This is a genomic window from Rhodococcus sp. IEGM 1408 (genome assembly GCF_033142235.1).
GTDB lineage: Bacteria > Actinomycetota > Actinomycetes > Mycobacteriales > Mycobacteriaceae > Dietzia.
In genome coordinates, this window is the sequence record NZ_JAWLRW010000004.1 from 1 (window position 1) to 179,003 (window position 179,003).

A 179,003-nucleotide genomic window follows, 5' to 3' on the forward strand; every position below is an offset into this window, starting at 1 on the left:
CGGGATCGATCTTCTTCGGCATGCAGCCATCCTCCTCGACTCGAAAAGGATGCGGCGGGAAACCTGGGGCGGTTCAAGCTACTGGCGAGGGACTAATCCCTTGCACCAAGTGAGACACCACGAAGTCGCCTGACAAGTTCAACAAGGACCGGAGCGGCAAGTCCGGCTACCAGAGAAATTGCCGAATCAAGGGGTCCAAGTCAGGGATGCACTTCGTGAGTCATCTAGCGGACAGGTCCCCCAAAGTACGGATCTGATTGACCGCGTGGAGGTGGGCCGCGTTTTACGGCCCACCTCCACAGGGTCGGTGCCGTTACCACACGCCATCCAGTTGCAGCAAAAAATCGTTGCGACTTTATACCAATAACACCCGGGGCGTTTGGGCCAGTAATAGACTCCTACCTCTAGCCGCTAATTCCTGAATGGCGAGGACCCAGAGCAGATTGGGAGCCAGTGTGAGCCAGACAGTCACCATTATCGCCCGTGTTCACGAGACGTTCGAATCCGCCGGATCCGAGGCTCAGATTGGCGGACTGACCGAAGTCGATGTACTCCGACTCGGAAAGTCCAGAATGGACCAAGCCCGGAGGCTGATAAGCGCCACGGTCTCCGTCGAGGCAGCGATGCAAGCGGCGAGGCTTCTCGGTGAGTGCTACCGCATGACGAGCGCCCTGGGTATGGACGAACAAGTAAACGAGACTAAGAGTCTTCTCGCCCATGCTATAGGCAGGATGATTGCCCCTAACAGGGACGAATGCAGGCGGCATGCGAGTCGTCTGTTCGAAGAACTAGCCAAAGACGCGCGCAACCGGCGAGACCGAAAGACCGAAGCAATTGAGTACACCAACGCAGCGCTTTGCTTAATGGAGTTGCACAACTTCGACCAGGCGGAAATTGCAAAAGCGGACAAGCTTTGCCGCAAGACCATTTCTATGCGGGAAAAAAACTCCGTGGACTGGGCATACTCTCAGATGAACCTCGCACTTGCTCAGCGCATGGCGCTTCCACTAAAGCGTGAGCCGGATAGGCGAGCAAATTATGGGCATATCCTCAAGGGGCTTGACCGTGGTTTTGCAGTCTTCAGGAAGAACCCAGGTGAACCTGTCAACTTCAGGTCCGCCTATCACATCAACGTCATTGATACCCTTGAGTCCTGGCTAGATTACGAAGCCATTAACGCTATGCGTCGCATGGATGCGGAGGCTTTTGCTCGGCAATCGGGCCCGACGAACCCTAGCGGTCTAGAGGCGGGCGAGTACTGCAACGTTCTCCGAGTAAATCCACCACTTCTGGGCTTTGATCAGACGCCGAGTTGGGTTCCGACCGAAGTGGACGCACTTCGAGAGGGTGCGGCTGCGGTCGAAAGACTAGAGGATAGGCTGGCCCGTGCCGAGAAGTTCGTGGAAGCTAGCCCCCGATCTAACAGCAAACTCAAACTAAAGATCTTCGCTTTGAGGGGCAAGTTGTCCCTACTGCATGGCGACCCTTTGCCGCCATGGGATGCCCTAGATTCGCTATGGCACCGAGGCGATTACGAGCTGTATTTCATATACGCCGCTCGGTTTATCGGGGGAAATTCGGAGGCGAAGGCAGACGAGCAAGATAGATACCGCGAACTGCTGAAGCGAGTCTCTGAGTGCATCGTAACCTTCCGGAGTTCCTGGACTCCTGGGCAGCTTTCTGGGCTCCTCGAGCGGAACCCGATGACGTTCCGCCTGACAGCCTGTGAAATGGCCCACTTGGGCGAATGGGAAATCGCGTTTCATATCCTCGAGAACTCGCGCGGCTTGAATTCGTCCCGCTCGTGGTCCGAGGATCCCATGGCCCACAGCGGCCAAGTGGATGACGTTTCGTGGGTGCATGTGACACACAGTCCAACCGCGTCATATGTCGTTATTCGCAACGGAGATTCGTATGGCGGAATGGAGTTTAGGGATCTATCGGGGAAGACGATTTTGCCATACTTCCACAAGCTTGGAGGTATGGATCTGACGGATCCAGGGCGCGGAAAGCGTCCTCAGATCGTCCGACTAGTTGATGAAGTCGCGTCACTGTTTCGGCCGCTGGGGGATTTTATAAGCGAGCAGAGCAGGAGCAGAGTGGTTCTGATGCCTGGCGGCTTCTACCAGGCGTTCCCGATTTGGGCATGTGGGAAGCTGGGCGACGACCTTACCGAACAGCGCAAGCAGGTGACTTCTGCTCCATCCCGCACAATCGCGATGCGGAATTCTGAGGTGAATCGCGCCGGCAATCCTCGGAGGACAGTATTTGTCGCAAGTGCGAGCGACGTGCCGGGGCTAGATCCCCTGGCGTGGTCGAAGCACGAGGCGCAGCTTATACAGGACGCGCTCGGCTCGAAGCTCCACGTTGCGGGGGGCGACGCTACCCAGAGCGTCGTTTCGGACCACTTGCGAACGAGCGGAATATTCCATTTCACAGGCCACTCGTCTGCCGGAATGGACCCGAAAGACTCCGCACTTGTCACGTATAACGGTCCGGTTTCCGTGGCAAACATCCTTGACCTTAATTGTTCGTGCGGCTTGGCATTCTTTGGCTCCTGCGAGTCGGGCCTTGCGAAAAATTTCGTTCAACAAGACGAGATGCTGAGTATTCAGACTGCGACGTACTACGCCGGTGCCGAGACTGCAATAGGTACTACCTGGCCGGTATGGGACCCGCCCGCGTTCTACTTCGCGAGTCGCTTTTATGGCCATCTATCAACGGCCTCGGACCCCACTTCATCCGAAGTATTTATCGCGGCCTACGCCGCAGCCATGGGCGATACCAGGCGCGCGACCAACAGGGATCTGCGACAGTTAGGACATGAGTTCGGACTTGACCAAGTCCCTCCAGACAACTCGGTTCCGGCCTTCTCGTTTGTCGACTGGGCAGCTTTTGGCCTCGTGGGCGTCGATAGTTCGAGCTTCGGAACGGGTGCTCGATAGGCGGCGCCCGTCGCTTGCTGTCACCGCGTAGTTACCGGGCCTCGTGGGAATATCGCAAGCCGATGGATATGGCCCGCGTCATTGAAATGGTCGTACTGCGCTACGCCGACCGGACCCGTGAGGTCATCCACGCAATGAAGGCCCGCCGAACCTATCGCGACTTGATCGACTAGATGCTGGCGGTTTAGTAGTGCCCGGCTGCCACCAGGCCTGTGGCCAGAGATCCGGCCGCGGCGGGTCGGTGTCGTCGTCGTCATCATCGAACCCGAGCCCCGTCCCTACTCGCGGCTTCTCGCCCACGCCGGCTACCTGCCCTCCCCTTAGGCGCCCTGGCACCGGCTCACCCTGGCGGTGACGTACCCGGCCCCTAGAGTAAGCCCGACCCCGCCAAGACCATCCAGGAGAACGTTGTGGAATTTCCCGCCCTCGTCACCGCCCGCCACGGCGGAGACGACTGATGGCGGCCCGGTCCTCGCGCAAGGCCACTACCAAGCGCAGGACGACCTCTACGCGGGCGACGTCGGCGACAAAGACGACGTCTACCAAGAAGCGCCCCAGCGCGGCGCCGGCGGTCCCGTCGATCCCTCCCGGCCAGCAGGTGTGGCTGCTGGAGCTCCCGTGGGGTGGACTGGACGGCGGGCAACCGGCTGGGGTCACCTACTACAAGTCCCTCACCGCGCACGCCTACGTCGGCACGTCCCTGCCGAGCCCACTGCAGCCCTATGCCAGCAAGCCCTACTCCTATCTGCGGTGGCTCGAGGACGAGCTAAACGGCAGCACGGGCCCGGGCGCGACTGCCGCGCCTATGACGCTGCGCCCGGAGCAACGCGCGGACGTGGAGGCGATCGCCTCGGCCGCCCGGCGCGAGATCCGGCAGGTCCACCTGGCCAACGATGTGGGCACCGGCAAGACGCTGGTGGCGGTGGCTGCGGCAAAGTCCATCGCGGAGATGCGCGGGGCACGCACGATCCTGGTGACGGTTGACAGGCCGGCCCGGATCACCATCCCGTCGTGGCGTCGCACCATCGCCGGTCTGGGCGACGACGACCTGCGCTGGATCGTCATGTCCTCCGACAGCCTGGGCAAACTCATGGCGCGAAACGGGCGCCCGCGGCTGAAGGTCGACGTCGCGGTGATCGACGAGGCTCACCAATTCCGGTTCAACAGCAAGCGCACCAGCTACATGCGGCGACTGACCCGCATGGACGCGCCGCACGACAAGGCCCCGTTCGTGCTGACGATCACCGCCACCCCGGGCCATCACCCGGGCGAATGGGGCTACCTGTCGTCGCTGTATGCGCAGGTACACGGCGATCCACCTGCCCGGTGGGCGGATTTCGGGCGGGCCCTGGCCGAGAGGGGCGTGCCGCTGGAGACCTCCTACGGCAAGTGGACGTGGACCGCAGAGGCCAAGGAGTCGCTGCAGACGCAGCAGTCCGCCATCGGCGACGTGCGCGACATCCTGCTGCGGCACGATCCGCCGCTGATGCTCAACCGGTCGGCGCCGTGGGGACCGCCGCCCTTCGACGTGGACCTGGTGGAGCTGACCCCGGACCAATGGCGGGCCTACGAATTGCAGTGGGGCGACTTCCAGCGAGAGATGCAGCTGGCGAGGACGGGCAAGAACGTCGCCCGAGGCCTTGCCGCGCTGGTGAGGCTGCGCCAGAAGGCGTCGATGATCCGGGTCGAGCACACGGTGGCGGCGGCCAAGGCCGAACTCGAGCGGGGTTACCAGGTGCTGATCGCTACCGAGATGGTGTCCACGGCCGCGCACCCGGTGGCCGAGATGCTCGAGGCGGACGGGATCCCGGTGGCGCGGATCTACGGCTCGAATCCGCAGGCCGAGTCCGAGCGGATGCGGTTCCAGCGGGGCCAGGCGCCGGTGGTGGTCTTCAATACGCCCACCGCGATCAACCTGCAGGCGCGCGAGCAGTTCGCCGACGGCTCGTTTGCCACCGCCACCCCGCGGAGGGGCTTCTTCCACCAGGCTCGCTACTCGGGACTCCTGGCCGAACAGACGATGGGCCGCGCGCACCGGAACAACCAGGTCTGCTCCTGGTCGCTCCTGGCGGCGGCCGGCACGATCGAGGAGCAGGCCGGGACGGTGATGCTGTCCCGCCTGATCGCCTCCGCCACCAGCACCGATGCGGACGCATCGACCTTTGCCGAGGTGGCCCGGGTGTTCGGGATCGACTGGATCCCCGCGGTTCGACTGGCCGACGAACTCAGCTAGGACACCTCTCCACGATTCGGGGATGAACTGCATCGGCCCCGCTGCGTGGTCGCAGCGCCGTTGGCAGTTGCTCCACGTCGCTGATCGGCGCGGGTCGAGGCCGCGCCGGGAGCCTGGTCGGGCGGATGCCCGATTCCCCTTTAACTGACGGGCCCTGCTTCGGGTAACTGTTCTGACTTCGGCAAGGTGGCGGCGGTCCACTGACTACCGTCGAACCACCGGACGAGCGTGGGGTCGGCCTGATCCAAGTACCACCCGGCAGGCTGCTGGCCGGCCGTCTGCGACTGCGCGTGGCCGACCGGCCGGGCGGATTGTCCGCGGGTAAGCCGCCCCCATACGTTCTCTTCCGGATCCCGTCCACGGATGAAAAGCACGGCGGTGCCGAGGAGGCCCATGCCGATCAGCCCATTGACCCATGCCGGACCGGAGTTCCTGCTCCTCGCGAAGATGCACTCGAGTTCGTTCTCTGGAGCACTACTCGCTGTCCTGCTCTGATATCCCAAGATTTCCGCATGAAACGACGTATCCGCACTCTGCTTGGGAGCCGGTTGTGCGAGCGACCCGCAATAGAGGGTGTTCTCACTATCACTCTCGGCTTCAACTGACGAGAGCGCATAGAAGGCCGAGATCACAAGCAGCAACGCGCCGAGCAGGAGACCGATCAGATTCAGGGTCGAAGCCTTGTACAACGGGCCCTGGATGTGTCTCCCGGGCCGATTCCAATCTTCGCTCAGTAAGTCCACTACGAACAGCCTTTCTTCAGGCGGTGCAAAGAGATATATCGAGGTGCGTTCTTACCATTCCACCAAGTACGCGTGTGCTTCGCAGTGGGCCGCGCGTTTACGCGCATGTTACGCTGAATGAGATAGCGCACGTCTGGCGGGAGGGCGAGCGAGGCTAATGGGGACCGCTGACGAATGGATCACAGCAGCGGAGCTCATAACTAATTCACACGTTTATAGTGTTTTCGTTATCCTCCTGCGGCGCTTCCTTGAGTCGAAACAGGTTGTAGGCGCCGTATCCGAGTCCTGCGGACCCAGCTAGGATGGCTATCACGGATAGCGTCTCGGCAAACCCGAATTTGGTGGCTTCGATACACCGTTCTGTGTGATCGATTCGTGATTGGCCGAGGCTCCGGTTTAGTTCTTGCGCGTATGGGTTGCCAGTAACGTCGAAATCTACGAATTCCTCAATTCGAATGCGCTCGAACTCCTTCGGATTGAAAAAGGTCCCACATTCGAGCGTCGCATCATCGCTGTACTGCTCACGTGGTAAGTCTGCAGTTTTTGGCAGGAAGAGGCCCACCAATAGTCCGACGATCCCGACAAGTAGGACTACTGCGCTGATCATCATGATCATCGGAGTTCTTTTCATAAGGCATTGGCCCTCTCGCCAAAATTGGCAGTGGTGGTGGATTATTGAACGGTATGTCGTTCGCAGCGCGGATCCGTCTGGAGTCACACTGGAGGTCTGGCTCGTCGCCGGCAGGTGTGACGAAGCTGAGAGCCTCTCAGATGGTAGCAGCGCTAAGTGGGAAACTTTCACTATGATCCGCTGCCGGTTAACTGTCCGACGGGGTGTCGAGCTCTGGCGGCGCGAGATCGCGCAACCGGCGAACCGATGGAACTGACTCGGCTGGGATTGCGGCGGCGTTGTCGTCGTTGTAATTTGTCCTGTCTTGAGACTCTGGGGCCGGCTCAGCGGCTCGCTCGGTCCCACTGCCGCACTGCCTATCAAGCTCAACCTCGGCCTGGACCTGACCACGTTCTCCTGTGCGCCGCTGCGTTCTCGGCCATCCCAGGAACGGAAACCGAAGTCTCCGCGGACCCCCCAAGCGGCCAGTCGTCACACTCCCCCGAACCACGCCCGACTGAGCTCGGCGTACCGGCCGTCCGTCCGCAGCAGCTCGTCGTGCGTGCCGGATTCAACGATCCGGCCGCGGTCCATCACCAGGATCCGGTCGGCGGCCGCGGCCTGACTCAGCCGGTGGGCCACCACCAGACCGGCCCGGCCCTTGAGCACGGCAGCGGCCGCCGCGTCGAGCCGCCGGGCCCCGGCGGACCCGGCCTCGGCGGTGGCCTCGTCGAGGATCACCACGTCGGGGTCGGCCAGCTCCACGCGGGCCAGGGCGATCATCTGGCTCTGCATGGGGTCGAGTGGGTGCCCGCCCTCGCCGATCACGGTGTCGATGCCCTCGGGCAGGTCGTCGACCCAGTCCGCCCCCACCGTCCGCAAGGCCGCGCGCACCTCGTCCAGGCTGGCCTCGGGGCGGGGCGCCCGGACGTTCTCGGCCACGGTGGTGGCAAAGGAGTGGACCTCCTGGGAGACCATGGTGATGCTCTGCCGCAGGGCGAGCGGGTCGACGTCGGTCAGCGGCACGCCGCCCTTGCGGGCGCTCCCGCGGGTGGGGACCAGCGAGCCAGCGGCGACCAGCGCCAGGGTGCTCTTGCCGGCGCCGGTGGACCCGACCACGGCCACCACCTCGCCGGGGGCGAGGGTCAGGTCGACGTCGATCAAAGCGGGGGCGCCCTCGCCGTACGCGTGCGAGACGCCGACCAGCTCGAGGGGGCCGGGCTGCGGAGTCGCGGTGCGGTCGGGCACCGGCATGGTAATCACGCCGACCATCCGGACCAGGGAGGCGCCGGCGGACTGCACCTGGTCGACCATGCCCACTAAAGCGCCGATCGGGTTGAACAGTCGGTGGAACAGCAGCGCGGCGGTGGTCACGGCGCCGGCGGTGATCGTGCCCGCGTCGACGAGGAGGAACCCGACGACCAGCAGCAGCCCGAGGACCGTGACCTCGGCGCGGTTGTTCCGGCTGAAGGCGCGGGTGACGAAGTAGAAGACGTGGATCGACAGGTCCCGCGCCCGGGCGGAGGCGGCGGTGATCCGGTCCATCTCGGAGGCCTGGGCATCGTAGGCGTGCAGGGTCCGGGATCCGGTGATGCCGCCGAGGAGTCGGCTGGCGCGGGTGCCGAACGCGGCCCGCTCAGCGGCGTAGACGGGACCAGATCGGGGCAGGTACCAGCGCAGCGTGGTCCAGTACATCGGTAGAGCGACCAGGCCCACCAATCCCAGTCGCCAGTCGACCGTGGCCAGGCCGACCCCGGAGACGATCACCGTGAACAGCGACTGCACCACCAGCGGGACCACCGCGGTGGCGGCTTGGCTGATCTCGCGGGCGTCCTCGGCGACGCGGGAGACCAGGTCGCCGGTCTCGGTGGTCTCCATCTGCGCGGCGCCCAGCCGCAGGGAGCGGTCCAGCACCAGCTCGCGGAGACGCGCGACGGTCGGTTCGGTCAGCCGGGCGAGCCAGGCCGCGCCCGCCCAGGTGCAGCCGGCGCCCACGATCCCGGCCACCGCGATCGCCCCCGCGCCCACCCACACCGAGGTGTAGTCCTGGCTCCCGGGCAGGACGTCGACCAACCAGCCGATCACCCACGGCGCCACCAGTCCCGCGACCGAGGCGACGAAGCCGGTCAGGCAGACCAGGGCCAGGTAGCCGCGGCGCTCGCGGAGCAGCGGCATCAGCACGGCGAGGGACTCGCGGCCGGTGGCCATGGGAAGCGCGCCGGGGTTGTCCGGCGCCGCGGCCGCGGTCTCGGTCGTGGTGGTGTCGGCCATGTTCGTGTCGGTGCTGCTCATCGGTCGACCGCCGTCCGGTAGGTGGCTGACAACTCGCGCAGCTCGAGGTGGGAGCCGGATTGAATCTGGCCGCTCCGGGGCAGGTGGACCACGCGGTCGGCGGTCGCGAGGAACGGGGGCGAGGAGGTGACGATCAGCGTCGTCTGCCCCGGCCGGCTGGCGCGCAGCCGGCGCACGGCCTGGGCGATCTCCCACTCGGTGACGGCGTCCACGGAGCTGGTGGGCTCGTGGAGCACCAGCACGTCCGGGTCGGCGTGCAGGGCGCGGGCGAGCGCGATCCGCTGGCGCTGGCCGCCGGAGAGGTTGCGTCCCCCCTCCCGCACCACGTGGTCCAGCCCGTCGGGCAGGTGCTCGACGATCTCCGCGACGGCCGACGCCCGCAGGACCTCGTCGGAAATCAGGTCGTCGTCGTCGTGGCTCGCACCGTCGCCGTCGTAACGGGCGCCGTCGCTCCTACCGTCCCGATCGGCACCACTCTGATCGGCACCATCGTGGCGCATGGCGATGTTGGAGCGGATGGTGCCCACGAACAGGTCCACCCGGTGGGGGACGACGACGAGGTGGTCGGCGATGGCCGGGAGCAGGGTGCTCCGTTTGTGCCCACCGACCAGCACGGCGTCGGCTTCGTCGCTGTGGCCTGCCATCGCCAGGGTGAGCGCGTCGGCGGCGGCGGGCTGGTCGGCCACCAGCGCGACCACCTCCCCCGCCGACACCTCGAGGTCCAGTTCCCGGCCGTCGGGGAGTTGCAGCGCGCGAATCTGCAGGTGCGAGCCGGCGGGGACCTCGGTGCCGGAGTCGTCGACGGGCGCCGAGGCCTGCAGGTCCACCAGGCGCTGCGCGGCGCCGTGGGAGCGGGCAAAGATGCTGACCATCGCGGTGATGAGGCGCACGGGTTCCTCAAAGAAGACGGCCACGCCGACCACCGAGATCAGGGTGCCGATCTCCATCTCCCCGGCCAGGACCCGGTAGCCGGCGGCCAGCAGGACCAGCGCCAGCACCGCGGCCATGCCGAGCGACCCGATGCCCTGGACCCGCCCCGAGCGCTCGGCGGTGACGATGCCGGCGTCGGCGGCCAGGCGGGAGGCGTCGCGGTACTGCTCGGCGGCCCAGCGTTCCCCGCCGCCGGCCTTGAGCACGCGCAGGCCGGTCATGATGTCGGTCGCTCGGCTGCTGGCCATCCCGATGGCGGCCTGCTGGGCGGTGCTGTGCCGGGAGATGGCGCGGCTGGGCAGGGCAACCAGGACCAGGCTCAGCGGGACGCCGATCAGGACGATGAGCCCGACCAGCAGGTCGGTCCACAGCAGGTAGACCGAGATCCCGACGATGCCGATGAGCGCGGACCCGCCCAGGGCGACCTGCCGGAAGACCAGGGCCGCGACGTCGGCGTCCGCCGAGCAGACGGACAGCACGTCCCCCGAGCTCGCGGAGTCCATGGCGCGGCGCCGGGTGAGCGGGACCCGGGTGGCCTCGACCCGCAGGTCGTGCGCCTCCTCCTGCAGGGCCCGGTTGCTGAGTCGGGCGCCGAAGCGGTAGCCGAGGCTGAGCACGGTGAACAGCACGATCAGGCCGAGGACGGACCACAGCAGCGCCCACGCGTCGAGAGGGATGATCGCCACGTCGACGATCACGCCGATCGCGATGGGGACCAGCGCCTCGCAGAGCTGCCACAGCGTCATCAGCACCAGACCGGGGACCACCAGGCGGCGTCGTCGGCCGAGCGCCCGGAGCAGGAGCCCGTTGGCCGTGGCTGGGGCGTCCGCGGCGTGCCGGCGCGTCGGTGTTGGTGATGACAGCGTCGGTGCTGACATGTGGGTGGGGCTCCCGCCGTGAGTGTTGCCTGCCTGTGGGCCCCGCCGACTCTATGCCAGCAGCCGATTTGCCCATCGCGGTCACCTCGCGGCGGTGTTAGATTCAACCTGGTCTGCAGGCACCGTCGGGATGCCTCGAGCCGGGGGGCGAAGCGATGAGACCACTGCGCTACTCGATCAACGTGACCCTCGACGGGTGCGTCCACCACGAGGCCGGGGTCATGCCCGACGAGGAGTCGATGCGGTTCTGGACCGCGGAGATGGAGCGCGCCGACGCCCTGCTGTTCGGCCGGGTCACCTACGAACTCATGGAGTCGGCGTGGCGCCGGCCGGAGTCGGGCCGGTGGCCGGACTGGATGGAGCAGTGGGAGATCCCGTTCGCCGAGGCCATCGACCGGACGGACAAGCACGTCGTGTCGAGCACCCTGGACCGGGCCGACTGGAACGCCGAGTTGGTGCGCGGCGACCTGGAGCGGGCGGTCCGCGAGCTCAAGGAACAACCGGGCGAGGGGCTGTGGGTGGGCGGCGTGACGCTGCCTCTCGCGCTGGCGGACCTGGGGCTGATCGACGAGTACGAGTTCGTGGTGCAGCCCGTCCTCGCCGGACACGGGCCCACCCTCATGGCGGGCCTGCGCGAGCGCATCGGACTCGAGCTCGTGGACCGGCACGACTTCCGCTCCGGGTCCGTCGCCCTGCGCTACCGGCCGGCGTCTCGCGGCTAGGTGCGGCTAGGGCTAGGTACGGCTAGGGCTAGGTACGGCTAGGGCGCCGTCGTCCCCACCGAGTACGCCGCCGCCGCATCGCGCACGTCCATGACGTATTCCCGCGAGGCGTTGTAGGCCAACACCGCCCGCTGCCAGTTCTCTGCCTGCGACAGGTCTCCCCCGCTCGCGCACAGCAGCCGGGCGGAGGCCACGGCGGCGTCGTCGATCTGATTGGGATCAGCCCCGCCGTCGCCGTTGGCGTCGCGCCCGTACTTGCGCCACGACTCGGGGATGAACTGCATCGGCCCCACGGCCCGGTCGTGCTCGGTGTCGCCGTCCCACTGGCCGCCGTCGGTGTCGGGGAGGTCGGCGAAGCCCGGCGATCCGTCGAGCTTGATCCCGATGATCGGCGGCAGCGCGTAGCCGTCGTCGCTCAGCGAGGCACCCCGGTACCGACCGTGCCGCGTCTCCACGTGCCCGATCCCGGCCAGGGTCGTCCAGGCGAGGTTGCACTCGGGCTGGGTCTGCCGCATGGTCTCGGCGGCGTTGCCGTACGCCGCGAGCGCGGCCACGGGGATGTTCATCTGCTCGTTGATGCCCGACGCCCACGGCCGCAGCTGGTCGGAGGTCCGTCCGGGGGCGACGATGTCAACGGCCGGGACCGGCGCTCCGGCAGCGGGCGGGATGCCGGGCGGGATCGGGGTCGGTGCCTCGCGGGTGGGGCCGTACGAGCAGGCGGAGGCGACCACGGCCGCGGCGAGGGACAGCACGACGGCGGTGCCGCGGCGAGGGTGAATGGTCATCGAGTGCCATATTGCCCGAACCGTGGCGATCGGCGCCTCGGGGGTTGCCCTGAACTCGGCCGCGCTGGCTCACCCGGGCGGGCTCAACCGCGGCGGGCTCAACCGCGGTGGGCTCAACCGCGGCGGGCATACCCCCCGGCCAGCGCGCTGAACTCGTTCAATATGGCCTCGCGGCTGATCCGCGGTTGGTCGAGCACCCAGCGCACGGCCACGTTCTCCACGGCCATGACGATCACCCACGCCCGCGCGGCGGGGTCCGCGGCGGTGACCCCCGCGGCGGAGAGGTAGACGGCCAGGAGTTCGCGCACCCGCAACTCCAGCGCGCGCTGCGCAGCCCGGTGACGCACGGCGGGCAGCTCCTCCCAGACGATCCGCAGCAGTCCGGCGTCCGCTTCCAACGCGGTCAACAGCGCGTCGGCAATCGCCCGGACCGTCCCCGGGTCCTGCACGTCGACCGGGCCGGCGCCGGCGAGCGAGGCCGCCACCCGGTCGGAGATCTCCGCCGACCAGCGGTCCATGACCACCGTGACCAGCGCTGATTTGTCCGGGAAGTACTGGTACAGCGAGCCCGGGCTGACGCCCGCCTCGTCGGCCACGCGGTTGGTGGTGAACGCCTCGTAACCGTCGCGCACGAGCACGATGCGAGCGGCCTCCACGATCCGCTCGACCATCGCCCGGGATCGCGCCTGCTGGGGAACCTTTCTCATGAACGCGAATTGTATGCGAGTAAATACTCGCGTCATAGTTACCCCCATGACCACGGCCCCTGTGAACCCAGCGCCTGAGCGTGACGCCATCACCACCCCGTATCCCACCCGATACCGCGAGGCCGAGGACCGCTCCCGTCGCATCGGCCGCGCCCTCAAGCACATCGCCCGCGTGGACCAGGTGGACGAGGAACTCATGGACCGCCTCGGCCGCGCCTACTTCGAGCGCGACGAGCCCGGCGCCGAGCTGGCCCGGGCCATGCGGTTGCGCTCCGGCGAACCCGGGGCCGTGAGCCGCCGCCAGCTCGACGAGGCCCTCACCAGCGGGTCGGCGGGTCTGCCCGACGACGCCCCGCAGGTGCTGCGCGACTACCTCGCCCGGCTCGAGGACACCCCGGACTGGGTGGACTGGGACCAGATCGCCCGCGGCCAGAAGGTGTACCTGCGCCTGGGCCAGAACGCAGCGGACATCCTGCTGCAGCTCTCGCTGATCGGCGGCTACCGCTTCGGCGGCCCCACCGACCTGCTGGTGTCCACCGGCGGACTGACCGGCGACACCACCCTGCGGCGGCTGGCCGAGACCAGCCACTGGACCATGTCGCTCTCGATCCCCGACGGGCTCCGGCCGGGCGGCGAGTCGTGGCGGCTCACCGCGCACGTGCGGGCCATGCACGCCGTGGTGAACAACGCCATGGAGCCGCGCTGGGACACCGAGCGCTGGGGGCTGCCGATCAACCAGAGCGACCTGGCCGCCACCCTCGGGCTCTTCGACGCCGTGGTGCTCCTGGGCGTGCGCACCCTCGGGGTGCCGGTGAGCAAGCAGGACTCGGCCGACGTCATGCACGTGTGGCGCTACGTGGGATGGCTGCTGGGGGTCGACGACGACTTCCTGGTCGAGCGCGAACGTGACCGGCATCGGATCAATTATCACGTGCTCCTGGCCCAGGCCGGCCTCAGCGAGGCGGGCCCGCAACTGACCCAGGCGCTGGTCGAGGCGCAGCGCCAGCGCATCCGTGGCGGCCTGTTCCCCGGGGTGCGCGCGCGGGTGGGCCACGAGCGGCTGCTGAGCATGCTCACCGTGCTCCTGGGCCGCGAATCCATGCGCGAGTTCGGCCTGCCCGTCCGGCCGCCGTGGGCGCACGCCTACCTGGTGGCCCTCAACGGGCTGCGTTACCGGACCCCGTGGGGCCGGGCCCGGCTCGAGTCGTGGGGAGAGAAGGTCCGCGCGCGCGAGCGCAAGGAGACCTTCGGCGACGCCGAGCCCGACATCGGCCGACCCGCCGCCGCGTGAGGCGCCGCCACCTCACATCGCCGCATTAGGTGTTTTCGGCTAATTTGTCGCTATTAGGCATTTTCACCTCATGTCGGCGGGATGTGGCACGATCGCCTCATGTACGTGGTGACGATCGACCAGCGGCACAGCCGCCGCGCCGAGGACCGGGTGCCGCGTCTCCTCGAGGCGCTGGCGGGCGTTCCCTGTGTGTCCGCGTTCGACCGCACGGCCGGGGATGAGGTCCAGGGCCTCCTCGACGACCCCGCCGCCGTGCGGTCCGCGCTGCTCATCGCCCTCCGCGAGGGCGAGTGGCACTGCGGCGTGGGGGCCGGAGAGGTCGACGACGACTCCTATTCCACCGGCACCCGGGCCGGCCGCGGGCCCGCCTATCTGGCCGCGCGCCGAGCGGTGGAGGCGGCCAAGGGGCTGCCGGGCTCGGTCGCGGTGCGCGTGCCCGCCGACGCCGGCGGCAGGGCCGAACGCGGAGCCGCCGGTGGTCGGGCCGGGTCCGGGGCCGGTGGCGGTATTGCCGAGGATTCTGCACCCGCGTGGGCCGCGGACTGCGAGGCGGTGTGGGCGCTCGTCGCCCCGCTGGTCCTGCACCGCACCGAGGCCCAGTGGCGGGTCGTCGACGTGGTCGACACCTCTGACACGCAGACCGCCGCCGCAGCTGAGTTGAGCATCGCCCCCGCCTCGGTCACCGGGGCCCTCAAGCTGTCGCGCATCCGCGAGGAACGGGCCGCCTACCCCGCACTGGACAGGCTCCTGTCCGGGGCCCACGCCGCGGCGACGGGGGCGACGCCGTGAGCACCTGGCCGGAGTGGATCCCCATCGCGATAGTGGTGGCGCTGAGCCTGATCGCCTCCGCCGGGCTGGGCTCCCCCATCGCCTCGCTCGTGCTGCGCTCGGCGCGCGTACCGGCGCCCCCGACGGTCGAGGTCACCGGCGACGCGCGCACTCCCGTGGTCCAGCGGCGCGAGCACCCGGAGCCGCAGGTCCGCGAGGTCCTGCGCGGCGGGATGTGGATCGGCATCCTTGAACGCGTGGGGCTCACGGCGGCGATCCTCGCCGGCCGCTTCGAACTCGCCGCGGTCGTGGTGGCCATCAAGGCCCTGGGCCGCTACCCCGAGCTCCGCGAGAACCCGGCGGTGAGCGAGCGGTTCATCATCGGCACGCTCGCCTCGCTGCTCGTCGCGGCGGCGTGCGGGGCCGCAGGCCTGACCGTCCTACACGCGATCAACTGACCACGAGGAGACACGCATGCTGACGATCCGCACCGCGACCGTCGCCGATGCACCGGCCATCGGCAGGGTTCTCGGCGACGCCTTCCGCGACGACCCGACCTGGGCGCAGTTCCTCCCCGACCCGGCCACCAGACCGGAGAAGCTGGCGAGGTACTACCGGCGCCGCGTGCGTCGTCATCCCGAGCGCGTCGACGTGGCGATGGACGACGGCCGCCTGGTCGGTGCGCTGCTGTGGGCGCCGCCCGAGCGCGCGGGCGGGCTGACCGCGGCCCGCCGAACGGCCCGGCGGGCGACGTCGCGGTTCCTGAGCAGACTCCCCGGCGGCCGAGGTGCCAGGCATACCCTCGCCGTCGAGTCCTACCGGCCCACCGGGCCGCACTGGTACCTCCGCGATATCGGCGCCGGACCTTCCGCTCGCGGCAAAGGCGTCGGATCAGCCCTGCTCGAGCACCGTCTGGGACTCATCGACCACTCCGGGGCCGAGCCGGCGTTCCTCGAATCCACCACCTCCGGAAGCCGGCGCCTCTACGAGCGATTCGGCTTCGAAGCGGTGGGGTCGATCGCCACCGAGCCCGACCACTCCTCCACGGCCATGATCCGCCACTCCGGCGCCAGGGCGGGATAGAACCGGCTCCAGACAGGGACACCCGAGTCGCTCAGTACTCTCACCCGTATGACGGCAGACTTCGTGACCCCCGCCACAGACGGCCCCGCCACACGCCCTCCCGCCGCGGACACCCCTACCGCCACCCTCGGCCGGGCGCGGCAGAACGTCATCTACCGCGCTGGCGTCTCCGGCCTCACCCCCGCGGTGCCGACCGGCGCCGAGAAGCTCGAAGCCGCCGCCCGCCGCGCCCTACTGCGCCGGCCCGGCGGGAGGAAGGCCTGGGCCTACATCTACGGCGGAGCCGGGTCGGGGGCGACGATGGCCGCCAACCGCGAGGCCTTTGACCGGCGCCGACTCGTCCCGCGCATGCTCCGCGACACCTCGCAGCGCGACCTGTCCACCACAGTGCTCGGTCAGAAGCTCCCCGCTCCCGTTCTGGTCGCACCGATCGGCGCGGCCGGGCTGGTCCGCCGTGACGCCGACCTGGCGGTCGGCCGGGCCGCCGCACAGCGGGGGTTGCCGTACATCTTCTCCTCGCAGGGCTCCTCGCCGATGGAGGAGACGGCCCGCGCGATGAAGGACGCCCCACGTTGGTTCCAGCTGTACTGGAGCAGCGACGAGCAACTGGTCGACAGCTTCATCTCCCGGGCGGAGGCCGCCGGCGCCGGAGCTCTGGTCGTCACCCTGGACACCACCACGCTCGGCTGGCGGCCGTGGGACCTGGACCTCGGATCACTGCCGTTCACGCGCGGGGTCGGGATCGCGCAATACACCTCGGACCCCCGCTTCACCGAGATGGTGGCCGAGCGGGTGGCGCGCGAGGCCCGAGCGGGCGCCGGGGCCGAGGCCGGGGCCGAGGCCGGGGCCGGAGCGGGTGCCGGGGCCGATGCAGTCAAGGTCACCCCCAAGGCGGCCCTCACGCTGCTGGAGATGGCGCGCAACCACCCGGGCTCACTGCGGCAGAACCTCCGCGCCCCCGAGACCCGCGCCGCCGTGCAGACGTTCCTCGACACGTTCTCCAACCCGGCACTGAGCTGGGACCACATCGCCACCCTGCGGGACCGGACCCGATTGCCGATCGTCCTCAAGGGCGTCCTGCATCCCGACGACGCCCGGCGGGCCCTGGACATGGGAGTCGACGCCGTCATGGTTTCCAACCACGGAGGCCGTCAGGTGGACGGGTCGATCGGCACCCTCGACGCGCTCGTGGCGATCCGCGACGCCGTCGGCCCGGAGCCGACGCTGCTGCTGGACTCCGGCATCCGCACAGGGACCGATGTGGTCAAGGCCATGGCGTGCGGCGCCGATGCGGTGACGATCGGCCGTCCGCACCTCTACGGTCTGGCGATCGCCGGGCAGCAGGGCGTGGGCGAGGTGCTGGACAACCTGCTCGCCGAGATCGACCTCACGCTGTCGCTGTGCGGCGCGAGCTCGTGGAACGAGGTGGGCGCCTCGCTCCTGGCGTGAGGCGCCCACGACCCCGTTCCTCGGTCAGCGGGTGGGTTCGGCATCCTCCGGCAGGAGGTGCTTGAGAATGTCGGCGATCGTGATGACGCCGACGAACCGACCCTGGTCCATCACCGCGGCCAGCTGCTCGCTCTGCTCCCGGGCGGCACCCAGTGCTTCGTACACCGGTGTCCGGATGTCGAGCACCATCACCGGTCGGGTCAGCGGAAGCACCGGGCTGTGGTCCGGCTCCATCAGGGTGTCGCGGACGTGCACCACCGACGGCACCGGCGCTTCGGAGTCCAGGACCAGTATCCGCATGTGGCCGGTCCGTGCGGCGGCCTCGTGGACCTGTGCCACGGTGGCGTCGGCCGGGACCGCCGTCGGCTTCCTGGAGGTGTCGACCAGCGCCCCGACGTCCAGGTCCTCCAGCCCGAGCGCCCCGGCCAAAGGGGAGCTGAAGGACTGGTCGAGGGCGCCGGCCTCGGCGGAGTGTTCCACGAGTTGGCGGATGGTGTCCGCGTCCTGCCCGCCCACGGCAGCGCGTTCGACGGGGGTGACGCCGCTGGCCGAGACCAGACGGTTGGCCACCGCGTTAACCCAGCTCAACAACGGTCGGAACACCCAGATGAATCCCCTGGCGGGAATCCCGATGAGCTTCGCGGCGAACTCCGGGTGGGCGATGGCCCACGACTTGGGGGCCATCTCCCCCACCACCAGATGCAGGAAGGTCACGAACAGCAGGGAGAGACCGAACGCCACACCGCCGGCGAGCTGGTCCGGCGCACCCCACGAGGCAAAGGTCGGCCCGAGCCAGGAGTCCACAGCGGGCTTGGTCACCGCGCCCAAGGCGAACGTGCACGCCGTGATGCCCAACTGGGCCCCGGCGAGCATCATGGTCAGCTCGTGGATCCCGCGCAGTGCCGCACGCGCGGAGGCGCTGGTCTCCGCGTCCTTCTCCAGCCGGTGCTTACGAGCACCGAGGAGCGCGAACTCGATCACCACGAAGAATGCGCTCAGGACGATGAGCGCGGCCGTGATGGCCGTGACGGCCAGGGGGTTGTCCATCACAGCGCACCACCCTTCTCCGAGGACCCGCCGGGTTCGCCCGTATCGAGAGGATCACTCTCCGCTGTCGCTAGCGTCAACCTCAACTCGCTGGGAACCAGCCGTGCCACCTCGAGTACCTCGATCTCCACCGCGACCTGCTCCGGGTGCTCGGTGATCACTTCCCGGGGGTCCATCGGCAGAACCACGGTCACCGTCTGCCCCACCTCGGGCAGCTCTCCGTGGGTCGCGATCACCAGACCCGCCATCGTCTCGTAGTCGCCGTGCGGGAGCTGGCGCCCGAGGGCCCGCTCCGCCTCGTCGACGTGCACGTCTCCGTCCATCCGCCAGCTGCCGTCCTCCTCGACGGCGATCACCGACTCGAACCGGGCGTCGTGCTCGTCGGTGAGTTCGCCGACCAGCTCCTCCGCGAGATCCTCGATCGTCACCACTCCCGCGAAGCCCCCGTACTCGTCGACCACCGCGGCGAGCTGGGTTCCGGACCGGGTCAGGGTCGACAGGGCGTCCGGCAGCGACATCAACGAGGGCACCACCACAGGGGGCCGCATCAGTTCTGACACCGCCGAGGCGTCATCAGCACCCGCGCGCAGCAGGTCCGCCAACTGGACGATCCCCACCGGCTCCTGGTCGGCGTCGACCACCGGATACCGCGTGTGCCCGGTGGCCATCATCGCCCGGATCTCGCCGACGGTGACCTCGGGTGCGACCACGCTGGTCTGAGGCCTGGGGATCATCGCGTGCTCCACCGTGCGATCCGGGAAGTCCAGGATCCGGTCGATGAGGACCGCCAGGTTCTCGGGCAGATCACCACTGCTGCGGGCGTCGGCGACGATCCGATCAAGGTCCTCCGCCGTGGCAGTGGAATCGAGATCGTGGACGGGCGTGACGCCGACGAGACGCAGCAGCAGGTTGGCGGCCTGGTCGAACACCACGATGAGCCAGCCGAACACGGTCAGGTAGATGGTGGTGGAGCGGGCCAGACGGCGTGCCAGGGGTTCGGGGCTGGCGATCGCCAGGTTCTTGGGATACAACTCCCCGAAGATCATCTGTACGACGGTCGCGGCGACCAGTGCGATCACGGTACCCACCGATATGCTCACCGCGGCCGGGACGCCGACTCCGCCCAACAGCGTCCCCAGTGACTCGCCGACCAGTGGTTCGGCCACGTAACCCACGAGCAGTCCGGTGACCGTGATGCCCAGTTGGGCACCCGAGAGCATGAACGACGTCCGCTGCGTGACCTTGAGCGCACGCTGCGCCGCCACATCCCCCGCCTCGGCCCTGGCCTTGAGCCGGTTCCGGTCGACGGACATGTAGGCGAACTCCTGCGCGACGAAGTAGCCGTTCACCGCGATGATGGCCAGGATCGCCAGTATTCCCAGAAGCAGCGTCAGGATCGTCGTGACCATCGGTTCACCCGCCCTCGGTGCAGATCGGCCCACCGGCGATCCCGGTGGTGGGAACCGGGCAAAAAGCAGCTCGGGCCCGGGTCGTCACACGACCCGGGCCTTCTCGAGGGGGTACCCATCAGGGAACTTCGCACACTCCGGTCTGGAATAGGAGAACTCGTCCCCTCCGAGTATGGCTGATCTCGACCGGCAGAGTCGGCGGCTAGATGATCGGCACGCCATCACGCTTGGCCTCGGCGGCCTCCTTGACGAAGCCGCGGACCAGCACGAAGAGCACGCCGGCCACGATCACGGGCCAGATGAGCACATAGATCGTGAGAAGAATCGGTGTCATGTGCGGTTCCCTTCCTAGACGCGGACGACGTCGTCGTCGTCGTTGTTGTTGTCGGTCCTCGCCGCGGCTACGGCGACGGCGTCTGCTTGCGCTTCGGCCATCTCCTCGGCGACCTCGTCGGTGTCGTAGTCGGCGGTGCGGAGCGCGATCTTGTCGAAGTCGAAGTTCATCGAGCTGCGGAACGACAGACCCACGCAGACGAGCGTGCTCACCGCGTACGCGACCAGCGAGGCCGTGAGGGTGTCGTAGTCACGCAGGAAGCCGAAGATGAACGGCGAGCTGACAAGCGCGGCGACCGTGCCGAGCACCAGAGCCACCCGGAGCCCGAAGAAGCCGAAGACCATCAGGCCCAGCACCACACCGACACCCACCACCGCCAGCAGTTCGATCCCATATGCCAGCACGCCGGTGTCCGGGATCCACCCGAAGCGGGTGGGCAGGAACACTGCCAACGCCGCGAGGACGGAGATGGTGAAGGCCTTGTTGTTGACCTTCTTCCAGTAGAAGCTCGCGATCACCGGGAACACCAGGGCGCCCCACAGTGCGCCCACGAACACCAGCAGGTCGAGGATGTTGAACCTGATGTTGGCGAAGAACAGCGCCGCGACCGTCGCCAGGATCATGGTGATCCGGCCGACGGTGAGCATCATGCGCGGGTTGGGCAGCTTGCCGCGGCTGCGCATGCTCTGGCCGTACCCGTCGCTCATCGCGATGGAGGACATCGCCGCGAGATCGGAGTCGGCGGTGGAGGACAGCGAACCGATGATCATGATGAGGAACACGGCGACCAGCCCGGCGGGCAGGTACTCGGCGGCCACCTGCGGCAGCAGGTTGTTGGGGTCGCCACCAGCCGGTGAGATACCGGCGTAGAGGGCGAGCACTCCGACCATCCCGATGCCGATGATCGTCGCGCCGTAACCGATGGTCGCGGTGATGAAGGTCGGCTTGATCAGGTCCTCGCGCACGGCGAAGAGCCGCTGCGCGATGGTCTGGTTACCGATGGCATAGGCCAGGACGGCGGCGATGTACGGCGCACCCTGGTTGAGGAAGGCGTCCGAGGAGAAGAAGGACCCCTGCTCCGGGGTGAGGTTGCCGGCGCCGGTGGTGAACAGTTCGACGCCACCGAGGAAGAAGAACATCGACGGCACGATGATGATCACAGCGCTGAGCATGGCCACGACCTGCGCGAAGTCGGTGAGGACCGACGCGCGGAAGCCCGACCACAGCGTGTAGAGCAACACGCCCGCGGCGATCACGATGACGCCCTGGATGAAGCTGAACGGGCTGAGCATGGAGATCAGTGCGCCGCCGGCGATGAAGTTCGACGTCAACGAGATGACGGAACCCAGGATGTTGGATCCGGCCAGCATGACCTGGGAGGACCGACCGTGGCGGGCGAACATGACCTCGGCCAGGGTGTGCGCCTGCGGCGCGACCTTGCGGATGCGCTTGCCGAAGGGGTAGATGAACAGGATCATCAGGGCGCCCCAGAGCCCGTAGTGGATCGGCCCCGAGATTCCGTAGAGGTAGCCGGAGTTCACCGAGGCGTACATCGATGACGCCCAGATCCAGGTCGCGGTCATCGATGCCGCGGAGATCCCGAATCCGATCTGGTGACCGGCGGTCATGAAACTGTCCGCGTTCTCGTCCTTGCGAGCGATCCGCATGGACATGTACATGGTGCCGCCATAGAACACCAACAGGAGTAATACGACAGCCGTTGCGCTCAGTGCAGTGTTACTTCCGAGCAATTCCATCTGTCCCTTTCACTCTTATTTTGTTGTGCCAACTTTCTGAGCATAGGGAGTGAGACGGCTTATCGAAGAATCGGTGCGGAGCGACATTTGTCGGATCGGCTAAACGTCAGGGGCCTCAATCCGAGTTTCAGGCCAGAATCCAGGGCCGCCTCTAGAGGTAAACCCCAAACGGCCCGAAAGTAGCCGAGGCCGCTCCTAGCAGCGGATACTCCGCAAGAACGTGCGGGCAGCCGCAAGGAAGTGCGCCCGCGGACGCGGAGAGCCGAGAGCTATCAGGCGGGCCGGGCAGGCCAGGCGGCACGCCAGTGCGCAGGGGTGGCGTCGGTTGCGGGGACCGGGAGCCGGGACTCGGCCTCGCGCAGCTCCTGGGCGAAGCGCCGGACCGTCTGTCGGTACGCCACCTCTGCCGAGCCGGAGTCGTCGCCGGAACCGTCGCCACCGCGGGCGTCGTGGTCCCCGACCTCGTCGCCGAAACCGACGCTGCCGCTACAGTCGCCGCCGCGGGCGGCACGCTCGCGGAACAGCCCCGCAGGATCCACGCGGACCACCCGCATCTCCTCCGGCACCAGCTCATCGGGGATCCCGGCCGAGCGGGCCCGCTCCAGGACCTTCTGCCCCAACGCCAACGCGGGCAGGTCCCAGGGGATGCCCTCCACCACCCCGCGGGGCGGGCGGCCCACGCGCTCGGCGGCCTTGGCCTCCTGCCACAGGCGGTCCTGCTCAGCTGCATTGAGGCCCACGGCACCGAGACCGGTCGCGCCCGTGTCCTCAGTAAACCAGTACGGCGCGCGCCGGCGCAGCTTGTCCAACAGCGCCCCCGCCACGTCGTGGATGTCGAACGCGCCCTGCGATCGCTCGGCACCGATCGCCGAGTGGAACAGCACCTGGAGCAGCAGGTCACCGAGCTCGGAGACCAGCTCGTCGCGGTCACCGTCCGCCACGGCGTCGACCAGCTCCCACGACTCCTCCAGCAGGTACGGCAGGAGCGAGGCGTGGGTCTGAGCGGACTCCCACTCGCCATCCCGCCGGATGCGGGTCATCACCTCGACGGCCTCGGCCAGCCGGTCACCGGCCGACCGTTCCCTGGCCCCCGTCGAGAAGACTGTTTCGCTCGTATCCGCCGAGTGGATTCGTGCGGAACGCTCTTCTCGACGGGGACCGGGCGCGGGGCCGGGCGCGGGGCCGGGCGCGCGGCCGGGCGCGGGGTCAGGCGCGGGGTCAGGCGCGGGGTCAGGCGCGCCGCCCGGGTCAGCGCTCATCGCGCGGTGCTCACCGGGCCGCCGCCGTCTCCGGCTGGATCACCGGCGAGGACCCCTCGGGATCCCCTGCCATCGCGGTGACGAAGTCGGCGGCGTACTGCAACATCTCGTCGTCGCGCGCCTTCTCCCCGCCCGCACCGGCGCGCGCGCCGGCGGCCTTGGGCAGCGGCAACAACACGGTCTTCTGCGTGGCCCGGTACTGCGCGGCCGGGTACATGCGCTTGAGCCGGATCTGCTGGGAGTCCAGCAGGTCCAGCGGGCCCACGCGCAGGCGGCTGCCGGCCAGCACGATCTCGCGGACCTTGTACTTCTGGCACACCAGCCGCAGTCGCGACACCGACACCACGCGGCGGGCCGCGGTGGGCATCGGGCCGTAGCGGTCGACCAGCTCCTCCACCACGGCGTCGATGTCCTCCGGCGCCCGCGCCTGCGAGAGCTTGCGGTAGGCCTCCAGCCGCAGCCGGTCGCCGTCGACGTACTCCACGGGCAGGTAGGCGTCGACGGGCAGCTCTATGCGGATCTCGCCCACTTCTTCCTCGACCTCGACGGTCTTGCCGTCGGCGATCGACCGGTACGCCTCCACGGCCTCGCCCACCAGACGGATGTAGAGGTCAAAGCCGACGCCGGCGATGTGCCCCGACTGCTCGGCGCCCAGCACGTTGCCCGCCCCGCGCAGCTCGAGGTCCTTCATCGCCACCGCCATGCCGGCGCCCAGGTCGTTGTTCTGGGCGATGGTCGCGAGCCGGTCGTAGGCGGTCTCGGTGAGCGGCTTCTCCGGGTCGTAGAGGAAGTAGGCGTAGCCGCGCTCGCGGGAGCGGCCCACGCGCCCGCGGAGCTGGTGCATCTGCGACAGACCCAGCTGGTCGGAGCGATCCACGATCAGGGTGTTGGCGTTGGAGATGTCCAGGCCGGTCTCGACGATCGTCGTACACACCAGCACGTCGTAGTCCCGGTTCCAGAAGCCGCCCACGGTCTGCTCGAGCTGCTCCTCCCCCATCTGTCCGTGCGCCACCACCACGCGCGCCTCGGGCACCAGGTCGCGGATCTTGGCGGCGGCCGAGTCGATGGTCCGCACCCGGTTGTGCACGTAGAACACCTGGCCCTCGCGCAGCAGCTCGCGGCGGATGGCCGCGGCGACGTGCTTGTCCGAGTGCGCGCCCACGTACGTCAGCACGGGCAGCCGCTCCTCGGGCGGGGTGAGGATCTGGCTCATCTCGCGGATCCCGGCCAGCGACATCTCCAGCGTTCGCGGGATGGGCGTGGCGGACATGGTCAGCACGTCCACGTGCGTGCGCAGGGAGGTGATGTGCTCCTTGTGCTCCACGCCGAAGCGCTGCTCCTCGTCCACGATCACCAGACCCAGCTGCTTCCACCGCACGGCCGTCGCGAGCAACCGGTGGGTGCCGATCACCACGTCCACCGTGCCGTCCGCCAGCCCGGCGAGCACCTTCTTGGCCTCGGCGTCGGAGGTGAACCGGCTGAGCCCCTTGATGGTCACCGGGAAGCCGGTCATGCGCTCGGAGAAGGTGGACAGGTGCTGCTGCGCGAGCAGCGTGGTGGGCACCAGCACCGCCACCTGGGTGCCGTCCTGCACGGCCTTGAACGCCGCCCGCAGCGCCACCTCGGTCTTGCCGTAGCCCACGTCGCCCACCACCACGCGGTCCATGGGGGCGGTCTTCTCCATGTCCCGCTTGACCTCGTCGATCGCGGTGAGCTGGTCCACGGTCTCGGTGAACGGGAACGCGTCCTCCATCTCGCGCTGCCACGGGGTGTCGGGGCCGAAGGCGCGGCCCGGCGCGGACTGGCGCTTGGCGTAGAGCTGCACCAGCTCGGTGGCGATCTCGCGGACGGCCTTGCGGGCCTTGCGCTTGGTGTTCTGCCAGTCGGCGCCGCCCATCTTGCTCAGCGTCGGCGCCTCGCCGCCCACGTAGCGGCTGAGCTGGCCGAGTGACTCCATCGGCACGTACAGCCGGTCGCCGGCCGCACCGCGCTTGCCGGGCGCGTACTCGATCACCACGTACTCGCGCCGGGACGAGCCGTCGCCGCCGCGCACCTGCCGCTCGACCATCTCCACGAAGCGGCCGATGCCGTGCTGGTCGTGCACCACCGGGTCGCCGGCCTTGAGCGCCAGCGGGTCCACCTGGTTGCGGCGCTTGGAGTGCCGCGCCTTGGGGCGCGTGGTGGCGCCGAGCCGGTTGCCGGTGAGGTCGGTCTCGGAGACGACGACGAGGTGGTCGGATGCCCCATCGGCGGCAGTGTCCGCGGCGGCGCCAGCGCCGGCGGAGAGCGTGAACCCGCCGTGCAGGACCCCCTCGTACACCGACACCAGGCCGGCTGCCGGCTCGGACCCCGCCGGCGCGGCCGTGGCCGGGACCTCCGCCCCCGACAGGCGTTCCAGTACGCGCGCGACGGTGCCGTGGCCCGGGACCACCACCGCCGCCCGGCCGCCGCTCGAGACCAGCGCGCGCAGCCGCACGAACATGGCCTCCATCTCCGAGTCCTTGCCGCGCGGGGCGGGCGGGTCGCCGGCGAGGGCGTCCACCACGACGCCGTCCTCGGGGTCGGTGAGGAATCCCGGCGGGACCAGCTGCCACCACGACCGCCCGGCGGCGGTGGCCTCCGCGCGGACGGCGGAGAAGGTGCGGTAGCCGGAGCCCGACAGGTCCAGCGTCTCGCTGTCCACCGGGGCGTCGCCGCCCATCGTGGCCGCAGTCCACGAGGCCTCGAGGAACTCCCGACCGGCCTGGGCCAGGTCGGCGGCGCGGCGGCGGACCTTGTCCGGGTCGCACACCACCACGCGGGTGCCCTCGGGCATGAGCATCGGCAGAGTGGCCATCTCCTCCGGCACGAGCACCGAGGTCAGGGCCTCCATGCCGTCGCGGGGGATGCCCTCGGCCAGCGAGTCCAACAGCTCGGCCAGCGTCGGGTTGCCCCGGTGCACGGCGGCCAGCTCTCCGGCGCGGGCGCGGACCTCGTCCGTGAGCAGCAGCTCGCGGCACGGGTAGACCACCGTGGCCTCGACCTCACCCTCAGGCAGCGAGCGCTGGTCGGCCACCGCGAACTCGCGGATCTCGGCGATGGTGTCGCCGTCGAACTCGATGCGCAGCGGGTGGTCGGACGTGGTCGGGAAGATGTCGACGATGCCGCCGCGCACCGCCACGTCCCCGCGCCGGGCCACCATGTCCTCGCGGTTGTAGGCGAACTCGGTCAGCGTCGCCAGCAGGACCGCCGGGTCCAGCTCGGCGCCCCGGCTCAAGCGGATCGGCTCCCGGCGGGCGGCCCCGGGAGAGATGGGCTGCACCACCGACCGCGCCGCCGCGACGATGATCCGCGGGGCCTGTCCGGCCATCACCGAGCTGAGGACCTCCAGCCGGCGACCGATCGTGTCGGCCGCGGGCGAGAGCTGCTCGTGCGGCAACGTCTCCCAGCTGGGGAACTGCGCCACCTCGTCGTCGAACAGTCCTGCCAGCTCGTCGGCCAGTTCCTCACACTCGCGCTCGGTGGCCGTGACCACCAGCAGCGGCGCGCGCCCGGCCAACGCCGACACCAGGAAGGGCCGCAGCGACTCGGACGACCGGACCACCGCGGCCTCCCGGTCGAGGCTCTCGCGCAGGTCGGCCAGGGCCGGGTTGGCGACGACCGCACCCGCCAGCCCGACGAGGGAGGCGGTCGTGGGGCTGGTGGCAGTGGTGGTCACGCGGGTTCGTCCTCCGGGTCGGGACAGGTCGAGCAGGGGGTGCGACGCCTCGGGTCGCTGGCGATCCACCAGTCTAGTGGCGCGGACGCGGCGGTAGCCTGTGCGCATGCGCCAGACCACAGACGCCGAGGACGCTCGGCCCGCCTCCTCGTCGGGCTCCGCCCCCGCAGTCGACCCCGCGATTGACCCCGCGTACTCCCCCGCCGACATCGGCTCGAGGGTCTTCACCGACCGCTGGATGGGCGTGCTGCTCCTGGTGGGCTCGGCGCTCGGGTTGCTCGCGTCGTTCCAGCTCAGCCTGGACAAGATCCACCTGTTGGAGAACCCGGACTTCATGCCGGCCTGCAACTTCTCCATCCTCATGAGCTGCAAGAGCGTCATCAACTCCGAGCAGGGCGCGGCCTTCGGGTTCCCCAACCCGTTCATCGGCCTGGTGGGCTACGCCGTCCTCATCGCGGTCGGCGTCGCCGCCGCCTCGGGCGTGCGCTTCCCGCGCTGGTACTGGGTGGGCGCGCTGCTGGGGCTGACATTCGCCGCCGGGATGGTCCACTGGTTGGCGTACCAGTCCATCTTCTCCATCCAGGTGCTCTGCCCGTGGTGCATGGTCGTGTGGGCCGTCACCATCCCCATGTTCTGGTACACGCTGCTCCACGTGCTGGCCAAGCTCACGCACGCCGGCTGGGTGCGTGCGCTGCAGCGGTGGCACCTCGTGCCGGTGGTGGTGTGGTTCCTGGCGGTGGCGGGCGTGATCCTCTGGGCGTTCTGGGACTTCTACTGGGCGGACTTCTTCGGCAACCTCTGACCGACGAGCCCGACGGTCGTCCTCCACCACCAGACCTCCCTCGCTACCCTGCCCCCCCCCCCCCGAGTTTTGTCGTAGCCACTGCGTCGAATCCGCGATCTCGTCGCGCTGAGTACGACAATTTTCCGCGGCGCTGCTGGTTGCCGCAGTCACCGCGCTGGGAGCAGCGGACTGTCGCGGAGCCGAGAGCCGAGAGCCGCGCGCCGCGAGCGGCGACGTGGTCAGCCGCCCGCGGCCTCCGCCTGCTCGACCAGGTGGACCACCGCCTCCGCGTGCAGCCTGAACAGCGCCCTGACGTCAGCGTCCCCGGTCAACGACGCCAGGAAAATCCCGTCGCCGCCGGCCAATGCGTACGTCGCCAACAGTTGGGCCGCCTCCACCGTCAGGCGCGGCCGCACCTGACGCAGCTCCTCCGCGATCCGCTCGATCGCCTCGGCCCGCAGCCGGAGGTAGATCCCACGGGCTGCCGGTTCCACAGGCCGCTGTTCGAGCGCGAGCATGAGCACCAGTCGCAGGAAGTCCGGTGACTCGCGGAAGGTCTGCGCCACGCCCAGGCAGAAGCCGGACACCCGCTCGGCCAGCGACTCCCCTGCCCCATGGGTCACCCGGCCCAGCCACAGCTCGATGCTCTCCTCGACGACCGCCGCGAGCAGCGCGTCCTTGTCGGCGAAGTGCCAGTAGATCGAGCTGGCCGGCAGCCCGCTGGCTTTGCTGACCTGCGCGATCGACGTCCCTTCGTACCCTCGCTCCCCGGCGACGGCGGCTGCGGCCTCGATGATCTTCCGCCTGGACTCGCGGCCCTTCGCGCGGGTCCGGCGCGGGGTGGCCTTCTCGGCGGGGGGCTTCGTACCGTCTGACCTGCTCGGTTCTGCCACGAGACCGCCTCCCTGCTGTGTCCAGCGCCTCATTGCGTGAGTCCGCCATCGAGGATTACCGTAATGATCACTACAGTACAGCGCGGCAGCGAGTGCCGCCGGAGGAGGCCGGAAGAGAAGGTGGAAGCAATGATCGAAACCCTCACCCGTAATTGGTGGATGCAACTGGTCCGCGGCGGCCTGGCGATCGCGTTGGGTGCCACAGCGCTCGCCGCATCCAGCACCAGCATGGTGTTCGCCGTGTTCCTGGTGGCCGCGTTCGCGATCGGCGACGGCGCCATGAACGTCGTCACCGGACTTGAACTGCCGGCCGACCACCGCGGCCGGAGCGGCCTGCTCGCCACCGGCGCGGGGTTCATCATCCTAGGCCTGGTGGTGCTGTTCTGGCCGGGCCTCTCCGCGACGGCCCTGACCCTGCTGTTCGCCGCCTGGTTGGTGGCCAACGGGGCGCTGGTGGCCTACGGCGCGCGCACGCTGCGTGCGCAGATCTCCGATTCGTGGGTCATGGTGACGGTGGGCGCGGTACTCGTCGCGCTCGGGTTCGGGCTGGCACTGTTCGGCTCGGCCGCGACGGAGGGCTTCGTGACCTTCGCCGGCTGGTTCGGCCTCGCCGTGGGCGCGGTCATGGCCGCCGTCGCATTCCGCCTGCGCGCCGACGTCGACCGGCTGCCCGCACCGGTAGTCATGGCCTGAGCGACGCGGCCGAGAAAAACCGCTGAGGGCCCGGACGTGAACTCACGTCCGGGCCCTCAGTCCTCCTTTGTCCGGGCTCTACGGCTGAGCCGGGCCCGGCCGCAGATCCCGGCCGGCGGGGTCGCCCTCCGGGCTGCTCGGCGCGTTGTACTCCGCCAGCACCCCGGTCTCGAGCGTCGGAGCGGGTTCCAGGTGCGAGAGCCCGTTGAAGCACAGGTTGACGATGTGGGCCGCCACCTCCTCCTTGCAGGGGGCGCGCACGTCGAGCCACCACTGGGCGGTACCGGAGACCATGCCCACCAGTGCCTGCGCGTATACGGCTGTCGTGACGGGGTCAAATCCCCGGGCCACGAACTCCTCCTCGAGGATGTAGGTCACGCTGGCCGTGGCATCGTTGAGCAGCGTCGAGTACGAGCTGCCACCGACCGTCGACGACTCGCGGACCAGGATCCGGAAGCCGTCCGTGCGCTCCTCCACGTAGCGCAGCAGCGCCATCACCGCGCGCTCGATCCGCCGACGCGACCCCTCACCTCTGAGCGACTCGGTGATCTCGGCGCCCAGGTAGGCCAGCTCCCGATCACACACCACGGCGTAGAGGCCCTCCTTGCCGCCGAAGTGTTCATAGACCACAGGCTTGGAAACGTTCGCGGCAGCCGCGATCTCCTCCACCGTCGCGGCGTCGTAGCCGTACTCGGCGAAGATCTGGCGGCCCACCTCGACCAGTTGCTGCCGCCGCTTGGCGGCCGTCATCCTGGTCCTCGGCGCCGGTACTGCCTCGCCCGTCATAATCCGCCCTCCCTGTTGTGTTACGAGGATAGACGGCGCGAGCACAGCGAGCAGACGGCCGCTGACCAGGTGACTGCCGCTCTCCAGCGGGGCCCAGTGGTGCGGGCAGGTCTGCACTGCCCCGCCCCGCGGGCGTATGCCAGACTATTAGCGACCCGGACAGGGTCGGTCCCCCGTGGTGTAATCGGCAACACTCCTGATTTTGGTTCAGGTATTTCAGGTTCGAGTCCTGGCGGGGGAGCTCGAGTCAGTTGCCACGCAGATCGCCGGGCGTGAACTCCCGGTCCGGACGCGGTCCGACGGGCTGGTTGGCTCCGGTCATGTGAACCGCTCCTCCTCCATACGGGCGTAGATCTCCAGCAACTCGAGTCCGTGGGTCCCGGCGTCGCCCTCGGCCTCCAGACCCGTGCGCATCCCCTCCAACAGCTCCCGCCCGTGCGGGAACGGCGGCAGGAGCGGGACGTCCGGGTCGGTGACCGCCTCGATCACCGTCGGCCGGTCCGCCGTGAACGCCGCGACCAGCGCCGCGTCGAGCTGCTCGGAGTCCTCCACCCGCACGCCGCGCAGGCCCAGCAGTTCGGCGTAGCCGGCCATGTCGAACTGCGGCACCTCCTGCGACCGCGCGAACCGCGGCTGCTGTTCGGACTCCCGCTGCTCCCAGCTGACCTCCGCAAGGTCGCCGTTGGCCAGCACCACCACGACCATCGTGGGGTCCTCCCACGTCCGCCACGCCTCGGACACGGTGATCAGCTCGTTGATCCCCAGCATCTGCATGGCCCCGTCGCCGGCCAACACCACCACCGGCTTCGCGGGCGCGCTGGACTTGGCGGCGATCGCGTACGGGATCCCACAGCCCATGGACGCCAGCGTGGACGACAGGTGCGCGGGAACGGTCGTCGGCAGATCCATCTGCCGCACGTAGTGGTACACCGAACTACCCACGTCCACGGCGAGCCGGGCGTCGTGCGGCATCTGCAGGCAGAGCCGCCGGGCGACCAGCTCCGGGTTGAGGCCCCGCGCCGGCACGTTGGCGCGCTCGGCGGAGATCTCGCGCCACTGGCCCACCCACCTCTCCACGTCGGCTCGCCAGGCGGTCCGGTCCCGCCGGGCCACCCGCTCGGTCAGCGCGCTCAGCGCGAGCGTGGCGTCGCCGACCAGGCCCACCTCCACCGGGTAGCGGTTGGCGAGCTTGGCCGGGTCGAGGTCGATCTGCACGGCCCGCGCCTGCCCGGGCACCGGGTAGAACTCCGTCCAGGGGTCGTTGGACCCGACTATCAGGAGGGTGTCGCAGTTCTGCAGGATGCGCGCGCTCGCCGTGGTCCCCAGGTGCCCCATCGTGCCGCCCACCAGCGGCCGCGACTCATCGACGTACGGCTTGCCCAGCAGGCTCATCGTCACCCCGGCGTCCAGGCGCTCGGCCAGCTCCATCAGCTCCTGCTGCGCACCGGCCATGCCCCGTCCGGCCAGGATCGCGATGCGCTCCCCCTCGTCCAGCAGCCGGGCCGCGCGGGCCACGTCGTCGTCGCGAGGTGTCACCACCCCGTGGGTCCACTCGGGCGCGGTGACCACCACGCCGTGTTCCTGGCCCTCCTCACCGCCCAACTCCGGCGCGGGCGCGTTCTGCACGTCGTGAGGAAGGACGACGACGACGGGGGTCCGGTGCGTCAGGGCCGCGCGGAACGCCCGGTCGATCACCATGGGCATCTGCTCGGCGGCCACCACCGTCTGCATGAAGGCGCCGGCGACGTCAGCGAACACGCTGCTCAGGTCGATCTCCTGCTGGTAGTCCGAGCCGAGCACGCTGGTGTGCTGCTGGGCCACCAGCGCCACCACGGGCACGCTGTCGAGCTTGGCGTCGTACAGCCCGTTGAGCAGGTGCGCCGCGCCCGGGCCCTGCGTGGAGTTCACCACCCCCACGCCGCCCGAGTACTTGGCGTCGGCCACCGCCATGAACGCCGCCGACTCCTCGTGGCGCGCCCGCATGAACCGCGGGCCCACCTCGGAGCGGCGCAGCGCGCCGAGCAGCGGGTTGTTGCCGTCCCCGGCGTAGCCGTAGATCCGTTCGACGTCCCAGGCCACCAGCCGTTCGACGACGAGGTCGGCCACCGTCTTGTCCTGTGCCATCTGCTCCGCCTTCCGATGCCCGCACCTGCGAGTGGGCCCCACCGTAGGGGTCGCACCCGTCGGCCTCCACCGGTCGGTCGCGGGCCTCACCGGTTGTCCGCTCGCGGACCGGCACCTAGCGTGCGCGCCATGGACACCTCACTCAAGGCCATCGCACTGGTGTGTTCGCTCAAGGCCTCCCCGGCCGAGTCGAGCAGCGAGCTCATCGCCCGGCAGATCCTCGACCAGATGAACCCGCACGGGATCTCCGGCGAGACCCTGCGGGTGGCCGACTACGACGTGCGGCCGGGGGTCGACGACGACATGGGCGACGGCGACCAGTGGCCTGCCATCCTCGAGAAGATCCGGGCCGCCGACATCCTGGTGCTGTCCACGCCCACGTGGCTGGGCAACCCGTCCAGCATCGCCCAGCGGGTGCTCGAGCGCCTGGACGCGCAGCTGTCGGCGACCGACGACGAGGGCCGGCCGGCGATGTTCGGCAAGGTCGCCGTGGTAGCGGTGGTGGGCAACGAGGACGGCGCCCACAAGATCGTGGCCGACATGTTCCAGGGCCTGAACGACATCGGGTTCACCATCCCCGCGCAGGGCTGCACCTACTGGAACAACGAGGCCATGAACCCGGTGGACTACAAGGACCTCGACGAGACGCCGTCGGCGGTGGCCTCGACCATAACCACGCTCTCGTCCAACGCCGCGCACCTCGCGCGGTTCCTCAAGGCCGAGCAGTACCCGGCGGTCTGACTCACTACCTCACCTCGCATGAGGACGTGAACTCCCCGAATGTCGCACCCGGGTGCTGTGATGCACTCGTCGCGGTGGGTCTATCACGCCGCGGACACCGAACCCAGGAGAAGCGGAGAGACGATGACCGGTGCGCATGCCCCAGGCGGTCCGGAGCGACTGCACCTCTCAGTGATCACCCCTGGGTACAGCGCGCTACCGCTTCTGGCGGGAGACGATCGCGCGGAGCTCGACGATCTTGACTGGCACCTCCCTGACGGTTGCATCCCCGGTGAGACGATCCTCCACGTGGCCGGAGGTGACCGCCCCGCCATTGTCGGATGGGACGTGTTGATCGAGGTGCCGCAGAACGAGGATGGGCTCGACTTCGATTCCGTGGATCTATTCCCCTCGGGGATTTCCGTGCTGGCGGTCGAACGGCGACTCGGATACCCACTCCCCGATCTTCCGGGCACGATCGAGCCACCCCGTGCCGAGGAGGTGTTGGAAGCCGTCGAGGCGGAGGCAGGGTCACCGACCCCGTGGAGAGAACTTGAGCCCAGAGCCTGCCGCACGCAGCGGGATCCGGAAGGCCGGCTCCGCGAAAGCGGGTGCCCGATCTGCGACGCAGAAGAAATCCCTCTGGAGACCCATATCCTTGACGGCCATATCCCCGAGGAGTTCGCCCAGTCCGTCGAGGTGTGCAACGCCTGCCACGACCTTCTCCACGCGCCGCTGCCGGCCGCACTGGACGACCTCGTCGGACGGAATCGCCCGCCGTGCCCGTCCTGCTCCGCCATGCGCACCCACCGGGTCATCTGGGGTATGCCGGCCCTGCCGATGCTGCCGGGGTACGAAGCCGCGGGGTGCGTCCTTCCGGTGGTGTCCGAGGAGTTCGCCTGCCCCGACTGCAGGCTGCGGTGGACCGAGGAGGACTCCTACTTTCCACAGGTGCCCGATGCGAGCCCGGACGAACGTGTCAGGGCCCGGCTCGCGGAATCCGAGCGGGTCGGAGGCGGCGCCCACCCCGCCCTGCTGACAGCCGGGCGACTGGTAATGGGCCGCCTCTTGTCGTCACCGAAGGATGCGCCGACCCCAGCGTGGGATGGACCGGCGTCCACCTGTGACCTCATCGGGGACGACGGACGGATCTACACCATCGATCTCGAGTCCGTCCGAGCCCTTGATTACGGGACGGACCACCCCGGCTCCTCCGACCGGGAGAGCACACCTGCAGGAAGCCGGAAGACCGCGATGATCGTCGACAGCGCAGGGTCGGAACTCTACGAGGCACTCGACGCCGACCTGGGGCAGGTCACACTGGCGAGTCCGTTCTTGTCCTACGCGGTCGCGAAGGAGCTGGCGGCGCGGGCCACCGACTCGGGGCACTATTGGTACCTGCTCACCCGCCTCGACGCACTCGCAGCAGCAGGCGGCTACCTCTCGGTCGACGGGCTGCGCCTTCTGCTCGAGGCCGGTGTCGAGATTCGCGACTGTCCCCGGCTACACGCCAAGGCGTACGTGGTCGGACGTCGGTTCGCGATGGTCGGGTCTGCCAATCTAACTAATTCCGGGCTCGGCGACGCCGGGAGTCCGAACCTCGAACTATCGGTCAGGTTGCCCGGGTCCGAGGTCCGAAAGGTGCAGAAGACCCTGGACGAGTGGTGGTACGAGGGAACTGCCGTCGGGACTGACGAGCTGACCGACCTGCAACAGCGTGCAGACGCCCTTCCCCGTCCCCCTCGGGTTATTCGCGAGACCGAGGGGGGCACCAACGAGCAGCTCGCGTCCATCGTCGAACAGCTCATCGGCGACGCGCGAGCCACCGATGTGGGCCTCTGGGTCAAGGCCGTGGACGGAACCCCGGATCCCGACGACTGGAACCCTGACGGCTGGTTCTCGTCCCATTCCGGGAACCGCCCGGGATTCAAGCCCGGCGATCTCGTCCTGCTCTACTCCAAGGAGAAGGGCGGCTGCGTGGGCGCCCTCGAGATTCTCGACGACCCCAGGCACGACCCGGAGTTCGTCACGGACCAGATCGGAGCCGAGTCCGGGCAACGGTGGCCATGGGTCAACACAGCACGACCGCGATTGATGCCCCTCGGAGATGCGGTGGTCACCGGGTACGAGATGGGCGTCAATAGACAGGGGCTACAGGGAGGCCGGATCCGAATCGGCCTGTCGGAGTTCGCGGGGGTGGTGCGCGCGCTGGCAGCCGGCTGCGAAAGGCTGTCCCCGAGCGGTCAGGTCTCATTCCTCGGTTAAGAGTTCGTGCCCTTGCTCCCCCGCTCGACAGACTCGCCGAGGACCCTGCTGCGGACGGTGTAGCGCAGGAACGCCGGGAAGGCGATCGCGGCGATCACCACGCCGATCACCACCAGCACCCCGCCGCCGGCCGCGGCGACCGCCGTGCCCACCGACGCCGCGGCCACACCGTGCGCCACGTCGCCGATGCGCGGGCCGCCGGCGACCACCACGATGAACACGCCCTGGAGTCGGCCGCGCATCTCGTCGGTGGCCGAGTCCAGCAGGATCGCCTGGCGGAACGCCGCGGAGATCATGTCCACGGCGCCGCCGAACGCCAGCGCGATCACGGCCAGCCACAGCCACCAGGCGGAGCCGTCGGGCGAGGCCGCGCCCACGAACAGCCCGAACGCCACCATCGCCACGCCCCAAAGCGCCACGCACACCAGCACGGCCAGGCCCTGCCTGCGCACCCGCGGAATCCAGCCCGAGAACACCCCGCCCAGCACAGCGCCCACGCTCATGGCGGCGAACAGCAGACCCAGGGCGGTGCCGCCGGACGCCGGGTCGCCGAAGGTCTCGGTGGCGATTTGCGGGAAGAGCGCCCGCGGCATGCCGAAGACCATGGCGATGATGTCCACCAGGAACGAGGCCAGCAGGATGCGGCGGGTGGCCAGGTAGACGAACCCGTCGAACACCGACCGCAGCCCCGCGGACCTGCGCTCCCCGGAGACGGGCTGCGGCGGCAGCCGGAACACCGCGTACAGGGTGGCCAGCAGCGCGATCGAGTCGACCAGATACAGCGTCTCCAACCCCACCACGGGGATGAGGATGCCGGCGGTCAGCGGTCCGACGATCGCGCCGAACTGCATCACGGTCATCATCAATGCGCTGGCCGAGGCCAGCTGGTCGGACGGGATGAGTCGGGGGATGATCGCCGACCGGGTGGGTTGGTTGACGGCGAAGAACGCCTGTTGCACGACCAGGAGGATCATCACCAGCCACACGTTGCGGTTGCCGGCCGCGGCCTGCGCCCAGAACAACACCGCGGTGACGATGAGCCCGGTGGTGGTGACCATCAGCAGCTTGCGGCGGTCGAGCGCGTCGGCCAGGGCGCCGCCCCACAGTCCGAACACGATCAACGGCACGAGCGCGAAGACCCCTGTCAGCCCCACGTACGCGGAACTCCGGGTGATCTCGAACACCTGCTGCGGGACCGCGACGATCGACAGCTGGGCGCCGATCACGGTGACGATGTTGGCGATCCACAGCCTGCGGAAGTCCGGCTGCGCCAGTGGCCGGGTATCCGCGAGCTGCCGCCTCAGGAGTGACACCCGGGGCAGGCTACTCCGCAGCCCGCAGCCCGCAGCCCGCGGCCCGCAGCCCGCAGCCAGCAGTCCTCAGCCCGCACACGCCCCCGCGGCCGCGGCCCGGCCCTGCCCGTCGGACCGACCGCCTATCCTTCGAAGAGCCACGCGATCGACGCACGATTGCGCACTCGCTGCACCACCCCATCACCGACCAGGCCGGCGCCCACCGCGCCCGAGGAGACCTGATGACCACAACTCAGACCGACCACGAGCAGGCCGCTCGCACGCAGACCGCTGTCATCGTCCTGGCCGCCGGCTCCGGCACCCGGATGAAGAGCGCCACCCCCAAGATGCTGCACCGCGTGTGCGGGCGGACGATGCTCGGTCACGCACTGCACGCCGCGGCCGGGATCCAGCCGGACTCGATCGTGGTGGTGGTGGGTCATCAGCGCGAGCAGGTCAGGTCAGCTGTCGAGGACCTCGCCGTCGACCTGGGTGTCCCGGTGACCACCGCCGTCCAGGAAGAGCAGAACGGCACGGGCGGCGCGGTGGCCTCGGGCATGGCAGCGCTCCCCGCCGATTTCTCGGGCACGATCCTGGTCACCACCTCGGACATCCCGCTGCTGGACGCCCACACCCTCCGCGAGGTGGTCACGCGCCACGACATACGGCCGCGCGCGGCCGTCACCGTCCTGACGTCCACGGCACCCGACCCCACGGGGTACGGCCGGATCGTGCGGAACGACGACGGCGAGGTGCTCAGCATCGTCGAGCACAAGGACGCCTCGCACGACGAGCTGGCGATCGACGAGGTCAACTCCGGCATCTACGGCTTCGATGCGCAGGTCCTGCGGGACAAGCTGGGGAAGTTGAGCACGGACAACTCGCAGGGTGAGCTGTACCTGACCGGCATCATCCAACTGGCCCGGCAGGACAACGGGCTCATCCGTGGGCACCGGATCGAGGATCCTGACCTGGTCGCCGGGGTCAACGACCGTGTACAGCTGGCCGCGCTCGCCGGCGAGATGAACCGCCGCCTGTGCGAGACGGCCATGCGGGAGGGTGCCACCATCGTCGACCCGGGCAGCACCTGGGTCGACGTGGACGTGAAGATCGGCCGCGACGTCACGATCCTCCCGGGCACGCATCTGACCGGCTCGACGGTGATCGGCGACACGGCGACCATCGGACCGGACACGACCCTGCAGGACACCACCGTGGGCGAGGGCGCGACCGTGGTGCGAACCCACGCGGTGGGCGCCTCCATCGGGGCCCGGGCCCAGGTCGGGCCGTTCGCGTACCTGCGGCCCCAGGCGGACCTGGGCGAAGGCAGCAAGATCGGCACGTTCGTGGAGGTCAAGAAGTCGCGCGTAGGGGCCCACTCCAAGGTGCCGCACCTGACCTATGTCGGCGACGCGCAGATCGGCGATCACACCAACATCGGGGCGTCCAGTGTGTTCGTCAATTACGACGGGGTGAACAAGAACCGTACAGTGATCGGCGATCACTGCCGCACCGGTTCGGACACAATGTTCATCGCGCCGGTAACCGTCGGAGACGGGGCCTATTCGGGCGCGGGTACCGTGATCAAGGACGACGTCCCGCCCGGTGCCCTCGCGGTCTCCGGCGGACGACAGAGGAACATCGACGACTGGGTGATCCAGAACCGACCGGATACCGGCTCGGCCGAGGCCGCCCTTCGTGCCCGGAACGACTCCTAGAAGGACGGACTCACGCAGTGAGCGAGTGGATCGACAACCAGAAGAATCTGATGTTTTTCGCGGGGCGCGCGCACCCCGAACTCTCCGATCAGGTCGCCGCCGAGCTGGGGATCGAGGTCACTCCCCAGACCGCCCGGGACTTCGCCAACGGCGAGATCTTTGTCCGCTTCGAGAAATCGGTCCGCGGCTGCGACGCGTTCGTGCTGCAGAGCGCCCCGGCGCCGGTGAACAAGTGGATCATGGAGCAGCTCATCATGATCGACGCGCTCAAGCGGGGCAGCGCCAAGCGCATCACCGCGGTCCTGCCGTTCTACCCCTACGCCCGCCAGGACAAGAAGCACCGGGGACGTGAGCCGATCTCGGCCCGCCTCATCGCCGACATGCTCAAGACCGCGGGTGCGGACCGGATCATCACGGTGGACCTGCACACCGACCAGATCCAGGGCTTCTTCGACGGTCCGGTCGACCACATGCACGCGCAGGGCCAGCTGTCGGACTACGTGCGCGAGCACTACGGCACCGACAACATCTGCGTGGTCTCCCCCGACGCCGGCCGCGTCAAGGTGGGCGAGAAGTGGGCCGACGCCCTCGACGGCGCCCCCCTGGCCTTCGTCCACAAGACCCGCGACCCCAACGTCCCCAACCAGGTGAAGTCCAACCGCGTAGTGGGCGACGTCGAGGGCCGCACCTGCGTCCTGATGGACGACATGATCGACACCGGCGGCACCATCGCCGGCGCGGTCAAGGTGCTCAAGGACGCCGGGGCCGGTGACGTGATCATCGCCACCACCCACGGCATCTTCTCCGACCCGGCCGCCGAGCGCCTCGCCAACTGCGGCGCCAAAGAGGTCATCACCACCGACACGCTGCCGATCCCGCCGGAGAAGCGGTTCGACAACCTCACGGTGCTGTCCATCGCCCCGCTGCTGGCGCGGACCATCCGCGAGGTCTTCGAGAACGGCTCGGTGACGAGCCTGTTCAACGGCTCGGCCTAACATGTCCGCCGACGTCGCCGGGGATTCGGGAGCCGCTGGGCACCTGGGGGACGCGGGGGACGCCACGATCTTCCACAACCCCCGCTGTTCCAAGTCCCGGCAGGCGCTGGAGCTCCTGCGTGAGCGCGGTGTCGAGCCGACGATCATCAAGTACCTCGACACCCCTCCCACCGTGGAAGAGCTGCGCACGCTCATCTCGGACGCCGGGCTGACGGTCCGGCAGGCCGTGCGAGTCAAGGAGGCCGAGTTCACCGAACTCGGCCTCCTCGAGGCCTCCGACGACGAACTGCTCGAGGCGATGGTGGCCCACCCCAAGCTCATCGAGCGGCCCTTCGTCGTCACACCCAAGGGCACCCGCCTGGCTCGCCCCACCGCGGCCGTCGAGGACATCCTCTAGCGATTTGTCGCCGCCCGTGACCCGCCGCTAGGCTGGTGCGGTCATCTCGGCGAGGGAGGGCCCGTGTGCGGGCTACTCCGTTATCGACGCGATCTTGATCGGTGTGGTCCCTGGCGGGCCGCCCGGGCGATCGTCTCGGTCGCCGGGGAGGTCATCACCCGCAGAGCGCAACATGCTCCCCACCGAGAGAAGGTCCACCATGGCCAGAGAAGTCAACAACCTCACCACCCAGATCCGCTCCGAGTTCGGCAAGGGCTCCGCCCGCCGCGCCCGTCGCGAGGGCCTGGTCCCCGCTGTGCTCTACGGCCACCACACCGAGCCGCGCCACCTTCTCCTGAACTCCCTCGAGTTCTCCGCGGTGCTCCGTGCGCACGGCACCAACTCCCTCCTCACGCTCGACATCGAGGGCGAGGAGCAGCTGGCCCTGCCCAAGCAGATCGACGTGCACCCGCTGACCCGCATCATCGAGCACACCGACCTGCTCGTGGTGCGCAAGGGCGAGAAGGTCGTCGTCGAGATCTCCCTCACCCTGACCGGTGACTCCGCGCCGGGCACCCTGGTCACCCAGGACGCCAGCTACATCGAGGTCGAGGCCGACGCCACCAACCTGCCCGAGGACTTCGAGGTCTCGGTCGAGGACGCCGCCGCCGGCGTCCGGATCACCGCCGCCGACATCGAGCTCCCCGCCGGCACCACCCTGGTCTCCGACCCGGAGATGCTCATCGTCAACATCATCGAGGCGCCGTCCGAGTCGGACCTCGAGGCCGGCGAGGACGAGGGCGTCGCGGGTGCGATCGCGGAGACCCAGGCCGCCGACAAGGCCGAGTCCGCCGAGTAGTCCTCCCTGCTGCTGCTCGATCGGCAGCGGGAACACTGCGGGCCCGGTACGACCACTCGGTCGTGCCGGGCCCGCGGCCATTTCCCTGCAGCGTCAGCCGAGGATCAGCCCGACGGCCAGGACGACCATCATCGCGGCGATCCCCGCGTCCAGCACCCGCCACGCCCCGGGCTTGGCAAACACCCCCCGCAGCGCCTTGCCGCCGAAGCCGATCGCCGAGAACCACACGGTGCCGGCGAGGAAGGCTCCCGCCGCGAACGCCCATCGCAGATCCCCTGCCTGCTGGTTGGCGAGCGTGCCCAGGAAGACCACGCTGTCCAGATAGGCGTGTGGGTTGAGCCAGGTGAACGCCGCGCACGCGGCCACCGCGCCCAGCGTCGAGGGCATCCGCGCGCTCCCGTCCACCTGCAGGCCGCCGCCCGGGCGAACCGCGCGGACCGCGGCGAAGGTCCCGTAGGCCAGGAGGAACACCACGCCGAGCCACTTCATCGCGGTGAGCACCTCGGGCGCCGTTTCCACGAGCGCGCCCACGCCCGCGACGCCGAGCAGGATCAACGCCGCTTCGGAGAGGACGCAGAACGCGACGATGGGCACCATCGCCACGTCCCCGCGGATCGAGCGTTGCAGTACGTAGGCGTTCTGGGCGCCGACGGCGACGATGAGCCCGAGGCCCATGCCGGCGCCCATGAGAAGCGTAGAAGTGGTGGTCACGGATCCACGCTAGGTTCCGCCCGTCGAGTAGTGCCACTACAGTTCGTGGACTACCATCAGTTCTACTTATGCTCCCACTGCACCTGGACCAGCTCCGGACCCTCGCCGCCGTCGTGGACCTCGGCTCGTTCGACGCCGCCGCCACCCACCTGCACCTCACCCAGTCGGCGGTGTCCCAGCGCATCAGGGCGCTGGAGGACTCCGCCGGCCGGATCCTGGTCCGCCGCGACCGACCGGTGACGGCCACCGAGTCCGGCGAGACGGTGCTGCGGACCGCCCGCCAGATGCTCCACCTGGAGGAGTCACTGTCCCGGGAATTCGACGGCGCGGGCGCCCCGGCCGAGCACGTGGTCCTGTCCGTGGCCTGCAACTCCGACTCGCTGGCCACCTGGTTCCTCGACGCCATGACCGAGGTCCACTCCTCCGGCCGGGTCGTCTTTGACCTCCGTCGCGAGGACGAGTCGCTGTCCTCCGATCTGCTGCGGCGCGGCGAGGTGATGGCGGCGGTCACCAGTGAGTCCCGGCCCGTCCAGGGCTGCCGGTCGCAGCCGCTGGGGTCGATGCGGTACCTGGCCTGTGCCAGCCCCGGCTTCGTGGCCCGGCACCTGCGGGACGGCTCGCCCACCGCCGCGCTGGGGCGAGCGCCCATCGTCGACTTCGACCGCAGCGACGACCACCAGAGCCAGCACTACCGGCGGGTCGCACGCCGCGAACCCACCGGCCCCCGGCACTTCATCCCCAGCTCTCACGACCACGTCCGTGCGATCGCCGCCGGCCTGGGCTGGGGGCTGATCCCAGAGCAGTTGGCCACTCCGTGGCTGGTGTCGGGCGAGCTCGCCGAGGTCTCCCCCGACCGGCCGCTCGACGTCCCGCTGTACTGGCAGCACTGGAAGCTCCAGTCCCCCGACCTCGACGCCCTCACCGCCGCCGTGCTCGACACCGCCCGGGCGGAGCTGCGCGTGTGATGCCGACTCAGTCGGAGGCCGCGTTCGCCGGAGGCAGCGTTCGGCAGGGGCAGCGTTCGGCAGAGGCAGCGTTCGCGGGGGGGGCGCGCTCAGGCCCGAGCGACCAATGGGGCCGGCGCCCGGGTCGGTCTGGGATCATGGGCACGTGAGTACCGCTGAGACCTCCGGCCCCAAGCTCGTCGTGGGCCTCGCCAACCCAGGGCCCGACTACGAGGGCACCCGCCACAACATCGGCTGGGACGTGATCCGCGAGCTCGCCTCCCGCGCCCTGCCCATGCCGGCGAGCTTCTCGGTGCACAAGCGGAGCAACTGCGAGATCGCCCAGACCCGGCTCGCCGACCAGGCTGTGGTCCTCGCGCGACCGCGCGGGTACATGAACCTCTCGGGCGGCCCGGTCGCGGCCGTCGCCAAGTACTTCTCGGTCGCGCCCACCGACGTGATCGTGGTGCACGACGAGATCGACATCGACTTCGGATTGGTCCGACTCAAGCGAGGTGGCGGCGAGGGCGGCCACAACGGCCTGCGGTCGGTGAGCAGCTCGCTGGGTACCCGCGACTACCTCCGTGTCCGCGCCGGGGTGGGCCGCCCTCCGGGACGGATGGCGGTCGCGGACTACGTGCTCAAACGCTTCTCCAAGCTCGAGCAGCCCGACGTTCCGTTCCTGATCCAGGACGCCGCCGACGCCGTGGAACTGCTCCTCAAGCACGGGTTGGAAACGGCGCAGAACCAGGTCCACCCCGCGTGAACCGGCCCCGGCGGTTCGAGCACGAGGCAGTCCTGGGCGTCGGGGCCGACCTCTTCGACCGCGCGGGCCGCGCACTGATCAACTGGGACATGCACCGCCGGGCCGGCCTCGTCGTCGTCGCCGATGGCCCCGCCGCGCCTCGCCGCATCGTCACGCTCCGGCCGCGCACCGGACCAGGGGCGTGGTTCCGGATCGCGGCACCGTGCGAGGTCACGACGGTGATCGACGGCCCCTGTGCCCGCGGCTTCACCTACCGCGCGCTGCCCGGCCATCCCGAGCGCGGCTGGGAGACGTTCGTGGTCGAGCACGACCGCGACACCGACAGCGTTCGCCTGCGGATCGAGGGCGAGTCCGCGCACGCCACGTTGATCGCCAGGCTCGGCGCGCCGATCGCCCGCGCCGAGCAGAACCGGCTCACCCGCCGCTACCTGGCGGCCCTGCGTGAGAATCACTGACCGGACAGAGCCTGGAGAGCGCGGTCGGCTCGTTTGACGACCGGGGCGATCACATTCCGTACAGAGAACGCAGCCGGTCGAGGAGCGCCACGAGAGCGCCGTTCTCCAGCGCCGCCGCGACGTCGCCGCCGCTGACCTCGGCGTCAGCCCACGGCGGCAGCGGGCGCGGCGGCGCCGACCACGACCGGAACTGTGACGACCGTGCCCGTGTCGGTGGTGATCGTCAGCGCGGTCTCCCCTGCCGGGGTTTGCGCCGGGATCGTGACCGAGATGTCCACGCGCCCGTCGAGCGGCGTCGCGTGGGCGGCCGGCCCGAAGGTCACGTCATCGATCCCGGGCACCGCGGCAAAGGTCCCGAGCGGTGCCCCGCCGAGGGCCACCGTCACCGCCACCGTGGTGGGGGCGCCGAGCGAGGTCAGGTCGAGATCCGTGAGGGTGAAGGAGTACCCCTGACCCGCCTGGACCGTGCCCGGCAGGTTCTTGGCGGCCACGGCCCTGCGGCCGAAGTCCGGGGCGATGCCGTCGGCGCGGTGCTCGGCCAGATATTCCAGCCACGCCTCCGAGTCCACGAGTCCGGTGTCCCGCACGTCGGTGCCCTCGGTGAACGCGGTGAAGTTGTCGCCACCCTCGGCGAGGAAGCTGGCCACCGCCACCCGGTAGCTCGCTGCCGGGTCCAGCGGGGCGCCGTCGATGGTGACGGAGGTGATGTGGTCGCCGGCCGGGCGGGTGGGATCGTACGTCCAGGTGAGGTTGTCCGAGGTCCCCAGCGCGCGGAACAACCGGCCCGAGTCCGCGGGCTGCCACTGCTGCTCGAGGACTCGTCGGACCTGCTCGCCCGTCAGCGACAGGGTGACCAGCGTGTTGGCGAACGGCAGGACCTCGTTGGCCTCGGCCCGGGTGACGTTGCCGTCCCGGCCGGCCGGGTTGTTGCGGAGTTCCGCGCGCAGGCCTCCCGGGTTCATGAAGCCGAGGTCGGCGCCGCCGCGGTCGATCACGGCGTCCTTGAAGAACTGGCCCACGAGGTTGCCGAGCGCGGATTCCGACTGCCGGTCGTCGCGGACGCCGGCGGAGTAGGCGGTGGTGATGTCGCCCGTGACCGTGCCGATGGGCTGGCTGCCCACGATCTCGGCCTCGGCGAGCGTGGCGTCGACGATCCGCTTGACCTCGGCCACCACCGGGTTCGACAGGTCGGCGCCGGTGGCCGACGTGGGCACCGGCACGTTCTCCTGGGTGAAGCCGACGACCTCGCGCGTCTCCGGATCCACGTCGAGCGTCACCCGTCCGATATGGCTTCCGTAGAACCCGGCCTGCAGCACGGGGCGGGCCGCCACGACCGGGTCGTCAGTGCCGGAACCGGAGCTGGCGGAGCCGGAACTCGCGGAGCCGGAGCTGCCGAGTGAACCGAGCGACCCGACTCCCCAGGCGCCGGAGCCCGCAGGACCTGACTGGACCCCCGCCCTCCGCTCACCCTCCCACGCCGACAGTTGGTGGGTGTGGCCGGTGAAGATCGCATCCACGCTGCCGGCGGTGCGGGTGACGATGTCGTCGAACACCGCGGACCGGGCCCGCGCGACCTCGATCGAGCCCGCGGCCGGGGCGCCCTCGTGGTACTCGGCCACGAGGATGTCGGCTTCGCCGTTGGACTCGTCGTCGTCGGTCAGCTGGGCGGCGACCCGGTTGACCGCGTCCACCGGATCGCTGAACTCCGCGCCCACCAGGGCGCCCGGGCTGACGAGCGTCGGCGTGTCCTGGGTGACCGCCCCGATCACGCCGACGGTCATCCCGCCGACCTCGTGGAGCGAGTACCCCTTCATGGCCGCGCCGTCCACGGTGACGTTGGCGGCCAGGTAGTCCCAGTCCGCGGCCGGTTCGATGCGGTCCCGGAGGTCTCCGGCGCCGCGGTCGAACTCGTGGTTGCCCACGGCCGAGGCGGCGAGCCCCAGTGCGTTCAGGATGTCGATGGTCGGCCGGTCGTCTTTGAACGACGAGGCGAACAGCGTCGCGCCCACGTTGTCACCGGCCGACAGCAGCAGGCTCGACTCCGCCCCGGCCTCGGCGCGCAGTGACTCGATGGTGTCCGCGAAGGCCACCGTGGACGGCGAGGAGGCCGCGATGCGGCCGTGGTAGTCGGTGATGTTCAGCAGGGTGACCTTGTCGGGCGCCGTGTGGGCAGTGGTCTGCCCAGCGACGACGGGTGCCGAGACCAGCGCCACGGTTGTGAGGGTGCAGGTGGCGAGCGCCCCGGTCGCGAGGACGCAGGCCATGACCGCGGAGAGGGGCCGGGAGTGGGGCGTGAACACGTGGATCGTCCGTTCGTCGAGAGACCTGGCCCACGCTGACAGCAGACCGGCAGGGGGAACCGCCGTGCCCACGCGACGGGAGAGGACCCGTCAGGCCATGACGCTTGAGTTAATCACCTCCCCGCCCCGGGCACCGAGCATCCGCGCCCGGTGTGACCTCGACTTATCCGAGCGCCCACCAACGTCGCGGGTCGCACCGCCGGATTGGGTGGTCCAACCTGCGCGGACGTACCCTGGGAGGACGACGGCGAGGTGCCGCCGGAGCTTTCAGGAGGACGCGTGACGGAGACCGCCGAGGACACCGGGACGACCGGACGGCCCGCTGGTCCCGACGGGTCCGGGGCCACGCCGGACGTGCGCTCCGAGGTCGCCCGCCGCCGCACCTTCGCCGTGATCGCCCACCCGGACGCCGGCAAGTCCACGCTCACCGAGGCGCTCGCGCTGCACGCCCGCGTGATCACCGAGGCCGGCGCCGTCCACGGCAAGTCGGGCCGCCGCTCCACGGTGTCCGACTGGATGGAGATGGAGAAGGCCCGCGGCATCTCCGTCAGCTCCACCGCGCTGCAGTTCACGTACAAGCCGGCCGGGCTGAGCGAGGACGACGAGCCGTACGTCATCAACCTCGTCGACACCCCCGGTCACGCCGACTTCTCCGAGGACACCTACCGCGTCCTCACCGCCGTCGACGCCGCGGTGATGCTCATCGACGCCGCCAAGGGCCTCGAGCCGCAGACCCTCAAGCTGTTCCAGGTGTGCAAGCACAACGGGCTGCCCATCATCACGGTGATCAACAAGTGGGACCGGCCCGGGCAGGCGCCGCTGGAGCTGCTGGACGAGATCGCCGATCAGATCGGCCTGGTCCCCACCCCGCTGTTCATGCCGGTCGGCATCGCCGGCGACTACCGGGGCCTGCTGCGACGCGGATCCGACGGCGCCCCCGAGGAGTACATCCACTTCACCCGCACCGCCGGCGGCTCGACAATCGCGCCCGAGGAGCACTACGACCCGGCCACCGCCGCCGAGCGTGAGGGCCAGGAGTGGGAGACCGCCGTCGAGGAGTCCGAGCTGCTCTCGGCGATGGGTCAGGACCACGACCAGGAGATGTACCTGGCCGGCGAGACCAGCCCGGTGATCTTCGCCTCGGCGATGCTCAACTTCGGCGTCCACCAGATCCTCGACGCGCTGGTCGAGCTGGCCCCGCCGCCGCGCGCGTGGGAGACCGTCTCCGGCGCCCCGCGGGAGACCTCGGATCCGTTCTCCGCCGTGGTTTTCAAGGTGCAGGCCGGCATGGACTCCGCGCACCGCGACCGCCTGGCGTTCATGCGAGTGGTCTCCGGCGAGTTCGAGCGCGGAATGGTCGTGCAGCACGCACAGACCCGCAGGCCGTTCACCACCAAGTACGCGCTCACGGTGTTCGGCCGCGACCGCACCACCGTCGATACCGCGTACCCGGGCGACGTGGTGGGCCTGGTCAACGCCACCGCCCTGGCCCCCGGCGACACCCTCTACACCGGTAAAAAGGTGCAGTTCCCGCCGATCCCCCAGTTCGCCCCGGAGCACTTCGCCGTCCTGCGCACCAAATCGCTGGGCACCTACAAGCAGTTCCGCAAGGCCGTGGACCAGCTGGCCGCCGAGGGTGTGGTGCAGATCCTGCGCAACGACGCCCGCGGCGATGCCAACCCCGTCATGGCCGCGGTCGGACCCATGCAGTTCGAGGTGGTCACGGCCCGGATGAAGACCGAGTTCAACGTCGAGGTGATCGTCGACAGCCTGCCGTACTCGATCGCCCGCCGCACCGACGCCGCCTCCGCGGACGAGTTGGGCCGCCAGCGCGGGGTCGAGGTATTCCAGCGCACCGACGGCGAGCTGCTCGCGCTGTTCGGCGACAAGTGGCGCCTGCAGTACATCAGCAAGGAGATGGAGCACCTCACCATCGAGCCGCTGGTCGCCGACACCAACTGACGGCTGACGGCTGCTGGCGAGGCAACTGACGGCTGACGGCTGCTGGCGAGGCAACTACCGCGTTTCTTGTCGTAACCAGCGCGGGGATATCCCGAAATAACCGAGATGGTTACGACAAGACCGCGACCCGGCCGGCGGTCGGGGGCTCGCCACCACGGACAGTTGGCGTGGGCACGCGGACCGCGGGCATGCTGGGTGCCATGTCATCTGATTCCCCGGTCTCCCTGCGCGTCTTCGTCGAACCCCAGCAGGGGGCGACCTACGCCGACCAGCTCGCCGTGGCCCGGGCGGCGGAGGACCTCGGGTACGAGGCCTTCTTCCGCTCCGACCACTACCTCAAGATGGGCGACGTCAGCGGGCTGCCCGGGCCCACGGACGCCTGGCTCACCCTGGCCGGCCTGGCTCGGGAGACCTCCTCCATCCGGCTCGGCACCCTGCTCACCTCCGTCACGTTCCGGCATCTCGGCCCGCTGGCCATCTCGCTCGCCCAGGTCGACCAGATGTCCGGCGGTCGCCTCGACATCGGCCTGGGCGCGGGCTGGTACGACGACGAGCACACCGCCTACGGCATCCCCTTCCCCCCGCTCGGCGAGCGCTTCGACCTTCTCGAGGACACCCTCGGCGCGCTGGAGACGCTGTGGTCCACGCCCGAGGGTGAGACCGTCACCGTGCGTGGCAGACGAGTCGATCTGGTCGACTCCCCCGGTCTGCCCAAGCCGCTGCAGCAGCGGCCGCCGGTGATCGTCGGCGGGCACGGCAAACGCCGCACCCCCGCGCTGGCCGCCAGGTTCGCCGACGAGTTCAACGTGCCGTTCGCCGGCGTCGACGCCGTCGCCACGCAGTACCGCCGCGTCGACGAGGCGTGCGCGGAGCGCGGCCGGGCCCCGGAGGAGATCATCCGCTCGGCCGCGCTCGTGCTCTGCTGCGGCCGCGACGAGGCCCAGATCGCCCGCCGCGCGGAGGCCATCGGCCGCGACGTCGCTGAACTCCGGGCCAACGGTGCGGCCGGCACCCCGTCCGAGGTCGTCGACACGATCGGCCGCTACGCCGCCGTCGGCACCCGCCGGGTCTACCTGCAGGTCCTCGACATGTCCGACCTCGACCACCTCGAGCTCGTCGCCTCGGAGGTCGCGCGGCAGCTCTGAGGCGGGGCGGCGATTCTGAGGTGAAACCGCCTCACCAGCGGTAACCGCTGGTTTATGGTCGGCGCATGACTGCGCGCGGTGGGATGACGACGAGGTATGCACTCCCGGGTCGATGGGCTCGGGCCGCGTTGGCACTCCTCGTCGTCGTCGCCCTGTCCGTTCCCCTGACCGCCGCGCCATCCCGGGCGGCCACCTCGGTCGGCGACGGTGCCATCAGCACTGCGCCGATCAGCGGCATGGTGGACGCCCATGCGCACATCGCGGCGTCGCAGGCGTTCGGCGGGGCGCTGCGCTGCGGAGAACCCTTCGCCCCGGGCGGCATGGCGGAGGCGCTGGCGGACTGCCCCACGCACTCCGGTGCCGGGCACTTCTCGCTGCTGGAGTCGATCCTCGGCGGAACGGATCTGCCCGGTGGCGCTCAGGGCTTCCCGACCTTCGCGCAGTGGCCCTCGCACGACTCGCAACTCCACGAGCAGGCGTACTACACCGGTATCGAGCGGGCGTGGCGTGGCGGTCTGCGGGTGCTGAACAATCACCTGGTGGCCAACCGGGTGCTGTGTGAGGCGCTTACCGGGCTCGGGGTGTCGGCGCGCTCGTCGTGCGATGAGATGCAACAACTGCGCCGCCAGGTGGACTACCTGAACCGGATGGAGGCGCACATCGACGCCGAGTACGGCGGTCCCGGTCAGGGCTGGTTCCGGATCGCCCGCTCCCCGGAGGACGTGCGGGCGATCGCCGCGCAGGGCAAGCTCGCGGTGACGCTGGGCGTGGAGGCGTCGGAGCCGTTCGGCTGCCGGTTGGTCGACGACACGCCCCTGTGCTCGGCCGGGGACATCGATCGCGGCCTCGACGAGTTCGCCTCCTGGGGCGTGTCCACGGTGTTCCCCGTGCACAAGTTCGACAACGCCCTCGGCGGCGCCCGCATGGACGAGGACCTGGCGGGCCTGGCCGTGAACATCGGCAACAAGATCGGGAGCCAGCGCTTCTGGGAGACCGAACCGTGCGCGGGCCCCGACGCCGACCACGCGCAGCCGCTGGCCGCCACCGTCGTCGCGGACGGTCTGGCGGCGGCCTCCTCCGGCGCCCCGGCGGGTGCGGCGCTGCCGGTCTACCCCGAGGCGCCGCTGTGCAACGTCCGCGGACTCACCCCGCTGGGCGAGCACGCGGTCCGGGGCCTCATGGCCCGCGGCATGGTGATCAACATCGACCACATGGGCGTCAAGACCGCCCACCGCACGCTCGACATGGCCGCCGAGGCCGGGTACACCGGCCTGGTGGTGGACCACGCCTGGGCCACGCAGGGCAACACCCGCCGGGTGCACGAGCAGGGCGGATTCGTGGCGGCGTTCGCCTGGCCCGCCGACGCCACGGAGAACTTCGAGACCGGCTTCCTCGAGCAGTGGCGCGCCAACACGTCCGGTCTGTCACGACCCGTCGACGGCTACGGCTTCGGCTCCGACGTCAACGGGCTCGCCCCGCTCGCGGAGCCGCGGCCCAGCGCCGCCGCTGATCCGCTGGTCTACCCGTTCACCGCCCCGAGCGGGGAGGTGATGGACCGCTGGAAGTTCGGCGAGCGCGTCTACGACCTCAACACCGACGGCGTGGCGCAGTACGGGCTCTACGCGGACTGGGCGGCCGACGTGATCCACCGGGCTGGCCCCGACCGCGCCGAGCTCGAACGCCAGCTCATGGGCGGCGCCGAGGCGTGGGCGGCCAACTGGGAACGCGCCCGGTCCTCCGCCAGGTGAGCGCGCGGTCCTCCGCCGGGCAGGAGGCGGCACGGGCTAATGTCAGGCGATGACCACGGATCCGGCCCCGACCCCACGCCGCCACCGCCCCCGGATCGTGGGCGCGGCGGCGACCGGCGTCATCGTGGCGGTCCTCGGCACAGCCTGCGGCACCCCGATCCCCAAGGCCGCGCCCGGCGAGAGCCCCTCCGCCTACTCGGGGCTCGAGGTGGACGAGGACCGGATCGAGTACGCGATCGGCAAGGTCACGGACATCGTCGAGGAGGAGCTGGAGGAGTCGGGCATCCCGGGTGCGGCCGTGGCGGTGGTGCACGGCGGGGAGGTGGTCGTAGCGGAGGGCTTCGGCGTCCGCGACACCGGGACCGGCGCGAACGTGGACGAGCGCACCGTCTTCCCGCTGGCGTCGATCTCCAAGTCGGTCAGCGCCACGGTGGTGGCCGCGGAGAGTGCTAACGGCGAGGTCGGCTGGTCGACACCCGTCCGCGATCAGCTCCCGTGGTTCGAGCTCTCCGATCCCCGGATCTCCCCGCTCGTCACCGTCGGCGACCTCTTCGCCCACCGGTCCGGCCTCCCCGAGCACGCCGGCGACGACCTCGAGGACCTCGGGTACGCCCGTCCCGCGATCCTCCACGGCCTGCGCCGCCTGCCCCTGACCCCGTTCCGAACCTCCTACGCGTACACCAACTTCGGGCTGACCGCCGGCGCCGAGGCCGTTGCCGCAGCCGCGGGGACGCCGTGGGACGAGCTCGGCCGCGAACGCCTCTTCGAGCCGCTGGGCATGTCGGGCACCTCGTTCTCGCACGAGGAGCTCCTCGAGCGGGACAACCGGGCGGTCGGCCACGTCCGCGCCACCGACTCCGATCCCGGAGGCTCCGTCGGCAACTGGATCCCGGCCGTCCCCGGTCGCGACCCCGACGCCCAGGCCCCGGCGGGTGGCCTGAGCTCGTCGGTCACCGACATGGCGCGGTGGATGGCCATGGTGCTCCGCGACGGCAAGGCGGCCGACGGCTCGCAGGTGGTGCCGTCCGAGGCGCTGCGCGAGGCCCTCACCCCACAGATCGTCTCCGCCCCGCCTCAGTCCCCGGCGGACCGCCCCGGTGCCTATGGCTACGGATTCAACGTCTCGACCAGTTCCTCGGGCCGTGTCCAGTGGAGCCATTCGGGCGCGTTCGCCCTGGGTGCGGGCACCGCGATGCTCATGATGCCCTCGCTCGACCTGGGGATCATCACCCTGACCAATGCCGCGCCGGTCGGGGTGGCCGAGACGATCAACGCCCGCGTCGCCGACCTCGCCCAGTACGGGGACCGGACGCTGGACTGGGGCGAGCTCTACGGCCAGGCGTTCGCACAGCTGCTCGACCCGGTAGGAGACCTGACCGGCGCGCCACAACCCACTGACCCGGAGCCGCCGCGGCCCCTGGACCAGCTCGTCGGGACCTACCGCAACGACTACTTCGGCACCCTCGAGGTGCGCCGGGCCGGCGACGCGCTGTCCCTCGCCTGGGGTCGGGGGCTCGCTCCCTGGCCGCTCGAGCACTGGGATGGTGACACCTTCGCGGCGGGCCCGGAGAGCGAGAACTGGACCCCGGGCTCGCGCGGCAGCGTGACCTTCAACGGCGACCGGGTCACGCTCGACCTGCTCGAGGGCAACGGCCTCGGGACCTTCACCCGCGTCGCCGAGCCTTCAGAACCCGCCGGGCCTTCATAGCCCGCCGAGCCTTCAGAATCCGCCGGGTCCGCCGAGCCCGGTCGCTAGGCTCCGGCCCGACCAGCTAGGCTCCGGCCCGACCAGCTAGGCTCCGGCCCCGGTCAGCTTCTCCGCGCGGCGCCGGTCGCGTTTGGCATCGGAGTCGGCGGTGGTCAGGAAGGTCGAGAACCAACTCATCCGCGGGTCGGCGTCCACCAGGAAGGTCTTGACCGCGAGCGTGAGCGGCACTGCCAGGATCGCGCCCAGCGGGCCGGCCACCGCGGACCAGAACACCAGTGACAGGAACGTGACGGTGGGCGTCAGCCCCACGGCGTCGCCGGTGAACTTGGGCTGGATGAAGCTCTGCATGACCAGGTTGATCACGCTGTAGATCACCACCACCCAGAGGGCGTCGACCGGGCCGCCGGTCAGCAGCGCGAACAGCGCGGGCGGCACGAGCCCCAGGACGAAGCCGATGTTGGGGATGTAGTTGGTGACAAAGGCCAGCACACCCCACACCAGGGCCAACGGCACCCCGAGGATCATCAGCGCGGCCACGTCGATGACCGCCACGATGAGGCCGAACACGGTGGAGACGATCCAGTACGACTTCACGCCGTCGGTGAACGAGCTGAGCGCGTCCGCCAGGCGGGGCCGCTGGCGGGCGATCACGGCCCGGCGACGGGTGATGCCGGGGACGTCAAAGACGAGGAAGGTCAGCGCGATCACCAGGACGGTGAGTTGCCCGCCCGCCGAGGACAGCTGCCCGGCCACGTTCTGGACGGTCCCGACGATCGTGGTCGGGTCCACGCCCTGCAGGCTCGAGGTGACCTGCTCCTCGCTCACCCCGAAGGTGCCGAGGAACGCGATGGTCTGCTCGTACAGCTCGACGAACTTGTCCTGGTACTGCGGGATCTCCTCGGCGGCGATCCACAGCGCCCACACCAGCATCCCGACCAGGGCGGCCAGCACGAGGTAGAGCACCACCAGGACGATCATCATCCCGCCCCACCTCGGCAGTCCCGCGCGCTCGAGCAGCTTCTGGAGCGGCTGCGCGGCGATCACCAGGTTGAGGGCGAGGAAAGCGGGCATGACCATGCTCGCGTGCTCGGAGATCCCCCAGAGCACCACGAACGCGGCGGCCAGCGCCACCACCGTGACCGCGGAGATCCCCCAGCCCTTGGGCTCCTCGTGTGGGGCGGGCATGTCTGGCTGGCGTGCGCCATCGCCGATGGTGGTCATGACTCCTCCTCGACCCGCGCCCCGTGCGCTGGACGCCGATCAGACTAGACCCTGTTAGCTCGCGGCCAGTGCCGATCGGATGGCGCCGGTGTCCACGGCGTCGAGGTCGGAGGGGTCCCAGGTGGGGTTGCGGTCCTTGTCGATCACCACGGCGCGCACACCCTCGACAAAGTCGGGCCGGGCGGTGATCCACCCGCCGAGCGCCAATTCGTTCGCCAGGCACTCGCGCAGGCCCTCGGCCCGGGCCCCGGCGCGCAGCAACTCGATGGTCGCGACGACCGACGTCGGGCAGTGGGAGCGGAACATCTCGAGCGTCGCGGTGGCCCACTCGTCCTGCTCGCCGGACTCCAGCGCGGCGATCATCTCCTGAGCGGTCTCGCGGGAGAAGACGCTCTCGATCCGCTCGATGTGGCGCTCGACGGCGGACTCCCCCGCTGCCGAGCGGTCGAGGGTGAACCGCTCGAGGGCGGCTTCCAGGCCGTCTTCGCCGATGGCGGTGACAAAGGGGTCGCGGTCCTCGTCGTCGACAAGGTGGGTGGCGAGACCGGTGTAGAGGGCGTCGGCGGAGTTCATCCGGACCCCGGTGGTGCCCAGGTAGATCCCCACCGCCAGGCCGCGGGCGCCGCCGCCGCACAGTCGCGGCAGGAAGTGGCTGGCGCCGACGTCGGGGATGAACCCGATCGCCGTCTCCGGCATGGCCATCATGACCTTCTTGGTCACCACGCGGTGCGAGCCGTTGATGGAGATGCCCAGCCCGCCGCCCATCGCGACACCGTGGATCACGGCGACCGTCGGCACGCGGTGGAAGTGGTACGCGAGGTCCATCGCGTACTCCTCGGAGAAGAATTCACGGTTGGTGGCGTGGTCCCCGGCGGCGGCGGCGTCGCGCAGCGCGCGGATGTCGCCGCCCGCGCAGAAAGCCTTCTCGGAGGTGCTGGTGGTGACCACCGCTTCGACGCCCGTGTCCTGCGCGGCCGCGTCGAGGGCGGCGTGCAGGGACCGGCACATGTCCAGGTCGAGGGAGTTCAGCGCCTTGGGGCGGTCGAGGACGATGTGCTGCATCCGGCCTTCGCGGCGGGTGGTGATGAATTCGCTCATGACCCCCAGTGTGGCAGGCCCGCCGCGGAGAGTCGTCGGGATACTAGGAATTCCTACCTAGTTCGCCCCCGGGGACCGCCCGCCCGCCGTCACCCGCCGAGCAGCTTGGCTGCCACGTCCGGGACGTACCGGAACTCGTCGCGCGGCGGCCGCTCATAGCTGGTCCCCTCGGGTCGCTCCGGGATCTCGAACGTCGGCGGCTCGAGCTTCTCCCACGGGATGGTGGAGAGCAGGTGCGAGATCACGTTGATCCGCGAGCGCTTCTTGTCCTCCGACTCGACCGTGTACCAGGGCGCCTCGGGGATGTCGGTGTGCACGAACATCTCGTCCTTGGCCCGGCTGTAGGCCTCCCACCGGTTGATGGACTCCAGGTCGATCGGCGAGAGCTTCCAGCGACGCATGGGGTCGCGGTGGCGGTCCCGGAAGCGACGCTCCTGCTCCTCGTCGGAGACGGAGAACCAGTACTTGCGCAGCATGATCCCGTCCTCCACCAGCAGTCGCTCGAAGATCGGCGCCTGATGGAGGAAGCGGCGGTACTCGTCAGTGGTGCAGAATCCCATCACCCGTTCCACGCCGGCCCGGTTGTACCAGGAGCGGTCGAGGATCACGATCTCCCCGGCCGCGGGCAGGTGCTCGATGTAGCGCTGGAAGTACCACTGGGTCCTCTGGACCTCGGTCGGCGCGGGCAGCGCGACCACGCGGGCGTGCCGCGGATTGAGGTACTGGGTGATGCGCTTGATCGCCGAGCCCTTGCCTGCGGCGTCGCGGCCCTCGAACACCACCACCAGCCGGTTGCCCGTCTCCTTGACCCAGGCCTGCATCTCCACGAGCTCCGCCTGCAGACGCTCGAGCTCTTTCTCGTACGCCTTTGCGGGAAGCTTCTCCAGGCCGCTGGGGAGCACCTTCTTCCCCGACCCGGTCTCCGCGGCGGTCTTCTTGTGGTCCTTTTTGCTGCCCATAGCAGGCGATCCTACGTCCAGGAGGTACCCGTCGGCCCCTGGAACGTTCACCCGAGGGCCGGAGATCGTTCTTGACAGTCTGGTGGATACTGTCTAGCTTTCACGCGGGTGACGCCTGTCGCCTCTGCTGTCAATCGGAGGCCGCATGCCCCACCTCTCCCGCCGGAGCTTCCTCGGCTCCGTCGCCGCCGCCGGAATCGCGGCCCTCAGCACGGGCGCCGCCGCGTCCGCCCAGGACACCGACTCCGCCGGCCCCGCCGTCGCACGGCCGGGCGGTCGGATCCCGCACGAGGTGGAAGAGCATCGCGTCCTGGTGGTGGGCAGCGGCTTCGGCGGCGGCGTCGCCTCGCTCAGGCTCGCGCAGGCCGGCGTCCCCGTCGTCGTCCTCGAACGTGGCCGCCGCTGGCCCACCGGACCGAACGCCGACACCTTCCCCAGCGCCACCGCCCCGGACGCACGCGCGCTGTGGTTCCGCTCCACACCCGAGGTGTTCGGGCGGCCCGTGGACCTCCCCCGCTACACCGGGCTCCTCGAGGCCTCCGTCGGCGAGAACATGACCTCGGTGTGCGCGACCGGCGTCGGCGGCGGATCACTGATCTACCAGGGCATGGCGCTCCAACCCACCGAGGAGCTGTTCCACAACTGGTTCCCGGGTGCGATCGACTGGCGGGAGATGGACCGGGAGTTCTACCCGCGCGTGTCCCGGATGCTCCGGCTGGCCGAGGCCCCCGACGAGCTGGTCGAGTCCGCCCCGTACGCCGCCTCGCGGGTGTTCGCCCAGCGGGTCCGCGCCGCCGGACTGCCGCTGCGCAAGATCCCCATGCCGATCGACTGGGACTACGCGTTGGCCGAGCTCCGCGGCGAGATGCGGCCGTCGTACACCAACGGCGACAGCTCGCTCGGCGTCAACAACGGCGGCAAGCACTCCGTCGACGTCACCTACCTGGCCGAGGCCGAGGCCACCGGGCTCGTCGACGTGCGCCCCCTGCACGACGTCCGCGCGATGCGCCGGACGCCGGACGGCCGCTGGGAGCTCGACGTGGAGGTCCTCGACACCTCCGGCGCCGTGCTCAAGACGCTCACCCTGCGTGCACCCACCCTGATCCTCGCGGCCGGCTCGGTGGGCACCGCCACCCTGCTCACCCGCGCGGCCGCCACCGGCGCCGTCACCGACCTGCCCGAGTCGATCGGCGCCGGCTGGGGCACCAACGCCGACCGCATCTACATGTGGACCGACCCCACCGCCGGGTTCGGCCCGGTCCAGGGCGGCCCGGTGGTCTACGGCAGCCTCAACTGGTCCGACCCCGCCTCCGCGCACACCATCATCCAGGCGTCCCTGCCGTCGTTCGGTCCGCCAGTCCACACCACCGTGCTCGTGGGCTACGGGGTCAGCGCCGATCGCGGCCGGGTGGTCTACGACGCGGCAGGCGACCGGGGCCTGATCCGGTGGCCCGCAGGCGGCGACGCCGCGATCCTGCACGGCCACATCGACCCGACCGCCCGCGCGATCGTCGGACCGACCGGCCACCTCACCGACACCAACCGCCTGGTCAACTCCACGTGGCACCCACTGGGCGGCGCCGTGATGGACCAGGTCTGCGACATCGACGGCCGCGTCCTGGGCCAACGCGGGCTGTACGTGGTCGACGGCGCCCTCATCCCGGGCACCACCGCCGCCTGCAACCCGTCCTTGACCATCGCCGCGATCGCCGAGCGCGCCCTGGACCGGATCGTCCGCCATGACGTGGGCACCCTCATCTGACGACGCGGCCGACGGAACCGCGTCGGGTGGAGCAGGGTCCGGCAGCGGTCCGACCAGGTCGCCGGGATACTGGTCAGTGTGAGGTCCCGAGACGCCGTCCTGGAAGCCACCCGGAACATCATCGGGGAGGCCGGCTTCCACGGCGTCAACATCGCCGCCGTGGCCAAGCGCGCCGGGGTGAGCCGCCAGACCGTGTACTCCATCTTCGGCACCCGCGAGGAGCTGGTCTCCCAGGCGGTCTCGGACCGTCTGACCACGCTGGTCAGCGCGTTCACGGACCTGCTCGCGTCGGTCGGGTCGCCGCTGGAGCTGCTCGTGGAGACCATGGTCGAGGCCCGGCGCCGAATCCTGGACGATCCCCTGCTGCGGGTGCTCGCGCTCTCCGGCACGGGCAACCCGATCTTCGACCCCGGCGCCGCCGAGCGCGCGCACGGCTACTGCGTGGCCCTGCTCTCCCCGGCCATCGACCGGTTCCCCGAGCTCTCCGGCCGCATCGACTTCCTCGCCGACATCAGCATGCACGTGGGCTGGTCGGTGCTGTGCCTGGACGATCCGGCCTCGCGATCCGACGCCGAACTGCGCGCGTTCCTCACCGCCTGGCTGGCACCGATGCTCCGGTCGCTCGAGACGTGAGCCGACCCGTGCTGGTCCTGTGGGACCTCGACCTCACGCTGCTCGATCCGGCCGGCTTCGGCACGCGGATGATCACCCCCGCGCTCGCCGGGTTCCTGGGCCGCGACCCCGTCATGGGCGCGTCGTTCGCCGGGCGGACCGACCGCGCGATCCTCACCGATCTGCTCGAGCGGAACGGGATGGAGCGGCCCGACGACGAGGTGGTCACCCGCCTGATGGACGCCGTGGCCGAGCGGTGCGAGGCCTTCGGCCGGGACCTCCTCGACGCCGGCGGCGGAGCGCTGCCCGGCGCCCACGACGCGGTTGCCGCGCTCGCCTCGGACGAGCGGCTGCACCAGGGGATCGTCACCGGCAACATGCGCCGGACTGCCCTGCTCAAGCTGGGGTTGTGCGGATTCGACGGCCTGCCCGATCCCGCGCTGGGGGCGTTCGGGGATCACCACGTCGACCGCGCGCACCTGGTCCGCGACGCCGTCGTCACCGCCCGTGCCCGCGGCCTCGACGTGTCCGCCTCACACGCGGTCGTCGTGGGCGACCATGTCCATGACGTCCGCGGGGCGCTCGACGCGGGCGCCCGCTGCGTCGCCGTGGCCACCGGCCGGGTCTCCGCCGGCCGACTCCACGCGGCCGGTGCCCACGCCGTCCTGCCCGACCTCACCGACTCCGACGCCCTCCTGGCGGCCATCCGAACCGCAGCCCACTGATCCCTGCTCTCTGATCCCTGCCGGCCAGATTCGCGCCGGCCTCATCCATGGCGGCCTGATCCCTGCCGGCCTGATCCGCGAAGTTTGTCGTAACTGCTGCGGGATTCGGCGTGATTCTTCGCAGTAGCTACGACACAACGCTCGGGGGGCCGCGGGGCGCGCAGGTTCGGGGCGGGGGGCCGCTTCACGTCGGCCGTGAATGGCGCGTCAATGCCGCCCTGATCTGCCGAATCACCATCAGTGGGCTGCGCAGCATCTGTGCGGTAATCCGGATCGGCAGCCAGCCCAGCTCTGCCAGCTGGGCATTCACCCAGGCATCGAACTCCCAGTCGGACTTCCGCCGGTGGAGCTCACTGTCGTAGAAGATCGCGACTCTCTGCTTCTCATATCCCAGATCGGCAGTGGCGATCTTCACTCCGAACTCGTTCCGGATCACCAGCTGCGGGGTGGCCGCCGGCAGCCCCGCCCGCACGAGCAGCAGCCGAATTCGGGTCTCGGGTGGAGAGTCCGACCGCCGGTCGCACGATCCGAGCAGTGCACGAACTCGGCCCACCCCGTGCACCCCCACCATCTGCTCAGCCACCGCGCCGACCACTGCCACGTCCGTTCGGCCCCGGTTGCAGACTGCGTCGATCTTGGCGATGGCCGCGTCGTCGTCGTCTTCCCATCGCGCCACGTCCACCGCAGTACGCGGTACGGAGGTGACCCGTAATCCACCGACCGTGACCACGTGATCTGGTGGCAGCTCCCGTGCCAATCTCCGGATGCGTACGCCGCGGGCTGACCGCGGTGTCCCGACCGAGTAGATGTCGATCTCCCGGCCCACGGAATCCGGTGCGAACCAGCGTTCGCGATGGAGCAGGGCTGCGCCGAGCCCGCCGACTATCGATCCCGTCGGCGCCCACAGGAGTGCGGCGCGCACCAGAATTCGAGGCTCCACCGGCGAGGCCGCGTCAACGTAGACGTCTGGGAACAGCCGACGGTGAATTGTCCGGAGTTGGTAGGGAGTCACTCGACCAGCTGCTAGGGCCTCGCTGCCGAGAAAGGGCATTGGCGGTTCCGATGACTGCACGCGCCAATCGTGATCCAGATCGGACCGTACCGACACGGCGGAGAGCGCTCCTGTGGATAGTGCGGACGACCATCCACAAGTCGCTCGGGGGCGCACACCGCTCCGGTGTCGTTTCGCACGCTGCAGCCCGAGCGACCCACCCACTACCCTGCTCAGCGTCTTGTCGTAACCACGGCGAAAACCAACCTGGTTTTTCGCAGTAGCTACGACAAGCCTGCAACTGGGAGCGCGGGGCGGAGGGGGCGCGAGCGCACGCGGCGCGGGGCGGAGGGGGCGCCGGGGCTCAGCCGTCGACCTGCTCGCCGAGCTCCATCCAACGGTCCTCGAGCTGGCCCTTCTCCCCCGCGACGTCCTTGAGGTCGCTGTCGAGCGACGCCAGCTTCTCGGAGTCCATGGCCTCCCCGGCGGCGGCGGCCATGAGGGCCTGGAGCTCGACCTCGCGCTTGTCCAGCTTGCCCATCTGGCGCTCGATCTTGGACATCTCCTTGCGCAGCACCCGCTCCTCGCCGGAACTCAGCGCCGAGCCGCCCGACCCGCCCGCGCGGCCGCCCGAGCCGGAGCCGGAGCCGCCACCAGCAGAGCCAGCGGAGGTCGGTCCGGCCGGCAGATCGCGCAAGATCTTGCCCGAGTCGCCCGCGGCGCCGGCGGTCTTGCGGCGCTCGAGGTACTCGTCGATCCCCCGCGGCAGGTTGGTGAGCCCGCCGTCGCCGAACAGCGCCCACACCGAGTCACAGATGCGCTCGACCAGGTAGCGGTCGTGCGAGATCACGACCATCGTGCCGGGCCACCCGTCGAGCAGGTCCTCGAGCTGGCGCAGGGTGTCGATGTCGAGGTCGTTGGTGGGCTCGTCGAGCAGCAGCACGTTGGGCTCGGCCATCAGCACGCGCGTCAGCTGCAGCCGCCGACGCTCACCGCCGGACAGGTCCCCGACGGGCGTGCGCTGGCGGGCCGGGGAGAAGCCCAGTCGCTCGGCCAGCTGGGCGGCGGACAGCTCGAAATCGCCGAACGTCACGCGCATCGCGACGTCCTCGATCGCCTCGAGCACCCGCTGATCCAGCGGAAGGTCGTCCAGCTCCTGGCGCAGCCAGCCGATCTTGACGGTCTTGCCCTCCTTGCGCCGCCCGGCCGCGAGCGGCGCCGCACCGGCCAGCGCGCGAAGCAGCGTGGTCTTTCCGGAGCCGTTCACTCCGACCAGGCCCAGCCGCTCGCCGGGGGCCAGACGCCAGGTCAGGTCGTCCACCAGGACGCGGCCGTCCGGGGCTTCCAGGCGGGCGTCCTCGAGCTCGATCACGACCTTGCCCAGCCGCCGCGCCGCAAAGCTCGACAGACGTAGCGAGTCGCGGGGCGGCGGCACGTCCTTGATCAGCGCCTCGGCCGCCTCGATGCGGTACTTGGGCTTGGCCGTCCGGGCCGGGGCGCCGCGACGCAGCCAGGCCAGCTCCTTCTTCACGAGTTGCTGCCGCCGCGACTCGGTGATCGAGCTCTGCCTGTCCCGCTCCGCCCGGGCGAACACCCAGTCGTTGTACCCGCCCTCGAACTGCTCGACGCGGCCGTCGACCACTTCCCAGGTGTAGGTGGCGACGGTGTCGAGGAACCACCGGTCGTGTGTGACGACGACGAGGGCGCTCGATCGCGAGCGGAGGTGATCCGCCAGCCACTGGACCCCCTCGACGTCGAGGTGGTTGGTCGGCTCGTCCAGCACCAGCAGGTCCAGGTCCTGCACCAGGGCCGCGGCCAGCGAGACCCGCCGGCGCTCGCCGCCGGACAGGTCGGCGACCGGGGTGTCCAGGCCCAGGTCGTGGATGCCGATGCCGTCGAGCACGGCACGGATCCGCGAATCGCCCGCCCATTCGTGGGTGTCCATCCCGAGCCCGCCGATCACGGCCGCGCCGACGGTGTCGGCGGCCAGCACGGTGCGCTGGGTGACCACGGCCACCCGCAGACCGCTCACAATCGACACCCGGCCGGTGTCGGGCTCGGCGACCCCGGTGAGGATCTCGAGCAGCGTGGTCTTTCCGCCGCCGTTGAGGCCGACCACTCCGATGCGGTCGCCGGCGTTGACGCCCAGGGAGACGTCGTCGAGTACCTGCCGGATCCCGAAGGACACCGAGCACTGCTCGAGATTGATGAGATTACTGGGGGCCATTACTGCTCCGTGGTCTGTTGCGGGTGATCAAGAATGTGGGCGCCGCCGACCGGGCCGTGGGTGATGCGGACCTCGCGCGCGACGCCCGCCTGGCTCACCTCGGCGGCCACGGCGATCGCGTGCTCGCGGTCCGAGCAGAAGAACAGGCACGTGGGCCCGGAGCCGGAGACCAGGCCGTGCAGCGCCCCCGCCTCCTGCCCGGCGCGCAGGGTTCTGCGGAGGGCGGGCATGAGCGAGAGCGCGGCGGGCTGGAGGTCGTTGGCCAGCAGCCCGGCCACGCGGGCCGGGTCGTCGCCGGCCAGCGCCTCGACCAGCGGCTCCACGCCGCCGGCGCGGGTAACGCCGCCGGCGCGGGTAACGCCGCCGGCGCGGGTAACGCCGCCGGCGCGGGTAACGCCGCCGGCGCGGGCCGGATCGCGACCGCCGCCCTCGCGCTGCCGGTCATCGCGCAGCCGGTCGAGTTCGGCGAACACCACAGGGGTGGACAGCCCGCCGTCGGCCAGGGCCACCACCACGTGCTGCTCGGCGCCGGCGCGCAGCAGCGTCGCCAGCTTCTCGCCGCGGCCCGTGCCGAGGGCCGTGCCGCCGCGGAGACAGAAGGGGACGTCGCTGCCCAGCGTGGCGGCCCGCTCCTCGAGCGCCGCGCGGCCCAGTCCCAGGCCGAGCAGCCGATCGGTGGCCACCAGCGCGGCCGCGGCGTCCGCGCTGCCGCCGGCCATCCCGCCGGCCACGGGGACGCCCTTGACGATCCGGATGGCCAACCGAGCGTCCGACCCCGCCTCCTCGCGGAGCAGATCGACCGCCCGGGCAGCCAGGTTGGACCGATCGGTGGGCACCTGGGCTGCGCCGGGGCCGGAGACGACCACCTCGTCGTCGTGGCCGGGGTCGTCGGGGTCGTCGTCGACGAGCGACACGGTGACCTGCTCCCACAGGTCCACGGCCCGGTACACGGTGAGCAGGTCGTGGAATCCGTCGGCGCGCAGGTCGCCGACCCCCAGGTGGAGGTTGATCTTGGCGGGGGCGACGGCCGTCACGGCGCGCGCGCCGGTGAGGGTGGAGACGTCACGGGGCACGGCGTCCAGCTTACGGCTCGCGGCGCACCTGCCCGATCCCGAGCCGCCGCGCCGCCTCGGCGATGCGGACGAAGTCGGCGGTGGTGAGCTGCTCCCCGCGCGCCTTCGGGTCCACGTCGGCCTCGACCAGCGCCAGTTCGGCGTCCGCGGGCGACCCCGCCCAGCCGGACAGTGCCGCACGAAGGGTCTTGCGCCGCTGGGCGAAGGCGGCGTCGGCCACCGCGAACACCCGGCGGCGGTGTGCCTCGCCCAGGTCCCACGGCGGGGTCTCGTACGCGTCGATCCGCACCAGCCCCGACTCGACGTTGGGCACGGGCCAGAAGACGTTGCGCCCCACGGTGCCGGTGCGGCGGACGGTGCCGAAGAAGCCGGCCTTGACGCTCGGCACCCCGTAGACGCGGGAACCCGGGGGTGCGGCCAGCCGGTCGGCCACCTCGAGCTGCACCATCACCAGCGCCGTCCGCAGCGTCGGCACCTCCGCGAGGAGATGCAGCAGCACGGGGACGGAGATGTTGTAGGGCAGGTTGGCCACCAGCGCGGTGGGCGCGGGCACGCCCGGGTCGGTGCTGCCGAGATCCGCGCCGTGGGAATCGGTGCTGCGCAGGTCCACCCCCCGGACGGCGAGGGCGTCGGCCGTCACCACGGTCAGGTTCCCGGCCAGCTCCGGCGCCCGCTCGGCGACGGTGCGGGGCAGGCGCCCGGCCAGCGCCGGGTCGATCTCGATCGCCACCACGTGACCGGCGGCGTCGAGCAGCGGCAGGGTCAGCGACCCGAGTCCGGGCCCCACCTCGATCACGGTGTCGCTGCGCCCCACCCCGGAGCCGATGACGATCCGGCGGACCGTGTTGGCGTCGTGGACGAAGTTCTGCCCGAGCGACTTGGTGGGCTTGATGTCCAGTTCTGCGGCGAGCGCGCGCACCTCCTGCGGGCCGAGTAGGTCGGCCTTTCCGCGGAAGGTCGCGTCCGGGGCGGTCAGCGCAGGCCCAGCTTGGAGGTGCAGGCGGGCCAGGCGCCCCAGCCCTGCGAGGCCTGGACCTTCTCGGCAATAGCGATCTGCTGCTCCCGCGTGGCCAGGTGGGCACTGGGCGCGTACTGCGTGCCGCCGTGGCCGGCCCACGTACCGGCGGCGAACTGCAGGCCGCCGGAGTAGCCGTTGCCGTTGTTGATGCTCCAGTTGCCGGTGGACTCGCACTGGGCGATCGAGTCCCAGACGCTGCCGCGGGAGGATTCGGGCACCGACGGCGCGGGCTTGGTGCCCACCTTCACGACCGCCGGGCGGGCCTCGGTGCGGACGATCTCCGCGCTGCGCTCGCGCTCGGTCTCCACTCCGTTGACGCGGGTCACGGAGTAGCTGACCTCGCGCTCGCCGGGGGTTCCGGGCTCGACCACCGTGCGCTCGCCCTCGGGCGCCTCGGGATCCTCGGTGACACTCTCGGGGGCCTGGTACTGCTCGACCGCGGTCTCCATGGCGATCGCCACGCGGGTGATGGTGACCTGGGTACCGGGGGTGGCGGGCGCGTCGGCGGCGGGCTCGACGGTGTCCAGCGGGCCCAGGGCGATGCCCGCGCGTTCGAGGTACTCCCCGACCGTGTCGCCGGGCGAGGCGAGCGGGGTGGCCGGGCCGCCGCCATCGGACAGCAGCAGCGCGCGCGGGGTGACCACCGAGACGCGGGTGCCGTCGAGCGGGACCTCGGCGTCGATGCGGGGGGTGACGTAGCTGCGCGGCGGCACGTCGCCACGCTCGGCGATCAGCTCGGCCACGGTGGTGGCGGTGGTCCAGACCTGCTCGGGCCGCCCGTCCAGCTCGACGGTCACGGGCCGCGCGCGCTGCAGCTTCACGGTGTCGCCGTCGTCCAGACGGTCACCGGGCGCGATCACCACGTCACGCTCGTCCACGCTGTAGCCGGCCTCCTCGAGGGCGGTGCGCACGTCGGAGGTGAAGGTGACCAGCTCGATCGGCGCGCCGTCGACCTCGAGGGTGAACTCGGTGCGCTGATCCAGCGCGCTCACGCCGCCCACGACCAGGGTGGTGAGCATGCCGGCCACGGACAGCCGCAACATGGTCGAGCGGGACCGGTGGATGCGGTGGATCGGGGCGAACACGCCCATCGCGCCCGTGGGTGTGTCGGTCCGTGCGTCGTCAACCACTGGTCAGTTCTCTCCTCGCATCGCCCGCGGGCGCCCATCCGGCCGTCCGCGTTACATCACGATAGCGTAACGAGTAGGCGCTGCCGGGGCAAAGTGACGCCCATGACGTGCGACGACGACGAGGAGCTCAGATCACGAATCGTTACAAATGCCCCACATTGCCCATGAGCCACTCGCGTCACACGGTTCGCATCAGACGGTTCGCATCACACGGTTCGCATCAGACAGTGAGGCCGAAGACCGCGCGGGCGGTCTCGCCGACCTCCGCCACGAACTCCTCCGGCGACTGCCCGCGCACCTCGGCCACGGCCCGGGCCGTGTACCCGATCAGCCCGGGCTCGTTGCGGGCGCCGCGGAACGGCTCGGGGGCCATGTAGGGGGCGTCGGTCTCCACGAGCAGCTGACCGGCCGGGGCCAGGCGGGCGGCCTCGCGCAGGTGCTCGTTGGCCTTGAAGGTCACGTTCCCGGTGAAGGACAGCACGTAGCCGCGGTCCAGCGCGTCCCGTGCGACGGCCAGCGGCGAGGAGAAGCAGTGCAGCATGACGTGCGGGATGCCCGACCCCGGCCCTGCCACCTCCCCGAGCACGCGCATCAGGTCGTCGTCGGCCTCACGGTTGTGGATCATCAAGCACTTGCCAAGCTCGCCGGCGAGGGCGGCGTGCCAGCGCAGCGACTCCTCCTGCTCGGCCGGGTCGGCGCAGCCGTCCATCTCGCCCACCCAGTAGTGGTCGAGGCCGGTCTCCCCCACCGCGACCACCCGCGGGTGTGCGGCGAGCTCGCGCAGTCGCGCCTTGACCGCCGCGCCCCCGACCGGGTCGGTGAGCTCCCGCGATCGCGTGGGGTGGATCGCGACGGCGGCGTACACCCGGCTGTCGGCCTCGGCGGCGGCCACCACGGCCTCGGACTCGGCCAGGTCGTCGCCCACGGTCACCATCGCGGCCACCCCGGCCAGCGCGGCCCGGTCGGCGGCAGCCCGCACCTCAACCGCCGTGTGGTGGCCGCAGGAGTACAGGTGCGTGTGGGCGTCGACCAGCCCGGGCAGCAACTCGGGCAGGACCGGGGTCGGACGGGGCTTGCGCTTGGCCATCGGGGTGCTCAGTCCTTGCTCTCAGTCCTCGCTTCAGCCCTGCGGCTGCTGGACCGGCGCCCACTCCGGGCCGGTCTCCGCGAGCTCGGGGTCGAGCTTGGCGAACAGCGGGCTCGGCTTGGCCAGCGGGGTCCCCGGGGCGATCGCCGTGCGGGCCCAGACGGCCTGCTCGGAGGCGTAGTCGCCCATGATCACCGGGTAGCTGCGCCCGGCCTCGGGTATGCCCGTGCCGGCCACCTCGACGGGCATGTCATCGGTCACCTCGTGGATCTGCGGCGCCGCGGCCCACACCCCCCGACCACCGATCGCATCGTGGATCTGCTGCGCGGCCGATGGCATGTACGGGGTGAGCAGGGTGTTGGCGTCGGAGACCACCTGCAGAGCGGTGTGCAGCACGGTGCCCAGGCGCTCTCGCTGATCCGGGTCCTTGGCCAGCTTCCACGGCTCGGTGGCGGCGATGTAGCGGTTGGCGGCGCCGACGATCCGCATGGACTCGGTGATGCCGGCCTTGAAGCGGGAGCGCTCGAGGTGGGCACCGACGGTGGTGAACGCCGTCTCGGCCTCGCGCAGCAGCTCGGCGTCGATCTCGGCCAGGGTGCCGGGGCGCGGGATCTCGCCGAAGTTCTTGTGCGCCATCGAGACCGTGCGGTTGACCAGGTTGCCCCAGCCGCCCACGAGCTCGGAGTTGGTGCGGCGCACGTACTCGTCCCAGGTGAAGTCGGTGTCCTGGTTCTCCGGACCGGCCACGGAGATGAAGTACCGCAGCGCGTCCGGGCCGAACTCCTTGAGGAAGTCGCGCACGTAGATCACCACGCCGCGCGAGGAGGAGAACTTGGAACCCGACATGGTCAGGAACTCCGAGGACACCACTTCGGTGGGCAGGTTGAGCGCCCCCAACGCCCCCGGTTGTCCGCCGTGGGCGCCCCGGCCGTCGTAGCCGATGAGTTCGGCCGGCCAGATCTGCGAGTGGAAGGTGATGTTGTCCTTGCCCATGAAGTAGTGGGAGACCGCCTCGGGGTCCGTCCACCACCGGCGCCACGCCTCGGGCTCGCCGGAGCGCCACGCCCACTCGATCGAGGCGGAGAGGTAGCCCACCACGGCGTCGAACCACACGTAGAGCTTCTTGTCGCCGCGGTCCTGCCAACCCTCCACCGGGATCGGGATGCCCCAGTCGATGTCGCGGCTCATCGCCCGGGGGCGCAGGTCCTCCAGCAGGTTGAGCGAGAACTTGAGCACGTTGGGCCGCCAGTCCTCGCGCCCCTTGAGCCAGTCCCCCAGCGAATCGGCGAGCGCGGGCAGGTCCAGGAACCAGTGCTCGGTCTCGATGAACTTCGGGGTCTCACCGTTGATCTTGGAGACCGGGTTCTTCAGGTCCGCCGGGTCGAGCTGGTTGCCGCAGTTGTCGCACTGGTCCCCGCGGGCACCGTCGTAGTCGCAGATCGGGCACGTGCCCTCGATGTACCGGTCCGGCAGGGTGCGGCCCGTGGACGGGCTCACCGCGCCGATGGTCGTCTTGGCCACCATGTACCCGTTGCTGTGCAGGCCGCGGAACAGCTCCTGCACCACGGCGTAGTGGTTGCGGGTGGTGGTGCGGGTGAACAGGTCGTAGCTGAGCCCCAGGCCGGCGAGGTCGTCCACGATCACCCGGTTGTACCGGTCCGCGAGCGACTGGACCGACACCCCCTCCTTCTCGGCCTGCACGAGCAGCGGCGTGCCGTGCTCGTCGGTACCCGAGACCATCAGCACATCGTTGCCGGCCATCCGCTGATACCGCGAGAACACGTCCGACGGCACCCCGAACCCCGACACGTGCCCGATGTGCCGGGGGCCGTTCGCGTACGGCCATGCGACCGCGGTCAGGACTGTCTTCGCCATGGGTACAGACTAGGTGGTGGCCGCTCCGTCCTCGGACGGGGTGGTGGCCGCTCCGTCCCGGGACGAGGTCCCGCCGCTCCGCACGTCGGCGTCCACCCTCGTGCGGCGGTCGCGCTCCGACTTCGGCAGCAGGTAGACCTTCTCGGTGATGAACGGGTCCCGCGAGAGCGCCTTGACGATCGACACGCACAGGGCGATGAGGATCAACACGAACGGCGAGGCCGCGATGATCGTGAGGTTCTGCAAGCTGGTCAACGCGCTGTCCGGCTCACCCTCCCGCAGGCCCGGGAGCAGCATCAGCACCGCGACCGACGCGGTGAGGGCTCCCCACAGCACCACCAACCACCGCTTGGGCTCCTCGACCCCGTACTGGGACATGCCCGCCATGATGATCGACGCGGAATCCGCGCCGGTGATGAAGAAGATCCCGACGAGCACCATGGCCACCACGGCGAGTACGCCGGTGAACGGCAGTTCGCGGAAGAGGGTGAAGAGCTGCTCGGTCGAGTCGCCCTCGCCGTAGATGCTGCGCCCCTTGAGCTCCAGGTCCAGAGCCGCGCCGCCGAAGATGGAGAACCACACGATGCTCAGCGCACTGGGCACCACAAGGACACCCACCACGAACTCGCGGATCGTGCGACCGCGGGAGATGCGGGCCAGGAACATCCCGACGAACGGCGACCACGAGATCCACCACGCCCAGTAGAAGACCGTCCACGAGGACAACCAGTCCCCGGCGGTCCCGTCGGCGGAGGCACCGGTACGGGAGGCCATGTCGAAGAAGTTGCCGAAGTAGGACCCGATCGAGGTCGGGATGAGGTCCAGGATGAACACCGCCGAGCCGGAGGCGATCAGCACGAACAGCGCGAGCGCCACGGCGAGGACCATGTTGATGTTGGACAGCCACTGGATGCCGCGGTCGATCCCGCTGATGGCGGAGGCGACAAAGCACAGACCGAGCACCACGATGATCCCGACCACCACGGCGATGCTCTCCCCCGTCACCGCGCCCGTCTGCTCGAGCCCGGATCTGATCTGGAGGGCGCCGAGACCCAGCGAGGCGGCGGTGCCGAAGACCGTGGCGAAGATGGCCAGGACGTCGAGCACCTTGCTCGGCCAGCCCTTCGCCCGCTTCTCACCGATCAGCGGGGTGAACGCACTGGAGATCAGGTGCCTGCCGCCGTACCGGTAGGTCGTCAGTGCCAGCGCGAGCCCGACGACCGCGTAGACGGCCCAGGCGTGCGCGGTCCAGTGGAAGGTCGTGGTGGCGAGCGCCGAGGTGACCCCCGGCCGGGCGTTGGGCGGGGTCTCGCGGAAGTGCGCGAGCGGCTCGCTCACGCCGTAGAACATGAGGCCGATGCCCATGCCGGCGGCGAACATCATCGAGATCCAACTCGATGTGCGGTACCGCGGAGTCTCGTCGTCGCCACCCAGCCGAACGGTCCCGTACTTGCTGAAGGCCAGCCACAGGATGAAGGCGACGAAGGTGGTGGCTGCGAAGATGAACATCCAGTCCACACTCTTCGCGGTCCACCCGAACGCGGCCACGGAGGCCGTCTGGAAGGAATCGGTGAACACCAGCCCCCAGACGAGCACCGCTACGACGAGCGCCAGCGCCGGGATGAACACCCCCATGCTGATGGCCCCCGAGGGGGTGTCGTCGTGGGGATGTGGTGTCGCTGAAGTCCGTTCGGTGTTGAGAGTCACTTAACAGCAGTAGCACGTTGTTCCCGCGACTACGAGTTAATTCATCGGTAGTTCCCGCACCCGGATCCACCTCACGGGCCCCGATCTGCCACCGTTGGGGGGTGCACACCTGGGGGGACCTGTCGGCGGACCCGCTCCTCGTCCTGGCCGCCTGCGCACGCCGAGCCCAGCGAGACGGGCTCGCGCCGCCCGCCGCGCTGCTCGGGGACTGGCTGGGCGCGGCCGCGGTGATAGCCCCGTCCGTCGCCCTCTCACCGGTCCCACCGGACCAGGCCTTCGCCGACAACCCAACTACGGACGGCGGGCGGACCGCCGGGTGGACCATCGGCTTCCGCGGCTTCCCGGACGTACCAGGCGGCGCCCGCAACCGGCTCCTGCCCGAGGCGGTGACGGGAAAGGCCGACGGCCTGCTGATCCTGGGCCACGACGGCCGCTGGACCTCCCAGGGCACGGTCCCCGCCCCGCGCGACCTCGACATCGGGCCGGACGACCACGAGAACCGCGACGATGTCGGCGACAACCACAACACCGCCGATGACGACGACGAGGCCCCCAGCCTCGACTGGTCCGCACCGGATCGCGCCGCCCACCGGGCCGCGGTACTCAACTGTCTCGAGGCGATCCGCGCCGGCGAGATCTACCAGGCCTGCCTGTCCACGCGGCTGGACGGCGTCCTGCACGGGGACCCGCTCGCCCTGTTCACCGCGCTCTGGCGCCGGACGCGCGCCCGCCGCGCCGCGTACCTGGCCGGGCCGTGGGGCGCGGTCGTGTCCCTGTCCCCCGAGGTCTACCTGACCCGGCACGGGCGGGACGTCCGGTCGTCCCCGATCAAGGGCACCCTCCCGCGGGACGCCGACCCGGCGCTGCTGCGCGCCTCGGTGAAGGACGTCGCGGAGAACATCATGATCGTCGACCTGGTCCGCCACGACCTCGGTCGCACCGCCGACATCGGGTCCGTGGCGGTGCCCGAACTCCTCGCCGTCCACGAGGCGCCGGGGGTGTGGCACCTGGTGTCCACGGTGACGGCCCGGACAGGCGTGTCCGGGGAAGAGCTGGTGGCGACCACGTTCCCGCCCGCCTCCGTCACCGGTACGCCCAAGCTCCGGGCGCGCGAACTCATCACCGGCTGGGAGACCCGCGCCCGGGGCCTGCACTGCGGGGCGATCGGCATCGCGGGTCCGGGCGAGCTCGACCTCTCGGTGGCGATCCGCACCCTGGAGATCGCCCCGGGCGGGCGATGCGAGTTCGGGGTGGGTGGGGGCATCACCAGCGATTCCGACCCCGACGACGAGTGGGACGAGTGCGTCCACAAGGCCGCCTTCACCTGGGGCGGCGGGCCGGCCCCCTGGCTCTGAGCGCGGCGGGCCGGCCCCCTGGCTCTGAGTTCGGCGGTCCGGCGCCCTGGCTCTGAGTGCGTCCCGCGTCAGCTGGAGGGGTCCGCCGGGTCGTCGTCGTCGTCGTCGTGTTCCTCACCGGGTTCATCGACCTGGTCGTCCGCTTCTCGTGCGTCCACCACCGCCTGGTACAGGTCCCGCTTGGTCACGGGCGACGCCTCCGCGACCGCCGCGCACGCGTCCTTGAGCCGCTCCCCCGCCTCGACCCGCTCCTCGACGATCTCGACCAGGTCCTCGAGCGTCGCGGTGGAACCGACGGCGTCCACGCCCGCGATCACCACCACGATCTCCCCCCGCACCCCGTCCGCGGTCCGCTCGGCCAGTTCACCGAGCGTGCCCCGCAGGACCTCCTCGTAGGTCTTGGTGAGCTCGCGGCACACCGCCGCGCGCCGGTCGGCGCCCAGTACCTCGGCGGCCTCGGCCAGCGTGTCGGCGAGCCGGTGCGGCGACTCGAAGAAGACGCACGTGCGCTCCTCAGCGGCCAGCCGGGCCAGCCAGGTCCGGCGGCGGCCGGCGCGGCGCGGCGGGAACCCGTCAAAACAGAACCGGTCCACGGGCAGCCCGCTGAGCACCAACGCCGTGGTCACCGCCGATGGGCCGGGAAGGCAGGTCACCGGCAGGCCCGCCTCGATGCAGGCGACCACCAGCGAATACCCGGGGTCCGATACCGCGGGCATCCCGGCGTCGGTCACCACCGCCACCACATCACCGGCCCGGACGCAGTCCAGCAACTGCGGGACGCGTCCGGCCTCGTTGTGCTCGTAGAAGCTCAGGACCCGGCCGGGGATCGTGACCCCCAGCGCGGCGGTCAGGGTCCGCAACCGCCGGGTGTCCTCCGCGGCCACCACATCAGCGGTGGCCAGGAGGTCGCGGAGGCGGCCGGAGGAGTCGCCCGGATTTCCGATGGGGGTGGCCGCCAACACGACCCGTCCGGACGTCATACGCCCCACCTTATCCCCGGTCGCCGAGGAAGCCCCACTATGCTCGCCCTGTGACATCGACCGTCGGCGTGCGATCCCCGGGCCGCCCGCTACCGGATCCCGATACCGGGCCCGTCGACTCCGTACGGGACTGGATCGTCACCGGCGTGATCCTCGTCCTGGCCCTGGTATCCCGTTTCTGGGGCCTGACCTCGGCGACGGACAAGGGCACCCCGATCTTCGACGAGAAGCACTACGCGCCCCAGTCGTTCAACATCGCCCAACTCGGGATCGAGGAGAACCCGGCCTACGGCCTGGTGGTCCACCCCCCGGTGGCCAAGCAGATCGAGTCCCTGGGCGGACTGCTCTTCGGGTACACGCCCCTGGGTTGGCGGTTCACCGCCGCGCTCGGCGGCGTCCTCGTGGTGCTCATGGTCATGCGGATCACCCGGCGGCTGACCCGGTCCACCCAGCTCGGCTTCATCGCCGGGCTGCTGCTGTGCCTGGACGGTGTCTCCTTTGTCACGTCCCGCATCGGGATGCTGGACATCTACCAGGTCCTGTTTGTCACCGCCGCCGCCGGCGCACTGCTGGTGGACCGGGACCGGATGCGCGGACGCATGCACAGGGCGGCGCTCGCCGGCCGTGTCCACCTCTCGGACTTCGGTCCGCGACTGGGCTTCCGCTGGTGGCGGTTCGCCGCCGGCGTCATGCTGGGCATGGCCCTGGGCGTCAAGTGGTCCGGCCTGTACTTCATCGCCTTCTTCGGCCTCATGACCGTGGCCTGGGACTGGGCGCTGCGCCGCCGCTACGGCGTCCGCCGTCCGTTGGCGGGTGCCCTGCTGCGGGACGCGGTCCCCGCCTTCCTCACGCTGGTCGTCTGGCCCGTCCTGCTCCACATGTTCACGTGGCTGCCGTGGTTCGCGAACGAGAACTCGGTGTACCGGCACGTGGTGGGCTCGAAGGTCCAGGACAACTGGCTGCCCGATTCCCTGCAATCGTGGCTCTACTACCAGTCGTCTGTCCTCGATTTCCACTCCTCCCTGACCACCTCGGCGGGCAACCGGCACCCGTGGGAGTCCAAGCCGTGGGCCTGGCCGATGAGCCTGCGGCCCATGCTCTATTACGTCGAGCAGGGCCAGGACGTGGCCGGTTGCGGGGAGGACTCGTGCGTCCGCGCCATCATGCTCCTGGGCACGCCCGCCATCTGGTGGCTCGCGGTCCCCGTGCTGGCCTGGGCGTTTTTCCGCGCGGTGATCTGCCGCGACGGCCGCTACGCGTTCCCGCTCGTCGGATACATGGCCGGGTACCTGCCGTGGTTCTTCCAGTTCGACCGACAGATGTACTTCTTCTACGCCTCGGTCATGGTGCCGTTCTTCGTCATGATGGTCGCGCTGGTGCTGGGTGAGATCGCCGGCAGATCCACCGATTCCCCGCAGCGCCGGACGATCGGCCTGGGGATCGTCTGCCTCTACCTGGCGCTGGTCGTGGCGAACTTCGTCTACATGCTGCCGATCATCTCGGGGATCCCCATCACGCAGGCGCAGTGGAACCAGCAGCTCTGGCTGCCCTCCTGGCGCTGAGCCGTCTTACCCGCTGAGCGCGCGTCTCACCCGCCCAACGCCCTGTCCACACTGAACCGCCCGGCCCCGACCGCCGCGACGAGCAGCGCACCCACCCCCAGCGCCACCACGAGTTCCCAGCCGTTCTGGGTGATGAAGGGTCCGTGCGTGGCGTGGACGAAGTAAAAGGCTCCCGCCATGTCCACGCCCAGCAGGATCCCAGCCAGCGGCGTGAGGATGCCCGCGATGAGTGCGATCCCGGCGACCAACTCGACCCCGGCCACGATCGCGGCCGTGACGTCTGGCTGGGGGATCCCGTAAGTCGCGAACTGCTCCCCCACCCGGTTCAATCCCAGGATGAAGAACTTCTGCCACCCGTGGGCCACGAAGACGGCCCCGAGCCCGACGCGGGCCAGGAGGATCGCGGCGTCGGACAGGGTGTCTCGCCCCTTCACGGGAGGACGCCTTCGCCGGCCTTGGAGATGCGACGGCCGAGGGCCTTCATCGCGACGTTGTACAGCGGTGGGGCGAATTTCTGGGCGGCGAACGCCAGCCGGATGTCCGGCGAGGTGTAGACGATGTACCGGCCCTTGCGCACGCCCTCCAGGGTCTTCGCCGCCGCGACCTCGGGGGTGACGGCGTGCCGGCGGAACTGGTCCACGGTCTTGGCGACCTCGGGGTCGGAGCGGTCCACGCCGGCGATCTCGACCGTCTCCACCAGCGGGGTGTCCACGCCACCGGGGCACACCAGGTGCACGCCGATGTTGTACGGGGCCAGGTCGAAGCGCAGTACCTCGGCGATCCCGCGGATGCCGAACTTGGCCGCGCTGTAGGCGGCGTGCCAGGGCAGCCCGAGGAGGCCGGCGGCGGACGAGACCATGACGACCGCGGCGGGCCGCCTGGCCGCCATCATCGCCGGGATGAACGCCTCGACCATGTGGATGGTGCCCATGAGGTTGACCTCTACCATGGACCGCCATACGCGGTGCTCGAGCAGGTCGGGCCTGCCCCACGCGGAGTTGCCGGCGACGTGGAAGATCGCATCCGGTGCGCCGTGCGCGGCCACCACGCTCTCACCGAACGCCATGACCGCCTCGTGCTCGGTGACGTCGAGAACCTCGGTGAGCAGCACAGCGGCCCCGGAGTCCCGGCACACCTGCGCGGCCGACTCCAGACCGGCGGCGTCCCGGTCCGTCAGCACCAGCCGCGCGCCCTCGCCCGCCAGTTGCACAGCCACCGACCGGCCGATCCCACTGGCCGCGCCGGTGACCACGCAGGTCTTCCCCCGGAAGTCGGTGATCCGACGCCTCGACATGTAATTCCCTTCCGCCCGGGTCGACGTGAGCGGGCCGCTTGACGTCCTACCGTAGCGGGCAGCGGGTGCGCCCCGGATCAGCCGCGCGCGGGCACCGCCGGGACGTGCTCGCGCAGCACGCAGCGGCTGCCCTGGTAGATGGTCGCCATGCACCGGTTGCAGTGCACGCACAGCGACCGGCGCCGCTCGTCGGCCTGCATCTTGAGCGGCAGATCGGGCTCGCGCAGCAGACCGCGGGCCATGGCCACGAACTCGAAGCCGGAGTCCATCGCCTTGTCGATCGAGGGCCGGTCGACGATCCCGCCGAGCAGCATCATGGGCAGGCTGACGGCGTCGCGGATCTGCCGGGCGTCGTCGAGCATGTACGCATCGGTGTAGGGGTAGGACTTGAACATCCTCGGCCCCACGACCTTCATCCCCATCTGGATCACCGGCGGTTGCGTGGCGGCGAACTCGGCGAGCGGCGCCTCCCCCTTGAACAGGTAGATGGGGTTGAGCAGCGAGCTACCGACGGTCATGACCAGCGCGTCGGCGGAGCCGTCCTGCTCTAGCCACTTGGCCACCTGGACGGCCTCCTCGATCCAGAAACCGCCGGGCACGCCGTCGTCCATGTTGAGCTTGATCGTCACGGCGATGCGGTCGCCCATCGCGTCGCGGATGGCGCGGCCGATGCGGCGGGCGAGGCGCGCGCGGTTCTCGAGGGACCCACCGTAGGAGTCCTTGCGCCTGTTGAGCTTGGGACTGAGGAACTCACTGACCAGGTAGTTGTGCCCGAAGTGCACCTCGATGGCGTCGAACCCGGCCTCGGCCGCGCCACGGGCGGCCTTGACGTGATCCTCGACGACCCGGTCGATATCCGCCTCGGTGCAGGCCTTGGTGACGGACAGCCCGGCGGGAGCGGCGATCCGCGACGGCCCGAGGGGCCGCAGCCCGGTCGAGGTGGCGTTGGCCACCGCTCCCGCGTGGCCGATCTGGGCCGACACCGCCGCCCCCTCCGCGTGGACCGCGTCGGTGAGCTTGCGCAGCATGCCGCCGTCGTCCATGCCCCAGTGGTAGCAGTGCTTGTCGGTGCGCCCCTCGGGGGAGGTCGCGAGGTAGGCCACGGTGGACATCCCCACGCCGCCGCGCGCGTACTCGGTGTGGAAGTCGATGAGCTCCTGGGTGATCCGTCCCTTGGGCGTGCGGCCCTCGAACGTGGCGGCCTTGACGATGCGGTTCCGCAGCGTCACGTTCCCGATCTTTCCGGGGCTGAACACATCGGGGCTGGGCGTACCGGGCGCAAGGGTCATACGCAAAACTATAACGTGTTCCACACCGCTCGTCACGCACTTTGGCCAGCGCTTATGCACTCAGTGCACGTCGCCAACCGTCCGCGCACACCGCCACCCTGCCGACCACCCCGCCGGCCACCCCGCCGACCTGCGGGGCATAGGCGCGCCTAACCCCTCAGCCCTAACCCCTCAGCCCGCCCCCGCGCCGAGTTCGACCAGCAGCACCCCGCCGGCGATCAGCACGATCCCGGCGCCCATGAGGAGTGTGAGCGGCTCGCGGAAGAGCACCCGGCTCAGGACGGCCGCCAGCGCGACCCCGGCCGCCGTCCAGACGCCGTAGGCCACGCCCAGCGGCATCCCTGCCGCCAGCGTGAGGGAGAGGAAGACGAAGGACACCAGGTACCCGGGGACCACGACGCCGTACCACCGCGCGTTGTCGACGGCCATACGGAGGGAGAGGGTCGCCGCGAGTTCACAGCCGATGGCGACGACGAGGTAGGCCCAGGCCATCAGGAGGCACCTGCAGCAGTCGCGCGAGCGCGTTGGGATCCCAGTTCGACGCACAGCACCCCGGCGATGATCACCGCGATGCCGGCAGCCATCAGCGGGGTCAGGGGCTCCCCGAAGATCGCGGAGGACAGACCGGCGGTGAGCGCGACGCCGGCGGCTCCCCAGATGCCGTACGCCACCCCGAGCGGCACGCCCGCCCGCAGGGTCCGGTCGAGGAAGACAAACGCCCCCAGGTACCCCACGGCCACGACGGCGTAGAGCGCCGGCGCCTCCAACGCGCCCTTCAGGGAGAGCGAACCCATCACCTCGAGGGCGATAGCCGCGGCGAGGAACAGCCACCTGCCGCCCACATCGGTTCCCTTCGGTCGGATTCCCCCGGCAAATGGCAGATGTCCCGGACCAGTGAATCGTCGGTCCGGGACATCTTCTGGTGGAGCTAAGGGGAATCGAACCCCTGACCTTCTCGATGCGAACGAGACGCGCTACCAACTGCGCTATAGCCCCCCGGCGCCCTCGCGGGCGACGGCGCCACCCTCTCGAGCAGCGTGGGATACCTTACCAGCACGCTCCGGCGGCAGACCAAACCGGGCGCCCCGGGCACCTCACGGACCCGCGGTGTGCGTGTGCATCCGCACCCCGTCGTCGTTGAAGATGCTGATCACCTGCGCGGGCCGGGCTCCGGCGGCCGAGAGACTGTGCGGCACCCGGGTGTCGAACTCGGCCGCCTCACCGCGGGTCAGGATCAGCTCCTGCTGCCCCAGGACCAGACGCAGTTTCCCGGAGAGCACGTAGAGCCATTCGTAGCCGTCGTGGACGCGGGGCTCCGGCGCCGCACTCGCCGGCGGGTAGGTGATCTTGTAGGTGCCGATCGACGACCCCTCCGGCGCGAGGGGTGCGATCACCATGCCCTCCCGGTGGATCACCGGCCGCCGGACCCTGGGGTCGACGGTCGCCGGCGCCACCAGGTCGTCGAGGCTGATCCCCAGCTGGCGGGTCAGCGGGATCAGCAGCTCGAGACTGGCCTGGCGCTTCCCCGACTCGAGCCGCGAGAGGGTGCTCGCCGACATGGCCGCCCGCTCGGCCAGCTCGTCCAGCGTCCACCCCTTGCCGTGGCGGTATGCCCGCAAGCGCATACCGACCTGCTTCAGCTCCGCCGTCATCGCCCGCCTCCTTGCCAATAGTGCAAACCGACTTGCAGTTTAAGCATACGGGGCGTGGACTGCTCCCATGGACACGAAACAGGAGACACAAGAACACTGGGACGTCATCGTGGTCGGCGGCGGAGCCGCAGGACTGTCGGCGGCGCTGATGCTGGGCAGGGCGCGCCGCCGCGTGCTCGTGGTGGACGCGGGCGAGCCGCGCAACCGCTTCGCCGCGCACATGCACGGCGTGCTCGGCCACGAGGGCGTGGATCCGATCGAGCTGCTCCGGCGGGGCCGCGAGGAGGTGCGGCAGTACGGCGTGACCGTGCGGACGGGGTCGGTGACGCGGGTCGACGACGGCAGGGTCGACGACGACGAGGCCGGCGGCCTGACGGTCGAGTTCACCGACTCCGCGCGCGCGACCGCACGCGCCCTGGTCGTCGCCTCCGGGCAGACGGACGAACTCCCGCAGATCCCCGGGTTGCGCGAGTTCTGGGGCACGAGCGTGCTCCACTGCCCCTACTGCCACGGCTGGGAGGTGCGCGGCAGCCGGATCGCGGTGCTCGGCACGTCGGCGATGTCCGCGCACCAGGCGCAGCTGGTGCGACAGTGGACCGACGACCTGGTGTTCCTCACCGCCGGCATCGGGGGATCCGGTGCCGAGTCCCCCGCCGGGCTCGACGCGGGTACCCACGCCGGGCTCGATGCCGCCCCCGATTCCGGTCTCGATGCCGAGGTCGTCTCCCGGCTCCGCGCGCGCGACGTCGCGATCGAGCAGACCCCCGTCGCCCGCATCCTGTCCGAGAGCGGCCGTCTGAGCGGCGTCCGCCTCGCGGACGGGCGGGAGATCGCACTCGACGCGATCTTCGCCGCACCCACGGCGCGACCCCACGATCAGTTCCTCGACGGCCTGGACCTCGAGCGGACCACCACCCCGATGGGTACGGCGCTCGCCGTCGACCAGTTCGGCGCGACGACCCATCCGCGCATCTGGGCAGCCGGCAACGTCACCAACCCGGGAGCCACCGTGCCCGTGTCCATGGCCGCAGGCTCGATGGCCGGCGGGATGGTCAACATGGCGCTGGTCAACGAGGACTTCGACCGCGCCCTCGCCGCCCAGTCCGCCGGCTCCCGGACGGCCGACCCGGCACCCGCCCAGGACCCACCCGCAGCACCCGCCGAGTACTGGGAAGGCGAATACGCCGCGGACGGGCCCCGCTGGTCGGGCACCGTCAACGCCACCACGGCCGCGGTGGTCTCCACCCTCCCGGTCGGCGCCGCCCTCGAGCTGGGCTGCGGTGAGGGCGGCGACGCGGTGTGGCTGGCCGAACAGGGCTGGCGGGTGACCGCCGTCGACCTGTCCCCCACCGCGGTCTCCCGGGGCGCCCACGCGGCGTCCGTTCGCGGCGTGGCCGACCGGATCGACTGGATCGCCCATGACCTGACCACGTGGACGACCGGTGAGCGGTTCGACCTCGTCACGGCCAGCTTCTTCCACTCCGCCGTCGACCTGCCCCGCACGGAGATCCTGCGACGTGCCGCGGAGTCCGTCCGGCCCGGCGGTCACCTGCTGCTGGTCTCCCACGTCTTCGAGTCGGAGGCCGACATCCCGCCGTGGGCCTCACAACCCCGCGGCGAAGACCACTCAGGGCACGGTCAGCACGGTCAGGACGGTGAGCACTCGGGACACGGCAGGCCCTCGGCACACGGCAGGCACAAGGCCCACCCAAAGCTGCCCACCCCGACCGAGGAGATCGGAGAGCTCGCACTGGATCCGGGGGTGTGGGAGCTCGAGCTCGCCGAGGTCCGCCCCCGTGAGGCGGTCGGCCCCGACGGGATCCAGACCGCCACGCTCAAGGATGGCGTCATCCTGTACCGACGACGGTCCTGATCACCCGAGGGGGCTGACCGCGGGGCGAGCGGTCAGCCCACGGCCCGGCGGAGCGGCTCGCGGTGAGCGGTGCGACGATCCTGGTTGGCAGCGCGCTGGTCGTGGCGGCCGGGGCGCTGGTCGTTGCGCTGGTTGTTGCGCCCCGGGTCGGTGCTCCGGTCGTGCTCGAAGGTGTCGAGCATGTCAAAGGCGGGATCCTCGTCGTCGACCTCCAACACCACCGCACCGGGCCGCCGCAGGCGGGGCGGCACCACGGAGAGCTCGTCGTCCTCCCGTGATTCCACACCCAGCCGGGCACGACGCATCCGCTCCACGCGACGGCGGCGCAGGCTGTCCTCGAGCCGCACCTGGCGGCGCAGGTAGGTGAGATAGGAGGCGAGCAGGAGTACGGCGCCGCCGGCGAACCACCAGACGGCCGGGACCGTCAGCAGCGCGGCGATCACCGCGACGACCGACAGTCCGACCAGGATGAGAGCAGTCCGCTGACGGGCGTGGGCCCGCTGCTCGGCGGCCTCGCGGTCGGCCATCGGGTCGTACGCCCCGCGCCCGCGCCGACGCTCGGCAAAGTCCAGGTCGGCGTCCGTGAGTTCGACCTCGGGCTCCGCCGGACGGCGGCGGCCGCGGTGCACGTGCACGGCCTCCGCGTCGATGCCCGCCGCGTCCTCGGCGTGCTCGTCCCGCGCGGAGAACCGATCCGCTGTGCGCTCGACCAACTCGCCGTCGACCACCTCCGGCCGGCGGTTCTCCTCCGCCTGTCCGGCTTCCACCGCTCCGGCTTCCCCTGCTCCGGCGTCCACCTGTCCGACGCCGGCCGCCACCACGACCGCGGGGATCTCGGTGGTGATCTCCTCCGGGGTGACACCGTCTGCGGGCAGGTCCCTGCCGGAGGCCGAGCCGTTCCCGGTGGTGCTTGCGAAGGCGGCGTCCCGGCGCTCCTCCATGGCCCGACGGACGGCCTCGCCGCGCTTGCCGGCGGACTCGCGGCGCAGCGTCTGCTCGAGCAGGTGCTCCCAGGTGTCCGTGTCGAGCAGTTCGGCGTCGGTGGCTCCGGCACCGGAGGGCAGACCGAAGAGCGAGTCGTCGGATTCGACCCTGACCGGGTCCACGGCCGCGCGCCCGCGGCTGGGCACCAGGCGACCGGACCCACCGGAGTACAGGGTGCGGGTCTGGGCGAGGGCGTCGCCCGTTCGCCGGATGGGATTGCGCGAACGGATAAGCATCGGCGCGAGGACGAACAGCCAGACCACCACCAGCAGGATGATCAGCAGTGAGCTGGACATCGATCAGGCCTCCTCGAGCGTCTACCCCGACACGGGACGTCGAGGTGAGGTCCCAACCGTAACGGCGGCCGGTCCCCACCTCGTGGCGGCGCGCCGCTGCTCACGATGCTCACCGTCATCCTCAGACGCGCTGCGCGAAACCCGCGTCCACGAGACCCGCGACGGCCCCCCGGCCGTGCTCCTCGCGGGTGCGTGCGACCAGCAGGTGGTCGCGCCACGCGCCGTCCACGTGGAGATAGCGGCGCAGGAGCCCCTCCTCCCGGAAACCGCACCGCTCGAGTACCACCCGGCTGGCCGTGTTCTCCGGCCGCACGGTCGCGTCGACGCGGTGCAGCGCCCCGGGACCCATCGCGTGGTCGAGCCCCAACGCGAGCGCGGCCGTGGCCACCCCGCCGCCCACATAGCGGCGGCCCACCCAGTAGCCGATCCACCCCGAGTGCAGCGCGCCGCGGACGATCCCGCCCACGGTGAGCTGCCCGCAGTAGCGGCCGTCCAGCTCGATGGCCGCCGGGAGCGAGGCGCCGACCCGGGCGTAGCGCTTGAGCTGCGCATGGATCCCCGGCCAGGCGTGCACGGCGTTGTTGTCCCGCCACTCGCCGTCGACGGTCGGTTCCCACGGTTCCAGGTAGTCCCGCTCGGCGAGCCTCAGGGCGGACCAGTCCCGGCCGTCCCGTCGCCGGACCGGGCGCAACGTCACCACACCGGCGCGGACGCGGAGGGGTCCCACCTCCAGCGGCCACCCCGGGCGGGCCACGGCGTCGGCCGTGAGTGCGTTCCACATCCGGGTCAGCCCGTTGACAGACTCAACCGCGCTGGGCGAGGAACATCACGTCCACCTCGCCCCCCGCCCGGACGGCGGTGACGTCGGGGTCCACCACGACAAGGCAGTTCGCCTCCGCGAGAGACGCGAGCAGGTGGGTGGAGGATCCCTGCGCCCCGCCCAGGGCCCGCACGAGGTACTCGCCGGTATCGGTGTCGCGCATGAGCTGTCCGCGCAGGTAACCGCGCCGGCCCTCCACGGAGGAGATGGGGGCGACGGTGCGGGCGCGGACGGTCCGCCGCATGGGTTGGCGCTTGCCCAGCGCGATGCGGATCAGGGGGCGGACCATGATCTCGAAGACCACCAGGGCACTGACCGGATTGGAGGGCAGCAGGAAGGTGGGCACCTCGTCGCGGCCCAGCCGCCCGAAGCCCTGGACCGAACCGGGGTGCATGGCCACCCGGTTGACCTCGATCTGGCCGAGCTCCTCCATCACCTGGCGGATCCGCGTGGTGGCCTCGCCGCCGGCCGCGCCGGAGACCACCACGAGCTCGCTGCGCACCAGCTGCCCTTCGAGCACCTCGCGCAGCCGCGACGGTTCGGTGCTGGCGATGCCCACCCGGTGGACGTCGGCGCCGGCATCGCGGCCGGCCGCGGTGAGTGCGTAGGAGTTGACGTCGTAGACCTGGCCGGTGCCGGGCTGACCGTCCACATCCAGCAACTCGTCGCCCACCGAGATCACGGACATGCGCGGCTTGGGGTGCACGAGGACCTTGGCCCGACCCACCGAGGCGAGCAGGCCCACCTGCGCCGGGCCGATGATGCTGCCCGCGCGGACTGCCACGTCGCCGGGCTGCACGTCGTCGCCCACGCGGCGGACGTACTCGCCGCTGCGGACGGGACGGGTGGGGGTGATGCGCTGGCCCTCGGTGGTGGCCCAGCCGACCGGCAGGACCGCGTCGGCGAGAGTCGGCAGTGGCGCGCCCGTGTCCACGCGGACGCTCTGACCGGGTTGGAGACGAGTGGGCTGGCGGGAGCCCGCGGTGATCTTGCCGACCACGGGGAGGGTCACCGGCGCGGCGGGTGGGTCCGCGGCCTCGCCCAGGGAGGTGCCCACCCGGACGTCGACGCTGCGCACGGCATAGCCGTCGATGGCGGCCTGGTCGAACGAGGGCAACGGGCGCTCGGCCACGACCTCCTCGGCGCACAGCAGGCCCTGGGCCTCCGAGATCGACACGCGCACCGGGCGCGGGGCGACCGCGGACGCGGTCACCAGTGCGAGCTGTTCCTCGACGGAGCGCACCAGGTGTCCCCTTCCCGTACGGATCGCTGCCCGGGCGGTCCCGTCCGGGCGAAGCGGACGGACCGGCCACCGGGTCCCTGTGGAGAGGGTAGCGGCCGGACGCCCTTATCCCGGCGCGGCGCCGCCGTGAGTCCCGGGTGTCACCGCGAGAACCCTCTGCTCCGGGCCCGGTCTCAGGAACCGATCCGGCCCTGGAGCCACTCGCGCAACTCGTCCGCGTAGGCCGGGTTGCCGAGCGCGAAGTCCACGCACGCCTTGATGTACCCGCCGGGGTTACCCAGGTCGTGGCGCGTGCCGTCGTGGACCACCACGTGGACCGGGTGCCCCTCGTTGATGAGCAGGTCGATCGCGTCGGTGAGCTGCAGCTCGCCGCCGGCGCCCGGTTCGATCCGCCGGAGGGCGTCAAAAATGGCGCGGTCGAGCACGTACCTGCCCGCCGCGGCGAGGTTGGACGGCGCGTCCTCGGCCTCGGGCTTCTCGACCATGCCGAGCACCTTCTTGACGGCGGGGTCCTCGGTGTCCTCAACCTCGAAGACGCCGTACGAGGACACGTCCTCCGGCTTCACCTCGAACGCGCACAGCACGCTGCCGCCCCGGGCCGCGCGGACCGCGGACATCTGATCCAGGATCCCGAACGGCAGGACCAGGTCGTCCGGCAGGAGCACGGCCACGGCCTGCTCATCCGGCCCCAGCACCGACTCGACCTGCGCCACGGCGTGCCCCAGACCCAGCGGCTCGTCCTGGCGCACGTCCACCACCTCGATCAGGCCGGGTGCGCGGCGGACCTTGTGCAGCAGGACGTCCTTGCCGCGGTCCTCCAGCGTGTCCTCCAGGGTCTGGTCGTCGGCGAAGTGCGCCATCACGCCGACCTTGCGCTCGGAGGTGACTATCGCGAGCCGCCCCGCACCCGCCAACGTCGCCTCCTCGGCGATGAGCTCGATGCCCGGGGTGTCCACGACGGGGAGCAACTCCTTGGGCACCGTCTTGGTGGCGGGCAGGAACCGGGTCCCGAGGCCGGCGGCCGGGACGATCGCGGTCCGGAACTGCGCTTCTGGCGAGGCGGTGGACGTCATGCGCCCACCTTAGACGGCGGGCTGTCCGATCAGGCGCGGGACCGCGGACGGCACACTGGTGTGATGCAACTCGACAAGCCCTCGGTGCGCCGCGCGGTACGGACGCGTCGCGCCGCGGTCCCGGGATCGGAGCGTGCCGAGCGGGATCGGGCGCTCCGCGAGAGACTCGCCTCCCTGGTGACGGGGGGGATGGTGGTCTGCGCGTTCGTTCCCGACGACGACGAGGCCGGCGGATCAGAACTGCCCGAAGCGCTCGCACTGGCGGGGGCGCAGGTGCTCCTGCCGGTCTCCCCCGCCGTGGGGCCGCTCGGCTGGGCGGCGTACGCCGGGCCGGCGGATCTGCGACCGGGCCGGTTCGGCATCCGCGTCCCGTCTGCGGCCCCGGCGGGTCCGGAGCGGATCGCCGACGCCGACCTCGTCCTGGTCCCCTCCGTGGCCGTGGACCGCTCCGGCAACCGGCTCGGTCGCGGGGGCGGGTATTACGACCGGTCGCTGGCGCTGGCCCGGCCGGGAACCAGACTCCTGGCGGTCCTGGACCCCGAGGACGTGCTCGATCACGTCCCAGCCGAGCCCCACGACCAGCCCGTACACGGGGTGATCACCCCATACGAGTTTCTCGACTTCGGCACCTGGCACTCGTCAGAGTAGAGTGCCAGTCGATATCCGATTTCTTCCGGAGGCCAGATGCCCACGTACTCGTACCGGTGCCGCGACTGCGACGTCGCCTTTGACATCCAGCAGTCCTTCCAGGAGGACACGCTCACGGTCTGCCCGAAGTGCGAGGGTCGGCTGCGCAAGATCTTCAACACGGTCGGCGTCGTGTTCAAGGGCTCGGGTTTCTACCGCACGGACAGCCGCGACGCCGGATCGAAGTCGACCGTCGCGAGCAGCTCGACCAAGACCGACTCCAGCCCGTCCAGCTCCGGGTCGGGCTCATCCGGCTCCGGCTCGGGCTCCTCCAGCTCGGGTTCGTCCAGTTCGGGCTCCGCCGGCTCCGGCTCGGCCTCGAGTTCGTCGTCCACCTCGTCGTCGTAACGGAACACGGCACCCTCTCCCTCCCGTCACAGGGCTCCGCTCCTCAGAGGGGCGCGGTCCCTCCACAGGCTCGGTCACTCCACAGGCGCTCGCCGCGCCCCCGCCCGCGGCCCGGCCCCAGGCCCGGCTCGGCGCTACGGTCACCCCGACACCGCGCGTGCAGGTCGTGTTCCGATCGGCGGTGCGTCGACCGACGGGGGACCCTCATGCGCTTGCACATCGCGTCAGCAACGGCGCCCCGGCGGTGGCGTCGCCGGCGCATCGCCCGGATCGGCCTCGCCGCCCTGCTGGTCGTGGCTGCGCCGTTCGTCGGCCGCACAGACCCCGACGTCGTGTCGTCCGGCCGGGCCCCGGTCGACGCTGACCTCGCCGCCGACTCGGAGCCCGCCGCGGGCGACCTGCGCCGCAGTCCCGACCACCACCGGTTCCGGGTGGTTCCCATCCCCCTCGCGGACCCCGCGGTCGCAGAACTCCTCAAGCCCGGCGACCTGGTGGACCTCGTCGGCACCGCCGACCCGACGTCCCCCGCCGGACCGCCGATCGTCGCCCGCGCAGCACGGGTCCGGGACACCCCGGCGGGGAGAGGCGGGAACCGCACGATCCTGGTCGAGGTCCCCGAGAGCGATGCCGCCCGGTTGGCCGCGACAGCGGCGGGAACTCCCCTGGCCGTCCTCGTGTACGGATGACCAGAGCCGCGTTCCAGCCAGTATGCAATCGTCAGAAGGACTGGTAACGTCGTCTCGGTTCTGACCCAAACCGGCTGGTAGCCCCTGTGGCGGACCGCGCCACAGTACGAGAGGTGCACACGATGCTCAAGGGCTTCAAGGAATTCATCATGCAGGGCAACGTGATCGACCTCGCGGTCGCCGTCGTGATCGGCGCGGCCTTCAAGTCGATCGTCGACGCCTTCACCAGTGCCATCATCAACCCGCTCATCGCGCTCCTCGGCGGCGACAGTGAGATCGGTTTCGCCGTCCAGCTGTTGAAGGGCAATCCCGCGACCACGATGGACTTCGGTCTGCTCCTGACCGCGATCATCAACTTCCTGCTCATCGCCGCCATCATCTACTTCGTCCTGGTGGGGCCGATGAACAAGATGAAGGAGGCCGCCGCCAAGCGCAAGGGCATCGAGGCGCCCGCCTCGGACAACGACCTGCTCGTCGAGATCCGCGACCTCCTGGCCGGGCGTCCGCTCACTCACCCGTCCGACCCGAACAGCCCGTCCAGCAACGCCTGACACACCGGGACGGATCGAGACCCCGCACCCTCCGGGAGGGTGCGGGGTTTCTTGTTGCTCGCGGTCGGGTCAGCCGTGGTGCGGGGGACGCTGTTCGTGCCACCAGTCGTCGTCGATCCGGCCATCGCGATCGCGGGCCTCATCCGAGGTGGTCTCCGGCACGGTCTCGCCGAACACCTCGTCGATCCTCGCGCTGTCCGTCGGGCGATCACCCGGACGGCCGACCGGGCCGCTGGCCCGGGCTCCGGTCGGTCCGCCGGTCACAGCTCTTCGAATGCCGAGAGCTGGGCCACCACATACGACACCAGCGGGCACAGCGTCGCCATCCCGTCACGGATGGCCGCACGGCTCGGGGCGAGGTTGGCGACCACGGTGCTGCCGGACACCCCGACGGATCCGCGGGAGACGATCGAGTCGACCGCCCCCGCGGTGAGACCGGACGACCTGATGGCCTCGGCGATGCCGGGCAGCCGCTGGTCGAGGATCTCGTCGGTCACCTCAGGGGTGATGTCCCGGGGGCCCACCCCGGTGCCGCCGATCGTCACGACGAAGTCGAAGCCACCGACGACCGCCGTCTCGAGGGCCTTGCGGACCTCGGCGGCATCGGAGGAGACGCCCACGACGCCGCCCACAAGGAAACCCTCTTCCTCGAGCAGCTCGGTGACTAACGGACCGATCGAGTCCTCGCGCGGATCCGGTCGGTCGGTGACCACCACGACCATCGCCCGGCCGGCGATGGGGGTGTCCACGGGCTCGCTGGCCGCAGGATCGAAGTCCACGTCGGTCTGGACCCGGCGCCCACCGGGTAGCGACCTCGGATCGAATCTGGTGCTCATCGCGCCTCTCCCAGTACCACGTCGACAGTGGTGGGCTCTCCGCCCACACGAGCAGCATAGGTCACGGAGATCGTGTCCCCCGGAGCCCTCGACCGGATCGCGGCCACCAGTGCGTCGCCACCCTCGATCACCCGCTCCCCGACCTTCGTGATGATCGCGCCCTCCCTGAGGCCCGCCTGATCGGCGGGGCCCCCAACCTCGGTGCTGCGCACCAGGGCTCCGTCGCTCTCGGGCGAGTCGCTCACCGAGACCCCGAGAACTGCACGGGTGGCGAAACCCTGCTTGATCAACTGGTCAGCGATTCTCCGGGCCTGGTCGACCGGGATCGCGAAACCCAGACCGATCGAACCCGTGCTCCCTGAACCCAGCGAGGCGATGGCCGAGTTGATCCCGACCAGCTCGCCGTTCATGTTGACCAGCGCACCGCCGGAGTTGCCGGGGTTGACCGCCGCGTCCGTCTGGATGGCATCGATGACCGTGTTCTGGTCCGACTCCTCACCGCCCGCACGCACCGGCCGCTCGAGCGCCGACACGATGCCGGTCGTCACGGTGCCGGAGAGCCCCAACGGGGAGCCCACAGCAGCCACAGCCTGGCCCTCGTCGAGGGTCGCCGAGGTTCCGAGGGCGATCGGGGTGAGGGACCGGGTGGTATCCGCCTTGATCACGGCGATATCCGTGGCCGGGTCCGTTCCGACGATGGTCGCGGGAGCCGTGGAGCCGTCATCGAAGCGGACCTGGATCTGCCCGCCGTTGACTGCCAGGGCCACGACGTGGTTGTTGGTGATGATCAGACCATCCGGGGTGAGTACGACCCCGGAGCCCTCACCCCGCCCGGCCTGGGCGCGGATGTCGATCGAGACGACACTCGGCAGCACCTTGTCGGCAACCGCCTCGACGGTGCCATCCGGCGCATTCCCCACGGGTTGTGAGGCGCTGATCGGCGAGGACAGGCGCGAGCCGGCATCCCCGCCGGCAACGGTGGCGCCGATCCACCCGCCCAGTCCACCCGAGATGAGCATCGCCGCCACGAGCCCGGCAGCGAGCAGGCCGCGCCCAGACTTCCGCGGTGCGGACGCGCTCGGAACCCCGTCGTCGTGGCCGGGCTGCACCGGGAACGCCGATGTCGGCTGACCCGGCCCACCGAAGCCCTGATCCGGCTGACCCGGCCCGTACTGGCCGGCTCCGAACTGACCGGGCTGTGGAGATCCGGGCTGTGGCGATCCGGGCTGCGAGAGCCCAGGCTGCGGCGATCCGGGCTGCGGGGGGCCATACGGGTTCTGCGCTGTGGGCCGGTGCCCGTACCCGCTCGGCCCGGCGCCTGCTCCGGACGACCATCCGTCACCTGGCCGGGCCGCGCCCGCGCCCCGATCGTTCTCGTTTTCCATATCGCCCATGTTCCCTTCCCTCGCTGTGTGCCCGCTGAATCTCGCTGTGTACCCGCTGAAACGGGCGGGCCGGGCGGGCTCAGTTCGCGGGGATCCCGCTACCCGGGATGGTCACCCTCACCTCGGTGCCGCCGCCCTCGGCGTCGTGGATCTCCACCGTCCCCCCGTGCCGGGTTACCACCTGGCGGACGATCGCCAAGCCCAGTCCCGAGCCCGGCATGGACCGGGCCTCCCGGGAGCGGTGGAACCGCTCGAAGACCAGCTGCCGGTCCGCCTCGGGAATACCCGGCCCCTGATCAGCGACCGTCAGCTCCACGACCTGATCCGAGGCCTGACGCATGCGGACGGTGACCGTGCCGCCGGTGGGACTCCACTTGGCGGCGTTGTCGCAGATGTTGAGCACCGCCCGCTCGATGCCGGCGGAGTCGCCGAACGAGTACCAGGGGATCAACTGGACGTCGAACTGCACATCGTGGCGGCGGCGGCGGACCCGCTCGAGGGCACGATCCACCGCCTCGGAGACCGCTACCGGCTCCAACTCGACCTCCCCGGAGTCCTCTCGAGCCAGTTCGACGAGGTCCCCGACCAACTGGCTGAGTTCCGAGATCTGCCCGATCACGTCCAGCTCGAGCGCGGCCCTGTCCGAATCCGGGATGGACGGCGCCCCGGGCCTGCTGGCCGCGATGAGCAACTCGATATTGGTCCGCATGCTGGTCAGGGGCGTCTTGAGCTCATGTCCGGCGTCTGCGACGAGCCGCGATTGTCTCTCCCTGCTCTCTCCCAGCGCGACGAGCATCTGGTTGAAACTGGCGGTGAGCCGGGCGATCTCGTCGTCACCCGCCACGGGGATCGGACGCAGGTCGTCCGTCCGCGCGATGCGCTCGACCGCCCGCGTCAGCCTGGCGACCGGCGCCAGACCGGTGCGCCCGACCGCCGTCCCGGCGACCGCGGCCAACGCGATCCCGGCCGCACCCACCAGGGTCAGGACGATCGCCAGACGATTGAGTGCGGCCCTCGTGGGGCTCAGGTCCTGGGCGAGGATGAGCGTCGACCCGTCACGGACCCCGACCGCGTAGATCTGCTTGCCACCGGCCGTGCGCAGACTCGACTCCGCCTCACCGCGCACCACCGAGATCTCGGGGCCGCCGATCTGGAAGGGTTCGCCGGTGGCCGTCCGGACACCCGACGGCGCGACGATCTGCGCGTCCAGGTTCGGGTTGAACGCCCGCAGGGTGATGAGCGTGCTGCGGGACTGGAGCGCGAACTCCGAGGCGAGCTGACTGTTGACCAACTGGTCCGCCTGCTGCTGGAGCCGGTTGTTGACGTCGCTGTACATCGAACCGGAGACGACGAAGTACGCTGCGACGGCCATCAGGGCCACCGCGACGCCCACCGAGCTCGCCGCCAGCAGGGTGACCCGCTGGTGCAGGGAGATCGGTGCCGAGCCCCGCGCCACCGAGCGGACAGGCACTACGGCGTCTCGCGCAGCACGTACCCCACCCCACGCACGGTGTGGATCAGCCTCGTCTCACCCTCCCCTTCCGTCTTACGGCGCAGATAGCCGATGTAGACCTCCAGCGCGTTGCCGGAGGTCGGGAAGTCGTAGCCCCACACCTCTTCCAGGATGTGACTGCGGGTGAGGACCCGCCGGGGATGGTGCATCAGCAACTCGAGGAGCGAGAACTCGGTGCGGGTCAACTGGATCCGGCGATCGGCCCGGGTCACCTCACGGGTCGCCAGATCCATCCGCAGGTCCTCGAACTCCAACACCTCGTCGACGTCCTCCGCCTCCGGACCGCTACGACGAAGCAGCGCCCGGAGTCGAGCGAGCAACTCCTCCAGCGCGAAGGGCTTGGGCAGGTAGTCGTCGGCCCCCGCGTCGAGCCCCGCCACCCGCTCGGACACCGCGTCCCGGGCGGTCAGCATGAGTACGGGGAGGTCGTCCCCTCGGCTGCGGAGGATCCGGCACACCTCCAGCCCGTCCCGGCGGGGCATCATCACATCGAGGATCACCGCGTCCGGGCGGGACGCGTCGAGCCGCTCCACGGCCTCTATGCCGTCGCCGGCGAGGTCCACGGTGTAGCCGTTGAACATCAGGGAGCGGCGCAGCGATTCACGTACGGCTTGGTCGTCGTCCACAACGAGAATCTTCATGACGAGCAGTCTCGCGTATCCGCCTGAACCAGGGCTGAGGAACGCCGGACCGGATGTGGACCGACGCCGACGAGCCCGGCGGGTCCTCGAGGGGACCCGCCGGGCTCGTGACCGGGCGTGTGCAGGCGGCGCTCCAGGCGCCGCCGACTCAGGAGTCGCTTATCAGCGGTCGAGGTCGATCAGGCCGAGCTTCGCGGCCTTGACCAGACGACGCGGGAGAACGACGGCGCGGCCGTCGATCTTGGTCTCCTGCAGGGAGACGTTGTCGGCCTTCCACTGCGAGCGGCGGGAATGGGTGTTGGCGCGCGAGAGGCGACGCTTCGGAACTGCCATGACTATTACGTCCTCAGGGTCTCGGGTGTGGAGCGAGTAGGCCGCCGGCTGTGCACCGGCCACGGACTCAGCTGGTGGTGCGGCGGGTGCGGTTGCCGTAGCGACGCTGGAACTTCTCGACACGGCCGGCCGTGTCCATGACGCGCTGCGCGCCGGTCCAGAACGGGTGCGACTCGCTGGTCACGTCAACCACGATGAGCGGGTAGGAGTTGCCGTCCTCCCACTCGACCGAGCGGCTGCTCGTCGCGGTGGAACGGGTGAGGAACTTGGTTCCCGTTCCGGAGTCCTGGAAGACCACCGGGTGGTAGTCGGGGTGAATGTCGTTCTTCATACTTGATCCCTCTAGCTCGGTAGAAGTCATAGGTCTGGCGCACACCCCTGTGAGGAGGGCGCAGTTGCCAGTGGCCGAACCGGGGATTCCGGTGTCAGCACACGCATCGGTAGATCGTACCCGTAGGATGGCCGGGCACCCAATTCGTAGCGATGACGTGCTGAGGACTACCGGGCTGACGTGCGGATTACCGTTTCGGGCCGCCGAGCCGTAAACTCGACCATCGCTGTTGTCTGCACGTTTGCTATCGCCTCTCACGGTGTTCGCGACGTGGTGATCCGCTCCCGTTCGGCCCCGGCCGGAGGAGACGCCTTTCCACCACGCGCCACCGCACGAAGAGGCGGAAGGAGAACCACGCCATGTCGGCGCATTGCCAGGTAACGGGACGGAAGCCGGGTTTCGGCAAGTCCGTCTCGCACTCACACCGCAGGACCAACCGTCGCTGGAACCCGAACATCCAGCGCCGTAGCTACTTTGTGCCCTCCGAGGGTCGTCGCGTCACGCTGACGGTCTCGACCAAGGGCATCAAGACCATCGACCGCGACGGCATCGAGGCCGTTGTGGCTCGCATCCGCGCCAGTGGGGAGAAGATCTGATGGCACGTAACGACGTTCGACCCATCATCAAGCTCAAGTCCACGGCCGGAACCGGGTTCACCTATGTGACCCGCAAGAACCGTCGCAACAACCCGGACCGCATCGTCCTCAAGAAGTTCGACCCGGTCGTCCGTAAGCACGTCGAATTCCGAGAGGAGCGCTGACTCGTGGCCAAGAAGTCCAAGATCGCGCGTAACGAGCAGCGCAAGGCCAAGGTGGCCCGGTTCGCCGAGCGTCGCGCCGAGCTGAAGAAGACCATCAAGAACCCCGAGTCGACGGACGAGGCCCGCATGGAGGCCCAGACCGCTCTCAACAAGATGCCGCGTGACGCCTCGCCCGTGCGGGTGCGCAACCGCGACGTCGCAGACGGCCGCCCCCGCGGCTATCTCCGCAAGTTCGGCCTCTCCCGCGTCCGGATGCGCGAGATGGCTCACCGTGGCGAGCTGCCCGGTGTCACGAAGTCGAGTTGGTGAGTAGGTAATCATGGCTAAAGCGCGTAGCACTCCGTCCAAGAAGGTCCGTGCCCAGGAGGGTCGTCGGCCCAAGAAGAACCCGTTGAAGGTCGCGGGCATCGAGAAGGTCGACTACAAGGACGTCAACACCCTTCGTACCTTCATCTCCGATCGCGGCAAGATCCGTTCACGCCGCGTCACCGGCCTCACGCCGCAGCAGCAGCGTCAGGTCGCCGTTGCGGTCAAGAACGCCCGCGAGATGGCTCTGCTGCCGTTCACCAGCCGCTGAGCTACTGCTCGGCGCGGTCGAACCGCACCACCCGTCCCGACTGCGGTAGCTAGCCGCCGACCGGACAACAGCAACCCGACCGGGGTCGCGTCTCCTTGGATGAGGAGACCCGACCCCGTTCGGCGTTACCGCTCCCCTCCCGTTCGGCGCTACCGCACCCCTCCCCTGAACTCGAGGAGTCCCCCAGTGGCCGGCGTCTTCAACGGCTTCGCCGTGATCGTCGCGCTCGTCGCGCTGGGCTGGGTGCTCGCCCGCAGCTACGTTCTCGGCGCGGACGCCCGCCTGGTGCTCAACCGGCTCGTCTTCTTTGTCGCCACCCCGGCGCTGCTGTTCGACTCGCTCGCCCGCACCACCCTGGATCAGGTCTTCACCGGCGTCTTTGTGGTCTCCGCGGGCTCGGCCATGCTCATCGCCGCCGCCTACGTGCTCATCGCGAGGGTGTGGCTGAAGCGGCCGGCTGCCGACCTCGTCGTCGGCGCCCTCTCCGCCGGGTACGTCAACTCCGCCAACCTCGGCATCCCCATCGCCCTCTATGTCCTGGGCGACCTGGGCTTCGTCATGCCCCTGCTGCTGTTCCAGGTGGTCGTCCTCCAGCCCATCGCGATCGCGGTGCTCGAACGCGCCGCGCGCGCCGGAGGTGGCGCCGACACCGTGGACGGTGGGAGCTCGCACGAGTCGGGCGGCGGGGCGCTCGGCTCGATCATCCAGGCCGTCCGCAACCCCATCGTCCTGGCCGCGCTCGCCGGGGTGGTGGTGGCGGCGCTGCCCTGGACCCCGCCAGACAAGCTCCTCGAGCCCGTCCACCTGGTGGGGCAGATCTCGGTCCCCGGTGCGCTCCTGGTGTTCGGCATGTCCCTCTACGGCGTCAAGGTGCTCGAGGCCGGGGCGTCACCGCGCCGCGAGATCGCCCTCGCGAGCATCCTCAAACTCATCGCCCACCCCCTGCTCGCCTACGGGATCGGCGGCGGGCTCATGGGCATGCAGGGCCACGAGCTGCTCACCGTGGTGGTGGCCGCCGCCCTGCCCACCGCGCAGAACGTCCTGGTGGTGGCCACCCGCTACGGCCACGGGGTGCTGCTCGCCCGCGATTCGGCGGTGCTCACCACGCTCGGCGCTCTCCCCGTCCTCCTGTTGATCTCCGCGCTGCTGGCCTGACCCGGTCCGGTCCGTCCGGTCCATCCAGCCATCCAGTCCATCCGGTCCGGTCCGGGAGCGCGTCAGGCCGCGCCCGCCGCGACGACCGCGCCGAACACCACCGCGTTGTTGACCCCGTGCAGCACGATGCCCGGCACGATCGACCGGTACCACTGCGCCATGATGCCCAGCGAGATGCCCACCACCAGCAGATACGGTAGCGCCGGCGGGAGCAGGTGCACCGCGGCGAAGACCGCTCCCGCGACCGCGATCCCGGGCACCGCGGTCAGCCGCGCGCGCAGAGCGGGCAGGACGATCCCCCGGAAGATCACCTCCTCGGCCACCGGCACGATGACCGCCACCGCGAGCAGTCCGAGGACCGCGATCAGCGGCCCGCCCAGGGCCAGCTCGGCGATCGCCTCGTCGCCGGCGTCGGCTTCCGGCCCCACCCCCAGCGGGAGCAGCACCACCATCGAGGCCACGGCCCCCGCGAGCATCACCGCCGGGATCTGCCACAGCAGGTGCAGCGGCGACCTCGCCGGGCGGCGAAGCCCCACGTCGGCCCAGCCCAGCCCGCGCCGGCGGAGCAGGTGGACCCGCACGGCGACCAGCGCGGCCACCGCGGTACCGGCCAGGACCACCAGGGCGAGCAGCGCGGTGTCGGGGCGCCCGGTGCCGGCCGCCCGCGCCCCGAGAAGACCCAGGACCACGACGACGACGAGGCCGGTCATATAGACGACGACCCACGCCAACGCGGACAGCGCCGCCCGGCCCCGGACCGGTGTGGTCCAGAGGCCGGGGGCGCCGGTGCCCGGTTGCGTCATGCCCGATGGTGACATGCCCGATGGTGACATGCCCGGTGGTGTCGTACTCGGTGGCGTGATTACCGCAGTCTCTCGGCCACCCGATAGGGCGCGGCGGTCGCGGCGGCGACCTGCTCGAGGCTCACACCGTCGACCAGCTCGATCAGGGTGAGCCCATCGTCGTCGATGTCGAACACCGCCAGCTCGGTGATGATCCGGTTCACGCAACCGAGGCCGGTGAGGGGTAGGGAGATCCGGGAGACGATCTTGGAGGACCCGTCCTTGGCCACCTGGTCCATCACCACGACGATGCGGCGGGCGCCCACGACGAGATCCATCGCGCCGCCCATGCCCTTGACCATGGCACCGGGGACCATCCAGTTGGCGATGTCGCCGGCCGGGTTGACCTCCATCGCGCCGAGGATGGCCACGTCGATCTTGCCCGAGCGGATCATCCCGAAGCTGGTCGCCGAGTCGAAGATCGACGAACCAGGCAGGGTGGTGACGGTCTCCTTGCCGGCGTTGATCAGGTCCGGGTCGACGTCGTCCGGGTGCGGGTACGGGCCGATCCCCAGCAGCCCGTTCTCGGACTGCAGGGTGACGTTGATGCCCTCCGGAACGTAGTTGGGAACCAGGGTCGGCAGGCCGATCCCGAGGTTGACGTACTGGCCGTCCTCCAGCTCGAGGGCGGCGCGGGCGGCCATCGCCCTGCGGTCGCGGCCCAGGCGGACGGGCTTGTCCTGAGGCGTGGTGGTGCTCATCAGCGCTGTCCTTCCGAGGGCGGGTTGGTGGTCATCTTCTCGATCCACTTGGTCTGCTCGACCTGCTCTGCTGTGAGCTGGACCAGGCGGTGCACGTAGATACCGGGCAGGTGGATGTCGTCGGGCGCGAGCTCACCGACCTCGACGATCTCCTCCGCCTCGACGATGCACACCCGGCCGGCCATGGCGGCCAGCGGCGAGAAGTTGCGGGCGGTGAGGTTGAACCGCAGGTTGCCGCTGGTATCGGCGACCGCGGCGCGGACCAGCGAGTAGTCGGCCTCGATGGCCTGCTCCAGGACGTAGGTGTGCCCCCGGATCTCCCGGGTCTCCTTGGGCGGCGACGCGAGCGCGACGCCGCCGTCCGAGTCGTACTTCCACGGCATGCCGCCGTCGGCCACGAACGTACCGACGCCGGTGCGCGTGTAGAACGCCCCGATACCGGACCCGCCCGCGCGCATCCGTTCAGCCAGCGTGCCCTGCGGGGTCAGCTCCACCTCGAGCTCGCCGGACAGGTACTGCCGCGCGAACTCCTTGTTCTCACCGACGTACGACGAGACGATGCGCCGCAGCTTGCCGGCCTCGAGCAGCATCCCGAGGCCCTTGCCGTCGACGCCGGCGTTGTTGGAGAAGACCTCGAAGTCGCCGACCTCGCGCGCGGCGAGCGCCTCGATGACGATCTGCGGGATCCCGCACAGGCCGAACCCGCCGGCGGCGATCGACGCACCGTCTCCGATATCCGCGACGGCCTCCGCCGCGGTCATGATCTTGGTTGACATACACGCACTCCTTGAAGCTATGGGGCGATCGATGTGACGAGGAGACCGCCGTGGAACCGACGGTCAGGCGATGCCGAGGATCTCGATGGCTGTCTTGCGCATGTCGACCTTGCGGACCTTGCCGGTGACGGTCATGGGGAACTCGTCCACGATGTGGACGTACTTCGGGATCTTGTGGCGGGCGAGCTTGCCGGTGGAGAACTCCCGGACGTCGTCGGCCGTGAGGTCGGCCCGGCCCGGCTTGAGCCGGATCCACGCCATGAGCTCCTCGCCGTACTTGGGGTCCGGGACCCCGATCACCTGGGCGTCGAGGATGTCGGGGTGGGTGTAGAGGAACTCCTCGACCTCGCGCGGGTAGATGTTCTCGCCGCCGCGGATCACCATGTCCTTGATGCGGCCGGTGATCGTCACGTAGCCGTCCGCGTCCATCTCGCCGATGTCGCCGGTACGCATCCAACCCTGGTCATCGATCGCCTCGGCGGTCTTGTCCGGCTGGTCCCAGTAGCCCAGCATGACGCTGTAACCCTTGGTGCAGAACTCGCCCGCCTCACCGCGCGGGAGGGTCTGGCCCGTGGAGGGGTCGACGATCTTGATCTCCAGGTGCCGGCCCACCCGACCGACGGTGGACACCCGGCGGTCGAGCGAGTCGTCGCTGCGGGTCTGGGTGGACACCGGGGAGGTCTCGGTCATGCCGTAGCAGATCGACACCTCCTCCATGTTCATCTGATCGATCACCTGACGCATGGTCGATTCGGGGCACGGCGAGCCCGCCATGATCCCGGTCCGCAGGCTCGACAGGTCATAGGTGGAGAAATCGTCCAGCGCGAGCTCGGCGATGAACATCGTCGGGACGCCGTACAGGCTGGTGCACTTCTCCTGAGCCACCGCCCGCAGCGAGGCCGCGGGGTCGAACGCCGGCGCGGGGATGACCATGCACGACCCGTGCGTGGTGCACGCCAGGTTGCCCATCACCATGCCGAAGCAGTGGTAGAAGGGCACGGGGATGCAGACCCTGTCCGCCTCGGTGTAGTTGACCGTCTCGCCCACGAAGAACCCGTTGTTGAGGATGTTGGAGTGCGAGAGGGTGGCGCCCTTGGGAAATCCGGTGGTGCCCGAGGTGTACTGGATGTTGATCGCGTCGTCGGCGCTGAGCCCGGCGCGGATACCGGCCAACTCCTCGGCGTGGGTGGGCCCCGACATCATCGACTCCCACTCCTCGTCGCCGAAGAGCACCACCACTTCCAGGTCCGGACAGCTCGGCTGGACCTGCGCGAGCATCCCGGTGTAGTCGGAGTCCTTGAACTGCGGCGCCGCGACCACGGCCTTGATCCCCGCCTGCTTGAGCACGTACTCCAGCTCGTGCACCCGGTAGGACGGGTTGATGTTCACCAGCACCGCGCCGATCTCGGCGGTCGCGTACTGGATCATCACCCACTCCCAGCGGTTGGGCGACCAGATGCCCACGCGGTCGCCGGTGCGGATCCCCAGACGGTGCAACCCGGAGGCCAGACGACGCACATCGGCGAGGAACTCGGTGTACGTCCAACGCCGGCCGGCGTGCACGTCGACGAGGGCGTCGCGGTCGCCGAAACGCTCGGCGGTGGCCGCGAGGTTGTCCGCGATCGTCTGCGTGAGCAGCGGGATGTCGGTCTCCCCGCGCGTATGGGACAGCGACGGGTCTAGGTCGGTGGAATCGAGATCGGTGGTGGTCATCTCGGTGCTCCTTGAGGATGGGGCGGACGCCCCGCGAAGTGGGGTTGCAGCATCAGGCGGTGCTGATCAAGCGGTGGTGATCACGCGGTGGTCATCAAGTGGTGGCGGCCGCAGCGCGACGCAGCGTCGACTCGGCCTGGCGGAAGACGGGGCCGTCGACCATGCGGCCGTCCAGCTTGAAGACGCCCTTGTTGTGCTCCGCGGCGGCGAGGACCTTCCGGGCCCAGGTCACCTCGTCGTCGTCCGGCGCGTAGGCCTGGCGCACCACCGTCACCTGGGACGGATGGATACACGCGGTGGCCACGAACCCCAGGGCGACGGCGTCGAGCGCCTCGGCGCGCTGACCCGCCTCGTCGGTGATGTCGAGGTGGACCGAGTCCACCGCCCAGCGGCCGAACGCCGCCGCGGCGAGTGCGACCTGCGCCCGGGCGTGCCGGGGCACGTCGCGGTACTCCCCCGCGACCCGGGGCCCGCCGGCCTCGACGTCCGCGAACCTGCTGGTCGAGCCCCCCATGGCGGCGAGGAGGTCCTCGGCGCCCCACATCATCCCGGCCAGGCCGGGTGCGGCGGCGATCTCCTCGGCACGGATGACCCCGAGCGGCGTCTCCACCAGGGCCAGCACCGCGGCGCCGGTGGCGGCGTGGACGTCGGCGACCTGCGCGGCCGACTCCGTCTTGGCGAGCATGACGCACCGGTAGTCCGTGTCCGCGAGGGCCGCGAGGTCGGCGGCGTGGTCGTCGGTGCCGATCGGGTTGACGCGCACGATCGTGCGCTCCGGGTCCAGCGCGGAGGCCCGCAGCGCCTCCCGGGCGGCCGGGCGGGCGTCGGGCGCGACCGCGTCCTCGAGGTCCACGATCACCACGTCCGCGCGCTCGGCGGCCTTGCCGTACCGCTCCGGCCGGTCCGCCGGGCAGAACAGCAGCGCCGGACCGGGCGGGATCCACGCCGGGGTCATGCCGACCCCTCCGCTGCGGCGTCAGCCACCGCGGCGTCAGCCACCGCGCCGGCGGCCGGACGCTTGCGGACCAACGTCTTGCGGACGGCCTTGGCCACGATGTCCCCGTGCTGGTTGCGGCCGATGTGCTCGAGGGTCACGATGCCCTCGCCCGGCCGCGACCTGGACTCGCGCTTGTCCGTGCACACGGTCTCGGCGTACAGCGTGTCCCCGTGCAGCATCGGCTTGGGGAAGCTGACCTCGGAGAAGCCCAGGTTGGCCACGATCGTGCCCTGGGTGAGCTGGGCGACCGACAGTCCCACGATCGTGGACAGCGTGTGCATGGAGTTCATGAGCCGCTCTCCGCCGAAGCCGGGCTGTTCGGCCGACCACGCCGCGTCCAGGTGCAACGCCTGCGTGTTCATGGTCAGGGTGGTGAACAGGACGTTGTCCGTCTCGGTCATCGTGCGACCCGGGCGGTGGAGGTAGGCGGTGCCGACCTCGTACTCCTCGAACCACAGACCGCGCTGGAGGATCTCCTTGCGCTGCGGCGCGCTGGCGTCCGACATGACTACAGCCCCAGTCCGCGCGCGATCAGCATGAGCTGCACCTCGGTGGTGCCCTCGCCGATCTCGAGGATCTTGGAGTCGCGGTAGTGCCGGGCGACCGGGTACTCGTTCATGAAGCCGTACCCGCCGTGGATCTGGGTGGCGTCGCGGGCGTTGTCCATGGCCGCCTCGGAGGCGACCATCTTGGCGATGGCGGCCTCCTTCTTGAACGGCTTGCCGGCCAGCATGAGCCGAGCGGCGTCGTAGTAGGCGCACCGCGCGGTGTGGGCGCGGGCCTCCATGCGGGCGATCTTGAACGCGATGGCCTGGAAGGACCCGATCTTCTGGCCCATGGACTCGCGCTCCCGCGCGTACTTGACCGACTCGTCCACGCAGCCCTGCGCGGCGCCGGTGGCCACCGCGGCGATCGCGATACGCCCCTCGTCGAGGATCGACAGGAAGTTGGCGTACCCACGGCCCTCCTCGCCGAGCAGGTTCTCCGCGGGGACGTGCACGTCGGCGAAGGTCAACGGGTGGGTGTCGGAGGAGTTCCAGCCCACCTTGTCGTAGGCCGGCTCGACCGTGAAGCCGGGGGTGCCCGACGGCACGATGATCGTCGAGATGGCCTTCTTCACCGATCCGTCCGCGGCCCGCCGCTCGCCGGTCACGGCCGTGACGTTGACCAGCGAGGTGATGTCGGTGCCCGAGTTGGTGATGAACTGCTTGTTGCCGTTGACCACCCACTCGTCGCCGTCACGCTTGGCGGTGGTCTTGGTGGCGCCGGCGTCCGAGCCCGCGCCGGGCTCGGTGAGGCCGAAGCCCGCGAGCCTGGTGCCCGCCGCCAGATCCGGCAGCCAGGTGGTCTTCTGCTCCTCGGTGCCGAAGTGGTAGATCGGCATCGCACCGAGGCCGACGCCGGCCTCGAGGGTCATGGCGGTCGACTGGTCGACCCGGCCCAGCTCCTCGAGCGCCACGGCGAGGGCGAAGTAGTCGCCACCCATGCCGCCGTACTCCTCGGGGAAGGGCAGACCGAACAGGCCCATCTCGCCCATCTTGGCCACGACCTCGTAGGGGAACGTGTGGTTGCGGTCGTGCTCGGCCGAGGCCGGGGCGACCACCTTGTCGGCGAAGTCGGCGACCGTGGACTTGAGGTCCGCGTAGTGCTCTTCCAACTCAGGCATCAGCTTCTCCTTGGGGTTCCTCGGTGGAGGGATCGGTGGAGGGGTGGGGTTCGACGGTCGCGAGCAGATGATCGGCGGGCACCTGCTCGCCGACCCGGGCGTGGAGCCGGACCACTCCGTCGATGGCCGCGGGGAGCGCGTGCTCCATCTTCATGGCCTCGACGGCCAGGATGTTCTGTCCGGCGGTCACCTCGTCGCCGTCGGCGACGAAGCAGGCGATGACCGAGCCGGGCATGGGGCTGAGGATCTGCCCGTCCGACGTCCCGGCGGCGTGGATCCGCGAGTCGATGAGCGGGAGCAGCCGCAGGTCCCAGGTGCCGCCGTCGCCGGCCACCCAGAAGGTGTCGGGCGCCGCGGTGCTGCCGGCAGCGTTTGCACTGGGCTTGCTGCCCCGGGAGCGGACGACGGTCCAGCGCTGCTGGGTGCCGTCGACGGTCAGTCGCAGCGACCCGCCGTCCCGCGCGACCCTGGCCCGGTGCCGGGAGGTGACCTCGGGCTCGGCCGTGGAGCCGATCGTGGCGTCGGTGATGGTCACCTCGGCGTCGTCAGGGGTTCCCCTGAGTCCGACGGTGACGGGCTCCGAACCCGCTCCGGAATCCACCCGGGTCCACACCTCGGCGCGACCCCCGACCCGCCAGCCGTTGGGCACGTCCCACGGACCGCGGCGACTGGCCGGCACGCGGGCCCAGCGCTCCTCGGTGCGGTGCATGGCCACGGCGACCAGCGCACCCTCGGGGGCGGGGGTGGCGGTGTAGCTGTCGACGGACCGGTCGAGCAGGCCCGTGTCCAGGTCTCCGGAGACGACCTCCGGCTGGGCGAGCAGGAAGCGGCAGAAGTCGACGTTGGTCCGCAGCCCCAGGACGTGGGTCCCGGCCAGCGCCGCGTCGAGCCGGGCCAGCGCCTCGGCGCGGTCGGCGCCGTGCGCGATGACCTTGCCGAGCATCGGGTCGTAGTCACTGCCGACGACGGTGCCCACGCGGAGTCCGGAATCCACGCGGATACCGCTGCCCGAGGGCTCCTCGAGACCCAGGACGGTGCCGCCGGTCGGGAGGAAGCCCTTGGCCGGATCCTCGGCGTAGACGCGGGCCTCGATCGCGTGGCCGGTGAGGACGATGTCGTCTTGGCGCAGCGACAGCTCCTCGCCCGCGGCGATCCGGACCTGCCAGTCCACCAGGTCGACGCCGGTGACCATCTCGGTGACCGGGTGCTCCACCTGCAGGCGGGTGTTCATCTCCATGAAGAAGAACTCGTCGGGTGCGTGGGCGGAGACGATGAACTCCACCGTGCCGGCGCCCACGTAGCCGACCGAGCGGGCGGCGTCGCACGCCGCCTTTCCGATCCGCTGGCGGGTGGTCTCGTCGAGCAGCGGGCTGGGCGCCTCCTCGATGACCTTCTGGTGGCGGCGCTGCAGGGAGCACTCGCGCTCGCCCAGGTGGATGACGTTGCCGTGGGTGTCGGCGAGGACCTGGACCTCGATGTGGCGCGGGGTGTCGACGAAGCGCTCGAGGAAGAGCGTGTCGTCGCCGAAGGCGTTCGCCGACTCGCGACGCGAGGACTCGAGCGCGGCGCGCAGGTCCTCGGCCCTCTCGACGCGTCGCATGCCCTTGCCGCCGCCGCCTGCGGACGGCTTGACCAGGACCGGGTACCCGACCTCGTCGGCGCCGGCGACCAGGTCGTCGTCGGTGAGCCCGGGCCGCGAGATGCCCGGGACGGTGGGCACGTCCCTGGCCGACACCGCGGCCTTGGCGGTGATCTTGTCGCCCATCGCCTCGATGGCGGAGGCCGGCGGCCCCACGAAGATCAGGCCCGCCTCCTCGAGCGCCCGGGCGAACCGCGAGTTCTCGGACAGGAAGCCGTAGCCCGGGTGCACGGCCTGCGCGCCGGTCTCCCGGCACGCCGCGATCACCTTGTCGATGTCGAGATAGGACTGCGAGGCCTGGGCCGGACCCAGGTGGACGGCGGCGTCGGCCATCCGGACGTGCAGCGCGTCGGCGTCGGCGTCGGAGTAGACGGCGACCGAGCGGATGCCCGCGGCTCGCAGCGAGCGGATCACGCGGCACGCGATCTCGCCGCGGTTGGCCACCAGCACGGTGTGGAGTTTCTGTGACATGGGTCTGCTCACATCCTGAAGACGCCGTTGTTGACCGGCTCTAGGGGGGCGTTGGCGGCGGCCGCGAGGGCCAGGCCGAGGACGGTGCGGGTGTCGGCGGGATCGATGATCCCGTCATCCCAGAGGCGGGCCGTGGAGTAGTACGCGGTGGACTGCTCCTCGAACTGCTCGCGGATCGGGGCGGTGAACTCGGTCTGCTGCTCGTCAGTCCACTCCCCTCCCGACCTGGTCACCTGCGCGGCGCGGACCGAGGCGAGGGTGTCCGCCGCCTGCGGACCACCCATCACGGCGATCTTGGCATTGGGCCACATCCACAGGAAGCGGGGCGAGTAGGCGCGGCCACACATCGAGTAGTTGCCGGCGCCGAAGGAACCGCCGATGACCATGGTGAACTTGGGCACGCGGGCGCAGGCCACGGCGGCGACCATCTTGGCGCCGTTCTTGGCGATGCCGCCCGCCTCGTACTGGCGTCCCACCATGAAGCCGGTGATGTTCTGGAGGAAGATCAACGGGATCTTGCGGCGGTCGCACAGCTCGATGAAGTGCGCGCCCTTGAGGGCGGACTCGGAGAAGATGACGCCGTTGTTGCCGATGATCCCCACCGGGTGTCCGTGGATCCGCGCGAACGCGGTGACCATCGAGGTGCCGTAGTCCTTCTTGAACTCGGTGTACTCGCCGCCGTCGACGATCGTGCCGATGACGTCGCGGACGTCGTACGGCTTCCGGGAGTCGACGGGCACCAGGTCGTAGAGGTCGGTCTGCGGGTGGACGGGCTCGCGGGACTCGAGCACCTCCCAGTCCGGCTCGGGGGACGGCGGGCAGGTCGCGATGATCTCGCGGACCTTCATCAGCGCGTCGTAGTCGTCGTCGGCCAGGTGGTCCACCACACCGGAGGTCTTGGCGTGCAGGTCGCCGCCACCGAGCTCCTCGGCGGTGACCTCCTCACCGGTGGCCGCCTTCACCAGCGGCGGGCCGGCGAGGAAGATCGTCCCCTGGTTGCGGACGATGACGGCCTCGTCGCTCATGGCCGGGACGTAGGCGCCACCGGCGGTGCAGGACCCCATGACGGCGGCGATCTGCGGGATGCCCCGGGCCGACATGGTGGCCTGGTTGTAGAAGATGCGGCCGAAGTGGTCGCGGTCCGGGAACACCTCGTCCTGCTGGAGCAGCATCGCTCCGCCCGAGTCCACCAGGTAGATGCACGGCAGGTTGTTGGCCAGCGCGACCTCCTGGCCGCGCAGGTGCTTCTTGACCGTCATCGGGTAGTAGGTGCCGCCCGAGACCGTGGCGTCGTTGGCGATCACGAGGCATTCGCGCCCGGAGACGCGGCCGATCCCGGCGACGACACCTGCGCCCGGGGCCTTGCCGCCGTACATCTCCTCCGCGGCGAGCGGGGAGAGCTCGAGGAACGGACTGCCCGGGTCGAGCAGCACGTCCACGCGTTGGCGGGCGAGGAGCTTGCCCCGTTCGAGGTGTCGGGCACGGGCCTTCTCCCCGCCGCCCAGCGCGGCCCGCTCGAGGCGGTCACGGAGGTCGACGAGCAGTTCCTCGTGCGCCTGGCGGTTGGTGGTCGCGGAAGTCATCAGCGCCGCCCCCTTTCAGTTAGGTGGGATTAACTGAAAAGGACGATAGTGCCCTGGCTCACAGAAGTCCAGCTTTCAGGCGCCGGAGCCCACCCGCGGACCTAGATTTATGCAGCCGTTTGGATGCATAATGGGCAGGTGGATGTCGATCCGATCTTCAAGGCCCTGGCCGACCCGACTCGTCGGCGACTCCTGGACCGGCTCCGCGAGCAGGACGGACAGCCCCTGGGCCAACTGTGCGACCAATTGGTCATGACCAGGCAGTCGGCGACCAAACACCTCGACATACTCGCCCACGCGCATCTCGTGACCGTGGTCCGCCGAGGTCGCGAGCGACTGCATTTCCTCAATCCCGCACCGATCCACGACATCGAGCGCCGGTGGATCTCGGAGTTCGACGCCCCGAGACTGCGCGCCCTCGCCACCATCCGATCCAAGGCAGAAGGAGCCGGCATGATCCCCGACTACGTCTACGTGACCTACATCGAATCGACCCCGGAACGGGTGTGGGAGGCGCTCACAGACGCCGACCTGACCGCCGCCTACTGGGGCCATGCCAACGTCTCGGATTGGCAACCGGGTTCGACCTGGGAGCATCGCCGGACTGACGGCAGCGACATCACCGACATCACCGGAACCGTCCTCGAAGCCGTCCCCCCGACCCGACTGGTCGTCACCTTCGGGGACCCGGCCGGACAGGACGCTCAGGTCGAACCGTCCGTCGTCACGTTCGTGGTGGAGCAATTTCACGAGATCGTCAGGCTCACGGTGACCCACGAGAAGTTCCCGGACGACGAGACGCGGTCGGGGATCTCCCTCGGTTGGCCAGCGATCCTGTCCAACCTCAAAACCCTCCTCGAAACCGGCTCCGTCCTCTCCCGGGCGCCCTGGGACGTCCCGACCGCGTGAGCCTCGGCCCGGGCCGCGGGAGTGCGGGCCCGGGCCGCTGGATCCGGGGCCGATCTCGATTGAACGTGCTGGTCAGATGCTTAGCCTAGCCTGAGCTAGCACAGCCTTCCCTTGCTTGCAAGTCGGGGGTACGGGGTGTTGACTTGGGCCCCATACCGGCCTCCCCACACCGGTTCGACACATCGACACGAGGAGCAACCGCCATGGCCACTCTCACCGGAATCAGCACCTGCACCGTCACCAAGTGCTCGTTCAACGCCGAGGCCAACTGCACCGCCCCCGCCATCACGGTGGCCGGCGCGCCGGATCATGCCGAGTGCGGCACGTTCATCTCACTCGACGTCCGCGGCGGGTCGCCCACCGCCAGTGCACACGTGGGCGCGTGTCAGCGCGTCGAGTGCACACACAACAAGGACCTGCTGTGCTCGGCGGAGTCGGTCGAGATCGGTGCGGGAGCCGATACCGCTGACTGCCTCACCTACTCCCCGGCGTAGTACGCCGCAGAGTCAGAGGGCGCGGACACGAAGGGCGCGGAGTCAGCTGGCGCGGGCCACGTACTGACCCATCTCGCGGACCACGTCCCGGACGCACTCCGCGCGGGTCAGAAATGGCAGGTGGACTACGTCGGCGTCGGCCCCCAGGGCGGTGAGCAGGTGGAGTCCGTCGGCGTCGACGCCCAACACGAACGGCGGCTGCGCGGGGTCGCCCGTCCCCGCCAGGATCGCCAGGTCTCCCCCGAAGCGCGCCCGGATCTCGTCCGCGAGACCGGGCGCCGCGCTCATCAGCGGGTCCGCGGGCACTGAGTCCAGGTCGCGGGCGAGGACTGTCCCCTCGTGGCCCAGCCTGCGCACCTGGAGCTCGCCGAGTTCGATCTCGATCTCCACTACCCACCCCTCGCCCTGACGCGCGGCACGGGCCACACCGAAGCCGTACAGGCTGGCGACGTGTACCTTGGCCTCGACGATCGGGGCCAGCTCGTCGATCATCACCACCACCTCGACGGAGGAACCGGGCTCGACGATCAGGCCCGACCACGGCGCCGGAGTGCCGACGACCACGATGGACCCGCCACCGATCCAGCGGTGCTGCGCGGAGACCATGACATCTGAGCGGTCCTTGGTGCCGCGCACCGCGACCGTGGCGACCCCGGATCCGTCGAGCAGTCGACGCGCGCCCGTGCTGACCGGGTCCGACACGATCTGGTGCACTGCCATGGTTTCTCCTCCGGGAACACCTACACACTAGGCCTTAGGTAATCCTCGCCTGACTTAGGTCCCCCTAAGATGCAGGAGAACACCGGATGTTGTCAAGAGGGGAGCCCTACAGTGGGGGCGTGACCGACACCACAACAGACTCCCCACCTCGCACGGCTGCCGCCGTAACGCCCGCCGCCGGGCCACGCCGCGTGCACGCGTTCCGGGACGACGCGCTCGGCCACGACGACGCCACCGCTCTCGCGGCCCGCATCCGCAGCCGGGAGGTCTCGCCCACCGAGCTCGTCGAGGCGGCGATCGAGCGTTGCGCGGCGGTGGACCCGGTACTCGGGGCGCTGGTACACACGGATTTCGACCGCGCACGACACCGCGCGTCGTGGATCGAGACCTCCCAGTTCTCCGCCCCGCTCTCCGGGGTGCCGTCGGCGTTCAAGGACGCGGTCCGGGTGGAGGGCTCACCCATGCGACTGGGCTCGTCAGCGGTTCCCGCGAACCCGGCCCTGAGCGACGGCCCCTACGCCCCGCTCTTCCGGGCCACCGGGCTCAACCCAGTGGGAACCACCGCGATGCCCCCGTTCGGCTGGACCGCTGCAACCGAGCGGCAGGGCGGCCTCGTCACCCGCAATCCGTGGGATACCGACCGCACCAGCGGTGGGTCGTCGGGGGGGTCGGCGGCGCTGGTGGCCGCCGGTGCGCTTCCGATCGCGCACGCCAACGATGGTGGGGGGTCGATCCGCATCCCCGCGGCGGTCACCGGGCTCGTGGGGTTCAAGCCGAGCCGTGGCCGACATCCCGACGAGACGTTCACGGCCCACATGCCGATCCCGATCATCTCCCAGTCCGTGGTCACCCGGTCCGTGCGCGACACCGTGGCCTTCCTCACCGCCTTCGAAGCAGGTCACCGGCCCGTCGGGGTCCCGCCGCTGGGCCCGGTCGCCCCGGCCCCTGCGCGTCGGCTGCGGATCGGACTCGTCGAGCAGAGCCCGGCGGGCGGCCCGACCGACTCCGCGACCTTGTCGGTGTTGCGCGAGGCCGCCGAGCGGTTGGCTGCACTGGGGCACGAGATCGTGCCCAGCCCCGCGCCGGTCCCACCCTCGTTCCGCGAGGACTTCGTGGCCTACTGGGGCCTGCTCGCACTGAGCACCTCCGGTACCGGTCGGTCCCTGTTCGACCCCGACTTCGACACCGATCGACTAGACCCGTTCACCCTCGGCCTCGCCGCGATGTCCCGGCGGGGTCTGCCCAGACTCCCGCTCCACCTTTACCGCCTGTTCCGGACCCGGCGAAGGTTCGACTCGACGTTCGGCGACGTCGACGTCTACCTCAACCCGGTGGTCGGCCACGAGACGCCCGAGATCGGGTATCTGGACGCGGACCTGCCGTACGAGACCCACCTCGAGCGGGTCTCCAACTGGGTCACGTTCACGCCGCTCCAGAACATCGCCGGCTCCCCCGCCGTCTCGCTACCGACCGGCCACGCGCCGGACGGCATGCCGATCGGTGTTCACCTGTCCGCCCGGATCGGCCACGACAGCCTGCTGCTCGAACTCGCCTCCGAGTACGAGGCCGCGTTCCCGTTCGCCCGGATCTGGGAGTAGCCGTCACTCGTCCAACAGTTGCGAGACCCGTGGGCCGACCCGTCGCCGCAGGATCACCTCGGTGCGGGTACGCAGGACGCCGGGGGTGGAGATGATCGCGCTGAAGACCTCCTCGAGGTGAGCGTGATCGCGGGCGACCACCCGGCACACGATGTCGAACTCCCCGGCGATGCTCATCACCTCCAGCACCTCGCGCACCTCCGCCAGTCCCGCACACGTCTCCTCGAGCTCGGCCTGCGCCAGTTGGATGTGGACCAGTGCCGACAACGGGAAACCCAGTGCTGCCGGTTCGAGCGTCGGCGCCCACGACGCGATCACCCCGCGGGCCTCCAGCTTGTCCAACCGGGCCTGGGCGGTCCCCCGCGCCACGCCGAGGCGCCGGGAGAACTCGCGCACCCCGACCCGCGGGTCGGCCATGACGATCTCGAGTAGGCGCCGGTCGATCTGATCGAGCAAGTGCAGCGAATCCATGTGCCCACCATAAACGACGACGAGGTGGACAACATGCGCACTCAGATCGAGTAAATGCCCGTCCGATTGTGCAGTCTGCCCGACTTCCGGATGACCACGTGACGCACGTCACTGTCCGTCCTAGCCTGGAGGCAGCGGTCGCGATACCCCGGGGCCCAAGTTCGCAGAAGCAGTGTTTCAGAAACAGAGCTCTCAGAAGCAGGTGAGACCCATGACCTCCCTCCTCGGCTCCCCGAGCGGAACGCGGGACGACCTCCCGCGCCCCGGGCAGCGCGACACCGGGCACACGAGCACCGATCTCACGCAGACCGTGCAGACGGACACCGGATCGTTCACCCTCTCCGACCGCTACACGCGCGAGAGCGGAACCGTCTTCCTCACCGGGATCCAGGCTCTGGTCCGCACCGTCCGCGACCGCGCCCGGCTGGACCGCAGGAACAACCTGCTCACCGCGAGCCTCGTCAGCGGTTATGAGGGCTCTCCGCTGGCCGGATACGACCTGGAACTGGCCAGGAGAGCTGAGTTCCTCGCGCCCTTCGACATCGTCCACCGCCCGGCCCTCAACGAGGAGGCCGGGGCCACGGCGGTCATGGGCTCCCAGCTCGCGCGCCGCACGGGCACCCTGCGCGCTACCGCGCACACCGGCGGCTCACCGCTCCAGGGGGTCGTGGGCTACTGGTACGGCAAGGCCCCCGGTCTGGACCGTGCGACCGATGCGATCCGCCACGCCAACCTCATCGGGACCGACCCGCACGGCGGAGCGGTGGCGTTCGTGGGCGACGATCCCGGTGCCAAGTCCTCGACCGTGCCCTGCGCATCGGAGCTGGCCCTGGCCGACCTCTACCTGCCGACGCTCTACCCTGCCGATCCGCAGGACGTGCTGGACTTCGGCGTCCACGCGGCGATCCTGTCCCGGGTCTCCGGACTGTGGTCGGCCATGAAGATCTCCGCGCACGTCGCGGACGCCTCCTCGACCGCGCTCGTCGACCCGGACCGGATCGTCCCGGTCTACGGGGACCTCGGGACCAGCCCGCACGTACCGTCGGGTCAGCTACTCGGGTCGAGCCTGATGGCGCTCGAGCAGAACCAGCTCACCATCCGACTCCCGCGGGCCCTGGAGTACGCCAGGCTGAACAGGCTCAACCGGATCGTGCAGTCGACCGCTGACGACCGGATCGGCATCGTCTCCGCCGGCAAGACCTACCTCGACGTCCGCGAATCCCTGCGCCGGCTGGGCCTGGACGACGCCGAGCTCGCCCGCCGCGGGATCCGGGTCCTCAAGCTGGGCATGATCTATCCCCTCGAGCGCACCGTCCTCGACGAGTTCATGACGGGCCTCACCGAGGTGATCGTGGTCGAGGAGAAGCGCGACTTCATCGAGACCATGATCCGGGACATCATGTTCGGGCGGCCGGGCGTCGCCCGCGTCGTGGGCAAGACCCACGATGACGGATCCACACTGTTCAGTCGGTTCGGCGAGCTGGACGTGGATTCGGTCACCCGTGGCCTCGCGCAGCGGCTCGGCCGAGTTCACGGAATCGAGTCGGCCCGCACCTGGCTCGACGGCCCCGGCCGCGGGCGTTCGCGCATCACGCTGCCACTGGCCACCACCCGCACCCCGTACTTCTGCTCGGGATGCCCGCACAACAGCTCCACCAAGGTCGCCGACGGCACGCTCGTCGGCGGCGGCATCGGTTGCCACGCGATGGTCCTGCTGATGGACGAGAGTCAGGTCGGCACCGTCACGGGTGTCACCCAGATGGGTGGCGAGGGCATCCAGTGGACCGGCATGTCGCCGTTCCTCACCGAACGCCACATGGTGCAGAACATCGGGGACGGCACCTTCATGCACTCGGGGTCACTCGCGCTGCGTGCGGCGGTCGCGTCCGGCGACAACATCACCTACAAGCTCCTCTACAACGGGACGGTCGCGATGACCGGCGGCCAGGACCCTGTCGGCGAGATGAGCCTCCCGGAGATCCTGCGACTGCTCCGGGCGGAGAGGGTCGCCAAGATCGTCGTCACGACCGACAACGTCAAGGCCACCCGCGCGCAGGGACTCCCCCGCGGCGTCGAGGTCCGCGACCGCGCGGACACCCTCGCGGTCCAGCAGGAACTCGCCGCCGTCCCCGGGGTCACGGTGCTGGTGCACGACCAGTTCTGCGCCGCGGAGAAGCGCCGCCACCGCAAGCGCGGGACCTACCCCACCCCGGCCGAGCGGGTGGTGATCAACGAACGCATCTGCGAGGGCTGCGGCGATTGCGGTAAGAAGTCCAACTGCCTCTCGGTCCACCCGGTGCAGACCGAGTTCGGGCGCAAGACCCAGATCGATCAGTCCACGTGCAACTTCGACTTCTCGTGCCTGCAGGGCGACTGCCCCGCCTTCGTCACGGTGGTCCCCGGGACCAGGACCGAGCGGGTGGCCACCGCTCCGGCGCTCGAGGCGGCAGCGCTCCCCGAGCCCGCCCGCGCCGAGGTCGACGCCGATCTGGGGTTCTCCCTCCGCCTGACCGGTATCGGTGGCACGGGCATCGTCACCGTGTCGGCAGTGCTGGCCACCGCCGCGGTGCTCGACGGCAACTCGGCGCGCACCCTCGACATGACGGGCCTGGCGCAGAAGGGTGGCGCCGTGGTCTCGGACGTCCGGGTGAGCCGGCACCCACTCGAACAGCCCCCCAAGATCGGGGCCGGCGACTGCGATCTCTACCTCTGCTGCGACGGCCTCGTCGGCGCGGACGACACCCACCTCAAGGTCGCCCACCCGGACCGCACCACCGCGGTCGTCTCCACCACCCAGGTCCCCACGGGCACGATGGTCATCGACACCGCGGTGGCGTACCCGTCCGACTCCGACATCCAGGCAGTCATCGGTCGCGCCACGAGCCGCGGCGTCTACCTGGACCCGGGCGCGCTCACCGAGGGCCTGTTCGGTTCCAGCCAGACATCCAACATGCTCATGGTGGGTGCGGCCTACCAGAGCGGCGCGCTGCCGATCTCGGCCGAGTCCCTCGAGCGGGCGATCGAGCTCAACGGCGTGGCCGTCGAGAAGAACCTCCAGGCGTTCCGCCGGGGCCGCCAGGCCGTCGCCGAGCCCGAGGCCGTGTCCGCGCTGCTCGCCGCGCTCCACCAGCCGGCGTCCACCTCGACTGCCGACCGTCACACCCCGTCACCCGCGTGCGAGCGGCTGCTCGCCGACCTCGGGCCGGATGCATCCCCGGAGCTCCGGGCCGCGGTTGCTCTACGCGTCGACGAACTGATCGGCTACCAGGACGAGGCCTACGCCGCCGACTACGTGCGCCGGGTCGAGGCCCTGCGCACCGCCGAGGCGCTGGCCGACAGCGGCGCAGCCACCGGCACCGGCGTCGGCACCGGCGCGCCCGCCGAGCAGCTGACCCTGGCCGTGGCCAGGAACCTCCACAAGCTCATGGCCTACAAAGACGAGTACGAGGTGGCCCGCCTGGCCGTGGACCCCGAGTTCGCTGCGCAGCTCACCCAGGAGTGGGGCGAGGGGGCAGCGGCCAAGCTCAAGCTGCACCCGCCGACGCTGCGGGCGATGGGGATGAAGAAGAAGATCTCCATCGGCCCCAGGGCGATGCCGGCGATGAGGGCGCTGGCCAGGATGAAGCGCCTGCGCGGCACCCCGCTCGACGTGTTCGGCTACGCCGGCGTCCGCCGGACCGAACGCGAACTGCTCGCCGGGTACCGCGACCTGGTGGACCACGTCACCGCAGAGCTCCGGCGCGTGGGCCCGGTCGGCAAGGACGCGACCTGGCGTGGGACCGCCGTCGCGCTGGCCGAGTTACCGGACATGGTCCGGGGGTACGAGCACGTCAAGCTCGCAGGCGTGGAGCGCTACCGCGAGGAGTTCAGCACCCTGCGCGCCCAGCTGGACGACTGAACCCAGCTGGACGCCTGAGCCCAGCCGAACGCCTGGCCCCACACTCCGCCCCCCGCCCCTCCCCGCGGGCGGTGCACCGTCAGTCGCGCGGGAGGACTGCTACGACGAGTACCGTCGCCACACCCGTGAGGACCAGCACCATGCCGGCGGTCCCGGCCCACCCGGCCAGAGCGAGGAAGGTGCCCCCGAGGAAACCGAACACCGAGGATCCGGCGTAGTACCCGAGGTTGTACAGCGACGTCGACTGGGAGCGACCGGCGACCGCCGACGTTCCCGCCCACCCGGCGGCCACGGCGTGGGCGGCAAAGAAGCCGGCCGTGAGCACCACCATTCCGAGGATGATCACCCAGATGTTCGCCACGAGGGTGAGGGCGACTCCGCCCATCATCACCAGGTTCCCGCCGATCAGCACCGGTCTCCGTCCGAGGCGTGAGGCGAGGACGCCCGCCCTCGGCGAGGACAGCGTTCCCGCGAGATAGGCCAGGAAAATGAAGCTGGTGAGCCACAACGGCAGCAGGAACGGTGGTTCAGCCAGGCGGAATCCGAGGAAGTTGTACATGGCCACGAAGCCGCCCATCGTGAGGAATGCCTGGAGATAGATCACCCAGAGCGTCGGCGAACGCAGATTCCCGAACAGCTGCCCCGCCGCCTCGGCCACGCCACTGCGTCTCGGGGTGAAGTTGCGCGCCGGAGGGGCGGTGGCGGAGAACGTGAGTACGCAGAGGACCGCGATCGCCGTGACGACCAGCATCCCGGCCCGCCAGCTGATCTGCTCGCCGACGGGCGCCGCGATGATCCTCCCGGTGAGCCCGCCGATGCTGGTACCGGAGATGTAGGTGCCCGCCGCCACCGCGGCGCCCCGGGGACCGACCTCCTCGCTGAGGTAGGCCACGGCGAGCGCCGGCACACCGCCGAGCATCATGCCCTCGAGGAACCGCATCGCGAGCATCATGGGGAAGCTCGGCACGACCACCGCGAGCACGGAGAACACGCAGGCGAGGCTGATGGCGACCAGCATCGCGGGCCGGCGGCCGGTGGCGTCGCCGATGTAGGACCACGGGATCACCCCCAGGGCCAACCCGAGCGTGGCGGCCGAGATCATCAGCGCCGCCCCGTCGGCGGAGACGCCCTGGTCGGCCGCGATCAGCGGGAGCAGGCCCTGTGGGGAATAGAGCTGCGCGAAGGTGGCGATGCCGAGGAAGAACAGCGCGATGTGCAACCGCCGGGACGCCGGCGTCCCGGACGCGATACCGGGGCCGGCGCTGCTGTCCACGGGCGGGCCCGTCAAGCGCGCAGCGCGGCGGCCGCCATCACGGTGAGCACGCGCCGCAGCTCCGCCTCTGCCATCGACGGCAGGCGCGGGCTGGCGTTGAGCAGCCCGAACACCGCGTGCACGTGAGCGCGCGCATCGACGGCGGCCAGTTCAGGCCGCAACCGCACCAGCGCGTCGACCCACATCTCGGCGTATTCGCGCTGCAGACTGCGCACCTCGTGCCGGGGCCCGGCCGGCAGCGACCCGAGGTCGCGGAACTGCACGCTGATCAGGTCCGGCTCGGTGGCCACAAAGTCGACGTGGACCGCCAGCAGCGCGTCCAGGACCTCCTCCGCCCGACCGCCCCGCCCGACCGCCGCGCGCCCGCCGTCGCGGAGTCGGCGGGAGATGTCCAGCAGCATCTCGGCCAGCACGTCCTCCTTGGAGGTGAAGTACCGGTACATGCCCGGCCCGGAGATGCCCACCTCGGCGCCGATGTCGTCCAGGCGCACCGCGTGGAACCCGCGCCGGGCCATGAGGCGGGCGGCGGCCACGAGGATCTGGTCGCGGCGCCGGGCCTTGGCCTGGGCGCGCGGGGTCAGCGCACCCACCCCGTCGCTCACCTGCGCCATCGCCGACCCCGGTCTGCTCAGTGGAAGAAGTGCCGGGCGCCGGTGAAGTACATCGTGATCCCCGCCTTCTCCGCCGCCTCGATCACCTCGGCGTCGCGCACGGATCCGCCGGGCTGGACCACTGCGCGCACACCGGCCTCGGCGAGCACCTCGAGCCCGTCGGCGAAGGGGAAGAACGCGTCGGACGCGGCCACGGATCCCGCGACCCGCTCCCCTGCCCGCTGCACCGCGAGCCGAGCGGAGTCCACGCGGTTGACCTGCCCCATGCCCACGCCGACCGTCGCACCCGACTGCACCAGGAGGATGGCGTTGGACTTGACCGCCCGGCAGGCGCGCCAGGCAAAGAGGAGGTCGCGCAGGGTCTGCTCGTCGGCGTCGTCACCGCAGACCCTGGTCCAGCCCTCGGTCACGTCGCCGTCGGCGTCCAACGCGTCACGCTGTTGCACGAGCACGCCACCGGAGATCTGCTTGTGCTCGAACCCTTCGGCCGCCGGTGCCCGCGCCTCGAGGATGCGGATGTTCTTCTTGCGCTGCAGGATCTCCACGGCGCCGTCGGCGTAGGACGGCGCGATGATCACCTCGGTGAAGATCTCGGCCACCTGCTCGGCCATCTCCACGCTCACCTCGCGGTTGGCGGCGATCACGCCCCCGAAGGCGCTGACGGGATCGCACTCGTGGGCGGCGCGGTGCGCGGCGGTGATATCGGGATCGATCGCGATGCCGCACGGGTTGGCGTGCTTGATGATCGCCACGCACGGCTCGGCGTGGTCGAAGGCGGAGCGCCAGGCGGCGTCACCGTCGACGTAGTTGTTGTAGCTCATCTCCTTGCCGTGCAGCTGCCGGGCCTGGGCGAGGCCGGGCGCGGCGGCGGGGTCGGTGTAGAGGGCGGCGCTCTGGTGCGGGTTCTCGCCGTAGCGCAGGGTGGCGGCCAGGTCGAGGCTCTGCCCCTGCCACACCGGGTAGGCCTCGGCGCCGTCCGGCGCGGAGACCGAGGTCTGCTCGGTCATCCAGGTGGCCACCGCCAGGTCGTAGGCACCGGTGTGCCGGAACGCGGCGGCGGCGAGCCGGCGGCGCTCGGAGAGCGGGAAGCCGCCCGCGGCCACGGCCTCGAGGGCCTCGCCGTACCCGGCCGGGTCCACCAGCACGGCGACCGACGGGTGGTTCTTGGCGGCCGCGCGGACCATGGACGGTCCGCCGATGTCGATCTGCTCGACGCAGGCGTCGAAGTCCGCGCCCGAGGCGACGGTGTCGGTGAAGGGATAGAGATTGACGACGACGAGCTCGAACGGCTCCACGCCCAGGTCCGCGATCTGCTCGAGGTGCTCGGGCTTGCGCGTGTCGGCCAGGATGCCGGCGTGCACCCGCGGGTGCAGCGTCTTGACCCGGCCCTCGAGGCACTCCGGGAACCCGGTCAGCGCGTCGACGGGCGTCACGGCGACCCCGGCGTCGGCGATGCGCTGCGCCGTCGAGCCGGTCGAGACGATCTCGACCCCGGCCTCGGCGAGTCCCCGGGCGAGGTCCTCGAGTCCGGTCTTGTCGAAGACGCTGATGAGGGCACGGCGTACGGGCCTGCGGGACTGGTCGGTCACGAGCGGACCACCTTTCGACCTTCGATGTGGAGGCGGCCACGAGCGGCGGCCGCGAGGATGTCGACGAGCATCTCGCGCTCGACGACCTTGATGCGTTCGTGGAGGGTCGACTCGGTGTCGTCGACCAGGACGTCTACGGCGCGTTGCGCGATCACCGGTCCGGTGTCGACGCCGGAGTCGACGAGGTGAACGGTGCAGCCCGTCACCGTGACGCCGTAGGCGAGCGCGTCGCGCACAGCGTGGGCACCGGGAAAGGAAGGCAGGAGCGCCGGGTGAGTATTGATGACGCGCCCCGCGAACTCGCCGAGGAAGGCTCCACCGAGGATGCGCATGAAGCCGGCCGAGACCACCCAGCTCGGGTCGAACGCCCGCACCGTGTCCGTGAGCGCGCGGTCCCAGGACGGCCTGTCGGGGTGATCGGCGGGACGGACCACCGCAGTGGCCAGCCCGGCACGCGCAGCGCGGGCCACGGCCTCGCAGTCACGGTCGGAGACCAGTGCGATGATGCGGTACGGGCAGTCCGGAACGGCAGCCGAGTCGAGCACACTCTGCGCCAGGGTGCCGGCGCCCGAGGCGAGGAGCACGACCGGACGAGCTACTCCGGACTCGGCACTGTCCACGTCCCTAAGCTCCTGACCGTCGAGTCACCTACCCGGTAGACCCCGGGCCACGGCTGGCAGTCTAGTCGGCGTCCGGGCGGGTCCCGGACGCGCTACCCCGGGGCCGGCGCTAGGGCTTGTGACCGGGGGCGGCCCCGGAGTCGTCCTCAGGCTCAGAATCAGGCGCGTACTCCGTCATCACAGCGTCGTCGTACTCGCCGGCGGTGCTGTCGGCAGCGGTCTCGGCGTCGGCAGCCTCGCGGTCGGCGGAGCTGTCGTCACCTGTGCTGTCGTCAGCTGTGCGGGCGTCATCTATGTCATCGGCGGCGGTACCGTCGTCCACTACCTCGTCGTCGTCGAGTCGGTCAATCCCGGCCTCGTCATCGCCTACCGCGTCGTCGCCGTCGAGTCGGTCGATCCCGGCCGCATCATCGCCGGCCGCGTCATCGCCGGCCGCGTCGTGATCGAGCGGTTCGATCCAGGCCTCCTCCGCGGGGGACTCCGCCACGGCCGCGTAGTCCTCGGAGCCCGGTGCCGGTTCGACCGACGCTTCGACTGCCGGATCCCCCGCCGGTTCCCCAGGCATCTCCGGCCCCACGGTCCCGGCGCGCCGACGGCGACGGTCGAGCTCGCTCTCCGCCCGCTCACGCCGCCGGGTGAGGCCGGCCAGGGACAGCGCGATGGTCGCCGAACCGATCACGCCGAAGAGCAGTAGAGCGGTCCCCGCGGCGATGAGCGAACCCGTTCCGATGGTGCCGAGCGCGCCCAACTCGCCGCCGGCCACGACCGGGCTCACAGCCATCACGAGCGCGACGATCGCGGCAGCCAGCCACGCTGCCTTGACCGCATCGGCGGTGCTGCGGAACCAGTGCGCAACCGAACGGGCGAGCCCGGCCGCCATGAGCACGGTCACCAGGAGCAACCCCTGCACCACCCAGTGCGGATCCGTCGTGGGCAGCGCGGCGGCGAGCGGGACCTCCGGCATCGGCCCGCGCGAGACCGCGAACACGCTGTAGGAGGCGGCACCGAGGTGCGCCTCACCCCCCACCACGACCGTGGTCGCGGCCACCACCACGTTGGGCAGGTAGGCGGCGGAGATCGCGGTGAGCGCAGCGGTCCCGACCAACCCCTTGCCGATTTCGAGCACGCTCCCCACGGGCTCCCACGCCAGCACCAGGCCGACCAACACCAGGACCGTCGCCAGGGCGCAGGTGGCCGCCACGAAGGCGGCACCCAGGTGGATTCCGCCCCGCACCCAGAGCGGCAGGATCTCGCGGAGATCGCGACGGAAGTACAGCCACACGCCCAGCCCGGACCCGAACGCTCCGACGGCGACCGTCCACAGCAACGCGGACGTCAGGGACACCTCGCGTACCGCGAAATCTGAGGCCGCCGACCCTACGAGCAGGGAGGCGAGCGTGGTGAGGAGGAGCCCCGCCACCGTCACTCCGGCGACCGTCGCGCCGGCCTCGCGCGGGCCCGGTTGTTCGATGTCGGACAGGACGGCACGCGTCTGCCGCGCCAGCACCGCCACGTAGAGCAGCGGGGGCAACAGCGGGAGGAAGCCCAGGGTGACCGAGTCCACGGTGAGCGGCACCCGGTTGACCACCAGCCACTCCACGGCGACCACCGCGAAGAGCGACTCGAAACCGCGCGCGGTGAACACCAGCAGACCGAGGGTGACCGCGATCAGGACGAGGACGGTGACGATGACCGGGAGCGCCGCGGCCGCGGCCGTCCACAGCAACGACCGGGCGCCCGCGGGCGCCCGTCTCGCGGCGGGCCTGATGACACGGGGAGGACTCACCCTGACACCGTAGATACCTGTGCTCACGAAGGACCCCCGGCACGCCGCGACCCCCGCCATCCGGGGATGACGGGGGTCGGGTGAACGCACCTGCGATCGGGTGATCACATGGCGTCGAGGATCTCCTTGGCGAGCGCGGCGGTCGCGGACGGCGTCTTGCCGACCTTGACGCCAGCGGCCTCCAGGGCCTCCTGCTTGGCCTGCGCGGTGCCCGCGGAGCCGGAGACGATGGCGCCGGCGTGGCCCATGGTCTTGCCCTCGGGAGCCGTGAAGCCGGCCACGTAGCCGACGACCGGCTTGGTGACGTGGGCCTTGATGTAGTCGGCAGCGCGCTCCTCGGCGTCGCCGCCGATCTCACCGATCATCACGATGACCTTGGTCTCCGGGTCGTTCTCGAAGGCCTCGATGCAATCGATGTGCGTGGTGCCGACGATCGGGTCGCCGCCGATGCCGATGGCGGTCGAGAAGCCGTAGTCGGCGAGCTCGTACATCATCTGGTAGGTCAGCGTGCCCGACTTGGACACCAGTCCGATCGGACCCTTGCCGGCGATGTTGGCCGGCGTGATGCCCACCAGGGACTCGCCCGGCGTGATGATGCCCGGGCAGTTGGGGCCGATGATGCGGGTCTTGTTGCCCTTGGCGACGTTGTAGTTCCACGCGTTGGCGGTGTCCAGGACGGGGGCGCCCTCGGTGATGACCACGGCGAGCGGGATCTCCGCGTCCACGGCCTCGATGATGGCGTCCTTGGTGAAGGGCGGCGGGACGAAGAGGATCGTCGTGTCGGCGCCGGTGGCCTCCATGGCCTCCTTCACCGAACCGAACACGGGGAGCTCGACGTCGTTGCCGTCGGCATCCTTGTGCTGCACCGTCGTGCCGGCCTTGCGCGCGTTCACGCCGCCGACGACCTGGGTACCGGCCGCGAGCATGCGGGCGGTGTGCTTGGTGCCCTCGCCGCCGGTGATGCCCTGGACGATGACCTTGTTGTCCTTGTTGAGGAAGATCGACATGTGTGTAAGGTCCTCTGCTTCTTACTTGGCGGCCAGCTCGGCGGCCTTGTCGGCGCCGGAGTCCATGTTGTCGGCCAGGGTCACGAGCGGGTGGTTCGCCTCCGCGAGGATGCGACGACCCTCCTCGACATTGTTGCCGTCGAGGCGGACCACGAGCGGCTTGTTGGCCTCGTCGCCCAGCATCTCCAGGGCCTTGACGATGCCGTTGGCGACCGCGTCACACGCGGTGATGCCACCGAAGACGTTCACGAAGACGCTCTTGACCTGCTCATCGCCGAGGATGACGTCCAGGCCGGCGGCCATGACCTCGGCCGAGGCGCCGCCGCCGATGTCGAGGAAGTTGGCGGGCTTGACGCCACCGTGGTTCTCGCCGGCGTAGGCGACGACGTCGAGCGTGGACATGACCAGTCCGGCACCGTTGCCGATGATTCCGACCTGGCCGTCGAGCTTGACGTAGTTGAGGTTGTTCTCCGCCGCCTTCTGCTCGAGCGGATCAGTGGTTCCCGCGTCGGCGAAGTCCGCGAAGGTCTCCTTGTGACGGAACTCAGCGTTCTCGTCCAGGGTGACCTTGCCGTCGAGTGCGAGGATCCGGTCGTCCGGCGTGCGAACGAGCGGGTTGACCTCGACCAGCGAGGCGTCCTCGTTGATGAAGACCTCGTAGAGCTTGGCGATGGTCACGGCGGCCGCGTCCAGCACCTCCTCGGGGAGGTGGCCGGCGGCAGCGATCTCTCGTGCCTTGGCAACGTCGACGCCGACCGTGGGATCGATGTTGATCCGCGCGAGGCGGTCCGGGGACTCCTCGGCGACCTGCTCGATCTCCACGCCGCCCTCTACCGAGCACATGGCCAGGTAGTTGCGGTTGGAGCGATCGAGCACGAAGGAGATGTAGTACTCCTCGGCGATGTCGCTGGCCTCGGCCACAAGGAGCTTCTTGACGATGTGGCCCTTGATGTCCAGGCCCAGGATGTCCTCGGCCCGTGCACGCGCTTCGGTGGCGTCCTCCGCCAGCTTCACACCGCCGGCCTTGCCTCGGCCTCCGACCTTGACCTGCGCCTTGACGACGACAGGCTTGCCGATCTCGGCCGCAACCTTCTCGGCTTCTTCCGCAGTATCCGCGACGCGCCCCGGGGTGGTGGGGACGTCATGCTTCGCGAAAAGAGCCTTTGCCTGGTATTCAAAGAGATCCATCAGCTCACCATCTTGACGTGGGTAGATTCGCCCGGCCCTGTTGAAAGCCGAGTCAACCCTCATCCTAAGCGCCGAGTGTGTCGCCCGTCGCACCCTGGGGGTATCCCTGTGCAGTGGATCACACGTGGCGCACAGGGTACGGGCCTTGGCGGCGACACTCGGGCCCCGCCCATCCCACTCGGCTTATTGAACCACTGGAGTCACACGGGTGTGACCCACCCCTCCCCATCGCTCCGGCCGGCACCTTGCGGCACCGTTGCCAATCCGTTACTTTGGAGCACGCCTTAGTCACGAAATGATCACAGCAGGACCTCAGAGGGGAATCATCACCGGTGAACAACGAGTCGCAGCACGTACCACTAGCGACTCCTGTCGTCATCTCCCCTGCTGGCGGGCCTCGCGTCGGTCGTCATCGACTTCCCGCTCCTCCCCACGCCCTGCGCGGTAGAGCAGCCGTCCTGGCCGTCGCCGCGGGTGCGGCGGTCTCCGCCGCCTCCGCAGGTTCCGTCCTGGACGTCGCAGGCACCCACTCGACCGAGGCCGGCGACATCGCACTGCTCGCCAACGGGGAGACCGTGCCCGCGACCCCGGCACCCTCGACCTCCGCGACCGCCTCCGCCACTCCGTCGCTCCCTGAGCCCGTCGTCATCACGGCCATGGCCGCGGAGACGGAGAACGCGCAGTCCACGATGCTGTACGCGGGCACCGAGATCAACACCCAGCGCGAGATCGCCGAGGAGCAGGCGCGGCGGCCCAAGGTCGCCATGCCGGCGTTCGGTTCCTACACCTCCCCTTACGCGATGCGCTGGGGCGTGATGCACGCCGGCGTCGACATCGCCAATTCCGCCGGCACCGAGATCTACGCCGCCACGGACGGCACCGTGATCGACTCCGGACCTGCTCAGGGCTACGGGAACTGGATCCGGATCATGTCCGACGACGGCACCATGACGGTCTACGGCCACATGCAGTCTCTCGACGTCAGCAAGGGCGAGCGCGTCTACGCCGGTCAGAAGATCGCGGGCATGGGCTCGCTCGGCTTCTCCACCGGTTCACACCTGCACTTCGAGGTCCTGGTCAACGGCGGCAAGGACCACGTCGACCCGGCGCTCTGGCTTGCCCAGCAGGGTCTCGGATCCCCCGGTACGGGCAGCGCGGGCAGCACGGGCATGGCCGGCAGCACGGAGCTCTCGAACACCGGCTCCCTCGGGAGCTGACACCCGCGTGCAGCTGGGCCGTCGGCCCGCCCGCATGACATCACGTCACCGCACGGACCCGCTCCTCGGGCGCGACCCCAGGACGCCGGCCGCTCGTCCCCGGCGACCGCACGGATCGCGGTCTCGCTCCCCCGTACCGTCTTGACGTGGGTCCTCGCTCCGGGCCACCCCCGCTAACCGGACTCCCCGTCGGAGGATGGCGGCGGCCCGGGCGCGAGCTGTGGTCGGACATGTGGCCGGATAGTTCGTCCGGGACTGGGGCGATCAGCCGGTCGACCCGATCCAGACGACCGACCAGTTCGGTCCCGCCGGGCGCCAGAACGTGACTGATCCCCCTAGAGCTTCTGCATGGGGACGCCGCCGATGAGCATCAGCCGGACCTTCCCGGACGCGCCGAAGTCGATCGTCGCCGTGGCCCGCGGACCGCTGCCATCACAGGACAGCACCTTGCCCAGCCCGTACTTGTCGTGGGTGACGCGGTCGCCAGGTACCAGTTCGAGGGTGGGCGCGGAGGTCCTAGCTCTCGGGATACCGGACGACCGCCCGCCACCGGAGCCGACGCCGCCGGAACCGGAGCCACCCCCGGAACCGAAGCCGCGCCCGCCGCCTCCTCCACTTCCGCCGCCACTGCCGAAGCGGCGCCGCTGGGAGTAGTCGTCGTCGCCGAAGCCGCCTCCGCCGGCGGGCTCCTCGCGCTGCCACTCGATCGCCTCCGAGGGGATCTCCTCGAGGAAGCGCGACCCGGGATTGGTCATGGGCTGACCCCACGAGGAGCGCATCATGGCGCGGGTCAGGTAGAGCCGCTTCCGAGCACGGGTGATGCCCACGTAGGCCAGCCGCCGCTCCTCGGACAGTTCCGCCGGGTCCCCCAGCGCGCGCATGTGTGGGAACAGGCCGTCCTCCATGCCGATGAGGAAGACCACCGGGAATTCCAGTCCCTTGGCGGTGTGCAGGGTCATGAGCGTGACCTGCCCCTGGTCATGAGCGGGGATCTGGTCGGCGTCCGCCACGAGCGACACCCGCTCGAGGAACGCCGCGAGCGAACCGGGCTCGGCCAGGCCCTCGTCGAGCTCGGCGTCCGCCTGGTCCGCAACCGCACCCGCGGCGTCCCCTGCCGACTCCTCTCCGAAGCCCTGTTCACGCGCGGATCGTTGCAGCGCGGCCTCGGAGGAGAACTCCCGCCCCACCCCCACGAGTTCGTTGAGGTTGTCCAGCCGTGCGGCGTCCTGCGGATCGTTGGACGCCTCCAGCTCCGCCCGGTAGCCGGTCCGCTCGAGCACCGCCTCGACGAGCGCTCCGACATCCGGAGCAGACCCCTCGCCACCGGCGTGGTCACTTCCGTCGAGTCTTCCGCGCAGGTCGTCGAGCAGCGAGACGAAGCCCGCGATCGCCTTGACCGACCGGGTGGGCAGCAGGGCGACCTTCCCGTCGGCCGCGTCCCGCAGCGCCGCACCGAAACCGATGGCCCGCTGTTCGGCGTGGACCACCACGCACGCCTCGGCGCGGTCCCCGATTCCTCGCCGCGGGGTGTTGAGGATGCGGCGAAGCGCCACGGTGTCGTCCGGGTTGGCGAGCACCTTGAGGTAGGCGACCACGTCGCGCACCTCCTTGCGCTCGTAGAACCGGGTTCCGCCGACGACCTTGTAGGGCAACCCCAGACGGACGAACACGTCCTCGATCACCCGGGAGGAGTTGTTGGTCCGGTAGAACACGGCGACGTCGGAGTAGGAGGCGTCCCCGGAGTCCACCAGCCGGTCGATCTCGCCGGCGATGAACCGCGCCTCGTCGTGCTCGTTGTCCGCCACGTAGCCCACCAGCAGTTCGCCGGCGCCCTCGTCGGTCCACAGGTTCTTCTCGCGCCGGCCCGGGTTGCGGGAGATCACCGCGTTGGCGGCGGAGAGGATCGTCTGCGTGGAGCGATAGTTCTGTTCCAGCAGGATCGACCGGGCGTCCGGGTAGTCGTGCTCGAAGTCCTCGATGTTGCGGATCGTGGCGCCACGGAACGCGTAGATGGACTGGTCCGCGTCACCCACGACGCACAGCTCCGCCGGAGTCACCCCGGCGGCGGCATCCGCCTCGGACCCGGCCGCGCCGCCGACAAGTGTCCGGACCAGGACATACTGCGCGTGGTTGGTGTCCTGGTACTCGTCCACCATCACGTGCCGGAATCGGCGACGGTAGTAGGCCGCCATCTCCGGGTACGCCCGGAGCAGCCCCACGGTCTCCCCGATCAGGTCGTCGAAGTCGAAGGCGTTGGCCGCCTGCAGTCGCGCCTGGTACTCGGTGAAGACCGTCGCCACGGTCTGTCCGGTCCGGTCCGAATCGGCGAGCGCGCGGTCCATGGCCTCGGACGGCTCGCGCAGTTCGTTCTTGTGGTTGGAGATGGCCGTGGCCAGCATCCGCGGGGTGAACTTCTTGATCTCGAGGTGCTGTTCCTTGGCGATCATCCCGAGCAGGCGGCGGGAGTCGTCCGAGTCGTAGATCGTGAAGTTGGAGTTGCGCGTGCCCAACAGTGCTGACTGCGCTCGCAGGATCCGCACGCAGATGGAGTGGAACGTGGCCACCCACATCCGCTCCGCGTGCGGCCCGACCAGGGCCGACACCCGCTCCCGCATCTCCGCTGCGGCCTTGTTGGTGAACGTGATGGCGAGGATCTGCCCGGGATGGGCCCCACCCTCGGCCAGCAGGTAGGCGATCCGCCTGGTCAGCACACTGGTCTTACCCGAGCCCGCGCCGGCCACGATCAGCAGCGGGCCGCCGCGGTGCGTCACCGCGGCGGCCTGTTGCGGGTTGAGCCCGTCGAGGAGGAGCGAGGTGCGGCTGACGGGGGCGGGAGCTGTCTGCGTGGCGGGGGCTGTGTAGGTCATCGTGGAGTCCAATCTACCGGCCCGGTCCGACACCGCGGTCTCAGCGCTGGCGGGCCCCCATGAACTCCTCCACCTGGGACGCGGTCGCCGTCAGACCCGGGTCGTTGTCCAGGTAGTGGCGGGTCTCGCGGACGATGAGGCCGGAGAGGACCAGGAGGCCGATGAGGTTCGGGATCGCCATCAGCCCGTTCATCACGTCGGCGAAGTTCCACACCACCTCGAGCTCGGTGACCGCTCCCACGAACACCACGCAGGTGAAGACCATGCGGTACGGGATCACACCGCGCGCTCCCACCAGCCGCTCCATGCATCGCTCGCCGTAGTAGGACCACCCGAGGATGGTGGAGAAGGCGAAGAACGCGATGGACACCGCCACGAGCTTGTCGCCGTAGGGGATCGCGTCCGCGAACGCGTCGGCGGTCATCGTCCCGGCCGAGTCGCTCCCCTCCTGCCACACGCCGGAGGTGACGATCACCAGACCGGTGAACGTCACAACGATGATGGTGTCGATGAACGTCTGGGTCATGGACACCAGGCCCTGCCGCGTGGGGTGGGTGGTCTTGGCCGCGGCCGCGGCGATCGCCGCCGAGCCCATGCCCGACTCGTTGGAGAAGATGCCGCGCGCCACGCCCATCTGGATGGCGTACAGGATCGCCGCGCCGGCGAAGCCGCCGACCGCGGACGTCCCGGTGAAGGCGTGCGAGAAGATCTCCCCGAACGCCGCCGGGATCGACTCGGCGTTGACCACCAGTACGACCAGGCCGCCGAGGATGTACAGGACGATCATCAGGGGTACGAACCCGGCGGTGACCCTGCCGATGGACTTGATGCCGCCGAGCAGGACCGCGCCGGTGAGGACGAACATCACGATGCCGGTGGCCACGTGGGAGACCCCGAACGAGTTCTCCAGCTGGGTCGCCACGGCGTTGCCCTGGGTCATGTTGCCGATGCCGAAGCTGGCCAGCACGGCGAACACCGCGAAGACGATCGACAGGGCCAGGCCCACTCTGCCGCCGGTGCGGCCAAAGAGCTCGGCGAACCCGCGGTGCAGGTAGTACTGCGGGCCGCCGGACTGCTCTCCGCGGGCGTCGGTGACGCGGTACCGCACGCCGAGGAACGCCTCGGAGTACTTGGACGCCATGCCGACGAGCGCGGTGATCCACATCCAGAACAGCGCCCCCGGCCCGCCCAGCGCGATGGCGGTGGCGACGCCGACGATGTTGCCCACCCCGACGGTCGCGGCGAGCGCGGTGGTGAGCGCCTGGTACTGCGAGATGTCGCCGGTCCCGCCGTCGTCACTGCGCTCCAACAGACCGAGCCGCAGTGCCGGTCCTAGCTTGCGGAACTGCAGCAACCGGAGGCGGATCGTCAGGAACAGGCCGGTACCCAGGAGCAGCGGGATGAGGACGAAAGGTCCCCAGATCACCGAACCGATGTCCGCGAGAAGCGTGTTGAAGTTTTCCACGGGCGGAAACTCTAGACGGTGTCGCGGCGGCGTCGGGGCGGGGTGGGACAATCGTCACATGACCACCGACCCCGCCGGCCCAGATCCCGCCGGCACAGTCCCCGCCGGTTCAGATCCCGCCGGCACAGACGACCCGTTGTCCGAGGCCCAGATCCAGGAGTTACGGCTGGAGATCGACCGGTTGGATGCCGAGATCCTGGACGCGATCGTCCGCCGCAGCGAGATCTCCAAGCGCATCGGCCGCACCCGCATGCAGTCCGGCGGCACCAAGCTCGTCCACACCCGGGAGCTCAAGGTCTACGAACGCTTCTCCTCCCTGGGCCAGGAGGGCCAGACGCTCGCGGGGATGCTCCTGCGCCTCGGCCGCGGCCGGTTGGGTTAGAGACTGGTCGGCCAAGCCCCGGGTCAGTCTGGCCCTGCTCGTCCCGGTCCGATTCAGCCCGGTCCCATCCGGCCCGATGTGGAGGCGAATCCCAGCCACGTGTGGTGGTTGCCGGCCCAACACCAGCCCACCTTGGGCGCCCCCTTGTTCTGGCGGCCGTCGCGGCCCGTCCCGCCACTGATCCACAGTGCGGGGGTCCGGGAGTCCAACCCTCCCTTGACCTTCCGCTTGCGCGACCCGATGCACATGAAGCACTTCCCGGGTTCGAGCATCTCCGGCGCCTGGAGCAGCCAGCTCACCCCCTCGGAGATGGTCAACGGCGTGCGCGCCCGTCGGCCCAGTTCGGCGTGGGCGTCGGTGGGCGCCCGGTCCAGCAGGTCGTCGTCGCGTGTCACGTCGCCCACCAGGTAGAGCGGGGCGTCCGGGACGTGGACGTCGTCGGTGGGGGAGAAGTCGGCCAGGTCGGACATGTCGACGACGACGAAGCCCGCCTTGCCCTCACGACTCAGCAGGGTCGCGAGTCGGGCGGTGGACACGAGCGACGGGTGGACCGCCAGCACGACACGGCCGGTGCCCGGATCGGCCGGTAGCGCCGGACCCGGGTGTGCTGGGTCAGGAAGCGCCGCGGCGTACTCGTGCAACCGCCCGGCGGAGATTCCGGCGAGTCCGGGCACGCCGAGCTCGACGAGTCGTTCAGCCTGCGCGGCGACGGAGCGTCCGGGGTGAATGGGTTCCGGATGAGTTGCGGGGGTCACGTGTCTGGAACACGCGGCGGCGGTGACTTGTTCCCGACTAGCCTCGCAGGTGGACCGGGGACGACACTGAGCACAGACTCTGGGCAGGAGCGGTGATGACGGACATCAGCACGACACAGCAATGGGCGGCAGTCGAGGGCCTGGTTCCCGCGATCGGCGAGGTGACGCTCCGGGAGCTGTTCGACGCCGATCCCGAGCGCGGCCGTCGACTGTCCGTGACGGCCGGCGACCTGCACGTGGACCTGTCCAAGCACCTGGTCACCGAGGAGGTCCTGACCGCGCTCATCAAGCTGGCTCGTGCCGCGCACCTGCCGGCGCAGCGGGCGGCGATGCTCCGCGGTGACCGCATCAACACGACCGAGGGTCGATCGGTCCTCCACACCGCGCTCCGTCTCCCGGCGGATGCCGAGCTCGTCGTCGACGGCCGTGACGTAGTGGCCGACGTCCACGCGGTCCTGGCGCGCATGACCGATTTCTCCGACCGCGTCCGCTCCGGCGCGTGGACCGGGCACACGGGCGAGCGGATCGACACCGTGCTCAACATCGGCATCGGCGGCTCCGACCTCGGGCCCGCGATGGTCGACAGGGCCCTGCACCAGTTCCAGACGGCCGGCATCCGGGCCCGGTACGTCTCCAACGTCGACCCCGCCGACCTCTCGACCGTGCTCGCGGAGATCAACCCCGCCACGACCCTGGTCGTGGTCGCCTCCAAGACGTTCACCACGCAGGAGACCATGGCCAACGCGCACGCGGCGCGCCGGCACTTCGTCGAGGCCCTGGGCTCCGAGGACGCGGTCGGCTCGCACTTCGTAGCGGTGTCGACGGCCGCGGAGGAGGTCGCCGACTTCGGGATCGCGGCGGACAACATGTTCGAGTTCTGGGACTGGGTCGGGGGTCGCTACTCGGTGTCGTCCGCGATCGGTCTGTCCGTCATGCTCACGGTGGGCCCGCCCGCGTTCGTCGAGCTGCTCGAGGGCTTCCACACGATGGACGAGCACTTCGCCACCGAGGCGCCCGAGCACAACGCGCCGGTCCTCATGGCGCTGCTCGGCATCTGGTACACCTGCTTCCTCGGGGCGCAGTCCAAGGCCGTGATCCCCTACGCCCAGGATCTCCAGCGATTCCCCGCCTACCTGCAGCAGCTGACCATGGAGTCGCTCGGCAAGTCCGTGCGTCTCGACGGCTCCGACGTCTCCTACCCCACCGGCGAGGTCTACTGGGGCGAACCCGGCACCAACGGTCAGCACGCCTTCTTCCAACTCCTGCACCAGGGAACCCAGCTCGTTCCGGTGGATTTCATCGGCGTCGCTCGGCCGACCACGGACCTCCCCACCGCCGACGGCGCCGGGTCCATGCACGACCTGCTCATGGCCAACCTGTTCGCGCAGTCAAGGGTCCTGGCCTTCGGCAAGACCGAAGAGGAGGTCCTGGCCGACGGTGTGGAGCCGGCCCTCGCCCCGCACAAGGTCATGCCCGGAAACCGGCCGTCCACCACGATCCTCGCGCCGTCGCTCTCTCCCGGAGTTGTCGGCCAGCTGATCGCCCTCTACGAGCACATGGTGTTCGTCCAGGCGAGCGTCCTGGGGATCAACGCCTTCGATCAGTGGGGCGTCGAGCTCGGCAAATCCCAGGCCGGCGAACTGCTGTCCGCCCTCATCGCAGAGAAGCACCCCGGCGACGGTTTCGACTCCTCAACAGACTCCCTCGTGGAGATCTACCGCGAGGCCCGCGGACGGCGCTGACCTCGGGCAGCGGCGGCGCTGTGGTCGCGCGGTCACGAGCCGTCTGGTCCGCCGGTTCCGACCGCTGAACGTCTCCCTTCGCGCATCTAGCGCCATGTCGTATCCGCGTGTCACGCTGTGACCATGGCCACTGTCTACTGCACCGCCACCAGCCTGGATGGATTTATTGCCGACGACGACGAGAGCCTTTCCTGGCTGTTCACCACACCCGGCGCAACCGATAACGCCCCGGGAGATACGGCTCCCGAAGGCGCCGGACCGGAGCTTCACTTCGACCGGTTCTTCGAGAACGTCGGGGCGATCGTCTGTGGAGTCAACACCTTCGAGTGGGTACGTCGCGATCTGACCAAGGACGGCCGGCCTTTTGTCTGGCCCTACGAGCTGCCAACCTGGATCGTCACCCACCGGAGCCTCGAGCCCGTCGACGGGGTCGAGTACTTCGCTGGGGATGTCGCCGACCTGCACCCCAGGCTCGTGGAGGCAGCCGACGGCAAGGACGTGTGGATCGTGGGCGGCGGGGACCTCGCCGGCCAGTTCGCCGACCCGGGCCTGTTGGACCGGGTGTGGGTCCACCAGTGCGCGGTCGTCCTCGGCGCCGGCAGGCCCCTGCTCCCCCGGCGACTTCGGCTCCACCGCGAGAAATTGGAAGTCAACGGCCAGTTCACCGCGATGGTGTTCAGGGTCGTCGGAACCGAACCCCGCGACTCTTCTCAGCCCGCCCCACCTGAGGATTAACCCTTGCGCGTTCGAATATGTGTGCGTATCATAGAACACAGGTTCGATGCAGTTTGGATGCGGTGCAACACCGGGGGGTGGGGGCATGAGCGATACGGCAGGCGGTTGCGGGGCGGGCAATGCGAGCGGCAGCGGCCCTGATGACGGCTCTGTCCTGCGCGTCCTGGCCGAGGCTGCTCGTGCCACCTGGGCGGCGGAGAACCGGGCCGCGGCGGCTCGGTTCACCGCCTGCTATCAGCTGTTTCGTGAGTGCGTCCGCCGAGATGAGGCCGGCGTCGGGGACGGCCTCGTCCCCGGGTACGCGGTGGTCGACCCGTTCGCGGAGTGCGCCGGCCAGGTGGTCGCGGCGATGCCCATCTCCTGCCTGCGGGCCGAGTCCATGATCAGCTTCGCGGTCGACCTGACCGAGCGCTACCCGGCCATCCTCGCCGCCCTGGCCGCCGGCCGGATGGAGCAACGCGCCGCGGAGCTGCTCGCCCGCCAGATGTCCACCGTCGACCCCGCTGTGCTCGAGCAGGTCCAGCGGGAGGTGGTCGAGGACTACCTCGCCGCCCTGGAGGGCGGGGAACGTCTCGGCGACCGCACCGTCCGCGAAGCCGCCGATGCGATCATCCGCCGCTACGACGCCAACGGCATCCGCGAACGCAAAGCCGACGCCGCCCGCGACCGCGGGGTGCACTTCCGCAAAGGCGCCGACGGGATGGCCAACCTCTGGGCCACCCTGGCCGCCGATGAAGCCGCCGTCCTGGCCGAACGCATCGACCAACGCGCCAACGAATTCACCCACCCCGACCCCGAACCCCGCACCACCAGCTCCGCGACCGGAACTGCCGCGGGCACTGCCACCGCCGGCACTGCCGGGAGCACCCCGGCCGACTCCGGTTCCGAGTCTGCGTCCGAGTCAAGCGCCGAGTCTGACTCCGAAGCAGCCGACATGTCGTACTACCCGCTGCCCCAACGCCGCGCCGATGCCCTGATGTCGCTGGTCTGCGGGGACCGCGGCTACGCCCGCGCCACCGGCCTGGACCCGGACGAACCGCCGGCGCCGCTGCGACCCAAGGTCACCGTCTTCGCCCCCGGGAATGGCTCCGACCCGCAGGTCGAGTTCCCCCGCACCGGCGAATCCGCCATCAACGCCCTGCTGGCCATGCTCGCCACCAGCAGCGGCGCCAGCCTCGAGCGGATCGACCCCGCCCCGGGCGCCGCCGACGATGCCCGCCGGGCCCTCAACTACCGGCCCAGCACCGCCCTGGCCCGCCGCATCCGCCTACGCGACGGGACCTGCCGGCACCCCGGGTGCACCGTTTCGGCCGACGACTGTGATCTCGACCACGCCCGCCCCTTCGATCACGACGACCCCAGCAGCGGCGGGCACACCGAGGAATGCAACCTGATGTGCCTGTGCCGCCGTCATCACCGGTTCAAAACCTTCTCCGGCTGGCTGTACGACCTCTCCCCCGACGGCACCCTCGTCGTCATCACCCCCGACGGCGCGACCATGGTCACCAGACCCTCCGGGCCCCTGGCGGCATTCCGGCGCGAACACACCCGCGCCGAGCAACAGGCCTGGGCTAAGCAACAAGCCCGCACCCCCAACCCCACCGGCACCGATGGCGGCGACCTGCCGGCCGAACCCACCTACTGGCACCGCCGCGCCGCCCGCCTCCGCGCCGAACGCGCCAAAGCCGAACAACGCCGCGCCGAGGGCCAGAACACCCGCAACCCCGGCACCGGCACCGGCAACGGCAAGGGCGCTGGCCCCGGCACTGGCCCCGGCACTGGCCCCGGCCGCACCACACCCGCCACCCGCAGCCGCTGGTGGGACCGCAACAAACCCATCGTCAGCCAAGTCGAACACCAAATCCAACAACTCATCGACGAACTCCTCGACCCACCACCCTTCTAGTCCGAGGCCGAACGTCACGGGAAGCGACGCTGGCTCGAACCGCGACCCGATCGTGATCAGACGAACCTGCGGCTGACCTTCTCCGGGAGCAGCGTGAGCAGCGGGCCGATCGCCATCCACGGTTTGGCCGGGACCAACGCGCGGGTCGGCTCTGCGTCGATGGTCTTGACCAGGGCATCGACGCCTTCGTCGAACTCGGTCATCAGCGAGGTCTTGACCGCTCTGTTGAGGTCGGTGCGGATGTATCCGGGCAGGATGTCGGTCACCACGATCCGGCTGCCGGCGCTGTCGAGCTCGGCGTACAGGCCCTGCGCGAGCGAGGATACGAACGCCTTGGTGGCGCCGTAGGTGTTCTGCGCCTTGGGCATGCCGCGCAGTGAACTCACCGAGGAGATGAAGACCAGGTGTCCCTCTCCGCGGGCGAGCAGTAGCTGCATGGCGGCCTCGGCCTGATTGAGCGTGCCGACCACATTGACCATCGCCGTCTCCCGGTTGGCGTGGGCCTTACCCGTACCGATCGAGGCACCTTTACCCAGTCCGGCGTTGAGGACAAATCGATCGATCCCACCGAGCTCCGCGTCGAGCTCACCGAACACCTTCTCCACGGCGTCGCCATCTGTCACGTCGAGCTCACGGACGGCCACCCGGATCGACGGATGGGCCGCCAGCAGCTCGGTGCGCAGCGCCTCGAGCCGGTCCAGACGCCGGGCACATAGCGCGAGGTTCCTGCCCTGGGCAGCCCAGCGATGGGCCATGCCCTCTCCGAGGCCCGAGCTGGCGCCGGTGATCAGGATCGTGTTGCGGTCGGTCACTGGTTCTCCTCCGATGGTGGTGGGCCAAGTGTGGCACGCCTCGGCTGGCATGACGGGCAGCGATAGGCGATGCGGTCGAGCGAATCAGAAGGCTCGTCCGGATCAGCGTTGCCCCCCAGGCGAAACGTCTCCACCAGCGTCCCGCACCGTCGGCACGGCTTGCCGTCCCGCCCGTACACCCACAGCGAGCGTCCGCGCCGGGTGTCGCCGGTGGTTACTCTGACCGCCCGGTCGGCGTTGGCCACGAGCAGCCGCCGGGCGAGGACGACCATCGCCCGCAGATCCGGCACCGCCTCGACACGCTCGCGCGGATCCAGCCCGCGCAGAAAGCACAGTTCAGCGCGGTAGACCGTGCCGATCCCTGCGAGATTTCGCTGGTCGAGCACCGCTTCGCCGATGGTCCGATCCGGCCGCTGCGAGATTCGTCGCACCACCTCCGCGACGCTGAGATCCGGATCCCAGTCCGCCCCGAGAAGGTCGGGACCCAGGTGGTCGACTGCCCGCTCGGCCTCGGCCGGGTCCAACGCCCGCAGCAGGCCCAGCTCGGTCCCCACCACTTCGGTGTCGCCCGCGCCCAGGATCAGCCGGACGGTGTGGGCCGGAAACCGCCACCGGTCGCCCTTCTGGTGGATATGAATGCGGCCCTCCATCTTGAGGTGGATGTGGAGGGTGACGGGGTCGCGACCCTGGGCGTCAGGTCCGACGACGACGAAGAGGTGCTTTCCCCTGGACCGGGCGGACTCCACGGTCCTGCCGCGCAGATCAACAGCAGCGAACCGGGGAACTCGGAGCTCTGCCCGATCCAGGGTCCTGCCAGCCAGCGCCTCGTGGACCCGCTTGGCCGCCCAGTGGATGGAATCGCCTTCCGGCACCGCGGACCCCCTCTGTCAGTGTTCGACCTCTTTCAGTGTTCGACCCATAGTGCCCTCTGCGGCGGCGAAGCCAGCTGACGCCGGTCGCCCCGCGCGCGATCGCTCACCACCCCAGTTCGCGGCAACCGGCCGCACCGGAGGACTCGATCTGGACGGTCACGTGCTCGATGCCGTGCCCCTCGAGGAGGAGACGCCGAGCCTCGTCGAGCACCGTGGAGTTGGTCGCACCGTCGCCGACCACCAGGTGGACCGTGCCGACATCCATCCCGGAGGTCAGCGTCCACAAGTGCAGGTCGTGAACCTCCTCGACACCGTGGACGCCGGCGAGTTGGGCCTCCACCACGGCGGGATCGATCCCGGCCGGCGCATGTTGGGCGAGCACCGCCAGGACCTGTCGGCCGAGCATGGCCGACCGGACCACGATGAACACCGCGATCGCCACTGCCACAACGAGATCCCACGCCGTGGAACCTGTAGCCCGGATCAGCAACGCGGCGGCGATCACCCCTACCGAACCCGCGGCGTCCGCGACCACTTCGAGGTACGCGCCGCGCACCGCGAGGCTCTCGGAGGAACCGCTGCGCAGTAGGAGCAACGAGATGACGTTGACGACCAGGCCGAGCACCCCGACCAGCAACATGGTTCCCGTTGCGACGGGCGTGCCCGATCCCAGTCGGCTGATCGCCTCGACCAGGACGTATGCGCCCATGCCGAACATGATGAGCACCGCCAGGCCGGAGGCGAAGATCTCCACGCGGTAGTGGCCGAACGTGCGGCGCCCGGTGGAGTCCGGTCGGGTGGCGATGACCGTCGCCGCCAGCGCCGCGCCGAGCGCGACCACGTCCGCGGCCATGTGGCCGGCATCGGAGAGCAGGGCGAGGGAACCGGAGAGCAGACCGGCGACCAGTTCGACGACGAAGAACGCCGCGGTCAGCACGAAGGCCATGGCCAGCCTCGACCGATAGCGCGCACCCGCGTGACCAGTCGACCGGGGATGGCCCCCGTGCGCGTGACCGGCACCCATGCGAGCCCCCTATCTGGATACATGCATCAATGCGCATATCTTAACGCGATGTGCCTGAGGGTCTCAATGCCTGGGTATGCCTGGGTATGCCTGGGTATGCCTGTCAATGCCTGTGAACGCCCGCGCCCGTGCGCCGCTTCCAGGACTGCGCGCCCCCTCGAGGCCTGCGCGGTCACCGCCTGATGCGCAACCCCTTGGGCGTGACCCCGAAACCGGCGGACTCGAAGGCGGCCGCGACGGGCGAGGTGTGGACGGGCTCGCCGCCGATCGTGGTGATGGTGAGCGGGCCGACGGACCCCGAGTTCACGGCCGCCGCGAGCGCGGACGCGGCGAGCGGCACTGCCTCGGGCCGCTTGTCGAGGACGAGCACGGTCCGTCCACCTCGCTCGACGAAGAGCGCGCACAACCCGTCCACCAGAACCACGAGCGCCCCCGCCTTGCGGCCGGGACGGTGCCCGGAACCGCCTTCTTCACCGGACGGCCAGGGCAGTGCCGCGCCGTACGGGTTCGCCGGGTCGGTGGCGGCGAGGACGCGCACGGCGGGCTCATCGGTGCCGGACGGCCAGCGGGCGTCGTCGGCGGTGTCGTCGTACGCCCGCAGCCGGTCGATGGTGTTGCCGGTCGCGAACTGGGCGGCTCCGAGGCCGTCGACAAAGTAGCCGCGGCGGCAGCGACCGGAATCCTCCATCTGCGCCAGGACCTTGTAGACGGCGGCGAACCCGCCCGGGATCTCCTCGGCCTCGACCGCGCCCCGGGTCACCACGCCGTGGCGCAGCAGCAGGGTCTCGGCCCAGGCGTGGGCGCGCAGGGTCGCATCGGTCACCGGATCCGGTACCAACGACCAGCGGCCCGCCACTACCGGCGGCGTCCGCGTGCCGGCCGACATCGCACCATTGAGCTGCGCCATGGAGGTCCGGCCGAGGCGGGCCCGACGGGGCCGGGCCGCCGACCGCGGCGAGCGGTGCGCGGTACCCGACCCCGACGAACCCCCTCCGGCCAGGACCGCGCGCAGCGGGGCGAGCGTGTCGTTGGTGACCACGCCGTCCCACGCCAGATCCCAGAGCGCGTCGCGCACGGCGGCGTCGGTGATCGCCGGTTCCCCGGTGGGGAATCCTCCCGCCACTCCCACATCCGCCACTCCCGCTGCGGCCCCCTTCACCCGGGCCACCACGTCGCGGAAGAACAGGGCACCGCCGCGCAGCGAGTCGACGACGGCGAGGTGGACCGGCCCTTCCGGCTGCGGTCGATCGAGGGGCAGGGTGGCGCCGGCCGTGTCGGCCGGGTGCAGGGACACCCAGCCGTCGCGGGATCCCGCCCGACCGCGCCCGCTCCAGACCACCTCTCCCCCGGCGAGGAGTTCGTCGAGCATCGCCGGGGAGTAGTCACGCACCCGGGGTACCAGGACCAGCGGCTCGAGCGCGGAGGCGGGCAGGGCGAGGCCGTCGAGCTGCTCGATCACCGCGAGGACACCGTCGACACCGGACTCAGAACCAGAGCCAGAGCCGGCGCCGGACCCCGAGCCGGCGGCGGACCCGGACCCCAGGCTCTGCCACCCGGGCAGGAACCGGGCCAGCGCCGAGTGCGAGACCGGCTCGATCTGGCTGCGCAACGCAGCGAGCGAGCGGCGGCGGATATGGCGCAGCACCTCGGAGTCGCACCATTCCGACCCCGATGCCCCGGGCCGGAACTCACCGGCGAGCAGGGTGCCGGCCGAGGTGAGCCGATCGAGCACCCCGCGCGCGACAGCCACGCCCAGTCCGAATCGGCCCGCGACGGCGTCCACGCTGAACGGGCCGTGGGTGCGGGCGTAGCGGCGGATCAGTTCGCCGAGCGGATCGTCGACGTCGCCGAGGAAGGCGGAGGGGACCCCGGGCGGCGGGGGCACCCCCAGCCCGTCCCGAAGTCTGGGCACGTCCTCGACCCCGGCCCACCAGGTGTGGCCGGCGTGCTCGACGGTGACGACCCGGAACGCCTCAGCCAGCGTCGCCAGCCACCCCGGCACGGCCTCCGGTTGCGTTGACCGCTCGGCGATCTCCCGTGCCGTGAGCGGGCCGAGGATGCGCAGCAGGTCCGCCACGGCCTCGGCGTCGCGGGCCGCGCGCTCCGGCTCCAGGTGCTGCAGCCGACGCTCGATCGAGTCCAACACCTCGACATCGAGAAGTTCCCGGAGTTCGACGCGGCCCAGGAGCTGGCCGAGCAACGACGGGTCGATGGCCAGCGCCGCCGCCCGCTTCTCTGCCAGGGGCGAGTCCCCCTCGTAGAGGAACGCGCCGACATAGTTGAAGAACAGCGACTGCGCGAACGGCGACGCGCTCGGGGTGTCCACCTCGACGATCCGCACGGTCCGCGACTCGATCTCGCCCAGCAGCCGCTCGAGCGCCGGCACGTCGTAGACGTCCTGCAGGCACTCGCGGACGGCCTCGAGGATCATGGGGAAATCCGGGTACCGGCGCGCGACGTCGAGCAGCTGCGCCGACTTCTGTCGCTGCTGCCACAGCGGGGCCCGCCGACCCGGGTCGAGCCGCGGGAAGAGCAGGGCCCGCGCCGAGCACTCCCGGAACCTGGAGGCGAACAGAGCCGACCCGCCGACGTGCGTGGTGACCAGGTCCACGGCCTCTTCGGCGCTCAGCGCGAATGTCTCCGCTCCCGGGCGGGCGCCCACCTCGCCGTCGTCGATCGTGTCCGGTACCCGCAGGATGATGCCGTCGTCGGACACCACCGGTACCGCGTCGAACCCGTGCGCGGCGGCGAGCCTCGCCCGCACCGCCTCGGCCCAGGGCCAGTGGACGCGTGCGCCGAACGGCGAGTGGAGGACGACGCGCCAGTCCCCCACCTCGTCGCGGAACCTCTCCACTACAAGTGTTGTATCGCTGGGGATGTGGCCGGTGGCCTCGCGTTGCTCGGTCAGATACCGCCGCAGGTTGGCGGAGGCGTTGGCATCGAGCCCGGCGGCGTCGAGGCGGCGGCCCACCTCGTCGTCGGACCCGCGACCCACCTCGCGGAGGAACCCGCCCAGGGCGCGCCCCAGCTCGGCGGGGCGACCCTGGTCGTCGCCGAGCCAGAACGGGAGCCGGCCCGTCCCGCCGGGCGCGGGGGTGACCAGGACCCTGTCGTGGGTGATCTCCTCGACGCGCCAACTCGACGCCCCGAGCGCGAACACGTCGCCGATCCGGGACTCGTAGACCATCTCCTCGTCCAGCTCACCGACGCGGGTGGCCTTCTCCCCCACCATGAACACGCCGAACAGGCCGCGGTCCGGGATGGTCCCGCCCGAGGTGACGGCGAGGCGTTGCGCGCCCGGTCGGCCGGTCAGGGTCCCGGCGTCGCGGTCCCACACCAACCGCGGCCGGAGTTCGGCGAAGTCCGCCGACGGGTACTTGCCCGCCAGCATGTCCAGGGTCGCCTCGAACGCCGACCGCGGCAGCCCGACGTACGGGGCGGTGCGGCGGACGGCGGAGAACCATTCCTCCACGTCGATCGGCTCGAGTGCGCACGCGGCCACCGTCTGCTGTGCCAGGACGTCCAGGGGGTTGGAGATGACCGACAGCGCCTCGATCGCGCCCTCGAGCATCCGCTCGACGGTCACCGCGCTGTGCACGAGGTCGGCGCGGTGCTTGGGGAACACCACCGCCCGGGAGACCTCGCCGACCTGGTGCCCGGCGCGGCCGACCCGCTGGAGCCCCGACGCCACGGACGGCGGCGACTCCACCTGGACCACCAGCTCGACCGAACCCATGTCGATGCCCAGCTCCAGCGACGACGTGGCCACCACCGCGCGGAGTCGACCGGACTTCAGCGCGTCCTCGATGAGCGCCCGCCGCTCCTTGGACACCGACCCGTGGTGGGCCATCGCGAGCTCGGTCGGGGCGCCGCGGGAGACCTCGGAGGGCACCATGATCTGCGCGGGTGGCCTGGCGGGTGTGGGCGGGAGCGACCCCGGTTCGGTGTCCTCCGCATAGATCTCGTTGAGCCGGGCGGTCAACCGCTCGGCCAGGCGCCGGGAGTTGACGAAGACGATGGTCGAACGGTGCGCGGTGACCAGGTCCACCACCTGGCGTTCGACGTGCGGCCAGATCGACCCCTCGCCCGGGGACCCGGGCGGCACGGTGACCCCTTCCGGGGCCGCGTTGCGCGCCGACGACAGGTCTGCCATGTCCTCCACCGGCACCCGGACGGTGAGCTCGAAGCGCTTGTCCGACCGGGGTGCCACCACGGTGACCGGCCGCTCCCCCGCCAGGAAGCGGGCCACCTCGGAGTGCGGCCGGACGGTCGCGGACAGTCCCACCCGCTGCGCCGGCGTCTCCAGCAACTGGTCCAGCCGCTCCAGACTGAGCGCGAGGTGGGCGCCGCGCTTGCTGCCGGCCACCGCGTGGATCTCGTCGATGATCACGGTGTCGACCGTGGCCAGGGTCTCTCGCGCGGCGGAGGTGAGCAGCAGGAACAGCGATTCCGGGGTGGTGACCAGCACATGCGGAGGTCTGGAGCGCTGCCGGCGCCGCTCGTCCGTCGGGGTGTCCCCGGTACGGATCCCCACGGTCACGTCCGCCGTCTCCACGCCCAGAGCCGCCGCCTCCCGGGCGATACCCGCCAGCGGGGCGCGCAGGTTGCGCTCGACGTCCACGGCCAGGGCCTTGAGCGGGGAGATGTAGAGGACGCGCGTGCCCGGCGCGGGCTCAGCCTCCCCGTCCGCCTGCCCGCCGCTCCCCAGCATGAGCCGATCGAGCGCGGCGAGGAACGCGGACAGGGTCTTGCCGGAGCCGGTGGGGGCCACGACAAGGGTGTGCGCGCCGGTGGCGAGCGACCCCCACGCCTCCGCCTGCGCCGGGGTGGGTCCGTCGAACGCGCCGCGAAACCACGAGGCGGTGGCCGGGTGGAACCACCGGAGAGCGTCGGGCATGAACTCATGATGACGCACGACTACGACACCCACCCGACGGGCGGCCGCCTCCGTAGAGTGTGAGCATGCAGAATGCCAGGATGCAGCGAGCCACCACCCGCCATCTCGGCGACCACGACCTCGCCTACTACCTCGCCACCGGGATCGGGGACATCGTCAAGGGCACGCGTGCCGGTGGGCTGCTCAACGGTCGCTCGCTCGCCCGCGTCGCCAACGAGGTCGCCCAGAACTGGACCGACGAGGTGCTGGCCGTGCACCGCCCCGACGACGGCACCCTCTCCGAGGGCGTGTCCGACGACCTCAGCCGGCTGGGCAGATCCCGCGTGTGGATCATCGACGTCATCGACGGCACCAAGGAGTTCTCCACGGCGCGCTCGGACTGGTCGGTCCACGTCGCGCTCGTCGTCGACGGCCACCCCACCGTCGCCTCCGTCGGCCTCCCCGATTCGGGCCGCGTGTTCCGCTCCGACCACGTCGACCACGTCGACGGACCCTTCTCCGGGACCATGGTGATCAGCCGAAATAACCCGCCGGCCGAGGCCCAGCAGGTGGCCGACGCCCTGGGCCTGGAGGTCCGGCCCATGGGTTCTGCCGGTGCCAAGATGCTCTCGGTGCTGCTCGGCGACGCCGACGTCTACCTCCACGCCGGGGGCCAGAACGAGTGGGACCAGGCCGCCCCGGTGGGCGTCGCCCTGGCGGCGGGGTTGCACGCCTCCCGGCTCGACGGCTCGCCGATCAGGTTCAACAAGGCCGACACCTACTCCCCTGACATCCTGGTCTGCCGGCCCGAGCTCACCGAGAAAGTCCTGGCCGTCACGGCTGTCCCGACCACGCGGCCGTAGACCGTAGACTGCCTCCCATGACCGTCGCCACCCCGTACGAGGACCTGCTCCGACTCGTCCTGGAGCAGGGCACCCCCAAGGCGGACCGCACCGGCACGGGCACGCGGAGCCTGTTCGGCCACCAGCTGCGCTACGACCTCGCGCAGGGATTCCCGCTGATCACCACCAAGCGCGTCCACTTCAAATCCGTGGCCTACGAGCTCCTCTGGTTCCTGCGCGGCGATTCCAACGTCGGCTGGCTGCGCGAGAACGGCGTGAGCATCTGGGACGAGTGGGCGGATGCCAACGGCGAGCTGGGCCCCGTCTACGGCGTGCAGTGGCGCTCGTGGCCCACCCCCGACGGCGGGCACATCGACCAGATCGCCGCGGCGGTGGAGCTGCTGAAGACCAACCCGGACTCGCGCCGGAACATCGTCTCGGCGTGGAACGTCAGCGAGCTCAGAGACATGGCCCTGCCCCCCTGCCACCTGCTGTTCCAGTTCTACGTGGCCGACGGCAAGCTCAGCTGCCAGCTCTACCAGCGCAGCGCCGATCTGTTCCTCGGGGTGCCGTTCAACATCGCCTCGTACGCGCTCCTCACCCACATGGTGGCCCAGCAGGTGGGACTCGAGGTGGGCGAGTTCGTCTGGACGGGAGGCGACTGCCACATCTACGACAACCACGTCGAGCAGGTTCAGAAGCAGCTCTCACGCGAGCCCTACCCCTACCCTGAACTGCGGCTCCGCCGAGCGGACTCGATCTTCGAGTACGACTTCGAGGACTTCGAGATCGTCGGTTACGAGCACCACCCGGGCATCAAGGCCCCGGTCGCGGTGTGACCGACAGTCGGACGAGGGCGGACAGAGTGGCCGTGCGGATGGTGTGGGCGCAGGCCCGCGGCCGGGTGATCGGCGACGGCCGCGGCATGCCCTGGCACATCCCCGAGGACATGGCGTACTTCAAGCAGGCCACCGCCGGGCGCCCTGTGGTCATGGGTCGCGCCACGTGGGATTCGCTCCCCGAGCGCTTCCGTCCGCTACCGGGCCGTCGCAACATCGTGTGCACCCGCGATCCCGCGTGGTCGGCCGAGGGCGCCGAGCGGGCGGGATCGGTCGAGGAGGCACTGGGGGCCGCCGGCCCCGACGTCGCGGTGATCGGGGGCGGGCAGATCTACGCCACCGCGCTCGTGTCCGCTCGGGAGTGCCTGGTCACCGAGATCGACGCCGACGCCCCCGGAGCCGTGCTGGCGCCGGAACTGGACGGGGCGTGGGAGCGGGTCGAGGTGGGTGAGTGGATCACCGATCCACGGAGCAGCGTCCAGGGCCACGACGACGACGACGAGGTGCGGCACCGGCACACCGTGTGGCGGCGCCGGCAGACCTTACAGGGCTGACCAGGCTGACTGCGCTGACCTGGACGACCGGCCGACTCCGCCTGCCGACTGACCCGGCGCTAGAACCACTTCCAGGTCTTGGGGATCTTCTCCCCCGCGGCCAGGATCTTGATCTTCGCGGTGGACATGAAGCCGTTGATCTCGATATCCAGGTGCGGGCCGCCGCGGATGTCGTAGCGGCCCTCGTCGACCTTGAGCTCGGACCACGTCCGGTTCCCCGTCACCGTGACCGAGACGCCCGGTGGGAGCAGGATCTTGGCGTTGGCACACCAGAGGTCCAACTGCACGTGCGTGCGCGGACGGTCGACCACGGCCTCGCGCGCATCCAGATAGATGTCGCCCATCCATGAGGTGAGCCGGTAGTCGTCGGGCAGGGACCAGCGGCCCTCGCGCTTGAGGGTGTCGAAGACCGAGGTCTTCTTCTGGCTCTCGTCGACCGTGATGGCCCCGGTCGGCCGGATGGCGGGCACCTGCGCGCCGTGGGGGCCGGGGATGTGGGGGCCGGGGATGTGGGGGCCGACCCCGTGCGGGTCGGGACTGTGCGCGCCGGAGTTCTGCACAGCGGGATGCTGGCCAGCGGGGTTCTGGCCAGCGGGTAATCCGCTCAGGGCCACCTCGAGTTCGGCCGGGCACGTGGCCGCCCAGATCTTGGCGGCGCGGTCCGAGAACTCCGCGAGTGACAGCTCGCCTCGGCCGACCATGGCCTCCAGTCGCTGCTGCGCGAGCGCCCGCGGGTCGTCGTAATGATCCTGGGTCATGCCCCGAGGGTAGCCACTCCCCTGCCCGACGGCGGCCGGGGAGTCACCCAGAAGGTGAACTGCTTCATCATTGATCACGCAGCCGCCGCCGGACTCGCGGACCCCGACGCTGTACGGCGTCATCAGCGCGATGTCCTCGTTCACCTCGAATGCTCGACCCGCGGACTCCGGGTGCACGCGCCCAGGATGATCACCTGTTCTCCGAACCCGCGGTCCACGAACACCTGGCGGGCACCCGGGCCGAGTTCAGGCGAGCGAGAGGAACAGCTTCTCCAGCTCATCCACCGTGACGCCGTTCTCGTCCGGTTCGCCGTCACGGGCGATGCACTCCTGGAGATTGGTGCTGATTATCTTGAACCCGGCGCGGTCCAGCGCTTTGGACACCGCGGCAAGCTGGGTGACGATGTCCTTGCAGGAGCGTTCCTGCTCGACCATGTCGATCACGGCGTTGAGCTGGCCGCGAGCGCGCCGTAGTCGATTGAGGACCTGTTGACGCGGATCGGCGTCGGCCATCGCGCACCTCCTTGGATGACGTGTGGGCTCTGGTTCTCTGCCTCTTCATGCAGAAGGTGGACCTACACGAGACCCCGTGGGTCCACCGGCCTGCGCCAGTGTACCCACGGGGGTATATCTCGAGCCAGGCTGTGTCGCGAGCCGGCCTGTTCCCTGAGTCAGTCGTCGTGGACGATGATCCCGCGGACCATCCCCTCGCCGCCCTTCTCCATGATCTCGTAGCCCTCGTTGACCTGGTCGAGGGTGAAGCGGTGGGTGACGAGCTCGTCCAGCTTGATCTGCTTCTCGTCCCACAGACGCAGGAGGTTGGGGATGTCATGGAAGGCGTTGGCGGAGCCGAACAGCGAACCCTTGATGACCTTCTCGTACTGCGTCACGAACAGCCCGGTCAGGTTGATCGACTGATTGTCGAGTCCGCCCATCGAGGTGAGGACCACGACGCCGCGCTTGCCCACCATGTCCACCGCGTCGGCGGTGACCTTGGCATCGGCGACACCGATGGTGATGATGGCCTTCTCCGCCATGTTGCCCCAGGTCATCCCCGGCAGTTCGGCCTTGGCCTGGTCGACGTCCGTGTAGACGTGGGTGGCGCCGAACTCCTGGGCCTTCGCCAGCTTGGACTCGTCGGTGTCGATCGCCAGGATGAACCGGGCACCGGCGTGCTTGGCACCCTGAACCGCGTTGATGCCGATGCCGCCGATACCGAAGACCACGACGGTGTCGCCCGCCCTGACATCAGCCGAGTAGACGGCCGAACCCCAGCCGGTGGTGACGCCACAGCCGACAAGAGCGGCGACCTCGAAGGGGATCCAGTCCTGGATCTTGACCACCGAGTTCATGTTGGCCACGGTGTACTGCGAGAACGTGCCGAGGGTGCACATGGCACCGGCGGTCTCACCGTTGGCCAGGGCGAACGGGTAGCGCCCGTCCGCCATCTCACCGATCGTGCCGTTCAGGCCGCCGTCGCAGAGGTTGGACATGCCCCGCGCGCACGCCGAGCACTTACCGCAGGCGGGGATGAAGGAGCCCACGACGTGATCCCCCGGCTGGACGTGCGTGACGCCCTCGCCGATGGCCTCGACGACGCCCGCACCCTCGTGGCCACCGACGATCGGGAGACGCCCCGGCAGATCACCACTGGTGATGTGGAGGTCGGAGTGGCACAGCCCCGCGACCTTCCACTTGACCAGCACCTCACCGTAGTTCGGTCCGTCGAGTTCTGCCTCGACGATCTCGAACGGCTTCCCCAACTCGCGTGCGATAGCGGCCTTGGTCTTCATGCGACTCCCTCCGGACGCGACGGGCGGAGAGCCCGTCGCTGAAACGTGTTCTCGTCACGTTATCCGGTTTGTTGCACGGGGTGTCGCAATTCCAGGAACCTGTTCTAGTTGCAGGCCCGGACGGCGCGGAGTCCGTACCGCAGCAGTCCGAGAGCGATCAGCTCTGCGCGTCGCCCTGCGGGGCCTGCGCGTCCTCGACGGCCTTGCGGACCTCGTCCATGTCCAGCCCCTTGATCTGGTCGACCAGGTCGTCGAGCGCCTTTTCCGGAATCGCGCCCGAGTGCCGGAACACGGCGATGCCGTCCCGGAACGCCATGAGCGTCGGGATGGACTGGATCTGGAGCATGGCACCGAGCTGCTGCTCGGCGTCGGTGTCGACCTTCGCGAAGGTGATCTCGGGGTTCTTGCCGGAGACCTTGTCGAAGACCGGGCCGAACGCCTTGCAGGGGCCGCACCACTCGGCCCAGAAGTCCACCAGGACGATGTTGTTCTCGGTGACGGTGTTCTCGAAGTCGGCGGTCGTGATGTCGACAGTGGTCATTCGAATGCCCTCCTTGCAGGACGGGGCGACTCTCGTCCCGTCATCTCCGTCGCCAGCCTACGGATCCCGCGTGCTGGCGACGACCTTCGGCCCATGCGATACCCAGCAGGGTATGCAGAGCCGTTCAGACAGGAACAACGCCGACTGAGCAGGACTATTCCCCCCGCACTGTTCCTGAGGCCCCCGAGCGGGGCGGAGAGCCCATCACCTCCGAGAGGAACCACTCGATCTGGTCGAGGAACACCGCGTTGTCGTCGCCCGCCACCATGTGCCCCGCGTCCGCGACCTCGGAGGTGTACGCGTGCGGGAGGTGCGCGAGCAGGTGAGCCACCGAATCGTCACTGACGATGTCGGAGCGCGAGCCACGGATGAGCATGGTCGGCTGGGTCACCCGGGGCACGATCCCCTCGAAGAAGTCGTTCCCGAGCTCGGCGTTGTCCCCCGTGGCGCCGGCGACGAAGCGGGGGTCCCAGTGCCAGTACCACCGACCGTCGTCCTTCTTCCGGAGGTTCTTGCGCAACCCGTCGGGGTTCGCCGGGCGCCGCCGACCCGGCTGATAGGCGGCGATCGCGTCCGCCGCCTCCTCGAGGTCCGCGAAGCCCTCGAGTCCCGACCGCATGAAGTCTCCGATCCGCTCGACGCCCTTCGCCTCGATCTTCGGCGTGACGTCCACCAGCACCAGGGCCCGGGCGACGGGCTTGTCCGTCCCCAGTGCCAACATCCCCGTCAGCCCCCCGAGCGAGGCGCCCACGAGCACCGGCAACCGCTCGGGGAATCGCGCGGCCACGATCAGTTCGAGATCGTCGACCATCCGGTGGATGTCGTAGTCCCCGTCGTGCGCCCAGTCGCTGTCCCCGTGGCCACGTGCGTCCATGGTCGTGACCCGGTAGCCCTCGCCGGCGAGGCGCCGGGCGGCGCGGTTCCAGGAATTCCGGGTCTGCGCTCCCCCGTGCAGCATGAGGATCTCATCGACGGGGCCCGCCCCGCCGAGCGGCTCCCACACGTCGCCCACGAGCGTGCCGGCCGCGCCGGCGAGCGTGAACCGCTCGGGGTCGACGGTGTGGGTGTCGACGTCGCTTGTCGTCATGGTGAGCCTTCCGCCCGCACTCCCACCGTTGCAGTGGAACGTGTTCTTGTCTGGTTCTACCACGCCCCCTCGGAGATCATGCGCGCGGCGAGGTCCTCGGCCACCGCGAGAACCGACATATAGGGGCCGCACCGCGGCAACGACGGGAACACCGAGGCGTCGGCGACCCGCAGACCCTCGCACCCCAGAACCCGGCCGGACTCGTCGACGACCTCGCCGATCCGCGCCGAGCCCGAGAGATGGTGGGAGGTGGATACTCCAGGTCCTGGCCGCGGACCACCGGCCGGTCCGGCGATCCCCAGCCTGTCGGCGACCAACCCAGCGGCCGCGTGGAGCGCCGCGGCGTCCCCGGGATCGTCGGCCAGGACCACCCGGAGACCGCCGTCCCGCACGATCTCGCCGCGGCCCACCGGGTTCATCAGGGCCACGCCGATCCGATGTGGCTGCGGGGACAGTCCGGGGATCACCCGGTGCAGGGGGAGCGAATACGGCCGCACCTCGAACTCGCCGATCCCGGAGGCCGTGGGCAACTCGAGCCGCACCACGTGCGAGAGCAGAGGCGGGAGTGCGTCGACGCCGCCGGCAGCGTTGCGCCCGGCGCCGGGCTCGGCGCCGGTCTCGGGGGGCCGTCCACCGGGCGTCCCGCCAGCGGGCAGTTCCAGCAGGACCTCCGGGTGCTCCTGCGTCCCCCGGCCGACCGGGTAACCCGCATCCGGTGCGATCCCCGAGCCCAGCAGCACCGCGGCCGAGCCGATCGACCCCGCGCACAGGATCACCAGCCGGGCGGTGATCTCCTCGTCGTCGTCGAGCACCACCCCGTCGCACCGTCCCCCCGCGTGCCCCCCGGCCCACTTGAGTTCTCGGACCATCGCGCCCGTCACCACCCGCGCGCCCGCGCCCGCGGGGTCCCAGGCATCGAACGCGGTGACGCGCCGCCCGCCACGTCGCGCCTGGGCGACGGCGGAGACCCGGCCGGGGAACGCGGCGGCCACGCGGGCGGCGACATGGCCCGCGGGAACAAGCCGTGGCCGCAGTCGTTCTGTCGCGCGCGCGAGCCCCACCGCGTACCGACCGGGCCAGTCCGGGCCCCACGCGGCGAGGTCGGACGGCCGGGCCGGGGCGCAGTACCCGCCGTTGACCGCGCCCGACCCGCCGAGGGTGCGGCCGCGGGGCAGCTCCAGCTCGATGCCGCCGAGCGTGGCGCGGTGTCGGGAGATCACCCGCGACACGGGCCCCACGTCGAGCAGCCCGGCGCGCGAGCTCGCCCGCTCGGTGCCCGCCTCGAGCAGGATGACGTCCGCGCCGGCTTCGGCCAGGCGGCGGGCCATCACGCAGCCGGCCGGTCCCGCGCCCACCACCACCACGTCCGCGGCCCGGGGCAGACGTGAGCGCGGCTGCGGCAGCGGCGGCGGCGGCGGCGGCGGCGGCGGCGGCGGCGAGCTCATCGCTTGAGTTCCGGTCGCAGCGCACGCGTGGACCGGGCGGCCCACGCCGAGCGCCACACCCCGACGCCGTAGGCCATGTCGTCCAGGCGGTGCAGGACCACGTGCCCCAGTGGTTCGTCGACCGGCAACCGGCCCGGTTCACGGGCGGACCACCAGTGCCACAGTCCCTCGAGCACAACCGCGGTCGCCACCCGTCGGCGCAGGCCGCGTGCCAGCGGGGCCGACGAGCGCGCGGTGGCGATCAGCGCGACCGCGGTGAGCGGCCAGTAGGGGCGCAGCAACGCTTCGGGCAGCTGCCGGATCGAGGCCGCCGCGCCCCGCCCGACCAGCACGGCCGCCGCCCGCCCGTCGCTCGTGAGCGCGCGGGTCCTGTACCACGCGCGAGCCGCCGCGCCGGCCGCGACGAGCGTCCCGAGGGGTGTGGCGCTCCAGACCCCCACGGCCACCGCCAGCGACCAGGGAGATGCCACCGCGGGCGCGACGGCGGCGCCGTGCCGGTCCGCGAGCGGGGCCGCGCCGGTGCCGTAGAACGCGCGCCGGGTCAGCAGCGGCGCGACGGTGGTGCGGTGCCGGTGGGCGACGAGGGACGCGGGCTCGTAGCGGATCACCCCGCCCGCCCGGTCGCTGCGCCAGCACAGGTCCACGTCCTCGGCCACTCGCATGCGCTCGTCGAACGGCCCCTTCCCGGCGCCGCCCGGCATCGGGGGCAGGCGGTCGGGCCGGACCGCGAGCGCCGCACTGGGGACGTAACTCACGCGGGTCCGCGCCCGCACCCGCGCGGGTTCGGGTCCCATGTCCAGGGCCGAGCGGGCCGTCTCGTAGCCGCGGACCCAGAACCGGCCCGGGTCGGCGGCCACGATCCGGGGCGCGACCGCCGCGACCCGGGGGTCGTCGAGGTGCGCCAGCAGCGGACCCAGCCAACCGGGCCGCGGGATCACGTCCGCGTCCAGGTACACCACCACCTCGGCCCCCCCGGCGAGCGCGGCGGCGGTGCCGGTGTTGCGCGCGGCGGACGGGCCGCGCGAGCGTTCGTGCCGGACGACGTCCCGCCCGACAAGGGGAACCGTCGAACCATCATCGACGACGACGACCCGCAGCCCGCGCGCGATGTCGGCCCCGAGGGCCTGCAGGAGCGCGGCGACCCCGTCGGCATCGTCGTGGACGGGGATCACCACGGCGACGGTGTCCAGCGCGCGTGCGGTGGCGGCGGGACCGCGGACGTCCGGGTGGGCCATCCCCCGGTCGGTGAGCGCTCGTGCGAGCGCGGCACCTGCCGGGGTGTCGGTGGCGATCACCTCGTCGTCGAGCAGCGCCGCCACCACCGGCGCCGGGGTGACCAGGGTGACCGGGTCACCACCGAGGACGCGCACGACGCCCCCGCGGCGCAGCACCCGGGTGCGCCGGTCCAGGACGACGCTCGGGATGACGCTCGGAACGACACGAGGGACGCGGCGCGGGACGCTCACCGCAGCATCCCGTCGGCCTCGCCGGGCTGCCAGCGCGTGAGGCGGGCGCGGGCGTCGGCGAGGAGTTCCTCCCACAGTCGGCAGCCGTCGGCCGAGGTGGCCGTGGTGGGGTCGCCGAGGACGCCCGACGGGCTCACGGCGGCCACGCCGCCGGCGCGCAGGGCGGGCAGGATCTCCGGCAGCGGGCGGAGGCAGCCGGGAGCGGCGCGGTCCACGCGGACCAGGTCGGGGTGCAGATGGAGCATCAGCGAGGTCTCGGCGTGGCCGGCGTGGGTGTCCGCGGCATGTTCGGAGGTCCGGCACGGCAACCACGCGGCGTCCCGGCCCTCGCGGCGCAGCTGCGGCACCGCTCGGCGCAGCGCGTCGAGGTTGCCACCATGGCCGTTGACCACCACGAACCGGGTGGCCCAGGTGGAGACCGACCGGCCGAGCTCCAGCACGACCTGCGCCAGTGCCTCCGTCCCCATGGACACAGTGCCGGGGAACGACTGGTGCTCCCCGCTCGCGCCATAGGCGAGGGCGGGGAGCACGCGGGCGTCCCTGTGGCCCAGGCAGTCCGCGGCCGCGAGGGCGTGCGCGGCTGCCGTGGCCAGCAGGGTGTCAGTCTGCAGCGGGAGGTGCGCGCCGTGTTGCTCGGTGGCGCCGAGCGGCAGCACCGCCAGGACGGGCTCGATCGTCAGACCTTGATCGCGCCCATGTCGACGGTGAAGGTCGACGCGGTGATGGTGCGGGAGGCGTCCGAGGCCAGGAACAGGACCGAGTCCGAGATGTCGTCGGTGGTGGCCATGCCCATGCCCAGGATCGGCGTGAAGTGCGGCAGGAACTGCGGCATGTTGGCGAACACGTCGTGGGCCGCCGGGTCCTCGGCGCCCATCGGGGTCAGCACGCCGTAGGGGTGGATGGTGTTGACCCGGATCCCGTGCTCACCGAGTTCCTTGGCGGTGGTCTGCGCCAGGCCCACCACGCCGTACTTGGACGCCGAGTAGGGCGACTGCACCGGCATGGCCTTGAGCCCGGCCACGGAACTGACCAGGACGATCGACCCGCCGTTGTCGGCGGCGAGCATGTGCGGGATCGTCGCCTTGAGGGTCTTCCAGTAGCCCGTCAGGTTGATGTCGATCGTGTCCTGCCACTGCTGCTCGTCGATCTCCCAGACCTTGCCCCAGTTACAGATGCCGGCATTGGCGATCACCACGTCCAGGCGCCCGCCGAACTGCGCCACCCCGCGGGTGACGAGGTCCTGCTGGAACGCCAGGTCGCGGACGTCGCCGATCTCCGCGAGGATCTCCCCGCCCTCGGCCTCGACCTTCTCGACCGTCTGGGCCAGGTCGTCCTCGGTGGCCGCCTTGTATCCCACGTACTCCGACGGCGAGGCGCACAGGTCCATGCCGATGACCTTGGCGCCCTCGCGGGCGAAGCGGATGGCGTGCTTGCGGCCCTGGCCGCGGGCGATGCCGGTGATGTAGACGACCTTGCCGTCGAAATCTCCCATGGAGTTCGGTTCCTCATTCTCTACAGATGCATAGCCGGGGTGCCCGGGCGGGCCCCCGGAGGGTCACTCTCCGAGTCGGCGCATGAACCCGTCGGGGATCACGTAGTCGTCCCGGTTGAGCTCGGAGATGGACGATTTGCTCAGCCCGATCAGGCTGGAGTCCAGGCCCGAGCGCAGGATGTCCAGGACGTTCTCCACGCCGGCCTGGCCGTTGGCACCCAGGCCCCAGAGGTAGGCCCGGCCGATCATCACCGCGCGCGCCCCGAGGGCGAGCGCCTTGGCGACGTCCGAGCCGCGACGGACGCCGCCGTCCATGAGCACCTCGACCTGCCCGTCGACGGCGTCGACGATCGGTCCGAGGCAGCGGATCGACGCGGGCGTGCCGTCGAGGTTGTTGCCACCGTGGTTGGAGACCGAGATCGCGGCCACGCCCGCGTCGACCGCCCGCCGGGCGTCGTCGATCCGGGTGATGCCCTTGAGCATGACGGGGCCGTCGAAGTTCTCCACGACCCAGGCGATGTCCTCCCAGGTGGCCGGCGGGGTACCCATCCATTCGCCGTAGGCGCCGAAGAAGGTCGGGCCCATCTCGCCCTGGCCCACGAGGTTCGGCGTGGTCAGGTCGGGGAACCGCTTGGTCTTGACCACGTCCTCGGCCCACTGCAGGGCCCAGCGCGGGCGGACCGCGATCTCGGGCGCCAAGGTGATCATCGCCTTGACGTCGAGCTTCTCGGGGATGGACGGGCTGCCCCAGTCGCGGCCCATCGAGAACGACCAGTCGGTGGTGAGGATGACGCCCTTGGCGCCGGCTGCCTTGGCCCGCTCGAGGCGCTCGAGGACCTTCTCCTTGCCGCCCAGCCAGTACACCTGGAAGAAGGTCTGCGGGTTGGCGGCGATGACCTCCTCGATGGGCTTGGAGGCGAACGAGGACAGTCCCATCGCGGTGCCGCGCGCGGCGGCGGCGCGGGCCACGTCGACCTCCCCGTCCGGGGTGACGGCCTGCACCCCGGTCGGTGAGATCATCACCGGCATGCTGATGGGCTGGCCCATGACGGTGGTGGCCATGTCGCGCTCGGCCTTGGCCCCGATCACGTGCGGCTTGGGGCCGAGCTCGGCGAACGCCGCCGTGTTGTCGTCGATCGTCACGCCCTGCTCGCTACCGGCCACCAGTGCCATGTAGACGCTCTTGGGCAGCCGCTTCTTCGCGCGGCGCTGGGCCTCGGCGACCGACTCGAACCACGGGTTCTGACGCCAGGGGTTGGCCTCGGCGATTTTCGACAGGTTGGACACGTGAGGTGTCTCCTTTTCAGGGGGTTCGGGGGCGGTCGGTCAGACCGGGGATTCGTCGCACAGGCTCTTGGGCCGGCGCGGCGGGGTGGTGATCAGGGTCAGCGCCACGGGGCCGGTCGGCTGCTTGCGCGCGGCCAGTCCGTTCACGCGGGAGTGATCCTGCGACGCCGGGGGGATGCTCCGCTCAGCCTCGAGCAGTCCCTCGCCGAACCCCTGGACGCACTCGGGATCGGGTCCGTCCATCGGCAGACCGGTGAAGAACTTGGCCGCCATGCAGCCGCCCCGGCAGCTGTCGTAGAAGTTGCAGGAGGCACAGGCCCCGGCGGACTGGGGCTCGCGCAGCTCGCGGAAGAGCTCGGAGGTCTGCCAGACCGACTCGAAGCTCCCGTCGGCCACCACGTTGCCGGCGAGGAAGTTGTCGTGGATCGCGAACGGGCAGGCGTAGACGTCCCCGATCGGGTCGATCAGGCACACCACGCGACCCGCACCACAGAGGTTGAGGCCGGGCAGCGAGCCCTGCCCGTCGCCGAAGGCCGACAGGTGGAAGAAGCTGTCACCCGTGAGGACGTTCTCGCCGTTCGCGACCAGCCAGTCGTAGAGGCCCCTCTGCTGCTCCGGCAGCGGGTGCAGCTCGTCCCACACGTCGGCGCCGCGGCCCGAGGGGCGCAGGCGGGTGATCCGCAGGGTCGCGTCGAACCGGTCCGCCAGTGCCTTGAACTCGTCCAGCTGGGTGACGTTCTGGCGGGTGACGACCACTGAGATCTTGGCGTCGGTGAACCCGGCGTTCTGGAGGTTCTCCAGGGCGCGCACCGCCATGTCGAACGAGCCCGGGCCGCGGACCGCGTCGTTGACCTCGGCCGTGGCGCCGTCCAGCGAGATCTGGACGTCGACGTAGTCGCTGGCGGCCAGGCGCTGCGCCACCTTCTCGTCGATCCGCACGCCGTTGGTGGAGAACTTGACCCCCACCTGGTGGCTCGTGGCGTAGTCGACGAGCTCCCAGAAGTCCGGGCGGACGGTGGGCTCCCCGCCGCCGATGTTGACGTAGAAGACCTGCATCTTCTGCAGCTCGTCGATGATCGCCTTGCACTGTTCGGTGCTCAGCTCCCGGGGATCGCGCTTGCCCGACGAGCTCAGGCAGTGCACGCAGGCCAGGTTGCAGGCGTAGGTGAGCTCCCAGGTCAGGCAGATGGGGGCGTCGAGCCCGCGCTCGAACTGGTCGACGAGCCGGCCGACGGGAGCGGGCGCGGTCGTGGTGGGCACCGGGCGGTTCAGCGTGCTGGTCATGAGGTCTCCTCGATCATGCGCGAGGCGGCGAGCTGGCCGAGCGCGTGCAGGTACAGGCGAGCGGTACCGGGGTCATCTATCGGGACCCCGGCAGCCGCGCACGCGGCGCGGGCCGAGGGGTGGTCGGCGAGAATGCGGACCACCTCGACGATGGTCGGCGACTTGAGAAAGCTGAGTTTGCGGGTGTGGAAGTGGTAGAGCAGGGCTCCGAACGGCTCGGGGCGCAGCGCCACTCCGGGGTGCAGGCGCCAGCCGGCGTCGAGGTCGAAGACCGCCGGGGCGGCTTCCTGTCCGGCGCCGGCCGGCGCTGCTGCGGGTGTCATCTCAGTAGACCCCGCACATGCCGTCGATGGAGACCTCCTCGATGAGGGCCTCCTCCAGTACGACCTCGGTGTTCTGCGTGTTCTCCATAGCGTGTCCTCTCGTAGCGCACAGGGACGCCTCACCTCCACAGGTGAGACCTGCATCATATTGGCACAGGATGCCAAAGGCAACGACTTCTGCTCTATTGTCGTCAGTCATGGGAACAACGCAGGCGCCTGACGGGCGTCCGCCCGGGCGCCGACCGTCCACCACGCGCGCCTCGATCGTCGACGTGGCCCTGGATCTGTTCGCCCGCCAGGGGTACGAAGGCACCAGCGTCGACCAGATCGCGGATGCCGCGCACATCTCCCGACGCACCCTGTTCCGGTACTTCCCCGGCAAGGCCGCTATCGCCTGGGGCGAGTTCGACGACCAGATAGACGCCATGCGGGTCTACCTCGCTGGCATCGGAGAGCAGACACCGTTGCGTGATGCTCTGGCCGACGCGCTCGCGGCGTTCAACACCTTCCCCGCCGACGAGACCGAGGTGCACCGGCTGCGGATGCGGCTCCTGCTGAACGTGGACGAGCTCCAGGCCCATTCGACGCTCATGTACGCCGACTGGCGCCGCGCGGTGGCCGGGTTCGTGGCCGCGCGCAGGGGCGAGATCGCAGATGACCTGATCCCCTCCGCCACCGCGCATGCGGCGCTCGGGATCGCACTCTCGGCATACCGGCTGTGGGTGAAGGAGCCCGGCGCGGACCAGGAACGCCTCCACGAGCTGTTGCGTCAGGGGACCCAGATCCTCGCCTGAGCTCGGGCGCCCGCGATCCGGCCAGATCGCGCGGCCCTGAACTTACTGGCGGGTAACCTCGTCGTCGTGACCAAAGACTCCCCCGCCCGCACCACCGATACCTCCACCTACCGACTCTGGAAGACGGCCACCCGCCTACCGCTGGGATCGCGCCTGTTCAGCGTCGGCGTGAGCCTCAAGGCCCCCTACTTCCGGACCGCGTACCCCCACGTCACGGAGTTGCGACCCGGCCGTTGCGTGGTGCGCGGCCCCGCCTGGTGGGGCAACCGCAACCACATCGGCACCTTCCACGTGATCGCCGCGCTGAACCTGGCCGAGATGGCGATGGGCGTGCTCGCCGAGGCCACGGTGCCGGCGACCCACCGCTGGATCCCCGTGGGGATGAACGTGCGCTACCCGGCCAAGTCGACCGGCGGCATGACGGTCACGGCCGAGTGGCCGGAGCTCCCCGACTTCTCGTCCATCTCCACCGGCGAGGACATCGAGGTGCCCCTGCGCTTTGTCGACGACGCCGGCGTCGAACCCGTGGTGGGGACCATCACCATCCGGGTCTCACCCGGTAAGAAAGGCTGACGCCCGCCCGACCGCGACGAGACGCGGCTCATGGGCCCGAGCAATTCCACATTTTCCGTTGCGGAAACGGAAAGACGGACCTAACCTTTCCATCATGGAAAACAACGGTTCTCCCCCGCGTACCGATCCCGGTTCCGGTTGCGGTTCCGGCCCGTACGACGTCGCCGCCGCGCTCGCCGACGTCGACGCGGCCCGACAGTCGGTGGCCGACAGGCTCATCACTCCCTGGTGGTACCACCCCGCACTCGGCACGATCCTCGCCGCGATCATGCTGGTGTCCGCCCTCGACCTGCACAACTTCGTCCGTCTCCCGGTCGCCCTGGTCGGCGCGGTGGGCATCGGGTTGCTGGTCGGGGCGTACCAGCGGATGACCGGCCTGTGGGTGGACCTGCGCAACCTCGGCCCCACCTCCAGGAAGTGGTGGCTGGCCTACGCGGTGATCGTGGCGGTGTCCGCCGGCGCCTCACTCGTTCCCACCTTCCGGGAGGGACCTCTGCCCTGGTGGCTCGCCGTCCTGCTCGCCGCGGTCGCCCTCGTCGCCACCATCGTTCTGGGCAGGGGCGTGGACGGCGCGCTGCGCGAGGAGATCCGCTCCGGGGTCGCCGCACTGCCGCGATCGCGCCGGTGACGACCAAACGCCCCGCCGCGCAGTTCGACGAGGTCATCCACGCCCCGCACCGGCTACGGATCTGCGCGTTGCTGGCACCCGTCGAGTCCATGGAGTTCGGCTCGGTGCGCGACGAGCTGGGGGTGGCCGACTCCGTGCTGTCCAAGCAGCTCAAGGTCCTCACCGACGCGGGATACGCGAGCACGTCCAAGGCCCCCGGTGCCACCGGCCGCGCGCGGACCTGGCTGTCCCTCACCCGCAACGGCCGGCGGGCCTTCTCCGGCCACCTCGGGGCACTGCGCGAACTCGCTGCCGCGGCCGAGGGCGTCCCGACCCCGGCCGAGGACGCGTCAGTCCCGGGTCCGGGCGTCGAACGCCTTGACGGCGATCGGGGCGATCACCACGGTCAGCCCCACGATCCACAGCAGTGACGCGAGCACCGGGTGCTGCAGCGGGAGCGCGGCGTCCGGGCCCACCGCCGGAGCATTGCCCCAGAGTTGGCGCATCGCCTGGACGACCGAGGACAGCGGATTCCACTCGGCGATCACCCGCAGCCAGGTGGGCATGGACTCCGGAGGTGCGAAGGTGTTGGCGACGAACGTGATGGGGAAGGTCGTGGTGAACATGACGCCGTTGACGGCCTCGATGGTCTTGAGGCGGGAACCCACCACGATGCCGATCCAGATCATGACGAACCCGAAGCCCAGCAGGATGAGGTAACCCAGCAGGGCGTCGATGATCCCGCTGCGGATCCGCCAACCCACGACGAGGCCGGTCAGCGACATGACCACGACGCCGATCGACGAGTGGATGAGGCTGGACGCGCTCCGCGCGATGAGAATCGACGCGCGCTGGATGGGCAGCGTCCGGAAGCGGTCGATGATCCCCTTGTTGAGGTCGTTGCACAGCCCGGAGGCCACGACGAACGACGAGAACGCCATGGTCTGCGCCATGATCCCCGGCAGCAGCCACTCGCGGTAGTTCCCGCCGGCGACCGAGATCGCGCCGCCGAAGACGAACGCGAACAGCAGGACGAACATCACCGGCTGGATGGTGACGTCGGCCAGGTTCTCCGGCTGGCGCCGGATGTGGAAGAGGTTGCGGCGCACGAGGGTGGAGACCTGCCGGCCGAACGAGGGGCCGTCGGGGCGGACCGGTACGGCGAAGCGTTCGTGCGTCGTCTCGACGGGCGCGTTTCCTGCGGCGGTGCTCATACCCGGTTCTCCTCTTCGATGGTGTCGGTGTCCGCGGGCTCGGCCTCGGCCTTGCGTCCGGTGAGGGAGAGGAAGACGTCGTCCAGGCTGGGCCGTTGGATGCCGATGTCGTCGAGCTCGATACCGGCTTCAGTGAAGGCAGCGGCGATGTCGGCCAACGCCGAGACCCCCGCCGACGGCGCGGTGAGCCGGCGGGCGTCCCGGTCCACGTGCAGTTCCTCGACCCGGCCGGAGAGGACGCGGACAGCCTCGTCGACGTCGTCCGGACGGGAGACCGTCACCACCAGGCTGGCCGCACCGGAGCGGTCCTTGAGCTGCAGCGGGGTACCCTCGGCGATGACGCTTCCGTGATCGATGACGATCACCCGATCAGCCAGCTGGTCCGCCTCGTCGAGGTACTGCGTGGTGAGCAGCAGCGTCGCGCCGTCCCGGACGAGGTCGCGCAGGACGTCCCACAGCTCGTTGCGCGACCGGGGATCGAGTCCGGTGGTGGGCTCGTCCAGGAACAACACCGGCGGGGCCGCGACCAGGCTGGCCGCCAGGTCGAGCCGGCGCCGCATGCCGCCGGAGTAGCTCTTGGCCACCTTCGTGGCGGCATCGGCGAGCGAGAACTTCTCGAGCAACTCGTCGGCCCGGGCCCGCACCGCCTTCTTGGGCAACCCGTAGAGATCGCCGATCAGCCGGAGGTTCTCGCGCCCGGTGAGCAGCTCGTCGACGGTCGCCGACTGCGCGGTCATGCCCATGGCCTTGCGCACCTCGGCGGGCTCGCGCATCACGTCGTGTCCGGCGACCCGTGCGGTGCCGGACGTGGGCGGGCTGAGGGTGGTCATCATGCGGATGGTGGTGGTCTTGCCGGAACCGTTGGGCCCGAGCAGTCCGAGGACGGAGCCGGTGGGGACGGAGAAAGAGATGTCGTCGACGGCGGTGAAGTCTCCGAACTTCTTGACGAGGTGTTCCGCCTCGATCGCCGGGGCGTGGGACGAGAGTCGATTACTCACCCACAAAGCCTGCCGCGCGCAGATTATGGAGTCAATAGCCGTCGCTGCGATTGCGGACTATCCTCGACCTATGCCCCGCATTTCGATGACCTCGGTCTTCGTCGACGACCAGGACCGGGCGCTGGCGTTCTACACCGACATCCTGGGGTTCGCGCTCGGCGTGGACATCCCGTTGGGCGAGTTCCGGTGGCTGACCGTGGTCAGCCCCGAGGACTCCGCCGGCCCCCAGCTCCTACTGGAGCCCGACCAGCACCCGGCCGCGCGGGCATATTGTGCGGCCCTCCGCGCGGACGGCATCCCCGCGGCCGTGTTCACCGTGGACGACATCGACCGCGTCCACGAGGATCTCCTCACCAAGGGCGCAGAGGTCGTACAGGCCCCCGCCGAGATGGGTCCGGTGTGGACCATGGTCGTCGATGACTCGTGCGGGAACCTCATCCAACTGGCCACCACGCCCGAGATGTAGACCGGGCGCCCGTCCGTCCCCTCGGTCGACCGGGGTCAGGCGGCGGTGCGCAACGGTGGCGTCCGAGCTGACGACGCGGATCGCGGCAGGTTCCCGCCCGGGACCCGGTGGCGTGCTCGACGTATCATGGAGTGTTGCCGCGCGACACCCGCCGTCAGATGAACATAAGGATGACCGGTACTCATGAGCCCCATATCGACCATCCCGCCGACGATCGCCCGTTCGTGGCTGCTGCTGCCCGCCGACAAGCCCGAGCGCTTCGATGCCGCGGTGAACTCCGAGATGGACGTCGTGGTGCTCGATGTCGAGGACGGGTGCCGCCAGTCGGAAAAGGAGCGCGCGCGCCGCGACGTCCGCCAGTGGCTCGAGGCCGGCAACCACGCGTGGATCCGGATCAACGACGTCCGCTCCCCCGAGTGGGAGAAGGACCTCATGGCGCTGGGGCACTGCCCCGGCCTGGACGGCGTGATGCTGGCCAAGACCGAGAACGCGGAGCACGTCTCGCTGACGGCGTCCCGGTTGGCCGCCGACACCCCGATCGTCGCGCTGGTGGAATCCGCGGACGGTCTGGCCGCCGCCACGGAGATCGCCCAGACTCCCCAGGTGGTGCGCCTGGCGTTCGGGGTCGGCGACTTCCGCCGCGACACGGGGATCGGATCCTCGCAGATCGCGCTGGCCTACACCCGGTCCCAGTTCGTCGTGTCGAGCCGGGTCGCGCGCGTGGCCCCGCCGATCGACGGGCCGACCATCTCCAACGACACCCAAGTCCTCATGGACGCCGCTGAGCACGCGGTGGAGATGGGCATGACCGGCAAGCTGTGCCTGCGGGTGGACCAGGCCCCGTACATCAACGAGGTCCTCTCACCCTCGGCCGCCGATGTCTCCTGGGCCGAGTCCGTGATCGAGGAACTGGGCGCCGGGGGCGAACGCTGCCGCGACGGCTCGGACCTGCCGCGGCTGGCCCGGGCGCAGAAGATCTCGCGACTCGCGCAGGCCTACGCCGTGATGCGCTGACCCCCGGGTCTGTTGCGCTCGCCCCGCCCCCGGGCTGACTTCACGCGGCGACCGGTCAGTCCGGAACGCTCAGCGCGGTGAGTCGCCGGTGACCAGCGGGAGGTCGGGGTTCCCGGCCCACGCGGTCATCGAGCCGTCGTACACAGCCACGTCGTCTCGGCCGGCCAGAGCGAGGGCGTGGGCGACACCGGTCGCCGCGATGCCGCCACCACAGTAGGTGACCACCTTCCGGCCGGAGTCCATCAGACCAGCAGCCTCGAACTCACGGCGGAGTTCCTCGATCGGCCGGGGGGCGCCCGTCTCGGGGTCGCGCAGGGTGGACACCGGCAGGTTGATGCTGCCCGGTATATGGCCGCGTCTGGCAAAGTTCTTCACATCGCCACGGTAGGCGGGCTCGTCCAGGACGTTGACCAGCACGGTGTTCTCGTCGTCCAGGCTCGCGGCCACGTCCTCGGTGGAGCGGAACAGCTCGGGCCGCCGGGTGCCGGTGAAGGTGCGGGGGTTGGGTTCCGGGACGACGTCGGTCACTTCGTACCCGGCCGCCTTCCACGCCGGGAGACCGCCGTCGAGAGTCGTGACCTGGTCGAATCCCTCATAGCGCAGGTGCCACCAGAACCGGGTGGCCCAGAAGCCTCCGTGCTGGTCGTACACGACGACGGTCGCGCCGTCGCCGATCCCGAGGGTTCCGGCCGCGGCGGCGAAGCGCTCGTGATCCGGGGCAGTCCAGTCTTCCGGGCTGTCCGGGTCGGCGAAGGCTACGAGCAGATCCGCGAAGAGTGCGCCAGGGATGTGTTCGGGGCGGTAGGTCTCGGCTCCCGACTCCGGGACGTAGGGCCCGTCGGTCGGGATGGGCAGGTGGTTGGTGGCGTCGATGACGACGAGGTTCTCGTCGCCGAGGTGCTCGTGCAGCCAGGCCACACTGACCGGTGAGGGTAGAGGGTTTCCCATGACATCCCTTTCCTGAAGCTGATGGGCCACCTTCCACGGTAGGCACGATCCGGCTCTCGTGCATCGCACGCAGTGTCCGGCGTCGCATCCGATCAGTCACATCGACCCCGTGCCCCGTGCCCCGCGTACTACGACGACCCCTGCCACCGTGGAGCACGGGGCGGGGCCGTCGGTGTGCGCGCGGCGGTGTCTTGAGCGGCGGCGGTCAGCCCCAGCCCTGGGCGGCGCGGCGGTCGGCGTCGGCCATCCCCTGGTTGCCCTGGCCCGCCGCGCGCGAGATCTCGGTGAGCATCGACTGCAGCGCGGCCGCGGCCTGGTCCCAGTCCCTCTGATGGGCCTGATAGGCGATCGCGGCGTCGCCCTCCCACTCGGCGACGAGCGGGGCGAGGTAGGACCTGAGGTCGTCCAGCGTCGTCCGCAGAGCGGTGGACGCCGACCCGACCTGTCCGACGAGCGATTCGATGGGACCGTGGTTGTAGGTGATCTGCCCTGAGGTCATGATGAGTCTCCCGGTGGTATCGAGGTGAGTGGTCAGATGTTGAGTGGGCCGGAGGCTCCGACCCGGCCGATCATCTGGGCGGAGTCCTGGTCGGCGGCGTCGAACGACGTGCTGTTGGTCCGCATCGTCTCCGAGATCCCCGACAGAGCCGTGTTGAGTCGGGCGCTCTGCTCCTGCCACTCGGCCATGATCGTGGCGAACCTCGCCTGGGCGGCACCCCGCCACACCGAACCTCCGAGCTGGGACACCGAGTCGCGCACGTTGCCGAGCAGTCGGTCGATCTCCAGGTTCACGTCGTCGACCCTCCTGGCCGCGGTGTCCATGGTCCCGATGTGAGTATTGAAACCGGTCATCTCGTCCTCCCCTTGTGGTCCTACAGATCCCCGTTCTGGGTCCGTCACAGTGTTCGACGTACCCGGGGCCCGGTTCGGTTCCGTCCCGATCCGCGAGACCCGCGGCGACGTCAGGCGCCGTCGTGGAGCCGCAGCGCCACCTCGACAGGGGCGAGCTCCGGCACGACGTACGAGAGCAACCGCGCCTGATCGCAGGCGTCCACCACGTGCTCGGCGTTGCGCCCGCGGGCCAGGACCTCGGTCGACCCGGATCCCGCCGCCCGTCGCCCGTGTCGCAGAGCGGCTACGGACTCGAGCACGCGGGAGACCTCGTCGTCACGCACGGAGTCCCGGCAGGGGTCCCACCGGTGCACGACGCCACGGTCGACCAGCTCGAGGCCACCTCGGCTGCGCTCGACCAGGCTCACCGTGGTGCAGGACCGGCACGACTCCACACACACCGCCCAGCGCGCCGAGGACGATGGCAGCGCCTCCGCCGTCACCAGGGCGGCTCGGACGATCCGGGGCGTGACCCCCAGCCCACGTGCGGCAGCAGCCAACCGCGAGGTGCGGGCGGCTCCCCACTGACTGGGGACGATGAGCACCACGGCGTCCCCGTCTCTCGCCCCCGCCCACCGCAGCGCCCGGGCCACCGGCGCCGCGAGCAGTTCGGCAACGGGTACGGAGAGCCCCGCCACGTCGACGCGGTCGCGATGCGCGACCGCGACCGGGTCCGCGAGGCACCTGTCCGGGTGCCGGACCGCAACGGCGTCCACCCGGTCGGAACACTCGATACGGTCGCCGCCCGGGGGGAGCGCCGATCCGTCCGCACCCGCCAGCACGGAGGCGGGTGCGACGACCGGGTCGAGGACCGCCGACGCCGAGGCCGAGGCCACCGCCAGACCCGAACAGGAGAGGTCGACGGAGAGGAGTGCGCCCGCGTCGGTCACCCCTGTGTCATTCACGGCTGGGACCAAGTGGTCTGCACGAGACGCACGCCGGCGTCGCGGGTGACCAGGCGGCCACGGCCCGCGGGCTGCGGCGCGGGCCGCACGCCGCCGAGCAGCGGCCCCTCTTCGCGACTGCCGGACATGATCAGCCCGGCTCCGCCCAGGTCCCGGATCCGGCCGACGAAGGCGTCGTACAGCGCGCGGGAGGCGCCCGCGCTGCGGCGCGCCAGTACCACCGACAGCCCGATGTCGCGGGCGTGGGGCAGGAACCGTGCGAGCGGGAGCAGGGGATTCCCGCTGCCGGTGATCACCAGGTCGAGATCGTCCACGATCAGGTGGATCCGAGGTCCGCTCCACCACGACCGCGCCCGCAACTCGTCCGGGGTGACGTCGGCGCCGGGCATCCGGTCGTCGAGAATCCGGACCAGGTGCTCGACCATCGGCACCAGTGCCGTCTCCGTGGCGGCGTATCCGGCGAGGTGGTCGCCCCGGACCTCGCCGAGCATGGTGCGGCGATAGTCCACCACGATGACCCTGGCCTTTTCCGGAGTGTTGCCCGAGACCAGGCCGCGGGTCACCGAGCGCAACACCGAGGTCTTGCCGCACTCGGAATCCCCGAGTACCAGCATCAGCGGGTCGCTCGCCAGGTCCGCATAGACCACCGTGAGATCGGCTTCGTCCACGCCGAGCGGGACGCGGGTGCGGCTGCCGTCGGAGCCCGGACGGGACAGACTCGCGAGCTGGGCGTACGGCAGCACCTCGGGCAGCATCCGGACCGGTCCCGCGCCGATGTCGCCCACCCGGGCCCGCCACCGCTGCGCCAGGTGACGGGCGGCGGAGGCGGTCGCGGCGGCGATCCCCTCCGTCTCGACCAGTCCGTCCAGACGGGGTTGGTAGACGAGCATGTGATGACGCCCGCTCGACAGTCCGCGGCCGGGCTCGGAGGGCACGGTCATCGCCACCCGGCGATCGATCATCGAGTCCGTGGGGTCGCCCAGCCGTAGTTCGACGCGGGTGCCCAGGGCGTCCCGTAGCGCCGGCCGCAGATCCGCCCACCGGGCCGCGGACAAGGCCACGTGCACGCCGTAGGACAAACCGTCCGCGACCATCGTCACCACCAGCTGCTCGAGGTCCTCGAAATCGGTCCGGAAGGCCTGCCAGCCGTCGATCACCAGCAGGACGTCGGGGTACTCCGCCACCCGTCGTCCGTCGAGTTCGGTCAGCCGGCGGCGGGCCTGGTCGACGGAGGTGACGCCCGCTTCACGGAACGCGGTCTCTCGCCGCTTGAGCTCGGTGCCCACCTCGGCGACCGTTCGGCGGATCCTCTCCTCCTCGCCGCGCCGAGCGACGCCACCGACGTGCGGCAGCCCGGCAACCGACTGCAACGCGCCGCCGCCCAGGTCCACGACGTAGATCGAGAGCCTGTCGGGCTCGATCGTGGCGGCGGCCGACAGGATCAGGGTGCTCAGGGTGGTCGATTTACCCGACCTCGTGCCGCCCACCACGGCGATGTTGCCGTCGGCACCGGACAGGTCGACGTGCCAGATGTCGCGGCGCTGCTCGAAGGGCAGGTCGATCACCGCCAGCGGGAAACGCCAGGTGGGCGGCCTGTTGTCGCGTGCGCCCGAGGGTTCGGTGCCCACCGCCGCGTCCAGCGGCGCGCCCGCTCCCAGCGGCGGGAGCCAGACCTCGTGGGCAGGCCGGCCGTGCCCGGCGAGCCTGCCGACCAGCACGTCGAGCAGGCTGGTCGATTCGTTCCGGTCACCGTCCGGCTCGGCGGCGGCGGCGTCGGCAGCGTCTCCGGCGGGGTCGCCGGGGTGGTGATCCCGGAGCGCGGGGGCGAGGGCGGGTACCGGCATGTACCAGGCCGAGAAAGGACGCACGGCCGCGCGCGCGACCGGGATCACGACCGACGAGCCGTCCAGCCGACGGTCCTGGAGATACGGCCCCGAGACGTAGGCGGCGTCGAAGCGCACCGGGTCGCCCGCGTCGATCTTCAGGTAGCCCGCGCCCGGGGTGGCCGGCAGGTGGTAGGCGTCGGTCACCCCGAGGACCGTGCGCGATTCCGTGGCCGAGAAGGTCTTGAGCGCGATCCGGTACGAGAGATGACTGTCGAGCCCGCGCAGCCGCCCCTCCTCGAGTCGCTGGGACGCCAGCAGCAAGTGGACGTGCAGGCTCCGGCCCAGGCGGCCGATGGTGAGGAACAGTTCGGCGAACTCGGGTTTGGAGCTCAGCAGCTCGGAGAACTCGTCGACCACGATCACCAGCGCGGGCATCGGGTCGAGCGGAGCCCCCTTGGCGCGCGCGGCCTCGTACTCGCCCACGCCTGCGTAGTTCCCGGCCGCGCGCAGGACCTCCTGGCGCCGGGTGAGTTCGCCCTCGAGCGCGTCGCGCATGCGGTCGACCATGGTGATCTCGGCCTGGAGGTTGGTGATCACCGCGGCCACGTGGGCCAGCGATTCGAGCCCCAGGAAGGTGGCCCCGCCCTTGAAGTCCACGAGGACCAGGTTGAGCGCGTCCGGGTCGTGCGTCGCGACCAGACCGAGGACGAGCGTGCGGAGGAACTCCGACTTGCCCGAGCCCGTCGCGCCGATGCACAGCCCGTGCGGACCCATCCCTCCCTGTGCTGCCTCCTTGAGGTCCAGCTCGACGGGGGCCCCGTCCGGAGTCACTCCGACCGGCACCCGCAGGCGGTCGCGCTCGCCGCGTCGGCGCCACGCCACTGCCGGGTCGACCTGGGTGGCCAGCCCGATCCCCAGCAGGTCGGGCAGGCCCGGGGCACGCCGGGTCGAGGTCGAGCCGTCGGCGTCGGTCACGGTGTCGGCGGGCCGGAACCGCGCCAGCGCCATGGCGAGCCGCTCCGCCTCCGGAGGGCTCATCGCGTCGAGCCGCGCGATCTCCTCGTCGCCGGACTCGGTCCGCACAAGAGCCCGCCCGTCGTCGTCGACCCGGATGCACAACCCACGCCGTAGCGCCAGGTCGCGGAGCTGCCCGGCCCGGCTGCCGGACACCTCGACGACCGTCACCCCGTCCAGTCCGTCCTCGGCGAGGAGGCGCTCGGCGCCGGTGACACCCACCCCATCGACGACGACGACGAGGTGCGGCACCCCCGGACGGATCGGCGCACTCGGGGAGAACGCGTGCCGCTCCGCGATGTCGGAGGCAATCATCGACTCGACCCCGGCGAGCGAGAACTCGGTGAGCCGTACCCGTCCGCCCCCGTCGGTGAACGTCGGGTGTTGGTGGTGCGGGAGCCACTTGAGCCATTCCCAGGCCCGCCGGGCGTGACCCTCGCTCGCGGCCACGGCCACCCTGACCTGGTCGGGCCCGTGGGAGACCACCAGGCCGGCGAGCATCGCGCGCACCCCGGAGCGCACCTCGTCGACCTCGCCCTCGAGGGAGATCGCGGGGAACGCCCGCAGTTCGAGGGCGACCGGAAGGTCGTCGACCACCGAGTGCACGCGGACGAAGCGGCGCATGCTCACCACGGAGACCGGTTCGAGATCGTCGACGGGCCCGGTGTCCGGCACCGACAGCCTGGTCGCCAGGGATTGTCGGCCGGGACCCACCCGCACGGTCAGGTACTCCGGGTCTCTCTCGTCCCGCTCCCACATCCGCGGGGTCCCCACCAGCGCCGGCAGTTCGACCGGGTCAGGGTGGCGCCACAGTGCGGCCGCCCGCTGCGCGGAGGCGGTCTCGCGCACGGTGTCGCGCGTCTGCCCGAGGTAGCGGAGGTAGTCCTTGCGGAGCTCGTCGGTCTCGGCGGTCTTGTTCCCCCCTGACAGGGTTCCGGCGAGCATGCCCACTGCGGAGACCGCCATCATCACCGGGAACAGCATGAACATCGGATTGCGCATCATGCCGGTGCGCATCATGACGACGACCATGCCCAGCACCGCCACGACCAGGATGACGGGCAGCAGGATCTGGATGAGGGGACGTGGGGTGGGCCGGGGCAGGCCCGGCGGGGCCTGCAGCGTCAGCTCACCGGTCGGCACCGTCGGGGCCTCGGGCCGCTCGGCGCGGGTGAACACCACGTCCCCCATACCGGCCCCCTCCCCTTCCGTGGTGACCGCGACCCCGGTGCCGGAGGTGGCATCCCCACGAGCGCACCCCGCCGCCGACAATGTTGTCCCAACTGGTTGTCCCGAGCAGTTGGTCGAACCTGGTCGCCGTATCGAGTGGCGATGTTAGAGCAGTTCACGTCGTGGCGGGGAGGCCATCCGGCCGGGCCGACAGCCGGCAGGAGACGCGCGTCGGGGATCGGCCCGCGGGGAATGGCCTGCGGGAACAGATCGGCGGGAACAGTTCAGCGGGACCAGCTAGTGGGAACACCGGCGAGGCGCGAGGGGAGGACCGGGTGTGACAAAGCAGGGTAGACAGGGTGGGACGGAGCGGGGCGTGACCGAGCGGGGTAGGACCGAGCGGGGTAGGACCGAGCCGAGCGAGATCCCCGGAGTAGCCGCCGGCGTGGAGCCGCTGGACCAGCGGCGGGTATCGGTCGTGTGTCGCACCACCCGGGTGGATCTGAGCCTGCCCGCCCATCTCGAGCTCGTCGCGGTGATCCCCGAGGTCGTGGACCTGGTGCGCGACCACATCCGGTCGGCTGCGGGACCGGCCTCCGGCATCGACGTGGATGCCCGGATGGGTGGCGGCGCGGGCGGTTCCTGGCAGCTGTCGCGCCTCGCGGGCGGGCCGCTGGCGGTGTCGGAGACCCTCGCCCAGCAACGCGTCCACGACGGCGAGATCCTCGTGCTGGACCACCGACCGGTACCCACACCCGCGCCGCTGTTCGACGACGTCCTCCACGGACTCACCGATCCGGACGTGGCGCGCTCCCCCACCTGGGATCGGCGCGACGCCGTGCACGCCGCGACGGCCACAACCGCGATGGTCACGGTGGTCGCCGCGGCAGCACTGGCCGTCCAGTGGCGGGCGGGTGGGGGGCTCGTCGCTCCCCTGGTCGCCGCCGCGCTCGCGCTGCTCGGACTGGCTGCCGTCCTCGCCCTGCGCTCCGCCGCGGCCCCCGGCAGCGCCCAGGCCGTCGCCGCGGCGGCGGCCGTCGGTTTCACCGTGATCGCGGCCGGGACCATCGACGCCGCCCCCGCCGGGGCGGGGCACCTCGTCGGAGGACTCACCGCCGGCGCGGTCCTCGCCGGCGTGCTGCGCTGCACCGTGTTCCGGCCGGGTCCCCGACGCTCGTATGCTCTCGCCGCCGGGTACCTCGCGCTCACCGTGGTGCTGTCGGCGGGGGCGGCCGCCGCGGTGGTCGTCGCGTCGACCGGCGTCCCGGTCCATGCGGCCGGGGCCGGCGCCCTGCTCGCCGGCCTCGCCCTGCTCACCGCGGCGCCGGCGATCGCCGTCTCGGCGGCCCGCATCCCCATCCCGCCCGTTCCCGCCCCGGGCGAGGACGTGGAGGCAGGCGACCTAGAGGGCTGGGCACACACCGGCTCCGATCGCGGGGAGATCGACCACCATGTACGGACCACGGGCCCCGGCAACACGAGCGGAAGCGGCCCGCTGCCCACCCCGGCGGTCCTCAGACATCGGTTCCTCGCCTCCCGGTCGTGGCTCACCGGGCTCCTGTCCGCCGGAGGCGGACTCTGCGCGGTCTCCTCGCTCGTATCGCTGACCGGTGGCCCGGGGTCCACCCGATGGGCGTCCCCGCTCGCGCTGGTACTCGTGGTGGTGCTGGTGCTGCGCGGTCTCGGTTACGCCGACCGGGTGCACACCGCGATCCTGCTGGGGTCTGCGCTGGCGCTCACGGCGGGCATCCTGCTCGGGGCGGTCCTCACGCAGCCCTCGCCCGTCGGGATCGTGGTCCCCGCCGCCGTCATGGTGGGCGTCGCGGTCGCGCTGGCCGCGGTGGCGCTGCCCCACGTGGAGCTCTCCCCCGCGACTCTGCGCTCCGTGGGCACGGTCGAGGCGGTCGGGATCTGCGTGATCGTCCCCCTCGCGGTGGGCGCGATGGGCGTCTACTCTCTCGTCCGCCAGCGATGAGGTCCGCCCGGATTTTCTCCCTGGTCGCCGTGGGGGCGATCCTGGCCATCCCTGCGGCCGGCGGACCGGTCGTGGGAGCGGTCGAACGGCCGACGATCGACGGGCCCGTTCCCGTTACCGGTGCGCTCGACCCCGGGCTCACCGATGCCGGTTCGCTACGCCTCGACGGGCCCTGCCGCACCACCGCCGCCGTCCTCGACCCGGCCGCCGCGCCCGCCTCCGCCACCGTCACGGACCTGCGCCCCGCCTGGATCCACGGCCGGGGCGAAGGGCAGATCGTCGCCGTCATCGACACCGGGGTCAATCCCGGTCCGCGGTTGCCGCGTGTGCGAGGCGCCGGCGACGTCGTACCGGGACGGGACGGCACCGAGGACTGTGACGCCCACGGGACCCTCGTCGCCGGGGTACTGGCGGCGACCGAGGACGCCAGTGGCCATTCCGGTGTGGCCCCCGGCGTCGAGATCGTCTCGATCCGGCAGTCGAGCAGCGTCCTGACAAGAACCGGGGGGCGCTCCGACGACCCGGTGGTCGGCGCGGGTGTCGGCACGCTCTCCTCCCTGGCCAGGGCGATCCGCGCGGCGGTCGACGCGGGCGCCGGTGTCATCAACATCTCGGAGGTCGCCTGCGTTCCCGCCAGCACATTGTTGGCCGACGACACACTGGGCGGCGCGATCCGCTACGCCGCCGTCGACCACGACGTGGTGCTGGTGGCCGCCGCGGGCAACGTGGGCGGGGCGTGCGGCGACCAGAACCCCGGCGCCGGTGACCCCACCGTCCCGGGTGACGACGGGTGGGACGACGTCGTCACCGTCGCCGCGCCCGCCTGGTACGACGACCACGTCCTGACCGTGGGCGGTGTCGACGCCGACGGCGTCCCCGCCGAATTCTCGCTCCGGGGCCCGTGGGTGGACGTCGCCGCACCCGCCGTGGGATTACGCTCGGTGGGGGCTGACGGAGCGGGTGTCTCCGACCTGGTGGTGGACGGCGACGGCTCGCGCAGCGCGATCAGCGGGACCAGTTTCTCCGCGCCGTTCGTCGCCGGCACCGCCGCGCTCATCCGGCAGGCCCGCCCGGATCTCACCGCCCGTCAGGTGATCGAACGCATCGAGAACACCGCGCTCCCCGCAGCCGGCGGGCACGACTTCGCAGTGGGCCACGGGGTGGTCGACCCTGTCGCCGCCGTCACGGGTGTCCGCCGATCGGGGCGCCCCAAACCCGCGACCACCACGATCGCGGCCCCCACCTCCGCTCCTGGTCCGGCGGGGGCGGGCGTCGGTGCGATCGTGGCGGCCGGCTCACTGGCCCTCGGGGCGCTCGTCCTCGTCGTCGTCGCCCTGACGCGTCCGCGCGGGCGGTGATCGACGCGGGCACCGATCTATGCCCCCGGTGCCTCAACCCGCCGGCTGGTCCCCCGCCGGCTCCAGGTCGGACCCGTCCCTGGCGACCAGCGCGGAGCCCCTGTCCAGCCGCGGGCCGGCGGGCAGCCGGTCGAGCGTGCCCGCGTCGACCGGTGCCGGCGTCCCACCGATCCCGAGGATCGCCGCGGTCTCCGGGTCGGGGACGTCAAAGCGCACCCCGGTGTCGGAGACGATCGTCGTCACGGAGCTGCGGGTGGAGGTGCCCCGCCCCGCCGCGGACACCAGGAGTCCACCACCGGGGATGCCGACGGCGTCGACGGCCGGCCCTCCCCCGTCCGCACCGGCCACCGTGCGCGCCTCGCCCGGCCCGGGCGCAGCGGCGCCCGCGACCACGGTGATCCGCCGGACCGCGGAATCGGGGTCACCGGCATCGCGCACGCACAGGACCGGCGCGTCGCTGGCGGTGAGCACCGACGGGCGGCTCGCCGGGAACGCCGCGACGTCCAGCGCCACGGACCGGGGGACCCCCATGCGGTCCGGGGACACCGACACCACCGGGCCGACCGTCGAGGTGGACCGGATGACGTCGGCCACCACCGGACCGACCTCCTGGACGCCATCGGCCAGCGCCACGTGGGTCCGGGTGCCCGAGGCCGTGTCGACGGTGAAGACCTGACCGATGCGCAGGGCATCCAAACCGTAGTCCACCGGCTGCCCCACCATCTCGATCTCCGGCCGCGCCACCGGGTCGACCTCCGGGAGCGGGTCGATCAACGCAGCCGTGACCGGTCGGGGGTCGACACCGTCCAGGCCGAGGATCGCCAGCAGATCCCCGTCGCCGAGGTCGATGCGCGCACGGGTGCCATCTCTCAGCACCCACCCCGCGCCGTCCTGATCGGCCAGGACGATCTCGTCCGGGCCGGTCTCCCTGCCCTGCTCCGGCACCCCTCCGCGGGCGACGACGCTGGTCGCGGCGATCCGGGGGCGACCGCGGTGTGCGTCGACCACCTCGTCGCACACCGTCCACGACACGCCGGTCGCCGCGACGGCGTCGCGGTGCGCCGGCAGCACGGACGGCGCTCCGGGGATGCCGAGTAATCCCCCGCGGCGGGTCCCGGCGATGTCCGAGTCCCGCACGGTGTCGGGCTGCGCGGGCTCGCCCAGGACCAGACGGGCCGAGGTGAGGTTGTACACCGGGTGGACCAGGTCGCCGGCCCGGACGTACATCTGCCCGGAGTCCCGGCCCACCATGATGGTCGAGCGGGCGACGTCCGGCGCCGGGTCGAGCAGCGACATGACCGCGGCGCCCGCGCACCCCAGGACGGCGGCGACCACGCCCACCGTGAGCCCCATGGACTGGCGCTTGAGGGGGTCGTGGAGCATCCGGACATCCCGCGCGACCACCGCGTGCCGGGCCCGGCGGGTCAGGAAACGGTGCCCGTCGACCTGCGCTCTTGTCGTCGGCTTCATCGACATCGACCGGCTCCTCCCCACGCAGGTGACACCCCGCAGGGGGTGGTGCCGGGGTAGGGTACGCCACCATCCGGGCTCCGTGGCCGGTCATCCCGCGGGTTCTCACGCACGCTGGCTGACGGATTCCACCGACAGGACTGACAGGTCAAATGACAGAGGCGAAGGGGTGGGCGATGTCGGCGATCCCCGCTCTCTCCGCGCTCTGGGCGGTGCTCGGCCTGACGGTCGTCCTTACCATGATCTGCCCCCCACAGTGGCAGCCGTGGGTGCAGTTCGCGGCCGCCGCCCTGGTCGCCTTCGCGGTCACCCTCCGCCACCGGGGGCGTCCGCTTATTGCTCGTCGGATCCACCCGCGCCGGACCGAGGTCGACGTCGTGGACCTGGTCGCCCGTGATCTCACCCTGGTGGGGTGCGTCGAGGGCGAGAGGGTGGTGACCACCGGGGTCGAGATCTCCGCCGGAGCGCTCGCCGCCACCGAGGTCGGCAGGGACGCCCCGGCGGACTTCCGCGGCGTCCGGTTCCCCCTGGCGGCGGTGGCCCGGCAGCTGGACCAGGGCGGGGTGCTGCTCGAGGGAATCGATGTGGTGGTCCACGGCCGCCGGGCGGCGACGGGTCCCGACGGCGAGGTGTACAGCTCGCTGGTGGGTCCACTGGCCCTGATCTCGCATCGGCGCATCCACCTGCTGCTCCGCTTCGATCTGGCTCGTCTGGCGATGGCGTCGGCGAGCACCGACACCGGCAGCGGGCGCGGCCCGGATGACACCTCGGACCGCACGCTGCCAGAGGTCGTCGCGGTCGCCACCGAACGACTGCGACGAGCGCTGGTGCACCACGGGGTCCCGTGCCGGGTCCTCGACGCCGCCGAGCTCGCCGAGCGCTACCTCGAGGCCGAGGCCGAGCCCCGGGCCGGGGCCGGGGCCGGGGCCGGGCTGGTGATCCGGCCGGGGGCGGACCCACGCGAGGTCGTCGACACCCTCGCCGCGGTGCGGGCCGCCGACATCACCGAGGTGGTCCGGGTGCGCCGGGTCGAGGGCCGTAGCGACGTGGTGGACGTGGTCTCGACCGTGGGTCTGACGGCGGGTGTGACGGCGGGTCTGACGGCGGGTCTGGCCGGGATCCCCGCGCAGGCGCTGCCGGGAACCACAGACTCGTGCTGCCATGTGCTCTCGTCCGCGCAGGTGCTCCCCGTGCCCGGCGAGCCACTGCCGGCGGCCGTGGCCGGGTCCCTGGTCCGGCGACGGATCGACTCGCTCGACGGACTCGCCCCGCCCGCCCACGGGTCCGGCCAGATCCTCGGGGCGACCCGATCCGGGAGCGCCTCCGCACTGCAGTTGGTGGGCCCGCACCTGCGATCAGTGCTCCTCGCGGCCCGGCCCGCACTGTGCCGCCAGGTGGCCTTCCGCGCTGTCGCGGCCGGCTACCGGGTAGCCGTGGTGACCGACGTACCCGACCGCTGGCGGCCGCTGCTGGAGATCGGCGACGAGAGCCGATACCGGATCGTCGCACCCGACGCCTCCGACGCCGGCACTTCGGTCGATGCCGTGTTCTGGGACGTCGACGGCCCCCTGAGCGAAGGCCGGATCGACGCCCTGGCCGGCCCCGGCGGCCGGGATGTCGCCCCGCCGACGGTGATCCGGGTGGACGCCGACTGGGACGTCGGCCGGACGCGAGGGCCCACGGCCCCGGTGCCGCCCGACCTGGTCCTGGACGGCAGGATCGAGGGCTGGATCTCGGTCGAACCGCGTGGCGGCCGGGCCCACCGGGTGTCGGTGGTGGCCGGGCCGGGCGAGGAGCGGTTCGTGGGGGCGATCTCCGCAGCCGGCGCGGACAGGCCCGCGGAGCTCACACCCGCAGGTGCTGGACCTTCCGCCACCCCGGGTCGTCGGTGACCGTCACGGTCACCTCACCCTGCTCCCACCCGGACGCGGCCACGCGGAGCTGCTCGTGGGCGGGGGTCGTGGAATCGGTGTAGAAGTGCAGCAGGCGTCTCCCGCTGCAGCTCTCCGCCCCCACGCACTCGCCGTTCGCCCCGATGCGGTCCACGAGGTGGTCCTCGAGGTCGCGCAGCCACGGCAGCGATCCCGGCCCCGGCAGCCCGCCGTCCTCGACGTCTGTATAGGGCACGTGGACGGCGACGTGGCGGTCGAACTCCGGGGCGGACAGCGCCACCAGGGGCACGCGGACCACGGCGACCAACGGGCCCTGGCCTGTATCCCCGTGCAGGATCTGCCAGGCCGGACCGCCGGTCTCGTCCCTGTTGTCGCAGGCGAGTTCCTGCAGGATCCCCGGCAGCTCGGACAGCGGCACGGCGTCGTCCCCCGGGGCGACGGCGTTGGCCCGGATCCTGCCCACCCACAGCTCCACCGCCGCCTCCCCGCACATGGCGTCCAGCAGCAGGTACGCGGCGATCCCGGGATCCGCGCCGACGAGGCCCGCGAACCCGGGGTGGTGCACGGTGACCTCGGCCTGGGACAGCCCCACATCCACCACGACCTCGGCCTCGTCGAAGACCAGCCGCCGGTCGCGGAAGAACATGGCGCCGCCGGACACCGGCTCGCGCAGGTCGCCGAACGACCAGGTGGCTCCTGCGGGGGGCGCTGCCGCGAGCCAGCGTCGCGCCGCGCCCCGCAGTTCGGGGACGCCGGCCGCGGTGACCGTCAGCCGATGCGACCCGCCGTCGCGACCGGGGACGAACTCCCAGGACAGCCCGGGGTCGATGGCCTCGATCAACGACGTGATCTCGGGGACGACGCGGCGCGCGTCACCCGAGGAGACCGCCGCGGAGGCGCGACGGCACCCGCCCTCAGCCCACCACCGCCAGAAGCTCGTGATGGCGCGGTCCGAGCGGAGTCGGGCGGTTTCTATGCGGACGCCGGAGAAGTCGAGCGAACGGGAGAGCTGCCGAGGTCGTGCCGCACCGATCGCCATCTGTTCTCCTCCCACCCGCCGCGGTCCGTAGAGCATGTCTGTCCCCAGTATCCGGATATTCCGGGTGTCGTGCCCGCGACGCCCCACCCGAAGGACGGGGATCTCGCCGGGGAACACCGCCCCGGCCTGCGGGGACCACGGCGGTCGGGGCGGAGGGAAAGTAACACTGTCTCCATGATGTCCGGCGGACATCGGGTGCGCGGAGGCGTCAGCACTGGGAGTATCGGGGGCATGTCCCTGCCCGCCGGTGACCCCGGCCCCCGCCCCCGCATCCTGGTGATCGGCGCCACCGGGTACATCGGGTCCCGGCTCGTGCCACGGTTGCTCGCCGACGGCGCCGAGGTCTCGGTTCTCGCCCGCACGCCCGCGCGCCTGGACGACGTCCCGTGGCGCGAGGCCGTCACCGTCCACGAGGGGGGTCTGGGCGACGAGCAGGCGCTGCTGGACGCTCTCCGCGGCGTCGACGCGGCCTGCCACCTCGTGCACTCGATGGGCAACTCGGCGGACTTCGAGACGGAGGAACGCGAGACCACCGAGGACTTCGTCCGCGCCTGCGAGACCGCCGGGGTGGGCCGGATCGTGCACCTGTCCGGCCTCCACCCGGAGGACGAGACCGACCTCTCCACGCACCTGCGCTCCCGCGTGGAAGTGGGCCGGATCATGCTCGCCTCGACGGTGCCCGCACTCGTGATCCAGGCCGGGGTGGTGATCGGCTCGGGGTCCGCGTCGTTCGAGATGATCCGGCACCTGACCACCCGGCTCCCGGGGATGGTCACCCCGAAGTGGGTCAGCAACCGGATCCAGCCGATCGCCGTCCGCGACGCGGTCCACTACCTCGCGGCCGCCACCACGTGTCCGGTCGACGGTGGGCGGACCATCGACGTGGGCGGGCCGGACGTCCTGACGTACGGACAGATGATGCAGATCTACGCCGAGGAGGCGGGATTGCACCGCCGGCTCATGGTCCCGGTCCCCGTGCTCACGCCCAAACTGTCCTCGCTGTGGATGGGGCTGGTCACGCCGCTCGATCCGGGCCTGGCCCAACCGCTCGTGGAATCCCTGCGCTGCGAGGCCATCGTGCTCGAAGACGACGCCGACGAGGTGCTCGGACCGCCGCCCGGCGGCCGCACGGGCTACCGGGAGGCGCTGCGCGAGGCCCTGCGGATCCCGCACGGCCCGGCCCGGCCCGCGCTCTGGGAGGGCGCCGATCCCCTCGGCGACCCGGCGCGGCTCCTGCCCAGCGACGCCGACTGGGCCGGGGTGCGACCGCCGACCCTGTGGCCCGCCCGCGCCGGGTCGCGTGCCCACGCAGCGCGATGACCGTCGGCCGCGCTGAGCCGGGGCCCGGAGAGCCTGGGCCGGGAGAGCCTGGACCCGGGGAACCGGGCCCCGGCACGGTCGTGTCCGACACCGTCGTCCCGGCAACCCTGGTCGGCCGCTACCGGCAGGCGTGGCGCACCGGCGAGATGGAGACCGCGCCGGTGCCCCCGACGCGCCGTCGCCTCGTCGTCGTCGTCCTCACCCTGGTCGTGGGGGCGGCCGTCGGCGCCTGGGCGCTGCGCATCCCCGCCGGGGACGGGATGTTCTACCCCGCCACGTCGCTGCTCGCGTCGGTGTGGCTGATCGGGGCCTTTGCCTCCGGCCCGATCCGGGTGGGGCGCGAACCGTATCGGGCGGGCCGGCCGGTGCTGTCCTCGATCCTGACCGCCGCCGCGCTGGCCGCCCTCTTCTGCCTGGGGGCGCTGGTCGTGGCCCGGATCGAGCCGCTGCGCGACCCCGTGGACGCCCTCCTGGACCACGCCACGGTGGGCAACCTCGCGCTGGTGGCGCTGCTGACCGCGGTCAACGGGGTCGCGGAGGAGTGCTTCCACCGCGGCGCCGTGTACTCGGCCACCTCACGCCTGCACCCGGTTCTGGTGACCACCGTGGTCTACGGGGCCGTGACCGCCGCCTCGGGCATCCCCCTGCTCGTGCTGGCCGCGGTGATACTGGGTGCGGTCACGGCGGTCCAGCGGCGGTGCACCGGCGGGATCCTGGGGCCGATCATCACGCACGTGGCGTGGTCGATGGTGATGCTGTTCGCGCTCGGCCCGATCCTCGACGCCGCTCGGGTCTGAACCCGGGATCAACCGCCGCAGCAGTCCCCGGCACGGTCACCGGCGCGGGGGTCCGGGCGCACCTCGCGGGTGGTCACATTACGCAATGCGAGGTCGGCGTCGGCCGGGTAGTCCACGCCCACCAGCGACAGCCCGCACGCCGGGGCCACGGGCACGGACGACGCGCGCTCGGTCTCGTCCAGCAGCCCGGCGATCCAGTCCTGGCTCCGCCGCCCCTCCCCCACGGCCATCACCGCGCCCACGAGGCTGCGGACCATCGACCAGCAGAAGGCATCGGCGCTCACCGACGCCGTCCACACCTCCGCGGCACCCGGCGCGTCCGGGCCCCGCGCATCGGCCTCGGCGCGCCACTCGAAGCGCTGGAGCTCGCGGATCGTCGTGGCGCCCTCCTTACGACGGCAGAACGCCGCGAAGTCGTGCAGACCCAGCAGCCGCTCCGACGCCTCCTGCACCGCGGCGAGGTCCGCCCGCTGCCCCCACGCCGCGGTGTCCCGCGCCCGGGTGGGCTCGGGCCCCCACGGGGCGGTGGTGAGCCGGTAGGAGTAATGACGGCGTAGCGCGGAGAACCGGGCGTCAAACTCCTCGGGCGCCCACCGCGCGGCCATCACCGCGATGTCCGCGGGCAGCAGCCGCGCGAGCCGTCGCACCAGTGCCTCGGGTCGCCCCTCGACCGAGCGCTGGTCCAGCCACTCCGGGTCCACCTCGAGGTGGCAGACCTGCGCGCGGGCGTGGACCCCGGCGTCGGTGCGGCCGGCCACGGTGAGCGTGACGGGGTGGCGCAGGACTTTAGCGAGCTGCTCCTCCAGCACCCCGCACACGGTCCGCAGCCCGGGCTGACGCGCCCAGCCGGAGAAATCGGTGCCGTCGTAGGCGACGTCGAGACGGATCCGGCGGGTGCTCACGGACTCAGACGCTAGACCACCTGACTGTTCGGCCGCCACACGCGACAGACGGCGGGGTCCGGCACGATGGTGCCATGTCGTCGTCGCGCCTCCTCCCCACCCCGCGGGGCACCGCCGCGCTCCCCACCCCGCGGCACCCCGCCGCGCTCCCCACCCCGCGGGGCGCCGCCGCGCTCCTCACCGCCGGTGTGACCATCGCGCTCGCCCTGGGGGCGTGTACCACCGGTGACGACGACGAGGCCCCGCCCGTCTCCCCCACCGCCGCGGGGACCGCGTCCGCTCGCGACACCGGCCCCACCTACGCCCGATACGTGGCGCTGGGGGACTCCTTCGCCGCGCTGGGGCCCACCTCCGCACCGACGACCGGTCCCGCGGGGTGCCTGCGCTCCACCCGCAACTATCCGGCACTCCTGGCCGGGTTAGAGGAGGTCGGCGAGCTCGTCGACGTCTCCTGCGGCGGTGCGGAGACGTCCCATCTGACGGTGCCGCAGACTGCGGGAGCGCCGCCCCAGTTCGAGGCCCTCACCGCGAATACTGACCTGGTGACCCTGTCGATAGGCGGAAACGACATCGGGTTCGGCGCGATGGCATCGTGCATAGTGCAGACCCCGCGAGCCGCGATGGGCGCCCCGTGCCGCGATCGCCTGGAGATCACCGTGACCGATGCTCTCGACCGTCTCGGAGACCGACTCGGCGAGGTCTACACCGGTATCCGCCAACGCTCCCCGGACGCCCGGGTCATCACCACCGCGTACATGCCGCTCGTGCCCGACCACGGGGGTTGCGAGTTCATCTCCCGGATGAGTCCCGGGGACGTCACCTGGACCAGGCACGTCACCGAGCGCATCAACATGATCGTCGCCGACGCCGCGGACACCGCGGGCGCGGACGTCGTGGTGCCTGCCGACGCGGGCTCGCGTCACGCCTGTGCCCCGCCCGCAGACCGCTACACCGACTTCACCGGCGTCGAGACCGGGTCCCACCCCATGCATCTGACCGCCGCCGGGCATCGAGCGATGGCCGAGGCGGTGGGTGCGGTGCTGTAGGGGCCGGTGTCGGGAGGGCCGGTGCTGTGAGGGCCGGTGCTGTGAGGGCCGGTGCTGTGAGGGCCGGTGCCGGGAAATAGTGGAAGGGCCCCGCCTCCGCGCGATGCGGTGACGGGGCCCTTCACAGTTGATCCTCGGGGGGATCAGGCCTTGTCGGCGTCCGTGTCGTCCGCGTGGGTCGTGTCCTCGGACACGGCCTCGGCGGTCTCGGCGGCAGCCTCGACCTCAGCGTTGTCCGCGGCCTCGACCTGATCGGCGATCGGGCTGTTGGCCTCGGCCTCAGCAGTCACGTCGTCGGTCGACTCCACGGCGGGCGTCTCCTCAGCAGGCTTGTCGGCGGCCTTCTTGGAGGCGGCGGCGCGGGTGGACCGCGACGCCTCGGCCGACGCGAGCTGCTCGGTGACGAGCGCGATCATCGCCATGGGCGCGTTGTCGCCCTTGCGGTTCTCGAGCTTGACGATCCGGGTGTAGCCACCCTCGCGCTCGGCGACCCGGGGGCCGATCTCCGCGAACAACTTGTGCAGGACGTCCTTGTTGCGGATCTGCTTGGCAGCCTCGCGACGGTCGGCGAGCGTGCCGCGACGGGCCTTGGTGATGAGCTTCTCCGCGTACGGACGCAGCATCTTGGCCTTGGTGTCCGTCGTGCGGATCGAGTCGTGCTCGAACAGCTGGGTCGCCAGGTTCGACAGGATGAGCCGCTGGTGGGCGGCGGATCCGCCGAGACGGCGGCCCTTCTTGGGCTTGGGCATCAGATTCTCCTAGGAATGGTGTGCAGAGCGCTCGTCAGAGCTGCTCGGTCTCGGCGTAATCCTCGCCGCCCTCATCGGTCCACGTGCCGGTCTCGGCGTCATAGCCGGCTACCGAGGCGGGATCGAATCCGGGGGGCGCATCCTTGAGCGACAGGCCCAGCTCGACGAGCTTGACCTTGACCTCGTCGATCGACTTCTGACCGAAGTTGCGGATGTCGAGCAGGTCCGACTCGCTGCGGGCCACGAGCTCGCCCACGGTGTGGACGCCCTCGCGCTTGAGGCAGTTGTAAGACCGGACCGACAGGTCGAGATCGTCGATCGGCATGCCGTAAGCGGCGATGTGATCGGCCTCGGCCGGGCTGGGCCCGATCTCGATGCCCTCGGCCTCGTCGTTGAGCTCCCGGGCCAGCCCGAAGAGCTCGACCAGGGTCTTACCCGCCGACGCCAGGGCGTCGCGGGCGGACATCGAGTTCTTGGTCTCGACGTCCAGGACCAGACGGTCGAAGTCAGTGCGCTGGTGCACACGGGTGGCCTCGACCTTGTAGGTCACCTTGAGGACCGGCGAGTAGATCGAGTCGACCGGGATCCGGCCGATCTCGTGACCCGAGTCCTTGTTCAGCCCGGCGGGCACGTAGCCCCGACCGCGCTCGACGATCAGCTCGATCTCCAGACGGCCCTTCTCGTTGAGAGTGGCGATGTGCAGATCCGGGTTGTGCACCTCCACGCCGGCGGGCGGCACGATGTCACCAGCGGTGACGTCACCGGGCCCCTGCTTCTTGAGGTACATGGTGACCGGCTCGTCCTCGACGGACGAGACGACCAGGCCCTTGAGGTTCAGGATGATGTCGGTGACATCTTCCTTGACGCCCGGCACGGTGGTGAACTCGTGCAGGACACCCTCGATGCGGATGCTGGTCACCGCTGCGCCCGGGATGGACGACAGCAGCGTGCGCCGCAGCGAGTTGCCGATGGTGTAGCCGAAACCGGGCTCGAGGGGCTCGAGCACGAACCGCGAGCGGTTCTCGGACACGACCTCCTCGGTGAGGGTGGGCCGCTGGGAGATGAGCACGTGCTACCTCTTTCAGTTCTCGACGTCCGCTATTTGACGCCGTGCTAACCCACAGTCGCGGGGGGGGGGGGGGGGCGCGGGGCCCCCCCCCCCCCGGGGGGGGCCCCCCCACAGCTGATATAAATAACCCTAAAAAGTAAAGCCCCCGGGCCACCCAC

The 179,003-nt window shown here is 70.5% G+C and carries 159 protein-coding genes and 2 tRNA genes; 63 read left to right on the forward strand and 98 right to left on the reverse strand.

Annotated features, from left to right (window positions below; translation table 11 throughout):
* Window positions 1-455: 455 nt before the first annotated feature.
* Both R4P08_RS07330 and R4P08_RS07335 read left to right on the forward strand, forming a co-directional pair.
* Window positions 456-2,945, forward strand: a complete 2,490-nt coding sequence (locus R4P08_RS07330) for a CHAT domain-containing protein (protein ID WP_317813139.1) — start codon at window positions 456-458, stop codon at window positions 2,943-2,945.
* A 457-nt stretch (window positions 2,946-3,402) separates the two neighbouring features.
* The gene (locus R4P08_RS07335; RefSeq protein ID WP_317813140.1) at window positions 3,403-5,178 is read left to right on the forward strand and encodes a DEAD/DEAH box helicase family protein; all 1,776 of its coding nucleotides are present in this window, start codon (window positions 3,403-3,405) and stop codon (window positions 5,176-5,178) included.
* 140 nt (window positions 5,179-5,318) lie between these two features.
* On the opposite strand, the gene R4P08_RS07340 is transcribed toward R4P08_RS07335, so the two are convergent.
* The 4 genes from R4P08_RS07340 to R4P08_RS07355 form a co-directional block, all read right to left on the reverse strand.
* Complete coding sequence (locus R4P08_RS07340) at window positions 5,319-5,867, reverse strand: DUF2510 domain-containing protein (RefSeq protein WP_317813141.1); 549 nt, start codon at window positions 5,865-5,867, stop codon at window positions 5,319-5,321.
* 259 nt (window positions 5,868-6,126) lie between these two features.
* Window positions 6,127-6,537, reverse strand: a complete 411-nt coding sequence (locus tag R4P08_RS07345; protein ID WP_317813142.1) for a hypothetical protein — start codon at window positions 6,535-6,537, stop codon at window positions 6,127-6,129.
* Between the two features lie 486 nt (window positions 6,538-7,023).
* Entirely contained in the window at window positions 7,024-8,739 is a 1,716-nt protein-coding gene (locus tag R4P08_RS07350; protein ID WP_411741184.1) for an ABC transporter ATP-binding protein, read from the reverse strand.
* An 80-nt stretch (window positions 8,740-8,819) separates the two neighbouring features.
* Window positions 8,820-10,631, reverse strand: a complete 1,812-nt coding sequence (locus tag R4P08_RS07355; protein WP_317813144.1) for an ABC transporter ATP-binding protein — start codon at window positions 10,629-10,631, stop codon at window positions 8,820-8,822.
* A gap of 155 nt (window positions 10,632-10,786) precedes the next feature.
* Between R4P08_RS07355 and R4P08_RS07360 the strand changes: the two genes are divergently transcribed.
* On the forward strand, window positions 10,787-11,353 hold the full coding sequence (locus R4P08_RS07360) for a dihydrofolate reductase family protein (RefSeq protein WP_317813145.1): 567 nt from the start codon (window positions 10,787-10,789) through the stop codon (window positions 11,351-11,353).
* 38 nt (window positions 11,354-11,391) lie between these two features.
* Here the strand turns inward: R4P08_RS07360 and R4P08_RS07365 are convergent, their stop codons facing one another.
* Together R4P08_RS07365 and R4P08_RS07370 are read right to left on the reverse strand one after the other, a co-directional pair.
* On the reverse strand, window positions 11,392-12,138 hold the full coding sequence (locus R4P08_RS07365) for a lytic transglycosylase domain-containing protein (protein ID WP_317813146.1): 747 nt from the start codon (window positions 12,136-12,138) through the stop codon (window positions 11,392-11,394).
* Between the two features lie 113 nt (window positions 12,139-12,251).
* The gene (locus tag R4P08_RS07370) at window positions 12,252-12,845 is read right to left on the reverse strand and encodes a TetR/AcrR family transcriptional regulator (protein ID WP_317813147.1); all 594 of its coding nucleotides are present in this window, start codon (window positions 12,843-12,845) and stop codon (window positions 12,252-12,254) included.
* Between the two features lie 46 nt (window positions 12,846-12,891).
* Here R4P08_RS07370 and R4P08_RS07375 point away from each other — a divergent pair, with 46 nt between their 5' ends.
* The 5 genes from R4P08_RS07375 (at window position 12,892) to R4P08_RS07395 (ending at window position 17,436) form a co-directional block, all read left to right on the forward strand.
* Entirely contained in the window at window positions 12,892-14,136 is a 1,245-nt protein-coding gene (locus R4P08_RS07375; RefSeq protein ID WP_317813148.1) for an oxygenase MpaB family protein, read from the forward strand.
* 81 nt (window positions 14,137-14,217) lie between these two features.
* On the forward strand, window positions 14,218-14,925 hold the full coding sequence (locus tag R4P08_RS07380; RefSeq protein WP_317813149.1) for a hypothetical protein: 708 nt from the start codon (window positions 14,218-14,220) through the stop codon (window positions 14,923-14,925).
* Complete coding sequence (locus R4P08_RS07385; protein WP_317813150.1) at window positions 14,922-15,362, forward strand: hypothetical protein; 441 nt, start codon at window positions 14,922-14,924, stop codon at window positions 15,360-15,362. Before R4P08_RS07380 ends, R4P08_RS07385 begins: the two co-directional genes overlap by 4 nt.
* A 16-nt stretch (window positions 15,363-15,378) precedes the next feature.
* A complete protein-coding gene (locus R4P08_RS07390; RefSeq protein ID WP_317813151.1) occupies window positions 15,379-15,987 on the forward strand; it encodes a GNAT family N-acetyltransferase in 609 nt (202 codons plus the stop codon).
* A gap of 48 nt (window positions 15,988-16,035) precedes the next feature.
* Window positions 16,036-17,436 carry an alpha-hydroxy-acid oxidizing protein gene (locus R4P08_RS07395; RefSeq protein WP_317813152.1) on the forward strand — a complete coding sequence of 467 codons (1,401 nt, stop codon included), beginning with the start codon at window positions 16,036-16,038 and terminating at the stop codon, window positions 17,434-17,436.
* A gap of 24 nt (window positions 17,437-17,460) precedes the next feature.
* Here R4P08_RS07395 and R4P08_RS07400 read toward each other — a convergent pair whose 3' ends face one another.
* From R4P08_RS07400 to mfd, 6 genes are all read right to left on the reverse strand, one after another.
* Complete coding sequence (locus R4P08_RS07400) at window positions 17,461-18,483, reverse strand: hemolysin family protein (protein WP_317813514.1); 1,023 nt, start codon at window positions 18,481-18,483, stop codon at window positions 17,461-17,463.
* Entirely contained in the window at window positions 18,483-19,892 is a 1,410-nt protein-coding gene (locus R4P08_RS07405) for a hemolysin family protein (RefSeq protein WP_317813153.1), read from the reverse strand. The genes R4P08_RS07400 and R4P08_RS07405 overlap by 1 nt, the downstream gene beginning before the upstream one ends.
* 202 nt (window positions 19,893-20,094) lie before the next feature.
* Window positions 20,095-20,226 (reverse strand): putative transporter small subunit, encoded by a 132-nt coding sequence (locus R4P08_RS07410; RefSeq protein WP_317813154.1) that lies wholly within the window; start codon window positions 20,224-20,226, stop codon window positions 20,095-20,097.
* A gap of 14 nt (window positions 20,227-20,240) precedes the next feature.
* Complete coding sequence (locus R4P08_RS07415; RefSeq protein ID WP_411741178.1) at window positions 20,241-21,893, reverse strand: sodium:solute symporter family protein; 1,653 nt, start codon at window positions 21,891-21,893, stop codon at window positions 20,241-20,243.
* 362 nt (window positions 21,894-22,255) lie between these two features.
* Window positions 22,256-23,023, reverse strand: coding sequence for a MazG nucleotide pyrophosphohydrolase domain-containing protein (locus R4P08_RS07420; protein WP_317813156.1), 768 nt, complete (start codon window positions 23,021-23,023; stop codon window positions 22,256-22,258).
* A 229-nt stretch (window positions 23,024-23,252) separates the two neighbouring features.
* Window positions 23,253-26,939 carry a transcription-repair coupling factor gene (gene mfd / locus R4P08_RS07425; RefSeq protein ID WP_317813157.1) on the reverse strand — a complete coding sequence of 1,229 codons (3,687 nt, stop codon included), beginning with the start codon at window positions 26,937-26,939 and terminating at the stop codon, window positions 23,253-23,255.
* Between the two features lie 106 nt (window positions 26,940-27,045).
* Here mfd and R4P08_RS07430 point away from each other — a divergent pair, with 106 nt between their 5' ends.
* Window positions 27,046-27,741, forward strand: coding sequence for a vitamin K epoxide reductase family protein (locus R4P08_RS07430; protein WP_317813158.1), 696 nt, complete (start codon window positions 27,046-27,048; stop codon window positions 27,739-27,741).
* A gap of 221 nt (window positions 27,742-27,962) precedes the next feature.
* Here R4P08_RS07430 and R4P08_RS07435 read toward each other — a convergent pair whose 3' ends face one another.
* Complete coding sequence (locus R4P08_RS07435) at window positions 27,963-28,616, reverse strand: TetR/AcrR family transcriptional regulator (protein WP_317813159.1); 654 nt, start codon at window positions 28,614-28,616, stop codon at window positions 27,963-27,965.
* A gap of 129 nt (window positions 28,617-28,745) precedes the next feature.
* Between R4P08_RS07435 and R4P08_RS07440 the strand changes: the two genes are divergently transcribed.
* Complete coding sequence (locus R4P08_RS07440; protein WP_317813160.1) at window positions 28,746-29,309, forward strand: HdeD family acid-resistance protein; 564 nt, start codon at window positions 28,746-28,748, stop codon at window positions 29,307-29,309.
* 78 nt (window positions 29,310-29,387) lie between these two features.
* On the opposite strand, the gene R4P08_RS07445 is transcribed toward R4P08_RS07440, so the two are convergent.
* Entirely contained in the window at window positions 29,388-30,059 is a 672-nt protein-coding gene (locus R4P08_RS07445) for a TetR/AcrR family transcriptional regulator (protein WP_317813161.1), read from the reverse strand.
* A gap of 205 nt (window positions 30,060-30,264) precedes the next feature.
* On the opposite strand from R4P08_RS07445, the gene R4P08_RS07450 reads away from it, so the two are divergent.
* A tRNA-Gln gene (locus R4P08_RS07450) sits at window positions 30,265-30,336 on the forward strand.
* 77 nt (window positions 30,337-30,413) lie between these two features.
* On the opposite strand, the gene R4P08_RS07455 is transcribed toward R4P08_RS07450, so the two are convergent.
* Window positions 30,414-32,219, reverse strand: coding sequence for a thiamine pyrophosphate-requiring protein (locus tag R4P08_RS07455; protein WP_317813162.1), 1,806 nt, complete (start codon window positions 32,217-32,219; stop codon window positions 30,414-30,416).
* A gap of 129 nt (window positions 32,220-32,348) precedes the next feature.
* Between R4P08_RS07455 and R4P08_RS07460 the strand changes: the two genes are divergently transcribed.
* Window positions 32,349-32,960, forward strand: a complete 612-nt coding sequence (locus tag R4P08_RS07460) for a flavodoxin family protein (protein WP_317813163.1) — start codon at window positions 32,349-32,351, stop codon at window positions 32,958-32,960.
* A 123-nt stretch (window positions 32,961-33,083) separates the two neighbouring features.
* Window positions 33,084-35,204: a phospholipase D-like domain-containing protein gene (locus tag R4P08_RS07465; protein ID WP_317813165.1), complete on the forward strand. Its 2,121-nt coding sequence runs from the start codon at window positions 33,084-33,086 to the stop codon at window positions 35,202-35,204.
* Here R4P08_RS07465 and R4P08_RS07470 read toward each other — a convergent pair.
* Window positions 35,201-36,508, reverse strand: coding sequence for an MFS transporter (locus R4P08_RS07470; protein ID WP_317813516.1), 1,308 nt, complete (start codon window positions 36,506-36,508; stop codon window positions 35,201-35,203). The genes R4P08_RS07465 and R4P08_RS07470 overlap by 4 nt on opposite strands.
* Window positions 36,509-36,738: 230 nt before the next feature.
* On the opposite strand from R4P08_RS07470, the gene glmU reads away from it, so the two are divergent.
* The 4 genes from glmU to R4P08_RS07490 all read left to right on the forward strand — a co-directional run bounded on the left by glmU (window position 36,739) and on the right by R4P08_RS07490 (window position 40,444).
* Entirely contained in the window at window positions 36,739-38,214 is a 1,476-nt protein-coding gene (glmU, locus tag R4P08_RS07475) for a bifunctional UDP-N-acetylglucosamine diphosphorylase/glucosamine-1-phosphate N-acetyltransferase GlmU (protein ID WP_317813166.1), read from the forward strand.
* A gap of 17 nt (window positions 38,215-38,231) precedes the next feature.
* Entirely contained in the window at window positions 38,232-39,209 is a 978-nt protein-coding gene (locus tag R4P08_RS07480; RefSeq protein WP_317813167.1) for a ribose-phosphate diphosphokinase, read from the forward strand.
* Between the two features lies 1 nt (window position 39,210).
* On the forward strand, window positions 39,211-39,606 hold the full coding sequence (gene arsC / locus R4P08_RS07485; RefSeq protein ID WP_317813168.1) for an arsenate reductase (glutaredoxin): 396 nt from the start codon (window positions 39,211-39,213) through the stop codon (window positions 39,604-39,606).
* 199 nt (window positions 39,607-39,805) lie between these two features.
* Window positions 39,806-40,444: a 50S ribosomal protein L25/general stress protein Ctc gene (locus tag R4P08_RS07490; protein WP_317813169.1), complete on the forward strand. Its 639-nt coding sequence runs from the start codon at window positions 39,806-39,808 to the stop codon at window positions 40,442-40,444.
* A gap of 93 nt (window positions 40,445-40,537) precedes the next feature.
* On the opposite strand, the gene R4P08_RS07495 is transcribed toward R4P08_RS07490, so the two are convergent.
* Window positions 40,538-41,155 carry a LysE/ArgO family amino acid transporter gene (locus R4P08_RS07495; protein ID WP_317813171.1) on the reverse strand — a complete coding sequence of 206 codons (618 nt, stop codon included), beginning with the start codon at window positions 41,153-41,155 and terminating at the stop codon, window positions 40,538-40,540.
* Between the two features lie 68 nt (window positions 41,156-41,223).
* Between R4P08_RS07495 and R4P08_RS07500 the strand changes: the two genes are divergently transcribed.
* The 3 genes from R4P08_RS07500 (at window position 41,224) to R4P08_RS07510 (ending at window position 43,320) form a co-directional block, all read left to right on the forward strand.
* Window positions 41,224-42,120 carry a LysR family transcriptional regulator ArgP gene (locus R4P08_RS07500; protein ID WP_317813172.1) on the forward strand — a complete coding sequence of 299 codons (897 nt, stop codon included), beginning with the start codon at window positions 41,224-41,226 and terminating at the stop codon, window positions 42,118-42,120.
* A gap of 106 nt (window positions 42,121-42,226) precedes the next feature.
* Complete coding sequence (pth, locus tag R4P08_RS07505) at window positions 42,227-42,865, forward strand: aminoacyl-tRNA hydrolase (protein ID WP_317813173.1); 639 nt, start codon at window positions 42,227-42,229, stop codon at window positions 42,863-42,865.
* On the forward strand, window positions 42,862-43,320 hold the full coding sequence (locus R4P08_RS07510) for a DUF1990 domain-containing protein (RefSeq protein ID WP_317813174.1): 459 nt from the start codon (window positions 42,862-42,864) through the stop codon (window positions 43,318-43,320). Before pth ends, R4P08_RS07510 begins: the two co-directional genes overlap by 4 nt.
* Window positions 43,321-43,463: 143 nt before the next feature.
* Here R4P08_RS07510 and R4P08_RS07515 read toward each other — a convergent pair whose 3' ends face one another.
* On the reverse strand, window positions 43,464-45,620 hold the full coding sequence (locus R4P08_RS07515) for a bifunctional UDP-sugar hydrolase/5'-nucleotidase (protein WP_317813175.1): 2,157 nt from the start codon (window positions 45,618-45,620) through the stop codon (window positions 43,464-43,466).
* A 279-nt stretch (window positions 45,621-45,899) separates the two neighbouring features.
* Here R4P08_RS07515 and R4P08_RS07520 point away from each other — a divergent pair, with 279 nt between their 5' ends.
* The 4 genes from R4P08_RS07520 (at window position 45,900) to R4P08_RS07535 (ending at window position 52,183) form a co-directional block, all read left to right on the forward strand.
* On the forward strand, window positions 45,900-47,582 hold the full coding sequence (locus tag R4P08_RS07520) for a peptide chain release factor 3 (protein WP_411741179.1): 1,683 nt from the start codon (window positions 45,900-45,902) through the stop codon (window positions 47,580-47,582).
* Between the two features lie 200 nt (window positions 47,583-47,782).
* The gene (locus R4P08_RS07525) at window positions 47,783-48,727 is read left to right on the forward strand and encodes an LLM class F420-dependent oxidoreductase (protein WP_317813176.1); all 945 of its coding nucleotides are present in this window, start codon (window positions 47,783-47,785) and stop codon (window positions 48,725-48,727) included.
* Between the two features lie 65 nt (window positions 48,728-48,792).
* A complete protein-coding gene (locus tag R4P08_RS07530; RefSeq protein ID WP_317813177.1) occupies window positions 48,793-50,475 on the forward strand; it encodes a hypothetical protein in 1,683 nt (560 codons plus the stop codon).
* 49 nt (window positions 50,476-50,524) lie between these two features.
* The gene (locus R4P08_RS07535; protein WP_317813178.1) at window positions 50,525-52,183 is read left to right on the forward strand and encodes a serine hydrolase; all 1,659 of its coding nucleotides are present in this window, start codon (window positions 50,525-50,527) and stop codon (window positions 52,181-52,183) included.
* Window positions 52,184-52,267: 84 nt separating this feature from the next.
* Here the strand turns inward: R4P08_RS07535 and R4P08_RS07540 are convergent, their stop codons facing one another.
* The 3 genes from R4P08_RS07540 to ppk2 all read right to left on the reverse strand — a co-directional run bounded on the left by R4P08_RS07540 (window position 52,268) and on the right by ppk2 (window position 55,461).
* The gene (locus tag R4P08_RS07540) at window positions 52,268-53,404 is read right to left on the reverse strand and encodes an AI-2E family transporter (RefSeq protein ID WP_317813179.1); all 1,137 of its coding nucleotides are present in this window, start codon (window positions 53,402-53,404) and stop codon (window positions 52,268-52,270) included.
* Between the two features lie 54 nt (window positions 53,405-53,458).
* Window positions 53,459-54,502 carry an enoyl-CoA hydratase/isomerase family protein gene (locus tag R4P08_RS07545; protein ID WP_317813180.1) on the reverse strand — a complete coding sequence of 348 codons (1,044 nt, stop codon included), beginning with the start codon at window positions 54,500-54,502 and terminating at the stop codon, window positions 53,459-53,461.
* Between the two features lie 89 nt (window positions 54,503-54,591).
* The gene (ppk2, locus tag R4P08_RS07550; protein ID WP_317813181.1) at window positions 54,592-55,461 is read right to left on the reverse strand and encodes a polyphosphate kinase 2; all 870 of its coding nucleotides are present in this window, start codon (window positions 55,459-55,461) and stop codon (window positions 54,592-54,594) included.
* A 145-nt stretch (window positions 55,462-55,606) separates the two neighbouring features.
* Here ppk2 and R4P08_RS07555 point away from each other — a divergent pair, with 145 nt between their 5' ends.
* The 3 genes from R4P08_RS07555 to R4P08_RS07565 all read left to right on the forward strand — a co-directional run bounded on the left by R4P08_RS07555 (window position 55,607) and on the right by R4P08_RS07565 (window position 58,560).
* The gene (locus R4P08_RS07555) at window positions 55,607-57,223 is read left to right on the forward strand and encodes a GMC oxidoreductase (RefSeq protein ID WP_317813182.1); all 1,617 of its coding nucleotides are present in this window, start codon (window positions 55,607-55,609) and stop codon (window positions 57,221-57,223) included.
* Window positions 57,224-57,301: 78 nt separating this feature from the next.
* Entirely contained in the window at window positions 57,302-57,856 is a 555-nt protein-coding gene (locus R4P08_RS07560; RefSeq protein WP_317813183.1) for a TetR/AcrR family transcriptional regulator, read from the forward strand.
* Window positions 57,853-58,560, forward strand: coding sequence for an HAD hydrolase-like protein (locus R4P08_RS07565; RefSeq protein WP_317813184.1), 708 nt, complete (start codon window positions 57,853-57,855; stop codon window positions 58,558-58,560). The genes R4P08_RS07560 and R4P08_RS07565 overlap by 4 nt, the downstream gene beginning before the upstream one ends.
* Before the next feature lie 184 nt (window positions 58,561-58,744).
* Here the strand turns inward: R4P08_RS07565 and R4P08_RS07570 are convergent, their stop codons facing one another.
* The 8 genes from R4P08_RS07570 to R4P08_RS07605 form a co-directional block, all read right to left on the reverse strand.
* Window positions 58,745-59,668, reverse strand: coding sequence for a hypothetical protein (locus R4P08_RS07570; protein ID WP_317813185.1), 924 nt, complete (start codon window positions 59,666-59,668; stop codon window positions 58,745-58,747).
* 247 nt (window positions 59,669-59,915) lie between these two features.
* Complete coding sequence (locus R4P08_RS07575; protein WP_317813186.1) at window positions 59,916-61,778, reverse strand: ABC-F family ATP-binding cassette domain-containing protein; 1,863 nt, start codon at window positions 61,776-61,778, stop codon at window positions 59,916-59,918.
* On the reverse strand, window positions 61,778-62,851 hold the full coding sequence (locus R4P08_RS07580) for a 4-(cytidine 5'-diphospho)-2-C-methyl-D-erythritol kinase (RefSeq protein WP_317813187.1): 1,074 nt from the start codon (window positions 62,849-62,851) through the stop codon (window positions 61,778-61,780). Before R4P08_RS07580 ends, R4P08_RS07575 begins: the two co-directional genes overlap by 1 nt.
* 10 nt (window positions 62,852-62,861) lie before the next feature.
* Window positions 62,862-63,827, reverse strand: a complete 966-nt coding sequence (gene rsmA / locus R4P08_RS07585) for a 16S rRNA (adenine(1518)-N(6)/adenine(1519)-N(6))-dimethyltransferase RsmA (RefSeq protein WP_317813518.1) — start codon at window positions 63,825-63,827, stop codon at window positions 62,862-62,864.
* On the reverse strand, window positions 63,824-64,999 hold the full coding sequence (locus tag R4P08_RS07590; protein WP_317813188.1) for a transglycosylase family protein: 1,176 nt from the start codon (window positions 64,997-64,999) through the stop codon (window positions 63,824-63,826). Before R4P08_RS07590 ends, rsmA begins: the two co-directional genes overlap by 4 nt.
* Before the next feature lie 220 nt (window positions 65,000-65,219).
* Window positions 65,220-66,086 carry a TatD family hydrolase gene (locus R4P08_RS07595; RefSeq protein WP_317813189.1) on the reverse strand — a complete coding sequence of 289 codons (867 nt, stop codon included), beginning with the start codon at window positions 66,084-66,086 and terminating at the stop codon, window positions 65,220-65,222.
* Between the two features lie 33 nt (window positions 66,087-66,119).
* Entirely contained in the window at window positions 66,120-67,961 is a 1,842-nt protein-coding gene (metG, locus tag R4P08_RS07600; protein ID WP_317813190.1) for a methionine--tRNA ligase, read from the reverse strand.
* A gap of 9 nt (window positions 67,962-67,970) precedes the next feature.
* Window positions 67,971-69,668 carry a BCCT family transporter gene (locus R4P08_RS07605; protein ID WP_317813191.1) on the reverse strand — a complete coding sequence of 566 codons (1,698 nt, stop codon included), beginning with the start codon at window positions 69,666-69,668 and terminating at the stop codon, window positions 67,971-67,973.
* Window positions 69,669-69,769: 101 nt separating this feature from the next.
* Here R4P08_RS07605 and R4P08_RS07610 point away from each other — a divergent pair, with 101 nt between their 5' ends.
* Window positions 69,770-71,023, forward strand: coding sequence for an aminodeoxychorismate synthase component I (locus R4P08_RS07610; RefSeq protein WP_317813192.1), 1,254 nt, complete (start codon window positions 69,770-69,772; stop codon window positions 71,021-71,023).
* A 68-nt stretch (window positions 71,024-71,091) separates the two neighbouring features.
* Here R4P08_RS07610 and rsmI read toward each other — a convergent pair whose 3' ends face one another.
* Complete coding sequence (gene rsmI, locus R4P08_RS07615; protein WP_317813193.1) at window positions 71,092-72,003, reverse strand: 16S rRNA (cytidine(1402)-2'-O)-methyltransferase; 912 nt, start codon at window positions 72,001-72,003, stop codon at window positions 71,092-71,094.
* A gap of 50 nt (window positions 72,004-72,053) precedes the next feature.
* Here rsmI and R4P08_RS07620 point away from each other — a divergent pair, with 50 nt between their 5' ends.
* Window positions 72,054-73,565, forward strand: a complete 1,512-nt coding sequence (locus R4P08_RS07620) for a dolichyl-phosphate-mannose--protein mannosyltransferase (protein WP_317813194.1) — start codon at window positions 72,054-72,056, stop codon at window positions 73,563-73,565.
* Between the two features lie 26 nt (window positions 73,566-73,591).
* On the opposite strand, the gene R4P08_RS07625 is transcribed toward R4P08_RS07620, so the two are convergent.
* From R4P08_RS07625 to R4P08_RS07655, 7 genes are all read right to left on the reverse strand, one after another.
* Complete coding sequence (locus tag R4P08_RS07625; protein WP_317813195.1) at window positions 73,592-73,999, reverse strand: DoxX family protein; 408 nt, start codon at window positions 73,997-73,999, stop codon at window positions 73,592-73,594.
* A complete protein-coding gene (locus tag R4P08_RS07630; protein WP_317813196.1) occupies window positions 73,996-74,859 on the reverse strand; it encodes an SDR family oxidoreductase in 864 nt (287 codons plus the stop codon). The genes R4P08_RS07625 and R4P08_RS07630 overlap by 4 nt, the downstream gene beginning before the upstream one ends.
* Before the next feature lie 77 nt (window positions 74,860-74,936).
* A complete protein-coding gene (locus R4P08_RS07635) occupies window positions 74,937-76,148 on the reverse strand; it encodes an NADH:flavin oxidoreductase (protein ID WP_317813197.1) in 1,212 nt (403 codons plus the stop codon).
* 171 nt (window positions 76,149-76,319) lie between these two features.
* A complete protein-coding gene (locus R4P08_RS07640) occupies window positions 76,320-76,640 on the reverse strand; it encodes a DMT family transporter (protein ID WP_317813198.1) in 321 nt (106 codons plus the stop codon).
* Window positions 76,640-76,990 (reverse strand): DMT family transporter, encoded by a 351-nt coding sequence (locus tag R4P08_RS07645; protein ID WP_317813199.1) that lies wholly within the window; start codon window positions 76,988-76,990, stop codon window positions 76,640-76,642. Before R4P08_RS07645 ends, R4P08_RS07640 begins: the two co-directional genes overlap by 1 nt.
* 78 nt (window positions 76,991-77,068) lie before the next feature.
* Window positions 77,069-77,144: transfer RNA gene (locus R4P08_RS07650), tRNA-Ala, on the reverse strand.
* A 98-nt stretch (window positions 77,145-77,242) separates the two neighbouring features.
* Window positions 77,243-77,800 (reverse strand): XRE family transcriptional regulator, encoded by a 558-nt coding sequence (locus tag R4P08_RS07655; RefSeq protein ID WP_317813200.1) that lies wholly within the window; start codon window positions 77,798-77,800, stop codon window positions 77,243-77,245.
* Window positions 77,801-77,867: 67 nt separating this feature from the next.
* Here R4P08_RS07655 and R4P08_RS07660 point away from each other — a divergent pair, with 67 nt between their 5' ends.
* Window positions 77,868-79,673 (forward strand): FAD-dependent oxidoreductase, encoded by a 1,806-nt coding sequence (locus R4P08_RS07660; protein WP_317813201.1) that lies wholly within the window; start codon window positions 77,868-77,870, stop codon window positions 79,671-79,673.
* Window positions 79,674-79,705: 32 nt separating this feature from the next.
* Here the strand turns inward: R4P08_RS07660 and glpR are convergent, their stop codons facing one another.
* The 4 genes from glpR to R4P08_RS07680 form a co-directional block, all read right to left on the reverse strand.
* Window positions 79,706-80,953, reverse strand: coding sequence for a gephyrin-like molybdotransferase receptor GlpR (glpR, locus tag R4P08_RS07665; RefSeq protein WP_317813202.1), 1,248 nt, complete (start codon window positions 80,951-80,953; stop codon window positions 79,706-79,708).
* Between the two features lie 121 nt (window positions 80,954-81,074).
* Window positions 81,075-81,734, reverse strand: coding sequence for a GNAT family protein (locus R4P08_RS07670; RefSeq protein WP_317813203.1), 660 nt, complete (start codon window positions 81,732-81,734; stop codon window positions 81,075-81,077).
* A 22-nt stretch (window positions 81,735-81,756) separates the two neighbouring features.
* A complete protein-coding gene (gene glp, locus R4P08_RS07675) occupies window positions 81,757-83,016 on the reverse strand; it encodes a gephyrin-like molybdotransferase Glp (protein WP_317813204.1) in 1,260 nt (419 codons plus the stop codon).
* A 173-nt stretch (window positions 83,017-83,189) separates the two neighbouring features.
* Window positions 83,190-84,089: a UTP--glucose-1-phosphate uridylyltransferase gene (locus R4P08_RS07680; protein ID WP_317813205.1), complete on the reverse strand. Its 900-nt coding sequence runs from the start codon at window positions 84,087-84,089 to the stop codon at window positions 83,190-83,192.
* Between the two features lie 63 nt (window positions 84,090-84,152).
* On the opposite strand from R4P08_RS07680, the gene R4P08_RS07685 reads away from it, so the two are divergent.
* The 4 genes from R4P08_RS07685 to mscL all read left to right on the forward strand — a co-directional run bounded on the left by R4P08_RS07685 (window position 84,153) and on the right by mscL (window position 86,361).
* A complete protein-coding gene (locus R4P08_RS07685; RefSeq protein WP_317813206.1) occupies window positions 84,153-84,737 on the forward strand; it encodes a 5-formyltetrahydrofolate cyclo-ligase in 585 nt (194 codons plus the stop codon).
* Window positions 84,738-84,773: 36 nt separating this feature from the next.
* The gene (locus R4P08_RS07690; RefSeq protein WP_317813207.1) at window positions 84,774-85,124 is read left to right on the forward strand and encodes an FmdB family zinc ribbon protein; all 351 of its coding nucleotides are present in this window, start codon (window positions 84,774-84,776) and stop codon (window positions 85,122-85,124) included.
* Window positions 85,125-85,330: 206 nt separating this feature from the next.
* On the forward strand, window positions 85,331-85,810 hold the full coding sequence (locus R4P08_RS07695) for a hypothetical protein (RefSeq protein ID WP_317813208.1): 480 nt from the start codon (window positions 85,331-85,333) through the stop codon (window positions 85,808-85,810).
* A gap of 122 nt (window positions 85,811-85,932) precedes the next feature.
* The gene (gene mscL / locus R4P08_RS07700) at window positions 85,933-86,361 is read left to right on the forward strand and encodes a large conductance mechanosensitive channel protein MscL (RefSeq protein WP_317813519.1); all 429 of its coding nucleotides are present in this window, start codon (window positions 85,933-85,935) and stop codon (window positions 86,359-86,361) included.
* 69 nt (window positions 86,362-86,430) lie between these two features.
* Here the strand turns inward: mscL and R4P08_RS07705 are convergent, their stop codons facing one another.
* The 7 genes from R4P08_RS07705 to R4P08_RS07735 form a co-directional block, all read right to left on the reverse strand.
* The gene (locus R4P08_RS07705; protein WP_317813209.1) at window positions 86,431-86,625 is read right to left on the reverse strand and encodes a hypothetical protein; all 195 of its coding nucleotides are present in this window, start codon (window positions 86,623-86,625) and stop codon (window positions 86,431-86,433) included.
* The gene (locus tag R4P08_RS07710) at window positions 86,622-87,197 is read right to left on the reverse strand and encodes a molybdenum cofactor biosynthesis protein B (RefSeq protein ID WP_317813210.1); all 576 of its coding nucleotides are present in this window, start codon (window positions 87,195-87,197) and stop codon (window positions 86,622-86,624) included. The genes R4P08_RS07705 and R4P08_RS07710 overlap by 4 nt, the downstream gene beginning before the upstream one ends.
* Complete coding sequence (locus tag R4P08_RS07715; RefSeq protein ID WP_317813211.1) at window positions 87,194-88,306, reverse strand: S1C family serine protease; 1,113 nt, start codon at window positions 88,304-88,306, stop codon at window positions 87,194-87,196. The genes R4P08_RS07710 and R4P08_RS07715 overlap by 4 nt, the downstream gene beginning before the upstream one ends.
* A 355-nt stretch (window positions 88,307-88,661) precedes the next feature.
* Window positions 88,662-90,053, reverse strand: a complete 1,392-nt coding sequence (locus R4P08_RS07720) for a HAMP domain-containing sensor histidine kinase (RefSeq protein ID WP_317813212.1) — start codon at window positions 90,051-90,053, stop codon at window positions 88,662-88,664.
* Window positions 90,053-90,736, reverse strand: coding sequence for a response regulator transcription factor (locus R4P08_RS07725; protein ID WP_317813213.1), 684 nt, complete (start codon window positions 90,734-90,736; stop codon window positions 90,053-90,055). Before R4P08_RS07725 ends, R4P08_RS07720 begins: the two co-directional genes overlap by 1 nt.
* 162 nt (window positions 90,737-90,898) lie before the next feature.
* The gene (gene rpmF / locus R4P08_RS07730) at window positions 90,899-91,069 is read right to left on the reverse strand and encodes a 50S ribosomal protein L32 (protein WP_317813214.1); all 171 of its coding nucleotides are present in this window, start codon (window positions 91,067-91,069) and stop codon (window positions 90,899-90,901) included.
* A gap of 67 nt (window positions 91,070-91,136) precedes the next feature.
* Window positions 91,137-91,400 carry a type B 50S ribosomal protein L31 gene (locus R4P08_RS07735; protein WP_317813216.1) on the reverse strand — a complete coding sequence of 88 codons (264 nt, stop codon included), beginning with the start codon at window positions 91,398-91,400 and terminating at the stop codon, window positions 91,137-91,139.
* A 359-nt stretch (window positions 91,401-91,759) separates the two neighbouring features.
* On the opposite strand from R4P08_RS07735, the gene rpmB reads away from it, so the two are divergent.
* From rpmB to R4P08_RS07760, 5 genes are all read left to right on the forward strand, one after another.
* Window positions 91,760-91,996, forward strand: coding sequence for a 50S ribosomal protein L28 (gene rpmB / locus R4P08_RS07740; protein WP_317813217.1), 237 nt, complete (start codon window positions 91,760-91,762; stop codon window positions 91,994-91,996).
* Complete coding sequence (rpmG, locus tag R4P08_RS07745) at window positions 91,996-92,160, forward strand: 50S ribosomal protein L33 (RefSeq protein ID WP_017836290.1); 165 nt, start codon at window positions 91,996-91,998, stop codon at window positions 92,158-92,160. Before rpmB ends, rpmG begins: the two co-directional genes overlap by 1 nt.
* A 3-nt stretch (window positions 92,161-92,163) precedes the next feature.
* On the forward strand, window positions 92,164-92,469 hold the full coding sequence (gene rpsN, locus R4P08_RS07750) for a 30S ribosomal protein S14 (RefSeq protein ID WP_317813218.1): 306 nt from the start codon (window positions 92,164-92,166) through the stop codon (window positions 92,467-92,469).
* A 10-nt stretch (window positions 92,470-92,479) separates the two neighbouring features.
* Window positions 92,480-92,737 (forward strand): 30S ribosomal protein S18, encoded by a 258-nt coding sequence (rpsR, locus tag R4P08_RS07755; protein ID WP_317813219.1) that lies wholly within the window; start codon window positions 92,480-92,482, stop codon window positions 92,735-92,737.
* A 186-nt stretch (window positions 92,738-92,923) separates the two neighbouring features.
* Entirely contained in the window at window positions 92,924-93,892 is a 969-nt protein-coding gene (locus R4P08_RS07760) for an AEC family transporter (RefSeq protein ID WP_317813220.1), read from the forward strand.
* A gap of 62 nt (window positions 93,893-93,954) precedes the next feature.
* Here the strand turns inward: R4P08_RS07760 and R4P08_RS07765 are convergent, their stop codons facing one another.
* The 9 genes from R4P08_RS07765 to R4P08_RS07805 form a co-directional block, all read right to left on the reverse strand.
* A complete protein-coding gene (locus tag R4P08_RS07765; RefSeq protein WP_317813221.1) occupies window positions 93,955-94,695 on the reverse strand; it encodes a CPBP family intramembrane glutamic endopeptidase in 741 nt (246 codons plus the stop codon).
* A 59-nt stretch (window positions 94,696-94,754) separates the two neighbouring features.
* Complete coding sequence (locus R4P08_RS07770) at window positions 94,755-95,435, reverse strand: 3-oxoacid CoA-transferase subunit B (protein WP_317813222.1); 681 nt, start codon at window positions 95,433-95,435, stop codon at window positions 94,755-94,757.
* Entirely contained in the window at window positions 95,435-96,211 is a 777-nt protein-coding gene (locus tag R4P08_RS07775; RefSeq protein ID WP_317813223.1) for a CoA transferase subunit A, read from the reverse strand. Before R4P08_RS07775 ends, R4P08_RS07770 begins: the two co-directional genes overlap by 1 nt.
* A 63-nt stretch (window positions 96,212-96,274) precedes the next feature.
* Window positions 96,275-97,924, reverse strand: a complete 1,650-nt coding sequence (locus R4P08_RS07780) for an AMP-binding protein (protein ID WP_317813224.1) — start codon at window positions 97,922-97,924, stop codon at window positions 96,275-96,277.
* 94 nt (window positions 97,925-98,018) lie between these two features.
* Window positions 98,019-98,879 (reverse strand): CoA ester lyase, encoded by an 861-nt coding sequence (locus R4P08_RS07785; protein ID WP_317813225.1) that lies wholly within the window; start codon window positions 98,877-98,879, stop codon window positions 98,019-98,021.
* Window positions 98,876-99,427: a MaoC family dehydratase gene (locus tag R4P08_RS07790; protein WP_317813226.1), complete on the reverse strand. Its 552-nt coding sequence runs from the start codon at window positions 99,425-99,427 to the stop codon at window positions 98,876-98,878. Before R4P08_RS07790 ends, R4P08_RS07785 begins: the two co-directional genes overlap by 4 nt.
* Window positions 99,428-99,429: 2 nt before the next feature.
* Complete coding sequence (locus tag R4P08_RS07795; protein ID WP_317813227.1) at window positions 99,430-100,587, reverse strand: acyl-CoA dehydrogenase family protein; 1,158 nt, start codon at window positions 100,585-100,587, stop codon at window positions 99,430-99,432.
* Window positions 100,580-102,697: an acetyl/propionyl/methylcrotonyl-CoA carboxylase subunit alpha gene (locus R4P08_RS07800; protein ID WP_317813228.1), complete on the reverse strand. Its 2,118-nt coding sequence runs from the start codon at window positions 102,695-102,697 to the stop codon at window positions 100,580-100,582. The genes R4P08_RS07795 and R4P08_RS07800 overlap by 8 nt, the downstream gene beginning before the upstream one ends.
* 8 nt (window positions 102,698-102,705) lie before the next feature.
* A complete protein-coding gene (locus tag R4P08_RS07805; protein ID WP_317813229.1) occupies window positions 102,706-104,280 on the reverse strand; it encodes a carboxyl transferase domain-containing protein in 1,575 nt (524 codons plus the stop codon).
* 138 nt (window positions 104,281-104,418) lie between these two features.
* Here R4P08_RS07805 and R4P08_RS07810 point away from each other — a divergent pair, with 138 nt between their 5' ends.
* On the forward strand, window positions 104,419-105,189 hold the full coding sequence (locus R4P08_RS07810) for an ArsR/SmtB family transcription factor (protein ID WP_411741180.1): 771 nt from the start codon (window positions 104,419-104,421) through the stop codon (window positions 105,187-105,189).
* 203 nt (window positions 105,190-105,392) lie between these two features.
* Entirely contained in the window at window positions 105,393-105,683 is a 291-nt protein-coding gene (locus R4P08_RS07815; protein WP_317813231.1) for a DUF1540 domain-containing protein, read from the forward strand.
* 42 nt (window positions 105,684-105,725) lie between these two features.
* Here the strand turns inward: R4P08_RS07815 and R4P08_RS07820 are convergent, their stop codons facing one another.
* Window positions 105,726-106,403: a hypothetical protein gene (locus R4P08_RS07820; protein WP_317813232.1), complete on the reverse strand. Its 678-nt coding sequence runs from the start codon at window positions 106,401-106,403 to the stop codon at window positions 105,726-105,728.
* 119 nt (window positions 106,404-106,522) lie between these two features.
* Between R4P08_RS07820 and R4P08_RS07825 the strand changes: the two genes are divergently transcribed.
* Window positions 106,523-108,001: an amidase gene (locus tag R4P08_RS07825; RefSeq protein WP_317813233.1), complete on the forward strand. Its 1,479-nt coding sequence runs from the start codon at window positions 106,523-106,525 to the stop codon at window positions 107,999-108,001.
* Window positions 108,002-108,004: 3 nt separating this feature from the next.
* On the opposite strand, the gene R4P08_RS07830 is transcribed toward R4P08_RS07825, so the two are convergent.
* Window positions 108,005-108,472 (reverse strand): Lrp/AsnC family transcriptional regulator, encoded by a 468-nt coding sequence (locus R4P08_RS07830; protein ID WP_317813234.1) that lies wholly within the window; start codon window positions 108,470-108,472, stop codon window positions 108,005-108,007.
* 211 nt (window positions 108,473-108,683) lie between these two features.
* Here R4P08_RS07830 and R4P08_RS07835 point away from each other — a divergent pair, with 211 nt between their 5' ends.
* Window positions 108,684-112,370, forward strand: coding sequence for an indolepyruvate ferredoxin oxidoreductase family protein (locus R4P08_RS07835; protein WP_317813235.1), 3,687 nt, complete (start codon window positions 108,684-108,686; stop codon window positions 112,368-112,370).
* 79 nt (window positions 112,371-112,449) lie between these two features.
* Here R4P08_RS07835 and R4P08_RS07840 read toward each other — a convergent pair whose 3' ends face one another.
* The 7 genes from R4P08_RS07840 to sucC form a co-directional block, all read right to left on the reverse strand.
* The gene (locus tag R4P08_RS07840; RefSeq protein ID WP_317813236.1) at window positions 112,450-113,643 is read right to left on the reverse strand and encodes an MFS transporter; all 1,194 of its coding nucleotides are present in this window, start codon (window positions 113,641-113,643) and stop codon (window positions 112,450-112,452) included.
* An 11-nt stretch (window positions 113,644-113,654) separates the two neighbouring features.
* On the reverse strand, window positions 113,655-114,254 hold the full coding sequence (locus tag R4P08_RS07845) for a TetR/AcrR family transcriptional regulator (protein ID WP_317813237.1): 600 nt from the start codon (window positions 114,252-114,254) through the stop codon (window positions 113,655-113,657).
* Between the two features lie 17 nt (window positions 114,255-114,271).
* Entirely contained in the window at window positions 114,272-115,843 is a 1,572-nt protein-coding gene (purH, locus tag R4P08_RS07850) for a bifunctional phosphoribosylaminoimidazolecarboxamide formyltransferase/IMP cyclohydrolase (RefSeq protein WP_317813238.1), read from the reverse strand.
* Window positions 115,840-116,463 carry a phosphoribosylglycinamide formyltransferase gene (purN, locus tag R4P08_RS07855; protein WP_317813239.1) on the reverse strand — a complete coding sequence of 208 codons (624 nt, stop codon included), beginning with the start codon at window positions 116,461-116,463 and terminating at the stop codon, window positions 115,840-115,842. Before purN ends, purH begins: the two co-directional genes overlap by 4 nt.
* Before the next feature lie 109 nt (window positions 116,464-116,572).
* Window positions 116,573-118,249: a DUF6350 family protein gene (locus tag R4P08_RS07860; RefSeq protein ID WP_317813240.1), complete on the reverse strand. Its 1,677-nt coding sequence runs from the start codon at window positions 118,247-118,249 to the stop codon at window positions 116,573-116,575.
* Between the two features lie 104 nt (window positions 118,250-118,353).
* Window positions 118,354-119,256 carry a succinate--CoA ligase subunit alpha gene (sucD, locus tag R4P08_RS07865; protein WP_317813241.1) on the reverse strand — a complete coding sequence of 301 codons (903 nt, stop codon included), beginning with the start codon at window positions 119,254-119,256 and terminating at the stop codon, window positions 118,354-118,356.
* A 21-nt stretch (window positions 119,257-119,277) separates the two neighbouring features.
* On the reverse strand, window positions 119,278-120,444 hold the full coding sequence (sucC, locus tag R4P08_RS07870; RefSeq protein WP_317813242.1) for an ADP-forming succinate--CoA ligase subunit beta: 1,167 nt from the start codon (window positions 120,442-120,444) through the stop codon (window positions 119,278-119,280).
* A gap of 332 nt (window positions 120,445-120,776) precedes the next feature.
* Between sucC and R4P08_RS07875 the strand changes: the two genes are divergently transcribed.
* Window positions 120,777-121,661: a M23 family metallopeptidase gene (locus R4P08_RS07875; protein ID WP_317813243.1), complete on the forward strand. Its 885-nt coding sequence runs from the start codon at window positions 120,777-120,779 to the stop codon at window positions 121,659-121,661.
* 335 nt (window positions 121,662-121,996) lie between these two features.
* On the opposite strand, the gene R4P08_RS07880 is transcribed toward R4P08_RS07875, so the two are convergent.
* Together R4P08_RS07880 and R4P08_RS07885 are read right to left on the reverse strand one after the other, a co-directional pair.
* A complete protein-coding gene (locus R4P08_RS07880; protein WP_317813245.1) occupies window positions 121,997-124,528 on the reverse strand; it encodes a UvrD-helicase domain-containing protein in 2,532 nt (843 codons plus the stop codon).
* A gap of 40 nt (window positions 124,529-124,568) precedes the next feature.
* Complete coding sequence (locus tag R4P08_RS07885; RefSeq protein ID WP_317813246.1) at window positions 124,569-125,993, reverse strand: sodium:alanine symporter family protein; 1,425 nt, start codon at window positions 125,991-125,993, stop codon at window positions 124,569-124,571.
* Between the two features lie 58 nt (window positions 125,994-126,051).
* Here R4P08_RS07885 and R4P08_RS07890 point away from each other — a divergent pair, with 58 nt between their 5' ends.
* Window positions 126,052-126,375 (forward strand): chorismate mutase, encoded by a 324-nt coding sequence (locus R4P08_RS07890; RefSeq protein ID WP_317813247.1) that lies wholly within the window; start codon window positions 126,052-126,054, stop codon window positions 126,373-126,375.
* 53 nt (window positions 126,376-126,428) lie between these two features.
* Here R4P08_RS07890 and R4P08_RS07895 read toward each other — a convergent pair whose 3' ends face one another.
* Window positions 126,429-127,130, reverse strand: a complete 702-nt coding sequence (locus R4P08_RS07895) for a DUF5701 family protein (RefSeq protein WP_317813248.1) — start codon at window positions 127,128-127,130, stop codon at window positions 126,429-126,431.
* 92 nt (window positions 127,131-127,222) lie between these two features.
* Here R4P08_RS07895 and pgi point away from each other — a divergent pair, with 92 nt between their 5' ends.
* The 3 genes from pgi (at window position 127,223) to R4P08_RS07910 (ending at window position 131,513) form a co-directional block, all read left to right on the forward strand.
* Entirely contained in the window at window positions 127,223-128,872 is a 1,650-nt protein-coding gene (gene pgi / locus R4P08_RS07900; RefSeq protein ID WP_317813249.1) for a glucose-6-phosphate isomerase, read from the forward strand.
* Between the two features lie 123 nt (window positions 128,873-128,995).
* On the forward strand, window positions 128,996-129,607 hold the full coding sequence (locus tag R4P08_RS07905) for a dihydrofolate reductase family protein (RefSeq protein WP_317813250.1): 612 nt from the start codon (window positions 128,996-128,998) through the stop codon (window positions 129,605-129,607).
* 85 nt (window positions 129,608-129,692) lie between these two features.
* A complete protein-coding gene (locus R4P08_RS07910) occupies window positions 129,693-131,513 on the forward strand; it encodes an HNH endonuclease signature motif containing protein (RefSeq protein ID WP_317813251.1) in 1,821 nt (606 codons plus the stop codon).
* 56 nt (window positions 131,514-131,569) lie between these two features.
* Here R4P08_RS07910 and R4P08_RS07915 read toward each other — a convergent pair whose 3' ends face one another.
* From R4P08_RS07915 to R4P08_RS07930, 4 genes are all read right to left on the reverse strand, one after another.
* Entirely contained in the window at window positions 131,570-132,325 is a 756-nt protein-coding gene (locus R4P08_RS07915) for an SDR family oxidoreductase (RefSeq protein WP_317813252.1), read from the reverse strand.
* Window positions 132,322-133,197, reverse strand: coding sequence for a DNA-formamidopyrimidine glycosylase family protein (locus R4P08_RS07920; protein ID WP_317813254.1), 876 nt, complete (start codon window positions 133,195-133,197; stop codon window positions 132,322-132,324). The genes R4P08_RS07915 and R4P08_RS07920 overlap by 4 nt, the downstream gene beginning before the upstream one ends.
* A gap of 103 nt (window positions 133,198-133,300) precedes the next feature.
* Window positions 133,301-134,143, reverse strand: coding sequence for a cation diffusion facilitator family transporter (locus tag R4P08_RS07925; RefSeq protein ID WP_317813255.1), 843 nt, complete (start codon window positions 134,141-134,143; stop codon window positions 133,301-133,303).
* 250 nt (window positions 134,144-134,393) lie between these two features.
* Window positions 134,394-139,118 (reverse strand): ATP-dependent helicase, encoded by a 4,725-nt coding sequence (locus R4P08_RS07930; protein ID WP_317813256.1) that lies wholly within the window; start codon window positions 139,116-139,118, stop codon window positions 134,394-134,396.
* A 65-nt stretch (window positions 139,119-139,183) separates the two neighbouring features.
* On the opposite strand from R4P08_RS07930, the gene R4P08_RS07935 reads away from it, so the two are divergent.
* From R4P08_RS07935 to R4P08_RS07945, 3 genes are read left to right on the forward strand one after another with little or no spacing between them, the layout of a single operon-like run.
* Window positions 139,184-139,960, forward strand: coding sequence for a 3'(2'),5'-bisphosphate nucleotidase CysQ (locus R4P08_RS07935; RefSeq protein ID WP_317813257.1), 777 nt, complete (start codon window positions 139,184-139,186; stop codon window positions 139,958-139,960).
* A gap of 17 nt (window positions 139,961-139,977) precedes the next feature.
* Entirely contained in the window at window positions 139,978-140,778 is an 801-nt protein-coding gene (locus R4P08_RS07940; protein WP_317813258.1) for a thymidylate synthase, read from the forward strand.
* Between the two features lie 38 nt (window positions 140,779-140,816).
* Window positions 140,817-141,332, forward strand: a complete 516-nt coding sequence (locus R4P08_RS07945) for a dihydrofolate reductase (protein ID WP_317813520.1) — start codon at window positions 140,817-140,819, stop codon at window positions 141,330-141,332.
* 59 nt (window positions 141,333-141,391) lie between these two features.
* On the opposite strand, the gene R4P08_RS07950 is transcribed toward R4P08_RS07945, so the two are convergent.
* The 13 genes from R4P08_RS07950 to mftA all read right to left on the reverse strand — a co-directional run bounded on the left by R4P08_RS07950 (window position 141,392) and on the right by mftA (window position 152,896).
* Window positions 141,392-142,090: a DUF1707 domain-containing protein gene (locus tag R4P08_RS07950; RefSeq protein ID WP_317813259.1), complete on the reverse strand. Its 699-nt coding sequence runs from the start codon at window positions 142,088-142,090 to the stop codon at window positions 141,392-141,394.
* A 246-nt stretch (window positions 142,091-142,336) separates the two neighbouring features.
* Window positions 142,337-142,603, reverse strand: a complete 267-nt coding sequence (locus R4P08_RS07955; RefSeq protein WP_317813260.1) for a metal-sensitive transcriptional regulator — start codon at window positions 142,601-142,603, stop codon at window positions 142,337-142,339.
* A gap of 158 nt (window positions 142,604-142,761) precedes the next feature.
* Window positions 142,762-143,883, reverse strand: coding sequence for an NDMA-dependent alcohol dehydrogenase (locus R4P08_RS07960; protein WP_317813261.1), 1,122 nt, complete (start codon window positions 143,881-143,883; stop codon window positions 142,762-142,764).
* Window positions 143,884-144,040: 157 nt separating this feature from the next.
* A complete protein-coding gene (gene trxA, locus R4P08_RS07965; protein WP_317813262.1) occupies window positions 144,041-144,424 on the reverse strand; it encodes a thioredoxin in 384 nt (127 codons plus the stop codon).
* Window positions 144,425-144,578: 154 nt separating this feature from the next.
* On the reverse strand, window positions 144,579-145,511 hold the full coding sequence (locus R4P08_RS07970; RefSeq protein ID WP_317813263.1) for an alpha/beta hydrolase: 933 nt from the start codon (window positions 145,509-145,511) through the stop codon (window positions 144,579-144,581).
* Window positions 145,512-145,567: 56 nt separating this feature from the next.
* Complete coding sequence (gene mftG, locus R4P08_RS07975) at window positions 145,568-146,956, reverse strand: mycofactocin system GMC family oxidoreductase MftG (protein WP_317813264.1); 1,389 nt, start codon at window positions 146,954-146,956, stop codon at window positions 145,568-145,570.
* Window positions 146,953-148,422, reverse strand: a complete 1,470-nt coding sequence (gene mftF / locus R4P08_RS07980) for a mycofactocin biosynthesis glycosyltransferase MftF (RefSeq protein WP_317813265.1) — start codon at window positions 148,420-148,422, stop codon at window positions 146,953-146,955. Before mftF ends, mftG begins: the two co-directional genes overlap by 4 nt.
* Complete coding sequence (gene mftE / locus R4P08_RS07985) at window positions 148,419-149,102, reverse strand: mycofactocin biosynthesis peptidyl-dipeptidase MftE (RefSeq protein ID WP_317813521.1); 684 nt, start codon at window positions 149,100-149,102, stop codon at window positions 148,419-148,421. The genes mftF and mftE overlap by 4 nt, the downstream gene beginning before the upstream one ends.
* Window positions 149,099-149,914: a mycofactocin-coupled SDR family oxidoreductase gene (locus tag R4P08_RS07990; protein ID WP_317813266.1), complete on the reverse strand. Its 816-nt coding sequence runs from the start codon at window positions 149,912-149,914 to the stop codon at window positions 149,099-149,101. The genes mftE and R4P08_RS07990 overlap by 4 nt, the downstream gene beginning before the upstream one ends.
* 63 nt (window positions 149,915-149,977) lie before the next feature.
* Complete coding sequence (gene mftD, locus R4P08_RS07995) at window positions 149,978-151,201, reverse strand: pre-mycofactocin synthase MftD (protein ID WP_317813267.1); 1,224 nt, start codon at window positions 151,199-151,201, stop codon at window positions 149,978-149,980.
* A gap of 39 nt (window positions 151,202-151,240) precedes the next feature.
* On the reverse strand, window positions 151,241-152,485 hold the full coding sequence (mftC, locus tag R4P08_RS08000) for a mycofactocin radical SAM maturase (protein WP_317813268.1): 1,245 nt from the start codon (window positions 152,483-152,485) through the stop codon (window positions 151,241-151,243).
* The gene (gene mftB / locus R4P08_RS08005) at window positions 152,482-152,808 is read right to left on the reverse strand and encodes a mycofactocin biosynthesis chaperone MftB (RefSeq protein WP_317813270.1); all 327 of its coding nucleotides are present in this window, start codon (window positions 152,806-152,808) and stop codon (window positions 152,482-152,484) included. Before mftB ends, mftC begins: the two co-directional genes overlap by 4 nt.
* A gap of 1 nt (window position 152,809) precedes the next feature.
* Complete coding sequence (gene mftA, locus R4P08_RS08010; RefSeq protein ID WP_067716580.1) at window positions 152,810-152,896, reverse strand: mycofactocin precursor MftA; 87 nt, start codon at window positions 152,894-152,896, stop codon at window positions 152,810-152,812.
* Window positions 152,897-153,005: 109 nt separating this feature from the next.
* Here mftA and mftR point away from each other — a divergent pair, with 109 nt between their 5' ends.
* From mftR to R4P08_RS08030, 4 genes are all read left to right on the forward strand, one after another.
* Window positions 153,006-153,602 carry a mycofactocin system transcriptional regulator gene (mftR, locus tag R4P08_RS08015; protein WP_317813271.1) on the forward strand — a complete coding sequence of 199 codons (597 nt, stop codon included), beginning with the start codon at window positions 153,006-153,008 and terminating at the stop codon, window positions 153,600-153,602.
* Between the two features lie 66 nt (window positions 153,603-153,668).
* Entirely contained in the window at window positions 153,669-154,175 is a 507-nt protein-coding gene (locus tag R4P08_RS08020) for a hotdog fold domain-containing protein (RefSeq protein ID WP_317813272.1), read from the forward strand.
* A gap of 94 nt (window positions 154,176-154,269) precedes the next feature.
* Window positions 154,270-154,803 carry a hypothetical protein gene (locus tag R4P08_RS08025; protein WP_317813273.1) on the forward strand — a complete coding sequence of 178 codons (534 nt, stop codon included), beginning with the start codon at window positions 154,270-154,272 and terminating at the stop codon, window positions 154,801-154,803.
* Window positions 154,800-155,213: a transcriptional regulator gene (locus R4P08_RS08030; protein WP_317813274.1), complete on the forward strand. Its 414-nt coding sequence runs from the start codon at window positions 154,800-154,802 to the stop codon at window positions 155,211-155,213. The genes R4P08_RS08025 and R4P08_RS08030 overlap by 4 nt, the downstream gene beginning before the upstream one ends.
* On the opposite strand, the gene R4P08_RS08035 is transcribed toward R4P08_RS08030, so the two are convergent.
* Together R4P08_RS08035 and R4P08_RS08040 are read right to left on the reverse strand one after the other, a co-directional pair.
* The gene (locus tag R4P08_RS08035; protein ID WP_317813275.1) at window positions 155,133-155,996 is read right to left on the reverse strand and encodes an ABC transporter permease; all 864 of its coding nucleotides are present in this window, start codon (window positions 155,994-155,996) and stop codon (window positions 155,133-155,135) included. The two genes, R4P08_RS08030 and R4P08_RS08035, sit on opposite strands and share 81 nt — an antisense overlap.
* Window positions 155,993-156,994, reverse strand: coding sequence for an ATP-binding cassette domain-containing protein (locus tag R4P08_RS08040; RefSeq protein WP_317813276.1), 1,002 nt, complete (start codon window positions 156,992-156,994; stop codon window positions 155,993-155,995). The genes R4P08_RS08035 and R4P08_RS08040 overlap by 4 nt, the downstream gene beginning before the upstream one ends.
* 70 nt (window positions 156,995-157,064) lie before the next feature.
* On the opposite strand from R4P08_RS08040, the gene R4P08_RS08045 reads away from it, so the two are divergent.
* Together R4P08_RS08045 and R4P08_RS08050 are read left to right on the forward strand one after the other, a co-directional pair.
* The gene (locus tag R4P08_RS08045) at window positions 157,065-157,460 is read left to right on the forward strand and encodes a VOC family protein (protein WP_317813277.1); all 396 of its coding nucleotides are present in this window, start codon (window positions 157,065-157,067) and stop codon (window positions 157,458-157,460) included.
* 183 nt (window positions 157,461-157,643) lie between these two features.
* Complete coding sequence (locus tag R4P08_RS08050; RefSeq protein WP_317813278.1) at window positions 157,644-158,474, forward strand: CoA ester lyase; 831 nt, start codon at window positions 157,644-157,646, stop codon at window positions 158,472-158,474.
* Window positions 158,475-158,543: 69 nt separating this feature from the next.
* On the opposite strand, the gene R4P08_RS08055 is transcribed toward R4P08_RS08050, so the two are convergent.
* The 5 genes from R4P08_RS08055 to eccCa form a co-directional block, all read right to left on the reverse strand.
* Window positions 158,544-159,422, reverse strand: coding sequence for a sulfurtransferase (locus R4P08_RS08055; RefSeq protein WP_317813279.1), 879 nt, complete (start codon window positions 159,420-159,422; stop codon window positions 158,544-158,546).
* 205 nt (window positions 159,423-159,627) lie between these two features.
* Window positions 159,628-159,921 (reverse strand): WXG100 family type VII secretion target, encoded by a 294-nt coding sequence (locus R4P08_RS08060; RefSeq protein ID WP_317813280.1) that lies wholly within the window; start codon window positions 159,919-159,921, stop codon window positions 159,628-159,630.
* Between the two features lie 32 nt (window positions 159,922-159,953).
* Window positions 159,954-160,274 (reverse strand): WXG100 family type VII secretion target, encoded by a 321-nt coding sequence (locus R4P08_RS08065; protein WP_317813282.1) that lies wholly within the window; start codon window positions 160,272-160,274, stop codon window positions 159,954-159,956.
* A 110-nt stretch (window positions 160,275-160,384) separates the two neighbouring features.
* Window positions 160,385-161,203, reverse strand: coding sequence for a hypothetical protein (locus tag R4P08_RS08070; RefSeq protein WP_317813283.1), 819 nt, complete (start codon window positions 161,201-161,203; stop codon window positions 160,385-160,387).
* 11 nt (window positions 161,204-161,214) lie between these two features.
* Complete coding sequence (gene eccCa / locus R4P08_RS08075) at window positions 161,215-165,249, reverse strand: type VII secretion protein EccCa (protein ID WP_317813284.1); 4,035 nt, start codon at window positions 165,247-165,249, stop codon at window positions 161,215-161,217.
* Window positions 165,250-165,604: 355 nt separating this feature from the next.
* Between eccCa and eccD the strand changes: the two genes are divergently transcribed.
* Window positions 165,605-167,203: a type VII secretion integral membrane protein EccD gene (eccD, locus tag R4P08_RS08080; protein ID WP_317813285.1), complete on the forward strand. Its 1,599-nt coding sequence runs from the start codon at window positions 165,605-165,607 to the stop codon at window positions 167,201-167,203.
* Entirely contained in the window at window positions 167,200-168,561 is a 1,362-nt protein-coding gene (gene mycP / locus R4P08_RS08085; RefSeq protein ID WP_317813286.1) for a type VII secretion-associated serine protease mycosin, read from the forward strand. The genes eccD and mycP overlap by 4 nt, the downstream gene beginning before the upstream one ends.
* A gap of 33 nt (window positions 168,562-168,594) precedes the next feature.
* On the opposite strand, the gene eccB is transcribed toward mycP, so the two are convergent.
* Complete coding sequence (gene eccB, locus R4P08_RS08090) at window positions 168,595-170,037, reverse strand: type VII secretion protein EccB (protein ID WP_317813287.1); 1,443 nt, start codon at window positions 170,035-170,037, stop codon at window positions 168,595-168,597.
* 146 nt (window positions 170,038-170,183) lie between these two features.
* On the opposite strand from eccB, the gene R4P08_RS08095 reads away from it, so the two are divergent.
* Complete coding sequence (locus R4P08_RS08095) at window positions 170,184-171,923, forward strand: hypothetical protein (RefSeq protein ID WP_317813288.1); 1,740 nt, start codon at window positions 170,184-170,186, stop codon at window positions 171,921-171,923.
* Here the strand turns inward: R4P08_RS08095 and R4P08_RS08100 are convergent.
* On the reverse strand, window positions 171,877-172,998 hold the full coding sequence (locus R4P08_RS08100) for a DUF695 domain-containing protein (protein WP_317813289.1): 1,122 nt from the start codon (window positions 172,996-172,998) through the stop codon (window positions 171,877-171,879). The genes R4P08_RS08095 and R4P08_RS08100 overlap by 47 nt on opposite strands.
* Window positions 172,999-173,193: 195 nt before the next feature.
* Here R4P08_RS08100 and R4P08_RS08105 point away from each other — a divergent pair, with 195 nt between their 5' ends.
* Window positions 173,194-174,282: an NAD(P)H-binding protein gene (locus R4P08_RS08105; RefSeq protein WP_317813290.1), complete on the forward strand. Its 1,089-nt coding sequence runs from the start codon at window positions 173,194-173,196 to the stop codon at window positions 174,280-174,282.
* A gap of 80 nt (window positions 174,283-174,362) precedes the next feature.
* Window positions 174,363-175,079 carry a CPBP family intramembrane glutamic endopeptidase gene (locus R4P08_RS08110; protein ID WP_317813291.1) on the forward strand — a complete coding sequence of 239 codons (717 nt, stop codon included), beginning with the start codon at window positions 174,363-174,365 and terminating at the stop codon, window positions 175,077-175,079.
* Window positions 175,080-175,087: 8 nt separating this feature from the next.
* Here R4P08_RS08110 and truA read toward each other — a convergent pair whose 3' ends face one another.
* Complete coding sequence (gene truA / locus R4P08_RS08115; RefSeq protein WP_317813292.1) at window positions 175,088-175,981, reverse strand: tRNA pseudouridine(38-40) synthase TruA; 894 nt, start codon at window positions 175,979-175,981, stop codon at window positions 175,088-175,090.
* A 74-nt stretch (window positions 175,982-176,055) separates the two neighbouring features.
* Between truA and R4P08_RS08120 the strand changes: the two genes are divergently transcribed.
* The gene (locus tag R4P08_RS08120; RefSeq protein WP_317813293.1) at window positions 176,056-177,027 is read left to right on the forward strand and encodes an SGNH/GDSL hydrolase family protein; all 972 of its coding nucleotides are present in this window, start codon (window positions 176,056-176,058) and stop codon (window positions 177,025-177,027) included.
* 143 nt (window positions 177,028-177,170) lie between these two features.
* On the opposite strand, the gene rplQ is transcribed toward R4P08_RS08120, so the two are convergent.
* Together rplQ and R4P08_RS08130 are read right to left on the reverse strand one after the other, a co-directional pair.
* Window positions 177,171-177,776: a 50S ribosomal protein L17 gene (rplQ, locus tag R4P08_RS08125; RefSeq protein ID WP_317813294.1), complete on the reverse strand. Its 606-nt coding sequence runs from the start codon at window positions 177,774-177,776 to the stop codon at window positions 177,171-177,173.
* A gap of 34 nt (window positions 177,777-177,810) precedes the next feature.
* Window positions 177,811-178,845 (reverse strand): DNA-directed RNA polymerase subunit alpha, encoded by a 1,035-nt coding sequence (locus R4P08_RS08130; protein WP_317813295.1) that lies wholly within the window; start codon window positions 178,843-178,845, stop codon window positions 177,811-177,813.
* Window positions 178,846-179,003 lie beyond the last annotated feature (158 nt).

Bases quoted from the DNA above. Each gene is read 5' to 3' on its own strand.
- mftA (WP_067716580.1), bottom strand. From the start codon at position 152,896: ATGGAGAACACGCAGAACACCGAGGTCGTACTGGAGGAGGCCCTCATC.
- R4P08_RS07345 (WP_317813142.1), bottom strand. From the start codon at position 6,537: ATGATCATGATGATCAGCGCAGTAGTCCTACTTGTCGGGATCGTCGGA.
- R4P08_RS07775 (WP_317813223.1), bottom strand. From the start codon at position 96,211: ATGTCAACCAAGATCATGACCGCGGCGGAGGCCGTCGCGGATATCGGA.
- R4P08_RS07635 (WP_317813197.1), bottom strand. From the start codon at position 76,148: ATGACCCTTGCGCCCGGTACGCCCAGCCCCGATGTGTTCAGCCCCGGA.
- R4P08_RS07880 (WP_317813245.1), bottom strand. From the start codon at position 124,528: ATGACCTACACAGCCCCCGCCACGCAGACAGCTCCCGCCCCCGTCAGC.
- sucD (WP_317813241.1), bottom strand. From the start codon at position 119,256: ATGTCGATCTTCCTCAACAAGGACAACAAGGTCATCGTCCAGGGCATC.
- R4P08_RS07390 (WP_317813151.1), top strand. From the start codon at position 15,379: ATGCTGACGATCCGCACCGCGACCGTCGCCGATGCACCGGCCATCGGC.
- R4P08_RS07795 (WP_317813227.1), bottom strand. From the start codon at position 100,587: ATGCCTGAGTTGGAAGAGCACTACGCGGACCTCAAGTCCACGGTCGCC.
- R4P08_RS07955 (WP_317813260.1), bottom strand. From the start codon at position 142,603: ATGGCCGACGCCGATCCGCGTCAACAGGTCCTCAATCGACTACGGCGC.
- rpmG (WP_017836290.1), top strand. From the start codon at position 91,996: ATGGCACGTAACGACGTTCGACCCATCATCAAGCTCAAGTCCACGGCC.
- R4P08_RS07525 (WP_317813176.1), top strand. From the start codon at position 47,783: ATGTCATCTGATTCCCCGGTCTCCCTGCGCGTCTTCGTCGAACCCCAG.
- R4P08_RS07400 (WP_317813514.1), bottom strand. From the start codon at position 18,483: ATGGACAACCCCCTGGCCGTCACGGCCATCACGGCCGCGCTCATCGTC.
- R4P08_RS07970 (WP_317813263.1), bottom strand. From the start codon at position 145,511: ATGACGACAAGCGACGTCGACACCCACACCGTCGACCCCGAGCGGTTC.
- ppk2 (WP_317813181.1), bottom strand. From the start codon at position 55,461: ATGGGCAGCAAAAAGGACCACAAGAAGACCGCCGCGGAGACCGGGTCG.
- R4P08_RS07945 (WP_317813520.1), top strand. From the start codon at position 140,817: ATGGTGTGGGCGCAGGCCCGCGGCCGGGTGATCGGCGACGGCCGCGGC.
- R4P08_RS07680 (WP_317813205.1), bottom strand. From the start codon at position 84,089: ATGACGTCCACCGCCTCGCCAGAAGCGCAGTTCCGGACCGCGATCGTC.
- R4P08_RS07545 (WP_317813180.1), bottom strand. From the start codon at position 54,502: ATGAGCGAATTCATCACCACCCGCCGCGAAGGCCGGATGCAGCACATC.
- R4P08_RS07835 (WP_317813235.1), top strand. From the start codon at position 108,684: ATGACCTCCCTCCTCGGCTCCCCGAGCGGAACGCGGGACGACCTCCCG.
- R4P08_RS07380 (WP_317813149.1), top strand. From the start codon at position 14,218: ATGTGGCACGATCGCCTCATGTACGTGGTGACGATCGACCAGCGGCAC.
- rpmB (WP_317813217.1), top strand. From the start codon at position 91,760: ATGTCGGCGCATTGCCAGGTAACGGGACGGAAGCCGGGTTTCGGCAAG.
- R4P08_RS07830 (WP_317813234.1), bottom strand. From the start codon at position 108,472: ATGGATTCGCTGCACTTGCTCGATCAGATCGACCGGCGCCTACTCGAG.
- R4P08_RS07785 (WP_317813225.1), bottom strand. From the start codon at position 98,879: ATGACCCCGGCGTGGATCCCGCCCGGTCCGGCGCTGCTGTTCTGCCCG.
- R4P08_RS07360 (WP_317813145.1), top strand. From the start codon at position 10,787: ATGAGACCACTGCGCTACTCGATCAACGTGACCCTCGACGGGTGCGTC.
- R4P08_RS07630 (WP_317813196.1), bottom strand. From the start codon at position 74,859: ATGTCGAGGCGTCGGATCACCGACTTCCGGGGGAAGACCTGCGTGGTC.
- R4P08_RS07905 (WP_317813250.1), top strand. From the start codon at position 128,996: ATGGCCACTGTCTACTGCACCGCCACCAGCCTGGATGGATTTATTGCC.
- trxA (WP_317813262.1), bottom strand. From the start codon at position 144,424: ATGACCACTGTCGACATCACGACCGCCGACTTCGAGAACACCGTCACC.
- mftR (WP_317813271.1), top strand. From the start codon at position 153,006: ATGGGAACAACGCAGGCGCCTGACGGGCGTCCGCCCGGGCGCCGACCG.
- R4P08_RS07690 (WP_317813207.1), top strand. From the start codon at position 84,774: ATGCCCACGTACTCGTACCGGTGCCGCGACTGCGACGTCGCCTTTGAC.
- R4P08_RS07780 (WP_317813224.1), bottom strand. From the start codon at position 97,924: ATGACCACCACCGATCTCGATTCCACCGACCTAGACCCGTCGCTGTCC.
- R4P08_RS07395 (WP_317813152.1), top strand. From the start codon at position 16,036: ATGACGGCAGACTTCGTGACCCCCGCCACAGACGGCCCCGCCACACGC.
- R4P08_RS07405 (WP_317813153.1), bottom strand. From the start codon at position 19,892: ATGGTCACGACGATCCTGACGCTGCTTCTGGGAATACTGGCGATCCTG.
- R4P08_RS07930 (WP_317813256.1), bottom strand. From the start codon at position 139,118: ATGCCCGACGCTCTCCGGTGGTTCCACCCGGCCACCGCCTCGTGGTTT.
- R4P08_RS07500 (WP_317813172.1), top strand. From the start codon at position 41,224: ATGCTCCCACTGCACCTGGACCAGCTCCGGACCCTCGCCGCCGTCGTG.
- rpsR (WP_317813219.1), top strand. From the start codon at position 92,480: ATGGCTAAAGCGCGTAGCACTCCGTCCAAGAAGGTCCGTGCCCAGGAG.
- R4P08_RS07540 (WP_317813179.1), bottom strand. From the start codon at position 53,404: ATGACCACCATCGGCGATGGCGCACGCCAGCCAGACATGCCCGCCCCA.
- glmU (WP_317813166.1), top strand. From the start codon at position 36,739: ATGACCACAACTCAGACCGACCACGAGCAGGCCGCTCGCACGCAGACC.
- R4P08_RS07950 (WP_317813259.1), bottom strand. From the start codon at position 142,090: ATGACCCAGGATCATTACGACGACCCGCGGGCGCTCGCGCAGCAGCGA.
- R4P08_RS07960 (WP_317813261.1), bottom strand. From the start codon at position 143,883: ATGAAGACCAAGGCCGCTATCGCACGCGAGTTGGGGAAGCCGTTCGAG.
- arsC (WP_317813168.1), top strand. From the start codon at position 39,211: ATGTCCGCCGACGTCGCCGGGGATTCGGGAGCCGCTGGGCACCTGGGG.
- R4P08_RS07925 (WP_317813255.1), bottom strand. From the start codon at position 134,143: ATGGCCTTCGTGCTGACCGCGGCGTTCTTCGTCGTCGAACTGGTCGCC.
- R4P08_RS07335 (WP_317813140.1), top strand. From the start codon at position 3,403: ATGGCGGCCCGGTCCTCGCGCAAGGCCACTACCAAGCGCAGGACGACC.
- R4P08_RS07460 (WP_317813163.1), top strand. From the start codon at position 32,349: ATGGACACCTCACTCAAGGCCATCGCACTGGTGTGTTCGCTCAAGGCC.
- R4P08_RS08105 (WP_317813290.1), top strand. From the start codon at position 173,194: ATGTCCCTGCCCGCCGGTGACCCCGGCCCCCGCCCCCGCATCCTGGTG.
- pth (WP_317813173.1), top strand. From the start codon at position 42,227: ATGGGGCCGGCGCCCGGGTCGGTCTGGGATCATGGGCACGTGAGTACC.
- R4P08_RS08055 (WP_317813279.1), bottom strand. From the start codon at position 159,422: ATGGGAAACCCTCTACCCTCACCGGTCAGTGTGGCCTGGCTGCACGAG.
- R4P08_RS07800 (WP_317813228.1), bottom strand. From the start codon at position 102,697: ATGTCACAGAAACTCCACACCGTGCTGGTGGCCAACCGCGGCGAGATC.
- R4P08_RS07575 (WP_317813186.1), bottom strand. From the start codon at position 61,778: ATGGCCCCCAGTAATCTCATCAATCTCGAGCAGTGCTCGGTGTCCTTC.
- R4P08_RS08025 (WP_317813273.1), top strand. From the start codon at position 154,270: ATGGAAAACAACGGTTCTCCCCCGCGTACCGATCCCGGTTCCGGTTGC.
- R4P08_RS07815 (WP_317813231.1), top strand. From the start codon at position 105,393: ATGGCCACTCTCACCGGAATCAGCACCTGCACCGTCACCAAGTGCTCG.
- glpR (WP_317813202.1), bottom strand. From the start codon at position 80,953: ATGTCCAGCTCACTGCTGATCATCCTGCTGGTGGTGGTCTGGCTGTTC.
- R4P08_RS07465 (WP_317813165.1), top strand. From the start codon at position 33,084: ATGACCGGTGCGCATGCCCCAGGCGGTCCGGAGCGACTGCACCTCTCA.
- R4P08_RS07990 (WP_317813266.1), bottom strand. From the start codon at position 149,914: ATGGGAGATTTCGACGGCAAGGTCGTCTACATCACCGGCATCGCCCGC.
- R4P08_RS08050 (WP_317813278.1), top strand. From the start codon at position 157,644: ATGAGCCCCATATCGACCATCCCGCCGACGATCGCCCGTTCGTGGCTG.
- R4P08_RS07415 (WP_411741178.1), bottom strand. From the start codon at position 21,893: ATGCGGATCGCTCGCAAGGACGAGAACGCGGACAGTTTCATGACCGCC.
- R4P08_RS07455 (WP_317813162.1), bottom strand. From the start codon at position 32,219: ATGGCACAGGACAAGACGGTGGCCGACCTCGTCGTCGAACGGCTGGTG.
- R4P08_RS07355 (WP_317813144.1), bottom strand. From the start codon at position 10,631: ATGTCAGCACCGACGCTGTCATCACCAACACCGACGCGCCGGCACGCC.
- R4P08_RS08045 (WP_317813277.1), top strand. From the start codon at position 157,065: ATGCCCCGCATTTCGATGACCTCGGTCTTCGTCGACGACCAGGACCGG.
- R4P08_RS07910 (WP_317813251.1), top strand. From the start codon at position 129,693: ATGAGCGATACGGCAGGCGGTTGCGGGGCGGGCAATGCGAGCGGCAGC.
- R4P08_RS07535 (WP_317813178.1), top strand. From the start codon at position 50,525: ATGACCACGGATCCGGCCCCGACCCCACGCCGCCACCGCCCCCGGATC.
- R4P08_RS08100 (WP_317813289.1), bottom strand. From the start codon at position 172,998: ATGCTCTACGGACCGCGGCGGGTGGGAGGAGAACAGATGGCGATCGGT.
- R4P08_RS07845 (WP_317813237.1), bottom strand. From the start codon at position 114,254: ATGGCGCAGGTGAGCGACGGGGTGGGTGCGCTGACCCCGCGCGCCCAG.
- R4P08_RS07530 (WP_317813177.1), top strand. From the start codon at position 48,793: ATGACTGCGCGCGGTGGGATGACGACGAGGTATGCACTCCCGGGTCGA.
- R4P08_RS08035 (WP_317813275.1), bottom strand. From the start codon at position 155,996: ATGAGCACCGCCGCAGGAAACGCGCCCGTCGAGACGACGCACGAACGC.
- mscL (WP_317813519.1), top strand. From the start codon at position 85,933: ATGCTCAAGGGCTTCAAGGAATTCATCATGCAGGGCAACGTGATCGAC.
- R4P08_RS07410 (WP_317813154.1), bottom strand. From the start codon at position 20,226: ATGACACCGATTCTTCTCACGATCTATGTGCTCATCTGGCCCGTGATC.
- R4P08_RS07670 (WP_317813203.1), bottom strand. From the start codon at position 81,734: ATGTGGAACGCACTCACGGCCGACGCCGTGGCCCGCCCGGGGTGGCCG.
- mftC (WP_317813268.1), bottom strand. From the start codon at position 152,485: ATGACCAGCACGCTGAACCGCCCGGTGCCCACCACGACCGCGCCCGCT.
- R4P08_RS07655 (WP_317813200.1), bottom strand. From the start codon at position 77,800: ATGACGGCGGAGCTGAAGCAGGTCGGTATGCGCTTGCGGGCATACCGC.
- R4P08_RS07805 (WP_317813229.1), bottom strand. From the start codon at position 104,280: ATGACTTCCGCGACCACCAACCGCCAGGCGCACGAGGAACTGCTCGTC.
- R4P08_RS07490 (WP_317813169.1), top strand. From the start codon at position 39,806: ATGGCCAGAGAAGTCAACAACCTCACCACCCAGATCCGCTCCGAGTTC.
- R4P08_RS07770 (WP_317813222.1), bottom strand. From the start codon at position 95,435: ATGAGCACCACCACGCCTCAGGACAAGCCCGTCCGCCTGGGCCGCGAC.
- R4P08_RS08060 (WP_317813280.1), bottom strand. From the start codon at position 159,921: ATGACCTCAGGGCAGATCACCTACAACCACGGTCCCATCGAATCGCTC.
- R4P08_RS07820 (WP_317813232.1), bottom strand. From the start codon at position 106,403: ATGGCAGTGCACCAGATCGTGTCGGACCCGGTCAGCACGGGCGCGCGT.
- R4P08_RS07370 (WP_317813147.1), bottom strand. From the start codon at position 12,845: ATGAGAAAGGTTCCCCAGCAGGCGCGATCCCGGGCGATGGTCGAGCGG.
- R4P08_RS08120 (WP_317813293.1), top strand. From the start codon at position 176,056: ATGTCGTCGTCGCGCCTCCTCCCCACCCCGCGGGGCACCGCCGCGCTC.
- R4P08_RS07445 (WP_317813161.1), bottom strand. From the start codon at position 30,059: ATGACGGCCGCCAAGCGGCGGCAGCAACTGGTCGAGGTGGGCCGCCAG.
- R4P08_RS07890 (WP_317813247.1), top strand. From the start codon at position 126,052: ATGACCACCGACCCCGCCGGCCCAGATCCCGCCGGCACAGTCCCCGCC.
- R4P08_RS07660 (WP_317813201.1), top strand. From the start codon at position 77,868: ATGGACACGAAACAGGAGACACAAGAACACTGGGACGTCATCGTGGTC.
- R4P08_RS07430 (WP_317813158.1), top strand. From the start codon at position 27,046: ATGCGCCAGACCACAGACGCCGAGGACGCTCGGCCCGCCTCCTCGTCG.
- mycP (WP_317813286.1), top strand. From the start codon at position 167,200: ATGAGGTCCGCCCGGATTTTCTCCCTGGTCGCCGTGGGGGCGATCCTG.
- R4P08_RS07365 (WP_317813146.1), bottom strand. From the start codon at position 12,138: ATGACCATTCACCCTCGCCGCGGCACCGCCGTCGTGCTGTCCCTCGCC.
- R4P08_RS07685 (WP_317813206.1), top strand. From the start codon at position 84,153: ATGCAACTCGACAAGCCCTCGGTGCGCCGCGCGGTACGGACGCGTCGC.
- metG (WP_317813190.1), bottom strand. From the start codon at position 67,961: ATGGCGAAGACAGTCCTGACCGCGGTCGCATGGCCGTACGCGAACGGC.
- R4P08_RS07555 (WP_317813182.1), top strand. From the start codon at position 55,607: ATGCCCCACCTCTCCCGCCGGAGCTTCCTCGGCTCCGTCGCCGCCGCC.
- R4P08_RS07710 (WP_317813210.1), bottom strand. From the start codon at position 87,197: ATGAGCACCAGATTCGATCCGAGGTCGCTACCCGGTGGGCGCCGGGTC.
- R4P08_RS07595 (WP_317813189.1), bottom strand. From the start codon at position 66,086: ATGGCCAAGCGCAAGCCCCGTCCGACCCCGGTCCTGCCCGAGTTGCTG.
- R4P08_RS07375 (WP_317813148.1), top strand. From the start codon at position 12,892: ATGACCACGGCCCCTGTGAACCCAGCGCCTGAGCGTGACGCCATCACC.
- R4P08_RS08095 (WP_317813288.1), top strand. From the start codon at position 170,184: ATGACAGAGGCGAAGGGGTGGGCGATGTCGGCGATCCCCGCTCTCTCC.
- R4P08_RS07350 (WP_411741184.1), bottom strand. From the start codon at position 8,739: ATGGCCACCGGCCGCGAGTCCCTCGCCGTGCTGATGCCGCTGCTCCGC.
- R4P08_RS07765 (WP_317813221.1), bottom strand. From the start codon at position 94,695: ATGACGCAACCGGGCACCGGCGCCCCCGGCCTCTGGACCACACCGGTC.
- R4P08_RS07735 (WP_317813216.1), bottom strand. From the start codon at position 91,400: ATGAAGAACGACATTCACCCCGACTACCACCCGGTGGTCTTCCAGGAC.
- eccB (WP_317813287.1), bottom strand. From the start codon at position 170,037: ATGTCGATGAAGCCGACGACAAGAGCGCAGGTCGACGGGCACCGTTTC.
- R4P08_RS07940 (WP_317813258.1), top strand. From the start codon at position 139,978: ATGACCGTCGCCACCCCGTACGAGGACCTGCTCCGACTCGTCCTGGAG.
- R4P08_RS07640 (WP_317813198.1), bottom strand. From the start codon at position 76,640: ATGGCCTGGGCCTACCTCGTCGTCGCCATCGGCTGTGAACTCGCGGCG.
- mftB (WP_317813270.1), bottom strand. From the start codon at position 152,808: ATGACACCCGCAGCAGCGCCGGCCGGCGCCGGACAGGAAGCCGCCCCG.
- sucC (WP_317813242.1), bottom strand. From the start codon at position 120,444: ATGGATCTCTTTGAATACCAGGCAAAGGCTCTTTTCGCGAAGCATGAC.
- rsmI (WP_317813193.1), bottom strand. From the start codon at position 72,003: ATGACGTCCGGACGGGTCGTGTTGGCGGCCACCCCCATCGGAAATCCG.
- R4P08_RS07440 (WP_317813160.1), top strand. From the start codon at position 28,746: ATGATCGAAACCCTCACCCGTAATTGGTGGATGCAACTGGTCCGCGGC.
- R4P08_RS07935 (WP_317813257.1), top strand. From the start codon at position 139,184: ATGCAGAATGCCAGGATGCAGCGAGCCACCACCCGCCATCTCGGCGAC.
- eccCa (WP_317813284.1), bottom strand. From the start codon at position 165,249: ATGGGGGACGTGGTGTTCACCCGCGCCGAGCGGCCCGAGGCCCCGACG.
- rplQ (WP_317813294.1), bottom strand. From the start codon at position 177,776: ATGCCCAAGCCCAAGAAGGGCCGCCGTCTCGGCGGATCCGCCGCCCAC.
- R4P08_RS07790 (WP_317813226.1), bottom strand. From the start codon at position 99,427: ATGTCGGACGCCAGCGCGCCGCAGCGCAAGGAGATCCTCCAGCGCGGT.
- R4P08_RS07420 (WP_317813156.1), bottom strand. From the start codon at position 23,023: ATGACCCGCATCCGGCGGGATGGCGAGTGGGAGTCCGCTCAGACCCAC.
- R4P08_RS07725 (WP_317813213.1), bottom strand. From the start codon at position 90,736: ATGAAGATTCTCGTTGTGGACGACGACCAAGCCGTACGTGAATCGCTG.
- R4P08_RS08065 (WP_317813282.1), bottom strand. From the start codon at position 160,274: ATGACCGGTTTCAATACTCACATCGGGACCATGGACACCGCGGCCAGG.
- rpmF (WP_317813214.1), bottom strand. From the start codon at position 91,069: ATGGCAGTTCCGAAGCGTCGCCTCTCGCGCGCCAACACCCATTCCCGC.
- R4P08_RS07695 (WP_317813208.1), top strand. From the start codon at position 85,331: ATGCGCTTGCACATCGCGTCAGCAACGGCGCCCCGGCGGTGGCGTCGC.
- mftG (WP_317813264.1), bottom strand. From the start codon at position 146,956: ATGAGCTCGCCGCCGCCGCCGCCGCCGCCGCCGCCGCCGCCGCTGCCG.